General features: G+C 62.1%; 195 protein-coding genes and 4 pseudogenes (2 of these 199 only partly in view). 88 read left to right on the top strand and 111 right to left on the bottom strand.

Features of this window, described 5'->3' with window-relative positions:
* The 3 genes from PQQ52_RS05750 to PQQ52_RS05740 all read left to right on the top strand — a co-directional run.
* Positions 1 to 169: the end of a type II secretion system protein gene (locus PQQ52_RS05750; protein ID WP_408207684.1), read on the top strand. It extends 197 nt beyond the left edge of the window; 169 of the gene's 366 nt are visible here — the last part of the coding sequence; its start codon lies beyond the left edge, outside the window; its stop codon occupies positions 167 to 169.
* A 124-nt stretch (positions 170 to 293) separates the two neighbouring features.
* Complete coding sequence (locus PQQ52_RS05745) at positions 294 to 677, top strand: type II secretion system protein (protein WP_408207682.1); 384 nt, start codon at positions 294 to 296, stop codon at positions 675 to 677.
* A gap of 56 nt (positions 678 to 733) precedes the next feature.
* The gene (locus PQQ52_RS05740; protein WP_408207680.1) at positions 734 to 1,141 is read left to right on the top strand and encodes a type II secretion system protein; all 408 of its coding nucleotides are present in this window, start codon (positions 734 to 736) and stop codon (positions 1,139 to 1,141) included.
* Positions 1,142 to 1,308: 167 nt separating this feature from the next.
* Here the strand turns inward: PQQ52_RS05740 and PQQ52_RS05735 are convergent, their stop codons facing one another.
* From PQQ52_RS05735 to PQQ52_RS05710, 6 genes are all read right to left on the bottom strand, one after another.
* The gene (locus tag PQQ52_RS05735; protein ID WP_408207678.1) at positions 1,309 to 2,832 is read right to left on the bottom strand and encodes a CoA-acylating methylmalonate-semialdehyde dehydrogenase; all 1,524 of its coding nucleotides are present in this window, start codon (positions 2,830 to 2,832) and stop codon (positions 1,309 to 1,311) included.
* A gap of 270 nt (positions 2,833 to 3,102) precedes the next feature.
* Positions 3,103 to 4,182, bottom strand: coding sequence for a hypothetical protein (locus PQQ52_RS05730; protein ID WP_408207676.1), 1,080 nt, complete (start codon positions 4,180 to 4,182; stop codon positions 3,103 to 3,105).
* A 38-nt stretch (positions 4,183 to 4,220) separates the two neighbouring features.
* Positions 4,221 to 5,246 (bottom strand): Ldh family oxidoreductase, encoded by a 1,026-nt coding sequence (locus tag PQQ52_RS05725; protein ID WP_408207674.1) that lies wholly within the window; start codon positions 5,244 to 5,246, stop codon positions 4,221 to 4,223.
* Complete coding sequence (dctA, locus tag PQQ52_RS05720; protein ID WP_408207755.1) at positions 5,243 to 6,580, bottom strand: C4-dicarboxylate transporter DctA; 1,338 nt, start codon at positions 6,578 to 6,580, stop codon at positions 5,243 to 5,245. Before dctA ends, PQQ52_RS05725 begins: the two co-directional genes overlap by 4 nt.
* A gap of 179 nt (positions 6,581 to 6,759) precedes the next feature.
* Positions 6,760 to 7,935, bottom strand: a complete 1,176-nt coding sequence (locus tag PQQ52_RS05715) for a UxaA family hydrolase (RefSeq protein ID WP_408207673.1) — start codon at positions 7,933 to 7,935, stop codon at positions 6,760 to 6,762.
* A 56-nt stretch (positions 7,936 to 7,991) separates the two neighbouring features.
* Positions 7,992 to 8,261 (bottom strand): UxaA family hydrolase, encoded by a 270-nt coding sequence (locus tag PQQ52_RS05710; RefSeq protein WP_408207753.1) that lies wholly within the window; start codon positions 8,259 to 8,261, stop codon positions 7,992 to 7,994.
* A 272-nt stretch (positions 8,262 to 8,533) separates the two neighbouring features.
* Between PQQ52_RS05710 and PQQ52_RS05705 the strand changes: the two genes are divergently transcribed.
* The 4 genes from PQQ52_RS05705 to PQQ52_RS05690 all read left to right on the top strand — a co-directional run bounded on the left by PQQ52_RS05705 (position 8,534) and on the right by PQQ52_RS05690 (position 12,202).
* Positions 8,534 to 9,292: a GntR family transcriptional regulator gene (locus tag PQQ52_RS05705; RefSeq protein ID WP_408207672.1), complete on the top strand. Its 759-nt coding sequence runs from the start codon at positions 8,534 to 8,536 to the stop codon at positions 9,290 to 9,292.
* 32 nt (positions 9,293 to 9,324) lie between these two features.
* On the top strand, positions 9,325 to 10,230 hold the full coding sequence (locus tag PQQ52_RS05700; protein WP_408207670.1) for a LysR family transcriptional regulator: 906 nt from the start codon (positions 9,325 to 9,327) through the stop codon (positions 10,228 to 10,230).
* A 153-nt stretch (positions 10,231 to 10,383) separates the two neighbouring features.
* On the top strand, positions 10,384 to 11,040 hold the full coding sequence (locus PQQ52_RS05695; protein WP_408207668.1) for an HAD family hydrolase: 657 nt from the start codon (positions 10,384 to 10,386) through the stop codon (positions 11,038 to 11,040).
* Positions 11,041 to 11,065: 25 nt separating this feature from the next.
* Positions 11,066 to 12,202, top strand: coding sequence for a DSD1 family PLP-dependent enzyme (locus PQQ52_RS05690; protein ID WP_408207666.1), 1,137 nt, complete (start codon positions 11,066 to 11,068; stop codon positions 12,200 to 12,202).
* A gap of 101 nt (positions 12,203 to 12,303) precedes the next feature.
* On the opposite strand, the gene PQQ52_RS05685 is transcribed toward PQQ52_RS05690, so the two are convergent.
* The 10 genes from PQQ52_RS05685 to PQQ52_RS05640 all read right to left on the bottom strand — a co-directional run bounded on the left by PQQ52_RS05685 (position 12,304) and on the right by PQQ52_RS05640 (position 23,686).
* Positions 12,304 to 13,473 carry a porin gene (locus PQQ52_RS05685; protein WP_408207664.1) on the bottom strand — a complete coding sequence of 390 codons (1,170 nt, stop codon included), beginning with the start codon at positions 13,471 to 13,473 and terminating at the stop codon, positions 12,304 to 12,306.
* Positions 13,474 to 13,530: 57 nt separating this feature from the next.
* On the bottom strand, positions 13,531 to 14,607 hold the full coding sequence (locus PQQ52_RS05680; RefSeq protein WP_408207662.1) for a formylglycine-generating enzyme family protein: 1,077 nt from the start codon (positions 14,605 to 14,607) through the stop codon (positions 13,531 to 13,533).
* 11 nt (positions 14,608 to 14,618) lie between these two features.
* The gene (locus PQQ52_RS05675; RefSeq protein ID WP_408207660.1) at positions 14,619 to 15,803 is read right to left on the bottom strand and encodes a sulfatase-like hydrolase/transferase; all 1,185 of its coding nucleotides are present in this window, start codon (positions 15,801 to 15,803) and stop codon (positions 14,619 to 14,621) included.
* Positions 15,803 to 16,342, bottom strand: a complete 540-nt coding sequence (locus PQQ52_RS05670; protein ID WP_408207658.1) for a sulfatase-like hydrolase/transferase — start codon at positions 16,340 to 16,342, stop codon at positions 15,803 to 15,805. The genes PQQ52_RS05675 and PQQ52_RS05670 overlap by 1 nt, the downstream gene beginning before the upstream one ends.
* Before the next feature lie 73 nt (positions 16,343 to 16,415).
* Positions 16,416 to 17,864 carry an APC family permease gene (locus tag PQQ52_RS05665; protein ID WP_408207656.1) on the bottom strand — a complete coding sequence of 483 codons (1,449 nt, stop codon included), beginning with the start codon at positions 17,862 to 17,864 and terminating at the stop codon, positions 16,416 to 16,418.
* A gap of 292 nt (positions 17,865 to 18,156) precedes the next feature.
* On the bottom strand, positions 18,157 to 19,098 hold the full coding sequence (locus PQQ52_RS05660) for a helix-turn-helix domain-containing protein (RefSeq protein ID WP_408207654.1): 942 nt from the start codon (positions 19,096 to 19,098) through the stop codon (positions 18,157 to 18,159).
* Positions 19,099 to 19,364: 266 nt separating this feature from the next.
* Positions 19,365 to 20,705 (bottom strand): aspartate aminotransferase family protein, encoded by a 1,341-nt coding sequence (locus PQQ52_RS05655; protein ID WP_408207653.1) that lies wholly within the window; start codon positions 20,703 to 20,705, stop codon positions 19,365 to 19,367.
* A gap of 55 nt (positions 20,706 to 20,760) precedes the next feature.
* Positions 20,761 to 22,260, bottom strand: a complete 1,500-nt coding sequence (locus PQQ52_RS05650) for an aldehyde dehydrogenase family protein (protein ID WP_408207651.1) — start codon at positions 22,258 to 22,260, stop codon at positions 20,761 to 20,763.
* A gap of 232 nt (positions 22,261 to 22,492) precedes the next feature.
* The gene (locus tag PQQ52_RS05645; RefSeq protein ID WP_408207649.1) at positions 22,493 to 22,933 is read right to left on the bottom strand and encodes a hypothetical protein; all 441 of its coding nucleotides are present in this window, start codon (positions 22,931 to 22,933) and stop codon (positions 22,493 to 22,495) included.
* A gap of 12 nt (positions 22,934 to 22,945) precedes the next feature.
* Positions 22,946 to 23,686, bottom strand: coding sequence for a helix-turn-helix transcriptional regulator (locus tag PQQ52_RS05640; RefSeq protein ID WP_408207647.1), 741 nt, complete (start codon positions 23,684 to 23,686; stop codon positions 22,946 to 22,948).
* 232 nt (positions 23,687 to 23,918) lie between these two features.
* Here PQQ52_RS05640 and PQQ52_RS05635 point away from each other — a divergent pair, with 232 nt between their 5' ends.
* Positions 23,919 to 24,704 carry an SDR family NAD(P)-dependent oxidoreductase gene (locus PQQ52_RS05635; RefSeq protein ID WP_408207645.1) on the top strand — a complete coding sequence of 262 codons (786 nt, stop codon included), beginning with the start codon at positions 23,919 to 23,921 and terminating at the stop codon, positions 24,702 to 24,704.
* Positions 24,705 to 24,712: 8 nt separating this feature from the next.
* Here PQQ52_RS05635 and PQQ52_RS05630 read toward each other — a convergent pair whose 3' ends face one another.
* The 5 genes from PQQ52_RS05630 to PQQ52_RS05610 all read right to left on the bottom strand — a co-directional run bounded on the left by PQQ52_RS05630 (position 24,713) and on the right by PQQ52_RS05610 (position 30,134).
* Positions 24,713 to 25,516 (bottom strand): SDR family oxidoreductase, encoded by an 804-nt coding sequence (locus PQQ52_RS05630; RefSeq protein WP_408207643.1) that lies wholly within the window; start codon positions 25,514 to 25,516, stop codon positions 24,713 to 24,715.
* The gene (locus tag PQQ52_RS05625) at positions 25,516 to 26,328 is read right to left on the bottom strand and encodes a MoaF C-terminal domain-containing protein (RefSeq protein WP_408207641.1); all 813 of its coding nucleotides are present in this window, start codon (positions 26,326 to 26,328) and stop codon (positions 25,516 to 25,518) included. Before PQQ52_RS05625 ends, PQQ52_RS05630 begins: the two co-directional genes overlap by 1 nt.
* A 216-nt stretch (positions 26,329 to 26,544) precedes the next feature.
* Positions 26,545 to 27,666 carry a histone deacetylase-like amidohydrolase gene (locus PQQ52_RS05620; protein ID WP_408207639.1) on the bottom strand — a complete coding sequence of 374 codons (1,122 nt, stop codon included), beginning with the start codon at positions 27,664 to 27,666 and terminating at the stop codon, positions 26,545 to 26,547.
* Between the two features lie 58 nt (positions 27,667 to 27,724).
* Positions 27,725 to 28,960, bottom strand: a complete 1,236-nt coding sequence (locus tag PQQ52_RS05615; RefSeq protein ID WP_408207637.1) for an MFS transporter — start codon at positions 28,958 to 28,960, stop codon at positions 27,725 to 27,727.
* A 112-nt stretch (positions 28,961 to 29,072) separates the two neighbouring features.
* A complete protein-coding gene (locus PQQ52_RS05610) occupies positions 29,073 to 30,134 on the bottom strand; it encodes a porin (protein ID WP_408207635.1) in 1,062 nt (353 codons plus the stop codon).
* 355 nt (positions 30,135 to 30,489) lie between these two features.
* Here PQQ52_RS05610 and PQQ52_RS05605 point away from each other — a divergent pair, with 355 nt between their 5' ends.
* Positions 30,490 to 31,629 carry a response regulator transcription factor gene (locus PQQ52_RS05605; RefSeq protein WP_408207633.1) on the top strand — a complete coding sequence of 380 codons (1,140 nt, stop codon included), beginning with the start codon at positions 30,490 to 30,492 and terminating at the stop codon, positions 31,627 to 31,629.
* A gap of 9 nt (positions 31,630 to 31,638) precedes the next feature.
* Here PQQ52_RS05605 and hpaR read toward each other — a convergent pair whose 3' ends face one another.
* Complete coding sequence (gene hpaR, locus PQQ52_RS05600; protein WP_097393792.1) at positions 31,639 to 32,046, bottom strand: homoprotocatechuate degradation operon regulator HpaR; 408 nt, start codon at positions 32,044 to 32,046, stop codon at positions 31,639 to 31,641.
* A gap of 180 nt (positions 32,047 to 32,226) precedes the next feature.
* Between hpaR and PQQ52_RS05595 the strand changes: the two genes are divergently transcribed.
* The 7 genes from PQQ52_RS05595 to hpaI all read left to right on the top strand — a co-directional run bounded on the left by PQQ52_RS05595 (position 32,227) and on the right by hpaI (position 38,430).
* The gene (locus PQQ52_RS05595; protein WP_408207631.1) at positions 32,227 to 33,000 is read left to right on the top strand and encodes a fumarylacetoacetate hydrolase family protein; all 774 of its coding nucleotides are present in this window, start codon (positions 32,227 to 32,229) and stop codon (positions 32,998 to 33,000) included.
* The gene (locus PQQ52_RS05590; RefSeq protein WP_408207629.1) at positions 32,997 to 33,755 is read left to right on the top strand and encodes a fumarylacetoacetate hydrolase family protein; all 759 of its coding nucleotides are present in this window, start codon (positions 32,997 to 32,999) and stop codon (positions 33,753 to 33,755) included. The genes PQQ52_RS05595 and PQQ52_RS05590 overlap by 4 nt, the downstream gene beginning before the upstream one ends.
* A 126-nt stretch (positions 33,756 to 33,881) precedes the next feature.
* Complete coding sequence (gene hpaE / locus PQQ52_RS05585) at positions 33,882 to 35,339, top strand: 5-carboxymethyl-2-hydroxymuconate semialdehyde dehydrogenase (protein ID WP_408207627.1); 1,458 nt, start codon at positions 33,882 to 33,884, stop codon at positions 35,337 to 35,339.
* A gap of 59 nt (positions 35,340 to 35,398) precedes the next feature.
* Positions 35,399 to 36,262, top strand: coding sequence for a 3,4-dihydroxyphenylacetate 2,3-dioxygenase (gene hpaD / locus PQQ52_RS05580; RefSeq protein ID WP_408207625.1), 864 nt, complete (start codon positions 35,399 to 35,401; stop codon positions 36,260 to 36,262).
* 21 nt (positions 36,263 to 36,283) lie between these two features.
* Complete coding sequence (locus tag PQQ52_RS05575; protein WP_408207623.1) at positions 36,284 to 36,682, top strand: 5-carboxymethyl-2-hydroxymuconate Delta-isomerase; 399 nt, start codon at positions 36,284 to 36,286, stop codon at positions 36,680 to 36,682.
* Between the two features lie 120 nt (positions 36,683 to 36,802).
* Positions 36,803 to 37,606 carry a 2-oxo-hept-4-ene-1,7-dioate hydratase gene (hpaH, locus tag PQQ52_RS05570; RefSeq protein WP_408207621.1) on the top strand — a complete coding sequence of 268 codons (804 nt, stop codon included), beginning with the start codon at positions 36,803 to 36,805 and terminating at the stop codon, positions 37,604 to 37,606.
* Between the two features lie 20 nt (positions 37,607 to 37,626).
* On the top strand, positions 37,627 to 38,430 hold the full coding sequence (gene hpaI, locus PQQ52_RS05565; protein WP_408207619.1) for a 4-hydroxy-2-oxoheptanedioate aldolase: 804 nt from the start codon (positions 37,627 to 37,629) through the stop codon (positions 38,428 to 38,430).
* An 802-nt stretch (positions 38,431 to 39,232) separates the two neighbouring features.
* Here the strand turns inward: hpaI and PQQ52_RS05560 are convergent.
* Complete coding sequence (locus PQQ52_RS05560) at positions 39,233 to 41,566, bottom strand: EAL domain-containing protein (protein ID WP_408207617.1); 2,334 nt, start codon at positions 41,564 to 41,566, stop codon at positions 39,233 to 39,235.
* A 535-nt stretch (positions 41,567 to 42,101) separates the two neighbouring features.
* Here PQQ52_RS05560 and bcsD point away from each other — a divergent pair.
* From bcsD to PQQ52_RS05525, 7 genes are read left to right on the top strand one after another with little or no spacing between them, the layout of a single operon-like run.
* Positions 42,102 to 42,557, top strand: coding sequence for a cellulose biosynthesis protein BcsD (bcsD, locus tag PQQ52_RS05555; RefSeq protein ID WP_408207615.1), 456 nt, complete (start codon positions 42,102 to 42,104; stop codon positions 42,555 to 42,557).
* A 55-nt stretch (positions 42,558 to 42,612) separates the two neighbouring features.
* The gene (gene bcsP / locus PQQ52_RS05550; RefSeq protein ID WP_408207613.1) at positions 42,613 to 43,500 is read left to right on the top strand and encodes a cellulose biosynthesis protein BcsP; all 888 of its coding nucleotides are present in this window, start codon (positions 42,613 to 42,615) and stop codon (positions 43,498 to 43,500) included.
* On the top strand, positions 43,497 to 44,285 hold the full coding sequence (gene bcsQ / locus PQQ52_RS05545; RefSeq protein WP_408207611.1) for a cellulose biosynthesis protein BcsQ: 789 nt from the start codon (positions 43,497 to 43,499) through the stop codon (positions 44,283 to 44,285). Before bcsP ends, bcsQ begins: the two co-directional genes overlap by 4 nt.
* The gene (gene bcsA, locus PQQ52_RS05540) at positions 44,282 to 46,486 is read left to right on the top strand and encodes a UDP-forming cellulose synthase catalytic subunit (RefSeq protein ID WP_408207610.1); all 2,205 of its coding nucleotides are present in this window, start codon (positions 44,282 to 44,284) and stop codon (positions 46,484 to 46,486) included. The genes bcsQ and bcsA overlap by 4 nt, the downstream gene beginning before the upstream one ends.
* A gap of 3 nt (positions 46,487 to 46,489) precedes the next feature.
* On the top strand, positions 46,490 to 49,057 hold the full coding sequence (bcsB, locus tag PQQ52_RS05535) for a cellulose biosynthesis cyclic di-GMP-binding regulatory protein BcsB (protein ID WP_408207608.1): 2,568 nt from the start codon (positions 46,490 to 46,492) through the stop codon (positions 49,055 to 49,057).
* A gap of 10 nt (positions 49,058 to 49,067) precedes the next feature.
* Positions 49,068 to 50,276, top strand: a complete 1,209-nt coding sequence (bcsZ, locus tag PQQ52_RS05530; protein ID WP_408207606.1) for a cellulose synthase complex periplasmic endoglucanase BcsZ — start codon at positions 49,068 to 49,070, stop codon at positions 50,274 to 50,276.
* Positions 50,267 to 55,066 (top strand): cellulose synthase subunit BcsC-related outer membrane protein, encoded by a 4,800-nt coding sequence (locus PQQ52_RS05525; protein ID WP_408207604.1) that lies wholly within the window; start codon positions 50,267 to 50,269, stop codon positions 55,064 to 55,066. Before bcsZ ends, PQQ52_RS05525 begins: the two co-directional genes overlap by 10 nt.
* 809 nt (positions 55,067 to 55,875) lie before the next feature.
* On the opposite strand, the gene PQQ52_RS05520 is transcribed toward PQQ52_RS05525, so the two are convergent.
* A complete protein-coding gene (locus PQQ52_RS05520) occupies positions 55,876 to 57,108 on the bottom strand; it encodes a DUF2252 domain-containing protein (protein WP_408207602.1) in 1,233 nt (410 codons plus the stop codon).
* Between the two features lie 458 nt (positions 57,109 to 57,566).
* Between PQQ52_RS05520 and PQQ52_RS05515 the strand changes: the two genes are divergently transcribed.
* The 3 genes and pseudogenes from PQQ52_RS05515 to PQQ52_RS05505 all read left to right on the top strand — a co-directional run.
* The gene (locus PQQ52_RS05515) at positions 57,567 to 60,251 is read left to right on the top strand and encodes a response regulator (RefSeq protein WP_408207600.1); all 2,685 of its coding nucleotides are present in this window, start codon (positions 57,567 to 57,569) and stop codon (positions 60,249 to 60,251) included.
* A gap of 36 nt (positions 60,252 to 60,287) precedes the next feature.
* Entirely contained in the window at positions 60,288 to 61,211 is a 924-nt protein-coding gene (locus PQQ52_RS05510) for a DUF72 domain-containing protein (RefSeq protein WP_408207598.1), read from the top strand.
* A gap of 23 nt (positions 61,212 to 61,234) precedes the next feature.
* Positions 61,235 to 61,444, top strand: a pseudogene (locus PQQ52_RS05505) (SGNH/GDSL hydrolase family protein); the annotation flags it as partial.
* A gap of 197 nt (positions 61,445 to 61,641) precedes the next feature.
* Here PQQ52_RS05505 and PQQ52_RS05500 read toward each other — a convergent pair.
* The gene (locus PQQ52_RS05500) at positions 61,642 to 62,799 is read right to left on the bottom strand and encodes a cytochrome-c peroxidase (RefSeq protein WP_408207751.1); all 1,158 of its coding nucleotides are present in this window, start codon (positions 62,797 to 62,799) and stop codon (positions 61,642 to 61,644) included.
* Positions 62,800 to 62,894: 95 nt separating this feature from the next.
* On the bottom strand, positions 62,895 to 64,127 hold the full coding sequence (locus PQQ52_RS05495) for an alkaline phosphatase family protein (RefSeq protein ID WP_408207596.1): 1,233 nt from the start codon (positions 64,125 to 64,127) through the stop codon (positions 62,895 to 62,897).
* Positions 64,128 to 64,416: 289 nt separating this feature from the next.
* Between PQQ52_RS05495 and PQQ52_RS05490 the strand changes: the two genes are divergently transcribed.
* The 4 genes from PQQ52_RS05490 (at position 64,417) to PQQ52_RS05475 (ending at position 66,856) form a co-directional block, all read left to right on the top strand.
* The gene (locus tag PQQ52_RS05490; RefSeq protein ID WP_408207594.1) at positions 64,417 to 65,163 is read left to right on the top strand and encodes a GntR family transcriptional regulator; all 747 of its coding nucleotides are present in this window, start codon (positions 64,417 to 64,419) and stop codon (positions 65,161 to 65,163) included.
* Positions 65,164 to 65,180: 17 nt separating this feature from the next.
* Complete coding sequence (locus PQQ52_RS05485; protein ID WP_408207749.1) at positions 65,181 to 66,050, top strand: sulfite exporter TauE/SafE family protein; 870 nt, start codon at positions 65,181 to 65,183, stop codon at positions 66,048 to 66,050.
* Positions 66,047 to 66,406, top strand: coding sequence for a DUF1634 domain-containing protein (locus PQQ52_RS05480; RefSeq protein ID WP_408207592.1), 360 nt, complete (start codon positions 66,047 to 66,049; stop codon positions 66,404 to 66,406). Before PQQ52_RS05485 ends, PQQ52_RS05480 begins: the two co-directional genes overlap by 4 nt.
* Positions 66,407 to 66,589: 183 nt before the next feature.
* Positions 66,590 to 66,856, top strand: coding sequence for a hypothetical protein (locus PQQ52_RS05475; RefSeq protein ID WP_408207590.1), 267 nt, complete (start codon positions 66,590 to 66,592; stop codon positions 66,854 to 66,856).
* Here the strand turns inward: PQQ52_RS05475 and PQQ52_RS05470 are convergent.
* From PQQ52_RS05470 to PQQ52_RS05460, 3 genes are all read right to left on the bottom strand, one after another.
* Positions 66,801 to 68,192: an ATP-binding protein gene (locus PQQ52_RS05470; protein ID WP_408207588.1), complete on the bottom strand. Its 1,392-nt coding sequence runs from the start codon at positions 68,190 to 68,192 to the stop codon at positions 66,801 to 66,803. The two genes, PQQ52_RS05475 and PQQ52_RS05470, sit on opposite strands and share 56 nt — an antisense overlap.
* Positions 68,189 to 68,902 (bottom strand): response regulator, encoded by a 714-nt coding sequence (locus PQQ52_RS05465; protein WP_408207586.1) that lies wholly within the window; start codon positions 68,900 to 68,902, stop codon positions 68,189 to 68,191. The genes PQQ52_RS05470 and PQQ52_RS05465 overlap by 4 nt, the downstream gene beginning before the upstream one ends.
* 112 nt (positions 68,903 to 69,014) lie before the next feature.
* Positions 69,015 to 69,308 (bottom strand): EF-hand domain-containing protein, encoded by a 294-nt coding sequence (locus PQQ52_RS05460; protein ID WP_408207584.1) that lies wholly within the window; start codon positions 69,306 to 69,308, stop codon positions 69,015 to 69,017.
* A gap of 505 nt (positions 69,309 to 69,813) precedes the next feature.
* Here PQQ52_RS05460 and PQQ52_RS05455 point away from each other — a divergent pair.
* Positions 69,814 to 70,059, top strand: a complete 246-nt coding sequence (locus tag PQQ52_RS05455; protein WP_408207582.1) for a hypothetical protein — start codon at positions 69,814 to 69,816, stop codon at positions 70,057 to 70,059.
* A gap of 112 nt (positions 70,060 to 70,171) precedes the next feature.
* Here PQQ52_RS05455 and PQQ52_RS05450 read toward each other — a convergent pair whose 3' ends face one another.
* Positions 70,172 to 71,422 carry an arsenic transporter gene (locus tag PQQ52_RS05450; RefSeq protein WP_408207580.1) on the bottom strand — a complete coding sequence of 417 codons (1,251 nt, stop codon included), beginning with the start codon at positions 71,420 to 71,422 and terminating at the stop codon, positions 70,172 to 70,174.
* Between the two features lie 275 nt (positions 71,423 to 71,697).
* Between PQQ52_RS05450 and PQQ52_RS05445 the strand changes: the two genes are divergently transcribed.
* The 5 genes from PQQ52_RS05445 to PQQ52_RS05425 all read left to right on the top strand — a co-directional run bounded on the left by PQQ52_RS05445 (position 71,698) and on the right by PQQ52_RS05425 (position 75,738).
* Complete coding sequence (locus tag PQQ52_RS05445) at positions 71,698 to 72,252, top strand: cytochrome b (protein ID WP_408207578.1); 555 nt, start codon at positions 71,698 to 71,700, stop codon at positions 72,250 to 72,252.
* Between the two features lie 118 nt (positions 72,253 to 72,370).
* Positions 72,371 to 72,934, top strand: coding sequence for a YceI family protein (locus tag PQQ52_RS05440; RefSeq protein WP_408207576.1), 564 nt, complete (start codon positions 72,371 to 72,373; stop codon positions 72,932 to 72,934).
* Positions 72,935 to 72,982: 48 nt separating this feature from the next.
* Positions 72,983 to 73,561: a YceI family protein gene (locus PQQ52_RS05435; RefSeq protein ID WP_408207574.1), complete on the top strand. Its 579-nt coding sequence runs from the start codon at positions 72,983 to 72,985 to the stop codon at positions 73,559 to 73,561.
* 639 nt (positions 73,562 to 74,200) lie between these two features.
* Positions 74,201 to 74,818, top strand: a complete 618-nt coding sequence (locus PQQ52_RS05430; RefSeq protein WP_408207748.1) for a hypothetical protein — start codon at positions 74,201 to 74,203, stop codon at positions 74,816 to 74,818.
* Between the two features lie 194 nt (positions 74,819 to 75,012).
* Complete coding sequence (locus PQQ52_RS05425) at positions 75,013 to 75,738, top strand: DeoR/GlpR family DNA-binding transcription regulator (RefSeq protein ID WP_408207572.1); 726 nt, start codon at positions 75,013 to 75,015, stop codon at positions 75,736 to 75,738.
* 57 nt (positions 75,739 to 75,795) lie between these two features.
* Here the strand turns inward: PQQ52_RS05425 and PQQ52_RS05420 are convergent, their stop codons facing one another.
* From PQQ52_RS05420 to deoC, 7 genes are all read right to left on the bottom strand, one after another.
* On the bottom strand, positions 75,796 to 76,854 hold the full coding sequence (locus PQQ52_RS05420; RefSeq protein ID WP_408207570.1) for an ABC transporter permease: 1,059 nt from the start codon (positions 76,852 to 76,854) through the stop codon (positions 75,796 to 75,798).
* Positions 76,855 to 76,869: 15 nt separating this feature from the next.
* Positions 76,870 to 78,429: a sugar ABC transporter ATP-binding protein gene (locus tag PQQ52_RS05415; RefSeq protein ID WP_408207568.1), complete on the bottom strand. Its 1,560-nt coding sequence runs from the start codon at positions 78,427 to 78,429 to the stop codon at positions 76,870 to 76,872.
* Positions 78,430 to 78,514: 85 nt separating this feature from the next.
* Positions 78,515 to 79,519, bottom strand: coding sequence for an autoinducer 2 ABC transporter substrate-binding protein (locus PQQ52_RS05410; RefSeq protein ID WP_325046621.1), 1,005 nt, complete (start codon positions 79,517 to 79,519; stop codon positions 78,515 to 78,517).
* Positions 79,520 to 79,632: 113 nt separating this feature from the next.
* A complete protein-coding gene (locus PQQ52_RS05405) occupies positions 79,633 to 80,706 on the bottom strand; it encodes an ABC transporter permease (RefSeq protein WP_408207565.1) in 1,074 nt (357 codons plus the stop codon).
* Positions 80,707 to 80,740: 34 nt separating this feature from the next.
* Positions 80,741 to 81,706: a ribokinase gene (rbsK, locus tag PQQ52_RS05400; RefSeq protein ID WP_408207563.1), complete on the bottom strand. Its 966-nt coding sequence runs from the start codon at positions 81,704 to 81,706 to the stop codon at positions 80,741 to 80,743.
* 159 nt (positions 81,707 to 81,865) lie between these two features.
* Positions 81,866 to 84,259: an aldehyde dehydrogenase family protein gene (locus tag PQQ52_RS05395; protein ID WP_408207561.1), complete on the bottom strand. Its 2,394-nt coding sequence runs from the start codon at positions 84,257 to 84,259 to the stop codon at positions 81,866 to 81,868.
* Between the two features lie 16 nt (positions 84,260 to 84,275).
* Positions 84,276 to 85,286, bottom strand: coding sequence for a deoxyribose-phosphate aldolase (gene deoC, locus PQQ52_RS05390; protein ID WP_408207559.1), 1,011 nt, complete (start codon positions 85,284 to 85,286; stop codon positions 84,276 to 84,278).
* A gap of 250 nt (positions 85,287 to 85,536) precedes the next feature.
* Here deoC and PQQ52_RS05385 point away from each other — a divergent pair, with 250 nt between their 5' ends.
* The 4 genes from PQQ52_RS05385 to dinB all read left to right on the top strand — a co-directional run bounded on the left by PQQ52_RS05385 (position 85,537) and on the right by dinB (position 90,844).
* Positions 85,537 to 87,147, top strand: coding sequence for a sugar ABC transporter ATP-binding protein (locus tag PQQ52_RS05385; RefSeq protein WP_408207557.1), 1,611 nt, complete (start codon positions 85,537 to 85,539; stop codon positions 87,145 to 87,147).
* A complete protein-coding gene (locus PQQ52_RS05380; RefSeq protein ID WP_408207555.1) occupies positions 87,144 to 88,145 on the top strand; it encodes an ABC transporter permease in 1,002 nt (333 codons plus the stop codon). Before PQQ52_RS05385 ends, PQQ52_RS05380 begins: the two co-directional genes overlap by 4 nt.
* A 119-nt stretch (positions 88,146 to 88,264) precedes the next feature.
* On the top strand, positions 88,265 to 89,413 hold the full coding sequence (locus tag PQQ52_RS05375) for a substrate-binding domain-containing protein (protein ID WP_408207553.1): 1,149 nt from the start codon (positions 88,265 to 88,267) through the stop codon (positions 89,411 to 89,413).
* 264 nt (positions 89,414 to 89,677) lie between these two features.
* Positions 89,678 to 90,844, top strand: coding sequence for a DNA polymerase IV (dinB, locus tag PQQ52_RS05370; RefSeq protein WP_408207551.1), 1,167 nt, complete (start codon positions 89,678 to 89,680; stop codon positions 90,842 to 90,844).
* Here dinB and PQQ52_RS05365 read toward each other — a convergent pair.
* From PQQ52_RS05365 to PQQ52_RS05340, 6 genes are all read right to left on the bottom strand, one after another.
* Positions 90,841 to 92,265, bottom strand: coding sequence for a heavy metal sensor histidine kinase (locus tag PQQ52_RS05365; RefSeq protein WP_408207549.1), 1,425 nt, complete (start codon positions 92,263 to 92,265; stop codon positions 90,841 to 90,843). The two genes, dinB and PQQ52_RS05365, sit on opposite strands and share 4 nt — an antisense overlap.
* A complete protein-coding gene (locus PQQ52_RS05360; RefSeq protein WP_007176723.1) occupies positions 92,262 to 92,948 on the bottom strand; it encodes a heavy metal response regulator transcription factor in 687 nt (228 codons plus the stop codon). The genes PQQ52_RS05365 and PQQ52_RS05360 overlap by 4 nt, the downstream gene beginning before the upstream one ends.
* A 78-nt stretch (positions 92,949 to 93,026) precedes the next feature.
* Positions 93,027 to 94,481, bottom strand: a complete 1,455-nt coding sequence (locus tag PQQ52_RS05355; protein WP_408207746.1) for an efflux transporter outer membrane subunit — start codon at positions 94,479 to 94,481, stop codon at positions 93,027 to 93,029.
* Between the two features lie 89 nt (positions 94,482 to 94,570).
* Positions 94,571 to 95,794 (bottom strand): efflux RND transporter periplasmic adaptor subunit, encoded by a 1,224-nt coding sequence (locus PQQ52_RS05350; protein WP_408207547.1) that lies wholly within the window; start codon positions 95,792 to 95,794, stop codon positions 94,571 to 94,573.
* A 35-nt stretch (positions 95,795 to 95,829) separates the two neighbouring features.
* Complete coding sequence (locus tag PQQ52_RS05345; RefSeq protein WP_408207545.1) at positions 95,830 to 99,069, bottom strand: efflux RND transporter permease subunit; 3,240 nt, start codon at positions 99,067 to 99,069, stop codon at positions 95,830 to 95,832.
* A 400-nt stretch (positions 99,070 to 99,469) separates the two neighbouring features.
* A complete protein-coding gene (locus tag PQQ52_RS05340; protein ID WP_408207543.1) occupies positions 99,470 to 100,600 on the bottom strand; it encodes a mandelate racemase/muconate lactonizing enzyme family protein in 1,131 nt (376 codons plus the stop codon).
* A 128-nt stretch (positions 100,601 to 100,728) separates the two neighbouring features.
* On the opposite strand from PQQ52_RS05340, the gene PQQ52_RS05335 reads away from it, so the two are divergent.
* The 5 genes from PQQ52_RS05335 (at position 100,729) to PQQ52_RS05315 (ending at position 105,434) form a co-directional block, all read left to right on the top strand.
* Entirely contained in the window at positions 100,729 to 101,622 is an 894-nt protein-coding gene (locus tag PQQ52_RS05335; RefSeq protein ID WP_408207541.1) for a LysR family transcriptional regulator, read from the top strand.
* Positions 101,623 to 101,769: 147 nt separating this feature from the next.
* Positions 101,770 to 102,729, top strand: a complete 960-nt coding sequence (locus tag PQQ52_RS05330) for a dihydrodipicolinate synthase family protein (protein ID WP_408207539.1) — start codon at positions 101,770 to 101,772, stop codon at positions 102,727 to 102,729.
* Positions 102,730 to 102,823: 94 nt separating this feature from the next.
* Positions 102,824 to 104,131, top strand: a complete 1,308-nt coding sequence (locus tag PQQ52_RS05325) for an MFS transporter (RefSeq protein ID WP_408207537.1) — start codon at positions 102,824 to 102,826, stop codon at positions 104,129 to 104,131.
* 217 nt (positions 104,132 to 104,348) lie between these two features.
* On the top strand, positions 104,349 to 104,987 hold the full coding sequence (locus PQQ52_RS05320) for a LysE family translocator (RefSeq protein WP_408207535.1): 639 nt from the start codon (positions 104,349 to 104,351) through the stop codon (positions 104,985 to 104,987).
* Between the two features lie 69 nt (positions 104,988 to 105,056).
* Positions 105,057 to 105,434: a hypothetical protein gene (locus PQQ52_RS05315; protein ID WP_408207533.1), complete on the top strand. Its 378-nt coding sequence runs from the start codon at positions 105,057 to 105,059 to the stop codon at positions 105,432 to 105,434.
* Positions 105,435 to 105,464: 30 nt separating this feature from the next.
* On the opposite strand, the gene PQQ52_RS05310 is transcribed toward PQQ52_RS05315, so the two are convergent.
* On the bottom strand, positions 105,465 to 107,177 hold the full coding sequence (locus tag PQQ52_RS05310) for a SulP family inorganic anion transporter (protein WP_408207531.1): 1,713 nt from the start codon (positions 107,175 to 107,177) through the stop codon (positions 105,465 to 105,467).
* Positions 107,178 to 107,402: 225 nt separating this feature from the next.
* On the opposite strand from PQQ52_RS05310, the gene PQQ52_RS05305 reads away from it, so the two are divergent.
* Positions 107,403 to 107,819 (top strand): hypothetical protein, encoded by a 417-nt coding sequence (locus PQQ52_RS05305; RefSeq protein WP_408207529.1) that lies wholly within the window; start codon positions 107,403 to 107,405, stop codon positions 107,817 to 107,819.
* A 10-nt stretch (positions 107,820 to 107,829) separates the two neighbouring features.
* On the opposite strand, the gene PQQ52_RS05300 is transcribed toward PQQ52_RS05305, so the two are convergent.
* The 3 genes from PQQ52_RS05300 to PQQ52_RS05290 form a co-directional block, all read right to left on the bottom strand.
* A complete protein-coding gene (locus PQQ52_RS05300) occupies positions 107,830 to 109,140 on the bottom strand; it encodes an MFS transporter (RefSeq protein ID WP_408207527.1) in 1,311 nt (436 codons plus the stop codon).
* Positions 109,141 to 109,154: 14 nt separating this feature from the next.
* On the bottom strand, positions 109,155 to 110,333 hold the full coding sequence (locus PQQ52_RS05295) for a porin (RefSeq protein ID WP_408207525.1): 1,179 nt from the start codon (positions 110,331 to 110,333) through the stop codon (positions 109,155 to 109,157).
* Positions 110,334 to 110,448: 115 nt separating this feature from the next.
* Complete coding sequence (locus PQQ52_RS05290; RefSeq protein WP_408207523.1) at positions 110,449 to 111,636, bottom strand: M20 aminoacylase family protein; 1,188 nt, start codon at positions 111,634 to 111,636, stop codon at positions 110,449 to 110,451.
* Positions 111,637 to 111,760: 124 nt separating this feature from the next.
* On the opposite strand from PQQ52_RS05290, the gene PQQ52_RS05285 reads away from it, so the two are divergent.
* On the top strand, positions 111,761 to 112,681 hold the full coding sequence (locus tag PQQ52_RS05285; RefSeq protein ID WP_408207521.1) for a LysR family transcriptional regulator: 921 nt from the start codon (positions 111,761 to 111,763) through the stop codon (positions 112,679 to 112,681).
* Positions 112,682 to 112,916: 235 nt separating this feature from the next.
* Positions 112,917 to 113,774 (top strand): PA4780 family RIO1-like protein kinase, encoded by an 858-nt coding sequence (locus PQQ52_RS05280; protein WP_408207519.1) that lies wholly within the window; start codon positions 112,917 to 112,919, stop codon positions 113,772 to 113,774.
* Positions 113,775 to 113,856: 82 nt separating this feature from the next.
* On the opposite strand, the gene PQQ52_RS05275 is transcribed toward PQQ52_RS05280, so the two are convergent.
* The 15 genes from PQQ52_RS05275 to ftrA all read right to left on the bottom strand — a co-directional run bounded on the left by PQQ52_RS05275 (position 113,857) and on the right by ftrA (position 129,334).
* The gene (locus PQQ52_RS05275; protein WP_408207517.1) at positions 113,857 to 114,918 is read right to left on the bottom strand and encodes a LacI family DNA-binding transcriptional regulator; all 1,062 of its coding nucleotides are present in this window, start codon (positions 114,916 to 114,918) and stop codon (positions 113,857 to 113,859) included.
* A 49-nt stretch (positions 114,919 to 114,967) separates the two neighbouring features.
* Complete coding sequence (locus PQQ52_RS05270; protein ID WP_408207515.1) at positions 114,968 to 116,170, bottom strand: ABC transporter ATP-binding protein; 1,203 nt, start codon at positions 116,168 to 116,170, stop codon at positions 114,968 to 114,970.
* Positions 116,171 to 116,185: 15 nt separating this feature from the next.
* On the bottom strand, positions 116,186 to 117,100 hold the full coding sequence (locus tag PQQ52_RS05265) for a carbohydrate ABC transporter permease (RefSeq protein WP_408207513.1): 915 nt from the start codon (positions 117,098 to 117,100) through the stop codon (positions 116,186 to 116,188).
* Positions 117,100 to 118,041 carry a carbohydrate ABC transporter permease gene (locus PQQ52_RS05260; RefSeq protein WP_408207511.1) on the bottom strand — a complete coding sequence of 314 codons (942 nt, stop codon included), beginning with the start codon at positions 118,039 to 118,041 and terminating at the stop codon, positions 117,100 to 117,102. The genes PQQ52_RS05265 and PQQ52_RS05260 overlap by 1 nt, the downstream gene beginning before the upstream one ends.
* A 9-nt stretch (positions 118,042 to 118,050) precedes the next feature.
* Entirely contained in the window at positions 118,051 to 119,292 is a 1,242-nt protein-coding gene (locus tag PQQ52_RS05255) for an ABC transporter substrate-binding protein (protein WP_408207509.1), read from the bottom strand.
* 39 nt (positions 119,293 to 119,331) lie between these two features.
* On the bottom strand, positions 119,332 to 120,747 hold the full coding sequence (locus PQQ52_RS05250; protein WP_408207507.1) for a GH1 family beta-glucosidase: 1,416 nt from the start codon (positions 120,745 to 120,747) through the stop codon (positions 119,332 to 119,334).
* 272 nt (positions 120,748 to 121,019) lie between these two features.
* Positions 121,020 to 121,445, bottom strand: coding sequence for a hypothetical protein (locus tag PQQ52_RS05245; protein ID WP_408207505.1), 426 nt, complete (start codon positions 121,443 to 121,445; stop codon positions 121,020 to 121,022).
* Positions 121,446 to 121,674: 229 nt separating this feature from the next.
* Entirely contained in the window at positions 121,675 to 122,181 is a 507-nt protein-coding gene (locus PQQ52_RS05240; protein ID WP_408207503.1) for a hypothetical protein, read from the bottom strand.
* A complete protein-coding gene (locus PQQ52_RS05235) occupies positions 122,178 to 122,381 on the bottom strand; it encodes a hypothetical protein (protein WP_408207502.1) in 204 nt (67 codons plus the stop codon). The genes PQQ52_RS05240 and PQQ52_RS05235 overlap by 4 nt, the downstream gene beginning before the upstream one ends.
* Positions 122,382 to 122,507: 126 nt before the next feature.
* Positions 122,508 to 123,164 carry a hypothetical protein gene (locus tag PQQ52_RS05230; RefSeq protein ID WP_408207500.1) on the bottom strand — a complete coding sequence of 219 codons (657 nt, stop codon included), beginning with the start codon at positions 123,162 to 123,164 and terminating at the stop codon, positions 122,508 to 122,510.
* Complete coding sequence (locus PQQ52_RS05225; RefSeq protein WP_408207498.1) at positions 123,161 to 124,720, bottom strand: DUF6531 domain-containing protein; 1,560 nt, start codon at positions 124,718 to 124,720, stop codon at positions 123,161 to 123,163. The genes PQQ52_RS05230 and PQQ52_RS05225 overlap by 4 nt, the downstream gene beginning before the upstream one ends.
* A 360-nt stretch (positions 124,721 to 125,080) precedes the next feature.
* Entirely contained in the window at positions 125,081 to 126,298 is a 1,218-nt protein-coding gene (locus tag PQQ52_RS05220) for a DUF2252 domain-containing protein (protein ID WP_408207496.1), read from the bottom strand.
* A gap of 41 nt (positions 126,299 to 126,339) precedes the next feature.
* Complete coding sequence (locus PQQ52_RS05215) at positions 126,340 to 127,107, bottom strand: bestrophin-like domain (RefSeq protein ID WP_408207494.1); 768 nt, start codon at positions 127,105 to 127,107, stop codon at positions 126,340 to 126,342.
* A 156-nt stretch (positions 127,108 to 127,263) separates the two neighbouring features.
* Positions 127,264 to 128,238, bottom strand: a complete 975-nt coding sequence (locus tag PQQ52_RS05210) for a hypothetical protein (protein ID WP_408207493.1) — start codon at positions 128,236 to 128,238, stop codon at positions 127,264 to 127,266.
* Positions 128,239 to 128,368: 130 nt separating this feature from the next.
* Positions 128,369 to 129,334 carry a transcriptional regulator FtrA gene (gene ftrA / locus PQQ52_RS05205; RefSeq protein WP_408207491.1) on the bottom strand — a complete coding sequence of 322 codons (966 nt, stop codon included), beginning with the start codon at positions 129,332 to 129,334 and terminating at the stop codon, positions 128,369 to 128,371.
* Between the two features lie 123 nt (positions 129,335 to 129,457).
* Between ftrA and PQQ52_RS05200 the strand changes: the two genes are divergently transcribed.
* The 3 genes from PQQ52_RS05200 (at position 129,458) to PQQ52_RS05190 (ending at position 132,985) form a co-directional block, all read left to right on the top strand.
* Entirely contained in the window at positions 129,458 to 129,910 is a 453-nt protein-coding gene (locus PQQ52_RS05200; RefSeq protein WP_408207489.1) for a rhodanese-like domain-containing protein, read from the top strand.
* Positions 129,911 to 129,990: 80 nt separating this feature from the next.
* Positions 129,991 to 132,060, top strand: a complete 2,070-nt coding sequence (locus PQQ52_RS05195; RefSeq protein WP_408207487.1) for a putative bifunctional diguanylate cyclase/phosphodiesterase — start codon at positions 129,991 to 129,993, stop codon at positions 132,058 to 132,060.
* A gap of 118 nt (positions 132,061 to 132,178) precedes the next feature.
* Positions 132,179 to 132,985, top strand: coding sequence for a hypothetical protein (locus PQQ52_RS05190; RefSeq protein WP_408207485.1), 807 nt, complete (start codon positions 132,179 to 132,181; stop codon positions 132,983 to 132,985).
* Positions 132,986 to 133,001: 16 nt separating this feature from the next.
* Here the strand turns inward: PQQ52_RS05190 and PQQ52_RS05185 are convergent, their stop codons facing one another.
* From PQQ52_RS05185 to dapA, 4 genes are all read right to left on the bottom strand, one after another.
* The gene (locus PQQ52_RS05185; protein ID WP_408207483.1) at positions 133,002 to 133,433 is read right to left on the bottom strand and encodes a bactofilin family protein; all 432 of its coding nucleotides are present in this window, start codon (positions 133,431 to 133,433) and stop codon (positions 133,002 to 133,004) included.
* Between the two features lie 174 nt (positions 133,434 to 133,607).
* Positions 133,608 to 134,006: a hypothetical protein gene (locus tag PQQ52_RS05180; protein ID WP_408207481.1), complete on the bottom strand. Its 399-nt coding sequence runs from the start codon at positions 134,004 to 134,006 to the stop codon at positions 133,608 to 133,610.
* Positions 133,999 to 134,985 carry a M23 family metallopeptidase gene (locus tag PQQ52_RS05175; protein ID WP_408207479.1) on the bottom strand — a complete coding sequence of 329 codons (987 nt, stop codon included), beginning with the start codon at positions 134,983 to 134,985 and terminating at the stop codon, positions 133,999 to 134,001. Before PQQ52_RS05175 ends, PQQ52_RS05180 begins: the two co-directional genes overlap by 8 nt.
* Positions 134,986 to 135,313: 328 nt before the next feature.
* Positions 135,314 to 136,237, bottom strand: a complete 924-nt coding sequence (gene dapA / locus PQQ52_RS05170) for a 4-hydroxy-tetrahydrodipicolinate synthase (RefSeq protein ID WP_408207477.1) — start codon at positions 136,235 to 136,237, stop codon at positions 135,314 to 135,316.
* A gap of 398 nt (positions 136,238 to 136,635) precedes the next feature.
* On the opposite strand from dapA, the gene PQQ52_RS05165 reads away from it, so the two are divergent.
* Both PQQ52_RS05165 and PQQ52_RS05160 read left to right on the top strand, forming a co-directional pair.
* Complete coding sequence (locus PQQ52_RS05165; RefSeq protein ID WP_408207475.1) at positions 136,636 to 137,928, top strand: aspartate carbamoyltransferase; 1,293 nt, start codon at positions 136,636 to 136,638, stop codon at positions 137,926 to 137,928.
* Between the two features lie 235 nt (positions 137,929 to 138,163).
* The gene (locus PQQ52_RS05160) at positions 138,164 to 139,627 is read left to right on the top strand and encodes an amino acid permease (RefSeq protein ID WP_408207473.1); all 1,464 of its coding nucleotides are present in this window, start codon (positions 138,164 to 138,166) and stop codon (positions 139,625 to 139,627) included.
* Between the two features lie 18 nt (positions 139,628 to 139,645).
* On the opposite strand, the gene PQQ52_RS05155 is transcribed toward PQQ52_RS05160, so the two are convergent.
* Positions 139,646 to 140,734 (bottom strand): zinc-binding dehydrogenase, encoded by a 1,089-nt coding sequence (locus tag PQQ52_RS05155; RefSeq protein ID WP_408207471.1) that lies wholly within the window; start codon positions 140,732 to 140,734, stop codon positions 139,646 to 139,648.
* A gap of 89 nt (positions 140,735 to 140,823) precedes the next feature.
* Between PQQ52_RS05155 and PQQ52_RS05150 the strand changes: the two genes are divergently transcribed.
* The 11 genes and pseudogenes from PQQ52_RS05150 (at position 140,824) to PQQ52_RS05100 (ending at position 154,023) form a co-directional block, all read left to right on the top strand.
* Positions 140,824 to 141,735 carry a LysR family transcriptional regulator gene (locus tag PQQ52_RS05150; RefSeq protein ID WP_408207469.1) on the top strand — a complete coding sequence of 304 codons (912 nt, stop codon included), beginning with the start codon at positions 140,824 to 140,826 and terminating at the stop codon, positions 141,733 to 141,735.
* Positions 141,736 to 142,047: 312 nt separating this feature from the next.
* The gene (locus tag PQQ52_RS05145) at positions 142,048 to 144,297 is read left to right on the top strand and encodes a TonB-dependent receptor (protein WP_408207467.1); all 2,250 of its coding nucleotides are present in this window, start codon (positions 142,048 to 142,050) and stop codon (positions 144,295 to 144,297) included.
* A gap of 7 nt (positions 144,298 to 144,304) precedes the next feature.
* Positions 144,305 to 145,024, top strand: a pseudogene (locus PQQ52_RS05140) (tetratricopeptide repeat protein); the annotation flags it as partial.
* Positions 145,025 to 145,227: 203 nt separating this feature from the next.
* A complete protein-coding gene (locus PQQ52_RS05135) occupies positions 145,228 to 145,911 on the top strand; it encodes a Fe2+-dependent dioxygenase (RefSeq protein WP_408207465.1) in 684 nt (227 codons plus the stop codon).
* 421 nt (positions 145,912 to 146,332) lie between these two features.
* Positions 146,333 to 147,076 (top strand): 2Fe-2S iron-sulfur cluster-binding protein, encoded by a 744-nt coding sequence (locus tag PQQ52_RS05130; protein ID WP_408207463.1) that lies wholly within the window; start codon positions 146,333 to 146,335, stop codon positions 147,074 to 147,076.
* A gap of 13 nt (positions 147,077 to 147,089) precedes the next feature.
* Positions 147,090 to 148,091 carry an FAD binding domain-containing protein gene (locus PQQ52_RS05125; protein ID WP_408207461.1) on the top strand — a complete coding sequence of 334 codons (1,002 nt, stop codon included), beginning with the start codon at positions 147,090 to 147,092 and terminating at the stop codon, positions 148,089 to 148,091.
* Positions 148,088 to 150,310, top strand: a complete 2,223-nt coding sequence (locus PQQ52_RS05120; protein WP_408207459.1) for a xanthine dehydrogenase family protein molybdopterin-binding subunit — start codon at positions 148,088 to 148,090, stop codon at positions 150,308 to 150,310. The genes PQQ52_RS05125 and PQQ52_RS05120 overlap by 4 nt, the downstream gene beginning before the upstream one ends.
* A 73-nt stretch (positions 150,311 to 150,383) precedes the next feature.
* Positions 150,384 to 150,971: a nucleotidyltransferase family protein gene (locus tag PQQ52_RS05115; protein WP_408207457.1), complete on the top strand. Its 588-nt coding sequence runs from the start codon at positions 150,384 to 150,386 to the stop codon at positions 150,969 to 150,971.
* A 148-nt stretch (positions 150,972 to 151,119) separates the two neighbouring features.
* The gene (locus PQQ52_RS05110; RefSeq protein ID WP_408207455.1) at positions 151,120 to 152,691 is read left to right on the top strand and encodes a UdgX family uracil-DNA binding protein; all 1,572 of its coding nucleotides are present in this window, start codon (positions 151,120 to 151,122) and stop codon (positions 152,689 to 152,691) included.
* Between the two features lie 333 nt (positions 152,692 to 153,024).
* Positions 153,025 to 153,729: a PIG-L deacetylase family protein gene (locus PQQ52_RS05105; RefSeq protein ID WP_408207453.1), complete on the top strand. Its 705-nt coding sequence runs from the start codon at positions 153,025 to 153,027 to the stop codon at positions 153,727 to 153,729.
* 153 nt (positions 153,730 to 153,882) lie between these two features.
* Complete coding sequence (locus tag PQQ52_RS05100; RefSeq protein WP_325044839.1) at positions 153,883 to 154,023, top strand: hypothetical protein; 141 nt, start codon at positions 153,883 to 153,885, stop codon at positions 154,021 to 154,023.
* A 44-nt stretch (positions 154,024 to 154,067) separates the two neighbouring features.
* Here the strand turns inward: PQQ52_RS05100 and PQQ52_RS05095 are convergent, their stop codons facing one another.
* The 3 genes from PQQ52_RS05095 to aepX are packed head-to-tail and all read right to left on the bottom strand — an operon-like array spanning position 154,068 to position 158,031.
* On the bottom strand, positions 154,068 to 155,135 hold the full coding sequence (locus tag PQQ52_RS05095) for a 2-aminoethylphosphonate aminotransferase (protein ID WP_408207451.1): 1,068 nt from the start codon (positions 155,133 to 155,135) through the stop codon (positions 154,068 to 154,070).
* Positions 155,136 to 155,146: 11 nt separating this feature from the next.
* Positions 155,147 to 156,313, bottom strand: coding sequence for a phosphonopyruvate decarboxylase (aepY, locus tag PQQ52_RS05090; protein ID WP_408207449.1), 1,167 nt, complete (start codon positions 156,311 to 156,313; stop codon positions 155,147 to 155,149).
* Positions 156,310 to 158,031 (bottom strand): phosphoenolpyruvate mutase, encoded by a 1,722-nt coding sequence (aepX, locus tag PQQ52_RS05085; protein ID WP_408207447.1) that lies wholly within the window; start codon positions 158,029 to 158,031, stop codon positions 156,310 to 156,312. Before aepX ends, aepY begins: the two co-directional genes overlap by 4 nt.
* Positions 158,032 to 159,601: 1,570 nt before the next feature.
* Between aepX and PQQ52_RS05080 the strand changes: the two genes are divergently transcribed.
* The 3 genes from PQQ52_RS05080 (at position 159,602) to PQQ52_RS05070 (ending at position 165,136) form a co-directional block, all read left to right on the top strand.
* Positions 159,602 to 161,143, top strand: coding sequence for a methyl-accepting chemotaxis protein (locus PQQ52_RS05080; RefSeq protein WP_408207445.1), 1,542 nt, complete (start codon positions 159,602 to 159,604; stop codon positions 161,141 to 161,143).
* 593 nt (positions 161,144 to 161,736) lie between these two features.
* A complete protein-coding gene (locus PQQ52_RS05075) occupies positions 161,737 to 163,485 on the top strand; it encodes a peptidoglycan D,D-transpeptidase FtsI family protein (RefSeq protein ID WP_408207443.1) in 1,749 nt (582 codons plus the stop codon).
* A 187-nt stretch (positions 163,486 to 163,672) separates the two neighbouring features.
* Complete coding sequence (locus tag PQQ52_RS05070) at positions 163,673 to 165,136, top strand: catalase (RefSeq protein WP_408207441.1); 1,464 nt, start codon at positions 163,673 to 163,675, stop codon at positions 165,134 to 165,136.
* 59 nt (positions 165,137 to 165,195) lie between these two features.
* Here PQQ52_RS05070 and PQQ52_RS05065 read toward each other — a convergent pair whose 3' ends face one another.
* Positions 165,196 to 166,311, bottom strand: a complete 1,116-nt coding sequence (locus tag PQQ52_RS05065) for a GGDEF domain-containing protein (RefSeq protein WP_408207439.1) — start codon at positions 166,309 to 166,311, stop codon at positions 165,196 to 165,198.
* A 312-nt stretch (positions 166,312 to 166,623) separates the two neighbouring features.
* Here PQQ52_RS05065 and PQQ52_RS05060 point away from each other — a divergent pair, with 312 nt between their 5' ends.
* Positions 166,624 to 166,881, top strand: a complete 258-nt coding sequence (locus PQQ52_RS05060; RefSeq protein WP_120295794.1) for a DUF2866 domain-containing protein — start codon at positions 166,624 to 166,626, stop codon at positions 166,879 to 166,881.
* 4 nt (positions 166,882 to 166,885) lie between these two features.
* On the opposite strand, the gene PQQ52_RS05055 is transcribed toward PQQ52_RS05060, so the two are convergent.
* Positions 166,886 to 167,542, bottom strand: a complete 657-nt coding sequence (locus PQQ52_RS05055; protein WP_408207437.1) for a glutathione binding-like protein — start codon at positions 167,540 to 167,542, stop codon at positions 166,886 to 166,888.
* A 65-nt stretch (positions 167,543 to 167,607) separates the two neighbouring features.
* Between PQQ52_RS05055 and PQQ52_RS05050 the strand changes: the two genes are divergently transcribed.
* From PQQ52_RS05050 to PQQ52_RS05040, 3 genes are all read left to right on the top strand, one after another.
* Entirely contained in the window at positions 167,608 to 168,288 is a 681-nt protein-coding gene (locus PQQ52_RS05050) for a TetR/AcrR family transcriptional regulator (protein ID WP_408207435.1), read from the top strand.
* A gap of 67 nt (positions 168,289 to 168,355) precedes the next feature.
* A complete protein-coding gene (locus tag PQQ52_RS05045) occupies positions 168,356 to 168,514 on the top strand; it encodes a hypothetical protein (protein ID WP_408207433.1) in 159 nt (52 codons plus the stop codon).
* Positions 168,515 to 168,632: 118 nt separating this feature from the next.
* Positions 168,633 to 169,001, top strand: a complete 369-nt coding sequence (locus tag PQQ52_RS05040; RefSeq protein ID WP_408207431.1) for a hypothetical protein — start codon at positions 168,633 to 168,635, stop codon at positions 168,999 to 169,001.
* Between the two features lie 64 nt (positions 169,002 to 169,065).
* On the opposite strand, the gene PQQ52_RS05035 is transcribed toward PQQ52_RS05040, so the two are convergent.
* Entirely contained in the window at positions 169,066 to 169,692 is a 627-nt protein-coding gene (locus PQQ52_RS05035) for a LysE family translocator (protein ID WP_408207429.1), read from the bottom strand.
* A 157-nt stretch (positions 169,693 to 169,849) separates the two neighbouring features.
* Between PQQ52_RS05035 and PQQ52_RS05030 the strand changes: the two genes are divergently transcribed.
* From PQQ52_RS05030 to PQQ52_RS05015, 4 genes and pseudogenes are all read left to right on the top strand, one after another.
* Entirely contained in the window at positions 169,850 to 170,434 is a 585-nt protein-coding gene (locus PQQ52_RS05030) for an IMPACT family protein (RefSeq protein WP_408207427.1), read from the top strand.
* A gap of 177 nt (positions 170,435 to 170,611) precedes the next feature.
* Complete coding sequence (locus PQQ52_RS05025) at positions 170,612 to 171,154, top strand: hypothetical protein (RefSeq protein WP_408207425.1); 543 nt, start codon at positions 170,612 to 170,614, stop codon at positions 171,152 to 171,154.
* 8 nt (positions 171,155 to 171,162) lie between these two features.
* Positions 171,163 to 171,246, top strand: a pseudogene (locus tag PQQ52_RS05020) (LysE family translocator); the annotation flags it as partial.
* A 265-nt stretch (positions 171,247 to 171,511) separates the two neighbouring features.
* A complete protein-coding gene (locus tag PQQ52_RS05015; RefSeq protein WP_408207423.1) occupies positions 171,512 to 172,489 on the top strand; it encodes a 2-dehydropantoate 2-reductase in 978 nt (325 codons plus the stop codon).
* Positions 172,490 to 172,581: 92 nt separating this feature from the next.
* Here the strand turns inward: PQQ52_RS05015 and PQQ52_RS05010 are convergent, their stop codons facing one another.
* From PQQ52_RS05010 to oxlT, 3 genes are read right to left on the bottom strand one after another with little or no spacing between them, the layout of a single operon-like run.
* Positions 172,582 to 174,033: an aldehyde dehydrogenase family protein gene (locus tag PQQ52_RS05010; protein ID WP_408207744.1), complete on the bottom strand. Its 1,452-nt coding sequence runs from the start codon at positions 174,031 to 174,033 to the stop codon at positions 172,582 to 172,584.
* On the bottom strand, positions 174,023 to 174,967 hold the full coding sequence (locus PQQ52_RS05005; RefSeq protein ID WP_408207421.1) for a LysR family transcriptional regulator: 945 nt from the start codon (positions 174,965 to 174,967) through the stop codon (positions 174,023 to 174,025). Before PQQ52_RS05005 ends, PQQ52_RS05010 begins: the two co-directional genes overlap by 11 nt.
* Positions 174,968 to 174,997: 30 nt before the next feature.
* A complete protein-coding gene (gene oxlT, locus PQQ52_RS05000) occupies positions 174,998 to 176,338 on the bottom strand; it encodes an oxalate/formate MFS antiporter (RefSeq protein WP_408207419.1) in 1,341 nt (446 codons plus the stop codon).
* Between the two features lie 406 nt (positions 176,339 to 176,744).
* Here oxlT and PQQ52_RS04995 point away from each other — a divergent pair, with 406 nt between their 5' ends.
* Both PQQ52_RS04995 and PQQ52_RS04990 read left to right on the top strand, forming a co-directional pair.
* Positions 176,745 to 177,692, top strand: a complete 948-nt coding sequence (locus tag PQQ52_RS04995; protein WP_408207417.1) for a LysR family transcriptional regulator — start codon at positions 176,745 to 176,747, stop codon at positions 177,690 to 177,692.
* 96 nt (positions 177,693 to 177,788) lie between these two features.
* Positions 177,789 to 178,095: pseudogene (locus tag PQQ52_RS04990) on the top strand (hypothetical protein).
* Between the two features lie 59 nt (positions 178,096 to 178,154).
* Here the strand turns inward: PQQ52_RS04990 and PQQ52_RS04985 are convergent.
* The 5 genes from PQQ52_RS04985 to PQQ52_RS04965 all read right to left on the bottom strand — a co-directional run bounded on the left by PQQ52_RS04985 (position 178,155) and on the right by PQQ52_RS04965 (position 182,330).
* Positions 178,155 to 178,817 carry an NAD(P)(+) transhydrogenase (Re/Si-specific) subunit beta gene (locus PQQ52_RS04985; RefSeq protein WP_408207415.1) on the bottom strand — a complete coding sequence of 221 codons (663 nt, stop codon included), beginning with the start codon at positions 178,815 to 178,817 and terminating at the stop codon, positions 178,155 to 178,157.
* Positions 178,814 to 179,599 carry a fumarylacetoacetate hydrolase family protein gene (locus tag PQQ52_RS04980; protein ID WP_408207413.1) on the bottom strand — a complete coding sequence of 262 codons (786 nt, stop codon included), beginning with the start codon at positions 179,597 to 179,599 and terminating at the stop codon, positions 178,814 to 178,816. The genes PQQ52_RS04985 and PQQ52_RS04980 overlap by 4 nt, the downstream gene beginning before the upstream one ends.
* A gap of 31 nt (positions 179,600 to 179,630) precedes the next feature.
* Positions 179,631 to 180,878 (bottom strand): formyl-CoA transferase, encoded by a 1,248-nt coding sequence (gene frc, locus PQQ52_RS04975; RefSeq protein WP_408207411.1) that lies wholly within the window; start codon positions 180,876 to 180,878, stop codon positions 179,631 to 179,633.
* Positions 180,879 to 181,408: 530 nt separating this feature from the next.
* On the bottom strand, positions 181,409 to 182,128 hold the full coding sequence (locus tag PQQ52_RS04970; protein WP_408207409.1) for a GntR family transcriptional regulator: 720 nt from the start codon (positions 182,126 to 182,128) through the stop codon (positions 181,409 to 181,411).
* On the bottom strand, positions 182,106 to 182,330 hold the full coding sequence (locus tag PQQ52_RS04965; RefSeq protein ID WP_408207407.1) for a hypothetical protein: 225 nt from the start codon (positions 182,328 to 182,330) through the stop codon (positions 182,106 to 182,108). The genes PQQ52_RS04970 and PQQ52_RS04965 overlap by 23 nt, the downstream gene beginning before the upstream one ends.
* 366 nt (positions 182,331 to 182,696) lie before the next feature.
* Here PQQ52_RS04965 and shiA point away from each other — a divergent pair, with 366 nt between their 5' ends.
* From shiA to PQQ52_RS04950, 3 genes are all read left to right on the top strand, one after another.
* A complete protein-coding gene (gene shiA / locus PQQ52_RS04960; RefSeq protein WP_408207405.1) occupies positions 182,697 to 184,025 on the top strand; it encodes a shikimate transporter in 1,329 nt (442 codons plus the stop codon).
* A gap of 533 nt (positions 184,026 to 184,558) precedes the next feature.
* The gene (locus PQQ52_RS04955; protein ID WP_408207403.1) at positions 184,559 to 185,962 is read left to right on the top strand and encodes an L-lactate MFS transporter; all 1,404 of its coding nucleotides are present in this window, start codon (positions 184,559 to 184,561) and stop codon (positions 185,960 to 185,962) included.
* Between the two features lie 10 nt (positions 185,963 to 185,972).
* Positions 185,973 to 186,101 (top strand): MFS transporter small subunit, encoded by a 129-nt coding sequence (locus PQQ52_RS04950; protein ID WP_408207401.1) that lies wholly within the window; start codon positions 185,973 to 185,975, stop codon positions 186,099 to 186,101.
* A 97-nt stretch (positions 186,102 to 186,198) separates the two neighbouring features.
* Here the strand turns inward: PQQ52_RS04950 and PQQ52_RS04945 are convergent, their stop codons facing one another.
* From PQQ52_RS04945 to PQQ52_RS04935, 3 genes are all read right to left on the bottom strand, one after another.
* Positions 186,199 to 189,018, bottom strand: coding sequence for a YadA-like family protein (locus PQQ52_RS04945; RefSeq protein WP_408207399.1), 2,820 nt, complete (start codon positions 189,016 to 189,018; stop codon positions 186,199 to 186,201).
* Between the two features lie 556 nt (positions 189,019 to 189,574).
* Entirely contained in the window at positions 189,575 to 190,000 is a 426-nt protein-coding gene (locus PQQ52_RS04940) for a DUF3830 family protein (RefSeq protein WP_408207397.1), read from the bottom strand.
* A 590-nt stretch (positions 190,001 to 190,590) separates the two neighbouring features.
* Positions 190,591 to 191,502, bottom strand: a complete 912-nt coding sequence (locus PQQ52_RS04935) for an AraC family transcriptional regulator (protein ID WP_408207395.1) — start codon at positions 191,500 to 191,502, stop codon at positions 190,591 to 190,593.
* 184 nt (positions 191,503 to 191,686) lie between these two features.
* Between PQQ52_RS04935 and PQQ52_RS04930 the strand changes: the two genes are divergently transcribed.
* Positions 191,687 to 192,688, top strand: a complete 1,002-nt coding sequence (locus tag PQQ52_RS04930) for a helix-turn-helix transcriptional regulator (protein WP_408207393.1) — start codon at positions 191,687 to 191,689, stop codon at positions 192,686 to 192,688.
* Between the two features lie 90 nt (positions 192,689 to 192,778).
* On the opposite strand, the gene PQQ52_RS04925 is transcribed toward PQQ52_RS04930, so the two are convergent.
* The 4 genes from PQQ52_RS04925 to PQQ52_RS04910 all read right to left on the bottom strand — a co-directional run bounded on the left by PQQ52_RS04925 (position 192,779) and on the right by PQQ52_RS04910 (position 195,532).
* Positions 192,779 to 193,300: an LbetaH domain-containing protein gene (locus PQQ52_RS04925; protein WP_408207391.1), complete on the bottom strand. Its 522-nt coding sequence runs from the start codon at positions 193,298 to 193,300 to the stop codon at positions 192,779 to 192,781.
* A gap of 17 nt (positions 193,301 to 193,317) precedes the next feature.
* Complete coding sequence (locus tag PQQ52_RS04920) at positions 193,318 to 193,710, bottom strand: nuclear transport factor 2 family protein (protein WP_408207389.1); 393 nt, start codon at positions 193,708 to 193,710, stop codon at positions 193,318 to 193,320.
* 8 nt (positions 193,711 to 193,718) lie between these two features.
* The gene (locus PQQ52_RS04915; protein ID WP_408207387.1) at positions 193,719 to 194,504 is read right to left on the bottom strand and encodes an SDR family NAD(P)-dependent oxidoreductase; all 786 of its coding nucleotides are present in this window, start codon (positions 194,502 to 194,504) and stop codon (positions 193,719 to 193,721) included.
* Between the two features lie 122 nt (positions 194,505 to 194,626).
* Entirely contained in the window at positions 194,627 to 195,532 is a 906-nt protein-coding gene (locus tag PQQ52_RS04910) for an alpha/beta fold hydrolase (protein WP_408207386.1), read from the bottom strand.
* Positions 195,533 to 195,818: 286 nt separating this feature from the next.
* Between PQQ52_RS04910 and PQQ52_RS04905 the strand changes: the two genes are divergently transcribed.
* The 7 genes from PQQ52_RS04905 (at position 195,819) to PQQ52_RS04875 (ending at position 204,591) form a co-directional block, all read left to right on the top strand.
* Positions 195,819 to 196,739 (top strand): SDR family oxidoreductase, encoded by a 921-nt coding sequence (locus PQQ52_RS04905; RefSeq protein WP_408207384.1) that lies wholly within the window; start codon positions 195,819 to 195,821, stop codon positions 196,737 to 196,739.
* Between the two features lie 125 nt (positions 196,740 to 196,864).
* Positions 196,865 to 198,454, top strand: coding sequence for a DUF1302 domain-containing protein (locus PQQ52_RS04900; RefSeq protein ID WP_408207382.1), 1,590 nt, complete (start codon positions 196,865 to 196,867; stop codon positions 198,452 to 198,454).
* 100 nt (positions 198,455 to 198,554) lie between these two features.
* On the top strand, positions 198,555 to 199,934 hold the full coding sequence (locus tag PQQ52_RS04895) for a DUF1329 domain-containing protein (RefSeq protein WP_408207380.1): 1,380 nt from the start codon (positions 198,555 to 198,557) through the stop codon (positions 199,932 to 199,934).
* A gap of 84 nt (positions 199,935 to 200,018) precedes the next feature.
* Positions 200,019 to 200,801, top strand: a complete 783-nt coding sequence (gene dmpE, locus PQQ52_RS04890) for a 2-oxopent-4-enoate hydratase (protein WP_408207378.1) — start codon at positions 200,019 to 200,021, stop codon at positions 200,799 to 200,801.
* A gap of 34 nt (positions 200,802 to 200,835) precedes the next feature.
* Positions 200,836 to 201,735: an acetaldehyde dehydrogenase (acetylating) gene (locus tag PQQ52_RS04885; RefSeq protein ID WP_408207376.1), complete on the top strand. Its 900-nt coding sequence runs from the start codon at positions 200,836 to 200,838 to the stop codon at positions 201,733 to 201,735.
* Between the two features lie 10 nt (positions 201,736 to 201,745).
* On the top strand, positions 201,746 to 202,777 hold the full coding sequence (gene dmpG / locus PQQ52_RS04880; protein ID WP_408207742.1) for a 4-hydroxy-2-oxovalerate aldolase: 1,032 nt from the start codon (positions 201,746 to 201,748) through the stop codon (positions 202,775 to 202,777).
* 950 nt (positions 202,778 to 203,727) lie between these two features.
* Positions 203,728 to 204,591 carry a tyrosine-protein phosphatase gene (locus PQQ52_RS04875; protein ID WP_408207374.1) on the top strand — a complete coding sequence of 288 codons (864 nt, stop codon included), beginning with the start codon at positions 203,728 to 203,730 and terminating at the stop codon, positions 204,589 to 204,591.
* A 156-nt stretch (positions 204,592 to 204,747) separates the two neighbouring features.
* Here PQQ52_RS04875 and PQQ52_RS04870 read toward each other — a convergent pair whose 3' ends face one another.
* From PQQ52_RS04870 to PQQ52_RS04760, 23 genes are all read right to left on the bottom strand, one after another.
* The gene (locus PQQ52_RS04870) at positions 204,748 to 205,824 is read right to left on the bottom strand and encodes a 3-ketosteroid-9-alpha-monooxygenase, oxygenase component (protein ID WP_408207372.1); all 1,077 of its coding nucleotides are present in this window, start codon (positions 205,822 to 205,824) and stop codon (positions 204,748 to 204,750) included.
* Between the two features lie 283 nt (positions 205,825 to 206,107).
* The gene (locus tag PQQ52_RS04865) at positions 206,108 to 208,651 is read right to left on the bottom strand and encodes an efflux RND transporter permease subunit (protein WP_408207370.1); all 2,544 of its coding nucleotides are present in this window, start codon (positions 208,649 to 208,651) and stop codon (positions 206,108 to 206,110) included.
* Between the two features lie 100 nt (positions 208,652 to 208,751).
* Complete coding sequence (locus PQQ52_RS04860) at positions 208,752 to 209,774, bottom strand: WD40/YVTN/BNR-like repeat-containing protein (protein WP_408207368.1); 1,023 nt, start codon at positions 209,772 to 209,774, stop codon at positions 208,752 to 208,754.
* A 121-nt stretch (positions 209,775 to 209,895) separates the two neighbouring features.
* Positions 209,896 to 211,101, bottom strand: coding sequence for an acetyl-CoA C-acyltransferase (locus PQQ52_RS04855; protein ID WP_408207366.1), 1,206 nt, complete (start codon positions 211,099 to 211,101; stop codon positions 209,896 to 209,898).
* A 40-nt stretch (positions 211,102 to 211,141) separates the two neighbouring features.
* Positions 211,142 to 211,624, bottom strand: coding sequence for a MaoC family dehydratase (locus PQQ52_RS04850; protein WP_408207740.1), 483 nt, complete (start codon positions 211,622 to 211,624; stop codon positions 211,142 to 211,144).
* 56 nt (positions 211,625 to 211,680) lie between these two features.
* Complete coding sequence (locus PQQ52_RS04845; RefSeq protein ID WP_408207364.1) at positions 211,681 to 212,484, bottom strand: SDR family oxidoreductase; 804 nt, start codon at positions 212,482 to 212,484, stop codon at positions 211,681 to 211,683.
* Positions 212,481 to 213,677 carry an acyl-CoA dehydrogenase family protein gene (locus PQQ52_RS04840; RefSeq protein WP_408207362.1) on the bottom strand — a complete coding sequence of 399 codons (1,197 nt, stop codon included), beginning with the start codon at positions 213,675 to 213,677 and terminating at the stop codon, positions 212,481 to 212,483. Before PQQ52_RS04840 ends, PQQ52_RS04845 begins: the two co-directional genes overlap by 4 nt.
* Positions 213,677 to 214,975, bottom strand: a complete 1,299-nt coding sequence (locus PQQ52_RS04835; RefSeq protein WP_408207360.1) for an acyl-CoA dehydrogenase family protein — start codon at positions 214,973 to 214,975, stop codon at positions 213,677 to 213,679. Before PQQ52_RS04835 ends, PQQ52_RS04840 begins: the two co-directional genes overlap by 1 nt.
* A 4-nt stretch (positions 214,976 to 214,979) precedes the next feature.
* Positions 214,980 to 215,855, bottom strand: a complete 876-nt coding sequence (locus PQQ52_RS04830; protein WP_408207358.1) for an SDR family oxidoreductase — start codon at positions 215,853 to 215,855, stop codon at positions 214,980 to 214,982.
* A gap of 39 nt (positions 215,856 to 215,894) precedes the next feature.
* On the bottom strand, positions 215,895 to 217,046 hold the full coding sequence (locus PQQ52_RS04825; protein WP_408207356.1) for an acetyl-CoA C-acetyltransferase: 1,152 nt from the start codon (positions 217,044 to 217,046) through the stop codon (positions 215,895 to 215,897).
* Positions 217,046 to 218,107 (bottom strand): acyl-CoA dehydrogenase family protein, encoded by a 1,062-nt coding sequence (locus PQQ52_RS04820; protein ID WP_408207354.1) that lies wholly within the window; start codon positions 218,105 to 218,107, stop codon positions 217,046 to 217,048. Before PQQ52_RS04820 ends, PQQ52_RS04825 begins: the two co-directional genes overlap by 1 nt.
* Positions 218,108 to 218,179: 72 nt before the next feature.
* Positions 218,180 to 219,361: an acyl-CoA dehydrogenase family protein gene (locus PQQ52_RS04815; RefSeq protein WP_408207352.1), complete on the bottom strand. Its 1,182-nt coding sequence runs from the start codon at positions 219,359 to 219,361 to the stop codon at positions 218,180 to 218,182.
* A complete protein-coding gene (locus PQQ52_RS04810; RefSeq protein WP_408207350.1) occupies positions 219,358 to 220,176 on the bottom strand; it encodes an enoyl-CoA hydratase family protein in 819 nt (272 codons plus the stop codon). Before PQQ52_RS04810 ends, PQQ52_RS04815 begins: the two co-directional genes overlap by 4 nt.
* Positions 220,177 to 220,300: 124 nt before the next feature.
* Positions 220,301 to 221,383, bottom strand: coding sequence for an NAD(P)H-dependent flavin oxidoreductase (locus PQQ52_RS04805; protein ID WP_408207348.1), 1,083 nt, complete (start codon positions 221,381 to 221,383; stop codon positions 220,301 to 220,303).
* The gene (locus tag PQQ52_RS04800) at positions 221,380 to 222,273 is read right to left on the bottom strand and encodes an enoyl-CoA hydratase (protein ID WP_408207346.1); all 894 of its coding nucleotides are present in this window, start codon (positions 222,271 to 222,273) and stop codon (positions 221,380 to 221,382) included. The genes PQQ52_RS04805 and PQQ52_RS04800 overlap by 4 nt, the downstream gene beginning before the upstream one ends.
* Positions 222,274 to 222,281: 8 nt before the next feature.
* A complete protein-coding gene (locus PQQ52_RS04795) occupies positions 222,282 to 223,079 on the bottom strand; it encodes a CoA-transferase subunit beta (protein ID WP_408207344.1) in 798 nt (265 codons plus the stop codon).
* 10 nt (positions 223,080 to 223,089) lie between these two features.
* Entirely contained in the window at positions 223,090 to 223,974 is an 885-nt protein-coding gene (locus tag PQQ52_RS04790; RefSeq protein WP_408207342.1) for a CoA transferase subunit A, read from the bottom strand.
* 42 nt (positions 223,975 to 224,016) lie between these two features.
* Positions 224,017 to 224,913 carry a VOC family protein gene (locus PQQ52_RS04785; RefSeq protein WP_408207340.1) on the bottom strand — a complete coding sequence of 299 codons (897 nt, stop codon included), beginning with the start codon at positions 224,911 to 224,913 and terminating at the stop codon, positions 224,017 to 224,019.
* 76 nt (positions 224,914 to 224,989) lie between these two features.
* A complete protein-coding gene (locus tag PQQ52_RS04780) occupies positions 224,990 to 226,618 on the bottom strand; it encodes a FadD3 family acyl-CoA ligase (protein WP_408207339.1) in 1,629 nt (542 codons plus the stop codon).
* A 67-nt stretch (positions 226,619 to 226,685) separates the two neighbouring features.
* Positions 226,686 to 227,846 (bottom strand): 2Fe-2S iron-sulfur cluster-binding protein, encoded by a 1,161-nt coding sequence (locus PQQ52_RS04775; protein WP_408207337.1) that lies wholly within the window; start codon positions 227,844 to 227,846, stop codon positions 226,686 to 226,688.
* A gap of 11 nt (positions 227,847 to 227,857) precedes the next feature.
* Positions 227,858 to 228,622 (bottom strand): glucose 1-dehydrogenase, encoded by a 765-nt coding sequence (locus tag PQQ52_RS04770; RefSeq protein ID WP_408207335.1) that lies wholly within the window; start codon positions 228,620 to 228,622, stop codon positions 227,858 to 227,860.
* Positions 228,623 to 228,642: 20 nt separating this feature from the next.
* Complete coding sequence (locus PQQ52_RS04765; RefSeq protein ID WP_408207738.1) at positions 228,643 to 230,340, bottom strand: FAD-binding protein; 1,698 nt, start codon at positions 230,338 to 230,340, stop codon at positions 228,643 to 228,645.
* Between the two features lie 16 nt (positions 230,341 to 230,356).
* Positions 230,357 to 230,686, bottom strand: the 3' portion of a protein-coding gene (locus PQQ52_RS04760) for a flavin reductase family protein (protein WP_408207333.1). 189 nt of this gene lie beyond the right edge of the window; 330 of the gene's 519 nt are visible here — the last part of the coding sequence; its start codon lies off the right edge, out of view — the gene reads right to left on this strand; the stop codon is at positions 230,357 to 230,359.

The following is a 230,686-nucleotide window of genomic DNA, read 5'->3' as shown; positions in this document are numbered from 1 at the left end:
CCGGATTGCGCGTTCGATCGATTCGACCGGTTATCCACGGTCACTGGACGAACTAGTAACCGGCGTGGCAGATAAGCGCGACCCGAAAGGTAGGAAGATTTACTTCCTGCGCCGCGTGCCGCGCGATCCGATGAATCCGGCGCTGTCTGGGCCCGCTCAAGACAGCTAGGGTAAGCGCAGCTACTCCAGCGAAGCTGACGATCCGCAAGACAGTGGCGACGTGTACGACGTATCTTCGTTGAGTGACCGGAAGGGAACCAATGGCGTCCCGTATCGAGAATGGTGAAGAGTAGATGGTCCCGCAAAAGCAGAATCGTGGCTTCACGCTGATTGAATTGCTGGTGGTGCTCGCCATCGTGGCGACGCTGCTCTCGATCGTCGCGCCGCGCTATGTTCACCAGACCGACCGCGCAAAGGAAGCGGCGTTGAAAGCAAATCTATCGGTCTTGCGCCGGGCGCTGGACGAGTATTACAGCGACACTGGCAAGTACCCGGAAAACCTCTCCGCGCTAACCGAGCGGCACTATCTGCGGGCGCTGCCGGTGGACCCGGTGACCAACCGCTCCGACAGTTGGGTGCCGGTGCCGGGTGCCGATGAAGACGACAAAACTGTTGTTGATGTGAAAAGTGGCGCGCGAGGCAAAGCGCTCGACGGCACGGAATACGACTCGTGGTGAGAAGTTTCTCCAGCTTAGGGCGTCAGCGAGGCGTAGCCTATTTCTGGGCACTGCTGATGGTACTGTTCATCACGCTCGGTCTTGGCAAGCTGCTGGAGGATGTGGCGAAGTCAAACCAGCGCGCTCGGGAAGCAGAATTGCTGTATACCGGCAATCTGTATCAGAACGCGATCCGGCAGTACTGGCAGAGCACGCCAATCGGAGCCAAACGCTACCCGGAGAAACTCGACGATCTGCTGCGCGACCCACGCTATCCTGTGATACGCCGCTATTTGCGCAGGCTCTATCCCGATCCGATAACGGGACAGGCGTTCTCGCCGATTCCTGCGCCCGACGGCGGCGTGATGGGGGTACGCAGCATGTCCCTGCGAAAACCAGTCAAGGTGGCCGGACTCACGACGAATCAGATAGCATTTGCCGTGGCGCAGAGCTACCGACAGTGGGAGTTCACCTATGCACCATGAGCAAGCGCATGGTGCCGTGCGATGCGGCAACTGGACCGATACAGAATGACATATCGCTGTCGTGATGACCATTCAACAATCGGCACAAGGGTGCAAGCCCTGAGGTTACACCCCTGCCACACACTCAGCATGCGGTTACGCACCGGGCGATACGTAAAGTTGCGGGCTTACTTCGCGACCGGCATCGTGAACTCAGCGCCCTTCGCGATACTATCCGGCCAACGCTGCATGATGCTCTTGTAGCGCGTATAGAAACGCACGCCCTCTTCGCCATATGCATGGTGATCGCCGAACAGCGAACGCTTCCAGCCGCCAAACGAATGCCATGCCATCGGCACCGGAATCGGCACATTGATGCCGACCATGCCCACCTGAATCTGCCTGCCAAACGCGCGCGCCACGCCGCCATCCGACGTGAAGAGCGACACGCCATTGCCAAACTCGTGCGCATTGATCAGTTTGACCGCACTCGCGAAATCGGGCACACGAACCACCGCCAGCACCGGGCCAAAGATCTCTTCCTTGTAAATCTTCATCTCCGTGCCGACCTGGTCGAATAGCGACCCGCCGATGAAGAAACCGTCTTCGTTCACGACCGGATGTGCACGGCCATCGACGATCAGTTTCGCGCCTTCCGCCACGCCCGAGTCGATATAGCCAGCCACCTTGGCCTTATGTTCCGCGGTAACCAACGGACCCATTTCGGCGTCGAGGTTCTCGCCGTTCTTGATCACCAGCGACTTCACGCGCGGTACCAGACGCTCGATCAGTTCATCGGCGACATTGCCGACCGCCACCGCGACCGAGATCGCCATGCAGCGCTCGCCTGCCGAACCGTAGGCGGCGCCGATCAATGCATCGACAGCCTGGTCCAGGTCGGCATCCGGCATCACCACCAGATGGTTCTTCGCGCCGCCAAGCGCCTGCACGCGCTTGCCGCGCTTCGACGCTTCCGTATAGATGTATTCGGCGATCGGCGTGGACCCGACAAACGACAGCGCCGCGACGTCCGGGTGTTCGATCAGCGCGTCCACGGCCACTTTGTCGCCGTTCACGACGTTGAACACGCCATCGGGCAAACCGGCTTCCTTCAGCAGTTCAGCAATGCGCAACGACGCCGACGGGTCACGCTCCGACGGCTTCAGCACGAACGTGTTACCGCAGGCGAGCGCAACCGGGAACATCCACATCGGCACCATCACCGGGAAATTGAACGGCGTAATCCCCGCCACCACGCCTAGCGCCTGACGCAGATTCCAGTTGTCGATGCCGCCGCCGATCTGATCGGTGAAATCGGTCTTCAGCAGATTCGGAATGCCGCAAGCGAACTCGACGACTTCGATACCGCGCACCACTTCGCCTTGCGCGTCCGTGAACACCTTGCCGTGTTCGCGCGTGATCAGCATGGCGAGTTCGTCGTGATGTTTGTTCAGCAGTTCCTTGAACTTGAACAGAATGCGTGCGCGCTTGATCGGCGCGGTTTCGCTCCAGGCGGGAAAGGCGGCCTTGGCGGCTTTAACCGCTGCGTCCACTTCCTCGACCGACGCCAGAGCGACCGAACCGGTCACCTGGCCGGTAGCGGGATTGAACACGTCCTTGAAGCGGCCGCTAGCCGACGCAACCGGCGCGCCGCCGATGTAATGGCCCAGTTGCTGCACCGACAGCTTCGCTTGTTCGTTCACTGCATTCATTTCGTTACCTCGTGTTCGGGAAAGGTCGCAAGCCGGCAGGCTTCATCAAGACCCGCCAACTGTATCGACGGTGCCAGTCATATTCCCGATACAGCGCAATAAAACCGCGCCTCACTGTATTGTTTTTTGCGTGGCAACTGTATTGGCCGCCGGGGTCGGCGAAACGTAAGAAACGGGGTATTCGGGGAAAGACCGCCTCGAGCGGTGCGATGCCATCACGTTGCGCACCAGTACGCCGGCGATTCGTATCGCCGCGTGCCTGCCGAACGTTCAGTGCCACTGCTCGGTCAATTCGTTGGCCAGCACCATCTTCTGCCGAATGAGTTCCACAAAATCAGCGTCCGCACCGCCCTGCGTCTTGAGGAATTTCAACGCCGCGGAATGAATGGCGCGCATCGAGCGGCCGTCGATCCCGGCCATGCGCGCCGCGCTGCGACGCGTTTCCTCGACCAGATCGCGTGCGTTGCCGAAGTCAGGCGACAATCCACTCCGCGCCAGGAACTCGGCACGCAATCCGGCCGCATAGTCGCGCGACTGTCCCAACCGGTCGACGTCGATCATCAGGTCGACGCCATCCGTCATCCGCAACACACAGAGAATCCACAACGCGACGAACGCCCGGTACGCGTTGTTGCTCTCCGCCGTGCGCGCGTACTGCTCGCAGGCCATGGCGTAGGCGTCATCCGACGCCGGTGCAGCAGGCGGCAGGCTGACGCCGCAGATTTCGATAGCCTGCCGGACCAGCGGCTCCGACTGATTCAGGCCCAGCACGCGAAACGGTGCGGCCACGAAGAACGGATTGCTCCATTGCTGATTAAGCAGCCACCCCGAGGCAAACTGCGAGGCGGGATTTCGCAACACAGCCGCATGCATGGCGTGCGGGAAGGCGCGCTTGAGCCACGGCAAGCGTCCAGACGAACGGCAAAATTTGAAGACGGGTACGCTGCCTTGCGCGGCGGTCCGCTCGCACAGATGGGTCAAATAAGCCTGCAGCGCGGGAAATTCCACATCCGGCACAGGCGAAAATCGATCGGTACCGAAGCGTTTCCGGTATCCGGCTACGCCGCGCGTGCCCTCTTGCAGAAACGGCCGGTACTCTTCGAAATACGGCTTGGCAAGCGGGGGATGTCCAGAGGTCAAGGTCGGACGGGACGCGGAAACGTCGGCGAGGCTCAGATCAGCGAGCACGTTGCTGAACGGTTCGTAGAATCCGGTCACGGAATCGAGCGCGCGCAGGCGTGACCAGATCCATGTTCCGGCGCTGCGCCACCCCGTGTGCAGAAATACCCCCTGTTTCAGGGCCCTGTGTTGCGGGTCTTCGGCTGGCTGGGAAGCGGGATCGTTCGGCATGCTAGTCAGGCTGTCGGCTTCGTTACGGAAGCGTCAGTTTAACTTGCGGCTCTGGCAAGCACCTCCAGTTGCGCAAGCAGCGTTGCCGGTATGCCGATGCCGTCACGCGCGGCAGCCTCGGCCACTTCATCTCGCCGATAGCCTGGCAGACGCACACCGTCGTCCATGAGCATCAGGTCAATCAGCGTCTCGATCCGCGCCTCGTATATCGCGGTGCCCGCGAGCGCAGCCGGGTCGATGATCCAGAAAAGATGCCCGACGCGCGAACGCGCGCCCTCGGCGGTGAGAAACGACCCGGCCTCCGCCCCAAACTGCGCTCCAGATAACGCGGCAGCCAGCAATTCAACCATCAGCGCGAGCATGGCCCCTTTGGCGCCGCCGAACGGCAGCATCATGCCGTCGAGCGCGGCCTGCGCATTGGTGGTCGGCTGGCCGTCCGCGGTGGTTGCCCAACCCTGCGGGATCGGCTTGCCGTCTCTCGCCGCAACCATGATCTTGCCGCGCGCCACCTGCGATAGCGACAGGTCGATAGTGAGCGGCCGGCCCTTCGAACGAGGAAAGACGGCCGCGATCGGGTTCGTGCCGAACAGCGGTTTCTTGCCGCCCCAGGCCGGCATCGACGCAGGCGCATTGCTGAATGCGAGCCCGACGAGCCCGGCCGCGCCGATCGCTTCGAGGTGATACGCCCCCGCGCCAAAATGATGACTGCGCACAATGCTCGCCGCTGCCGTCCCAAACTGCCGTGCCCGCTCGATGCCGGTCGCAATCGCCAGTTCGCAGGCCGCGAAGGCGAGGCCGTCGGCCGCGTCGATCAGAAAGGCCGCGCCCTTGTCGCGTACGATGCCCGGCACGGCCACCGGATCGACACGGCCGTTGCGCAATTGCGCGACGTACATCGGCAGGCGCGCAACGCCGTGCGACGCGAGCCCGCGCATGTCAGCGTAGACGAGCGAGCGCGTCGCCGCATCGGCCGTCGCAGGCGTCGCGCCCGCCCCCAGCAAGGCCGCGCGAGCGAGTTGGCCCAGTTCATCGGCCGCAACGTATCGCAGGTTCGAATCGCTCATTTGTGACTCTCACGCATCGCCTGACGCGAGGACAGCGGCATCATCTTGCCGTCCACCTCATCCATGCTGTCCTGTAGCGCTTCGTTGCGCGGCGACGCAAGCACGGCACGCGCCGTCTCGACATCGAACACGCCTTCCCAGCGCGCGACCACTAACGTCGCCACCGCATTGCCTATCATGTTCACGATCGCGCGCACTTCGTTCAGCACGCGGTCGATGCCGATGATGAGCGTGATGCCCGCCACCGGAATGATGTTGTGGGTGGACAGCGTCGCCGTCAGCGCAACCAGCGCCGCACCGGCCACCCCCGCCCCGCCCTTCGAGGTCAGCATCAGGATCGCCAGCAACCCGATCTGCTGCATCAATGTGAGGTGCGTGTTGGTCGCCTGCGCGATGAAGAGCGAGGTCATCGTGAGGTAAATCGCGGCGCCATCCAGGTTGAATGAATAGCCGGTTGGCAGCACGAGACCGACGACCGACTTCGGACAGCCGAGCCGTTCGAGTTTCTCCATCAGGCGCGGCAGCACGGATTCGGTGGTCGAGGTGCCGAGTACGATCAGCAGTTCTTCGCGCAGGTATTTAAGGAGTGGCCAGAGACCCACGCCTGCCCAGCGGCATGCCGTCCCCAGCACGATCACGACGAACAGGATGCTCGTAATGTAGAAGCACAGGATCAGCAGGCCGAGCTGCTGCAGACTCGCGATGCCGTACTTGCCAACCGTGAACGCGATCGCGCCGAAGGCACCGAGCGGCGCGAGCCGCATGATCATCTCGACGATCCGCATCAGCACGTCACCGAACTGCTCGATGCCACGCTGAAGAATCCGGCTGCGCCCGGACATGATCGACAGCGCGATCCCGAACAACACCGAAAACAGCAATACCTGCAACAGATCGCCGCGCGCGAACGCGCCGACGACCGAATTCGGCACGATCTGATCGAGGAAACTCGCTTGCGACTGCGTATGCGCTTCGCTCACAAAGCGCGACACGCCGCTCGCGTCAAGTGTCGCGGGATCGATGTTCAGTCCCGCGCCCGGATGCACGAGGTTCGCGACCCCGAGCCCGATGACGAGCGCGATCGTCGTTACGACTTCGAAATAGAGGATCGTCTTGAAGCCCACGCGCCCGACCTGCTTGAGGTTCTCCATACGCGCGATGCCAACCGACACCGTGCAGAAGATCAGGAGCGTGATCAACATCTTGATCAGGCGGATGAAAGTGTCGCCGAGCGGCTTGAACTGAACGCCGAGCGACGGCGCGAAATGACCGACGAGAATGCCGGCCGCAAGTCCGATCAGGACCTGCACATAGAGATGCTTGAGCACGCGCAAGATGGTGTCTCCTCCACTCGCTGCTGCCAGAAGATAGACGGGCGCGCCGTACGGCACGCCCGCTTCGTCGAACGATGTCGTGCCGGCGCGCACCGGACGGGGACTTCGTTTTGCCCTGCTGCTTCTATCGGTGATACGGTGATGCAGTGATGCTGTGCTGCGTTTGTGCTTGCGGCGGATCAAGCGCTTTCGAACAGCCGCGTCAGCACGAATTCACGATGGCCGAGCGTTTCCGCCGAAGTCCAGCGGCCGTTCGCTGTGGCGAGCATGCATTCGAGCAGGCGGTCGCCGGACTGGTCGAGGTTTTGCTCGCGTTGCAGGATGCCGGATACGTCCACATCGATATGCTCACTCATCGTGCGCACGGTGCGTGGGTTCGCGCAGATCTTGATGACCGGCACGATCGCGTTGCCGATCACGTTGCCCTGGCCTGTCGGGAAAAAGTGAACCGCGAAACCCGAGGCCGCGCACAGCGTGACCATCTCGGCTGCTGCGGACGACGAATCCATGAACCAGAGACCCGGATGCGTCGGCATTTCGGCCTTGTCGAGCACGCCGTCGACCATGCATTTCTTGCCGATCTTCTGGATGTTGCCGAGCGCCTTTTCCTCGATGGTCGTGAGGCCGCCCGCAATGTTGCCCTTGGTGGGCTGCGACTCCGACAGGTCGTCGGTCTTCCAGCGATTGATCATGTCCTGGTAGCGATCGAACATGAACTGGAAGCGCTCGCGCACGCCGTCGTTCGCACAGCGCGCGGCGACAATCTGCTCGCCGCCCGTCAACTCCGAGGTCTCGCCGAACACGAGCGTGGTGCCGAGCCCGTACAACTTGTCGAACGCATTACCGACGGTGGGGTTCGCCCCGCAGCCGGAGGTGGTGTCCGACTCGCCGCATTTCGTCGACACCCACAGGTCGCTGATCGGGCACTCTTCGCGCTCCAGCGCGGTCGCATATTGCACCATCTCCTTCGCTGCTTTCGACGCCCGCATGATCGTGTCGTGGTCGCCATGCAGTTCGATGCCGAAGCCCATGACCGGCTTGCCCGACGCAGCGATGCCGTCGACCACGCGCTTGGTCCAGCCTTCCTCGATGCCGATCACAACGACCGCCGCGACGTTCGGGTTGCTGCCCGCGCCGATCAGCGTGCGAAAGTGCAGGTCTAGGTCCGCACCGAACTGCAAACGGCCATACGGATGCGGCAGCGCCATCGTGCCCTTGATGTTGTTCTCGACCGCTTGCGCCGCCGCGTTCGACAGATCGTCGACCGGCAGGATGATCACGTGATTGCGTACGCCCACACGGCCGTTGCTGCGGCGATAGCCGCGGAAAGTCGTATCCAGTTCAATGACGCTCATGGTGTCTCTCTCGATATGGGAAAGCGAAATCTTGTTTGCTGCCTGGGGCACGCGGCTTACCAGCGCTTTGTCTTGATGTTGTGCACATGGGCGTGCTCGCCCGCTGCGATCGGCGCGACCACCTTGCCGATATCGACGCCGTACTTGAACACCGTGTCGCCGACGGCCATGTCCTTGAGCGCCACCTTGTGGCCGATCGGGATGTCCTGCTTCGCGGCCACGGTCACGATCTCGTCTTCGTCCATGATCCACGCGTTGAGTTGCGTTCCTGCCTGAATCCCTTCGACAACCGCCACACCCACCGTGTCTCTGGCCTCATGCAACACGATATGGATCGTCTTGCGTTCGCCCGTGTCAGCCGTCGTGCTCGCGGCGCCATTCGTTTCTGCTGCTGCGTGACTCATCTGCGTCTCCTGGTTGAGTTCGATAAGTGGCCAGTGCGTGCCGGGCGGCGAATCTCATGTCGCCGCTGCGTTGTGTTGAAGTCATCCTAGGCGTCAAATTCATCCATGTCAACTAGGTCATCTATATGTGTTACATGAATGGCTTATTGCCGTAAAATCGCGTCAACGCGCTTCAGAAGAATTCAGGGAGAACCATGAGCACCATGACGGAAACGCCGGCCGCTGTTGGCGGCACGCGGTACAAGGAAGTGAAGAGCGCGCTGCTGGCCGCCCTCGCGGCGCACGAATGGAAGGGTGGCGAAGCGATTCCGGCGGAGCGGCGTCTCGCAGAGCGCTTTGGCGTCTCGATCGGCACACTGCGCAAGGCTATCGACGAACTGTGCGCTGAAAACATCCTCATTCGGCACCAGGGCCTTGGCACGTTCGTCGCGATGCACCAGCGCGATCGGCATTTCTTCCGCTTCTTTCGCATCGTGCGCAACGATGGGGACAAGACCTACCCCACTGTGAGCCTCGTCAACTTCCGTAAAGCGAAGGCAACGCAGAAAGTCGCGGCGCGCCTGCAAATCAGCGAGGGAGCGCCGGTCTTTCAGTTCACGAATCAGCTTGCACTGCACGGTGTGGTCGTGATCGTCGAGAACATCGTGGTGCCGCAGGCGCGCTTCCCAGACCTCACTGAAGCCGCGCTGCGCAATCGTCCGAACACGCTTTACAACTTCTATCAGGATACGTTCGGCATCAACGTCGTGAGTACGGATGAGCGGGTGCGCGTTGGACAGGCGAGCGAACTTGAGAGTGGACTGCTCGAACTCGCCTCTGGCGCATCCGTCCTGGAAGTCGAGCGGATTGCGTATTCGTACAATGAACAGCCGGTCGAGTATCGGCTCACCCACGTGAACACGCAGGAATACGATTACGTATCGAGTTACGCGCGACCCTCGAGCGGCGGATAAACATTGAGAAAAACAACCGAGGCCCTGCCACGATGAACGACTCGGCCGATATCCGGTTTCTGCTGACCATCCGCGAAAGTGGCAGCCTGATCGCCGCGGCGCGAAAACTGGGACTGTCGCCCTCGGCGGTGACGCAGCGCCTTCAGCAACTGGAAAAGAAGCTGGGCACGCAACTGGTGAACCGGACGGCGCGCCGTTTGCAGTTCACGGAAGAAGGCGCACTGCTGTGCGAACGCGGCGCCGAGCTGGTCCAGCAGTTCGACTCGCTGTTCGAAGACGTGCAGACCCGCCGGGGCGGTCTGGTCGGCACGCTGAAAATCAATGCGCCGCTGGGATTCGGGCGGCGTCACCTGGCGCCCGCCATCGCCGGGTTCCAGCAGAAAAACCCGGATATCGATGTGGCGCTGACGCTATCCGACCAGCCCTTGACCGAGACGATGGACCGTTTCGACATCGTTGTGCATATCGGCGAGTTACCGGTATCGAATCTGGTCGGCTACGCGATTGCACCGAATGCACGCTTCGTATGCGCCGCGCCGGCGCTGCTCAAGCGCATTGGTCAGCTGGAGTCGCCGGAAGAACTGGGCAAGCTGCCGTGCATCGTGCTACGCGAGAACAACGAGGATGTCTCGCTGTGGCAGTTCAGCAAAGGCCGCACGCGTCGCAGTGTGCGCGTTTCTCCGCATTTGAGCTGCAACGACGGCGACGTGATCCGCCAATGGGCTTGCGAAGGCCGCGGCGTGATCCTGCGCTCAGAATGGGATGTAGCCGATGACATCGCGAAGGGAAAGCTTGTGCGCCTGCTGCCAGGTTGGAAAACGCCGGATGCCAATGTGATCGCGCTGACACATCAGCGAGCCGGATTACCTGCTCGTACGCGGCATTTCATGCAGTATTTACAGGGCAGATTCAGGCCGTTACCGCCGTGGAGAAGATAGACGTTATAGCGTACGGGTCGCATGAATCAAACACGGTAGATTCAATCAAACTGAATTTGAGAGTTAGCCTGTCTGAACGTCGGGAAAACACCTGGACTTTATAATCGGCTTACCGCTTCTCACCGCTTCTCACCGTTCATCGCCGGTTAAATCATGACCTCCCTATCGTCTCCGACCGCCTACCCCAAAGCGGTCCTCTTCGATCTCCTGACCGCCCTGCTCGACTCGTGGACGTCATGGAACCACGCCGCAGGTTCAGAACCCGCGGGCCGCGCATGGCGTGCGGCCTATTTGCGCCGGACCTACGGCTGCGGCCAATACATTGCGTATGAACAATTGGTGCGTGAAGCGGCCGCCGAAGTTGGCTTACCGGAATCGGCAGCAATCGCGCTCGAAGCCAACTGGCTGAAGCTCTCCCCATGGAGCGGCGCCGTCGATACACTGCGCGCGCTCAGTTCGCATTGCAAACTGGCGATTGTCACCAACTGCTCCATCCGTCTCGGCACGCAGGCTGCGGCGCTTTTCCCGATCCACTGGGACGCTGTCGTCACAGCGGAAGAAGCCGGTATGTACAAGCCAGACCCGCTGCCTTACCGCCTCGCGCTCGACAAGCTCGGTGTTGACGCCCATGAGGCCGCATTCGTGGCCGGCTCCAGTTACGACATGTTCGGCACGGCCGCGCTCGGCTTGCGAACCTACTGGCACAATCGCGTGGGTCTGCCGCTGGTGGCGGGCGCACAGCCGCCCGAGATGGAGGCGCCGACGCTCGACTCGCTAGTCCCATGGCTCAGCCGCTTCGGCCCGACCTGACACCACTCCATTCCCCGGTGAAAGCATGAAACTCGAGCACATCGACACCCCTGCCGCGCTGATCGACATCCCCCGGTTGCAGAAGAACATCGCGCGGATGCAGGGCCATATGAACGCACTGGGCGTTGCATTCCGTCCGCACGTCAAGACCACCAAATGCATCGACGTGGTCCGCGCGCAGATCGCCGCCGGTGCGCGCGGCATCACCGTCTCGACCCTGAAAGAGGCGGAGGCTTTCTTTGCCGCCGGCGTCAGCGACATTCTTTACGCGGTCAGCATCGTCCCTTCAAAGCTGCCGCGAGCGCTGGCGTTGCGCCGCCAGGGTTGCGATCTGAAACTGGTGGTCGACAATCCGACCGCAGCGGCAGCCATCGCCGCATTTTCGGACCAGCATGGCGAATCTTTCGAAGTGTGGATCGAGGTGGACACGGACGGCCACCGCTCCGGTATTACGCCGGAACAGGACACACTCCTCGAAGTCGGCCGGATCCTGCATGAGAACGGCGTCAAGGTAGGCGGCGTGATGACCCACGCGGGGTCCAGCTACGAGCTTGATACGCCGGAAGCGCTTTCCGCGCTCGCGGAGCAGGAACGGGCGGGCTGCGTGCGCGCGGCGCAACGACTGCGCGACGCCGGCATTCCGTGCCCTGCCGTCAGCGTCGGTTCGACGCCCACGGCCCTCGCCGCCGGGCAACTGGACGGCGTGACCGAAGTGCGAGCAGGCGTCTACGTTTTCTTCGATCTGGTCATGCACAACGTCGGCGTGTGCGCGCTTGAAGATATCGCGCTCAGTGTGCTCGCCACCGTGATCGGCCATCAGGCGGACAAAGGCTGGGCAATTCTCGACGCGGGCTGGATGGCAATGAGCCGCGATCGCGGCACCGCGAAGCAGGCGCACGATTTCGGCTACGGCCAGCCCTGTCTGCTCAACGGGACACCGCTTGGCGGTTATGTGGTGAGCGGCGCCAATCAGGAGCACGGGATTCTGTCGGCATCGGAAGAAAGCGCGCATGTCGACGACATCACGCAGCGCTTTCCGATCGGTATGAAGCTGCGCATCCTGCCCAATCACGCATGTGCGACCGGCGCGCAGTTCCCCGAGTATCACGCGGTTTCGGCGAGTGGCGACAGCGTCGAGTGGAAACGTTTTCAGGGCTGGTGAAGGACTGCTCGCGGGCCGCAGACGGGCTGCAGCGGCCCCGACGACACTCATGAAAAGCCGGCGCGGCGCCGAACAGCGCCACCGTGCCGCGCCTCATCGAATCAAAACTGATGCTGAATGCCTGACGTCACCACCAGTTGCCTGCGCGTACTCGACGGCCACACACCATAAATCTGCGCCACAGCATGCCGCCCCTGTTGCGCCACGCCGATCAGATAGAGCGTCGTGCGCTTCGATATCGCGTACTCGGTACCGAGGTTGATCTGATCCCAGCCCGGTTCCGCATCACCCGTGCCACTGCCTGAGTAGCGTCCATTGGTACGGATGTAGGCCACGCCCGTTTCCCAGGACGGCGTAATCTGCCACGTCAGATTCGCCTCGTAGTTATCGAGCGTCAACGCGGTTGCGTCCAGATAGCGGTACTGCGTTTTCGAGTACATGCCGCCCAATGTCAGCGCGCCGAAAAACTGGTAAGACGCCCCGGCGAGCCAGATCCGCTGCCGTTTCACCCCCGCCGTGCTGGCGATGCTGCTCGAAAACGTATTCTCATAGTCGTCGTACACGCCTGCACCCGGCGCGCCCAATGCGCCGGCGGGCTGCGCATCAGGCCGGTCCGCCTGCAGAAAGCCGATACCCGCCGCGAACGGTCCGCGCGCGTAAGCGGCGCCCGCGCTCATCATGCGATTGTTCGCAAAGCCCGACGAACCGTCCGTGGCCGCTGCCTGATTGCTGAAACCGTAGGTCGCGCCGAAGCTCAGTCCGGCGAACTGCGGACTCGCGTATTTGACGGTATTGCTGACCTTGAAGCTCGCATTGGTGTTATCCGCATCACCGACATGGGCGCCGATATAACCGGCCCATGTTTCGTTGGTCGCGAAACCCGAGACCGTGTCGATCGTCGTGTCCCACTGCCGGCCCATCGTCAGCGTGCCGAAGCGGTCATCGGCGAGACCCACGTATGCCACATTGAACGCGCGACCAGTGCCGTGCCCGTTCTGCATGTTGAACGGGCTCATCAAACGGAAGATCGCATGCGAGCCGCCGCCCAGGTCTTCGCTGCCCGTCATGATCCAGCGCGACGCGGTCAATTGCCCACTCGTCGTCGACCAGTCGGAATGGCCGCCGCTATTGTTCGCGTACAGGATGCCGGTGTCGATAATGCCGCTCAGGGTGACACGGCTTTGTGCATGAGCGGCGAACGGCACGCCGAACAACCAGGCGCAGGACGCAGCGACGAGCGTCATCCTCACGGTATTTTCTCGTGATTTCAAAGTACTCTCCAAATCCAGGTGACTAGTTTTTTACTGGGGGCGCCAGAACAGGCGCGCCTATGATCCGGGCAATCTCAGCACCGTGCGAAAACCAATGTGGTTGGTGCCCATCGTCACGTCCTGCGCGTGGCGTGCGCTCGGCCGGTAGCGTTTGCAATAGATCGGCGAACAGAGAAACGAGCCGCCTTTAATGGTGCCGAGTTCAGTGCCGCGCGCCTTGGCTACCAGTGCGTCCTCGAGATCCACGTTCGGGTTCGGCGGCGGCTCGCTCGCCTGCTGCGCGTGGCTCTGCTGCCACGGATCCTTTACCCACTGCCAGACATTGCCGACCATGTCGTATAGCCCATAGCCGTTGGCCGGAAAGCAACCCACCGGAGAAGTCGACACGAAGCCGTCTTTCGCGGTGTTCTGAAACGGAAAGGCGCCCTGCCAGGTGTTGGCCATCATCTTCGAGCGGATCGCGAAGGTGTCGCCCCACGGATAGGTGGTCGAGGTGCCGCCGTGCGCCGCATACTCGTATTCCGCTTCGGTCGGCAGATCCCGGCCGCGCCACTTCGCGTAGGTCAGCGCATCCTCATACGCGATATGCACGACTGGATGATTGCCGAGCCCGTCGATTGAACTGTCAGGCCCGGTAGGATGCCGCCAATCGGCACCCGGTACGAAATGCCACCACTGCATCGCGCCGACCAGCAGATCCTTCGGCGGTAGAAAAACCGTCGAGCCGGGCCGCGTCATCTCTGCCGGCAACGCCGGATAACGCTTCGCATCGAGTCCGCGTTCAGCCAGGGTCTTGTACCCCGTCGCCGCAACGAAGCGGGCAAACTCCGCGTTCGTCACGTCGTAGCGATCGATCATGAAACTACCCACTTTGACGCTACGTGCAGGCGCTTCTTCCGGGTAGCCACCGTCAGAGCCCATCACGAAGGTGCCGGCCGGCACACGCACCTGATCGTTATCGGAAGACGCAGGCGGCACACCATTGAACGCCTTGCACGCCTGCAAGCTGCCAAGCGGCAACGCTCGCGGCGTAACGCCCTTCGTCACACTGGCAGCCAGCACCGCCTGAGTCAGCACGACGCACGCAACCGTTGCCCCATACCGCACGATCAAACCTCGGATATGCATGCTCATGCCGGCACTCCTCAGTAGTCCATGCGCGGGTACGAGGTATCGCGCCACGTCTCGACAACGTTGTTCTGCTGCACGTATTGCGCCCACTCGGTCAGCATCTCTTCGAGCACTTCGGAACGCTTCGCGGAAAGATCGTGCAGCTCGGCGATGTCGTGCGCGAGGTCGTACAGTTGCCAGTGACCCTTGCCGTTGTCGTAGGAATACACAAGCTTCCAGTGGCCCTTGCGCAGCGCATTACGCCCCATCAGCTCCATGCCGTACACGTAGTCGTCCACATGCACGCGCTTGCGCTCGCCGGTCAGGTACGGTTTCATCGACATGCCCTGCATCGGCAGCACGGTATGGCCGTGGAATTCGATGCCGGGTTGCCTGATATTGGCGAAGTCGAGAATGGTCGGCGTCAGATCCTTGACGGTAAGCACCTGTTCGCTCTTGCCCGCCTGCACGTGTCCGGGGAACGACACGAATGCCGGCGAGCGGATCCCGCCTTCGTTGGTGTACGCCTTGAAGAGGCGGAAAGGTTGTGCGCTCACCTGTCCCCACGCCGGCCCCTCGAACACGAACGAATTGGCGCGGCCGATGTTGTCGAGCGAGTTGTCGAAGGTCTGCGCGATCCATTTGGCGTTGCCGCTATCCTCGTCCCATTTATTGCCTTCCGGGCCGTTGTCCGACAGGAACACGATCAGCGTGTTGTCGTACTGCCCGCTCGCCTTCAGGTAATCGGTCAGGCGGCCGACGTTGCGGTCGAGATCGGCCACCAGCGCCGCGTAGGCTTCCATTGTGCGGGCCGAACGTGCCTTCTCGTCGGCGCTCAAGGCGTTCCACGGTTTCGTGCCCTGGGGCAGCGGCGCGGGCTTCGCGTCGTTCGGCACGAGACCGAGGCGCTTCATCTTGTCGATACGGCGCTGGGCAATCACGTCATAGCCGACGTCGTACTGGCCGCGCACCTTTTGCAGTTCGTCGTCGGGTGCTTGCAGCGGCAAATGCGCTGCCGTATAAGCCGCATACGCGAAGAACGGCTTACCGCCACGCTGCGAATCCTGCAGATAGGCAATCAGCTTGTCGGTATACGTCCGCGAGGAATAGAAGTCGGCCGGCAAATCGATCTTTTTGCCGTTCTCGCGATAGGTCGGCTCCGGCGCATCCGACGTAATCGTCATGACCTTCTGCCTGAAGTGCGAGGCGCCGCCGTTCATCAATGCATAAGAACGTTCGAACCACGCTGGTCGGGACGCATGCCGTCGCTTCCGCCCAGATGCCATTTACCGGCCATCACGGTCCAGTAGCCGGCGTCTTTCATGATTTCCGGCAAGGCCGCCACCCGCTGATTCAAGCCGCCTTCGTAGCCGGGATGGTTGACCTCTTCCGGTGTCAGATGCGGCGTGATCATCTCCGCCATATTGCCAACGCCGGCAAGGTGATTGTCCATGCCGGAAAGCAGCATCGAACGGGTCGGCGAACAGGTCGGCGCGACATACATGGTGTCGAGCAGGCGGCCACGCGCGACCAGTGCGTCGAGATTCGGCGTGGCGATTTCGCTGCCGAATGCGCCGATGTCCGAGCGGCCGACATCGTCCGCGACGATCAACAACACATTGGGACGCGCGCCGGGCGCAGCAACCGGCGTAGCCGGTGCGGAAGCCGCGACAGCCGCATCCGCCGCCTGCGCGAGCGGCATCATGACGGCACACGCGCCACCTACGAACGATGCTGCAAGGATGGTACGAAAGCTCATTTGATCTCCATGTCCACGATGTCCTCCTAAGCGCAATTCAGGTCTTATTGCCACGAAGCGCTAACGAAATGCTTTACAACCTTGACCGCCCTAGCCGCTCGAATGCTTCACGGTCGCGTTGCTTGAGGTTTTTCGCCGCCAGCACGCCAGCCACCGCGAAGAGCGGCAGCAATGCGGTCAACGCGTACGACACACCCACACCCGCACCGGTCAGCAGCGGAAAATTCACGATCGCGAGCACCAGCACAACCGCGAGAGCGAGACCGGACAGCACCGGCAGCACGCCCACGCGCATCACCCCCGCGTCGTCACGGCCAATACGCCTGAAGAACACAAACACCGCCGCCGACGAAAGCGCCATCAACGCGATGATGCAAAGCGTCGCCACATTCGTGAGCCACGAGAACAGCGTCAGAACCGGATCGGCGTGCGCCACGATGAACACCAGCACAACAGTTGCGGCCACCGCGGTTTGCACGAGCGAGCCGATATGCGGACTGCAGTGAACGCGATGCGTGCGGCCAAGTACCTGCGGGAGCAAACCTTCACGGCCTGTCGCGAAGAAATAGCGCGACGCTGAGTTGTGAAAAGCCAGCAAGCCCGCATACACGCTGGTGATGAACAGCACGCTCATCGCCGCGGTGAGTGTCTTGTTGGCGTAGTGATCGGAGAGCGTGTAGAGGAACGTGGTCGGGTCGCTCAATGCGGTGAGCGTCTTGACGATCTTGTCGCTGCCCGCGCCGATTACCATGCACCACGCCGAGAACGCATAGAACACGCCGATCAGCAGCACCGAAATGTAGGTCGCCAACGGCACCGTGCGTTGCGGGTCTTTCGCCTCTTCGCTATAGATCGTGGTCGCTTCGAAACCAATGAAGCTTGCGAAGCAGAACAGGAAGCCAATTGCGGGCGTGCCGCTCATGAAGGTATGCGGCGTGAACGAAGCTGCGTTGATGCCGCTGTCGCCACCGCTTTTCAGAATGGCCAGATCGAGGATCAACACGACGATGTATTCACCGAATACCAGTAGCGAAAGCACCTTCGCGGACAGATCGATCTGCCGGTAGCCGAATACGCCAATGCTGGCCATCGCCACGAGCGAACAGATCCACCACGGCGCATTGAGGTTGAAGTGCGCGCTCAGGAAGCCCGAGGTCACCGCGCCAAACATGCCGTACAGACCGATCTGCATCGTGTTGTAGCCGAGCAGTGCGATCAATGCCGCCGCCCCGCCCGCGGTGCCGCCGAGACCGCGAGCCGTGAACGCATAGAAGCCGCCGGCGTTGGTTACGTGCCGCGACATTGCCGTGTATCCGGCGGAAAACATCAGCAGAATCACTACCGTGGCGACCAGCAAGGCCGGTGTGCCGGCGCCGTTGCCGAGCATGATGCCGATCGGAAAGCCGCCTGCGATCGCGACCAGCGGCCCGGCCGCCGAGATCACGAAGAAGATGATGAAGCCCAGTCCTAACGCCCCCTTGCGCAACTCGGTGGACGGTGACGGCTCAGCGACGACGCTCATGTTTTCGGCTCCTGGATTTTCATTCGTCTGCATCACGACGAAGTCGGGCGCAGTGCAAGTGTTGATGCACTGTAGAAAGCCAAAAATGCAGAGCGGGAGCACAAATCGGCAACGCAGCGCGAACTTGGGTTTACGCCTAGGCGTCGCTTACGCGGCCAACCCGGGCACGGAATCTGGACGTGAAAGATCGGGCGGACGCGCGCAAGCACGCCCGCAAACGGGATTCGTTCATGAGTGAGATCAGACCAGGAGGGCCACGCAGCGACGCGGCCCTGAAAACGCGGGTTGGACGTTAGCTCAGGCGAGGTGTCTGCGACGGCAATTCGCCGAACAGGTCGCGATATTCGCGGGCGAAATAGCCAAGGTGTGTGAAACCCCAGCGGCAAGCGGCATCGCCAATCAGGAGCTCCTCCGCGCTCGTCATGCGTAGCAGCCGATGCACGGCGTTGAGCCGGATCGAGCGCAGGTATTCGACGGGCGTCACGTTGGTCACGCGTTGAAAGCTGGTTTGCAAGGTCCTGCGACTGCACCGCAGTGCGCGGCACAGATCGAGCACAGTGATCGGTTGTTCGGCGTTGTCTTGCAGAATACGTTCGCAGCGTCGCACGATATCGCTATACGTGGTGTGCGTAAGGTCTCGCGCCGGCGTCTGCGACACGCTTTCGATCAGGCCGAGCAGAACACTGATCATTTCGTCGCGGAAAACTTTGGTGGCGGCAGGATGCGCGAACGCGGCCGTATTGCGCTCGGCGGAGTCGAGAAACGGTGCGAGCCGCTCACGCAACATCGCCCCGTGCTCGTCGGAAAGCGCCAGCACACCGCCTTTTATCTGACGGCCGGCGTGTTCGCCCACCGTCACGCTCAGGAGTTCGTCCATCATTTCAACGGAGACGCTGATGCCGGCATAGTGCATCGACTCCGGCGTGTAGAAGCGAAACTCCTCGCCCGCACCGAGCAACAGCAACGCGTAACCATCTACACGCCGCCCCTGAAACGTGCCGACGAGCGGCGCATACAGCGGCACCGCGATCGAAGCCAGACCGGTCGGCGACACGCCATGCTGCGCCACACGGCGATTGGTGGTCTCGCGAAAGAAATGAAAGTCGTTCGAACTCGCCTGCACGAGCGTGCTCTGGAAGCGGCCCGGCGTCATCTGACGATAAACCTGCTCCCAGCCGCTCACCGCCAGCGAATGATCGTGCACGTCGGCAAGCGTGCTGATCCGGAAGTCCATGTCCCCTCCCGCCTACTCTGAACAGGCTACATTCATGCGATGGCGGCCCGGCCTGTCGTAGCGGACGCCAACCTGGATGCAGACGAGAGCCGCGGCTCGCGGCGCCTCGCTCTGCAAATGAAGAAGCAATGTTATGCCAGGCTGGCGGATGCGGTTCGATTTAAAAAAACCGCGGCACTTCCACGGATTCAATTTCACCGCGCGCTGCCTCAACCTGGAATGCACCTGTGCATTCTGCAGCGCGCTTCAACACTTGACCAAGTCAATTATGCAAATTTCACTTCATCGAATCCCGCGGCCAACGCGCCGACGAGCGCGTCGAGTTGCGCCGATTCGACCACCAGCGGCGGCGACAGGATGATTTTCGTGCCGACCGGCCGTACCAGTGCGCCGTGCGCGCGGGCCACTTCGGCCACCGCGTTGGCATAGCCCGAGGTCGGGTCGATCGGCTCGCGAGTCTGCTTCGACTTCACCAGATCGAGCGCGACCATCAGGCCCTTACCGCGCACGTCGCCGACCGCCGCATAGCGTTCGGTGAACGGCCGCAGCGCTTCGAGCAGATGCGCGCCCTGCTGTGCGGCGTTGGCCGGCAGGTTCTCGTCCTTGACGATCTTGAGGTTGGCCAGCGCTGCCGCGCATGCAACCGGGTGCCCGGCATAGGTATATCCGTGCATCAACGCGCCGGTGAAATTCGCGTTGTTCATGAAGGCCTGCTCGATACGCTCGTTGAACGCGGTCGCGCCAAGCGGAATGTAGCCGGAGGAAATACCCTTCGCGAAGCACATGATGTCGGGCTTGACGCCCCAACCGCGACTGCCGAACATGTTGCCGGTCCGGCCAAAACCCGTGACGATTTCGTCGGCGATCAGCAGAATGCCGTACTTGTCGCACACTTCACGAATCAGCGGCCAGTAGTTGTCCGGCGGCACGATCACACCGCCCGCGCCTTGCACCGGTTCCGCGATGAACGCGGCAACCGTGTCGGGGCTCTGGAAAATGATCTCGCGTTCGAGCATCTCGGCACAAATCCGGCCGAGCTCCGCGGGATCCTGAGTGAACGGATTGCGATAGAGCCACGGCGTTTCCACATGAAAACAACCTGGCAAATTTGGCTCGTAGTTGCGGCGGAACGCCGTATTGCCGTTCACTGACGCGCCACCGAAGTGCGTGCCGTGATAGCCCTGCTTCAGCGAAATAAACTTCGTGCGGTCCGCCTCGCCTTGCAACTTCCAATACTGACGCGCGAGCTTCAACGCGGATTCGACCGCGTCCGAGCCGCCTGAACTGTAGATCACGCGGCGCATGCCTTCCGGCTCGAGCATATCGATCAGCACCCGCGACAATTCCTCGGCGCGCGGATGCGAAATACCGTCGAACAGCTGGAAGTATTCGAGTTCGTCCAGTTGGCGCACAATCGCGTCCTTCACTTCACGCCGGTTGTGGCCGACGTTGACGTTCCAGAGACCGGCCACGCCATCGACGAGCTTATTGCCACGATCGTCGAACACATAACAGCCGTCGCCGCGCACGATACGGATCGGCTCGCGATGCTGCATTTCCGCGGGGTGCTGCATTGGATGCCAGAAGGCGGAATCGTTCGTTCCCATAGTGCTTACTCCATTAAGTCCAGTATGTTGGTAGGTTCGTGTGGCTGCATTCAACTTAATGCGCGATGCACACGGACTTGGTTTCCGTAAAACCTTCGACGGCGTACTTGCCGAACTCGCGGCCAATGCCCGACTGTTTGAAGCCGCCGAACGGCATGCTGGGATCGAGCGGTACGTGGCAGTTGACCCACACGGTGCCTGCCTCGATTTGCGGTACGAGGTTCATCACGGTCTTGAGGTCATTGCTCCACAGACTCGCGGCGAGGCCGTACGGCGAGTCGTTGGCGAGACGCAGCGCTTCGAGCGGATCGTCGAACGGGACGATAGCGAGCACGGGACCGAACACTTCGTCGCGTACGATTGCCGCGTCATGCGGCACGTCGGCGATGACCGTGGGGCGAACGTAGTAGCCCGGCAGATCCACCGGCTTGCCGCCCGCCAGAAACTTCAGGCCGGCTGCCTGAGCGCGCGCGATGTGCTGCGTGACGCGGTCGCGGTGCTGCGCGGACACCAACGGATTGATCTGCGCAGTCGGGTCGAGGCCAGCTCCCAGTGTCATGGCGTTGGCCATATCGGCGAGACCTTCCGACACTTGCCGGTACCGGCTGCGATGCACGTAAATACGCGAGGCCGCCGCGCATACCTGCCCCTGATTGAAGAAGCCGCCGGCCAGCGCGCCTTGAATCGCCTGCTCGACGTCGATATCGGCGAGCATCACCGCCGGATTCTTGCCGCCGAGTTCCAGTGAAAAGCGCGTCATGTTCTGCACGGCCGCCGTGCCGACCAGCTTGCCCGTCGGCGTCGAACCGGTGAACGAAATCTTGCTGATGCCAGGATGCGCCGCCAGCGCGGCGCCGCATTCACGCCCACCGGTGACGACGTTGAAGACGCCCGCAGGAACACCGGCTTCCAGCGCCAACTCGGCGAGACGCAATGCGGTCAAAGGCGTTTCCGGCGACGGCTTGATCACGATCGTGCAGCCCGCCGCCAGCGCCGGCACCAGTTTCCACACGGCGATCATCAGCGGGAAATTCCACGGCACGATGCCCGCCACCACGCCGATCGGCTCCTTGCGCGTGAACGCCGTATAGCGCGTACCCGGCGGAAACGGAATCGACACGTCCAGCGTTTCGCCGGTAATCTTGGTCGCCCAGCCCGCCATGTAGCGCACGTATTCGATCGTCGCGCCCACTTCCACCGCGCGGGCGATGTTGATCGACTTGCCCTGATTCAAGGTTTCGAGTTGCGCGAGGTCTTCCGCATTGGCTTCGAGCAGATCGGCGAAGCGCAACAGAATGCGCTCGCGATCGGCGGGACGCAGGCCGCTCCACACATGCGCGTCGAACGCGGCGCGCGCGTTGCTCACTGCATGATCGACATCGGTTGCGTCCGCATCCACGACGGTCGCGAGGCGTTCGCCGCTCGCCGGATTGAACACGTCCAGCCGACGCTCAGAATGCGCGCGTTGCTGCGCGCCGCCGATAAACAGGCCGAAATCGCGTTGCACGAACGCGCGAACCGCATCGCTGACGACAACCGTTGCATCGTTACTCATATCCTGGGCCTCTCGTTGGTGTCTCATTGCTATCCGACTCGTGGCCACGGGGCCAACGTGTTGAAGCATGGTGTCACGCCGGTTCGTCCACCGTTAGCGCAAATCGGCAGGCGCGCCGCGCTTAAGGGAAAACATCTAGCGCTCGCCTGCGCTCGCATGTCTGGGGCTACGCGCTAGCGTTGCTTTCCTGCGGTTAATTGCTTGCAGGTACGTGCCAGGGGTACGCTCCCGATCACGCGTAAAGGCAATGCTCGAATGCATCACGTTGCACGAACAACCGTTCGGGCAGCAGCACCGCTTCGGCCGCATTGATCTGCATAAGCAGCGCAAAACGCACGCCATCGCTATGGCCGACAATTGCACAATTCGTTTCTACGAAGCCGCGGTTAAAGCGCGGATCGCCGCTCAGAATGTCGACGTCGTCATGCAGGCCGACACACCGCGCGTCATCGACGATGTTCCAGCTATCCGGCAAACGCAGCAGAATGTCGGGCACGTCTTCTTCACGCGAGATCACCGCGGCCAGCGCAGCCTGCCGGCGTTGGAACCAGCGAGCGCCATGCATGCTGTCGGCGCGTTCCACCGCGACGGCCGCGACGGCGTAGAGGAGCATCGGCTCATCCGCCTCGACCGGTTCGAAGCGCGTGTCATTCATCGGCCAGGTGTCGATCATGGCGTCGGACCTTTATAAAAACAGCGCGCCGATCATTTCCGTGCGGCTCGACACGCCGAGCTTGCGGAACATGCGCAGCAGGTGGGTTTTGACGGTCGGCTGCGCGAGCGCGAGGTCGCGTGCAATCTCCTTGTTCGACAAACCGTTGCGCACGAGGCGCGCAATCTGTTGCTCGCGATGTGTCAGATTGGGACGGATATCGGTGTCGGCGTCTCCCTCGTGGCGCAGATGCGTGCGCATGGGCCGCTGATCGCGCAGCGCCGGCACCAGCGCGGCCTCCAGCAGGGGTTGCACCGCCCTCGCGTGCCGCTGATCGTCCTCGGAAAATGATTCCGCGGGCGCCATGCGCAACAGCGAAAACGCGGCCACAGGACGCGTGCCTCGCGTGTCGTCACGCAGCAGCACCTCCATCACATCGACCACGTGGTGGGGATTCAGGAAACGCCGCCAGTACACCGAGCCGCCACGCGCAGTCTCGGGGAGTGCCCCCGCGAGCGTGATCACGCTGGCTGTCTGCGCCGCAAAGCGCGACGGATGCATCGGATCGAGCGTGCAATAACGCTGCAAATACGTGCGATGCATGGTCTCGGTCATGCCGAACAGCTCGAAGCCCGACGGTTCGTTGTCCGCGCCGACCCAGTAGAAGACCGTTGCCGAGGGCCGCACCAGTTGCGCGAGCGCGCTCACTGCGGCGCCCAGTGCGGGCATGAAGGCGCTTTGGGACGCGGCTTCGTCGCGAATCGTGTTCAACATGGCGCTCTCCCGGTTCACCCGCTCAAGACCATCGTACGAACGTGCGATTCCGTTGCGTGAGCACGAATTGGCAAATCGACGCGCCCCGCGCACCCGAACGACAGTCGCGTTGTCATCCTTTTGCCTGATTCCGCGCTACATCCGGCATGTCTAGACTCTGGGTTCACGTTTCACTCCTTTCATCACGCCAAATCACGTCCGATCACGTCCATTCACATTCGTAAGGAACGTCATGTCCCAACAACGCACCGTTGTCATCACAGGCGCAGGCACCGGCATCGGTGAAGCCTGCGCCCGCCTGTTTGCTTCGCGCGGCGCGCGCGTGGCGCTGATCGGCCGGCGTCGCGACCTACTCGAACGGGTGGCACGCGAAACCGGCGGCCTGGCGCTCGATGGCGACGCAGCCAGCGCCGCCGACTGGCAGCGCTTCATCGCCGCGATCAAGGCCGACGGCGGCGCTATCGATGCACTGATCGCCTGCGCCGGCGGTTTCGGCATGGGCACGGCCACCGAGACCGACGACGCCGCCTGGTCCGCCGCGATGCGCGCGAATCTCGACACGGCCTTCGTCGCCGCCCGCGCCTGCCTGCCCGATCTGATCGAACGGCGCGGCGCGATCGTGCTGGTCGCCTCGATCGCGTCGCTCGCGGCGGGGCCCGCCGTCTGCGGTTACACCACGTCGAAGCACGCGCTGATCGGTCTGACACGCTCGCTCGCGCGCGACTATGGCCCGCACGGCGTGCGCGTCAACGCGGTCTGCCCCGGCTGGGTCCGCACGCCGATGGCCGATGCGGAAATGCAACCGTTGATGCAGCGCTACGACGAAACGCTCGACGCGGCCTACCAGCGTGTGTGCGCCGATGTGCCGTTGCGTCGTCCCGCGCATGCAGAAGAAATCGCCGGCGTATGCGAGTTTCTGGCGTCGCCCGCTGCGTCGATCGTGACGGGCGCCACCCTCGTTGCCGACGGCGGCTCCTCGATCGTCGATGTGCCGACGCTGGCGTTCGACCATATGTAAGCCTGGCCCTAGCCCATCACGGCGGTCGACTCAGGCAAGGTCGCGCCGCCGTCGACCACGATGGTCTGACCGGTGATGTACGAAGCCGCATCGGAAGCCAGAAACAGCATGGCCGCCGCGATATCCGACGGCTCGCCCAGACGCCCGAGCGGAATAGCCTGTTCAATACGACGGTTGTGCGCGTCGTCGCCGAGATTGCCCATCGCGGGCGTGCGGATCATGCCGGGCTCGACGCCGTTGACCGTGATCCGGTGCTTCGCCAGCTCCAATGCCGCTGCGCGAATGAAACCGTTCACGCCCGCCTTCGACGCCGCATAATGCGCGAGCCCCGGATACGCCACACGCGGCCCCGTCACCGACGAGGTCGCCAGCATCCGGCCGCCGCCTTGCCGGATGAACGCGGGCGTCGCCGCCTGCGCGAGCCAGAAGAGCGCGGCCAGATTCACGGCGAAGGTACGTTGCAGAATTGCGGGCGTAATTGCATCGAAAGCAGTGAGTGGAAAATACGCGGCGTTGTGCACGACCACATCGAGCTTGCCGAAGTCCATTTCCACCTCGGCGACGAGGCGCTCGATCTGCGCGTACTCGGCCATGTCCGCGGCGTACGCGCGGGCCGCGCCGCCCTGCCGCGCGAGACGCTGCGCCGCTTCCGAGGCCGCGTCGACGCGCAAATCCGCAATCGCCACCGAAGCGCCGCGCGCGGCGAACGCCTCGGCAATGCCGCGTCCGATGCCTTGCGCGCCGCCGGTCACCAGCACCACCTTGCCGGCGAAATCACGTACGCTCGTCAACTGCTGCGTGGCGTCGCTCATTACGGATGCCGCGTCACGTTGAGCACTTGTGCAAGTGCGCCGACCGGGAAATTCGACAGCGTGTCGAACTGATTGCCCTGATAACCGAAAATCTTGCCATCGGTCTTCTTGCGTTCGAGGTCGATCATCACCACACCGAGCGTCGGAATGATTTTTTCGCGCCAGACGAACAGGTACAGATCTTTGGCGATGGCGATGTAGTGGCAACGGTCCACATCGGCGAGACCTGCTTCCACGCCCGAGAGACATTGCCACGCATAGAAGTTGTCGTTCAGATAGACGTGTTCGTACTGTTCCGTGGCGCTGTACGTGTATAGGTTGCGCATGCCGATCAGTTCGCGAGTCGGATGATGCAACGCTGCGTCTGCGCGTGCGTTAGCGCCCTGCTGCACGATCCTGCCGTGACGGAACTGCGCCTGTACGCCGGTCAATTCCAGGCCTCGTTCGACACGTGTGAACGCATCGGTACGGGCTTCGCTTTCGTTCGGCAAGGTGCCGACCACCGTCGTGCACAAACCCTGTTTCACATCGAGCACGTAGCTCGTTGCGGCCGGCCTCGAGCCATCGCCGCCGCCGATGTAATCGACGAAGTAAATGCCGTCGCGCACCGAGCTGACCCGGCATTCGAATTGGCCGTTTGCCGTACGCAGCACACCGGCGGAAACGAATGTCAATGTCTCGGCGGGGCCATCGGCGAATTCGAGCTGCAACGTGCGGCCGGTCAGATCGTCGACGGGCGGCAGGATGTGGCTGTCGGGGGCGAAACCTTCGGCCAGCGCGCCGACCTGGATGAAAACGGGTTGAGATGTCATTGTCTGTATTGCTCCAGTAGTTCGATGATTTGCCGCGGCTTGCCTTACATCGGGCACCAGGCCGCGGCGCCTGTGACTACTGTACGGAGGCCGCGGGCGCGGCGGCATCGACCATAAGGATGACAACGCCCGTGGCTTTGAACGGGCCAGAAGTGCCTGAAAGACCCCAATGCCCCTGGTCTTGGAGGCTTCGGGGCCTTTAGACGCTCGGAGCCTTTAAACGCCCAGCAGCAGTCCGAACTCGCCGGCCATCTCATCGATTAGCCCACGCTGAAATGCCTTGAAACGCTCGTTAGGCTGCTGCGCGATCGCCAGATCGAGCATCGGATCGGTCACTTGCGTACGCACGTCCGCCAGCGTCTCGACAATCGCGTGTCCGCAGAACGGCACATACGCTTCCGAATACCCGCCCTCGTGCACGATCACCAGCCGGCCGCCGCAATGACGTTCCGCGGCATCACGCATCAGTTGCGTCATCGTGCGATAGCTCTCGCTGTGCAGCAGCATCCGCGCGAGCGGATCGACCGCGCTCGCGTCGAGCCCGCTCGCCACGACGATCAGATCTGGCCTGAACGCGTCGAGCGCGGGCAGCACGATGCGCTCGAACGCATACAGATAGGCGTCGTGCCCACCGCCCGGCAACAATGGAATGTTCACGTTGGCACCCACGCCTGCGCCCGCGCCGCGCTCATCCGCGCCGCTGTAGCCTGGCGGAAAGCAGCGGTCCTGATGCAGCGAAATCGTCAGCGTGTTGGGATCGTCGTAATAGATCGACTGCGTACCATTGCCGTGGTGGACATCCCAGTCGATCACCGCGACGCGTTCAACGCCATGCTTCGCGCGGGCTGCTTCGATCGCAATGGGAATATTGGCGAGCAGGCAGAAGCCCATCGGCTTGTCGCGCAGACAGTGATGGCCAGGCGGGCGCGACAACGAGAATGCGTTGCTTGCCCGTTTGTCGAGCACGGTGTCGATCGCGCTGATAGCAAGCCCCGCGGAAAGCGCTGCGATTTCGTAACTGCCTTTGCCAAACGGTGCAAGATCGCCCAGATCGCCGCCGGTCGCGTCGCTGAGCGTCTTGAAGCGGTTCAGATACTCGCGCGGATGAATGCGCAGCAAATCCTCTTCGGTGGCAAGCTCCGCACCCTGCATATCGAGCGACGCTGCCAGCCCCGAGGTCTGGATCAACGCTAGCAGCCTGCGTTTCGAATCGGGCGATTCCGCGTAACCGCTGCTCGACGGCGGCTGCACCCAGCCGCCGACCGGAAAGAACAGCGCATGCGTGCCGCCTGTATGCCAGAAAGTGCGTTCGTCCGTGAAAAATGCCGTTTTGCTCATGATTTCTCTTACCTGTAGTTCACCTGCGGATTCAAATCGACCGGGTTCGACTGCACGGTCATCGACGCGCGCCCGACACTTCACGCCCGCTACGCTCGACACGCAGCAGGCAAACGAAAGACAGCGCACAGATCGCCGCCGCGCCCTGAAACAACGTATTGAGTCCCGTACCGGCGTCGAGGAGAAAGCCGGCGATCAGCGGACCGACCGCGAGCCCCGCGCCGATCACGAAGTTCAGCGTGGCGATCAAACGCCCCGAAGTATCGGTTTTTGCGGCGGCGGCGAGGATGAACGGCAGCACGAAGGTCCACGCGAATTTGAAGGCGAAGATCGCGGCGGCGTAGCCCGTCGAGCCGGGATGCGCCGACAGACCGAGCAAAGCCGCGACGAGAATCGCGTAACCCGTCAGCAGCATCGCGGCACGCGCGATCCGGTTGCCGATGAACGACGCGCATGCCGCGCCGACGATGCCCATCACGCTCGCAACCGCCAGCAGTTCGCCGGTGTGTCCGGCGTCGAGTCCGGCGAGCGACGCCGCCTTGCTCGCGAACGTCCAGACGCCGCCGATTGCCACATAGAAAGCGAGCACGCCGCCGATCACCAGCGTCGCGAGAAACCACGTGCTGCTTTTGCCGTTCAAGCCGGATGCGGCCTGTTGTGCCTGCTTGCCGCCGGCGCCGCCCAATGCCGGATCGAAACCACGCGTGAGCGGCGATGCGATCAGCGCGAGCACGGCCAACACCACATACAGCGCGCGCAAACCGAACGCGTCGAACAGATGGGGCAGCACGAACAGGCCGAGCGCACCCGCCACCAACTGACCCACCACCCACAAGCCATACACGCGGTCGCGATTGCCGCTCGTCGCCGCGCTCGTCATGCACAGCACCATCAGCGTGCCGCCGCCGAGCGCGGTCAACGCACGCAGCACCAGCAAGACGACAAAGCCCGGCATCAGCACCGCGGTGGCGAAATTGCCGATGCAAAACACCGCCGTGGCGATTGCGGCGACACGGCGCGCGTCGACACGTCCCAACCACAGCAGCGATGGCAAGGTCGCGCAGCTGAACGCGCCAAGTTCGACGAAGAAATACGTGCCGATCTGCGACGCGCTCAAACCGAGTTGTCCGCCAAGTTGCGCAGCGACTGCGGGTGCGACCAGTAGCAACAACGGCGTGATGGCCGCAAACACCACCAGCGACAACAGCGTGGACGTCGCGAATTCGCGCGGCACGGCCGTGGACGTCGCGGGAACAGCGGCCGTGGCAAATGAGGATGTCGAAGAAGTTTTCATGGGGCTCAGAGGTAACGGTTGCGGTTGCAACGAAGGTCGATACGCGGGCTATGAGAAGCGAATACAAACCGGCGCTGTCGACACTGAGGCGCCACGCCGGCGCCGGGCAAACTCAGAACGTGTGATACATGCCGAGCATCGCGCCGAACTGCGAGGCGCCATTGAGCGGCGTTGCGTCATATTCATAGACCGGCTGCGAGCTTTCACTGCTGTTGCGCGAGTAGCCGAGATTCACATACGCCACCGTGCGCTTTGACAGCGCATAGGTGCCGCTCGCGATGAACAGCGTCGGATGACCCACACTCGGCGTGTTCGACCAGGTCTGATAGACACCGCCCGCGAGGCCGACGAAATTGTTGACCTGGTAACGCGCCCCGCCCCACGCCACGGTTTTCGACGGCGCGAGCGATCCGGTTTGCCGCTCGGCACCGCCGTACAGTGAAAGCGTCGCAATGTCCCAATGCGCGGCCAGCGTGCCGATGGTCTGCTGCAGTCCCGAGGTGTCCACATCCCCCGACGCCGCGCCTTGCGCCCGATGCAGCGCCGCGCTAATGCCATAGCCGTTGCCGCCGAATTGGGCGCCGATTTCCAGCACCCGGCCCGAGCGCGAATTGCCCGCCACACCACCGGTCGCCGCCAATGCTTCGGCGCTGAAGCCGCCGTAATCCGCGGTCTTGAACTTCACCGAGTTATCGATGAAGTTGGCCGACAGCGGCACCAGCACACCCTGCCCGCTGTAAGCCGCGTACAGCAGCGGGTCGTAGAAAACCGTGCGGTCGAACAGCACGCTGAACTGCCGCCCGAGCGTGACGGTGCCGAATTTGCCAGTCAAACCGACATAAGCGCCGCGAAAGAATGCGTAACCGGGCACCGTGGCCGTGCCGTCGTTCACGTTGAGGCCCTGTTCGAGGCGGAAGATCGCCTGCAAGCCGCCACCCAGGTCTTCCGTACCGGTCAAACCGATCTGCGACGGCAACACGCCGTAGTTCTGCAAGTTGACCGCGCTGTGCTGACCGTCCGCGTTCGTGCGGTACTGAATGCCCGCGTCGATCAAACCGTACAGCGTGACACTCGATTGCGCGTGGGCGGTCGCGGCGCAAAAACCGGCCGCCATGCTCAATGCCGCCAATGTCCTTCGTCGACCGCCGCGCTGCCGTGATACGTTTCGTTTCATCGAGAAGCTCCAAACCGTCTGATGTTTTTGTAATGTGTCCGTTGCTGCGGGCTGCATCCCTCATCGAGTGCAACGGCAGTGTCGGTAGCGGCAATTGCGCTGAATAGACGTCCAGATGAACGGTATGGAAAACCCGCACGCCATTGCGCGAAGCCCCGGCGCGGTTGATAGGGGCAGCAGTGTTCAACGGCCCGGCGGACTGACGCGGCGCGGCATCCGCGGGCTGGGGCCGTTCAAATGAGGGGGGCGTAGCGCCATTTCCGTCGCTGCGTTTTTCAAAAAAGCGCCACGTATAATCGGTCGGCACGCCGCACGAGCGGCCGGACGCGCCTTATCGACAGCCCAAGGAGCCAGCGTGACAGTCACCGCGGACACAAAGCGGGTTATCGATCAGTGGGGTGAAATGCCCCCTGCCATTGCGCTCGACGATTACGCAGGCGCGCCACTCGAACAGCGCAGCGCCGACTTTGAAGGCACGCTTTCCGGCAACGGCACCGCTGCGCGCGGCCTGAGCCTTTTCCTGCTCGACCTCTATGCGCTCGCCAACCGCACCGGCATCGGCGAATTCGAGCACGGCTTCTTCCGTCTTCTCTCGCAGCATTTACCGTTCGACGCCGGCTGGACCGGCGTGACCACGCACACGGCCAACGGCCCCGTGATGCACAACAGCTTCGTCTACGGGCTGCCGGGCGAGTTCTTTACCGACTGGCAGCGCGTGCGCGACTGCGATCCGCTCGCGCTCGGCTCGATGAATCGCTACGGCCGCGCGCTGGAAGTGTCGATCGTGGCGCCCGGCATCGATTCGCGCTTTCGCAATTGGGCAATCAAATACGGACTCGCGCAACTGATGGTGGTGTCGGCGCTGGATCATCGCTTCGGGCTCGCGACCTTCCTCTCGGTGTATCGCCGCGCGCTCGACAAGCCGTTCTCCCCGGCGGATGCACAAACGCTGGAGGACGTGATTCCACACCTGAGCGCGGCGCTCACGATCAGCCGCTCGTTCCAATTGACGCGTGAGCGCGGCGAAAGCGTCTCTACGCCGGCCCGTGCGATTTGCGATGGCTTCGGTGCGGTGCACCAGGCGGATAAAGCGTTCGAAACCATTCTGCGCAGTGAGTGGCCAGGCTATCAGAACCAGCATCTGCCGGCGCCGCTGATCGCGCATCTGCATGCGGGCACGGGCCAGCCCTATGTCGGCGAGACGGTGACGGTGAGCTGCTCACCCGTGGTCGGCCTGTTTCAGCTGGAAGCGCGCCAACGCTCGCCGCTCGACCGTTTGAGTCCGCGCGAACTGAGTGCGATCAAACTGTACGGCGACGGCCTCTCACACAAGGAAGTCGCGCAACGCATGGCGATTTCGCCTGCCACCGTGCGCCACTATCTGCGCTGCGCCTATAAGAAGCTCGGCATGCACGACAAAAGCCAGATTCCGTGGCTGCTCGGGCTGCGGGAAACCGCTACTGCAAACGCTGCGACGCCTGACCAGGGCGATTGAGCAACCGCTTCACTCATCCTCTTCTTCGAGTCCGGCCAGCAGATCGTCGACCGCGCGATACACACGCTCGACGATTTCCGGCCCGACCTTCCGCTCCAGTTCGCGATAGTGCGCTTCGAGATCCTTCGAGATTACGCGCACCAGGTCCACGCTCGTCTCGGTGAGCGAGACCAGCACGCGGCGCTGGTCTTCCGCGAAACGTTCCTTCGTCACCAGCTCCATGCTCTCCATGCGCGCGAGCACGCCCGCCATGCTCGGGCTCGAAATCGTACAGATATCGGAGATGTGGCGCGGCTCCATCGGGCCGTGCTCATTGAGCGCGCGAATCACGCGCCATTGCTGTTCGGTCAGCCCGTGCGCGGTAATCAATGGGCGGAAACGCTCCATCATTTTTTCTCTGGCGCGCAGCAACAGCATCGGCAGGTTGCGGTGCAAAACTCGGGTAGAAGCGGAAGCGGACATGGTGGAAGATAGGTAAGAAGCAGCCGTCGAAGCTTAAGGGAAAACCCGCGATCAGCTGACAGGCTATTGACCATGGATGATATCAAGCGCAATAATACTAACATGTTAGTGTTTTCTCTGAGAGACAGCTAATTTATGTTTGCACTTGCCGATCACCTGCTGCATCCCGAAGGCGACGCGCTGCCTTGCGACGTGGATGCGCACACTGTGGCCACGCTGCTCGCAAGCGGTGCGGCCTGCCGTGCGCCCGTTTCCGGCGCCGTTTATGGAACCTTGCTGAACGACCGCGCCGCGTTGGAGGCATTGGGCGATGCGGTTCATGCCGCCCCGTATAAAGCACCGCCCAAAGCGCCAATTCTCTATCTGAAGCCGCGCAACACGTTCGCCGGTCATCGCGCACGTGTTGCCGTGCCTGACGATGCGTTGGGAGTGGAAGTCGGCGCTTCACTGGGTATCGTGATTGGCCGCACCGCAACACGCGTCAGCGCGGCTCAGGCATTGGACTACATCGCCGGCTACACGCTGGTCGCCGATCTGAGCGTGCCGCATGCGAGCGTGTACCGGCCTTCGGTCCGGTTTCGGGCTCGCGACGGGTTTTGCGTGATCGGACCGGCTGTGGTTGCCGCGCGTCATGTTGCTGCGCCTGACACTCTGGCGATCAAGGTTTCCCTTTCCGGACGTGAGGTCTTCAGTGCCAGTACGGCATCCTCGGTACGCAAGGTCGCTCAATTGATCGCGGACGTGACCGATTTCATGACGCTCAGCGCCGGTGACGTCATTACGCTGGGCGTGCCGCATGGCTCGCCGGTCGCGCATATCGGCGACTCGGCCACGCTATCGGTTGGCGGCTTGCCGCCGCTCGAGGTGTCGTTTGTCGGTGCAGAAGAACACCACGGAGAACAGCCATGATGCGCGGCCGTGTTGCGTATGCAGGAGCGATTCACGAAGCTTATCCGGACGCCAACGGCGTACGCCTCGCCGATGGCCGCGTGCGTCGCGAGGATGAAGTGGTGTGGCTCGCGCCGATCGAGGTCGGCACGATCTTCGCGCTCGGCTTGAACTACGCCGAGCATGCAAAGGAATTGCAGTTCAACAAACAGGAAGAGCCCTTGGTCTTTCTCAAGGGCCCGGGCACGGTCATCGGTCACCGCGGCTTCACGCGCCGCCCCGCCGACGTCACCTTCATGCACTACGAGTGCGAGCTGGCTGTCGTGATCGGCCAAACCGCGCAGAACGTCAAGCGCGAAAACGCCATGCAGCATGTGGCCGGCTACACGATCGCCAACGACTACGCGATCCGCGACTACCTGGAAAACTATTACCGTCCCAACCTGCGTGTGAAGAATCGCGACGGCGGCACGGTGCTCGGCCCCTGGTTCGTCGATGCAGCCGATATCGCAGACGTCACGCAACTCGAATTGCGCACGTTCATAAACGGCACACGCCAGCAACACGGCAACACACGTGATCTCGTCACCGATATCCCGGCGTTGATCGAATATTTGAGCAGCTTCATGACCCTCGCACCCGGCGACGTGATCCTGACCGGCACGCCGGAAGGCATCGTCAACGTCAATGCGGGCGACGAAGTGGTCTGCGAAATCGACGGCCTTGGCCGTCTCGTCAATACGATTGCATCCGACGCGGACTTTGGCCGCGCCTGATCGACAGGCTTTGCAGGGGATGGGAGCAAGCGCTTTGCATGGGACCAGAGTCAGTGCCAAAGCACTCACGCCGGCCGACAGTTGAAGCACTCACTCCGATCGATACTAGAGAGAAAGGACAAGGCAATGCGAATCGAACATCTGATCAACGGCAAATCGAGCGCCGCGAAAGACTACTTCGAGACTGTCAATCCGGCGACGCAAGACGTACTCGCTGAAGTCGCCCGCGGCGGAGCGGAAGACGTCGACGCCGCTGTGCGTGCGGCCAAAGAAGCGTTTCCGGCATGGGCCGGCAAGCCCGCGGCGGAACGCGCAAAAATCATTCGCAAGCTCGGCGAGTTGATCGCGAAGAACGTGCCGGACATCTCGGAGACCGAGACGAAGGACACCGGCCAGACGATCTCGCAGACGCGCAAGCAACTCGTGCCGCGCGCCGCCGACAACTTCAGCTATTTCGCGGAGATGTGCACGCGCGTCGACGGTCATACGTATCCCACCGATACGCACCTGAACTACACACTGTTCCATCCGGTCGGCGTCTGCGCGCTGATCTCGCCGTGGAACGTGCCGTTCATGACGGCAACGTGGAAGGTCGCACCGTGTCTTGCGTTCGGGAATACCGCTGTGTTGAAGATGAGCGAACTGTCGCCGCTGACCGCCTCGATGCTCGGCAATCTCGCGCTCGAAGCCGGCATTCCGGCCGGCGTGCTGAATGTCGTGCACGGCTTCGGCAAGGACACCGGCGAACCGCTGGTGGCGCACCCGGATGTGCATGCGGTGTCATTCACCGGATCGACGGCAACCGGCAATCGCATCGTGCAGACCGCGGGCCTGAAGAAGTTTTCGATGGAGCTGGGCGGCAAGTCGCCGTTCGTGATTTTTGACGATGCCGATTTTGAACGCGCGCTCGATGCCGCCGTGTTCATGATCTTCTCGAACAATGGCGAGCGCTGCACGGCGGGTTCGCGCATTCTGGTGCAACGCTCGATTTACGCGCGCTTTGCCGAGCGTTTTGTCGAACGCGCAAAACGCTTGACGGTGGGCGATCCGCTGGCCGACAGCACGATCGTCGGCCCGATGATCAGCCAGGGGCACCTGGCGAAAGTACGCAGCTATATCGAACTGGGTCCAAAAGAAGGCGCCACGCTCGCGTGCGGCGGACTCGACGCGCCCGACTTGCCCGAAGCCATGCGCAAAGGCAACTTCGTGCAGCCAACGGTGTTCGTCCACGTCGACAATCGCATGCGGATCGCGCAGGAAGAGATCTTCGGCCCGGTCGCCTGCCTGATTCCGTTCGACGACGAAGCCGACGCGATCAAGCTCGCCAATGACATCTCCTACGGCTTGTCGAGCTACATCTGGACCGAGAGCACCGGCCGCGCCTTGCGCGTCGCCGCTGCGGTTCAGGCCGGCATGTGCTTCGTCAACAGCCAGAACGTGCGCGATCTGCGCCAGCCGTTCGGCGGTACGAAAGCATCGGGCGTGGGTCGTGAAGGCGGCACGTGGAGCTACGAAGTGTTCCTCGAACCGAAGAATGTGTGCGTATCGCTCGGCTCGCATCACATTCCGCGCTGGGGCGTCTGAACGCCGGTCATTTGCGCGCGAGGCATCACGCCTCGCGCCACACAGAATAGGAGACCGCGATGGGCAAACTCGCGTTGGCAGCAAAAGTCACACATGTCCCGTCGTTATATCTGTCCGAACTCGACGGTCCGCATAAAGGTTGCCGTCAGCCCGCGATCGACGGCCACCATGAAATCGGCCGGCGCTGCCGCGAATTGGGTGTGGACACGATCGTCGTATTCGACGTGCATTGGCTCGTGAACAGCGAATACCACATCAATTGCGCGCCGAAGTTCGAAGGCGTCTATACGAGCAATGAACTGCCGCATTTCATCAAGAACATGCCGTACGCGTATCCCGGCAATGTCGAACTCGGCGATCTGATCGCGGAAGTCGCCAATGAGATGGGCGTAAAAAGCCGGGCGCACAGTGCGACCACGCTCGAACTCGAGTACGGCACGCTGGTGCCGATGCGCTATATGAATAGCGACCAGCACTTCAAGACCGTATCGGTATCCGGCTGGTGCATGTGGCACGACCTCGAAACCAGCGCGCGCTTTGGCCTCGCCGTACGCAAGGCCATCGAGGAACGTTACGACGGCACCGTGGCGATTCTGGCGAGCGGCTCACTGAGCCACCACTTCGCCAACAACGGCACCGCCGAGCAGTTCATGCACAAGGTGTGGAGCCCGTTTCTCGAACAGATGGACCGCAAGGTGGTCGAGTTGTGGGAAGCCGGCGACTGGAAGACCTTCTGCGAGATGCTGCCGCTCTATAACGAGAAATGCTGGGGAGAAGGCGGCATGCATGACACCGCAATGCTGCTCGGCGCGCTCGGTTGGGATCGTTACGACGGCAAGGTTGAAGTCGTCACGCCGTATTTCGGCAGTTCGGGCACGGGCCAGATCAATGCGATCTTTCCTGTGACGCCCCTGCCCGCTTAAGCCCTGAGTAAGGAGCCTACTGTGCCGCATTTGACACTCGAATACAGCGCCAATCTCGCCGACGAAGAAAGCATCGGGCAGCTTTGCGCATCGCTTGCTGGCTGCCTCGATGCCCAACGCGAGAACGAACAACGCATTTATCCGCTCGGCGGCATCCGTGTGCGCGCCTTGCGCTGCGAGCAGTACTCCATTGCCGACGGCAGAGCCGACGCCGCGTTTCTGCACGCGAACCTGAAGATCGCCGCAGGCCGCTCGGACGCAGCAAAAAAGGCGACCGGCGATGCGCTATTTGAAGTGATCAAACAGCACTTCGCCGCGGAGTTTGAAAAACACGGCCTGGCGTTGTCGCTGGAGATCAATGAATTCAGCGACACCGGTACCTGGAAGCACAACAATTTGCACGCGCGGCTTAAGGCCTGATACCTGGGCTTGAGGCATGAGCCTGAGACTTGGGTCTGAGACTTGGACCCGGGCTTGACGCTCCGGCCTACTATTCCGGCCCGGAAGCTGGGGGCGGCAGCCGCTAATAGAGAACCCATCATGCTAAACGAACAGACAATCCGCGACCTCGCGGCGGAACTTGATAACGCCGAGAAAACGCGCACTCAGTTGCGCCACTTCTCGGCCAGGTATCCCGGGATGACGGTAGAAGACGGGTACGCGATTCAGCGCGAGTGGGTGAAGCTCAAACTGGCCGAGGGCCATGTGATCAAGGGGCGCAAGATCGGCCTGACTTCGCGCGCGATGCAGCGTTCGTCGCAGATTGACGAACCCGACTACGCGCCGCTGCTCGACAGCATGTTCATCGAAAGCGGGCAGGACATCCGCGCCGACCGCTTCATCGCGCCGCGCGTGGAAGTGGAATTAGCGTTCGTGTTGAGCAAACCTTTGAAGGGCACCGGCGTCACGCTATTCGATGTTCTCGATGCCACCGCCTACGTGACCCCTGCGGTGGAGATTATCGATGCGCGTATCGAACAATTCGACCGCGAGACGAAGTTGCCACGCAAGGTCTACGACACCATTTCGGACTTCGCGGCCAATGCCGGCATTGTATTGGGCGGCCGTCCGGTGCGTCCGATGGACGTCGACCTCCGTTGGGTTGGCGCATTGCTTTACAAAAACGGCGCCGTGGAAGAAAGCGGGCTCGCCGCCGCAGTGCTGAATCACCCCGCCACTGGCGTTGCATGGCTCGCGAACAAGATCGCACCCTACGATGAAGGACTGAACGCGAACGACGTGATTCTGAGCGGCTCGTTCACGAGTCCGATCCCGGCACGAGCGGGCGACACGTTCCACGTCGACTATGGTCCGCTGGGCGGCATTGGTTTGAATTTCATTTGAGCTTATTTGAGTTAATCGACATGTCCCCACCGCAAAACACCTTCAAGCGCGCACTGGCTGAGGGCAAGCCGCAATTCGGCCTGTGGGCCGCGCTCGCCGACGCCTATGTGACCGAGTTGCTGGCTACCGCCGGTTTCGATTGGTTGTTGATCGACAACGAGCACGCACCAAACGACGTGCGTAGCACGCTGGCGCAATTGCAGGCTGTGGCTGCATATGCATCGCATCCGGTGGTGCGTCCGGTGCGCAGCGATAGCGCGTTGATCAAGCAACTGCTCGACATAGGCGCGCAGACCTTGTTGCTGCCGATGATCGACACGGCTGAGCAGGCGGCTGACGCCGTCGCGGCAACGCGCTATCCGCCGCAGGGCATTCGCGGCGTGGGCAGTGCATTGGCGCGGGCATCGCGTTGGAACCGGATACCGGACTATCTGAACACGGCGGCAGACGAGTTGTGTGTACTGGTGCAGGTAGAAACCGTGCAGGGGCTGGAGAATCTTTCGGCGATTGCGGGCGTGGAAGGCGTTGACGGCGTGTTTTTTGGTCCGGCGGATTTGAGTGCGTCGATGGGGTTGCTGGGCAAACCGGGGGACGCGAGCGTGCGCGAAGCGATCTGCGGTGGCATCAGGAAGGTGCGGGACGCCGGCAAAGCGGCGGGTGTACTGGCGCCGGATTCGGGGATTGCTGCAGAGTATATGGCGGCAGGCGCGACGTTTGTGGCGGTGGGGACGGATACAGGCTTGTTGAGTCGGGCGGCCGCTGATTTGGCGGCCTCGTACAAGAAAACCGCCGGGGCGGCGGCGTCCGTGAAGGGCGGGTATTGAGGAATGGTTGTTTTGGTTGCCTGTGCGGCGTTTGTTCGTCTGTGTTTTTATGGCTTTGGCCTTTCCTTGAATTGTTATTGGTTTATTAGCGTCGCCCCTGTGCGGGGCGGGCACCTACTTTTCTTTGCCTGCTGCAAAGAAAAGTAGGCAAAAGAAAGCAGCTCAAACCGCTAGCTCTTAAGCGGGTCCCCCGCGCAGTTGCGGTAGTGGTGCATCTGGAATCCGTGCCCTCGCGCATTCTGCGTAAGTGACAAAGCACTCATCCACTCCCACTCCGCACTACGTGCGTCGCGGATGGGTCTGCATGGGAAACCATGGGGCTTCGGTGGCGCGGTGGGAGCCTTCAGCTTCACCTCGGCGGGATGCAGATGTGAATGAATCGTGAGCGCCTCTATCGAGCATAGGTTACGCAACGGCCAGCTCGGGCGTTGAAAGAACCTCGAGCGCCCAAACATAGCGCACGGCGTTTGAAGTGCGCTTCGGCGGGCGCAGCGCCGCCGGAAGTATGACGCCCTTGTCACTGAGGCGGGGTGCGCGAGATCACAGATTCCTGATGCGCCACTACCTCCTCCAAGCCAGGGGACCCGCTTATGAGCTAGCGGTGTGAGCCGCTTTCTTTTGCCTACTTTTCTTTGCGGCAGGCAAAGAAAAGTAGGTGCCTGCCCCGCACAGGGGCGACGCTAATAAACCAATAACAATTCAAGGAAAGGCCAACGCCATAAAAACACAGACGGCAAGCGCCGCGCAGGCAAATAAATCAAAAAAAGCCCAACGCCGCACAGGCAAAAAAAACCCAAACCCTTCATTCCCCCGCCGGCCACGGCAACCCCACCGCCGACCAATCCAGCTCCACCCCAATAACAGACCTCTCGGCAGCAAACTGCAAAGCCAAAGTAACGGCAATACAAGGCCGGCCACTGGCCAAAGAAAGATAAGGATTACTAGCCACAGCAACCCCAGGCAACAAAACCGCATTACGGAAATAAGGCCGATGATCCCATCTCGCATGGCGAGGATTCGCCACGGGATGCAGCGACGCCGCTTCGCTACTCCAGGCCGGCCCCAGCACCTCATGTCCGATCTGCCGCCCCGAATCATCCAGAATAAAACAACTGATACAGCGATCAAACGTAGCCAGCAAGGCAAACGCCTGATCCATCAAAGCGCCAGCCCGCAAATCATCAGCCGCACGGCTCAAGGCCGACCGATAAGGCTCGACTTCCGACTCGAACAACGCATACTGATGCGCCCTCCCCTGGGCAATCACATCGAAAGCATCATCGATCCGCCGATGCACCGATTCCGGTGGCTCAATTTCAGCAGCCGGCCGCCCAAGCAGATAGCCCTGCGCGAAATCCACATTCGACTCAACAGCAAGAATCAACTCCTCAGTGGTCTCCACGCCCTCCACGACAACCAGCATCCCCGCCTGATGCAACAGCGAAACGAGCTTCGGCAAAATCGGCTGCCCGGAGCCGTGACTGGTCGCACGAATCAGCTCGCCGTCGAGCTTCACGATATCCGGCCGAATCCGGAACAGCCGGTCAAGATTCGATTGACCCGCGCCGAAATCGTCGACGGCGATCAGGAAGCCGTGCTCGCGGTACAAAGCCGCCGCCCGCGACATGTCGTCGACGCTGCCGCCATGCGATTCGAGAATCTCGAGAATCACCCGCTCAGGCTCGAGCCCCACCGCCCGCACGATCATGGCGAGCTGATCCACATAGCCTTCGGCGACAAACGTGGAGGGCAGAATGTTGAGGAACAGCCACGCGTCGCCGGGCAGCGACCTGCGCGCGTTGGCCAGATGCACGGCATGACTCGCGCGATCGAGTGCGCCTTCGTCGCTGGACGGCTTCGGCGCGAACATCACCACGGGCGGCACCAGCGTGCCGTCGTTCTGCTCGCCTCGCAGCAGCGCCTCGAAGCCCACCTGCTTCTGATGCGACAAACTGTAGAGCGGCTGGAAGTGCGAAGTCAGGTAATAGTCATCCCAGAGATGCCGCGGCGCCACCGTCTCGCCCTCGGCAAGCACATCGGCAGAGAGCATTTTCAGCGCATCGAGCGGCAACGCGCGTTCGGCGCATACGCGGTTTCTTCCCGAATGTTTGGCGCGCAGCAAGGCTTCATCGGCGCGGTCGAGCAACACCATGATACTTTCGCCGCTCCGGTGTTCGGCCACGCCGAAGCTCGCGGTCAGATGGCCGTCAGGGCGCTCGATCACGGCAATCGCGCCCCGCAGGCGCTCGGCTAGCGCCAGTGCGCCGGCCAGGCCGTCGCGCAGCAGCACCGCGAACTCCTCGCCGCCAATCCGGCTCACGCTGTCGTCCGCGGCGGTCTCCTCCATCAGCACCTGAGCCACCTGGTACAGCGCATGGTCGCCGACCGCATGGCCGAAGCGGTCGTTCAGCGATTTGAAACTGTCGATGTCGAGAAAAATCGCGCTGACCCGCGCATCGGGCGTCATGGCTTCGAGGCGGCGCTCGGCCTGCTTCACAAACGCGCGGCGGTTTTGCAGGCCAGTCAGCGGATCGGTCGCGGCGAGTTGCGCCAATTGGCTCTCGAGCAGAAAGTGGTTGCGCCGGAACCTGTAGAAACTGAAGTGAAACACAGCGGAAGTCGGTATGCCGATCGCCACGATCCACATCCACACGATCACGTCGACGTCATGGGTGCGCGGCTCGCCCAACAGCAAGGCAAGCGCCGCCGCATAGAAAATCCCACTGCCGACGAGGAAATGCATTGGCGTAAGCCACAGCGGCGCAGCGCAGATCGGGATCGCCACCATGGCCGGCAGTATCCACAACAACGGCTGTTCGACGCCGGAGACGTTCAGCGCGAGACCGGCCGCCAGCACCAGCGAGTACGCGACACCAATTGCGCCGAACGTCCAGGTCGAGCCGGCGCGCGGAATCGCCATCACCAGCAGCGCGAGCACCAGCGCGCAGGCAAGCCGGTAGGCGAGCGGCGTCGCCGGCCCGTTGACCAGGTTGCGCGCGCCGACGAAACACAGGAACGCGACAACGGTAAACGCCATCGTCAGGGTCGAAAGTGGACGCTGATGTTCCAGCGATCGTCTATGAAAGCGATCGCGCAAACCGGAATCGGACAGTTGCTTCGTTGAAGTGGAAAGCATATTGATAGATATCAGGCTGGCTCCGGTCACTCGGCCAATGTATAACGGCAACCGTCTGACAAATATTTATGCCTTCCCCGAAAATAGTATTGCGCCCCGCCCAGTAAGGGCTACACCGCCATCTAGCGATTTCTTTCCGGGCCCCTCGGCGGCAGCAAAGCAGTCAACAAACCCGGACTTCAGTCGCTATGAGGTCAGGCGAGACATGCCGCGTGCATATCAGCATCGATCGCAAACACGCTCGCCAGGGATAACCACAGTAAGGAAGCGAAGAAACGCGCTTCAGCCAGCAAAAATTGCGCGATTAACACGCATCCGCTCCAATCGTTTGCGCGTATAACGCAGACGAATGTAAAGTGGCTAAAACTTACTGTCTTCAGTAGACTCCTTCGAAGTGTGGCGGACAGACTAGACAGTTCGGTAAAAATAACCTTGGACGCGTGCAACGCGCGGCTTTCCGTAACACTTTGATCGCATTCGACCGTCGGCACCCGTTTCTATACACGGCCGAAGCAACGGCCATTTCCCGGAAAACATGGTCCCAATTCTCGATTACCTGTTGGAACGCCAGATCTCGCCACAATGGCGCGGCATGCTGACTGCCTTGGCAACAGAGTTCGAAGCGCAGATCGGTCGCGACGAACTGCGCCAACTGATGTATCGCGTGGGCTGCCGGTTTGCCGCGGCACATCAGTTGCCCGCTTGCGGGTCGACGGCGGAACTCGCTCAGGTATTGAATCTGTACTGGCATGACATGGACTGGGGCTACGTCGAGTTGTCAGACGAAGCCGAATCGCTGCGCATCGTGCATTACTGCGCGCCGCTGCAGGCGTTCGGCAACACGGCGCTCGCATGGACCCCGGCGTTTCTCGAAGGCGTCTATCAGACCTGGTTGAGCGCGTTGGGCGCGCAGGGCCTGTCGGTGGCGCAAACGAGCGAGTACGGCACGGATACCTCGATCGAGTTTCGGCTGGGGCGGCATCCGGTTTGAGCGCAATAAGTAAAAAGATCGGGGCAACGCAAGTCATGAACAAGACGGCGGCACTATGAGTTCATCGAGCGACATCGAAAAACTGTTCGATCATTTTGGCGGCGACGCCAGTGCGTACCAGGAAATCGGCCGCGAAAACGAGGCCCGTTCGGCGCGCACTCGCTGGCCGCTGCTGGTGACGCTCGACCTGACGCAACCGGCGATTCCCGCAATCGGGCAGCGTCGCGAGCCTGCTAGCACGGCATTGGCGCAAAACGCGTCGGCTGCCGATCGTCAGGACACGACACCCAAAGACGCCGCTTCGGTCACACGCGCAAAGGCACCGCTGTTTACCCGGTCACATCGGCGTGACATTCCGCCGGTGGCCGTCGCTACCCAGCCTGCCGCGCCGAGTGGCGCCTCGCGGTTCGGCGCGCTCGAAACGAACGATGAAGCCGCGGCGGCGCAATCCGCTCCAGCAGCGCCCGTTGTCACTGCTCCGGTTCCTCCGGTCATGCCGCCGGCAAGTATGCCGCCCGTGACCCAGTTCCACGCGCCGGCAGCACCTGTCACGCAACCCATGGCGAGCATGCCACCCAACACGCTGATGCCGCGCGTCGGGATCCCTGCCGCCGCCCCCGCACCACGCGCCGCCACATCGGCGCCACTCAACGCGACCGCTCCGACGTGGGCGCAAGCGCCCACACCCGCCCACACCTACACGACGACACGCACGACACCCAGACCGCCCGCTTCGATCCTCGGCAAACTGTTCGCCCCGGAACCCGAACCCGCGCCGCCGCAACCCGCCGCCACACCAAGCGAATCCGCGCCGCTGCAATCGGTCTTCGACCGTCTGCGCGGCACACCCGCACAAACGGCCGCCGCGCCGGCCAGCGCACCGCGCGCCGCCACGCCGGCCGCCTCCAACTCGTGGCTGGTCAATGGCCCTCGTCGCTCATGAAAGTCATCGCGGTCGTGTCCGCCAAAGGCGGGGTCGGTAAAACCACCCTCGCCGCCAATCTCGCGTCTGTGCTGGCCGCCAGCGGCCGGCGCGTGATTGCCCTCGACCTCGATCCGCAGAATGCGCTGCGTCTGCATTTCGGCGTGCCGCTCGACAGCATTGACGGTTTGTCGCGCGCCACATTGACGGGCGATCCCTGGCAAACAGTGATGTTCGACGGTGTGGACGGCGTGACCGTGGTGCCCTATGGCGCGGTGCTCGAAGACGACCGCCGCCGCTTCGAAGCGCATATCGACCAGGACCCGGGATGGCTCGCGCAGTCGCTGCAAAGATTGCGGCTCGACGCGTCCGACATCGTCATCATCGATACGCCGCCAGGTTCGTCCGTGTATGTACGCACTGCGTTGTGCGCGGCCACCTTCACACTGAACGTGGTGCTCGCCGACGCGGCGTCCTACGCGGCCATTCCGTTAATGGAACGGCTGATTGAAACGTATGCGGCGCCGCGCCCCGAGTTCGGCGGCGAAGGCTACGTGATCAACCAGATCGACCAGTCGCGCCAGTTGACCAAAGACGTCCTCAAGGTGTTGCGCCAGATGCTCGGCAGCAAGCTCTTCCCAGGCGTGATCCATCTGGACGAAGGCGTGAGCGAAGCGCTCGCGTGCGACACCACGCTGATTCACTACGATCCACTCAGCCAGGCGGCCGCCGATTTTCGCTCGTGCGGCAACTGGCTGATGGCGGCGGTCGACGCGATCGCCGTTTCGCCAAGGAACGTCGCATGAGCACGCATCCGTCACAGGACATCGAGGCCCGCGATCCGTCACGGCTCGAACGCTTCGTCGACGCACGCTTCTGGAACAGCCGGATCGTGACGGGTCTGGTCACGCTGTTCGCGCTGACAATGCTGTACTTCGTGTTCACGGTGCCGCTCGCGTTCTACGAGCAACTGACGTTCGCGACCTGCTGCTTCATCACCGCGCTGTGGTTCCGCCGCCTGCCTGGCCGTTACGCGACGATGGTGATGATCATGCTCTCGGTGGTCACGTCGGGCCGCTATATGTACTGGCGGCTGACTTCGACGACTTACTGGGAACATCCGCTCGACGCCGCGTGGGGACTGCTGCTGGTGTCGGCTGAAGTCTATTCGACCATCGTGCTGCTGCTCGGCTACTTCCAGACCGCATGGCCGCTCAAACGCGCGCCGATGCCGCTGCCCACCTCGCGCGAGCTGTGGCCGACCGTCGACGTGTTGATCCCGACCTACAACGAGCCGCTCTCGGTGGTGAAGCCGACCATCTACGCGGCGCTCGCGCTCGACTATCCGGCCGACAAGATTTCGATCCACGTGCTCGACGACGGCCGCCGTCCCGAGTTCAAGGCGTTCTGCGAGGATGTCGGCGTCAACTGGACGATCCGCACGCACAACCGCCATGCGAAAGCCGGCAACATCAATGAAGCCCTGAAGATCACCCAGGGCGAGTACCTCGCAATCTTCGACTGCGATCACATTCCGACCCGCTCGTTCCTGCAGATCGGCCTCGGCTGGTTCCTGCGAGACAAGTTGCTGTCGATGCTGCAAACGCCGCACCACTTCTTCTCCGCCGATCCGTTCGAACGCAATCTCGGCACCTTCCGCAAGGTGCCGAACGAAGGCGAACTGTTCTACGGCCTCGTGCAGGACGGCAACGATCTGTGGAACGCCACGTTTTTCTGCGGCTCATGTGCGCTGTTGCGCCGGACCATGGTCGAGGAGATCGGCGGCATCGCAGTCGAAACGGTCACCGAAGACGCGCACACCGCGTTGAAACTGCACCGCCTCGGCTACACCACCGCGTATCTGGCGATCCCGCAGGCAGCGGGTCTCGCCACCGAAAGTCTGTCCGGCCACATCGGCCAGCGGATTCGCTGGGCCCGCGGCATGACGCAGATTTTCCGGATCGACAATCCGCTGACCGGCAAGGGCCTGAAAATCGGCCAGCGGCTGTGCTACCTGAACGCGATGATGCACTTCTTCTACGGCATCCCGCGTCTGGTGTTCCTGACCGCGCCGCTGTCATATCTGTTCTTCGGCGCGCACGTGATCGAGGCCGCCGCCAGCACGATCGCGGTCTATGCACTGCCGCACATGATCCATGCGAGCATCACCAACTCGCGGATGCAGCGCTCGTTCCGCCATTCGTTCTGGGCCGAAGTCTACGAATCGGTGCTGGCGTCGTACATCACCGCGCCTACCTTGCTGGCGCTGATCAACCCGAAGCTCGGCAAATTCAACGTGACGGCCAAGGGCGGCCAGATCGAGAAGAACTACTTCGACTGGGCGATCTCGCGGCCGTATCTGTTCCTGCTGTTGTTGAACCTGATCGGCTTTGTCGTGGGCATCGTGCATATCTATCTGAACCTGCACATCCGCAGCGTGGTGAACACGACCATCCTGAACCTCGCCTGGACCACCTACAACATGCTGATTCTCGGCGCGAGCGTGGCCGCGGCCAGTGAGCGCCGGCAGATTCGCGCGGTACACCGGGTGGCGATGTCGATGCCCGTGATGCTGAAGTTCTCGACCGGCCGCACGCTCGCCTGCGAAACCATCGACTACTCGGAAGGCGGCGTCGGCGTGGCGCTGCCCGCCGCGATCGAAGTGCCGATGCACGAAAGCGTGACCGTATCGCTGTTTCGCGGCGACGAGGAATACGCCTTCCCCGCCACCGTCGGCTTCACGGAACCGGGCCGCGTGGGCCTGCGCTTCTCGGCCATGACGCGGGAACAGGAATACGAGTTCGTCAAGACCACTTTCGCGCGCGCCGACGCATGGACCGGCTGGGCCGAAGGGCGTCAGCAGGACACACCGCTGCGCGGTCTGTCGCATGTGCTGATGGTCGGCGCACGCGGCATTGCGGGTCTTTTCGAACATCTTTATGCCGACCTTCGAAGCTCGATGAAAAGCCGTCCGGTGGACGTCAAGAAGCTAAAAACCAAAGACTGATCAATGGGCAACAGGATGGCGAAGGCAAACATCGAACGCTCGAATCACGAGCGCAGTGGGACGGAACCGGAGGCACGTCCACGTCGGTCTGGACGCTCCCCTGCGCAACGCTTGATGCACGGGCTTGCCTGCTGGCTCACGTTGCAGACCGCATTGGCGGCGCCGCTGGCCTCGGCAGCTGAAGTGGCCGCGGCGGCCATGAGCGGCGCGAGTGCGTCACAAGCTGGCCAGTCGACAGCAACTCAGGGCGCGCCGGCTGCGCGCGTCGCCACGGGCGTGGGCAGCATGCCCGCGCCAAGCGCGGCCGTCGTCTACGATCCGAACACGATCGCGCAGGCGCAGTTGGCCACGCCCACGCCTGCGCTCGCCGCAGCGTCGGTGAAAGCCTTGGGTATCAGAACCCCGACCACCGCCGAACCGGGCACGCTGGTGCCGGGCGGCCGCCGTCAAACGCTCACGTTCGCCGACCTCGGCGCGCACGATCCGCTGCAACTGCGCGGCACCGATGGCCAGAACGGCGTCGCGTTTTCGGTGCGCGGCGACGAAGTGGTGACTGGCGCCATCCTGCATCTGGTCTATAGCTACTCGCCCGCGCTGCTCGCGAATATTTCCCAGCTGAAAGTGCTGGTGAACGGCGAAGTCGCCGCGACGCTGCCGGTACCGCACGAACAGGCCGGCATGCTGGTGGCGCGCGACGTCTCGATCGATCCGCGTTTCATCACCGAATTCAACCACCTGAATGTGCAGTTGATCGGCCATTACACGACGAGCTGCGAAGACCCGGCGAATTCGTCGCTGTGGGCCACCGTCAGCAATGCGAGTTCGCTCGATCTGACCTACGCGTCGCTCGCCAGCAAGCCGGATCTGGCCGCCCTGCCGCAACCGTTCTTCGACCGCCGCGACGTGCGCCGTCTCGAGCTGCCGTTCGTGTTTCCGCAAAAACCCGGCGCCACGATGCTCGAAGCGGGCGGCATCGTCGCGTCATGGTTCGGGGCGCTCGCCGGCTATCGCGGCGCGCTGTTTCCGGCGCAACTGGATAACGCGCCCCTGTCGGGCAACGCGGTAGTGTTCGCGACCGACGACCAGCGCCCGGCCGGCGTGACAATTCCGGCGATTTCCGGCCCGACTATCGCCGTGGTGGATCGTGAAGCACCGGCGCGCGGCAAGCTGCTGCTCGTACTCGGCCGCACCGAAGCCGAACTGAAAACCGCCGCCAAGGCACTCAGCATCGGGCAGAACACGCTGAGCGGCCAGAGCGCGACGATCACGCAATTGAACGAACTTGCGCAGCGTGCGCCGTACGACGCGCCGAACTGGCTGCCGACCAACCGTCCGGTGCGTTTCGGCGAGCTCGCCGACGCGCGCGACCTGAACGTCTCCGGCTACGACGCCGACGCCGTGCGCGTCAATTTGCGCGTACCGCCCGATCTGTTCATGTGGCACACCAAGGGCGCGCCGATCGATCTGCGCTACCGCTACACAGTGCGTCCGCTGCGCGACCGTTCGTCGCTGAACGTCAGCGTCAATGACGGCTTCGTGCAGGCGCTGCCGATTCCGGCCGAGTCGGCCTCGGTGTTCGATCTGAGTCTTTACTTCGCGCGCGTTTTGCCGGACAAAACTGCCGAAGCACGCCGCACCGTGCATATTCCGCCGCTGCTGCTGACGCCGCGCGCGCAGGTGCGCCTGCATTTCTACTACGACATTCCGAACACCGGCGAGTGTCACGGCCGTCTGCTGGAAAACGTGGTCGGCGCGATCGATCCGAACTCGACCATCGACCTCTCGTCATTCCCGCATTACATGGCGCTGCCCGATCTGGCGGCATTCGCCAACAGCGGTTTCCCGTTCACGCGCATGGCCGACCTCTCGGAGACCGCGGTGGTCTTGCCGAACGAGGCCGATTCGAGCGACTACAGCCTGTTCCTGCTGACCATGGGCCGGATGGGTGCATCGACAGGTTATCCGGTGAACGGCGTCATGGTGGGCACCGCTGACGACGTCGACAAGTACACCAACAAGGATCTGCTGATTTTCGGCGCGCCGGGCAAGCAACCGCTGCTGCAGCGCTGGGCCAAATCGATGCCGTTCTCCAGCGACGGCGATTCGCGCACCTTCGCGCTCTCAGACGTCGTCTTCAAACTCGAAGACTGGTGGCATGGCGAGCGCGGCGTCGAACGCTCGCCGGCGCGCGCCGACCTGACGCTCGTGAGTTCGAACGGCGACGCGCTGCTGACCGGTTTCGAATCGCCGCTGCAGAAAAATCGCAGCGCCGTCGCGCTGGTGAGCGCGGCCGGCCAGTCGGACGCCGATCTGTCCGCCGCCCTGCTCGACGCCGACGTGCTGCAGGGGATTCAAGGCGCGATGGCCGTGATCCACGGCCGTACCGTCACCATCACGTCGAACGGTGAAGCGTACTATGTCGGCCATTTGTCGCCCCAGGAGTATCTGCGCTGGGCGCTGTCGTCGCATCCGCTGTTGCTGATGCTGGGCGGCGTGCTCGCCGCGCTGATCATCGCCGGCCTCTTCTACCGGACGCTGCGTTCGATCGCCGCGCGCCGCCTAAGGGACTGACAGGACTGATATGCCGGTTCGAACCAACAAGACACGCGTGGCGCTGACACTCGGACTTGGTCTTGGACTTGTCCTTGCGGCGACCACGAGTTTCGCCAATCTCATCAAGGTGGCCCAGACCACGTCGGCACCGGCTCAGACGGGGCCGTGCAACAACGACTGGCCGGCGTACCGCACGTTCGTCGAACACTTCGTGCAGGCCGACGGCCGCGTGATCGATTACTCGTCGCCGACGCTGAAGACCACCTCGGAAGGCCAGTCGTACGGTCTGTTCTTCGCGCTGGTCGCGAACGACCGCGCTACCTTCGACCGGCTCCTGAACTGGACCCGCACCAATCTCGCGGGCAATCAGTTCGATCCGCAGAATGTCCGGCTGCCGTCCTGGCTCTGGGGCAAGAAACCGGACGGCTCGTTCGGCGTGCTCGATCCGAATGCCGCGTCCGACTCCGACCTGTGGATTGCCTACGACCTGCTGCAAGCCGGCCGCCTGTGGCATGAGGCCAGTTATACGCAACTCGGCCAGGCGCTCGCCGCGCAGATCGCGCGCCAGGAAACGACAACGCTGCCGGGCGTCGGCCCGATGCTGCTGCCCGGGCCGCAGGGTTTCAAGGACGGCGGCGTGACGCGCCTGAATCCGAGCTATCTGCCGTTGCCGGTGCTGCGCGCATTCGCAAAGGACATGCCGAACGGCCCGTGGGCCAAGCTCGCCGACAGCGCCTACAAGCTGATCAGGACCACCGCGCCGCAAGGCTTCGCGCCCGACTGGGCAGCGTGGCAGAACGGTCAGTTCGTGGTCGATCCGAAAGAGGGTGACACCGGCAGCTATGACGCGATCCGCGTCTACCTGTGGGCCGGCCTCACGTCGCCCGCCGATCCGCTCGCCAAACCCTGGCTTGCGGCGCTCGGCGGCATGCGCGCGAAAGTTGCCCAAACCGGCATTCCGCCCGAGAAGGTCTCGTCGACCACCGGTGCGGCGAGCGGCGAAGGACCGCTGAGCTATTGGGGCGCGCTCGCGCCGTACTTCAAGGCGCTCGGCGACGAGCACGGCCTCGGTCTCGCGCGCACGCATCTCGCCGTGCTCGACACCGGCGTGCCGGGCCGTGAACCTGTCTATTACGATCGTGTGCTGGGCTTGTTCGGCACCGGATTCATCGACGGCCGCTATCGTTTCGACGAAGCCGGCCGTCTCGTGCCGAGTTGGAGAAATGCATGCGATTGAGCGCCCTCGCGTTTTCATTGCGGTTCGCGCTGAGCCTCACGGCCGTCTGCTGCGTGGCGACGGCTTCGCCTGACGCGTTGGCGCAGGCGTCGAAAGATCCTCTGAGCGTGCTGATCGATCAGGGCAAGTACTGGCAATCGCATCACCGTGGCGACCTCGCCGAACAGGCGTGGCAGAAAGTGCTGAGTATCGATCCGAAGCAGCCCGATGCGCTTTACGGCATGGGCATGGTGCTCGCCGACCGCAAGGACGGTGCGGGCGCGCAGCAATATCTGGCGCGCCTGAAAGCGGTCGCGCCGAACTATCCGAATCTGGACGAACTGGGCCGCCGTCTTGGCGAATCGAGCCTGCGTGACCAGACCGTCAACGACGCGAGGCGCCTTGCACAAACCGGTCAAAGCGCGAGCGCCGTGCAGGAATATCAGCGCGCGTTGAACGGCAAGCCGGCGACGCCCGAACTGCAACTCGAGTATTACCAGGCGCTCTCGGCCACACCGCAAGGCTGGGATCAGGCGCGCCGCGGCCTGGAACAGCTCGCGCGCGACAACCCCGACGACCCGCGCTATACCCTCGCCTACGCACAGCATCTGACGTATCGCGATGTGACGCGCCGCGACGGTATCGCGCGCTTGCAGAAGCTCGCCGCCGACAGCACGGTCGGCGCGTCGGCGAAGAAGGCCTGGCGGCAGGCGCTGTTGTGGCTCGACGCACGGCCCTCCGATGCCGCGCTGTACGAAGCGTATCTGCAAGGCGCCACCGATGACGCCGCGGTCAAGGCGCGCTACGAGTCAATGGTTCAGCAGGACAAGGCGGCCCGCGATCGCGCGCAGCAAAACGCCACGGTCGACGTTCGTGGACGCACCATCGCTGACGGTTTTGCCGCGCTCGATCGTGGCGACCTCGGTACGGCGCGCGCGAAGTTTTCGTCAGTTCTGGCGAATAGTCCGAACGACACCGACGCGCTCGGCGGCATGGGTATCGCCGCGTTGAAGCAGGAACGCTTCGCCGAAGCCCGTAACTATCTGGAACGCGCGTCGCGCAGCGGCAATCCGGCGCGTTGGAAAACCGCGCTCGATAGCGCGACCTACTGGACCTATACGAGCGACGCGATCGGCGCGCGCAGCAACGGTGAGTTCGCGAAGGCGAAGGCGCTCTTCGAACATGCGATCGCGCTGAATCCGTCCGACGTCACCGCGCAGGTACTGCTCGGCGAAATGCTGCTGTCGAACGGCGACCCGGTCGGCGCGGAACAGGCTTACCGGATGGCGCTGCGCCGCCAGGCCGACAATCCCGATGCGATTCGCGGCCTCGTCGGTTCGCTCGCCGCACAAGGCCGGGGCGACGAGGCGCTGCAATTCGCCAATCAGTTGAACACCGAACAGCAATCGAAGGCCGGCGGCATCAATCGTCTGCGTGGCGAAGCGCAGGCCGCGCAGGCGCGCGCGGCCGAAGCGCGGGGCGATCTCGGCAGCGCCCGCAGCCTGTTCGAAGACGCGCTGCTGAACGATCCCGACGACCCCTGGCTGCGTCTGGACCTCGCGCGCATTTACGTGCGACAGGGCGCGGTTGCGAATGCGCGCAGCATGATGGACGGACTGCTCGCCGCGCATCCCGACATGACCGACGCGCTGTATGCGAGCGCGTTGCTGTCGGCGGAAACGCAGGACTGGGCCACCGGTCTCGCGCAACTCGAACGGATTCCGGTCACGCAACGCACCGACGCGATGACGACCTTGCAGCACCGCTTGTGGGTGCATCAGCAGGCCGACCTCGCGACGCGGATGGCGCGTAACGGCCAGTCGCAACAAGCACTGGCGACGTTGCACGCGACCGAGCCGGTCGCCGGCAACAGCCCCGAGTTGATCGGCGTGATCGCGGCCGGATATCAACAGGCCGGTGACCCGAATCGCGCGTTGAGCCTCGTGCGCAGCGCGATGAACGCGGCGCCCGGCAACACCGATCTGCTGCTGCAGTATGCGGGTATTCTGTCCGCCACACAGCAGGACGCCGAACTCGGCATGGTGATGCGACGCCTCGCGTCGATGCAATTGACGCCGAAGCAGCGCACGGATTTCGGCAATCTGAATCTGGGTATCGTCATCAAGCAATGCGACGCGGTGCGTCAGCGCGGCGACCTCGCCAGCGCCTACGACGTGATCGCGCCGTGGCTGGCGGCGATGCCCGACAATCCGGATCTGCAAACCGCCCTCGGCCGCCTCTATTCGAGCGCCGGCGACGACCGCAATGCGCTCGCCAGTTACCGCGTCGCGCTGCAACGCAAGCCAGACGACCTGAACCTGCTGCAAGCGACGATTCCCGCGGCGGTCGGCGCGAAACAGTTCAGCTACGCCGAATCGCTCGCCAATCAGGCGCTCGCTGCGGCGCCAGGAGACCCGGGTGTGCTGGCGACGGTCGGCCGCATGTATCGCGCCGAAGGCAAGCTGTCGCTCGCGTCGACTTATCTGCAACGCTCGCTGGTCGCGGCCAATACACCGCTGATGGCCAACGCGCCACGCACCAATGCGCCGAGCAATGTGCCGCGTGGCTGGGAAGTCGCGATGCGCCGGATCGGCGCGACACCGCTGCCGGGCACCAATCCCTTCGAAGGTAAAACCGCCACGGTCACACCGACCGACGCCGACAATGCCGCGCTTGGCCAGAGTGGCTTCAATGCCGCGCGTGCGTCGCTTCCGTATTCGCAGTCCTCCTTACCGTCACAGACCGTGCCGAACTATCCGCCTCCCTCGCAGCCCGCGCCTTACGTCGCGCCCTATACTGCGCCCGCGCAGCCGTATTCGCCAAACGCCGCGCCTACCGCCGTTCCGTATAACGCGCCGCGACCCGATACGAGCCCAGGTGGCTACGGCCAGGAGACCAACGGGTCGAGCCAGTCCGGCGCGCCGTTGCAACCGTATCCGGGACAAGGCGAGCCGCAGATGCAAACGCAGATGCAGCCGATGCAGCAGGCCCCGCAACAGCAGTACAACCCGGCGTATCCGCAGCAGACGGGCTACCCGCAACAAGCTGGTTATCCTCAACAAGCTGGCTATCCTCAAGGGCAATATCAGCAGCCGCCGGACGGCTATGCGCCCACGCCGTGGCCGATGTCGCCCGCGGCACGCGAAGCGCAAGCCAATACCGGTTCGATGCAACAGCCGCGTTACACGGGTTCGGCCACGACGACGAAACGCACGGCCAGCAAGAAACAAAGCACATCGAAGAGCACGCGCAACGCGCAAGCTTATGCGCAGGCGCCGTATGGGCAGAGCCAGGCTTATCCGCAGCAACAGCCCTATGGCCAGCAGCCCTATAGCCAGCAGCCTTATCCGCAGCAACAACAGGGCTACGCGCAGCAGCCTTATCAACCGTATCCGCCGCAGCAAGCTTACGGTCAGCAGCCTTATCAGCCGTATCCGAATCAGGGCTCCGGCTATTACGCGCAGCAACAACAGCCGTATATCCCGCAGCCGCCGACCGGTTATGCGCAGCCGTATTACCCGCAACAACCCGGCGCGAACGGCAACGGCGGCAACTACCCGCAGCCGAACGTCGCCAACACGCAGACGCTTGGTGTCGCCGAAGAACTGGCGCAGGTCAATCGCGAGCAGTCGAGCAGTGTGTCGGGCGGGATCGTGTTCCGCAATCGTGAGGGCGAAGACGGCCTGTCGACGTTGACAGATATCGAAGCGCCCGTTCAAGGGCGTATCAAGGCCGGCAACGGTCATATCGTCATAACGGCGACCCCGGTTACGCTGGACGCCGGCACTGCCTCGGGCAATCTCTCGACGCTCGCGCGATTTGGCGCGGGGTTATCCAATAGTACGTCCGCGGCGGCGGCGGTTGCGGGTACCAACAACTATGGCAGCCAGACCGCAAGCGGCGTGGGTCTGTCGCTTGGCTACGAAGGCCGCAGTGTTAGCGGCGATATTGGCGTGACGCCACTCGGTTTTCCCGAGAAGAACATCGTGGGCGGCTTGCAATACAACGGCAGCATTACCGACAAGGTGTCGTATTCATTGGCCGTCGCGCGCCGCGCGGTGACTGACAGCCTGCTGTCGTATGCCGGCGCACGCGACTCGGGCTCCGGCCTTGAGTGGGGCGGCGTCACGTCCAACGGCGGACTCGCCAGCCTTGCATGGGATGACGGCACCAGCGGCCTGTATGTGAACGCCGCGTACCAGCACTACATGGGCTACAACGTCGCGAGCAATAACGCGGTCAAAGGTGGCGGCGGTATTTACACGCGGCTGTTGAAGGATGCCGACCAGACGTTGACTATCGGTGTGAACACGACACTGATGTCCTATAACAAGAATCTGTCGTACTTCACTTATGGCCAGGGCGGGTACTTCAGTCCGCAGCAGTATGTGATTCTGAATCTGCCGGTGGAGTGGACTGGGCGCAATGGCGCGTTTACCTATGACGTGAAGGGGTCGATCGGCGTACAGCATTATCGGCAGGATGCGTCGAATTACTTCCCGCTCAATGATGGTTCCAGCCGCCAAGGCGATGCTGCGGCGCAAGCCAAAACCCTCGGCACTGGTCTGGATAGTGATGCGGTTTATCCTGGGCAGAGTAAGACGGGGGTTTCTTATTCGCTTAGTGCGGTGGGGGAATATCAACTTGCGCCGCAGTTGGCGTTTGGAGCGACTGCGTCGCTCGGCAATGCTTATGAGTATCGCGAGTGGCTCGCGGCTGTTTATGTGCGGTATAGCTTTAGTAAACAGACTGGCTTGCAGCCGTTTCCGCCTACGCCGCTTAGTTCGCCGTATTTGTCGTTGTCGAATTAGGGTTTTTTGCCTTTGGCGGCGGTATTGTTGGTGGTTTTGTGGCAGTGTCGTTGTTTGGTTTTTTTTGCCTGCGCGGCGCTTGTTTTTGTGTGCCTGCGGCGGTGGGCTTTTCTTGTTTTTTTGCCTGCGCGGCGCTTGGTGTCTGTGTTTTTATGGCTTTGGCCTTTCCTTGAATTGTTATTGGTTTATTAGCGTCGCCCCTGTGCGGGGCGGGCACCTACTTTTCTTTGCATGCCGCAAAGAAAAGTAGGCAAAAGAAAGCGGCTCAAACCGCTAATTCTTAAGTGGGTCCCCCGCACAGTTGCGGTAGTGGTACATCTGGAATCTGTGTTCCCGCACACTCCGCGTTAGTGACAAGGGCGTCATTCTTCCGGCGGCGCTGCGCGCGCCGAAGCGCAATTCTCAGAAACGATTGCTGCGTTTTTGCACTCACGTTTCATTCGGAATTTCGCCGAGGCGAAGCCGACGGCTCCCGCCGCGCTTAAACGAAGTCTCCGGTTTCCCAGGCATACTCGTCCGCGACGCACGCAGTGCGGAGTGGGAGCTGATGAGCACTTTGTCACTTACGGCAAATCTGCGAGGGCACGGATTCCAGATGTACCACTATCCCCTCCAAGCCAGGGGACCCACTTATGAGCTAGCGGTGTGAGCTGCTTTCTTTTGCCTACTTTTCTTTGCAGCAGGCAAAGAAAAGTAGGTGCCTGCCCCGCACAGGGGCGACACTAATAAACCAATAACAATTCAAGGAAAGGCCGACGCCATAAAAACACAGACACCAAGCGCCGCGCAGGCAAAAAAAATCAAACCACTTAGTTATCCTGCCTCTCAATAGCATACCGCCGACAATGCTCCAAATACCCAGCCGCATGGCTACTAACCAACTCCACAATACTTTTCCAAAGCCACCCCGGCGCATCGAGGGTCTTCGACCGATTCCTCCGCAACTCAGCAAGCCAGGCCGCACGCTCCCCACCATCCATCTGCCGCGCATGCGCCCTCCCCACCACCATCGCAAGAAAACGCGCAGCTTTCATCGCCTCATCCTGAGTCAACTGCTCGATCGTCAGCTTCATATCCTGCGGCAGCAACTCGCGTATCACCACAGCGCGATCCGATAACCGCGCCGCCCGCATCCGCTCGCCCAGCGATGGCGACAAATGCCGTGCCCCCTCCACAACCCGCTCGGCGTTATCCCGCGGCATGCGCACGCCAGGATAGCGCGGCGCCGCCGCCTGCGCAGCTTCCTTGATGTCGATCAGGCATAGATCGTCGCCATCCACCGCAGCACCGTCGATGTCCAGCAGCACCGCGTACCGCAAGCGCCCGAGCGAACTGCATCCCTTCACCCAGTAAGCCGCGTCGAGTACCTCGACCTCAGCGTCGTCACCATTACCGCGCAATACCGTCGCGAGCCGCGCCAGCGAACCCTTCTCGAACAGCGCCTCGATCTCGCGCCGCTCGCGCTTCGCCAACGGCCAGAACCGCGCACCAAGCGGAATGCTCGGCTCGACATCCTCAATCCGCTCCTCCGCCAGATGACGCCACGAACGGCGCACCGCTTCCTTCATCACCACCCTCACCGCCTCAGGCTTCTCGGCGCGGATGTCGGCATCGCCAGCCGCTTCGTCGAAAGCACGCTCGTAGCCGTCCGCCAACGCCTCCATCATGAGCACGGTCGTGACACCCGGCAGGTCCGAACCGCGCGCGGCCGTCGCCAATGACAGGCCAAGACGAATCAGATCGTGCGCGGGATTGCCGATCACCGTCTGGTCGAGGTCGCGAATCTGGATTTCGACGCGTCCTTGTGCATCGGCGACCGGCCCCAGATTGCCGGTATGGCAATCGCCGCAGATCCAGATCGCCGGACCTTCCGGCAACGCATGACTCTTCATTCCTTCGAGCCATTCGTAGAACTTGCTGGTGTTGCCCCGCACATACGCATGCGCCGAGCGCGCCATTCGGGCGTTGCGGCGCGTGGTCAGCAGCGCCTGACGTGCACCCGGTTTAGGCAGTTTGTTTCGTGTGATGTTTTTCTTCGGCATCGTATGGCCCGCGTTTTATTGAAGTTCGAATTCGATGTGGCGCCCGCCCCACCTTGCACCCGTTGGTGCAAGCAAACAAGTCCAGGCAGCACGAAACACGCCCGCCCTTTCCTGCCGCCGAGGTGCACCGTTCGGGTCGCGCCAAGGCCGTCGACATCCAATCAGAGCCGGCGACCCGTGCGCTTCTTTCCGGGTCCCGCGCGCTGACTTGAGCAACGCAGGTAAAAGTTGCGAGGCGGTTCGCGACGACGGCTCGGCTAAACCCGCAGAGCCCCTTCTGATACGCCACCAGACCAGCGTTGTGACCTACAATTATCGCTGCCGCCCGGCCGCTTCGCGCCGGCTCGCGGCGCACGGCAGAAGATTCATCCCGCCTCCTGCTGAACACATTCGCGCGCGCCATGCGCGCCGGCAGAGTGGGGACACATTTATCGACGTGATCTCTGTGGAGCGCAGCAATGCCATTCCCGGCACAAGACCATGGCTGCCCCGGCTGGAACGGGGAAATGGCGCGTCGCATCAGCGAATTCGACTGGACCGCAACCGACCTCGGCGCCATCGAAAGCTGGCCGCGCAGTCTGATCGCCACCGTTCAAATGCTGCTCGCCTCGCCCGTGCCCCTCGTGCTTCTATGGGGCAAACCGGGCTACATGATCTACAACGACGCCTACGCGATATTCGCGGGCGGACGGCATCCGTATCTGCTCGGCTGTCAAGTCGAACACGGCTGGCCGGAGGTCGCCGATTTCAACCGGCATGTGATGCTCACGTGTCTCGCCGGCGGCACCCTGTCGTATCGCGACAAGGAACTGGTCCTGCTGCGCGACGGCAAGCCAGAAGATGTCTGGATGGACCTCTACTACAGCCCGGTCGCCGACGACAGCGGCGCACCCGCCGGCGTACTCGCCATGGTCGTCGAGACCACCGCGCGCGTGCTGACCGAGCGCTGGCGGCAGCGTGCCGAAGCGGAGCTGCACGAGACCAACGAACGGCTGCAACTCGCCCTCAATACCGGCGCCGTGCTCGGCACCTGGGTGCTCGACGTACGCACCGGCACCGTCACCGGCGACGAACGTTTCGCCCGCACCTTTTCGTTTCCGCTCGACGAGGCCGCGAAAGGGGTCGAGCGCAATGCCGCGGCACAAGTGATTCATCCGGACGACCAGCCGCTCAACGAGCGCATGACGATCGAAGCGATGCGCACCGGCCAGCCGTTTCGCGCCGAATACCGGATTCGCCGCCCCGATGGCGACTATATGTGGGTGCAGGCGAACGGCCAGTGTGAGTTCGACGAACAGGGGGAGCCGACCCGCTTTCCAGGCGTGCTGATCGACATCCACGAACGCAAGATCGCCGAACAGTCGCTGCGCCAGTTGACCGAAACGCTCGAACAGCGCGTTACCGATGAGGTCGCGGCACGGGCGGTCGCCGAAGAGCAGTTGCGCCAGGCTCAGAAGATGGAAGCGATCGGCAGCCTCACAGGCGGCGTCGCGCATGACTTCAACAACGTGCTGCAAGTGATCAACGGCAATCTGCAGATGCTCGCCGCCGATACCAACGACAGTCCGGCCACGTTGCGGCGTTTGTCCGCCGCGACCGATGCCGTCAAACGCGGCGCGAAACTGGCCGCGCATCTGCTCGCCTTCGCGAGACGCCAGCCGCTCTCGCCGACCGTGCTGAACCCGCGCCGCCTGCTCGCCGGCATGAGCGAGATGCTGCACCGCGCGCTCGGCGAGACTGTCAAGATCGAAACGGTATTGAGCGACGATCTGTGGCACGTGCAGGTCGATCGCAATCAACTCGAAAACGCGCTGCTTAATCTCGCGATCAATGCGCGCGACGCGATGCAAGCCGACGGCACACTCACCGTTTGCGCGACGAACCGCGTGCTGGACTCGGTGTTTTGCCACGGCAAGCCGGAACTCTCGCCGGGGCAATATGTGGTGTTCTCGGTGAACGATACCGGCACCGGCATGAAGCCCGAAATCGTGGAGCGCGTCTTCGAACCGTTCTTCACGACCAAACCCGACGGCCATGGCACCGGCCTGGGCTTAAGCATGGTATTCGGTTTCGTCAGACAAAGCGGCGGCCATACGTTGATCGACAGCAAAGTGGGACGCGGCACCACCGTCTCGCTATTTTTCCCGCGCTGCTGCGAGCCGGAAACAGCGGAAACCGTCGATCAGACCGCGGCGCCCGTGGGCGGCGGTGAAACGATCCTGGTGGTCGAAGACGATGCGGATGTGCGCCTGACCGCCGTCGAAATGCTCGCGCAACTCGGCTATAAAGTGCTGACAGCATCGAGTGGCGACGCGGCGATCGAATTCATCGATAGCGACGTGCCGATCGATCTGCTGTTTACCGATGTCGTGATGCCAGGCCAGGTGAAAAGCGTGGAACTGGCGCAGCGTGCAGCGGCGCGTTCACCCACGGTGCCAACACTCTTCACCTCGGGCTATACGCGTGACGAGATCGTCCATCACGGCAAGCTCGACGCCGGCATCACGCTGCTCTCCAAGCCGTACCGGCGCGACGATCTCGCGCGCAAGGTGCGCGGCGTATTGCGCGCTGGAATCGCCGACGTGAGTGTTGGGCAGATCGCCCCCTGCGTGCCACGTGCGGTTTACGATCCAGCCAGCGTATCCGCGGCGTCCGAGCCGCGCGAAATCCTGCCGCACGAGCCCGACTCCGCGGGCGAAAACTCACTCGCCAACGTCTCGGCGAGCGCGCTCGGGAATTCAATGGCCAGTCCGCCGCCACGCCAAGCCGGCACGCCGGCTCGTGTGCTGCTGGTCGAAGACGACACCGATTCGCGTGATGCACTCAGCGAACTACTCGGCGCGCTGGGTCTCGACTGCACGGCGGTCGCGAGCGCCGAAGAAGCGTTGCCGCTCATGCCCGCGCAACGTTTCGACATCCTGTTCACGGACCTGACCTTGCCCGGCATGTCCGGCGACAACCTGGCGCGTGTGGTGCTGCGTCAGCAGCCGGACATCCGCGTGTTGCTGGTGTCGGGCTATGGCAAGAATGCCGACATCGGCGACACCATCCCGGGCGCCCGGCTGCTCGGCAAGCCGCTCGATATCTCGCAGTTGCGGTACGAACTCGCGTACTGGCTCGATCATACGGAGGCGGCTTCCTAGGCTCATCGACTCCTCGCAATCGACACAACTCCACTGATGGACATCCGCTGCGGCACCGCAGGCTGGACCGATAAGACGCTCATTGCCTGCAAGCGCTTCTATCCACGCGGCAGCAGCAGCGCTGAGGCCCGGCTGCGCTTCTACGCGTCGCAGTTTCCGCTTGTCGAAGTCGATTCGGCCTACTACGCGATGCCCTCAGCGAGCAATGCGCAGTTGTGGCGCGAGCGTACACCGGAGGGTTTCACCTTCAACTTCAAGGCGTTTCGCCTTTTCACCGGGCATCAGACTTCACCCGACGTCCTGCCCAAAGACATTGCAATGGCGCTGCCCGAAGGCATCACGGGTCCGCGCAAAGAGAATGTCTACTACCGCGACGTGCCCGCCGAAATCCGTGACGAGCTGTGGCGGCGCTATCTGGACGCACTGGAACCGCTGCGCTCGACCGGACGGCTCGGCGCGGTGTTGTTCCAGTTCGCGCCGTGGATCACGCGCGCGACGGACGGTCTCGCCCTCGTCGACGAATGCCGGGCGCGCATGGCCGGCTATCTGATGGCCGCCGAGTTTCGCAATCAATCCTGGTTCGACGATCAATACGCGCAATGGACGCTCGACTTTCTGCGCGAGCGCAGCCTCGTCCATGTGATAGTCGATGCCCCGCCGGATGTGACGAATCGCGTGCACACGATATGGGAGGCGACCCATCCCGAGCTCGCGATGGTACGTTTGCACGGCCGCAATACGCAGACGTGGAGTGCGACCGGCGCGGCGAGCGCCGCCGATCGCTTCGATTACGACTACAACGACGGCGAGCTGGCCGAACTGGCCCCCTCGATCCGCGCAATCGCGACGCGGGCCGGCCGCACCCACGTCATTTTCAACAACTGCTTCGAAGATCAGGGGCAGCGTAATGCGAAGACGCTGATGAGCATCCTGGCGGCGGCCGACCTTCCGCGACGATAAGGCATCCTTTTTGCTCAGCGACCAATAGTTCGTTTACGATCGATACCACTCATAAGTTGAGTGCGCAAAGCGGTCTCGGCTATGCCGAGGGTGGCGCCACGGTGGCGACGCCGGCGAACCAGAACGACTTTCTTACCGATGTGATCGGCAACGTCGAAATGCCGGTCAACCAGCAGGTGTCGAGCTATCTGAACACGCACGGGAGTTTCAATTCCGGTCAACTGATCCTGGTCTTGGTCATTGAGCCTTGAGATCACGATGGCTTCAATGAACAGCGCTTTGTCGAAGTCGCGTTCAAGCTTGCATCGCCTGTTGCAAGGCTGCAAGACACCGCTGGTCAAGCGGGCGAAATAGTAACGCGCGGCGCCTTGGTCACTCCACTGTCAGCGTATGCCTCGGGTTCGAAAGCGTCCCCGTTCTCGTCCGGTCACTATCTTCTGTAGCCGTCGTTCAGCGTGGTGAGAAAAGCGGCGACGTCGTCGATATCCTGCTCGGACCACACGGGGCGCTCGCCCACTTTGCGCGTGAGCGGCTCGTCGGTCGTATCGACATTCACGCGCAGCGCAACCGGCAAGTCATTGAATTTATCGACCTTGCCGCGCGCGTCTTTCGGATACCACTTCGCCGGATTCGTATCGCGCTGAACGTAGAAACGCAGCGCATCCTTCAGCGTATGGAAGCGGCCGTTGTGAAAGAACACATGCCGCGTCGCCGTGTTACGCAGCGACACGGACTTGAAAAGTCCGCAGTTGCTCTTGTCGCTCGACTGATCGGTGCGTAGCGGTCCACACAAACCCATATCGAAGTACTTCGGATCCGCGTTCGCACGCAACTCCGGATTGCGTGGCACGCCGAGTGCCTGGAAGTTGAAGTCGGTAAAAAGTGGATGCGAGCCGTCGACACCCGATTGATCGATGTGACACGAGGCGCAATTGCCGCCCGCCGGATCGTCGAACAGCTTCTTGCCGTGCAATTCGCGTGCCGTCAACTGGACCTTGCCATCAAGGTAGTCATCGAACTTGCTGGTGTACGGATGAAAACTCGGGTCTTCGAGCTCGAAGCGCTCGATGGCGTACATCGCCTGGGCGAACGCCTTGTTGGGATCGGTGAAAATGTTCTGGCCGAACACTTCCCTGAAGCGCGCCGCGTACGGCGCCTGCTCCAGTTTCGCGAGCACTGCCGCCGGGTCCTTGTTGGCCATCTCGTCCGGATTGAACAGCGGGAAGCTCGCCTGGTCGTGCAGACGGTTGAAGCGCCCATCCCAACCGAAGCCACCAACCGGCGCGTTGTCCGTCTCGCTCAGACGCTCGGACATGCTGGCCGCCTGCGCATGACTCCACATCGGCGTGCGGTTCAGCACGTAACGCAGGCTCGGCACGGCGCGCGTGCCTTGCGAGCGCATCCCGGGCCCACCCAGTTGCGCGGCCAGCCCGTTGGGCGGCCCGTACGCGTGCGACGGGCTATGACAGCTCGCGCACGACATCTTGCCCGACGCCGACAACGATGCATCGAAGAACATCAGCTTGCCGAGCGCAGCGGCATCGCTGTATGCGGGCGGCAAGTCGGTCGGCGCCGCACCTGCTGCCATCGGCAACAGGACAGCGCCTGCCAGCACAGCGAGCGCTGCGAGTCGCGCGGCAGTGCGCCCGGTGAATCGCGTTGCACAAACCGGCATCTGATCGCTTACAGGTTCGTGAAAATGTCGTTGCCGAACCCGGCCAGACCAGCCTGCCCCGCGTAGCCGAGATAACCTAGCTGGAAGATGTCTTCAATGCTCCTGAGCATCGAGTAATGGTTGTACTGCACTGTCGACACCGTGCCCGGTTTGATGAACTTCGAGATCATCACGGCACCGGTCTGATCGCCGCCGAAGCTCTGCTTGGTCAGGTTGATTGTCGCGCCCTTGTACGACAGCGACGAAGTCTCCGGGAACGCCGGCAGATTCGGACCCGGCTGCTGGCTGCAGCAGGTTGTACCCGCGAAAGTCAGCTGCGTTTGTCCCGCCGAGGGCTGGCTCACTGACGCGTAGCTGCTCTCGTCGAAATTGACGATCAACAGACCGTCCTTCTGGAACGCCGGCGAGGCGGTGATAATTGGCACCCACTTCTGCAGGAATGTGTTCGCGCTCGTCAGGCCGCCCGGCTGGCCGTTCACGCACGGCGCGTCGTGGCCGTCGTCGCACAGATTCGGCGTAATCAGGTTGAAGTTGGCGGTGGTCGAGATCGATTGCAGGTCGGTTGTGAGCCTGTTCAGATTCACAACGTTCTGGACGCAGTCTGACGAATCGATGATCGAGTGGAAGTACATGAACGGGTTGTGACGCGTCGCGTACTGGTCGCCCAGCGGTACCGCCGCGCTCGGCGCTTGCCCAACCTGTGTGAGGTCGGTTGTGTTGAGCGCCGGATGACCACAGGTGGTGGCTTCACGCGTCGGGTCGTTGCCCATATCGTCTTCATAGCCCTTCCATGTCAAACCAGCAGCCTTCAGTTGGTCCGGCAGCGTCTTGATGCTCGCCGGATACACACAGCCCGAGCCGATCGCCTGACCGTCCGCCGTCATACCCGTGAGCTTGAAGTCCTGGTAGATCGGGCAATCGTTGTCCGTTTCCGGCGTCGGCGCCTGACCGCTGATCATCGAGATGTAGTTGTCGAGGCTCACGTGCCCGGTTCCGTAGTACTGCTGCACCAGCGCGCCTTGCGAAGCCAGTGTCTGCGACAGATACGGCGCCTTGCTGTTCGCGCCGAAGGTGGTCGCGTAGTTTTCGTTTTCGAGCGTGATGACGAAAACGTGTTTGATCTGCTGCTGGCCGGTCACATTGAGTGACGAAGATGATGAGCCACACGCGACGACGATAACGCCGACGAGAAAAGCAGAAATGGTAGCGAAAAGTGCGCGCATCCAGGTGCGTTTTGACATTCCCTTCCCTTTTGATTGTGTTTTATAGATCTGATCGAGTCGCCATGCTTCTCGATTATTTTGCATAACGAATAAATTCAGATTGAATCGTTTGATATGCAATTTCCCGCGCGACACGTTGGCAAAAAAACCGGCGCATCCCGAGATCGGGACCGCCGTTTTTGTGCAAAGCGAGGCTAACATGACAGGTCAAACGGCACGTAGTCCATCTCGACTAGGGAAAAACGACGACTGCCAGGCCGGAAATCGCGCCTTGACACCAAGACATCATGACGTCATGATGTCTATAATGAACACCGATCGCAACAGCCAGCTCCCTCTCTACGCGCAGGTCGAAGCAGTACTCGCCGCGCGGATCGCAGACGGCACCTATCCGCCAGGCACGCAGTTACCCAACGAAGCAAGCCTCCTGGCAAGCTTCAACATCAGCCGCACCACGCTGCAAAAAACGGTGCAGAACCTGATTGCGCGCGGCTTGATCGAAATCCGCCGGGGCAAAGGGACCTTCGTCACGCAGCCGCGCCTCACTCAGCCGCTCACTGAACTGAGCGGTTTTGTCGAGGATATGCGTGCGCACGGCCGCCATCCGACCGCCCGGCTGTTGGCGCGACAAATCGAAAACGCGAGCGACGCCGTCGCCGGCAAACTGGCGCTCGAACCGGGTACGCCCGTCGTTCATATTCAGCGCGTGCGTATCGCCGACGGCACGCCGCTTTCGTTCGACGAAACCTGGCTGCCGAAAGACATCGGCGAAAAGATCATCGAAAACGATCTGGAGGCGGAGCCGATCTTCACGCTGCTCGAAGAGAAGTACGGCATCCCGCTGATCGAAGCTGAATACCGGCTCGAAGCGATCGCCGCGGACGAAGCCGTTGCGCAGGCCCTTGAGGTTGAGGCGGGCAGCCCGATTTTCCTGATCGAGCGAACCTCGTATTGCGACGAAAACCGTCCGGTCGACTATGAAAAGCTGTACTACCGGGGCGATCAGATCCAGTTCGTCACGCGTCTCGCCCGGCGCAAGCCGAACGGCCAATGACCGGCGCGCAGGCTACGATGGATCTGAGCTACACACTGTGGCTCGTCGCGGTGTCGGTCGGGGCAAGCGCGCTGGGCGGCATGCTCGGCATGGCAAGCGGCATCTTTATCGTGCCTGTCCTGACCATGTTCGGCCACCTCGATATTCACGTCGCAATTGGCGCCAGCATCGTTTCGGTGATCGCCTGTTCGTGCGGCGGCGCCGCGCCCTTCCTGCGCGGTCGCTTGACCAATATCCGTCTCGCCGTCGTTCTGGAAACCGCCACCACGCTAGGCGCGTTGTCCGGCGTGCTGCTGAGCGGGCTCATCCCGGTGCCCATGCTGTTTTTCATTTTTGCGGTCATTCTGCTGCTCTCCGCCCAGCAAATGCTCGCACGGCGCGCCGATCCGATCGCCAGCTTTGGCGCTAACGCGCCGGGCGTACATTCGTGGGGCGCTTCGTTGCAACTGGATTCGAGCTATCCGGATCGCGCGCTTGGACGCGATGTCGACTATCGCGTGCAACGCGTACCGCTGGGTTTGTCGCTGATGTACGGAGCAGGGTTGATTTCGGCGTTGCTCGGCATCGGCAGCGGCGTCCTCAAGATTCCGGCAATGGATACCGCGCTGCGCTTGCCGATCAAGGTCTCGTCCGCGACATCCAATTTCATGATCGGCGTCACGGCGGCGGCCAGTGCCGGGGCTTACTTCCTGCGCGGTGAGATCGTGGCCGCGATCGCCGGCCCGGTGGCATTGGGCTCGGTCGTGGGCGCCGTGCTCGGCGCGCGCATTCTCACGCGCGTGTCAGGCGAGAAACTGCGTGTGCTCTTTGTCGTGGTGCTTGCGCTGCTCGCCGTGCAGATGCTGCTCGAAGCATTCGGCGTCCAACTATTCGGTGCACCGGCATGAACCGCGTCGCGTCGACCGGGGCACGGCTCGAATACTGGCTGGCGAAGCTCCTGCACTACGGCACATGGGTGGCAACAGGCACGATTGCGACTGGCCTTGCAATTAGCCTGGCAATGAGCCTTCCAGCCAGCCTTGGCGGCATATTGCCCGGCATGCGCCCCCCCGCCGGACTGCTTTCAACGTCGGCCGGCATGCATATTGTGACGGTCGGTATCGCGCTTTTCATCCTGCTGCCGATAATGCGGCTTATATTGATGTTAGGGATGTTCCTGCATCAACGCGACTACCGGTTCAGTGCGATTGCCGCCCTCGTGCTGGTGATCGTTGCCGCGGGATTGCTGGCCGGCGCAGCTTGATGTGCGCGGCACCCACCACCCCGGGTATGATGCCGATCGCGCCTTGGTCGGCATTCCACTCACCGCTGCGCTTTGTAATGCACGCATTTGTAATGAATTTTGTCATTGCGTTTTGTAACGCATATTGAAGTTGCATTGGCAGCCGCGTCCTGCGCGGCACTTCTTCCAGTCACGAGAACCATCATGCCCGTTCAACACGACGAAGTCCCCGCTGCCAGCACCGAGCCGGGCAAGGCAAAGCGCAAGGATGTATCCATTGTGGCGCGCAATCTTATGATGGTTGCGGTCGGCGTCGTGGTCTTCGCGATCGTTGCGACGGTCGTGCTCTACGGTCCGATCACTTACGGCGACGAGATTCCCAACTTCGGCATCATTCTTATGCTGACCGTGCCGGTTATCGCGGGTGTGGCGTTTCGGGTCGGGCTGGACGCATGGCTGGATCGGAAATGAACGGCAACACCACCCACACCTCCAGGCCGCCGCCTTCGCGCGCATGAAACTGCAGGCTGCCGCCGTGCAGCCGCGCGATCCGCTCGACAATCGCAAGCCCCAGTCCGGTGCCGCCACTATGCGCGCGAGCATTGCGGCCACGCTGAAACGGCGCCTTCAGCTGCTCCAGCTCCTCCGCCGAAAGCCCTGTGCCGCGATCACCGACTGCGACATATACGGCTGCACCTGTGGCCCAACTCCGCACAGCGAGCCCCGTGCCGCCATATACGATCGCGTTCTGCATCAGGTTCATCAGGAGCCGCATCATGCTGATCGGCCGGTAGGCCACAGCGGGCAAGCTCGCGAGCGACAACTCGAACTCATGCCCCAGTCCCGCGAAATCGCCGGCCAGCCGTTCGATCAGCGCATTCAGATCGCCAGCCTCGGCGACCTCACGTTCGCCACTGCCCGCGTAATCCATGAACTGCTGCAAGATCGTCTCGATCTGATCGAGGTACGACTCGGCGGCAACCACGAAGCTGCTGTCGCTGCCGTCAGGCATCGCCATGGCCATCGAAAGGCGCAGTTTGGTCAGCGGCGTGCGGATATCGTGCGAGATGCCCGCCAGCATCAGCGCGCGCGTCGCCTCGGCTTGCTGCAACGCATGCGTCATCTGATTGAACGCGTTGCTTACCGTGGCGATTTCGGCAGGACCGTCGATCGGCAACGGCGCGGGCGTTTCACCAGCGCTCACGCGCCGCGCCGCCCGCGTCAACGCCTGGAGCGGCTGGTTGAGGTGGCGCTGGATCACGTAGCCGGTCAGCGCCGCCAGTGCGCCCAGACCGAGCGACAGCAGGATCGCCGCGTCGAGTCCGGCGCCTTGCGCGTCCTCGGGAATCGGCAGCGCGATCCAGTACGGCGTGTGCGGCGCATCGGCCGGTGCGTGCATGCGAATCCACAGCCGTTGACCACCTTCGGATTGCCAGCGCGCCGGCATGTCGGCGGGCAGGTGCGCGCGCAAGCTCTCGAGAAACACGTTGCGCTGATACGTGCGATAGGCGCGCATCAGATCAGGCGGCGGTGCAACTGCAGCGTCGGCGGGTAGTTGCGCGCGAGCGTCGAGGCGTGTGGTCAAATCGGCACGCGCGCGAGGCGGCGTGGCTTGAAGCAGATTGTCGAGCGTCGTTACGTAGGTGGCGAACACCGTAGCCGCCCGTTCGACGCGGGGCCGCTGCACATAGTGCAGCAGGACACCGAGCGCGCATATCTGGCTCAGCATCACCAGCACGATCAGCAAGACGATATTGCGCGCCAGCAGCGTTTTCGGGAGCACGCTCTGCAGCAGCGAGCGCGTCATGAGTCGACGTCCGCGATCAGCATGTAACCGACACCCCACACGGTCTTGATGAAACGCGGTTTCGAAGGATCGTCCTCGACGATCTGCCTGAGCCTCAGCACCTGCACGTCGATGCTGCGATCGAGTGCATCGTGCTCACGGCCACGGGCGCGCGCGAGCAGATTGTCACGACTCACGGAACGGTTCGGCGAGGAAGCCAGCGCGACCAGCAACAGCATCTGCGCCGAATGAATCTCGAGCAACTCACCCGCTCGCGACAACTGCTGCTTGCCGACATCGAGACTGAAATCGCCGAAGCGCACGCTCTGCGAGGTCACGGTGACCTCGCCCGAAGCCATCTTCTGGCGGCGCAACAGCGCATTGATCCGCGCCACCAGTTCACGTGGCAGGAACGGTTTGGCGAGGTAGTCGTCGGCACCGGTCTCAAGGCCGACCACCTTGTCGAGCGGATCGCCCTTCGCGGTCAGCATCAGGATCGGCAACGTCTGCCCTTGCGCGCGCAAGCGGGCGCAAATGGCGAGGCCGTCCTCTTCGCCGATCATCAGATCGAGCACCAGCAGATCGAACGGCTCGCGTTCCAGATAGCGGTCGAGCCGCTTGCCGTCTTCCGCGATACGCACGTCGAAACCGTGGCCGCGCAGGAAGCGCTGCAGCATGTTGCGCAGTTCGGCTTCGTCGTCGAGCACGATGATTTTGGCGGGACGATCCATAGGAAAGCTCCTCGGTTTAAGCGTCGGGCGATGCACACGCGACAGGACGTGGCAGATTTCATCGCGCGTTGGGACCACAAAGATCCCACGATCCCGCCGATACCCGCGCGGCTCAGTGCGCTGCCCCGCGCTCCCGCATGAATGCCGCGATCTGCGGCAACGTAATGTAGCCCGCTTTCTGCGTGTCGATTTCATCGAAATGCTTCGCGACCATCGGCATGCCTGCGGCCGCCTGATCCTTCGTGAGCTTACCGTCGTGCGTGGTGTTGGCATTCGAGAAGCGCGTTTGCAACTGCTGCGCCATGCGTTCCATGCGTTGGGGATTGCCGCCTTGCGGCGCGGCGCTTTGAGCAAACGTGAGGGTGAATGCGCAGCACAGCACCACAACGGCGATCAACTTCTTCATGACTGACTCCTTCGATTGAACTCATCGTGCGTCGCCTGCAAACCGCCGCGATCCGTTCGATGACAGGCCGAATTCTTGTGGAAGTGCAGCCGGAAGGCAATTTCAGAATCGTGTCGCCCTATGTCACGGTTTTTAGTGGTGGCGGCATGGCAGGCACGCGGCATGGTCACCGATGGGTAACCCATGTTCGACGACACAATTCTTACAGGCACAGATGCGGGGCGGGCTCGCTTCCTTGGCGTTGCGCAACGCGTTGCGCGAATTAAAACAGATGAAAGTCGTGCCTCGTCCGTAGGCCGCCCTGACTGGGCGGCATCGATACATCAGACAAATACACGTCGTTTGAAAGGTGGATGTCAACTCGACATCGCGGCCTGCGGTACGGTCCTTGCTGAATCCTGTTCTAGCGCCTCAGCGTGTCAATAAGTTGGACGTATCTGTCCAATTGCCGCCGTACCGCTTGCCCCGTTTCATCGCCCATCCACCTCTTCTTCGGGAACGTTAGATGAGCTATCAGGATATAGACAAAGAGATCGCCCACCTTGAACGCGTATTCGGGCTGATATCCACCAACGACCGCATTCCGCTGTCGTATTGGCGCAATCGCCTGCGCATGCTCCCCAAAACATTGCTGATGCCGACCCAACGGGCGCGCCTCGCGCGGCTCGATGCCGCCCTGCGCTCGCTCGAACAGTCCGCGCAAAAACTCGTGGCCGAGCCGCCGATGCGTTCGACCGGCACACGGCCATGAGGGAGAAGTATGAGGAAGCGGCTAACCGCGCTCGCGCCCGAGATCGGCGGCAATCATCGAACGGGCATGGATAGCACGCGGGGTGTCAAGGCCACCGCCGCACGCTCTCCACTCAGCCGATCAGAATCCGCGCCGCAAGCGCCAGCGCGAGGGCCGGCAGCATCACCACCACGCCCACTTTCAAAAACGTCAGGAAGCTCACGTCTTCGCCTTCGCGGCGAATTGCGTTGAGCCAGAGGATCGTGGCGAGCGAGCCGGTGATCGACAGATTCGGACCCAGATCGACGCCGATCAGGAGCGCGTCGATCACGCGCTCAGGACTATGCGCCTGCATCACCGTCGAACTGGCGATCAGACCCGCAGGCAAGTTGTTCATCAGATTACTGCCGATCGCGATGATGGCGCCGGCCCAGCCGGCCGTCGCGACTTCGCTGTGCTGGGTCGCGCTTTGCACCTGAGCGACGAGCGTCTTGATGACACCGGTGTGATCGAGCATTTCGACCAATACGAACAACGCAGCGACAAGCGGCAGCACGCTCCATGATATTTCCCTGATCATCGGCAGCGGCGATTTGCGCTCCTGGATCAGCACGACCACAGCGGTTAGCGCACCGAGTATCGCGGTGGGCAGACCGAGCGGGACATTGAAGGCGGAAACCGTCAGCAACACCACGGCCGTCACCGCGATACCCGCGAGCGCAACGCGCCCGCTCGACGACAACTCGAGCGGTTCAAGACCGGCTTCGCAGGTACCGGCGAGCGCTTCGCGCTGGGTCCAGCGCAACAGCACGTAGGTCGCGACGATCGATAGCACCGAAGGCAGCGTGAAGCGCATCAGCCACGCGCCGAGGGCGGGCGTGTGATTGCCATACAGCACGATGTTGGCCGGATTCGAGATCGGCAGCACGAAGCTCGCGGCATTCGCGATGAACGCACAGACAAAGAGCAAGGGCAGCGGATGCGTCTTCGCTTTTTTGGCGGCGGCAAAAACAGCCGGCGTGAGGACGACCGCGGTGGCGTCATTGGAAAGAAAGGCCGTAATGACCACGCCGACCAGATAGACCAGCAGAAAGAGCTTTCTCGGCGAGCCTTTGGCGTGATTCACCGCGAAAACGGCAACCCAGTCGAATAGACCTTCGCGGCGCCCGACCTCCGATAGCAGCATCATGCCGAACAGGAAGAGGTAGACGTCCGTGCCTTTGCCGACGGCCTCGATTGCCAGATCGACGGGCAGCAGGCCCAGTGACACCAGTAATAGCGCACCGGCGACGGCCCATACGGCCTCGGGCCATTTGAACGGCCGGGTGATGACGCCCGCCGTGGCGGCGATCGCTATACCCCAAGATAGAAAAACGGAATTCACCAACCGGTTCCCTGGATTCTGGTTGTGCGCGAGCGCGGGAATGGACCGCAGCATAACCCATGACCGGGATGCCGCACGGATTGAGGGCAAGTTGTGTGCCCACACAATTCAGGCTGCCAGCGGATTTATTCCATCCACATTAGCGTCACGGCTAGAACAATCTGTTCTCTTCTGCCTGGCTATTCAGTTTTCATTGACATCCCTACTATCCGCATTCACGCGTGACACCCCGCACACCGCACGCGGCAAGCACCACGAATAGCGAGCATGAACCCATGAAACCCCGTTCTTCAGACGTCGAGCATTACAGCGGCCCTGCCGTCGCCCTGCACTGGCTCATTGCATTACTGATCTGCTGCGGGTTCTATATCGGCTGGATCATGACCGATATCCCCGGCTTCACGCCCGCCAAGCTGAAGTATTTCTCGTGGCATAAGTGGATCGGCGTGACGGTCTTCGTGCTGGCCGTCGCGCGCGTGTTATGGCGCGCGACTCACCGCGCGCCGGCGCTCGATAGCGCGACGCCCACCTGGCAGAAAGCTGCAGCCCACCTCGTGCATGGCGTGCTCTACGTTCTGATGCTGGCGATCCCACTGTCCGGCTATTTTTATAGCTCGGCCGCGGGTATTCAGGTGGTGTACCTCGGCATCGTGCCGCTGCCTACCCTCATCGGCCCGGACCAGGCACTCAAGGCTAGCCTGCGCACGGTCCACGTGCTGCTCAATTACACCTTGCTGGCACTCGTCGCCATGCATGTACTCGCGGCGCTCAAGCATCAATTTGTCGACCGCGACGGATTACTCGCGCGGATGATTCCGTTCCTCAGATAACACCTGGGTAATAGGCCCGAAGCAGGCGGGTAGCTGGCGATTGGCTACAGCCTGTTGGCAATCTAATTCCCAGCGGTGTGCAATCACAGCGCGTGGGTTCGATAGGATGCGTACCACTATGAAATCAAACTTCTACCACTCCATTCTGGCTGGCGTCGCCGCTTTCTCTTTCTTCGGTGCAGGCCTCGCGCACGCCGATGTCGACACGAGCAAAAGCAGCGTCATTGCCACGACGAAGCAGATGAACGTGCCGGTGGACGGCAAATTCAAAAAGTTCTCGGCGCAGCTGAATTTCGATCCAGCCAAGCCAGCCGCCGGTAGCGCCAACGTGTCGATCGACACGGGCAGCTACGACCTCGGCGCGGACGACTACAACAAGCAGGCCCAAGGCAAGGAATGGTTCGATAGCACGACCTATCCGGCCGCGACGTTCGTCTCGAGCGCGATCGCGCCGGCCGGCGGCAATCAGTACAAGATCACCGGCAAGCTCACCATCAAAGGCAAATCGCAGACCGTCGTGGTGCCGGTCACGATTGCCAGCCAGGGCAACACGCAAACCTTCGACGGCAGCTTGCCGATCAAACGTTCGCAGTTCGATGTCGGCACCGGCGAATGGAAAGACACGTCGGTTGTCGCCGACGAAGTCGTTATCAAATTTCACATTGTCGCTTCGAAGAAGTAACTGGACACACCGAAGCGTCACTACACTTTCTGAAATCTGGAGAATCTCTTGAAGAAACAACTTTTGCTCGCCGCGGGCGCGCTGGCCGCAGCCATGTCGTTCAACGCAATGGCCGCCGATACGTATCAACTCGATCCGACGCACACCTACCCGAGCTTCGAAACCGACCACTTTGGCGGACTCTCGATCTGGCGCGGCAAGTTCAAGAAGAGCAGCGGCACCGTGGTACTGGATCGCGCGGCGAAAACCGGCACGGTGGATGTGACGATCGACATGAGCTCTGTGGATATCGGTAACGACAAGCTCGACGCGGAACTGGTCACGGACAAGTTCTTCGATGCAGCCAGGTACCCGAGCGCGACCTACAAGGGCACGCAGATCCGCTTCGACGGCGACAAGCCGGTGGAAGTCATCGGCACGCTGACCATGCATGGCGTGACGAAGCCGGTCAACCTGAAGATCGAATCGTTCAAGTGCATCATGAACCCGATGCTCAAGCGCGAAGTGTGCGGCACCGAATCGACCGCGACGTTCAATCGCGACGATTTCGGCGTCGACTTCGGCAAGACCTATGGCTTCAAGATGCAGACCACGCTGCATATTCAGGCCGAAGGCATCAAGCAGTAATAGCTGGCCCCCTGCACTTGCGACAAGCGCCCGCTGCGGGCGCCCGCGTCAGACGGTTGCGGTAACGGGTGGAAAGACCGCCTCGGTGCCGCAACCCACTTCCCCTTCCGGGCACTCAGCTGCCCGCCAGCGAACGGAAATCATCCACGCTTTCCGTATAACTCCCCGTCTGCCCATTCAACGTCACCAGAATGCTGACCGTTGACGCATCCGTCGCCGTGATGGTCTCGATGGTGTCGCTCGTGGAAAGACCAGTCGTTCGCCGTATCGCCGACCACGCCCCGCACATCAGACGAATCGGCCCGCGTCCGGAGTGTCGTGTGCGTTGTATACGGGCCTTCGACGGGAGCAATTATCGAAGCGCGGCCAATCCGTGCGATCCAGAGAATAGCCCGTTAATACAGGCCTAATCTATTCAGTAAACCGAATTTAATCGCCTGTTTGGCACGAGTTACAGGTCATAACTTCCGGTTTCTCCGCATACGAAAACTTGAGCGCGAAGAGTCGCCATAACTGCCCGCTTTTCGCCGGTTTAACCCGCGCCGCTCAACCTTAAAGTCGCCAGCACGGATATGACTCTTTGTTGGAGACGGTGCAGTGAATCAGGTGAAAAATGCGGCTCTGGTCGCGGCAGTGGCGATGGTGATGGTGATGGCAGGTGGCGCACACGCGCAGGAAATTTACGTACACGGCGGCACACTCGGTGCGGGGGTCGGCGCGGCGCTGCCGTTGACCTCGTGGGCCGGTGTGCATGCGGAATTCGAAGGACTCGGCTTCTCGCATTCGGTCAACGTCAGCGGGAACGATTACGACGGCCATCTCAAGCTGTTGCAAGGCGGCTTGTATCTCGATCTGTTCCCGTTTGCGTCAAGCGGTTTTCGCGTGACAGCCGGTGCGCTGATTAACGACGACGAACTGACGGCCCATGCCGTGCCGAACGCGCAAGGTAACTACAAGATCGGCGATGACTTCGTGCCGGCCGTGGGCGCCGCACCGTCGGCCACCGCGGCGCTGCCGCACGTGATGCCGTATCTCGGCATCGGTTACGGGCACAAACCCGTCTCGAAGGGGTTCGGCCTGACATTCGATCTGGGCGTGGCGTACGGGCGGCCACACACGACGTACAGCGTGCCGCAGATCTACGCGCTCTTCACCACACAAGCAAACATCGACCAGGAGGAACAGAACATCAGCAACAAGGTCGAGCGCTACAAGCTGTACCCAGTGGTGCAAATTGGTGTGAGCTATCGCTTCTAACCAGGCACACGTCCTGATTCGTCGGTAATGCGCCTTTAGCTCTTCGGGTGAAGGGCTTTTTCTTATTACTGATGCGATATGTAGCGCGTATTCGACGCGCAAACAGGCTCGCCGCGCAGACGGCCTCTTGTTATAATCCTCTCACCAAGTCGAACAAAACATAACGTCCCTCCACACTGCGCGACAGGACCTCCATGCTGAAACCCGACCGCCTCCGCGCCCTCGCCGATGCGCTGGCCAAGCAGAGCGTAATGCGACTGCGCGACGCCGCCAGCCTGCTGGACGTATCGGAAATGACTGTCCGGCGCGATATCGCTGGCAGTCCGGAGCAATTCACGTATCTCGGCGGCTACATCGTCAGCGCGACCGACTTACCCAATAACGCCGGCTATTCACTCGAAGAAGAGAAGGATCATTTCGCACAGGCCAAGGCGGAAGCCTCCGCGATTGCGGCGAAGCTCGTCGTCGACCATGAAACGATTTTCATCGATTGCGGCACGACGCTCACCACGCTCGCGCGCCTGATTCCGCTCGAGCGTCACGTCACCGTAGTCTGCTATTCGCTGAATGTCGCGGAAATTCTGCGGCGCAAGCCGAACGTGCGGATGATTCTGCTGGGCGGCGTCTACGTGCCCTCTTCAGATTCGTTCGCGGGCGAAGAGAGTCTGGAGATGCTGCGCCGTATGGGCATCAATAAGGCGTTCATTTCCGCGGGCGGTGTGGATAACGCGCGCGGGGTCACCTGCTGGAACTTTCACGAAGTCGCGCTCAAACAGGCGGCAATGGCGAATGCCGTCGAACGGCATCTGGTCGTGGACCAGAGCAAGTTCGGTGTCGTCAAGGCGGTCCGCTTCTCGCAAATCGACGACTTCGATTCCATCATCACTGAAAACGGCCAGGAGCACCGCAAGCGCAAATAAATGCGCTTGCCGCACAACGTGGCGCTGTCATGCGGCAGGCGCGACCTGCGTTCAGCCTCAGCTTTTGCGCTGCAATGCGAACAACGTCCCGGCGATCAGAATGAACGCGCCAATGATCACCTTCTGCCAGGTGCTCGGCACGCCGACCAGAATCAGCACGCTGTTGATCAACGTCACCAGCACCACACCCAGCAACGTGCCGGCCACGGTGCCCGTTCCGCCCGTAATGCGCGCGCCGCCCAGGATCACCGCGGCGATCACATCGAGTTCCGAGCCCACGAGGTCGAACGGATTCGCGAGCCGGTTGTTCGATACATGCAGGATGCCCGCAATGCCCGCGAGCATGCCGGTATAGCCGAACACGAACAGATGGATCGCGCGCAGGTTGTAGCCGAGCCGCTCCGCAATCGCAAGGCTGCCGCCCATCGCATAGACACCGCGCCCCATCATGGTCCGGTTCAACAGCCACCACGTAACAATGGCGGCCGCCACCAGTGCCAGCACCGAAATGGGCAGCACCGCGCGCAGGCCTTCATTGGTGTGATAGAAAAACAGCGGAATCCGGCCGAAATGATCCATGCTGTGCGGAATGTTCATGAAGAACGTCGTGCCGATGAACGTCAACAGCAGGCCGCGATACAGATACTGCGTGCCGATCGTGACGATCAGCGAAGGCGCTTTCAATCGATGCACCAGCAGTCCGTTGATGAGACCGAGCACCACGCCTCCCAGTGCACCGGTGATCAGGATCAGCGCGAACGGTGCATCCGGCCACCAGGCGAACACCGCCTTCGTGATGCCGTACATCGTCAGCGCGGCGATCGCCGTAAACGAAACGTCGATGCCACCGGACGCCAGCACGACAAGCGTGCCCAGTGCAAAAAGCGACATCGTAGTAGCCGAATGCAGCAGATCGAACAGCGTCGCGAGCTGAAAGAAGCGCGGATTGATCGCACCGACAATCAGGCAGGTCGCCGCGATCAACGCTACAGTGAACCATTCGGGGTTGCGCGCGAGTCTGGCCCGCAAGGTGGGCGGCTTGACCTCAGGTGCGACTTCGACAACGCTCGGAGTGGTCATGGTCTGGTTCATGCGCGATTGGATGCGCGAGTTCATGGGTATCGACGTCCTCTATGCGGCTTCTGAAAGCAGCGCGTGATACAGGTCGGCTTCGCTCAACGTGTCGGCCTGATATTCGCTTGCCACACGTCCCTTCTTCATCATCAGGATGCGATCGCAGTTCTGCAGCAGTTCAGGCAGGTCGTCGCTGATCAGAATGATGCCAATGCCGCGTTGCGACAGGCGCTGCATGATGCGGTAGATGATGTCCTTCGATCCAACGTCGACGCCGACCGTCGGTCCATGCAGAATCAGCACGCGCGGATCGATGGCGAGCCAGCGGCCGATCAGCACGCGCTGCTGATTACCGCCCGAAAGCGACTGCACCGGTTTGTCGACACCGGGCGTCGCGATCTGCAAATCTTGCACCGTCTGTTCCGCGAGCGCCTGCGCGCGCGTGCGATCAATCTGGCCGAAGCGGTCCCGCAAGCTGGAGATCATCGCGGTGATCACGTTGTCGCGGATCGACTTGTCGAGAAACAGCCCTTCGTTCAGGCGGTCCTCCGGCACGTAGCCAATGCGATGATGTTTGGCGTCCGAGGGCGTGCGCAATGAAATGACCTTGCCGTCGAGCATCACCTGTCCCGAGTCTGCCGCGGCAACGCCCGCGAGTGCGCGAGCAAGTTCATTGCGCCCGGAATCGAGCAGACCCGTAACGCCGAGAATTTCGCCGCCATGCAGCGCGAACGACACGTCGCTGAACTGGCCCGCGCGCGTGAAGCCGCGCACGTCGAGCACGACATCCTGGCCAACCGCGCCTTCACGATAGCGCTCGTTCGACAGATGGCGCCCTGTCATCAGCTCGCTGATCTGCGCCTTGGTGAATTGCGCGATCGGTCCCTGTGCCATTTTCTGGCCGTCGCGCAGCACGATAACTTCGCCGCCGATTGCGTAGCACTCGTCGAGCTTGTGGCTCACGAACAGCACCGTTACGCCCTGCGCCCGCAGATTCGCGAGCACGGCAATCAGATTGTCGACTTCCTTTTGCGTGAGCGAGGTGGTGGGCTCGTCCATGATGACAAACCTCGCCTCGCTGGCAATCGCGCGAGCAATGGCAACGAGCTGACGCGTGGCGAGCGGCAATTGTTCGATCAGCGTCGCCTGAAATTCGGCGTCGCTTGGCAAGCCAACCGATTCCAGTGCACGCGCTGCCGTGCGCGCGAGCGCTCGCCGATCGAAGGTACGCGCGAGCCGGCCTTCGTGCGTGGCCAGCTCGGCGGTGAGCGCGACGTTTTCCGCCACGTTCATGTTGGGCAGCAACGAGAGATCCTGATAGACGGTTTCGATTCCCGCAGCCAGCGATTCCAGTGCGGAAAGCCGTGCATGCCGAACGCCTTCGATTACGAGTTCACCTTCGTCAGGCGGCTGCGCGCCGGAGATGATCTTGATTAACGTGCTCTTGCCGCAGCCGTTCTCACCGAGCAGATGATAGATCTGACCGCGCTCGAACGACAGGCTCACCCCACGCAAGGCATGCACACCGGTGAAGCTCTTGTGCACGCCGACAACCTGCAGAAACGGCTGCGGCGCTTCGGATCGCGATGACTGCTGTGACGCTACGTCTTGATTCATGATGGCGAGTCGCAAGTTAAGGCGTGCCCGTGCAGGCACGCCGTGACACATGAAGCAGAAGACAAACCAGCGGACCCAGGCCCGATCAGAACGGATACTGCTTGTAGTTCGATTTGTCGACGTTCACCCAGCCCTGTCCCCGCACGATGATCCCTTTGCCCGGCCCCTTCGCGACGGTGACTTTCGTGTAGCCCGGAATGCCGAGATCGGCGCCGTTCTCGACCGTCTTGCCGTCGATCAGCATCTGCGCAATCTTGTTCATCGCAATACCCGCGAGTTTCGGATCCCAGAACGCAATGCCGTTGATCGCGCCACTCTCGAGGAACTTGCCCGCTTCGGTCGGCAGGCCCGTGCCGTAGACGCAGATCTTGCCCTGCATGCCGGCTTCTTCGACTGCACGGCCAATACCGATCACGTCGAGCGAGGATGAGCCCTGGAAGCCCTTCAGGTCCGGATGCTTGCGCAGCACCTCCTTCGCGACTTCATAGGCGCGCTCGCCGTCGTTATTGGTTTCGAGTTTCGGTTCGACCAGGTTCATCTTCGGATACCTGGCCTTGGCGTTGCCAATCCCGCCGTCCGCCCACTGCACCTGCGAGCGGCTGCCGAGCGACCCGACCAGCACCGCCCACTTACCGTCGTCGTGCATGCACGAAGCCAAACGTTCGTTCAGGCCGGCGCCATAGGCGGTGTTGTCGAACGCTTCGATGTCGACCATCGTGTTCTTCTCGTTATCGGCTTCGTGCGTGACGACCTTGATGCCGCGATCCATCGCCTTCTTCAGCGCCGGTTCGAGCGTCGGCGGATCGTAGGGCACCACCGCAATCGCTGTGACCTTTTTGGCGATCAGGTCTTCAATGATCTTCAGTTGCTGCGCAGCGTCCGCGCGGCCCGGACCGGTCTGATACGCGGTCACGCCCGGGTTGTCTTTCGCGAATTGCTTGACGCCGTCGTCCATCCGGTTGAACCAGTTGATACCGGTCACCTTGACGACCGTGACGATCGTCTCGTTGGTTGCCGCATGCGCAGCGGCAATCACGCCCACGGTAAGAGCGCCTGCTGCGAGCGCGGTACCCAGTCGAGTCAATTTCATGCGATGTCTCCTTTATCGTTCGATGTCGCCCCACTTCACCGTCACGGACAGCCAGGGCTTGTTGTCCGCCGCGTACTGAAACCTTTGGTTGCGCCTCGCGTCTGATCGACGCGTTAAGCTTTCGGCGCCGTGCCGGAACTCGCCGGACTACTGCCACCGCCACCGCCACCACCGCTGCCGCTCGAGCCAAAGCCAAAAATCGCGCGCACCCGCTCGCCGCCCGCGAACGCGAGCGACAGCAACAACAGAAAACCCCACGCGCAATCGCCGAAAAACTGCGATACGCCCAGCAGGTTGAACAGACTTGACAGAAACTGCAGCACCGTCGCGGCGAAAAACACGCAGATGATGCGGCCGTGGCCACCCGCGGGATTCACGCCGCCCATCACCGCAATCAGAATGGCGATCAGCAGGTAGGAGTTCCCGTAATCCCATTTCGCACTGGACGTATGCGTCGCGCTGATCAGACCCGCGAGTGAGGCAAGCACGCCGCACATCGCATAGGTCGTGATCAACATCCGCGCGCGCGGAATACCGGCGTAGAACGCGGCTTTGGGATTGGTGCCCATCAGATAGAGACGCAGACCGAACGGGCTGCGTTTGAGCAACCATCCCAATACGACCACAGCGGCGATAAAGATGCAGAACGCGATCGGCACCTGAAACACGGTACCGTTACCGATATTCGACAACGGGTCGACATAGTCGACATGTACCGAAGCGCCATTGCTGAGTACCACCGCAATGCCCGTGAACAGTAACTGCGTGCCGAGCGTGCAGAGAATCGGCGTGAGTCTGAGCCGCGCGATGACCACACCGTTCAGCAGTCCGCCGAGCAGCCCCATCACGACCACGATGACGCAGAAAAGCGACGTGTAGAGCGCCGGTGAGTCGTCACCGTTGACGAAGCGCGGCACGACCAGCGCGGCGACCATACCGGACAGATTCGCGAGCCCGACACCTGACAGGTCGATCCCGCCGTTGCCCGACACCATCGACAACATGATGCCGAGCGCGAGCAGGCCGAGTTCGGGCAACTGTCCGCCCATCGACTGCAGGTTGTCGATGTCGACAAATTGCCCGTGCGAGAGCCACGTCGCAGCCAGCACGACGAATACGTTGACGATCAGCAGAAAATTCAGTTGGCGATCGCCGAACATTTTTCCAGCGGTGAACGAGGACTTCATGGTGAGCACAATCTCCTTCAGTCTTCGCGAACGGTCAGGATAGCGGCGAGGAGGCCTCGGCCGGCTGGTTCAACACCCGGTTCACTTCGTCGAGCGTCGGCATGGAAGGCGCCGTGCCCGCACGCGTGACGGAAATACCCGCGAGCGCGCAACCGAAACGCAGCGCCGTCATGGCGTCGTCGCCGCGTGCGAGGGCTGCCGCGAAGCCGCCCGTGAAACCGTCGCCGGCACCGGCGGTCTCCACCACGCGGCCGCAGTGATAGGCCGGCACGAGCACCGATTGGGTGGCCGAGTGCAGCAGCGCACCGCTCTCCCCCAACGTGACGATGACCACGCCGACCCCTTTGGCGAGCAGCACATCGGCAGCACGGCGTGCGTCGTCGGCATTCGCGATCGGCACGCCGGTGAGCGCGGCGGCTTCGGTTTCGTTGGGGGTGATGTAGTCGCACAACGGGAAGATGTCGTCGTCGAGCGGCAAGGCGGGTGCCGGATTGAACACGGTGATGACACCGTGCCGGCGCGCTACCTCAAGGCCGCGGCGCGCGGCAGCGAGCGGCTGCTCGAGCTGCGTGACGAACACGCGCGCGGCGGCGATATCGGCTTCGATTGCGTCGACGTCGGCCGCATTCATCGTGCCGGCCGCGCCGGCGGCGACGATGATCGCGTTCCCGCCCGTGATGTCGTCGACGAAAATATGCGCCGCCCCTGTGGACACACCCTCGATCACCGAGGCGCGCGCCGTGATGCCTTCTCTCGCCCACGTTGCGCGCGCGATCTCGCCGAACGCATCGTTACCGATGCGGGTGCAGAACACCACCTCGGCGCCGGCGCGCGCCGCCGCCACCGCCTGATTCGAGCCCTTGCCGCCCGGCCCCATCGCGAACGCCGAGCCGGCAATCGTCTCGCCGATCAGCGGCATACGCGCGGCGCGAAACGTCAGGTCCGTGACATAGATGCCGAGAATGACGACACGCCCGTTTCGTTGCAAAGACGTGCTCATCCGTGTTCCCCCTGAGGTGCAGTCAGGAAGCAGCCGTGCGAGGCATTCGCCGCGCGCAGCACTACGGCATTCAACTGCAGATCCAGATACTTCGGCACGTTGTCTCCTCCATTTTCTGGTTGGCGTGCATGTCGTTCCGACACCCGGTTGGTCTGTCGGTCAGTCTCCGTACGGTATCCAGATGTTCTTCACCTGCACGGCCTGACGCAGAAACGGCCGGCCTTCGCTCGAACGGTCGAACCAGTCGAACTGGCGGCCGTGATCGACGAAGGTGCGTTTCAGATTACCGATCGACTCGCGCTCGACCAGCGTCGAGTCCGCCGCATTGCCGAAACACCAGACAGCATCGACGTCGTCATGTTTGGCGAGTGCGGGCAGCAGTGCGCTACGCTCGCCTGTGACGATGTTCAGCACGCCGCCCGGTACATCCGACGTCTCGGCCACCTGATAAAAGTCCGTCACCGTGAGTGGACATGCCGTGCTCGGCAACACCACCACGCGATTGCCCATGGCCAGCGCGGGCGCCGCCAGCGAGACGAAGCCCAGCAAGGGCGCTTCATCCGGACAGGCAATGCCGATCACGCCGAGCGGCTCATGCATCGCCAGCGCGACGCCGCGCAGCGGCGGCGTATGCACGGCGCCGTCGAACTTGTCGGCCCATGCCGCGTAAGTGAACAGACGTGCTACCGCCGCCTCGACTTCCGCATGCGCCGCCGCTTCCGTCGCACCGTTTCTCGTCACAAGTTGCCGCGCGAACTCATCCGCACGAACGGCCAGATTCTCCGCGAGATAGAACAGCACCTGGGCGCGGTTGTGAGTACTCGCCTGCGACCATTTCTGCGCCGCGCGCGCCGCTTCGACCGCGTTGCGAACGTCCTTACGATTCCCCTCGCCCACTTCACCGACCAGCGAGCCATCCGGTGCGTGAACCGGCAACGAATAGCCACTGTCCGGACGCACCTGCTTGCCGCCGATAAAGAGCTTCGCGGTGCGATCGATCAACGCGACATTCGACAACGGATCGCGCTCGCCTGCGCCGGCTTTCTGTCCGGGTCGCACGGCCTGGCGGACAGCAAGATTGAGCCAGGCGCGCGGTTTCAGATATTCGTAGATGCCCTCACGACCGCCCTCACGGCCATAACCCGACTCGCGGTAGCCGCCGAAGCCGACCGCCGCATCGAAGAGATTGGTCGCGTTGATCCACACGACGCCGCAGGCAAGCCGCGGCGCGACATCCAGCGCACGGCCGATGGTTTCGCTCCACACGCTCGCCGCAAGTCCGTAGCGCGAATTGTTGGCGAGCGCAATCGCTTCATCAGGCGTACGAAAGCTCATCGTGACCAGCACGGGCCCGAAGATTTCTTCCTGCGCCAGAATGGAAGCCGGCGCCACGCCGGTGACGAGCGTCGGCGGATAGAAACAGCCGCCGGCAGGCATCGCCGTATCGGGCGATTGCCACACTGCACAGCCTTCGCGCCGTCCGGTTTCCACCAGCGACTGGATGCGTTCGAGCTGCACCGGATCGACGATCGCGCCGATATCGATACTCTTATCGAGCGACGTGCCAACGCGCAGCGTTTCCATGCGACGCTTCAGCTTCGCGATGAAGCGCGCTTCGATCCCCTCCTGCACGAGCAGGCGCGAGCCCGCGCAGCAGACCTGCCCCTGGTTGAACCAGATCGCGTCGACGACGCCTTCGACCGCGCCGTCGAGATCCGCGTCGTCGAACACGATGAAGGGCGACTTGCCACCGAGTTCAAGCGTCAGCGATTTGCCCGTGCCGGCCGTGGCCGCGCGGATCAGGCGCCCGACTTCAGTCGAACCCGTGAACGCGATCTTGTCCACTTGCGGATGCTCGACGAGCGCAGCACCGGTGCGGCCGTCGCCCGTCACAACATTCAGTACACCGGCCGGCAAGCCGGCCCGATGGGCGAGTTCGGCAAACAGCAGCGCGGTGAGCGGCGTGTACTCGGCCGGCTTCAACACGACACAGTTACCCATCGCAATCGCCGGTGCGATCTTCCACGCGAGCATCAGCAGCGGAAAATTCCACGGCACGATCTGCCCGACGACACCGAGTGGCACGTAATCGGCGAATTCGCTTTCCTGCAACTGTGCCCAACCTGCGTGATGCAGGAAATGCCGCGCGACGAGCGGCACGTCGATATCGCGCGTTTCGCGAATCGGCTTGCCGTTGTCGAGCGCTTCGAGTACGGCAAAGAGGCGGCTATGACGCTGCACCATGCGTGCGAGCGCATATAGATGCCGCGCCCGGCCGGCGCCGCCGAGTGCGAGCCAGCCCGGCTGCGCGGCGCGCGCGGCGGCCACCGCCACGTCGACATCGGCCGCATCGCCCTGGGCGATTTCGGCGAGCCGTTCACCCGTGGCGGGTGCGTGTGAGACAAAGCGCTCACCGGCGGCCGGCGCATGCCACGCACCGCCGATGAAATGCCCGAGGCCCGCCTCGTGCTGCGCGAGCCACGCGCGCGCGGGTTGATCGTCCTCGGGTGCGGGACCGTACTCCATCGATGAAAAATACTCGGCTACGCTCATGGGATCGGTCTTCTATTCAGGCTACGGGGTGACGGTTGAAGGCGGAGTAACGACCGCTCACGTGATGTTCGAGCTGGCGTTCGATATCGGCCAGCAGGCTCGATGCGCCGATACGGAACAGCTCCGGCTCGAGCCACGGGCGGCCGAGCTCCTCCTTCATGAGGATCTGATAGGACAGGACGGACTTCGCGCTCGACACGCCGCCCGCTGGCTTGAAACCGATCGGCACGCCGGTGCGCTCCTGGTACTCGCGGATCATGCGCACCATCACCAGCGAGACATCCAGCGTGGCGTTGACGCCTTCCTTGCCGGTCGAGGTCTTGATGAAGTCGGCGCCGGCCATCATGCAGACCATCGAGGCGCGCGCCACGTTGGAGAGCGTGCGGATGTCGCCAGTCGCCAGAATCGTCTTCAGGTGCGCCGGGCCGCAGGCTGCGCGGAAGTCGCGCACTTCGTCGTAGAGCGCCTGCCAGTTGCCGGTCAGCACATATTCACGCGTCACGACAATATCGATTTCCTGCGCACCGTCCGCGACCGAGGCCTCGATCTCCTTCAGCTTCAGCGGATGCGGAATCAGTCCGGCGGGAAATCCTGTCGATACCGCGGCAACCGGAATGCCGCTGCCCTGCAGCGCATCCACCGCCGCCGCAACGAAGCGGTGATACACGCAGACCGCGCCCGTCGTGATGCCGCGCGGCGCGATGCCGAGCGCTTCCAGCAGATCGGCCCGCACGGGTTGACGCGCCTTCGCACAGAGCCGGCGCACGCGCCCTTCGGTGTCGTCGCCATTGAGCGTGGTGAGGTCGATGCAGGTGACGGCCTTCAACAACCAGGCCGCCTGCGCATCTTTCTTGACGCTGCGGCGCGTTCCAAGGGTGGCCGTCCGCCGTTCGACCGCGGACTGGTTGACGCGCAAGCCGTCCAGCCAGGAGGCGTCGAACGGCATGCCCGGATTGCGAACCGGATGGACGAGCGGGCCGCCGCGCAACGCGACGACCGACGAAGACAGCACAGGGGCTTCAGGCATAAGACATCCGGAAATTTGATGCGGCGCACAACATCCGCCGGCAAGTTATTCGCACTTATGCTACATCGATTGATAGAATCATAACAAGCCTTGCGATTCAATCGTTACATAAGTGAGCACTTAAGCCCTGCCACGGCCCGTAATGTTATTGACGCACCATATTCATGATGCGAAGATCACAAGACGGTGTCGGCCGTCAGCGCCATACAAAGAGAAGAATTTCGTCGTATCGACGAAGGAGACATGCCAGATGAGTGAGCCGGTTGCGGTCGCGCCATCGCCTCAGGTTCCATTGATCCGTGTTGCGGGCGTCACCAAGCGATTTGGTGGCGTGCAGGCGCTGCGCGGCGTTAGCCTCGACGTGTTGCCCGGCGAAGTTCACGCCTTGCTCGGCGAAAACGGCGCGGGCAAATCCACGTTGATCAAGATTCTCAGCGGCGTTCATACCTACGACGACGGCGTCATCGAAATCGCCGGCCAGAAAGTGGCATTCGACTCGCCGGCGCGCTCGCGTGAGGCGGGTATCGCCGTGGTCTACCAGGATCTGAGCCTGGTCGAATCGCTGTCGGTCGGCGCGAATCTGATGCTGGGGCGCGAGCCCCGCACACGCCTCGGTTTCGTGAAGAACCGGCAACTGATGGCGACCGTCAGCGACTTCCTCCGTTCGCACGGCATCCCGCTCGATCCGCGTACACCGGTTGGCGCGTTGCCGTTCGCGTACCGGCAAATGACCGAAATCTGCAAGGCGCTGATGGGCGATGTGCGCGTGCTGATCCTCGACGAACCCACTTCCGCGCTGACGGGCGGCGAAGAGCAGATCCTGTTCGACGCGATTCGCGCGGTCACGAATCGCGGCGTCGGCGTGATCTACGTGACGCATCGGCTGAACGAGGTGTTCCGGATTTCGCAGCGTGTCACCGTGTTTCGCGACGGGGCCAATGCCGGCGTGTTCCAGACGGCGCAGACCGATATGAAGCAACTGGTCGCGGCGATCGTCGGCCCCGGTCATGCCGCGTTGCAGGCGAGAGAGAGGACGGCTGCCGGCGTGGCGGGTGACGAATCCGCTATCGGGCAGCAAACATTGGCCACATCGAATGCCACCGCTGCACCCATTCTCGCGTTGTCCAACGTTAGCAATGACCGGCTGCACCACATCGACCTCACGATTCGCCCTGGCGAGATCCACGGGCTCGCGGGATTGATCGGCAGCGGGCGCACGGAAGTACTGCAAACCATCTTTGGCATTCGCAGGATCGAAGCGGGCACCCTCGTGATCGACGGTCAAAGCCGTTCGCGTATCACGCCAGCCGAAGCCATCCAGCTCGGCGTGGCGCTGGTTCCCGAAGATCGTCATCTTGAAGGGCTCGTTCTCGATCATTCGATCGAGCGGAACCTGACCCTGCCGCGGTTGCCGCTATTTTCCCGATGGGGATGGCTGCGCAGCCAGGCGGCCATCCATCAGGCGAAGCGCTCGATGAAAGAACTGTCCGTCAAGGCACCCAACTCGTCGACCGCGGTCAGGTTCCTGTCCGGCGGCAACCAGCAAAAAGTGGTCTTTGCGAAGTGGAACCACCCGCGCCCCAAGGTCCTTCTCCTCGACGAACCAACTGTCGGCGTCGACGTCGGCGCACGCGAGGAGATCTACGGCGTGATTCATGACGCCGCACGCGCGGGCACCGGCGTGCTCGTCGTGTCGTCGGACCTTGATGAATTGTTGCGCCTGTGCGGCCAGATTTCGATCGTCGCGGACGGCTCGATCGTCAAGACCGTCGAGCGCGCCGAACTCGCCAACGCCGAAGCGCTTCATCACCTGATCCAACTGTCCCGTTCTTCCATCGAGTCCCCCGAGCACGCACTATGAACGATTCTGTCTCGCCGCTGGCGGCCGAACGGCAGGCATCGCCACCGCAGAAAAGCCGTATGCGGCGCATCGCACAACTCCTGCTGCAAGGCGACCGCCCCTATGCGCTGTACGGCGCGTTCGCGATCCTGCTGGTGGTTTTCAGCTTCGCGTCGCCCTGGTTTCTGTCCATCGACAACTTCCTGAATATCGGCCGGCAAACCGCACTCGTATCGATCGTCGCAATCGGCATGACCTTTGTAATCATTGCGCGGCAGATCGATCTGTCGGTGGGATCCACGCTTGCGCTGTCGGGCATGTCCGCAGCGCTCGCCATGGCGTATGTGGGTGACAACTGGATCATCGGCGCGATTGCCGGCATCGGTACCGGTGCAATCGTCGGCGCGATCAACGGGGTCGTGACTACGCGGCTAAACATTCCCTCGTTCCTGGTGACGCTCGGCACCTTGAGTGCCGCGCGCGGGCTCGCCCTGATGGTGACGACGACGAGACCCGTGATTATCACCAACGACTCGTTCATCGCGATCTTCGGCGAGGGCGACATTTTCGGCGTGCCGGTGCCGATCGTCTGGACGCTGCTGGCCGTGATCGCCGGCATTCTGCTGCTTCATTACAGCGTGTTCGGCCGGCAGATCTACGCGGCCGGCGGAAATCCAACGGCGGCACTCTACTCCGGCATCAACACGAGACGCGTGACCACGCTCGCCTTCATTCTCACCGGCGCGCTGGCCGGGATCGCGGCGCTCGTGCTCTCCGCGCGCTCGCATGCGGCACGGCCCGATGTCGTGCAAGGACTCGAGCTCGATGTGATCGCTTCCGTGACGCTCGGCGGCTGCAGTCTGTTCGGTGGCCGCGGCTTTGTGCTCGGCACGCTGCTCGGCAGTCTCATCATCGGCACGCTCAATAACGGGCTGGTCCTGCTCGGCGTCAGTTCGTCGCTGCAACTGGTTATCAAGGGGGCGATCATCGTCGCGGCTGTGGCCTTCACCAGAAAATGAGCAGGAAGCAACCCAGGAAGTCACGAGGGGCACGTCAATCACGCGTGAACTCACGTGCCCGCGTTGTTCGTGAATGGCAGGAGACGTAACACAAACATGAAGACCAACGGAGAAGAATCATGAAACATCGTCGTGGCTCAGGAAGCGTTCTACCCAGCCTCATCGCGGCGGCAGCCGCCGTCGTGGCGCTGACTTCTTCAGGCGCCTTCGCGCAATGCGTGACCAGCCTGCCGGCCGGTTCGATCGGACCGAAGACGATTGTCGGGCAAGGGCCGAACGGCGAAAAAGCAGCCTCAGTGGATGCCGTGAAACTAAGCGACGCCGACATCGCCAAAATCAAAGCCGGCAAATTCAAGGTCGGCATTTCGATGCAGACCATGAATCTCGACTGGTCGCAATTGCAGGTGCAAGGCATCACGGATACGCTCAAGAAATACGGCGTGGAAGTGATCGGCACGGCGTCGGCGGAATACCAGGTCGACAAGCAGATCGCGGATATCGAGAACACCATCCAGCGCCATCCGGACGGCATCATCTCCATTCCGGTCGACGGCACGGCAACGGCCGCCACCTACAAGAAAGTGTCCGAAGCCGGGATCAAACTCGTGTTCATGGACAACGTGCCGACCGGCCTCAGGCATCCTGAGCAATACGCGTCGATGATTTCCGCAGACAGCGAAGGCAACGGCCAGATCGCGGCGAAAGTGCTCGCCTCGTGCGTCCCGCACGGCGCCACGATCGGGCTGGTGAATTTCGGCGTGGATTACTTCAGCACGACGGAACGCACCAAGGCCGTCAACGACTGGATCAAGAAAAATCGTCCGGACATCAAGGTCAAACAGGTCGCCTTTACGGATCCGTCGAAAGTCGGACAAATCGCGGGCGATTTCCTCACGGGCAATCCGGACGTCAAGGGCTTGTTCGCCGTCTGGGATCAACCAGCGCTTGACACGCTGACGTCGATGCGCGCGCAAGGTGTGAATATTCCCGTCACGACGGTCGATCTGGGCCTTCAGTCCGCGATCGAGATTGCCAAAGGCGGACCGCTCAAGGCAACCGGCTCGCAGCGCCCGTATGATCAAGGCGTAGCCGAGGCCATGGCGATGATGAAGGCGCTGATCGGCCAGACGCCGCCGGCGTGGATCGGCGTGCAGTCTCTGCCGGTGGTTCAGGCGAACGTGCTCGAGTCTTATAAGACGGTGTTCAAGAAGGACCCGCCGCCCCAGCTTGCCGACGCGTGCAAGAAAGCCAAGCCGGCTTGCGGGTGACATCCGGCACGTATGATCCGGGCGCCATTCCAGCGCCCGGATGAGCGTGACCGCTCGTGACGAGTTGCGCCTGTTCGAGCCCTCAGGCGCGGTACCTTGCCCCGGCGGAGCAAGGTACTATTACGGTTTAGCGTCCGGCGTGCAGCGCAACATGGCTCGCACGCCCTGACATCCGACGCAGCAAGCCATACGACAGGACCACGGGCCGCGCGCATCGAATGTCATGCCTGCCGCTGCCCGCACTGTCACCCGTTTCCGCCACCCATGAGTTCTATAAGCCGCCGCATCGCGCACCTGGACATGGACGCGTTCTACGCGTCCGTTGAACTCCTGCGCTATCCGGAACTGCGCGGCAAGGCGGTGGTCATCGGCGGCGGCCGCAATGGCGTACCGCAAACGCTTGAAGACGGCAGCCTCCGCTTTGCGAAGCTGCGCGATTACACAGGCCGCGGCGTGGTGACCACCTCCACCTACGAAGCCCGCGCGCTCGGTGTGTTCTCGGCAATGGGCATGATGAAAGCGGCCCTACTGGCGCCGGACGCGATTCTGCTGCCCACGGATTTCGAATCGTATCGCCACTACTCGCGCCTGTTCAAAACAGCGGTTGCCACGTTCACGGACCGGATCGAAGACCGCGGCATCGACGAAATTTATATCGACCTCACCGAGTTGCCGGGCGAGCCAGTCGAGATCGCCGCGCGCATCAAGCAGGCCGTCAATCAGGCAACCGGCCTTACCTGCTCCATTTGCGTGGCGCCGAACAAGCTGCTGGCCAAAATCGGCTCCGAACTCGACAAACCCGACGGCCTCACGATCCTGACACCTGCGGACGTGCCGTTGCGCGTGTGGCCGTTGCCGGTGCGCAAGGTCAACGGGATCGGCCCGAAGGCCGCGGAAAAACTCACCGCACTCGGTCTCGTCACCGTCGGCGATCTCGCGGCGGCGGACGCGGGTCTGTTGCAGGACCACTTCGGGCGCAGCTATTCGGCGTGGCTCATGCAAGTCGCGCAAGGCTACGACGAGCGGCCGGTCGTGGTCGAATCGGAACCCAAGTCGATGAGCCGTGAAACGACCTTCGAACGCGATCTGCATCCGCGTCATGACCGCCCGGCCCTGTCGAGTTCGTTCACCGGCTTATGCGTGCGGGTCGCGGAAGATCTGGTCCGCAAAGGCTATGTGGGCCGCACCGTCGGCATCAAGCTGCGCTACGACGATTTCCGCACGGTCACGCGCGACCTGACGCTCGACGAACCGACCGCCGACGCCACCGAAATACGGCGCGCCGCAACCGAATGTCTGAGACGGGTGGAATTGAATCGCAAGCTGCGGCTGCTGGGCGTGCGCGTGAGCGCATTGACGCCGGCCAACGCGCTACCGGCGAAGCAGCGTCTGCCGGTTCAGGCCGACTTGCCTTTTGCCAGCGACGATTAACCCGCCGCTTCCACCGGCACACCGGCATTCGTGCGCGCCGCCGGCAAGCTGGTTTCCACACTCGACGCCGCAATCGAAAACACAAACGTGTTGACCCCGTTCGCGCTTTCCGCCGACACCGTGCCGCGATGCATCTCGGCAATCGCCTTCACGATCGCAAGACCCAGCCCATGGTTTTCGCGGCTATTGGTGCGGGACACTTCCGCGCGATAGAACCGGTCGAACAGGTGTTCGAGCACGGCAGGCTCGATCGGCTCGCCCGGGTTGGCCACCGCTACGCGCAACTGATCCGCTACATTTGAGATCGTCACCGTAATCCCCGCGCCCGGCGCACAGTGCTGGATCGCGTTCATCAACAGATTCGTGCAGGCGCGGCCGAACAGCGAGCGGTTGACACGCGTCACTGCATCGCCGCGTAACTGCGCATGTACGCGCGCTTCTTCCAGCGGAATTTCAAGAAATTCCAGCGTATGCGCGACTTCCGCGGCCAGCGACACCTCAACGAGGCCCGTCGCGCGTTCGCCCTGGTCGGCGCGAGCGAGGAACAGCATATCGTTGATGATCGCGCGCATGCGTTCGAACTCCTCGAGATTCGATTGCAGCGTATGGCGCAGGTCGTCGACCGAGCGGTTGCGCGTCAACGCCACTTCGGTCTGGCCGATCAGGATCGTCACCGGCGTACGCAGTTCATGAGCGACGTCGGCGTTGAACGACTCGAGGCGGCCGTATGCACCGTCCAGACGTTCGAGCGCACCGTTGAACGAGTTGGCCAGATCGTTCAATTCGAGTGGCAGCGAGGCCGTGTTCAGCCGCTGTGAGCGGTTATTCGGGCTCACCGCGGATGCATCTCTCGTGAGGCGGGTCAACGGCGCAAGCCCGAGCCGCGTGACCGAATAACTCAGCAGCAGCACGGCGAGACTACCCAAGGCGGACAGCGCGGCGAGCGCTGAACCGAACACGCGCATCGTGCGGAGGTTTGGCGAACAGCTGGCGGCGACCTGCAATTGCACGGGTGGCCGGGCGCCATTGGCCGGTATCGTCACCGTGATAGTTAGCATGTCCGCGCCGCCGCCGCCCGGCGAAACGGTTGCGTAGCCACCCGCCCAGCTCGATACCACGGGCCCCTCGACAGGATTGCCATAGTGGAAATACGGATCGGCGCTCAACACTGAGTACATGGTGCTGCCGTCGCGCGGTGTCATGTCCGTGAGCTTCTCGCGCGCCATGCGCCACTTTTCCGGCGTCACCGCGTGATAGACGATGATGCGCGCGATCTCGGTACGATCGTCGAGCGATTCGCGCAAATGGTGTTCGAGTTGCGTGCGCAGCACCAGAAACAGCCCGGTGCCGACCAGCGTGAACACGAACAGCGCCACAAGCGCGAACATCAACGCAAGACGGCGCGCGATAGAACGGTTCATGATTGTTCCGCCTCCTCACGGACTTCGAGCACGTAGCCCATGCCGCGCACGGTGTGCAGCAGTTTCGAGGGAAACGGGCCGTCGAGTTTCGCGCGCAGACGTTTGATCGCGGTTTCGACCACGTTCGTATGGCTGTCGAAGTTGACGTCCCACACGAGTTCGGTAATGGCAGTCTTCGAGAGAATGTCGCCCTGCCGGCGCGCCAGCACGCTCAGCAACTGGAATTCCTTTGCGGTCAGATCGAGACGTACGCCGTCGCGGGTGGCACGCCGGCCGATCAGATCGACGAATAGATCGCCCACGGAAATCAGCGTCGACTCCTGCGAACGCGTGCGGCGCGCCAGTGCGTGCAGCCGCTCGACCAGTTCGAGAAAGGAAAAGGGTTTGGTGAGGTAGTCGTCGGCGCCTTCGCGCAGACCGCGCACGCGGTCGTTCACGTGGTCGCGGGCGGTCAGCATGATCACCGGTGTCGACTTGCGCATACGCAGTGCCTTCAGCACGCTAAAGCCGTCGCGTTTGGGCAGCATGACGTCGAGGACGATCACGTCATAGTCGAATTCGGTGGCCAGATGCATGCCTTCCTCGCCGTCGAGCGCGACGTCGACAACCCAGCCCTGCTCTGTCAAACCGGAGCGCAGGTAGTCCACCACCTTATGCTCGTCTTCAACGATCAGCAATTTCATGCGCGTCCCCTTGTCCCTGCATTATACGAAACGCCTCGCTTTCCACTTTCCTGTCTGGCCGTGTCATTGTCGGGCGGCTCACTTCGCGGGAGCCATCGCCTCCTTCGTGTCCGCTGAGTTCGCTGCGCTGCCAGGCGTCTGCGCGCCCGATACGTCCGTGCCGTCATCCCAGCCGCCGCCCAGCGCCTTCACCAGCGAAACCGACAGCGTCATCTGCTGGCCGTGGATCTGCACGTCCTGACGCTCGCTGGTCAGCAGCGACTGCTGCGCCGTGATGACGTCGAGATACGCAACCAGGCCGCCTGAATACCGGTCGTTGGCAAGCGACAGCAGATGCTGCGCATCGGTCACCGCCTCGTGCGACTGCTTCGCCGCGCCATCCAGCACCGACAGGCCGGTGATGCCGTCCTGCACCTGCTGGAACGCGGTCAGCACAGTTTGCCGGTAATTCGCCTCGTTCGCCTTGTAGCCTTCGCTCGCGAATTTCACGTTCGCCGCACGGCGGCCGCCGTCGAACAGCACCTGGCCGACCGTCGCGCCAAGCGTCCACATCAGCGTAGGCGCACTCAGCAGGCTTGCGAACTGCGTGCTTTCCCAGCCGATGCCCGGCGTCAGCGTCAGGCTCGGAAAGAATGCCGCTTTGGCGACACCGATCTGCGCGTTCGCCGCGGCCATCGCGCGCTCCGCCGAGGCGATATCCGGACGGCGTTGCAATACGTCGCTCGGCAAGCCAAGCGGAATCGCCGGTACACCCACGTCGACGACTTTGGGTTCGATCGCGAACTGCGGCGCGGGCACGCCGACCAGCGCGGCAATCGCATGTTCAAACTGCGCGCGCTGATTCAACAGAAGTTGCGCCTGCACACGTGTCGAATCGAGCAGCGACTTCTGCTGCAAGACGTCGAGCCCGGACACCGAGCCGAGATCATGCTCGCTCGTAACGTAATCGAGCGCCTTTTGCTGCAATTTCACCGATTGATTCAGCACGTCGATCTCGGCGTCGAGTTCACGCAGCGAGAAATAGTCGGTGGCGAGATCGGTGGTGAGGACGAGCCGCGCGTTGGCCAGGTCGTCGGCCGATTGCTGCGCGGAGGCCGCGGCCCCTTCCACCTGACGACGTATCCGGCCGAATAGATCGGTGTCGTAGTTGATCGTCGGACCCAGTTGCACGTTGTTCTGTACGGTCGAAGTGGTCGGCGTGCCGTAATTCGTGAGCGGGCGGTCTTTAGAGATTCGGAAGCGCGATCCCGTCGCCGTCGCATCGACCTCGGGAATCTGCTGCGCGCGCGTATTCGCGACCGTGGCCTTGGCCTGCGCATAATGCGCGCTCGCCGCGACCAGCGTCTGATTCTGCGCGAGCGCCTGGGTTTCCAGCGTGGCGAGCGTCGGATCGCCGAATGCGCCCCACCAGTCCGGCGAGATCGGCGCATGCGAAGGCACCGCGACGCGCCAGTACGAATCGGTTTGCCAGGTCGGCGGCACCTCGGCTTGCGGACGCTGATAATCCGGGCCGACCGTGCACGCGGCCAGCAAGGCCGCACTCGCGGCGGCCGCAAGCGTCCTTAATGCCGTGCTCGCCGTCCGTGCCGTTACTGCCCGATAAGCGTCCGGCTGCGTCGAGATCACGACGCCCCCTTGCCGTTTTTCTGCGGCTGTGTGATCTGCACGTGATCGCCGTCCGCGATCGAATCGCTCGGGTTGATGATGATCTTGTCGTCCGCCTCAATCCCGCTTTCGATTTCGAGCGACTGCCCCAGGTCCTGCGCGATCACGATCTTGCGCAACGCCACATTGCCGTTCGCATCGACCACGGCGACGCGCGGACCCTCGGCGCGAAACAGCAATGCATTGCCCGGCACCATCAATTGCGCATGGGCGACCGCCGGCACGGTCACTTGCACATACGCGCCGGGCCGCAGCTTGTCGTCGGGATTCGGCAAGGTCACTTCGATTTGCAGCGAACGGGTCGGCACGTCGATCGCACCGGAGATGTGGGTGATCGTGCCGTGGAACTGCTGACCCGGCAATTCGGCTTGCGCGACCACGACCTTCTGTCCGACCGACACGTTTTGCGCGTAAGCCTGCGGCAGTTGCACGTAGACCCGCAACGGGTCCGACTGCGCCAGTGCGAACAGCGCGCGGCTCGTGCCACTGCCCGCGTCGATCAGGTCGCCGACATCGACATTGCGCTGCGTGACCACGCCTGAAAACGGCGCGACGATACGCTTGAACGATTCGAGTTGCTGCAGGCGTTTCACGTTGGCATCGGCAGCCGCGAGGTTGGCGATGCCCTGCGTGTAGGTGCTCTGCCGTTCGTCGAGTTCCTGCTGCGAGACCGCATCGCGCTGACGCAATTGCTGCCAGCGATCCAGCGAGCTTTTGGCGAGGCCGAGACTCGAACTGGTTTGCTGGCGTTGTGCCAACGCCTGCGCGAGCTCCTGATCGATTTCCGGCGTGTCCAGATCGGCGAGCAGTTGCCCCTGCTTCACACGCGCGCCGATATCGGCGTACCAGTGCAGCAGATAACCGGTCGAGCGCGCGTAAATCGGCGATTCGACATTGCCGCGCAACGTGCCCGGCAACAAGGTGTCACCGCCGCCTTCAGTTTGCGTCGGGCTCACCACGTTCACGTACTGCGCGGCGTTCTGCCGGGTCGTTTCAGCAACCGAGCGGTTTTGCAGAACATCCGCGATCACCGTGCGCAACGCGCCCACGGCGAGCAGCGCCAGGACGATCCAGACAGCGATTTTGGCGCGCTTCCATTCGCGATTGCGTGGCGGCAGGGCATGGCCGCCATCGGTTTCTCGCGAGGGAATCGCCAGCGATGCATGAGTTTTTTCGGTCATCTCAGTCAGCCATCTCAGTCAGCCGTCAATTAACGTTACGCGGGCTTGCCTTCACCGCCGTGGTCCGGTGCGGGGCCGTCATGGCCATGCCCACCGTCGCCATGGTTACCCGTGGTATCTGTGTCGTCATCGTCGCGGCGGCGCCGCGCGAGACGCGTATGAATGCCCGCGAACACCAGCGGCACGAAAAACAGCGTGGACACGGTGGCGAACAGCAATCCGCCGATCACCGCGCGGCCGAGTGGCGCATTCTGCTCGGCACCCTCACCGAGACCCAGCGCCATCGGAATCATGCCGATGATCATCGCGAACGCGGTCATCAGCACCGGCCTGATCCGGCTTGCACCGGCTTCGAGCGCGGCGGTGAGCGGCGGCGCACCGGCGGTGAGCCGCTGGCGCGCGAACGACACCATCAAAATACTGTTGGCGGTGGCGACGCCCATCGTCATGATCGCGCCGGTCAATGCGGGCACGCTCAAATGCGTGCCGGTCAGAAACAGCATCCATACGATGCCCGCCAGCGCCGCGGGCAAGGCGCTGATGATGATCAGCGGATCCACCCACGACTGGAAATTCACCACGATCAGCAGATACACCAGCACGATCGCCATTGCCACGCCAAGACCCAGACCGAAGAATGAACTGCGCATGGTCTGCACCTGGCCGCGCAAGGTGATCTGGCTGCCGCGCGGCAGCGACGCCCGCGCGTCATTCACCAGCTTGTCGACCTGATTCGCGACGCTCCCCAGGTCGCGCTTCTCGACGCTCACGTAGAGGTCGATCACGGGTCTGATGTTGTAGTGCGTGACTTCCGCGAACTGATTCTGCGGCGAGACCCGCACCAGGTTGCCCAACAGTTGCGTGGGTCCGTTGGCCGAGCCCGAGACCGGCGTGCGCAACAACTCATCGATCGATGAAATCTGATACTGCGGCGTTTGCACCGCGACGTTGTATTCGACGCCGTTCTTGTTGTTGAACCAGAAACCCGGCGAGGTCTGCGAACTGCCCGACAAGGAAATGAGCACATTTTGCGCCACATTGCTCGCGCTCAGGTTGAGTTGCTGCAGGCGCGTGCGGTCCATCTGAAGATTGATGGCCGGCTCGTCCAGTTTCTGCTGGATGTGAGTGTCGACGGTGCCAGGAATCATCCGCACCTGTTTTAGCAGCTTGCGTGCAACGTCGAAATTGCCCTCCTGATCCGCACCGGAAATCTGCACATCCACGGCGGCGGGCAAGCCGAAGTTGAGAATCTGCGTGACGATGTCGGCCGGTTGAAAGAAGAATTCGACACCCGGAAAGCGCTGCGGCAAGACCGCGCGCAGTTTGTCCAAGTAGGTTTGCGTCGGCTTGTGGTCTTCGTTCAGGGCCACCTGAATTTCACCGTCGAGCGTGCCGATCGTGCCCGCGTTGCTATACGAGAGATTGATACCGCTATACGGCAAGCCGAGATTGTCGAGAATCGTGCCGAGATCTTTAGGCGGTACGACCTCGCGGATCACTTTCTCGACTTCATCCGCGAGGCGCGCGGTTTCCTCGATGCGGGTGCCGGTTGGCGCACGCATATGCAGGCGAATGTCGCCTGCGTCCACACTCGGGAAAAAGTCTTCGCCGAGCACGAAAACCAGCCCCATCGACACAATGCAGAAACCGAGGAACAGACCGCCGAAGCGGCCCCGGCGCACCAGCACGCTACTGAGAATCACGATGTACGCGCCGCGCATGCGCTCGAAACCGGCGTCGAAACGGTGATAGAGCCGCATGAACAGATTCGGTTTGGCACCGGCCCTGGGCTTGTGCGCATGGCCCATCAGCAGCATCGCCATGGTCGGCACCAGCGTGCGCGACAGGACGTACGAGGCGAGCATCGCGAACACCACCGCTTCGGCGAGCGGCACGAACAGGTAACGCGCGACGCCAGTCAGGAAGAACATCGGCACGAACACGATACAGATACACAGCGTCGACACGAGTGCCGGAATCGCGATTTCGCCGGCGCCGTCGAGAATCGCATCGTGCAGATTCGTGCCCATATGCAGATGCCGCTCGATGTTCTCGATCGTCACCGTCGCGTCGTCGACCAGAATCCCGACCGCCAGCGCGAGACCGCCCAGCGTCATGATGTTGATGGTCTGCCCGAGCGCGTGCAGTGCGAGCAACGAGGACAGGATCGACAGCGGAATCGAAATCGCGATGATGCAGGTGCTGCGCCAATTGCCGAGAAACAGCAGAATCATCGCGGCGGTCAACGCGGCGGCAACCAGCGCCTCACGCACTACACCTTGCACCGCCGCTTTCACGAACACCGACTGGTCGAACAGCGCCGTGATGTGCAGGTCCGGCGGCAATGCGGCGCGCGCGGCCGGCAGCAGGCCTTGCAGCGTATTGACGATCGACAGTGTCGACGCGCTGCCGTTCTTCAGCACCGACATCAGCACGCCGCGATGTCCGTCCTGCCGCACGATATTGGTTTGCGGCGAGAAGCCGTCGCGCACGTGAGCGACTTCACGCAGATACGTCGTTGCGCCATTGAGCGTGCGCACCGGAATGTCGTTCAGCCCTTCCACCGTGGCGGGCGAGCCGTTCATATTGATCGTGTATTCCTTCGGCCCGATCTTGGCCGTGCCGGTCGGCAGAATCAGGTTTTGCGCATTGAACGCGTTGACCACATCGGACGGCGTCAGGCCCTTTGCGAGCAATGCGCGCGTGTTGAGGTCGACAGAGATCAGACGCGATTTGCCGCCGTACGGATACGGCACGGCGGCGCCCGGAATCGTCACCAGTTGCGGGCGCAGGAAGTTCAGTGCAGTGTCGTTGAGCGCCTGCTCGGAGAGCTTCGGACTCGACAAGCCGAGCTGGATCACGGGAATACTGGAGGCCGAGTAGCTGATCACCAGCGGCGGCGTGGCGCCAGGTGGCATCTGTTTGAGCTGCGCCTGTTCGACGGCCACCGTCTGGGCGATCGCGGTCTGGATGTTCGCGTTCGGCTGCAGGAACACCTTGAGAATGGTGATGCCGGCAAGCGACTGCGATTCGATGTGCTCGATGTCGTTGACCGTGGTGGTCAGACTGCGCTCGTTGACCGACGTGATACGGTTGGCCATGTCTTCGGCCGACAAGCCCGTGTAACTCCAGATGATGCTGACCACCGGAATATTGATTTCCGGCAACACGTCGACCGGCGTGGTCAACAGCACATAGGGCGTCGCCAGCAGGATCAGGATGGCCATCACGATAAACGTGTATGGCCGCTTAAGCGCAACGTTGACGATCCACATGAAACGCGCCCGAGAGAATGCCGATAGGAATTGAATCGCCGTGACTGGACGGTCGCGCTGTTTCAGCATTCGACATGCCGAAGCCGGCAAACATGACACCATGTTGCCGGGGCGAATGCCCGCGCCTCTCCCGGTGAATCAGGCCTTATGCTAGATCGATAGCACCAACGCCTGCATGGCGCCAAAATGGCTAAATTGTCAGGAAGGCTAATGTAAGGATAGACGACGCTTCGAGCGCATGGGGGTTGATGATGCGCAAACGTTTGATGAGAGCGAGATACGCTCTTTTAATGGAATTGCTAAAGCATGTCTCGCTGTAATGCCGTGAAACATGCCTTTAGAATTTATAGCGCAATGCTAATACCTTACGCTCAGACTGGCGTCATGCAAAGAGCCTGCGTCACGCCTGGGCAATCACCGTCCACTTGCCGTACTTCGCGACCTCACGCTCGTCGAAATCGAAGCCGAGGCCTGGCGTCTGATGCAATACGATGCGCCCGTTCCTGTGGCCGAGCTGACGATCGATCAGACGACGGAAATTGAGCACCTGGTCGTCCCAGAAGTACTCGACATAGCGAGCGTTAGGTGTGGCCGCAACCAACGGCGCATGCACGTCATGGAACCAGTGCGGACACATCACCACGCCATAGCTCGCGGCAGTTGCCGCAATCCGCCGCCATTCGCTGATGCCCCCGCACACCACCGCGTCGGCCTGCAGAATCGCCGCGCCGCCTTTGTCGAGCAGTTCTTTGTGATACCAGCGGCCATAGCCGATTTCGCCGGTCGCGACCGGCACGCGCGTCAGCCTGGCGAGGCGCGCGTGGTTGTCGATATCATCAGGAGAAAAAGGTTCTTCGACGAAGTACGGATCGTATTGCTCGATCCGCCGTAGATGCTGCAAAGCCTGGGTTGTGTCGGTCCAACCGTTGTTGATGTCGATCATCAGTTCGACATCCGGGCCGACGGCTTCGCGCGCGGCGCGCACGCGCGCTTCTTCTTCGCGCGGTGAAAGGCGGCCGCCCTTCATCTTCACGGCCTTGAAACCCATCTCGACGTAGCTCGCCATTTCTTCGCCGAGCATGCCCGGGGACTTGCCGTCGAGATAGTAGCCACCGCTCGCATACGCGGGCACGGTCTCGAGTTCGACCGCACCGAGGTACTTGTGCAGCGGCACGTTATGGGTACGCGCATTCAGGTCCCACAACGCCGTATCGAGAATACTGATTGCGCGCATTACCGTGCCGGCCCGGCCATGCAGCAACGCCTCCTGATACATCGCCTGCCAGAGCCCCTCGACCGCATACGAGTCCTTGCCGATCAACACCGGCGCCAGCAATTGCTCGACGGCCACGCGCAGCAGTTCGCCACCCGCACTGCCGACATAACAGAAGCCGATCCCTTCCACGCCGTCGGTCGAGCGCACTTTCACCAGACCATAGTGACGCGACGAAACCGTGCGCGTTGCAAACGAGGTCACGCGATCAAGCGGTACATCCGCCGCGCAAACCGACACCGATTCAATCCTTGGCATTTCCACACTCCTCCATTTTTCACAGGCCGTCCGCGTCTGATGCGCGTTCGGTGAGATCGAAGTGTGATAGCCGCGGGGCGTCAAAAACAGTATCCTTTGGCTTCTTCAAAAGATAAAAATTCTATTCGATGGACTCGCGCTATCTGCAGAGCTTTGTCTATGTGGTCGAACTCGGATCGATCGCCGAAGCCGCGCGCAGGCTCGATCTGACGCCCGCTGCGGTCGCGCAGCGCGTGAAGATGCTCGAACAGGAACTCGGTGCGAAGCTGGTGCGCCGTTCGGGCCGCACAGTCGGCACAACCGAGGCGGGCGAACGCATTCTGGAACGCGCGCGCACGGTGCTGCACGATATTCGCGACCTGAAGTCCGACCTCAACGACGAATCGGTACTCGCGGGTCAGTTGCGGCTGGGCGGCACGCCCACCATGATGACGAGCCTGATTCCCGACGCGCTGGCCGGGCTGCTCGCACAGCATCCGCAGATCGATATCTATCTGGAGCCGGGCAATTCGGTCGACCTCTACCGCAAGGTAGTGAGCGGCGATCTCGATGCGGCAATGCTGGTTCAACCGCTCTTCGATCTGCCGAAAAGCTGCGACTGGCACACGTTTCGTGAAGAGCCGCTGGTGCTGCTGACGCCCGCGTCGATGCAGGTCGACGATCCGCATGCGGTGCTGCGACGCGAACCGTTCGTGCGCTACGACCGCAATGTGGTTGGCGGGCAACTGGCCGATGGGTATTTGCGTCAGCACGGTATCCAGCCGCATCAGCGCTGCGAGCTCGACGGGCTCGATGCCATCGCGGTGATGGTGGACCGTGGGCTCGGCGTGTCGCTGGTGCCGGACTGGCTGATGACGCGCTTCTCCGGGCTGTCGCTCGCGAAATGGTCGTTGCCACACACGTTTCCGAAGCGTGTAGTCGGCTTATTGTGGGGTCGCTCGTCGGCGCGCATGCGGCTCGTCCACGCGTTCCTGAAGGCGGCACAGACATTGAGTGCCTCACCCGGCGAGACACAAAAATAATTAACGATTGAAGCAAGCGGCTCGCGCTTCTTCGCTGTTCACGGTCACGCAATACTGCGTCGGCACCTGAATGCTTCGCACCGGCATGCCGGGCATTGCCAGCTATTCAGGGACGCGACCTGCATGGACACCGAAGGAGACATTCCCATGAGCACGCCCACGCCCGGCTTACGCGGCGTCCTGTCGCCCGTACTCACGCCGTTCAACGCCGACGGCTCACCCTCGCCCGCCCGTTTCGTCAAACATTGCCGCTGGCTGTTGCGCCAGGGCGTGGGGCTCGCCGTATTCGGCACAAACTCGGAAGCGAACTCGCTGACAGTCAGCGAAAAGCGCGCGCTACTCGACGCTTTGCTCGACGCCGGCTTGCCGTCCGCCCAAATGATGCCGGGCACGGGTGCCTGCGCGCTGCCCGATGCGATCGAACTCACGCGCCATGCAGTGACAAGCGGTTGCCCCGGCGTACTGATGCTGCCGCCGTTTTTCTACAAAGGCGTGAGCGACGAAGGCCTGTTTCGTGGCTTTGCCGAAGTCATCGAAGCGGTGGCCGATACGCGCCTGCGCGTCTATCTGTATCACATCCCGCCGGTCGCCCAGGTGGGAATCAGTTTCGAGTTGATCGAGCGCTTGCTCAAGCGCTATCCGGGCGTAGTCGCCGGCATCAAGGACAGTTCCGGCGACTGGCATCACACCGCTGCGCTTCTGAAGGCATTCCAGAACACCGGTTTTGATGTATTCGCCGGCACTGAAACGCTGCTGCTGTCGACCCTGCAGAACGGCGGTGCCGGTTGCATTACGGCGACCGGCAACGTCAATGCGGCCGCCATCGTGCGTCTTGCGCAGACATGGCACGAGACAGATGCCGCCGACCAGCAGCAACGGCTCAATGACACGCGCGCGATATTCCAGCGTTATCCGATCATCGCCGCTATGAAGGCCGCGATCGCATGGCAATCGGGCGACCCGCAATGGGCCACGATGCGCCCACCACTGATCGAACTCGACGGCGCGCAACTGCACGAACTCCAGCAGGCGCTCGCGCGGATCGGATTCGAAATCGAAGACGCTTCAACGCTCGCAGCCAACTTTCAGGAGACCAGCCCCGCCTAGCCATGGAAACGCGGCTCGCCTGCCCGTACACTCTCACACCGTTCGCCCGCCCCGGCATTCAAAACAACCAGCACGGCGGGCCAGGAGACAAGCCTTGCTCACTCAAACGTCCTACTCTGCCACCGCCGATGCGAACCCGGCCGATCAACTTTTCCGGCGCGTCGCGTGGCGCTTCATGCCGCTGCTGTTCGTCGGCTACGTGGTCGCTTATCTGGATCGCGTCAACGTCGGCTTTGCGAAGCTGCAAATGCTCAGCAGCCTGCATTTCAGCGAAACGGCTTATGGCCTTGGCGCAGGTCTTTTCTTCATCGGCTACTTTCTGTTCGAAGTGCCGAGCAACCTGCTGCTGCATCGCTTCGGCGCGCGTCGCTGGATCGCCCGCATCATGATTACGTGGGCGCTGCTGTCGATGGTTACCGCCTGGGTCCACACGCCATTGATGTTCTACGTGGTGCGCTTTCTGCTCGGCGTCGCCGAAGCGGGATTCTTTCCCGGCATGATCCTGTACCTGACCTACTGGTTTCCCTCGCACCGGCGCGGCAAGATGACCGCGCTGCTGATGGCCGGCATTCCGGTTTCCGGTTTGCTCGGCGGCCCGCTATCCGGCTATCTGATGCACGCCTTCAACGGTACGTGGGGTCTCGAAGGATGGCAGTGGTTGTTCATTGTTGAAGCGTTGCCCTCGATCGTGCTCGGCTTCGTCATCTATCGTTGCCTCGACGATCGTGTGGCCGATGCGACATGGCTCAGCAGCGAAGAAAAGCGCCTGATTCAGGACGAAATCGACGCCGACGCCGTCGTGCGCACGCATGGTTCGGTACGCGCGGTATTCGGCTCGGCACGCGTCTGGCTGTTGTGCCTCGTCCTGTTCGGCGTAGTCATGGGGTCGTACGCGATCGGGTTCTGGCAGCCCACCATCATTCGCGGCACGGGTATCGACGATCCGTTGATGATCGGCTTGCTGACGATGATTCCCTACTCGGTGGCGCTCATTTCGATGATCACGGTGGGCCGTCACGCGGACCGTACGCGCGAGCGGCGCTGGCATATCGTCGTGCCCGCGCTGGTGGCGGCGAGCGGCTTCAGCCTGTGCGCGATCAACGGCGACAGTTCGCTGCTGTCGATGATCGGCCTCACGCTGGCCGTTTCCGGCGTCGTCACCGCGCTGCCGATGTTCTGGGCGCTGCCAACCGCCTTTCTCGGCGGCAGCGGCGCGGCGGCGGGAATCGCGCTGATCAATTGCACCGGCAACCTGGCAGGCTTCATCAGTCCAACCGTGATCGGCTGGCTCAAGGGGTACACGCATACGCTGGCGTCCGGGCTCGTGCTGACGGCCTGCACGCTGACTTTATCCGCCGTGCTGATTCTGCTGTTCATTCCGGCGAAGTTGGTGAATCGCTAAGGCGTGCCGGCTTCGAGCAGCAGGAAGGCTGGTCAACCCTGACGGCATGACCTCGCCTAGCCGGCAAACGCACGATTGTGCTGTCGCACAGGCCATCAACTGTATCTGTGAGATTTGCACGCGGGCGAGCAGAATTGTTGTTCACGCACAGATCCACGCGATTCGCCTGTGCCGCGACGAGCGGCACGGCTTTCCTGCCACCCAGGTTTATCAGCCCATGACCGCCAGTACATTCCTCACCGCCGATGTCCTGATCGCCTATAGCGCCTACTTCGTCGGCACGGCGAGCCCCGGGCCGAGCAATCTCGCGATCATGTCGCTTGCCATGAGTGCCGGCAGGAAATCCGCGTTGACCTTCGCGCTCGGCGTGGTATCCGGTTCGTTCTTCTGGGCGTTGCTGGCGTCGCTGGGTTTGTCGGCGGTACTCGCCACTTATTCGGAATGCCTGGTGGCGGTCAAGATTGCCGGCGGACTTTATTTGCTGTGGCTCGGCTTCAAATCCGCGCGGTCCGCATTCAGCGCGGAAAAGCTGCCCACGAATACCGCACGCGAAGGCGAACCGCTCAAACGGCTCTATTTGCGCGGCCTGCTGCTGCATCTCACCAATCCAAAAGCGATCCTGGTGTGGCTCTCAATTGTCTCGCTGGCCATGTCGCCGGCAGGCGGCACGTCGCACACCGCGCCGGTGGTGCTCGGCTGCATGTGCATCGGCGTATCCGTATTCAGCAGCTACGCCGTACTGTTTTCAACCGCGTCCGCACGGCGTATCTATGTCGCGATCCGTCGCTGGCTGGACGGGTCGCTCGCGATCTTGTTCGGCATTGCCGGGATCAAGCTGCTGACTTCGAAAAGCTAGCCGCGCCTTCGGTACGCGCCCCCTCTGCGATACTGTCGCTCTTATGACTCGAGCGGACAAGCAAACACGATGAGCGGTAGCAACGACCTGAATCCGGCAGCGAAGCACTCGCCATTTCAAAAGCGGTTTTATCTGGCGGGCACCGTGGTGGTGCTCGCCACGCTGATCGCTGCGGCGATCATCTATGCAACGGCTCCAGCGCCAGACAGTGCCGTCTCCATGTACGCGATCGCGGACCCGCGCTATCAGATCGAATTGCAGCGCATCGGCGGGAACGCGGCGGTGCTGATGGCGCAGCTTCATCAGTGGTTCGACGGTCTTTGGCACGGTAGCGCGCTCGCTTATACGGTGGCCGTGCTTGGCGTCCTGCTCGCCGGCGCATGCTTTTTTATCGGCCACTTCTTTGCCGATGACGAGCAGCGGGAACCGCACGAGCCGCAAGGCTAACGCATTGCCACGCGCTCCGGCAAACAGGCCCTATGTCGCCTCTTTCACGTGCCGGCCAGGCTGCTCCACGCCCGCAGCACGCAGCGCCTCGTGCAAGGTGCTGAAAATGCAGCGTGTCTCGACGATCGGTGTGATCCCATGCCGGTCCATATCCGAGCGCAAATAACGGTTCACCCGCGCGAAAATCACCTCGATGCCGCTGCGCTTCAGCGTCTCGCACAATTCGCCGACTGAACGCGCCGCCGAATAATCGAGGTCGGTAATCGCGCTCGCGTCGATCACGAACCAGCGGACCGCGCTCGGCGCATGATCGATCAGGCGGCGCGTGTCGTCGACGAAAAAGTGGTCGTTCGCGTAGAACAGATCGGCGCCGAAGCGATAGACGATCAGCCCCGGCGCTGTCTGGAGTCCGGGCGCGGCCGGCACCGGCACCCAGTTGCCGTCATCACCGGGCGCGAGAATCATGGTGTGCGGCCGGTAGCTGTGCCGCACATGCCGCAGCAGCGACAAGGCCACGGCCACCAGAATGCCGTGCTCGACACCGATCAACACCACGGCGGCCGCGGTAAACACGGCCAGCGTGAATTCACCGGGACTTTCGCGGCGGATCGAGAACAGCGTCTTCAGATTGACAAGGCCAATGGCGATCGTAAACACGATGCTGGCCAGAATGCAGTGTGGCAGGTACTGCAAAAACCGGCTGAAAAACAGCAGCACCACGACCACCACCAGTGCGAAAACAACCTGTGCGAACTGGCTGCGCGTACCGGCGCGATCGGCCATAGCGGTTTGCGTCGGACTGCCGTTCACCACGAAGGCGCCTGAAAACGCCGCCACCGCATTGGCAGCGGCGATACCCAGCAGATCGGCATTGGTATCGACAGTTTCGTGATAACGCTCGGCGAATACGCGGCTCGCGGCAGCGCTTTGCGCGACGATCATCACGAAGCAGGAGGCGGCGACAGGCAGCAGATCGAGTATCTGCTGCCACGTGACGGACGGCATGCGCAGTGGCGGCAGTCCGCCTGCCACTGGCCCCAGCACGGAAATACCGTGCGCCGCGAAACCGTAAATATCGCTTGCGGCAATGCCCGCCACGACCGCGATCAACGGGACCGGTAGACGCGGCAAAAAACGCTTGAAAACCAGAATGGCGACCACTACCAGCGCCGAGATGGCGAGCGTCGGCAGATTGATCTGCGCCGACTCGCGTACCACGAGCGCGAGTTGACCGATGCTGCTAGCGGCATGTCCCGGTACGCCGAACATATCGCCCAGCATGGCGATGCCGACCTGCACGCCGACGCCGGCGAGAAAACCGACCAGCACCGTGCGCGAAAGAAAGTCAGCGAGAAAACCGAGCTTGAAAATCCGCGCGATAAACAGGAGTACGGCCGTGAGCAAGGCGACCATCCCGGCGAGCGCCGCATATTCGGCGCTCGAAGCCGGTGCCATGGTCGATAGCCGGCTGGCGAAAATGGTGGCGGTGGCAGAGTCGGCAGCGACTACGAGGTGCCGCGATGCGCCAAAGAAGGCGAACGCAATGAGCGGCAGAAAGACGGTGTAAAGACCCGTGACAGCAGGCATGCCGGCAATGCGTGCGTAGCCGAGCACCTGTGGAATATCCATCGACGCCAGTTGCACGCCGGCCAGCGCATCGCGCGCCGCCGCGGCACGGCTCAAAGGAAGTACGCCTTTCAATACGCTAAAGCGCGTAGTGATGTTTGCCAGAAAATCCCGCATACGCGATCGTGCCCCGAACTTAGGTTATCGCGCATCGTGCCGTGACTCCGCACTCAAAGGCAAGGTTTGAGGCTTTGATCGGCAAGAGAAAATGACTACAAGCGGCAATGGCTCCGAACCCGCCGCTGTTGCCGCCCCACTTTGACTTAGCGCTTGAACTGCCCTGTGAGCGGATCCACGTGTCGCGCGAAACCAAATAACGCGGCGATACAGATCGGACAGGCGATGATGAACACGGCCAACATCTTGCACCCCGTAACAAATTGTTACCGCAAGTTTAAGCGATTGCCGTGCGAAATGAATGAGGGAAAACGCAAAACACTGTTGCGGCGCATTACAACGCCGTTACTGTCAGACGGCACGCCGACGCATGAAAATACCCCTGAAATTCAGCAAATTGCACCAAAAAACGCGTTCAACACCAAGCGATATAACGCGCAAACCTTTGCTCGCCTACAAATCGGTTACGCCATATACACGCCAACTTTCATCTTCGCGACGAGGCAATTAGACGACCGCTTCTACTGGCTCGACGAGACCATTGCCACCGCCGCCAAGGACATTCCCGGCTATGCCGGCGAAGAGGCGTGGAAAAACGCGTCGACTGGACCAACTGCCCAAACCGCACCGCCCGCGCCATGAAAGTGCGGCCCTACTTCGCTTCCTTGAACAGCACCACGCCCACGAAACTCACCAGTCCGCACGCCAGGACGTACCATGCCGGCGCGTAGAAACTACCGGACATGCGCCACAACGCGCTAACGATCAACTGCGCGAAACCGCCGAAAATCGTCACGCCCAACGCGTAGATGATGCCGAGCGAGGTCGCCCGCACTTCCGGTTTGAACGCTTCGAGAATCAGCACGAAACCCGCTGGACTCGACAGCGTCATCAAGCCGATCAGCACGAATACGACAAGCACCACCGTGTAGATCGACGGCCAGGTTTTGATCGCGTGAAATGCCGGCAGCAGCACCATCAGCGACACCACCGACACCGCGTACAGCAATGTCTTGCGACGCGCCATGCGGTCCGCGAGACGGCCGGCGAACGGCGAACCGATCAGTAGTACGAGACCCGCCGTGCAACCGGCCAGCAGCGACACCGCGGCGGGCATGCCGGTCGTCATCGTCAGGAACGATGGCAGGAAAAACACGATCACGTACATCGACGAGGTGCCGCCTATCACCAGCATCGTGCCCGCCACGATCTGCCGCCATTCCAGGCGAGGCTTCGGCGAAGCCGCTTTCGCGGCATGCGCCGCCGGCAAGGTCTCGTCCAGATGTTTGCGCAGATAGAAGCCGAGCGGCCCGATCAACAGCCCGAGTAGAAACGGCACGCGCCATCCCCAGGCAAGCAATGCCTCGTGCGACAGGCTGCGTGAGAGCGTCACCGCCACCAGCGCGCCGACCAGCGCCGCGCCGCCCTGCGAGGCCATCTGCCAGCTCACCAGCGAACCGCGCCGCCCCACGCTTCCGGACTCCATCAGCAAGGTGGTCGCCGCGCCCACTTCTCCACCCGCCGAAAAACCTTGCAGCAAACGGCCCAGCACGATGATCGCCGGCGCCGCCAGACCGATCGTCGCGTAAGTCGGTGCGAGGCCGATCATGCCGGTGCCGAGCGCCATCAGCGATACGGTGAGCACGAGGGCCTGCTTACGGCCCACGCGGTCGGCATACGCGCCGATCACGATGCTGCCGAGCGGCCGCACGACGAAGCCGACGCCGAAGGTTGCGAGCGACATCATCAGCGCGCCGGCCTCGCTGCCGGCCGGAAAGAACAGCTTGCCGATCAGCGCAGCGAAGAAGCTATAGACCGTGAAGTCGAAGAACTCCAGTCCGTTGCCGAGCGCCGCGGCGAAGATAGTCCGGCGCAATGTGCGCGGCTCTGTCGGGTTGGTCGCGTCGGTCGCGTCGGTCGCATCGGTCACGACTGCACTAGCCTGGTGTTGGATTGCATTCATGGGGAAACTCCCGCCTAGAAGTTGTGATACATGCCCAGCGACACCGTGACCGGCGTCGTGCCGAGTTCCGGTGCGGTACTACCGGTTTGCGTCGGCAGCGGATTATTGTTCAGCAGTACGGTGGAAATGCCGTAGTTGCGAATGAAACCGGCCCGCGCATAGAGTCCCGTGCGTTTGGAGAGGGTGTAGTCGTAGCCGAACATCACGCCAAAGGCCGAATCCTTCGCGGGATTCTTTGCCGTGTCGTGCACGCCGGACGTATCGCGATACACGACAGACGCGCGGAATGCATTGCGCCCGACCGGCCAGATCGTGCCGAGCGTATAGACGCGCGCGATGCCGTCATTGGCGAGCTTCGGCGCGTACTGGTTGAACGCGCCGGACAGCACGATCTTACCGGTGTCATACACCACACCGAGGCCGTACAGGTCGTTGCGCACGGTGCTCGTACCGCTTGCCCCGGTTGCGCCCCACACCTGGTTGTAGGTGCCCGTCACGTAAGTCGTGCCGTCATACCACTGCAGCAGCGCGCCCTGTGCCGCCGCGGTCGGCGACTGGCCGGCCACATTGCTCGGCGCGTACATCAGTTCCGTGCTGAAGCCCGCAAAGCTCGGCGACAGATACGTGATCGCGTTGTTCACCCGCGCGGCCAGTTGCGTCGCGCCCGCGCCGAGGTCGCTGTTGTAGCCGAAGCCCTTCGGCGTCTGCACGACGGCGGTGCCGAGCCATGTGTAGGCGGAGTTGGTGCCCACCGTGCCGAACACGTCGACGAAGAGCGGCAAGCCCGTGCCGATCTGCTTGCCGAAGCGCACGCGTCCATACGTCGACGAGTTCAGCCCCACCCACGCTTCGCGATTGAAGAACGAGGTGCTGTCCTGCATGGCGCCGCTATTGGCGAGAAAGCCGCTTTCGAGGTTGAATTCGGCGCGCAAACCGCCGCCCAGATCTTCCCGTCCGAAGAAGCCGAGTTTCGAGGTCCATTCACCGCCGCTCTGCGTCTGCACCAGTGACTTGCCGCCCACGGTCTGATAGTTGATGCCCATATCGACCGACCCGTACAGCGCCACGCCCTCGCGCAGGCTGCCGTTGAACTCCGGCAACGCGGCCAGCAAGGTCACCTGATACGGCTCGGCGTGCGCCGTGCCAATCCCGAGCGTCAACAGTGCCGCGCTCATTGCGATGCATTTCTTCATGGGTCTCCCTACTCCTCGCGTGCGTTTGATGGATTGATGTCTGGAAATGACGTGCAAAAAGGAACGGCAAAAGGGCCCGGCGCCGTGGCCACAGGATCGAAACCCGGCAACCCGATCAGGCCGCGCTCAGATAGCGCTCGGCGAGTCCGACGAAGTAAGCAGCACCCCAGCTGATCGCCGCGTCGTTGAAGTCGTATTCCGGGTTGTGGACCGCGCAACCGCCGGTCGAGTCGACACCGTTGCCGAGCACCACGTAGCAGCCCGGCACCGCTTCGGTCATCCACGAGAAGTCTTCGCTGCCCATCACCGCATCGGGCATCAGCGTGTAACCCTGCGGGCCCGCGAGGGCTTCGATGGTTTCGATCGCGAGGTCGGCCGCGCCGCGATGATTGACGAGGGGGCGCGATATCTGCCGGTAGTCGACAACAGCCGTGGCACCGTAGGTTTGTGCCTGCAATTGGGCGATGCTGCGGATCCGCGCTTCGACCTTGTCGCGCGTTTCCGAATCGAGCGCGCGCACCGAGAGTTTCAGCGTCGCCGTTTCGGGGATCACGTTCGGTGCGGTGCCGGCGTGGATCGCACCGACCGTCACCACGGCCGCGCGGGTCGGCTCGATGTTGCGCGCGACGATCGATTGCAAGGCCAGCACGATGTTGGCCGCCGCGACGATCGGGTCACAGCCCAACTGCGGCATCGCGCCATGTGTGCCCTTGCCGGTCACGGTGATCGTCACCGAGTCGGACGAAGCCATCATGCAGCCGTGGCGCAGCGCGAAATGACCGACCGGCAGGCCAGGCGCGTTGTGCAGCGCGAACACCTGGTCGCAGGGAAAGCGCGTGAAGAGACCATCCGCGATCATCTTCGAGGCGCCGCCCAGACCTTCTTCCGCGGGCTGGAAGATCACGTTCAACGTGCCGTCGAATTCGCCCCGGGTCGCGAGGCGGTGGGCGGCGGCCAGCAGGATCGCGGTGTGGCCGTCGTGCCCACACGCGTGCATGGTCTGCGCGACGGTGCTCGCGTACGGCAGGCCGGTCGCTTCCTGAATCGGCAGCGCGTCCATGTCGGCGCGCAGGCCGATCGTGCGGTTCGACATGCCGCGCCGCAATTGGCCAACCACACCCGTGCCGCCGATACCCGTCGTCACGTCATAGCCCCATTCGGCGAGCTTCCGCGCGACCAGCTCGGCGGTGCGCGTTTCAGCGAAGCCGAGTTCGGGATGCGCGTGGATGTCGTGGCGAATCGAAATGAATTCGTGCTCGGTCTCGCGCAGTTCGGCGAGAAGCTGGGGAAAAGACTGCGTCATTCGTTGTGCTCCGATTAAGTCGGCCGTCGTTTCGCAACCGTCGAAGCAGAGCGTAAAGATCGGGCCCGAAAACAAATAAGCACAAATTTTGATGCGCATAACCGCCAGTGCTATATTCCGCATCATGAAAATTCATCATTTGCGCGCGCTGGTAGCGATTGCTTCGACTGGCAGCATCAATGGCGCGGCGAAGGCGTTGTATGTGACGCAGCCAGCCATCACGAAGGCGGTGCGGGAACTGGAGACGGAGTTCGGCGTACGCCTGCTGGAGCGCAACCCGTGGGGCGTCGTGCCGACCGCCGAGGGCGCGGCGCTGGTGAGCCGGGCGCGCACCGTGGTGCGCGAGATGGAACGCGCCGAAGAGGATATGGCGCATCTGAAAGGGTTGCGCGACGGCAACCTGGTGATCGGCATCACGCCGATTGTCGGCACGACGGGACTCACCGAGGCTTTCGTGGAATTTCGCAAACGCTGGCCGACGGTGACGCTCGAATTTCGCGAGCTGGGTTTCAACCAGTTGCACGAGCAACTACGCAATCGCACGCTGGATCTGGCGTTCGCCGCATTCGCGCGGCCGGTGAGCGATCTGGGGAGTGTGAAACAGATGGTCTCGTTCGAGACCGTGTTCGTGACGCGCGCGCAGAGTCCCTATGCGGAGGCGGCTTCGCTCGAGGCGGTGCAGGAAGCCGAGTGGATTCATACCGACGTGACAGACAACTACCCGGGCTTCATCCGCGCGATGTTCGAATGTGCCGGGCTCACGCCGCCGCGGCGAATCACGCGCTGCACGTCGTACGCGCTGTTTTACAGCCTGACGATCAGCACCGACGCGATTTTCGCCTGGACCACGCATTCGCTCGAAGAGACCGCGCTCGGGCAGAGCTTCGTGCGCCTCGCACTACCGGTCGCGCCGCCGCCGTTGCAGTTGTATCTGCTGTCACCGCAGGAATCGCAACTGACGCGGCCGGCGGAATATTTCGTCCACTGCATCGAGCAGGCGATCGGGCCGTTGCTGAAGGGGCCGGTAGCGCGGGCGGGGATTTGAAGGGCGTGTTCGCAGGATATGAGTCGCCTTTTTTGTCCGATACGCCAGGCACATCAGACGTTTTTGCCTGGCGTATCGGACACACCTCGACAGTTTGCACTTATCTGTTCTGCCGCCGACACAGGCGGCTTCTCCGCCACCCCGTATAATCAGGCATGATCCGAATTTCCCTCCATATGCTTCCGCAAGCGGCCACCAACAGCCGCCGCGCCGCCCTCCACCCCATGGCGGCCGCATGAAAACACCCAAACGTCTGCTCCCGCTGATCGAAGAAGGCCTGATCGACGAAGTCATCTCGCAGTTGATGAGCGGCAAGGAAGCCACCGTCTATGTGGTCCGTAGCGGCGAGTCCACGCGCTGCGCCAAGGTCTATAAAGACGCCAAACAGCGCAGTTTCCGCCAGGCCGCGTCCTATCAGCAGGGTCGCAAGGTCAAGAACAGCCGTCAGCAACGCGCGATGGAAAAAGGCAGCCGCTATGGCCGCGAGGTGCAGGAACAGGCGTGGCAGAACGCGGAAGTCGATGCCCTGTTCCAGCTCGCCAACGCGGGCGTGCGCGTGCCGCAGCCCTTTATCTGCACCGACGGCGTGTTACTGATGGAATTGGTGACCGATGGCGAGGGCAACGTCGCGCCGCGTCTGAACGATGTCGAGATGACCGGAACGCGCGCGCTCGAATTGCACGCGTTGCTGCTCAACCAGGTGGTGCGCATGCTGTGCGCCGGTATGATTCACGGCGATCTGTCCGAATACAACATCCTGCTCGCAGCAGACGGCCCGGTGATCATCGACCTGCCGCAAGCTGTGGATGCCGCCGGCAATCTGGAAGCCCCGGCCATGCTGGAACGCGACGTGAACAACCTCGCCACGTATTTCGGCCGCTTTGCGCCGGAATTGCTCGACACGCGCTACGGCAAAGAAATCTGGTCGTTGTACGAAGCGGGCGCATTGCACGTGGATGCGAGGCTCACCGGTCAGGTTGAACTGGACACCACGCCGATCGATCTCGAAGCCGTGCTACAGGAACTCGAAGATACGCGGCTCGACGAAGAAGCACGGCTTCGCTACGAAGAGTCGCTGCGCAGCGGCACCTGAGCCACCGCCACGCCACGCGTAAGCGGCCAATGAGCGGGGGCCTGGCGCACCTGACCTGCGCGCCGCTCGCGGTGCAAAGCGGCTACGACGCCCTACTGAGACTGGCCGCATTCACCTTGACCGACGAAGCCGCCACACCCGGTGCCGGCCCCACCGACTCCCGCATCGTCACGCTTACCGGAAACTCGCGGAAGATCTCCCACGAGGTCCGGTAGCACTGATTGACCAGCCAGCGCACCGCGTTCTGCGTCAACTCCGCCGTCGGGATATGCACCGAGGTGAGTCCGGGCGCGGCGTAGGCGGCCGAATAATCATCGTCGTAGCCGATCACCGAGACTTCGCCCGGGACGGCGATGCCTGCCTGATGGAAGCGTGCCAGTACGCTCACCGCCATCGTGTCGTTCGCGCAAAAGAGACCGGTGAAGCGCCGCTTCGAATCGAGCAGTTTTTGCGCGGCAGCGTAGCCGCCTTCCGGCGAGAAGTCCGATTCGATCAGCGTGACATCCTCGCGTGCGATGCCCTCGCGCGACAATTCGGCAAAGAAGCCTTCGAGCCGGGCCTGATTGTCCGACGCGCTGAACGGCCCGGAAATCACCGCGATGTCCCGATGCCCATGATCGAGCAGCGTGCGTGCCGCCAGTTCGCCGCCGCGCCGATGGTCCGCGCAGAACGACGCCTCCGGCAACTGATCGAACGCGCGATTGAGAAACACCATCTTGGGATGCATGCGATGCAGCATGTCCAGGTCTTCGTCGTGCAGATCGTGGCTGATCACCACCACGCCATCGCAATCGCGGCCGATCAGAAAACGCACCGCCTCGATGGCCTGCTCGCGCGGCGACACTTCCCCGCAACCCGTTGCCACCACCACGTGACGGCGCACCGCGCGCAGTTCGGTGTCGGTCTGCTTGAGAATCGTGCCGTAATAGGAGCCAAAGAAGGTCGGCACAAAAATGCCGATTATGCCAAGCGATTGTGTCGCCATCGCGCGGCCGATGGACGACGGCCGGAAATTCAGCGCTTCGATCGCGGCCTTCACACGTGCGGCGGCATCGGCTGAAATGGGGCCTTTGCCGGAAATGGCGCGCGAGGCAGTTGACATGCCAACGCCGGCCAGTGCCGCGACATCTTTGAGTGTTGCCACGCGGTTCTCCGTCAAGCCCTGTTGTATTCAACGACGCTGCATGCAGTCGTTACAAACGCGCGCCGCCGTCTTCGTCGAACAGCGAAATATGCGCGCTATCAAACCAGAACGCCGCGGCGTCCCCTGCCGCTGCCGGCGTCTTCGTCTGGTCGATCGACGCGATTTGCTCTCCATGATAGTCGAGCCAGATGACCCGGTGGTTGCCCATCGGCTCGATCAGTGAAATGTTCGCGTACTCGTTCATTTGTATGCTCGAATTCTCGCCTGCATGCACGTCTTCAGCCCGTACGCCGAGCACACAAGGCAGACGATCCGCAGGCAGGTTTTTGAAAGGGTAGGCCGACACGTCGAGCCGCAAATGCGCTGTACAAAAGTAGAGCGAGCCATCACGCGCCTCAAGCGTGCCCTTGAGCAGATTCATTGCGGGCGAGCCCAGAAACGTCGCGACGAACAGATTATTCGGGCGTGCGTAGACTTCGGCAGGGGTGCCGAACTGCTGGATCACACCGCCGCGCATCACGGCCATGCGCGTGGCAAGCGTCATCGCTTCGACCTGATCGTGGGTCACGTAGATCATTGTCGCGCCCAGACGCTGGTGCAGTTGCTTGAGTTCGCGGCGCAATTCGGTGCGCAATTTGGCGTCGAGATTCGATAGCGGCTCATCGAACAGAAACACGTCGGCCTCGCGCACGATCGCCCGCCCGATCGCCACGCGCTGCCGTTGCCCGCCCGAGAGTTGCGCCGGCTTGCGCTTGAGCAGCGGCCCGAGTTGCAGCATCTCGGTCGCCCGCGTCACGCGCCGCTCGATTTCCGCCTTCGGCGTGCCGTTGATACGCAACGCGAACGACAGATTGCGCTCGACACTCATGGTCGGATACAACGCATACGACTGAAACACCAGTGCGATACGGCGATCTTTCGGGTCGGCCCAGGTCATGTCTTCGCCGGCGATTTCAATGCTGCCGTCGGTCACGTCGATCAAACCCGCGATGCTGTGCAGCAAGGTGGATTTGCCGCAACCCGATGGGCCGAGCAACACCACGAACTCGCCCGCTCGTACGTCGAGATCGAGATTCTCGATTACCGTATTCGCGCCGAGCTGGATCTTCAGATTGCGCACCGACACGTTGGCTGGATGCGGTAGACCCGCCGCATCCGCCACATTGCCGGCGTTAGCCGCGTCTGCCGCATCGCCCACCGGATCTGCCATCGTATCTGCCATCGTATCTGCCGTATTAGCCACGTTCGTCATGCCGTATCCCTTGACCTATCCCTTGACGGCGCCGGACGCAATGCCGCGTACAAACCAGCGGCCCGAAATGAAGTAGACCGCGAGCGGCACCATGGAGGTCAGAATGGTCGCCGCCATATTGACGTTATAGAGCCTCTCGCCGGTCGTCGTGTTGATGATGTTGTTCAATTGCACCGTCATCGGCAGGTTTTTCGTGCCGGCAAACACCAGACCAAGTATGAAATCGTTCCAGATGCCCGTCACCTGCATGATCACCGCGACGACGATGATCGGCGTGGACATCGGCAACATCAGTTGTAAAAAGATACGCCAGAAACCGCCGCCGTCAATGCGCGCCGCCTTGAACAGCTCCTGCGGAATCGACGCGTAGTAGTTGCGAAACAGCAGGGTCATCACCGGCATGCCGAAGATGGTGTGAATCACCACGATGCCCGGCAGCGAACTGAACAGATGCACGCTCGCGAGCACGCGCACGAGCGGGTAGACCATCACCTGCACGGGAATGAAGGCGCCCATCAGCAGTACGCCGAACAGCAGCCCTGCCCCGCGAGGCCGCCAGAACGATAGCGCGTAGCCGTTCACCGCGCCGATCATGATCGAGAGGATCGTGCTCGGCACGACGATACGCACCGAATTCCAGAAGCCGACCTGGATGCCGTTGCAATCGAGCCCCGTGCAGGCGGATTGCCACGCGGCGCTCCATGCGTCGAGTGTGAAATGCGTGGGGAAAGCGAGTAGATTGCCGAGGCGAATCTCGCTCATTGGCTTCACGGATGTGACGAGCATCACGTACAGCGGCAACAGGAAGAACAATGCGGCGGTCAGGAGAAATGCGTAGACGCCCAGGCGTGCGGGCGTAAACGCCCGGCGGCGGCGCCGGCGGCTACGGCTCGGTGTGCCGCCCTTCATTGGAGGACTCAGCGTGTTCATCACACCTCCTTGCGCAACGCGGCGCGGCTGCGGGCATAGAAGAACGGCGTGAGAATCGCGAGTACCGTGGCCAGCAGCACGATCGATGCTGCCGACGCGAGACCGATATTCGCGCGGCCAAACAGGTAATCCATGATGAACTTCGCCGGCACTTCGCTCGCCGTGCCGGGGCCGCCTTGCGTCATCGCGACCACGGCGTCGTAGAGCTTCACGACCATCACGAAGAGCAGCACGAAAGCGGTGGACATGGACGGCCCGAGCATCGGCACGACAATGCTCGCGTACACACGCCAGCGCGGAATGCCGTCGATACGCGCGGCTTTCCACAGTTCGTCGTCGATACCGCGCAAGCCGGCCAGCAGCAGCGCCATTACAAGACCGGAGGCCTGCCACACCGTCGCGATGACGATGGTGTAGATCACCCAGTCCTGATCGACGATCCAGTCGAAACGCGCATGCACGAAACCGAGCTTGTGCAATACGGCCTGCGCACCCAGTTCCGGATTGAGAATCCACTGCCACACCAGACCCGTTGCGACAAATGACATCGCGTACGGATAGAGAAACACCGTGCGCAGCGCGCCTTCCGCCACCACGCGCTGATCGATAAAAATCGCCAGCAACAAACCGATCACCATGCACGCAACAATGAAGCACGCGCCGTAGACCACGATGTTTTGCAGCGACAGCAACCAGCGGTCGTTATTAAACAACCGTGTGTATTGCGTGAGACCCGCGAAGTCGCCGGAAGGGAACGTGCGCGAATTGCTGAGCGAGACGCGCGCGGTCCAGACCATCGTGCCGAGATAGGCGAACACAACGGTCAGGACCATCGGCAGGAGCGCCACCCATGCTGCTATCGGCAAGCGCTTCTTTAGCGGCTTTTTCAGCGGCCCTTTACGAGGCCCGGAGCCGTCGGCTTGCAGCTTGAGCGCGTGCATGGTGAGCGCCTAGCTCTTCAACGCACTGGCAAAGGCCTTCTGCGCATCGTCGACCGACTGGTTCTTGTTCCAGAAGTTCGTGATGACGTCGATCAACGCGCCCTGCGTGTCAGGCGAGAGCAACATTTCCGGATTCGGCAACTGACGCGACTTGTCCTTCATGATCGCCATGCCCTCCTTCGCGCAGATGTCGAGACTGCTGGCGTCCACATCGGGACGAATCGGAATCGAGCCTTTCTTCGCGCTGAACGCCACTTGCGCGGCCGGCGAGGTCATCACCGTGGCAAGCAGATTCTGCGCCTTGATCGCGTTGGCATTGTCGGTTTTCGGGAACACGAATACGTCGCCCGCAACCAGATACGGCGAGTGCGGGCCGAAACCCGGGAAGCAGCCGAAGTCCTTACCGGCAGTCTGGTTGGCCGCCGAGAATTCGCCCTTGGCCCAATCGCCCATGATCTGCACACCGGCCTTACCGGAAATCACCAGCGCAGTGGCGTCGTTCCAGTTGCGGCCAGGCGAGCCCGGATCGACGAAGTCATGCAAGCGCTTGAACGATGCGAGCACCTTCTTGAACGCATCCGACTTGACCGCGTTCATGTCGCGATCGCGGTACACCTTCAGATAAAGGTCCGGTCCGCCGACGTCGGCAAATACCGCGTCGAACGTGATCTTTTCCTGCCACGGCTGACCGCCGAGCGCGAGCGGGATCACCCCCGCGGCTTTCAGTTTGGTGAGATCGGCGATGAACTCGTCGTAACTCTTTGGTTCAGCGGCAATGCCGGCTTTCTGGAATACCGGCTTCGAGTAGAAGAACCAGGCCGGCATGTGAATATCGACCGGCGCGGCGTAGTAATGCCCCTTCACCTTGATGCTGTCGATGATCGACTGCGGGAATACGCCGTTCCAGTTTTCTTTCGCGGCAACGGTGTCGACGTTGTTCAGCAGGCCCTGGTCGATCAGGTCGTGAAACTGCTTGGACGTATTAAACTGCGCGGCGGTGGGTGGATCGCCGCCGATGATCCGGTTGATCGCGGTGGAGCGTGCCTGATCGGCGCCGGCCACTGCATTGTCGACCCACTGGCCACCGGCCTTGTTATATGCATCGGCGAACTGGCGAATCGCGGCCGATTCGCCGCCCGAAGTCCACCAGTGAATCACGTTGGCCTTCAAGGGTTCAGCCGCATGCGCGACGACGCCAACTAATGCCAGTGCCGCAACCACGCCTCGTAAGAGCATTTTTCTGCTGTTCATTCCGTCTCCTGTCGACATACAAACCAGCTCCACCTGCCGTTACGCCTGTGCTCTACGCTCCTTCAAGAACTTCGCCACCAATTCCGCACTGCGTTTGACTGTACGCTTTTGTGTACTGTAGTCGACGTGCACGACACCAAAGCGACGCTCATAACCGAACGCCCACTCGAAGTTATCCATCAGCGACCACAGAAAATAGCCGCGAATATCCACGCCGGCCTTGATTGCCTGATCGACCGCCGCGAAATGGCGTTTGAGAAACGAGATGCGCTGCGTATCGTCGACGCGGCCGTCGATCACCTTATCGTCCGAGGCCATGCCGTTTTCGGTGATGTAGATCGGCGGCAGGTTGCGATATGTGCGGTTGAAACCAATCAGCAGATCGCGCAAGCCATCAGGATGCACCTCCCAGCCCATCTGCGTGCGCTCGACGCCTTCCAGCGGCACGTCCCGGAATCCATGCGCGCCGTCGCTCGCCACGTTGGTGCGGAAGTAATAGTTGATGCCGAGGAAGTCGAGCGGCGCGGAAATGGTCTGCATGTCGCCATCGAGCACCAAGGGCTCGGTGCCTGGCCACAACTCGAACAGGTCTTGCGGATACGCGCCCTTGAGGAGCGGATCGAGAATCCAGGCATTGTGCTGGACTTCGAACAGATGCGCCGCACGCTGATCCGCGGCGCTGTCGCTATTGGCCGTGCCGCGGCCGATGTTGGCGACGATCCCTTTCTGCGAGGCAGGATCGTTGGCGCGCAATACTGGAATCGCAAGGCCGTGCGCGAGCAGCAGATGATGCATCGCCTGCGTCGCAAAGCGTCCGTCGGCGAGACCCGGCGCGTGATGCCCGTTGCCGTAGCCGAGATATGCCGAGCACCACGGCTCGTTGAGCGTTGCCCATGCGTCGACCGTGCCGGCCAGTTCGCGGCTCATCAGATCGGCGTAGTCGGCGAAACGGTACGCGGTGTCACGGTTGAGCCAGCCACCGCGATCTTCCAGATGCTGCGGCAAGTCCCAGTGATAGAGCGTCACGAAGGTCGTAATGCCCTTCTCTTTCAGGCGGTTCAGGAGGCGCTTGTAGAAGTCGAGCCCTTTGTGATTGGGCGCGCCTGCAGCGTCCATCACGCGCGGCCATGCGATCGAAAGCCGATAGCCTTCCAGGCCGAGCGACGCCAGCATGTCGACGTCAGCTTCCCACCGGTGATAGTGATCGCAGGCAACGGCGCCGGTGTCGCCGGCCAGCACCTTGCCGGGTTTCGCCGAGAAGGTGTCCCAGATCGACGGCAGGCGGCCGTCTTCATCCACCGCGCCTTCGATCTGATACGAAGCCGTGGCGGCGCCAAGCAGGAAGTTTTTGCGCCATAGCGAAGAGTCCGCGGGCGGCGTGAAGAGATCGGCGAGTGCGCCGTTGGGCACGGCTGAGGGGCGTGCTTCGGATACAGCGGATGCGTCGTTTGCCACGGATTCTCTCCTGCGCTGAGGTCGTTGAACCGTAAGGCGGAAGCTGGGGTGGAAGCGCTTCCACAAGACCTGCAAACGATAGCAGTGTGAGATTCAGCGCAGCAATCAGGGTTTGTCTGGAGGGCTTGCTGGCACGCACGGCGTTGGGATGCGCCTCGCATGGGAGATTGCTTGAACCTGGATTCAATAGGCTGTTGGCGCTGGCCGACGATCTAAAGTGAATTGTGCTGCGACAGTCAGGTGTTACGCTGACTGGTCACATAATGGGCAAGTTACGAACCCGATCCGCCATATAGATGGCGCAAGTCTGCCCCGCCGACCCTCTTGTTTCCCTCGACAATCATTAAGCCTCCGCCTGCCTCAGGATAGTTAACAAGCGGTTCTCCATCTAGGCGATCAAGGTTGAATGAATCCAGAACGAAACCCGCCTGAGTGTTGTGGACGATTGCGTAAATAAGCACCGGCACCTCCTCGTCGACGGCTATCAGTTCACGTGCCAGTGTTCTGGAATTTTCCCAGCCCTCATAGCTTTCCTCGTCGTGACTGATCGACAGACAATACGGAACATTGACTTCGCGAACCGTACAGGTTCGAATCTGATCCATCCAGCGGGGTACGTCGGTACTGTAGAGCGACGCGTTGACCGATATAAGAAACTCGGCAAGCTCGCGTTCTTGAGGTTTAAAAGTTCGCTGCATGAATATTCCCAGCAACGCAAATATCGTTGTGGTCTGATCGAGCCGACGCGGACTTGCACCCTAAAGATTGACTGGAGGTCCCACGGAGATTACCTATCTGGTCGAACCTTGACCTTTGCCTGATTTTCACCCGTGATTTGCGTGGAGCAAGCGCCGCGGCCCTAAATGGCGCGTGGCGCTTGCCGAACTTTTAAAGTATCCCGAACCGGGTTCAGACCAATCCGAAAACCTAGTCTGGATTCTCGTAGAACGCGAAAGACTCCTTGGCGAACGTCATCACGTCAGGCGGACCTGCCAGGACACCAGTGCCTCCATCCCATGCCCGATCGGCATACATGAACCATTCTCCCGAAATCGGCAAGACAACAAACTGTTCTGAATAGAAGCCAATCGCGTCGGCCGGACTATCTCCGGGGTCCATCATCAGTATGCCGATAAAGTCATCAGCGCTGTGATGCGCCTTAACAAGGAATCCCGGATACTTGCCGAAATGGAAATGAAAATAGCTGAATGGATCTGGGTTCAGAACGATCACAGCAAATTCACCCGTTCCCTTGAAGTTTGCGATGTCTCGAATGAGGTTCTGAAAAACCTGCGTGCCAATGTTTGAAGAATCGAAGTGAAGCAGGTCCGAGGCAAGAGCAGGAGTCGTTGCCACTTTTTGCGCGCACGCACATGCACGCTGCCAAAGCGACGTGAACGTTTCGCGGTCGTGGATAAAATCAATATTTGTCATTGGCCACCCAAGCGGATTTTTACAGTTGCCCCTTTCGAGCCAGCAGGGAAATAGTCTGCCGTAGGCTGGCCCTGATTTGACTGATCCCGGACACCATAGCGGTTCCCATCCTTTGTGAAGATATCCATTTTGCCATCCTTGCTGAGCGACTGTGTCCAGTCATCATTGCGCAAGTTCGCCTCGAATTCGGCCTTGCCCACGTCAGTCTCAATGTTACGGACGCTGTCGCCTACTGTAATGTCCTCGTACTCAGACTTGATCCGTCCCGGCGGAATCCCATCGACCTCCGTCTCCGCGGCGGGCTTGCACATCTCCTTGATGCGCTCTCAGTTTTCCGCAACCTTCTTCGTTCCCTGACCAATGCCATATCTGACTACCGGGTTCTGCAGGAGCCTGTACACAAGAATGCGTAGACCACCGTCAATCAGTCCCGCCGAGAAGTGGCAACCACTGCACACGGTCGACGTGCCCAGGAAATTGTCCCCCAGCAACCGACGCGCGCCCTGGAGATTGGCGGGCGGTCCTACCGGAGAGTCACCGTAGTTGTAGTTATCGATCCACTGGTTGATCTCATCGCTACTGATCGGAATATCCGTTCCGTCGTTCAGGTCAAGAACACTGCCGTTCTTTGCAACGGTGCCTGTACGTGAAACGACCAGGCCGTCTGGTGAATAGCCGAACCCGACCTTGAACACGCGTCGGATGCCACCGTTCGCCGCGCTCGCATATTCATTGAATTTGAAGAGGTCGATGCGGGCGCGCCGGTCGTAACGAAGATAAAAGTCGCCAGTCGGGTTATAGCCGTACAGAACACGGTGAGCGGCATCGCGCGAGATCATCTCCGTCACGTCACGATCACTTCCCAAAGCAATGATGGCAAACGCATTACCAGTGGCGTCGCGAGTGACACGCCACTGTGCCGTGACTTTTCCATCAGCCATCTGCTGAACGAACGCGAGACGGTTCGTTGCGTCGTAGGTCATCCCGTACGCGATCGTCGCACCGTCCGCCTTCCCTGCGTCGAAGGCGCTGGCGCCGGTCGGGTCGGGTCGGTAGTCGGTGTCTCGCTAACCCCCGTCGTATTGCCGTTTGCGTCGTATACGAAGGATTGCATCAGCTTCGGTGACGCAATCATCGACGGACGCAAACTTGTTGCGTCGGCGTAGCGGATCGTGGATATCGACGTACCAGACGCATTTTTCACTGTTGCCCGAACTGGCCGTCCAGTGTCGTCGTAGCTGTACTCAGTCGTGCCGCCGCTTGCGTCTGCGTCTTTCAAAAGATTGCCCGACACATCCCATGTCGAGCTGCTATTGCCCGCAGCGGAGGTGGTCCCCGTAGGCCGTAGCAGCCCGGCAATCGACGACATATTCAGCGTGGTCGCACCTTTGCGACCGGTGATAACAGTCGAGCCAGTGTTGTAGGCGAACTGCGCGTTTTGGGTGGCATCAGGATGGCTGACCGCCATCGCACGACCCTGCGCGTCGTAGCTCCACGTCGCAACGCGGTTGGCCGCCTCATCGATTTCGCCCGTCAGCGCATTCTTGAAACGACTGTCGTCGTAGACATATCGGTGGGCATAGCCATCAGGCCAGGTGACCGAGACAAGATTGCCATTCGCGTCATACCCGTACTGCGTCATGCGGCCCAAGGGGTCGTTCAGGCGTGATAGACGGTTCTTGTCGTCATAATCGAGGCGAAGCGTAATGTCGTTGTTCGCGTCCGTGCCTGCTGCATGCTGCGTGATCGTGGTCAGCAACCCTGAGCCGTCATAGGTCAGCGTTCGGACAAATCCTGTCTTCGTGCTCTCGGAAAGCAGCACGCCTTGGGCCGAATATGATTCGACGGTATCGGTCTTGAGATCGGTCAACGTCCATCCGGAGCCGTTTTGTGCCAGCGCTAAGCCGATAAAGCCGGCCGTACGCCAGGTGCCGGCTGACCAGTTGAATGTGACAGGTTCGCCGTTCTCACGATACGCAAGCACTTTGGACGAGCTGCCGCTGTTGGCATTCGCGAGTCCCAGGTTGCGTTGCCAGCTATGAAACCAGACCGGTCCCATCGCCGTGGCGGAATTACCAAGCGACCTGGATCGGTAAGTCCGCGTGAACAGCATCGGAATGTCGTCGCCGCTGACAAAATCCGCTTCAGTCAAAGTGACAGCGCCATTGCCCGGGTACACTGGGTCAGCGACCGGACAGCTCGCTTCTGGTTCTTCCGTAGTTGGTGTCGCGCACCATGCGTCGATAAGCGGAAAACTGACGCAATTGTAGTACTGCATGCCGCCTGGTACGCCGGCGTAAGCATCCCATCGGCAGCTCGGCGAGCCCGGCTTTGCGCCGGTTGTCGTCCACACCGCGTTGCAGTCAGCCGCGTTGGCGCCGAACGCAACCATGAGCAGTATGAATGCGGCCACCAGGCGAGCCACCATGCCTGCTGAACTCTCAGTAACTCTTTTGTTTTTCATCGTCATCCTTATTGGTTGTACTTGTTTGAAGCCCAAGCACCCTATAAGGAACTTTCCATCCCCACTATCCGACAATTCCTAAAATTAAGAAATCGATGCGTCTACACAGAAGACGCTTGCAACATGGTCGCCAAGGCTCGTAGGGAACCACGCAAGAGTCTGTGAGCCTTTGCCGGATCAAGGCGATAAAACCAGAACATCGGACGTGGAACGGTTGCACGCAGTCCGGTTCGACGTGAGATATCCTGCATCGGGATGGATAGAGACGGACGGTCCAGTCTGGACAACTGAAAAGGGAAGACGGGGCGCATTTTCAGCAGCCCCATAGGGATATGTGTGGCACGGCGAAGCGCCGCCACCGACTGCTTGGAACGCCGTGAGAATCTCAGTGTAAAAACGCTGAACACCGCGCCAAGCGCCCAGCGAAACGCGCCCTCAAGACTTCTTCGCCGGCAAATTAAACTCCCCGCCGTCATAAGCCTCGCAATACGCCTTCCAATCAGCCGCCACCTGCGCCTCGCACTGCGTCGCGAGTTCGATCAACGGCAATTGCCAATCCTTGCGATTACCAAACGCAATCAGCTCGTCGGCAATCGACGACTTCTGCCGGCCGCCGCTGCGCAGTTGCCCCCACGCGCTCAATTGGGCCATGCTGTTGACCACGGCTTCGAGCCGCGGCAGTTTTCCGTCCCAGTCGCTCAACGCCACGCGGTCTTCCGAAGGTTGCAAGCTGCGCAGCACGTAGGAGCGCTGATTGAAATCAACCGCATGCAGGAACGCCTGCGAAACCGCCTGATTGCGCCGCTGAATTTCAACTACACGCTGCGCCTCGCTCTGCCACTTCGGCTGCGGCGTGCGCACATGGGGCGCCACCGAAGAAGGCAGCGCCTCTTTCAGATCGAGCAGATAGTTGCCGTCCGGCGAGCCCTTGCCTTCAACGAGAATCGCGTAGCGGTCCACGCCCAGGCTGCCGGTGCCGGCAATCCGCCGCGCCACGTCGATGATGCGATAGAAGTCGGGATTGGGTTCGCCAGCGGCAAATTTATGCATGAATTCGGTAACGGCGGCGCGCGCTTTATCGCTAACCGGCAGCGCTTTCTTGCCGTCGACTTTCAGCACGCGGGTCTTACCCTTGAGCGTGGTGCGCCGGTCGAGATGCGCGGCGCGCGTGCGGCTCACCAGCGCGTCGAACAGATCACGCACCATCCCGGTCGACGTCTCCGCTTCGATCCAGCGCGCTTTGCCGAAGGCAAGCGCCGCGCCATAGGCATCGACCGCGGTGTGGCAGAGCGCGAGTGCCTGCGCGCGGCTCAGCTTGAGATCGCTCGCGCCGACCAGCACGCTCGTGACGAGCCGCACCAGTTCGTAAAGACTCGGCGCGAGGCATGCTTCGTCGAAATCGTTGTTGTCGAAATAGCTGAGGCGGTTGTCACCCTTGTAACTGCCGAAATTTTCCACATGCATATCGCCGCAAATCCACACCGGCGGTGCATCGTCGAGCACCTTGTCACGTGGCAGACGCGCGTAAAACAGATGACACGTACCGCGCAGAAACACAAACGGCGAGCTGCGCATGAGCTTGTATTTCATCGCGAGCCGTTCAGGATCGCGGCCGGTATTGAAGCCGGCGATGGTCTGTGCGATATCGGACATGGTTTTTCCCTTCATGCGGCGCGTTGTAGTTCAGTACGGGTTCAATGCGAGCGGATCGAATCCACGAGCGCATGGAGATTGAGCGGCTTCACACGAATCACGCCGCCGCGCGGGCTGTCGATATCGGCGACCAGCATGAACGATAGCGACACAATCAGCGGAACGATCAGCAACAAACCGGCTCCTGCTTTCAAACCGCGCGCGCCGTAGCCGACCAGCACGTTGGCACACGCTGCGATCAGCACCATCAGCACCCATGCGGCACCGGGAATGCGATTCCACCACGCGGCCTGCGTGTAACCCTGCGTATTGAGCACATCGTTCATTCCGGCGACGGCGAGCGCGGCCACCGGCGTGGGCTGTGCGGCTGCGGCATTCTTCACTGTAGTCCACATTGCATCCTGCAGGCGCGATGTCTCGGCATTGACTTTGACGAGTTCGCCGACGTCGCGCGTCGTATAGAACAGCACGCGCTCGTCAAGATAGGTTTTCAGCAAGCCGCGCACGGTTGCCGCATCGGCGGCGGGCAGCAGATCGGCGCGGACGTATTCCGTGCCGATCGCATTCGCCTCTTCTTCCTCGTAGTTCTTGCGTTGATCGTAACGGCCCACCGCCATCGAAAACGTGAACCCGATGATCAACGCGAGCAGCGTCAGCGTGGCTGCCTGAATGACGCTGAAGTCGTCGCGTGCGGCGTCGTCGATTCTTCTGAATCTGCGCAGCAGCGACGCGCCAATGCGCGCGGCCAGCCACATCGCAACAAAGGAAGCGATGAAGACGAGTACCGGATAGTCGAGAATATTTTGCATGAGGGAGTGTCTTTTCTTATCGGAGTTTGGTTAGCGGAAATACTTTGAACGGCGACTCAACAAACGTGCATCGCCGCTGCATCATAAGAGACGCACGCGAATGGAAAAGCATGCGGTAGCAGTTGAACAGGTGCATGACCGGCAGCATGCCGACCGTCAGGAGCCTGTCATCAGATAGTAACGTCCGTCCGCGGTGACGTTGAAACCGAAGCCGCATTCCATCAGTGAGCCATGCGTCGCGACATCGAGCGTCTCCGGCGCGGAAAGCTTGAACTCGATCAGGCATTTGTCGGCGTGTTTATCCGCGTGTTTGTCGTAAGACGCGAGGTTGCTGATCCTGGCGGTAGCATCGAGTGGCGCATCGCCGCCGCCATCGGTCACCGGCACGCGTGCCACGCCGTCGTAGAACCGCACATAGGCCGACAGGCTGCCCATATTCGCACTCGGTTGACCGTCGGTGCCCACGGTCGGATACATGAAGTCGCCGTCGATCCGATAGACGCCGCGCCGCCCTTTCACCGGCTTCACCTCGATGCTGTTCCACGCGCCGAAAAACAGATAACTCGCAAAACGCGCGCCGTTCGGCGGCACACCGTTCACCACCGCTTTGGCGGCGATCAACTCGAGACGCTGACGCGCCGCCGCTACAGCACGGCCGAGCAGCGCGTCGTCGGGATAGTCGTTGCCGCGGCTTATCGCCGTCCGGTAGTACGCGCGCGCATCCGGCAACGCACCCAGCTTTAATTGCACGTCGCCTTGATGGACTAGCGCCATCGCCACGCGAGCCCGCGCCGAACTGGTTGCTTTCGGCGAGTTCGCCTCGTCGGCCTGCATGGCGGTGGCCTCGGCAAGGGCGGCTTCCATCTCGACCAGCGTTTGCGCGTCCTTGACGCGCCCTGCTTCGAGCGCGAACACGCCCAGCGCCGCGCATGACGCGTTCGTGCGGCACGGCACGTCCTTGCCCGCCAGCAGATTGCGGCGATACAGTTCGGCGCGCGAATTGGCAGCTTCCGTCTGCGCCGTGACGAGCGTGGGCATGAGCGCGGCAATAGCGGCACAGACAATGACGGCAGCGGCGGCGACGGCGGTTTTGAAGTTCATCAGAAAGAAAGGACGAGGGCGATGACGCATGTCGAACATGCGCTTCAAGTAGCGGTATGCGTGGCGCATTTGACCCGGATTGCCACGGACGCTGGCCGTGATGCTGACAGAAAATCAGCAATTGCGCGAACCCTTAAGTGATACGCATCGACCCGGCCGCTTATACCCCGGCCTGCGCCCCGAACTTCTTACGATACGCACCGGGGCTCGTCAACGCGATACGCCGGAAATGCCGCCGCAACGACTCTTCGGAACCGAAGCCCGCCAGCTCCGCAACGCGCGCCATCGGCAATGGGGTCGTCGCTTCGAGCAGTTCTCGCGCGATCGCCACGCGTTCGCGCACCAGCCATTCATAGGGCGCCATGCCGGTGGCATCGTGAAACTGCCGCTGCAGCGTACGCGGACTCATGGCCGCCCGTTCGGCGAGTGAGCACAAGGTGTGCGGCAAAGCGGGATGGCGATGCACCCAGTCCATCAGTTTCGCAAGGCGGCCGCCTTCGTCTTGCGGCATGGGCCGCGGTACGAACTGCGCCTGACCACCCTCGCGATGCGGCGCCACCACGAGCCGCTGCGCGACCCGGTTGGCGACTGCGCTGCCGTGATCGCGCCGTACCAGGTGCAGCAGCATGTCGAGCCCCGCCGCCGATCCGGCCGACGTGATGATCTGCCCTTCATCCACATATAACGCGTCCGGCTGCACGTGCAATTGCGGATAACGCTGTTGCAATTTGTCGGCGTAGCGCCAGTGCGTCGTGACGGTCTTGCCGTCCAGCACCCCCGAGGCAGCCAGTACGAACACGCCCGAGCAGATCGAACACAGGCGCGCGCCACGCTTGTAGGCGGCGCGAATTTTCTTCAGCAGGGGCTCGGGCGGCAACTCGTCAGCATCGCGCCAGCCGGGGATGACGATCGTATCGGCGCGATCCAGCAGCTTGAGCGTATACGGCGCGGCGACGGTGATGCCGCCGGCTGCGCGAATCGGACCGGGTTCGCTCGCGCAGACGGCGAAGCGATACCAGTCCACACCGAGTTCGGGACGTTCGAGCGCGAACAGTTCGGTTACGCAGCCGAATTCGAAGGTACAGAGCCGGTCGTAAGCCAGCGCGACGACACGATGATTGTGCATGGCGTGATGTTACCGGATATTGACGATTACGCCACTTACCCGGCGCCTGCCGCGTCGCGACAATGAAGGCTCCAGAATCGCTTCGCCACGCCGTCACGCTCACTCTCCTACCGGAACCTCGCCATGCCGACCAGCAACATCAGCACCGCCACCAACGCCGTCAACGCCATCCCCGCTGCCGATAGCGCCGCCGCACTCGCCCACTTCCAGGCGTCGCTGCAATTCGAAACCGATTGCGCCGACGTTCGCGCAGCACTCGCGAGCGGCACACCCGGCTTCGTGCTGCTCGACGTGCGCAGCCCGGCGCTGTTCGAGCAGGGCCACGTGCCGGGGGCGCTGAACCTGCCGCACGGCAAGATCGTGGCGTCGAAGCTCGCCGGATACCCCCAGGACACACTGTTCGTCACCTACTGCGCGGGCCCGCACTGCAACGGTGCCGCGCGCGGCGCCCTGCGTCTCGCCCAACTGGAACGACCCGTCAAATTGATGATCGGCGGCGTCACGGGCTGGCTCGCCGAAGGGTTCACCCTTGCGCAAACCCCGGCCAGCCGTGGGGTGCTCGACGCCCACCCCTAAGATATTGAAAATCAATTAAATAAACGCCGCGAACTGTCGATAACAGGTTCAGCCGCGCCTCTCCCGCGGTTGGACTTAACATGCAGAGCTCATACAATTTTTGGCTGGTCGCAATCTCGTTCGTCGTCGCGGCGCTGGCGTCGTACACGGCGCTCGATCTGACCGGCCGTATCTTCCTGCTGGCCTCGGCACGTCTGCGGCACGCCTGGCGCCTGGGCGGCGCCGCGGCGCTCGGTGTCGGGATCTGGTCGATGCACTTCGTCGCCATGCTCGCCTTCTCGCTGCCGATTCCGCTCGGCTACGACTTCGCGACCACCGCTTATTCGCTTGGACTCGCGATCGGCGTGTCGTATCTGGCGCTCGTCGTGACGACCCACGCGCGGCTCACGCCGCTTCGACTCCTGGCCGGTGGCGTGCTGATGGGCTTCGGCATTGCCGGTATGCACTACACCGGCATGGCGGCGATGCAAATGGACCCGGGCATCCACTATCAGCCGGGCTGGTTCGCTGGCTCGCTGACGATCGCGATCGCCGCGTCGACCGCCGCGTTGTGGATGGCGCGCGCGCTCAGCAACGACGATGACCGCCACGTGGTGCGCAAGCGTTTCGGCGCAGCGCTGGTGATGGCCGTCGCGATCAGCGGCATGCACTACGCCGGCATGGCGGCCGCCGAGTTTCCGCTGGGCGCCGTGTGCGGTGCGGCCAGGGGCGTGGACGCCGCATGGCTCGCCACCTCGGTGATCCTGTTCACGTTCGCGATTCTGATCGTCACGCTGATCCTGTCGCGTTTCGATGCACGCACCAGCTTTCTGATCGGCTCGGTGTCGACACTGAGTGGTCAGATCGTGCGGCTCGCCACGCTCGACACGCTGACGGGCCTGCCCAATCGCAGCACGCTCACGGACCGCATCGACCGCGCAATCGTTGAGGCGCGCCGGCGGCGCTCGCTGTTCGCCGTCCTGTTCATGGATCTCGACGGCTTCAAGACCATCAACGATTCGCTCGGCCACTCGGCCGGCGACGAAGTACTGTCCGCATTCGCACAGCGTCTTCTGCTGTGCGTGCGGACGAGCGACACCGTCGCGCGTCTCGGCGGCGACGAGTTCGTCGTGCTGTCCGAGAACCTGGCTTCGCGCGAAGCCGCCGGCACGATGGCCGAAGACGTGCTAGACCGGATGCGCCAGGGGGTATGGACCGACTCGCAACCGTTGCAGGTCATGCCGAGTATCGGCATCGCGCTGTATCCCTACGACGGCGATACCGTCGACACGCTGCTCAAACATGCCGACGCGGCCATGTACGAAGCCAAGCGCGCGGGCCGCAGCACCTATCGCTTCTTCGAGCAAAGCATGAATGAAGCCGCGACCCGCACGCTGCAGATTCAACGTGCACTGCACGAAGCGCTCACCGACGGCCTTTTCTCGCTACATTTCCAGCCGAAGTTCCACGGCAGCGGCGACTCGCTGGCGGGTGCTGAAGCGCTGATCCGCTTGCATCATCCGCAACTCGGCACGCTGGCGCCGCTCGAGTTCATTCCGCTTGCCGAGCGTTCGGGCCAGATCGTGCAGATCGGCTACTGGGTCCTGCGCGAAACTTGCCAGCAGATCCGCCGCTGGGTCGAGCAAGGCCTGCCGTCAATGAAAGTGGCGATCAATCTGTCACCGCGCCAGTTGTCGCAACCGAAGCTTGTCGCGACGATGCTCGAGATCGTGAAAGCCGAAGGCGTGCAATGCGAGCAGATCATGTTCGAAATCACCGAAACCGTCGCGATGCAGGACGCGCCGAAAACCATCGAAATGATCCGCGAATTCCAGGCAGGCGGCTTTGAGATCGCCATCGACGATTTCGGCACCGGCTATTCCAGCCTCGCCTATCTGCAACGCTTTCGCGTCAAGCAACTGAAGATCGACCGTTTCTTCACCAACGGGCTCGACGAACATGGCCCGGAAGGCAGCGCGATCGTTTCGGCAATAATCGCGCTCGCTCACTCGCTGGAAATGGACGTAGTGGCCGAAGGCGTCGAAACCGAATCGCAGTTCGACATCCTCAAGTCGATGATGTGCGACGAGATGCAGGGCTTCCTGCTAGGCATGCCGCTCACTGCCGACGACTTCGGCGAGCTGCTCCGCGAAAGAATGGTGGCCGCCTAAGCAGCCGGATCTGAAACTCACATGGCTACGCAGTTCAGTTGTATAACCTGGCGCGCCCCGCTGCGTCGCCTCGTTTTACTGATAAGCAGGAACAGGCAGATTGGCTGCTGGAGACTTCATGAAAATTGATGTAGCGACGTTCCAAACGGTGTGGCTGATCACGTTTCTGTGCAGCGCCCTTATCACCACGGCGCTTTCGCGCATGTTTGCGCACGTCGGCGCCTTCCGCTTCTGGGCCATCGGTTTTTATCTGCTTGCCACCGCCACGGCCTGCTTCGCGTTGCATGCGATCTGGCACACCGATCTGCTGCTGTTTGCCACCGCGACCCTGGCATTGCAAAGCCGCATTCTGATCTGGGCAGGCACGCGCGATCTGTTCGGTGCTTCGGCGCCGTGGCGCGCTGGCCTCGTTGTCACTGCCGTGTTCTGCCTGCTGTATGGAAGCGCGCTGGCATGCGATGCGCCGCTGCCGGTCCGCGCCGGCATGCTGGCGCTATTTTTCGCGCCGTGCCGGGCGGCAACGCTATATGAGGTGTGCCGCCGGCGCCGTCCGCAACTCGGGCCGGCACGCATGCTGGTGGCGATAGGCAGCGCTATCGCGACGCTCAATGCCATCGTGCCGCTCGTGCTCGTGGTGCTCGACCGCGCCAACATGACGCTGCTGTACGGCAATCCTCGCACCACTTCGGCCCTTTACGCCGTCGTGTTTGCAGGCGATCTGCTGTTGACTGTCGGCCTGATCGTGCTGGCTTTGCGCCAACTGATGGTTGAACGCGACATGCTCGCCACGCTCGACCGCGGCGCACTGGAACGTCTCGCCGAATCACGGGAAATGCGCGGACTGCGCGAATCGCACTCGTCACGCGGCGATATGCTCGGTCACGACGCGCCCGTGCAACGCCAGTCGCTGCCGGGGGCGATTTAACGCAAGGCGCGGCCGCTTAGCCGGCCTTGCGCTCCTCGCGCGCGGTGTCGGCTACCGATACGAGAATCGGTGTTGCCTGAGCGGCTTCCCGCTTGGTGAGCTTGCCGTCCACCGAGGCGCCGCAATCCATCCGCAACTGCTGGTAGTAGATGTTGCCGGTCACATGTGCATTGCTCTGCAACTCGACGAAGTGATCGGCGATCACGTCGCCGACGATCCTGCCGTTGACCACCACGTCATAGCCATGCACGTTGCCTTCGATCGAGCCCCGGTCGCTCAATACAAGCAGCGTCTGGCTGTCCGGCGCGCCGCTGACATTGCCCTTGACGTGGCCGTCCATGCGCAGGCCGTCGCTGAACAGGAGGTCGCCCGTGATCCGCACGTCGTGTGCGATGAGGGTGGCGAGCTTGGTCTGCTGGATGCCCGCGTGTTTTTTCTTGCTGAACATAAATATCTCTCGGAAATGAAAATGTTCGTCGCGTGATGCTTGCCGGGCGACGATCCGGGCGTTGGTTGATCAGTTGCAGTGCTTGCCGCGTTGCAGCGCTGCATGCTTCGGGTCAGTACGGTATGGGTCGGGGTTCGACGCGGGGTTACCGCATATCGTGCCGCTCACCCACGGTTAGCGGCGCGGCGCTTCCGTTTGTGCGGGCGGCCTGGTCGTGCTCTGGCCGCGTAGGAACTGCAATTCGGCACTCAATCGCGCGACGTCGGCGGCGGCGCTGTCCGCGGTTTTCTGCACCGCGGCGCGCGCCGCCGATTCTTGCGCCAGCGCAAGCCGCGTACGGGCGAGTTCCGTCTCTTCGCTGCCCTCATCGACGGGCGCCACCTTGCATGGGTCAGCCGACGTGCCGGGGTGCTGCGCGTGCCACGCCACAACAGTCGCCGCGCCGCCTGCCGCGCTGAGTGCGCACACCAGAACCCACACCGTCACGCGAAGGACGAGCGGCCGCGTGGGCTGCAACATATAGGTGCGATGGGTCAAATTGCCCGCATCGCGGGAAAGACGTCGTTCAACCATGGGGCGTGGGCGCAAATAGCGCGAGGTAGGCAGCCGGATCGACCGGCGCGCCGTTGACCAGCACTTCGAAATGCAGATGCGGGCCGGTGGAGCGGCCGGTTGAGCCGACATCGGCGACATACTGGCGCGGCAGCACCAGATCGCCGACATGCACGACAATGCGCGATGCGTGGCCGTACCGCGTCACGAGGCCGTTGCCGTGATCGATTTCGACCGCGTTGCCGTAGCCCGACTTCTCGCCAGCGAAGATCACGCGGCCACCTGCTGCCGCCATAATCGGCGTACCGGTTTTGGCGACCAGGTCGATGCCCGGATGAAAACTCAAACGATGCGTGAACGGATCGGTGCGATTGCCGAACGGCGAACCGAAGCGCGCGCCGTCGGCGGGCATGCGGCCGGGAAAGGCGGCGTACGCGATCGCGTGGTCAGCGGTTTGTTGCTCGAGCGCGGACAGCGTTGCGGCGATGCAGTCCAATTGTTGACGCGTGCGCCCGGCATCGGCATGACCGGCCGGTTGCGGCAGGACATCCGTGCAGCGGCGCGGCGGCAAAGAAGGGCCGCCCTCGCCTTCGCTATCGGTAGCGGACGTATCGGGCTCGGAGGCGGCGCCCGGCGTAGCCGGCGCGGCGGGTATGACCGGCGCGCGCGGTGCCGGCCGCGGCGTATTCAGACGTGCTTCGAAATCGCGCAACACGCCGACCTGCGCCGTCAGGCGCGCGATGCGCGGTTCAATCTGCGCCATGGACGCGTTCAGCTTGCCAAGTTGATCGATTGCATAATCGTGCTCGACACGGTTCACGGCCTGATCGCCGGAGCCGCCGTGCGCCGGCCAATGCATGCCGATCGCTATGCCCGCGGCAAGCGCCAGCGCTGCTGCGCCGAACGCCGTGGCAATCGCGATGGTCCGCGCGGTGCGGCGCGTGACGAAGCTGATTGAGCCGCTGGAAAGCTGACTGCCGGCGCGAAACGAGGAGGACATCAACGGCCCCCGGCGCGGGCCGCACAGCGCATGTTCAGCGTATTCGGTGTGTTGAAGGTGCCCGGTGTGCTGAGCGTGCTGAAGCGGCGCTGGAGGTGGGTGGACAAGACTAACTGCATGCGGCATCGACCGGACAAAATACCGGTGGTGATCATGGACAAAGGGCGCCGATTATCGCCCGGCATCACGAACCATCATCTCAAATACAGACGGCACTGCGAGACGGCAGATGGCGTGTGGCGGATGCCGCGCATCAGATGCGGTCTGCGGATGCGGCGAGCTTGCCGTGCGCGTGGTGCTCCGATGCGCACGGCAAGCGCATCGACACTCAAGCTGACAATGCCGCCGCCTGCGGCTCTATCCGATCAAGCCCTTCCAACGCCCTGAGCCGCGCGACCAGCGCATCGCCGGCGGGCGTCATCGGCATGCGCAACTCGTCGCGTATCAGGTCTTGCGCGGCGAGCAGGGCCTTCACGGGCGCCGGATTCGGTTCGGCGAACAGCGCCTGGATCAGCGGTACAAGCGTATGAAAAATGCGCCGTCCTTCGTCGAGCCGGCCCGCTGACAGCGCGCGATACAACGCGACGAACCGTTCGGGCCGCACATGCGCCGAGGCCGCGATCGCCCCGCTCCCACCCAGACACAACGTATTGAAAATATTGATGTCTTCACCGGTGAGCACCTGCAAGCGGCCGTCGTGAATCAGCGCGAGCGTGGTATCGAGCGAACCGGCGCAATCCTTCACCGCCTGAATCCGCGGATGCGCGGCGAGCGTCAGCAGCGTGTTGAGTTCGAGCCGCACGCCGGTTCGATAGGGAATGTCGTACAGCACGACGGGCTTGTCGCTCGCATCGGCAAGCGCCATGAAATGCCTGATGATGCCCGCTTGCGAAGGCCGGATGTAATACGGCGCGGCCATCAGCACACCAGCGATCGGCAGTGAATTCAGTTGCCCGATGCGCTCCTGCATGCTCGCCGTGTGATTGCCCGACACGCCGACCAGCACCGGCAGTGCTTGTGCGTCAACTGCGCCGCGTGCGGCGGCTTGCGCTTCGTCGAGAATCGTCGCCAGCACGGCGTCCTGTTCGGCGGCGTCGAGCGCGGCCGGCTCGCCGGTCGTGCCGAGCGCGACCAGCCCGGCAATCCCCGCGTCGGCATAGCGGCGCACCAGCGCGCGCAGCGCGGCGTGATCCACCTCGCCATCGGCGAACGGCGTGATGAGCGGAACCCAGATACCCGAAAAAATAGACATGTCTTTACCTCGATGACGACCGTATCGATTCCGATCAGCGGTGCGAGGGAGGAAAGACAGGGAATGCCGCAGGTGGGCGTTGACCGGCTGTTCCGTCGCAACATCTGACGGAACAGCGTGCTCCGGTCAGATGAGCGGCTGTTTTTTGGCTTTGGCGCTGACGCTCGCGAAATTCGCGCGCGCGACCGCGACGCTCGCAAATGCGAGACGTAGGGTGGTTGACAGGCGGAGTCGGAGCGTTTGGCCGGGATGCATGAAGCGCAGTGTAACCGCGTCCGGCGTGAGTTTGCAAAGCGGGTTGGCCAAACTCGCAAAATTGCTTGACTTCTGCGACAGGAAAACTAATATACGCACCGCGTACATGACCGGTACGCAACCCACTCTCGACAGGTGCCCGTATGAGCGTCCCGCAACAAGCCTTCCTACGCGACGCGATGCGTCGTCTGAACATGACCCGCGACACGTTCGCGAGCCGCATCGGCGTATCGCGCCGCGCGCTCGACACATGGCTGCTGCCGGACGATTCGCAGGAATCGCGGGCCATGCCGGAGATCGTGGAGCGTTTCGTGTCGGAAATCGTGGTGCATGGCGAGCCGGGCGAAAAATATACGCAAAGCGTAGACTCGCAGTCGCTTGCGAGCCAGATGCTGTTCGAGGGCAAGCCGCAACTGCTGTCGGTCGATCAGTTCTCGCGCGACTCGGTCGAGGCGCTGTTTCGCGTCGCCGACATCATGCAGCCGATCGCGCGGCGCCGGAAAATCTCCCGCGTGCTCGAAGGCGCGGTGCTCGGCAATCTGTTTTTCGAGGCCAGCACGCGGACTCGCGTGAGCTTCGGCGCGGCATTCTGCCGGCTCGGCGGCTCGGTGTGCGACACCACCGGCTTCACTTTTTCGTCGATGGCAAAGGGCGAGTCGATCTACGACACCAGCCGTGTGATGAGCGGCTATGTGGATGCGCTGGTGATCCGCCATCCGGAACAAGGCTCGGTAGCCGAATTCGCGCGCGCCACCAATGTGCCGGTGATCAACGGCGGCGACGGCCCCGGTGAGCATCCGAGCCAGGCGCTGCTCGACCTGTACACGATCCAGCGCGAGTTCTCGCGGCTAGGCAAGATCGTCGACGGTGCGCATATCGCGCTGGTCGGCGATCTGAAATATGGCCGTACGGTGCATTCGCTGGTCAAGCTGCTGGCGCTGTATCGCGGCATCAAGTTCACGCTGATCTCGCCGCCGATGCTCGAAATGCCGAGCTACATCATCGAGCAGATTTCACGCAACGATCACGTGATCGAGCAGACCCACGACCTGACCGCCGGGCTGCGCGGCGCCGACGTGGTGTATGCCACACGCATCCAGAAAGAGCGCTTCACCGACGAATCGTTCGAAGGCTATACGCCGGATTTCCAGATCAACCAGGCGCTGATGGACAGCGTATGCGGCGCCGATACGCTGATCATGCACCCGCTGCCGCGCGACAGCCGGCCGGGCGCGAACGATCTGAGCGTCGATCTGAATCACGATTCGCGTCTTGCGATTTTCCGGCAAACCGATAACGGCATTCCGGTACGGATGGCGATTTTCGCCGTGCTGCTGGGCGTCGAAAAGCTGGTCCAGCATTCAATGCGCGATGCCGCGTGGCGTCCGCCCGTTTATCTCGGTCCGGACGATGCGGTGTTTCACGGCATCGATTGATCGGGATTCGATGATTAAAAGACGGCCTTGCGGCTCACCCGCAAGGCCGTTTCTGTAACCGCAACACCGATCTTCAGTACACAGCGGATTAAATCCAGACTAGACTGAATTCGACAGTCCCCTCCTCAACCGCAATATCAACAGTGTCAGTCGCCTTAAAAGCAGTCGCTTATTGCAGTGCGTCACGGATCGATTTGATTTCGGATTCACCAACATACGAACTGGACGACTCATCATGGCCGACACAAGTTATATGGCGCGCAAATCCGTCGCGGATATTGTCGCAAGCGCGGAGGGCGGTGAACACCATCTGTCGAAGTCGCTGGGCGCGTTCAGCATTACGGCGATGGGGATCGGCGCGATCATCGGCGCCGGCATCTTTGTTCTGACCGGCACGGCCGCGGCGCATTATGCGGGGCCGAGCATCATTCTTTCGTTTGTGCTCGGCGGGATTGCCTGCGCCTTTGTCGGACTCTGCTACTCCGAACTGGCCGCCATGCTGCCAGTCTGCGGCAGCAGCTATACCTACACCTATGCCACGCTCGGCGAATTATTTGCGTGGATCATCGGCTGGGATTTGATCCTCGAGTATGCGATGGGCGCGGCGACCGTTGCGGTCGGCTGGTCGGGCTACATCGTGAGCCTGTTGCATAACGTCGGGATTAGCATTCCGCCCACCCTGGCGGCTGCGCCCGGCACCACGGTAACGCTCGCCGATGGCAGCACGGTGGCCGGGATCGTCAATTTGCCGGCGGTCTTCATTATCGCCGTGCTGACCACCTTGCTCGTGCTCGGCACCAAGGAGTCGGCGCGGCTCAATAACATCATGGTTGCGATCAAACTGACCGTGGTGCTGGCGTTCATCGTCATCGGCGCATTCTTTGTGCATCCGGCCAACTGGCATCCGTTCATTCCACAAAACACCGGCGAATTCGGCAATTTCGGCGCGAGCGGCATTCTGCGCGGATCGGCCGTCGTATTCTTCGCTTTCATCGGCTTCGATGCGGTGTCCACCGCGGCCCAGGAGGCACGCAAGCCGCAGATCGACATGCCGATCGGCATTCTGGGCTCACTGGTGGTCTGTACCGTGCTCTACATCGCGGTCGCAGGCGTGCTGACCGGACTCGTTCCATATGCCGAGCTCAACGTTCCGGATCCGATTGCGAAAGGCGTCGATGCGATCGGCGTCACCTGGTTTTCCGTGCTCATCAAGATCGGCGCGCTGACGGGCCTGACGACCGTGATACTCGTGCTGCTGTATGGTCAGAGCCGTATCTTCTTCACGATGTCACAGGATGGCCTTCTGCCGCACTTGTTCGCGCGAGTCCACCCGCGTCTGCAAACACCCCATCTGAGCCAGATGATGATCGGCGCCATCGTCGCGATCGTGGCCGCGTTCACGCCGATCAACGTGTTAGGCGAGATGGTCAGCATCGGCACCCTGTTCGCGTTCATTCTCGTCTGCGGCGCCGTGATCTATCTGCGCCGCAGCGACGCGGGCGCCTCCAGGCCGTTCCGCGCGCCGGGCGTGCCGGTGATCCCGGTCCTCGGGATTCTGTTTTGCCTCCTGCTGATGGCCGGGCTGCCGCTCGTTACGTGGCTACGGCTCGTTGTCTGGCTCGTGATCGGGCTCATCATCTATGGGATCTACGGCCGCAATCATTCGCGCCTCCGCCATCCGGAACGGGCTCCCGACTGAGATCCCAACGCGTCGTGCTCAACCCCACGCTTGTGGGGATTGGCCTTCCACGACCGTGCATTGCAGACCCGCCATGCGGCCGGCAGCGTCGATGGCCGCTTCGAGTTGAGCGAACGGATATGACTTCAATTCGACCGCCTCGAGCGGAATCTGTCCGGACGTCACGAGCGAAACCAGCGCGAGATAGTCGGCGCGCGTGTACATGAAGTGGCCGATCAATTCCCAGTTGTTCTGCAACATCTCCCTGTACGTGATCGGCAAGTCCACTTGCATGCTGCCCATCAGCACGAGCCGCCCGCCGCGGCGCAGGCTGCGCAATGCGGCAAGGGTCGCGTTCGCGTCGGTGGCCTGCCCGACCATGTCGAACGCGAGGTCCGCGCCGCCACCGCTTGCGGCGCGAATCGCCGCTGTGTCTTGCGCGGCGTCGCCGGTCAGCACGACGGGCACCACACGCCCGCGACCCTGCTCGACCAACGCTTGCAGCGGTTCCGGGCGCCGGGCAAGCGCGACGACCTTGCTCGCGCCGACAGCCAGCGCCGCAAGGACGGCCGCCGAGCCGAAGTAACCGCTCGCGCCGTTGACCACCACCGTTTCGCCCGCTGACAGACGGCCGCGTCGCAAACCACCGAACGGCACCGAGAATTTGCCCAGCACTGCGAGACGTGCGGCATCGATCTCATCCAGACCGTCCAGCGCGATCAGCGTCGAGGCTGGGAATTCGGCCATTTCGCGCAATGTGCCGTGCGGAAACTCAGCCAGCAGCGCACCGCTGTCGGTGCTGATGGCAGTGAGCCCCAACAGCGCTTGTGCCGGCTCGCGCACCGTTTCGTCGGCAATCCAGTAAGGATTCACGGCAACCCGCTGACCCGCGCGAAATGCCACCACGCCCTCGCCGACCGCAACGACCCGGCCAACACCATTGGTGCCGGGCGAAAACGGTCCCGGTGGGTACGCATACGGCAATTTCCCTTCGACATAGTCGCGCGTGTAACTGAGCAACGGCACGGCCTCCATCCGCACCAGCACGGCGTTACGGCGCGGCTGCGGTTGGGTCAGGTCGCGCAAGGCCAGCGGCTTGCCGGGTTCATCGAGCATCCAGGCTTTCATGTTGATGTTCCTCAGTTCATTTCGGTGGTTGAACTATAGAAGCGCGGTACGTATTCTAGAAATCAATTACTTGTATGCGACCTATCAACATGATTGATCTGCGCGGCATCGATTTGAATTTACTGGTTTCGCTCGACGCGCTGCTCGCCGAGTCCAATGTCACGCGCGCGGCCGAGCGGCTGCATCTGACACAACCGGCCGTCTCCACGCAACTCGCGCGCTTGCGGCAGATCTTCGGCGATCCGCTGCTGTTGCCCGCTGAAACCGGCCGCGGCATGACGCGCTCCGCGCGGGCGCTGGAGTTAATGACGCCGCTGCATGCCGCGTTGAAGAGTCTCGAAGCAGTGGTGCGCCACCAGCCGGCCTTCGATCCACTCACCGACACGCGGCGCTTCGTGATTGCCGCGCACGACAACGCCACCGCGGTGCTCGGCATGCGCCTGATGGAGCGCTTGCCGGTATTGGCGGGGCCGGGTGTGCGCGTGGCGTTTGTGATCGGCGATCAGCCCACCGCCGCGTCGCGGCTCGAAAGCGGCGAGATCGACCTGCTGCTCGGTTCCGACCGGATGATTCCGCCGTCGATGAAAGCCCGCAAGCTCTACGACGAGCATTTCGTGTTCGCGCAGCGCAAGGGCCACCCGCGCGGCACCGTCCCACTCGACCTCGACGCCTACTGCGCGCTCAACCACGTACTCGTGTCGACCAGCGGCGGCAGCTTTCACGGCTTCATGGATGAGCACCTCGATGAACTCGGCCGCGAGCGGCGCGTCGCGTTGTCGGTCCAGCACTTCACGCTGGTGCCTGAGTTGTTGTCGAACACCGACTATGTTTCGACGCTGCCGTCGCGCTTCGCGGTACGCTACATCGATCGGCTCGATACCTTTGCGCTGCCGTTCGACGCGCGCGGCTTCACGCTGTACGCGGCGTGGCATCCGCGCAACCAGGCCGATCCGGCGCTCGTGTGGCTGCGGGAAACGCTGGCTGGATTGGCGGCACAGTAAGAATTGGGGCGGACACGGCCCGCCCGTCGATAAGAAAGGCACATCACGCACTGCAAGCGCCACTCGCGCACATCATCCTCACGCCTCAAGTAGTCACCAAACTCCCTCTTTCTTCACCCATCTTCGTGGATTAACCCGGCAATCTCATTCGCTGGCGCATCCACTTCAATTCCACACCACGAGATTTTTTGATGCGAACGCTTCTCAATTACAGCTAGATTGCATAGAATGCACACCGAAAACAATTTGTAATAAACATGGAATATCCGGGTAAGGAACGCCCGGTCACAGCACTCAACAACGGGGATAAAAATGAAGTTGCGGTCCGACGAACCGAAGCTCGGGAAAATCAGCACGACGCTGTGCAGCATGTTGGCAGCCGGCCCCGCCCTCGCGCAGGGCACAGTGGGCACGGCGCCGCCTGACAAGGAAAGCCAGCTCGCGCCGATCGCGGTACAGGGCCAGTCGGACGACGGCTTCAAGACCGACCATTCGGCCTCGGTCAAATTCACCGCGCCGCTCGTAGATACGCCGAAGTCGGTCACCGTGATTCCGCAGGAGTTGATCAGGAGCACGGGCGCCTCGACGCTGACGGAAGCGCTGCGCACGGTGCCGGGCATTACCTTCGGCGCCGGTGAAGGCGGCAATCCGCTCGGCGACCGGCCGTTTATCAGGGGCTACGATGCGCAAGGCAGCACCTTCGTCGACGGCATGCGCGACATCGGTGCGACCACCCGTGAAGTGTTCAATATCGAAAGCGTCGAAGTGACCAAGGGTTCGGACGGCGCCTACGGCGGCCGCGGCGGCGCGGGCGGCAGCATCAACCTGATTACCAAGACCCCGCATCTGGGCAATTCCGCCGACGGCAGCGCGGGCCTCGGCACCGACCGCTACCGCCGCTTCACCGCCGACGCCAACTGGCAAATGGCCGATCACGCGGCCTTCCGCCTGAACGTGATGAGCCACAACAACGACGTGGCCGGCCGCGACGCGGTCAACAACGAGCGCTGGGGCATCGCGCCGTCGTTCACCTACGGCCTCGGCACGCCAACCCGCGTCACGGCGAGCTACTACCATCTCTCGACCGACGACCTGCCCGACAGCGGTATTCCGTACTTCTACACGACCACCAACAAACCGGCCAACGTCGACACGATCTATCCGGCCAATGTGGACCGCCACAACTTTTACGGCCTGATCGACCGCGATTTCCGCAAGACGACCTCAGACGTCGGCACGGTGCGCATCGAACACGACATCAACAGCAACCTGACGATCCGCAACACCACGCGCTATACGAAGTCCACCCAGGACTACATCTGGACGCAGCCCGACGACAGCCAGGGCAATGTCGTCAACGGCATGGTGTGGCGCCGCGCGAATACGCGTGCCAGCGACGTCTATAGCCTCGCGAACCAGACCGAACTGTTCGGCGAGTTCAAGACCGGCTTCCTGAAACATAGCTTCACGACCGGCCTCGAACTATCGCGCGAAACCAGCGTGAACGATTCGTACACCGTAGCTGCAGCCACCGGCGCGATCTGCAAAACCAAAGGCATCGGCGCGGCGTCGGGCTATAACTGCACGAGCCTGTGGTCGCCGAATCCGAACGACCCATGGGCCGGTTCGGTGAACCTCGCTCACGATCCGAGCGAGCAGCGCACCACCACCAAATCGCTGTATGCATTCGATACGATCGAACTCACCAAGCGCTGGCAGGCCAACGTCGGTTTGCGCGTCGACGATTACTCGACTGATTTCCGCAACACGGTTGCCAACGGCGGCAAGCGCACCTCGCGCGACGATACGCTGTTCAACTACCAGTTCGGCCTCGTCTTCAAACCGGCTTCCAACGGCAGCGTGTACGCGTCGATCGCGACCTCGTCGACGCCGGCCGGCGCCCTGCTCGGCCAGGGCAGCGAAACGCAATCGCTGACGCCGGGCCGCGGCGGTGTCGGTGCGAACGCGGATCAACTCGCCCCGGAAAAGAACCGCAGCGTCGAACTCGGCACCAAGTGGAATGTGCTGAACAATCGGCTCTCGCTGACCGGCGCACTGTTCCAGATCGATACGACCAACGCTCGCGTCACGCTGCCGAATAACGAATACGCGATGGTCGGCAATAAGCGCGTGCAAGGTTTCGAATTCGGCGTGGCCGGGCAATTGACGAACAAGTGGCAAGTGTTCGGCGGCTACACGTACATGAAGAGCCAGTTGCGCGACAACGGCAAGACCACGTCGGATAACGGCCACCAGTTCCCAAATACGCCGAAGAACAGCATCAGCCTGTGGACCAACTACGACGTCCTGCCGAAGTTCACGATCGGCGGCGGTGCGTTCTACATGTCGCAGGTGTACGGCGACACGGCGAATCTGCGCGCGGTGCCGTCGTACTGGCGCTTCGACGGCATGGCGACGTACCGGATCAACAAGAAGGTCGACCTGCAACTGAACGTGCAGAACATCTTCAACCGGACGTATTACGACCAGGCGTATCCGGCGCACTACGCGTCGATCGCAGCCGGCCGCTCCGCCTTCCTGACGCTCAACGCGCACTACTAAGCACGGCATGACGGAACAGGTGACGCTGAAGGCGCTGGCGAGCGCGTCGCATGACGAGCTCGCCGCAATTCTCTCCGGGCCGCCCGCCAAAGCCGCTGCATGGGTGGCGGCAGCGGCGCATAACGGCATCGTCGAGGCACAGGCGGTGTACGGCCAGTATCTGCTCGACGGTCACGGCGTAGAGCGCAATGCCGAAGAAGCGGTGACGTGGTTCAAGCACGCGGCACGGCAGGATCATCCGATGGCGATGAATATGCTGGGCCGGTGTTATGAACACGGTTGGGGAACCACCGCGTGCGCGCCGGTGGCGGTCTATTGGTACCGCCTCGCGGCGCAGGCCGGTCTCGACTGGGGCATGTACAACTATGCATCGGCGTTGGCGCTCGGCAACGGTGTGGCGTGCGATCGTGCAGCGGCGCTGCACTGGTTCCGGCGCGCCGCTGAACTGGGTCACGTTAAGTCGGTCAATTTTGTCGGCAGCTTTTACGAAGACGGCTGGGAAGTCGATGCCGACCCAAGCATCGCGCTCGACTATTACCGGCGCGCAGCGGTGGGCGGCGATTTTCGCGGCCAGTTCAACTATGCGCGGCTACTGGCAGAACACGGCGAGATCGAAGCCGCGCTGGAATGGCTAAAGCGTGTGCCGCACACGGCAACTACAGCGTTCGTCGCGAAGATGCAGGCGTGGCTGGCTGCTTCGCCGGTCGGCGCATTTCGTACGTTGGCTAAACAGATGAATGCAGACCTACGTGCGCAGATAGCGGCGAAAATGAGCGCGCATACGGGCATGGTCCGGGGCACGAATACAAGCGCGAATCCAGGCATGGACTCCGGTACGAATACAAGCGCGGCTGCAGACACGGCGATACCCCAAGCCCAGACAAGCACGGCAGCAGGCGCGATGACGCCCCACGCTCAGGAGTCGCGTGCATGATGCTTCATCTGCAAGGCGTACTCAGCAAACAACAGGTCGCGCAGTGCCGCGAAGTCCTCGACGCGGCCCAATGGACCGACGGCAATGTGACTTCCGGCGAACAGGCGGCGCAGGCCAAACGCAACCAGCAATTGCCCGAGGGGTCTCCCGCCGCGCGCGCGGTGGGCAATGCAATTCAGGACGCGCTCGGCCGCAATCCGCGCTTCTTTTCGGCGGCGTTGCCGCTGAAAGTCTTTCCACCGCTCTTTAACCGCTATGCAGGCGGCGACGGTTTCGGCACGCACGTGGACAACGCGATCCGTCAGTTGCGCGGCACCGACTTCCGCATCCGCAGCGATCTGTCGGCCACGCTATTTCTCGCTGAGCCGGAGTCCTACGACGGTGGCGAACTCTGCATCGAAGACACCTATGGCGTGCATCGTTCGAAGCTGCCGGCAGGCGACATGGTGCTCTACCCCGCTTCGAGTCTGCATCACGTAAGCCCGGTGACGCGTGGCATGCGGGTCGCATCTTTTTTCTGGATTCAGAGCATGGTGCGCGACGAGGGCGAACGCGCGATGCTGTTTCAACTCGACAACGACGTGCAACGTTTGGCTGCCGAAAAAGGTTCGAACGACGCAACCGTGGTCAGTCTCACCGGCATTTATCACAATCTGCTGCGCCGCTGGGCCGACGCCTGATTGAGCGGACTCCTCGCCCCACGCAAAACAGTCTTTCTTTTTGCATCCAGAAAGAAGCCACATCCGCGTATTTACTTTCCCATTCGTTAAGTGCAACGTCGGTAGTTGACACGCGCCGCCGTATTTACAGTTGCGCTGTTCGCGATTCGATCCGATTCACCGTGATCCGCTGCCGGGTCACGGCCGACGCAGTTACGCCGCGTCAACATACCGTTGCATTCGCAACGGCACCGAAATTGCTGTGTATGGTGAGTCAGTTAGATCGGGACATGCGGGTATCCGGGGCTTCGGATGCCGACGCATCGGTCACCCGCACGTCGGTCACCCGCACGTCGGTCACCCGCACGTCGGTTACCCGCCCGTCGGTTACCCGCATGTCGCCATGCCTGCACTGACCTTTCAATGGAGCCAGCAGACCGTCATGTCCACGAAAGACAAACGTCAGGATTCGGGCGATGAGCCCGCTGCCACGCCACCCCAACCGTCACGCCGCCGCTTTCTGCAATCGGCTGCCGCTGCTGCCACAGTCGGCGTGGCGCCGCATTTGCGCGCGCAAACACAAAGCCCGGCCGCGCCGCCGCCCGCCGAAGTCCATGCACCTGTGCCGGCCCGCCCGGTCACGCTGACCGTCAACGGCCGCGCTTACACGCTGCAACTCGAGCCGCGCGTGACCTTGCTCGATGCGCTGCGCGAATACGCGGGCCTGATGGGCACAAAGAAAGGCTGCGACCGCGGACAATGCGGCGCATGCACGGTGATCGCCGACGGCCGCCGCATCAATTCCTGCCTGACGCTCGCCGTGATGCATGAAGGCGAGGCCATCACGACGGTTGAAGGACTTGCCAGCAACGGCGTGCTGAGTCCGATGCAACGCGCCTTCATCGAACACGATGCGTTCCAGTGCGGCTACTGTACGCCCGGTCAGTTGTGTTCCGCGACTGCCCTGCTGAACGAATTCCGTAACGGCACGGCCAGCACCGTGACCGCCGATGTCCGCAACCGTCCGCCGCAACTTTCCGATGACGAAATCCGCGAACGCATGAGCGGCAATATTTGCCGCTGCGGTGCGTACGTGAACATCGTCGCGGCCGTGCGCGCCGTGCATGAGGGCGGCGGCCAGAACAGCGCCAGCAGCAACGGCAGCGATAACAGCGTCAACGCCTGACGGAGCGACCAGCATGGATGCGATCTCTTACGAACGCGCCGGCGATGTCGCCGGCGCCGTGCGCGCGGCGCAGCAACCGGGTGCGGTATTTATCGGCGGCGGCACCAATCTGCTCGATCTGATGAAAGGCGGCGTGACGCGGCCAATGCGGCTAATCGACATTACGCACATCAGCGGGCTCGATACGGTCACCACGCTGCCGAATGGCGGCATCCGCATTGGCGCTCTGGTGCGCAACAGCGATGCGGCCAATCATGCGCTGGTGCGCGAGCAGTATCCGCTGCTGTCGCAGGCATTCCTGGCGGGCGCCTCGTCGCAACTGCGCAATATGGCGACTGTGGGCGGCAATCTCTTGCAGCGCACCCGCTGCGGCTACTTTTACGACACCGCCTTTACGCAGTGCAATAAGCGCATGCCAGGCAGCGGCTGCGCGGCGCTCGACGGCCACAATCGCACGCATGCGATTCTCGGGGCGAGTCCGCAATGCATCGCCGTGAATCCGTCGGATATGAACGTGGCGCTTGCCGCGCTCGATGCCGTGGTGCGCGTAAACGGCCCCGCAGGCGAACGGACCATTGCGTTTGCTGACTTTCATCGGCTTCCCGGCGACCGGCCCGACGTCGATACGACACTGCAAGCGGGTGAACTGATTACCGCTGTCGATTTGCCACCCCCTTTGTTCAGCGCGCACGCCCATTATCTGAAAGTGCGTGACCGCGCCAGTTACGCATTTGCGCTGATCTCGGTAGCCGCCGCTTTGCAGATGGACGGCAATCACGTGACAAGCGCGCGCATCGCGTTAGGCGGCGTCGCGCACAAACCGTGGCGCGCGAGCGCTGCTGAGCAGATGCTCAATGGCCAGCCGCTCACGCAGGCAACACTGCATAACGCCGCAGCCGCCGCGCTACGCGATGCCAGGCCGCAGCACGACAATCGTTTCAAGGTGCAGCTCGCGCAACGCGCGATTGTGCGCGCAGTGAACCAGGCCGCGGGCCGCGTCGGAGGTGTCGCATGAATCTGATCGGTCAACCGCTCGACCGCATCGACGGTCTGCTGAAAGTCACCGGCGAAGCGCGCTATGCCGCTGAGTTTCCGGAAGCGCGGCTCGCGCACGCGGTGCTCGTCACGAGCACGATTGCGCGTGGCACGATTGCATCGATCGATGCGAGCCGCTCGCAGGCGCTGCCCGGCGTGCTGCTGGTGATGACGTACCAGAACGCGCCGCGTCTGCCGAACGGCGGCAAGCCCGCGTTGGCGCCACCGGCCGGCCGCCGTTTGTCGCTGCTGCAGGACAACGAGATTCACTACAACAACGAACCGGTCGCGGTGGTGGTCGCCGATACGCTTGAGCATGCCACCGATGCCGCGCACCAGTTGCGCATCACCTACCAGAGCAGCGCCGCGATACTCGATTTCGCACAGGCGAAGCCGAACGGACATGCACCCGACAAACCCCAGGGCCGCACAACCGACACGCAGCGCGGCAGCTTCGAGGACGGTATGCGCAGCGGCACGGTACAGGTCGACGCTGTTTACACAACGCCGATCGAGCATCACAACCCAATGGAGCCGCACGCCACCATGGCGCGTTGGGACGGCCCTCAACTCACACTCTATGACTCGACGCAAGGCGTCAGCGGTGCGGCGCTGGCGGTCGCCAAAACGCTCGGCGTCTCACCCGGCGACGTGCGCGTGATTTCGCCGTTCATCGGCGGTGGTTTCGGTTGCAAGGGTTCGTCGTGGTCGCATGTATCGCTGTGCGCGATGGCGGCGAAACAGACCGGGCGTCCGGTGCGCCTCGCGTTGGAACGGCCGCAGATGTTCGGGCCCGTCGGCGCGCGTCCGCATACCGAGCAGCATTTCGTGCTTGCCGCGCGGCACGACGGCACGCTCACCGCGATGCGCCACGACAGTATTTCGAACACGTCGATGTTCGAAGACTGGACCGAGACCTGCTGCATGGTCACGCGCATGTTGTACTCGGTACCCAACCAGGTCACGACGCACCGGATCGTGCCGATGAATCTCGGCACGCCGACCTTCATGCGCGCGCCCGGCGAGACAACCGGCTCGTTCGCGCTCGAATCGGCAATGGACGAGCTCGCGGTCGCATTGAAGATGGACCCGCTCGCACTGCGCCTGAAGAACTACGCCGACGCCGATCCGCAGGAAAACAAGCCGTGGTCGGGCAAGTCCTTGCGCGAGTGCTACCAGATCGGCGCGGAGAAATTCGGCTGGTCGCGGCGCACCGGTGCACCGCGTTCGATGCGCAATGGCAACACGCTGATCGGCATGGGCATGGCGACCGCGACCTATCCGGCCAATCGCAGCGAAGCCGCGGCCATCGCGCGGATTCTGCCGGACGGCAGCGCCATGGTCGCCTCCGGCACCCAGGACCTCGGCACCGGCACCTATACGGTCATGACGCAGGTTGCCGCCGACGCGCTCGGCTTCGCGCCGGAGAACATCCACTTCGCTCTGGGCGATTCGTCGCTGCCGAAAGCGCCGGGTTCAGGCGGCTCGCAATCGGCGGCGAGCGTTTCACCCGCCGTGCGCGATGCCTCGATCCAGGTGCGCAACCAATTGATCGCATTGGCGCTCGCCGACGAAGCCTCGCCGGTGCACGGCATCGCGCTCGAGGACATCACGGTCGAGAACGGCTGGGTCATGAGCCGCTCGCAACCGGCGAAGCGCGATCCGGCGGCGGCGATCATCGCGCGTTCGGGCGGCAAGCCGATCGAAGCCACCTCGACGGTCAAACCCGGCGACGAGAAGCAGAAGTACTCGTTTCACTCGTTTGGCGCTGTGTTCGTCGAAGTCCATGTCGATGCCGACCTCGGCACGATTCGCGTGCCGCGTGTGGTTGGTGTGTACGACGTGGGGCGCATGCTGAACGAGAAGACCGCGCGCAGCCAGTTGATGGGCGGCATGGTGTGGGGCGTGGGAGCGGCGCTACAGGAAGAGACCTCGCTCGATACCCGCTATGGGCGCTTCACCAACGCGAATCTCGCCGAGTACCACGTGCCGGTGAATGCCGATATCGGCTCGCTCGACATCACCTTCATCGACCGGCCGGATCCGTATATCAACTCGCTCGGCGTACGCGGTATCGGCGAGATCGGCATCACCGGCGTGGTGGCGGCGATTGCGAACGCGGTGTATCACGCAACCGGCGTGCGTGTGCGCGATCTGCCCGTGACGCTCGATAAGGTGATGGGAACGATGCAGGTATGAACACATATTGCCGCTTGCCTGCCGATGCGTTGCACCGCACAATTGGTCTTATCCTTTCTACCGGTGCCCGTCCATGGCCTACGCTTCGCTCGCCACTGGCGTGTTGCTCGCCGCCGGCCTCGGTTCGCGCTTCGACCCGGACGGGCTGCAGAACAAGCTGCTCGCGCGCATGCCCGATGGCACGCCGGTCGCGCACGAAGCCGCGCATCGGCTGCTGCGGGTTGTCAGCCGCGTGCTGGCCGTCGTGCGACCGGGTTCTGACGCGCTCGCCCGTCTCCTGAACGACGCCGGTTGCGACGTGGTGTTCACCGCGAATGCCGAACGTGGCATGGGCGCGAGCCTCGCCGCCGGCATTGAAGCCAGCGACGATGCCGAGGGCTGGCTCGTCGCACTCGCCGACATGCCGCGCATCGCCACCACGACGATCGAAGCAGTGGCGCGCACGCTCGACGGCGGCGCTTCAATCGTCGCGCCGTTTTATCAGGGACAGCGCGGCCACCCGGTCGGCTTCGGCATCGAACATCGGGACGCACTGATCACGCTCGACGGCGACACCGGCGCGCGCTCGCTGCTGATGTCGCAGCATGTGGTGCGGCTGGACGTCGACGACCCCGGCATTCTGTGCGACGTGGATACGCCGGAAGATCTGCGCAACGTTTAGCTTAGCTTTAGCGCGAGCGCAGCGCCTGCCAGGCGGCGGGCTTGATCCAGGCCGGCGTTTGGGCGCATACTGTATATCCATACAGTATTCTGGACGTATGGATTGGCGCATGGCGGCACGACGCTGCGCGCATCCACGGCGCGTCAGCATGAAACGCATTCCGATTGAACCTTCGTTCGCCGCATGGCGGCGCGCCGCACGGGCGCTGCTGCGGCAAGGTGTCGAGCCATCGCAGATCGAGTGGCTTGAGTCCGGGAATGAAGCGGCGGCCGAAAGCGGTGGGGATGGCCTTGGCTCGGGGCAAATTGCGCAATCTTCGGCAACTTCCGTAGCTGAAAGTCTCTCCAGCAGTATCTCCAGCACGGCTGCTGTCGAGGTGCCAAATGAGGTGCCAAATGAGGCGCCAAACGAGGTGCCAAACGCCGAGCCCGCTCGCACTGGCACAGCGATCCCTGCTACGCCCGCGATTCCGCGCGAACTGCTCTCCTGGCTCAAAACCGCTGCGTGCTTCCGCGCGCCGGACCGCTGGGCGCTGCTGTATCGCGTCCTCTGGCGGTGGACGCGCGCCGAGCGCAACGTCCTCGATCTCGACGATCCCGACGGCGCGTTGCTCGATCAACGCATCAAGGCGGTCGAACACGAAACCGCCGATCTGCAGACACTCACACGGTTCAGGCGCCGTGATCCGTCGATGGGGCTGCCCGAATTCGTCGGCTGGTACGAGCCGCATCATGACCTGCTGGAGCGCGCCGCCGCGCTGTTCGCCACGCCTATGGGCGATTCCACCTGGATGCTCGCCACGCCGTACGGAGCGGTGTTCTGGAACGGCATGTTGCTGCGCATCGACCGGCCGCTGACGCAGGAACCCCCGCAGACCATGCTGGCGCTGCCAGAAAGCGCCATGAGCGGCGAAGCCGTCACCAGCATGCCCACGGAGGCGCTCTGGCTCGCGTATTACGCCAACGCCTTCAATGGCCAGCCCTCGCCCGTGCCGTTGCGTTACTGGAGAACGCCGCCCGCGGGCCCGCCGTTGCCCGCACACCTCGCGCGCGCACGCAGCCGTCTCGGCGCGCAAAGCGCCGCCGTCACCGTCCCGCCCGCGCCGCCAGTCGAGTATTCAGCGGTGACGCCACCCTTACGGGAGCCCACGGGTCCGCTCGCCACCTGTCGGCGCTGCGCGTTATGGCGCAATGCGAAGCAGGCGGTTGCGGGCATCGGGTCCGCCTATGCGGCGATCATGGTGGTCGGCGAACAGCCGGGCGAATACGAGAACCAGCACGGCGAGCCCTTCACCGGCCCGGCCGGTCAACTGCTGGACGTCGTGCTGGCGCGCGCCGGTCTGGAACGGGGCGCGCTTTATCTGACCTATGCCGTCAAGCATTACAAATGGGAAACGCTCGACGAGGAGCGCGTCCATCGAACGCCCGTGCGGCGCGAAGTCGAGGCTTGCCAGTACTGGCTGGAAAAAGAACTGACGCGGATCGCGCCGCGTGTGGTGGTCACGCTGGGCGCAACCGCGCTGAAAGCGCTGACCGGGGCGCACGTCAGTCTGTCCGAATACCTGGGCCAAACCATCGCCCATGAAGGACGCCTGATCGTGCCGGCCTGGCATCCGTCGTATGCGCTACGAACGGCCGACGCCAGTTTGCGCGACGACATCGTGGCGACCATTGCGATGGCGTTCAGCCGCGCGGCAGCGCTGGCGGCCAAGAGTGCGTAGCCAGCAGGACTAAAAAAATAAGCGCTCACCGCAAGCGATTAATCCGGCTAATCGCTCATATCCTGGCAGTTACGCCTACGCGACGCACGCCCGCCAGCAGGTCCGCCAAAGGTGAGCAGGTTCGGGATAGGCCAGATGCGCAAAGGTGAGCCTCTGCGGGAAGCCACCGCGGAATCAGCCCAGTCAGGCATGCGGTTTGCGTTAGCCACAACGATTACACAAGCCGCGCCGATTCCGCCTAAGCTGATGTGACGCCGCACATCCAGCAAGCTTGTCTCGCGCGATATTAAAGCTTCGAATGCGGCCTCGCGCCTTCGAAACCACCACACGTCCATGAGCGAAACCAGCCCACGTCTTTTTATCGTCTCGCCCCATTTCGACGACGCCGTCTTCAGTTGCGGCGCATTACTCGCCGCCCATCCTGACGCCGCGGTCTGCACGGTGTTTGCCGCACCGCCCGAGCAGGAAATGCATACCGAATGGGATGAAAAGTCAGGTTTCACGAGCGCCCGTCAGGCCATCCGCGCCCGCACGCGGGAAGACAACCTGGCGCTGGAGGTACTCGACGCAATTCCGCTACGCATGCCGTTTCGCGACGGCCAATACATGGACTCGCCGTCGATCAGCAAGTTGGCGGCGGTGCTTGAAGAGACCATCTATCGCACGACCGCGAACACGCTGCTGATGCCACTCGGTCTGTATCACGACGATCACGTACGGGTGTTCGAAGCCTGCTGCGAAATCCTGCCGCGCCTGTCGCATCTCACGTGGTTCGCCTATGAAGAGGCGATTCACCGCCGTACGCCGGGTGTCGTGCAGGCACGGCTCGCCGACCTCGTGCAACGCGGCATCGTCGCAACGCCGGCCTATCCGAGCGCAGGCCATACGATCGATCCCCAGCGCCGTACCCAGCTCAAACGTGAAGCGGTCAACGCCTACCAAAGCCAGCTGCGCGCTTTCGGTGCGGGCTTTTACGACGACGTTTTCGCCGCCGAGCGTTACTGGCAATTGAGCGTGGGCCGCCGCACGCGAAAGTAAGGACCGCGTCGTGTGCCGGATCGCCTACGCTTGAAGGGAATGACCGGGGCTTATGCGCATTCGACCGGCTGTACCGCCTGCTTTTCGGCTCGCTTGTCGGTCCACGTCCAAGCCCTCTTCCCAACTAAAAGAGGTGATGCAATGAGCTACGACATGCATACCAGTCCGATTCCCGACCCGAACGCCGATCCAAACCGCGACCCGGAAAGCGATCCGCTGGTGCCCCCGTCGCCCGGTCATCACACCGAGGAGCCGCAGCGGCCCGATGGACCGCCGGACAAAGACCCGGTGTGACACTGCGGATCATGACCCGGCGAGCGCGTGAATGAACGCGCGCTTTAGCGCGTCAGCTCGCTAAAGCCTTGCAGCAGACGGTCGATGTCGGCGGCGTGGATATTGCCCATCGTCGAGATACGGAACAACTCGGCCGACAAGCCGCCCTGCCCCGCATAGATGACGAAACCACGCGCTTTCAGCGCGTCGTGCAGTTGCGGATACGACACGCCGTCCGGCAAGCGGTATGCGCGCAGCACCACCGACGACTGCTCCGGCGGCAACACGCTGCCGACGCCGCGTTCAGCCAGGCCCGCGCGAGCCTGCTCGGCGAGCGCTGCGTAACGCGCGTGACGCGCTTGCCAACCGCCTTCGTCGGCGAGTTCGCGCAACGCTTCGACTAGCGCGTAATACGCATGGACCGACGGCGTGAACGGCGTATTGCGCTGGTCCTGCAAACGCGCGAGGCGCCCGAGGTCCAGGTAATACGTGCGGCTCGCCGCCTGCGCGAGCGCCGCGCGCCGTACCAGCACGAACGACGCGCCCGGCACGCCGTGCAGACACTTGTTCGCGGTCGCCGCGACGGCGTCGAGACTGGCGTCAGCGAAATCGATCGCTTCCGCGCCGAAGCTGCTAACGCCATCCACCAGCAGACGCAAACCACGCTCGCGGCACAGCGTCCCGAGCGCTTGCAGATCGTTCAGACGTCCCGTCGTGGTTTCGTGATGAATCACGGCGACGTGCGTGAACGCTTTGTCCGCGTCGAGGCGTTCGGCGATCTTCGCGAGATCCGGCGCCTGCATCCAGTCGTGTTTCAGCGACTCATGCGCGATGCCGTATTGCGTGGCGATCTGCGCAATACGCTCGCCGTACACGCCGTTTTCCACCACCAGCAGCTTGCCATTTTGCGGCACCAGCGCGGCGGTCATGCTTTCAACAGCAGCCGTGCCGGAACCGGTCATCAGCACCGCTTGCCATTCGTTTGCGTCGAGGCCGTACAGATCGACCAGACGTGTGCGCGCCTCTTCCTGCAAGTCGAAAAACTCGCTTTCGCGGTGGCACAGATCCGTTTGCAACAGGCTGTTGCGGACACGTTCGGTGAGCGTCACCGGGCCGGGGTTGAGCAGCAACATGAGCGCACTCCTTAAGCGGCGCCGATGTGGCGCATCAGGCGCGTCTTCACATCGGGCGGGGTGATAGTGGGACGCGGCAGGCCGTCGGGCGTACCGCGGCGAATCGCCAGTCGGGCAAAGCGCGGGCCATTGGGCGACGGCGCCGTTTCAAGCAGTTCATCGATCACGCTGATATCGTCGCTTTCAACCGCCGACGCATAACCGCAAGCCGCGGCGACGCCTGCAAACGACACCTGCGACGACACCGTCATCTGGCCACCGGTCGAGTCGTGCGCGCCGTTATCGAGCAGCACGTGCGTGAGATTCGACGGACCGTACGCACCGAGCGTCGCGAACGCGCCCATGCGCATCAGCGCGGCGCCGTCGCCGTCGAGCGCGACCACGTGCAGGTCCGGACGCGCGAGGGCGAGACCCAGTGCGAACGGCGTCACACAACCCATCGAGCCGACCATGTACAACTGATTGGGACGGTCGTCGATGGCATAGAGTTCGCGGCCACAAAATCCGGTCGACGCGAGCACGACCGTCGATTCGAGCGGCGTGTGCGCGATGACTTTCTGTAACGCGTCGTGACGTGAAGCCAGTTCATTTTGCGCCACGTTCCTGAATTGCGAACGCGGCACTACCGGCACACGGCGAGCGCCCGCATGACCCTCTTTCAACTCATAGGGCGCCACGCTGCCCTTTTGCATCACGAGCGCATACGGCCGGCCGGTTTCATCCATGTGGGCGATGGCGCGATCCAACGCCGGGCCGATCGCGTCGGCCTCGGTCGGGAAGGTCTCCCACGGAATTTCCATCGTATCGAGCATCGAGGGCGTGACCGGCCCCATCAGCGCGTGCTGCGGTTCGTCCGCGACGCCGGGTTGCCCGCGCCACGTCACGATCAGCAATTGCGGCAGACGGAAGGTCCATGTAAGCGAGGTCAACGGACTCACCGCATTGCCGAGGCCGGAGTTCTGCATCATCGTGATGCCGCGCCGGCCGTTCTGCGCGCCAAGCGTCACGCCCGCGATCAGCGCGACCGCATCGCCTTCATTGGCCGCCGAGACGTAGTGCAGCGATTCATCCTGCAACACGTAATTGATGAACGGCGTCAGATACGAGCACGGCACACCTGCATACCAGTCGAAGCCACGCTCGCGAGCCGCCTCGACGAACTGTGCCGCCTCGATCATTGCGCGGCTCCGCTGGCTTCGTTCGTCTTGCTGCCGACCGCTGCGGCGAACGGCGCTTGCGCATGCGCGAAATCGCCTGCACGACGGAAGTCTTCCAGATCGTTCACACCGCGCCAGTGACCATGCACGTATTGCACTTCGATCGCTTCACCCGCTTCGATCAGCGCATTCAGCAGCGCGGGCATGTCAAGCGAATCGAAATCCGGGCGCGCCTGCAGTTTGCCGAGTACCGCTTGCAGACGCTCACGCCCCTCGCCGCGCACATTCAACAGACCGACCCAGCGACCGTGCGGCGTTTGCGAAGCGATGGCGGAGGTTGCTTCCTGTCCACTCGACACGTGACGCAGTGTGACCTTGCTGCCGAACAGGCCGCGATCGTCGCCCGCCGAGCACCATGCGAAATCGCGCACGCTGGCGTTTTCCGCATCGGTCAGCGACGAATCGACTACCACGCTGAACGCTGCTTCGCTCTCGACCAGGTCGCGCAGGATGTAGCTGCGGAACAGCAGATCGCCGTACGAGATGACGGTGTCGCCGGTGAGCTTGTCGGCCGCGCACGCGAGCGACGCCAGTTCACCGGTTTGCGCATGACGTTCGTTGACGACCAGCTTGATACCGGCCGTATCGATCGCATCGGCGCGATAACCGCCGACCACGGTGATGTCATTGACGCTCTGCTTCTTGAACGCGTCGACGAGCCAGCGCAACAGCGGCTTGCCGGCGATCGGCAGCATGACTTTCGGACGATCTTCGGTGACGGCTTCGAGCCCTTTGCCGCGGCTTGCCGCGAGCACGACGGCCGCACCGGCTGCGCGTCCGCTCGACAGGTAGCGGTCTTCTGCTTCCGAGTATTCGTCGGCGTCTTGCAGACGGAAGATTTCGTTGACTGCGGCGATGCTGTCTTCGACGTTGACGAGCGTTTCACTCGAGTGAATTTCCTTGGCGACGGCTTGCATGGCCGAGGTCGCGGCGCGGATCAGATGATTCGCCCAGATGACCGTGCTGATGCCGGCCTCACGGAAGACTTCAGTGGGCGTGCTGTAGTACTTGGTCGGCACGATGACGAGCGGCCCGCGGCCGGCCCATTCGCGCGCGAACTCGAGAATTTCGTCCGGACGCGAGAGCTTGCTGTGAATCAGGATCGCATCGGCGCCTGCTTGCCGATAGGCTTCCGCGCGACGCAGCGCTTCGTCCATGCCCCAGCCGGCGATCAGAGCTTCGACGCGCGCGACGATCGAGAAGTTTTCATCCGACTGCGAGTCTTTACCGGCTTTGATCTTGCCGCAGAACTCGTCCATATCGGCGAGCGGCTGGGCTTCGCCATTGATGAAGCTATTCGTTTTCGGGAATTGTTTGTCTTCGATACAGACGCCGGCGATGCCGCGTTGTTCGAGTTTGCGCACGAGACGGCGCACGTTGTTGAAGTTGCCGTAGCCGGTATCGCCATCGAGGAGGATGGGCAGATCGCTGGCATCGGCCATGAATTCGAGGGTGTCGACGACTTGCGTCCAGCTGGCTTCGTTGTTGTCGCGGACGCCGAATTGGGCGGAGATCGCGAGGCCCGAACCCCAGATCGCCTTGAAACCGGCTTCGCGGACGATACGGGCGGAGAGACCGTTGTGGGCCTCCATCATGAATTCGAGTTCGTTGCTGACGAGCATCTGGCGCAGGCGTGCGCTGCGGGAAGCGGCGATGAATGCAGGTTCGCGGGCGTTCATTTTCTTTTACTCCTGGTGGCGGGCTTATTGGTGCTCTTTTTTTGCCCGGCTGGCGACTGGAAAATGGCGACTATAGCTGAAATCGTTTTTATTCGGCGTGTGGGTGGGATTTGGTTTTTTCCATGTTGTTGTTAAGTGGGAAAATGTGCTGTTTTTTGCATTTCATGCAGTGTCATCTGAATTTGGATTTTTTTGGCGTTATGTGGAGGAATGTGATTTGAGCCCTGCGGGGCTTGGGTTTGTGGGGTTTTTGTTTTAGTTTTTTTGTTATCTGGTTGGATTTTTTATATTTCCTTGGTTTATTCGGTTTCTGGATTAATTGCGTTATTGGTCTATTAGCGGTTTCCCCTGTGCAGGGCGGCACTTGCTTTCTTCGGAGTGTCTGATTTTTTGTGGTGTTGGACTTTCCTTGTTTTGTTATTGGTCTATTAAGGTTCGCCCCTGTGCGGGGCAGGCACTTACTTTCTCGGGAGTGTCTGATTTTTTTGTGGTCTTGGCCTTTCCTTGTTTTGTTATTGGTCTATTAGCGTTCGCCCCTGTGCGGGGCAGGCACTTACTTTCTTTGCCGCCGCAAAGAAAGATAAGCAAAGAAAGCGGCTCACCCCGCTAATTCTTAAGCGGGTCCCCCGCACAGTTGCGGTAGTGGTGCATCTGGAATCCGTGCCCTCGCACATTCGGCACTAATGACAAAGCGCTCATCAGCTCCCACTCCGCACTGCGTGCGTCGCGGATGGGTATGCATGGGAAACCACGGGCTTCGCTTGGGCGCGGCGGGGGCCATCAGCTTCGACTCGGCGAAGCGCCCAAGTATTCAATGAACAAGCTCCACCAGTGAATGAAAAACCGAGCTCGTCAGCGGTCCAATTAAAACGCCTGGATACAGTTGTGGCGGTGGCGGTGGCGGTGGCGTGCTGTGCTGTGCTGTGCTGTGCTGTGCTGTGCTGTGCTGTGACTGTAGCAATGGCAGGCCACGACACTGAGCGAAACGCGGGTACGAAAACGTAGTGGTTGGTTTTATGAAGTGGGCTTCGGCGCGCGCAGCGTCGCTGGAAGTATGACGCCCTTGTCACCGATGCGGAATGTGCGAAGGCACGGATTCCAGATGTGCCACTACCTCCTCCAAGCCAGGGGACCCACTTAAGAATTAGCGGTTTGAGCCGCTTTCTCTTGCTTACTTCTCTTTGCGGCGGCAAAGAGAAGTAAGTGCCTGCCCCGCACAGGGGCGACGCTAATAGACCAATAAGAATTCAAGGAAAGGCCAAAGACCAAAGACCAAAGACCAAAGAACCCAGATCAAGGAAACGCCAACGCCACAGGCCAACAGACAAACAGACAAACAGACAAACAAGCGCCGCGCAGGCAAAAGAAACGGCCACCCCCAAACCCCCAATTAACCAGACAAAAGAAACAACGGGTTTCCCCTCCCCTGCGGAGCAGAGAACAAGAAGCCGTAAACACAGTAAGCACCAAGCCAATCGCTGCAAGCGAAAAGAGCGAAAGAGCGAAAGAGCAAAAACCCCTGACCGACCACCTCGCGAAAGCGAAAGCAAAAAAGCAAAACCCCATTGCTATGACTCTGAACAAAAAACTAGCTTCAATGATCGCCGTCCTCTGGATCGGCCTGATTCTGATCGGCGGCTTCGGCGCATGGCAAAACCGCGCGTCGATGATCTCGGACCGCCGCGATCAACTCACCTCGCTGATCGACCAGGCGAATCACATCGTCAACCGCTACTACACCCTCGCGCAGCAGCACACGATCACGGAAGACGAAGCCAAAAAGCAGGCGCTCGAAACGCTCGCCGCCATGCGCTACGGCAAAGACGGCTATATCTCCGTCAACGACTCGCAGCCGGTCATGCTGATGCATCCGATCAAGAAGGAAATGGTCGGTAAGAACATGGCGCAGTTCGCCGACCCGGCCGGCAACCATCTGTTCGTCGACATCGTCAACGCGGGCAATCACGACGGCGGCGGCTTCGTCGACTATCTGTGGGCCAAGCCGGGCAGCGACAAACCCGTGGCGAAAACCAGCTTCGCGATCCACTTCGCGCCGTGGGACTGGTATCTCGTCACCGGCATGTACATGGACGACGTGCAGCACGCGTTCTACGCCAATCTGCTGCGCTGGCTCGTCATCACGGTCACGCTCGGCGCGATCGCCACCGCCGTCATGCTGCTGGTATTGCGCAGCATCCGCCGCACGCTCGGGGGCGATCTCGAAGTCGCGGTCGATGCCGCGCAACTCATGGCGCGCGGTAATCTCGCCACGCGCGTGCCGGTGCACATGAACGACACCGGCAGTCTGCTGCACGCCCTCCACACCATGCAGGCCGGTCTCGTCGATACGGTTTCGCGCGTGCGGCTCGGCACCGAAAACATCAACATTGGTGCGACCGAAATCGCCGCCGGCAACACGGATCTGTCGCAGCGCACCGAGGAACAGGCCGCGGCACTCGTCGAAACGGCGTCGAGCATGGATCAGATGACGGTCAACGTGAAGCAGAACGCGGACAGCGCGCTGCAAGCGGCGCAACTCGCCGGTCAGGCCGCGGATGTGGCCACGCGCGGCAGCCGCGTCGTCGACGACGTGGTCCGCACGATGGGCGAAATCACCAGCAGCTCGCGGCAGATCGGCGACATCATCGGCGTGATCGACGGCATCGCGTTCCAGACCAACATCCTCGCGCTCAATGCCGCCGTCGAAGCGGCCCGCGCGGGCGAACAGGGACGCGGCTTCGCGGTGGTCGCAGCAGAAGTGCGCAGTCTCGCGCAGCGCTCGGCTACGGCCGCGAAGGAAATCAAGGCGTTGATCGAGACGTCTACCCATACCGTCGAAGCGGGCGCATCGCTGGTTGCCAATGCCGGATCGACCATGGGTGAGATCGTGCAGTCGGTACGCCGCGTCAATGAAATCCTGGAAGAGATCAGCAACGCGTCGCGCGAACAGAGCGCGGGTATCGAACAGGTCAATCGCGCGGTCGGCGAAATGGATCAGGTCACCCAACAAAATGCCGCGCTCGTCGAAGAAGCCGCCGCCGCGGCCCATTCGCTGAAGGACCAGGTAGGCGTGCTGCGCGAGGCGATCTCGAGCTTCGCTTTGCCGGCCTGAGGCCGCCGGCTCTTTTCTGGCGGTGGGACGTCAGGGGGAAGCGAGGCAAAAAAAGAAGGCGCTCGACAGGCAGGGAGCGCCTCTTTAACACGCCGCGTCGGAGTCGACGCATTAATCGAACGAAGCAGCCGCGCGGATTTTTCAAGTCCGCGCGGCTTTTTTACGACTGCTTGCGGCCTGTGGCTGTGGCTGTGGCTGTGGCTGTGGCTTCGGCTTCGGCTTCGGCTTCGGCTTCGGCTTCGGCTTCGGCTTCGGCTTCGGCTTCGGCTTCGGCTTCGGCTGCCCCTCTGCCCCTGCGGCGACACGGCGGGCGACGTGCTCCCCGCCCACTCCCCACTTGCATGGCTCTCGCATCCAGATTACGTTCTGATTACAATCTGGGCAGTGCCAGCTTCACGCTACGCATGCTGACCACGCAGGTTCATCGGTAACCCAAGGTATTCACCGCCGCCGATTCGGGCGGCGCAAGCTAATCCGCTGCACGCTGCGCGCGTGTGGCTTTCACTCGAGGAGCACGCTCGACAGTCACGCGCACAAGCCACCGGCGTTGCCGGTTTCAGCTCGCCACGCACCACTGTTCGTTATCCGCACTCATGATCCAAAAGAAGAAATCGCAGTCGCACGACCCGTACGCGCCCGGCGCGAAGAACCCGTTGTTAGCCGCGCGCTTGCCGATGTGGCGCTCGAAACTTGTCGTCCTGCTGGTATTCGGCGCGTTCGCGTCGCTGGCGGGGCGCGCGTTCTGGGTGCAGGTGGTCAATCAGGATTTCTACGTCGATCAGGGGCAAAAACGCTATCAGCGCACTATCGAACTCGATGCGACGCGCGGGCGCATCGTTGACCGCAATGGCTCGCTGCTCGCCGTCAGCCTCGCGACTTACGAGATCTGGGCCTCGCCCAAGCTGCTCGATGAAGCCGCGTTCGCGCCGCTTTCGAAGCTGCTCGACCTGCCGCTAGCAGAACTGCGCCGGCGTCTGAACGGCGACAAAACCTTCGTGCTGCTCAAGCGCCAGGTGGATGCCGACACCGCCGGTCACCTCAACAAACTGGGCCTCGCCGGCATCACGCAGATCGCGGATTCGAAGCGCTTTTACCCAGAAGGAGAATCGGCGGCGCACGTGGTCGGCTTCACGGATATCGAGGACAACGGCCAGGAAGGCGTCGAGCTCGCCGCCAACGAGCAACTGCTCGGCGTGCCAGGCCAGCGCGAAGTAATCCGCGACCGCCTGGGCCGGGTGGTGTCCGAAACCCGGCCGCTCGTGCCCGCGCAGAACGGCGACACCATCCATCTAACGATCGACCGGCGCATTCAGCAGCTCGCCTACGCGCAACTGAAGGACGCCATTGCCAAACATCACGCCGAAGCCGGCAGCGTGGTCGTGCTTGATGCGCGCAACGGCGAGATTCTCGCGCTCGCCAACTATCCGAGCTTCGATCCGAACGACCGCGCCCGTCTCACCGGACGGCAACTGCGCAATCGCGCGGTAGTCGACACCTTCGAGCCGGGCTCGACAATCAAGCCGGTGGTCGTCGCATTGTCGATCGACGAAGGTAAGGTGCGACCGCAAAGCATCATCAACACCGCGCCAGGCTGGTACAAGATCGGCCCGGCCGTGATTCACGACACGTCGAATCACGGCGCGATGACTGTTGCCGAAGCCGTGCAGAAGTCGAGCAATATCGCGCTCGCCAAGCTCGCATTGAATCTGCCCGCCGAAACGATCTGGAACAAGTATCAGGAATACGGGCTCGGGTTGCGACCCGAACTGACCTTTCCGGGTGTCGCGTCGGGCAAGGTGCGCCCGTACAAACGCTGGCGTCCGATCGAACAGGCCACCATGGCGTACGGCTATGGCCTGTCTACTTCGCTGCTGCAAATGGCGCAGGTGTATACGGCCTACGCAGGCGACGGCACCCTGCATCCCGTGAGTTTGTTGCACAAAGACAGAGATGCGGACGGGAATGCCGGTGCAGGTGGCGCGGCACAGGCCACCGGCAAAGGCCACGCGGTCACGACACCCGCCACTGCGCGCGCGATCCGCTCGATGCTCGAAATGGCCACCGGCCCTGGCGGCACAGGGCGTGCAGCGGCGGTGGAAGGCTACCGGATCGGCGGCAAAACCGGCACGGCGCGCAAGCAGGTCGGCGCGACTTACGCGAAAAACCGTTACCGCGCCCTGTTCGTCGGCATGGCGCCAATGAGCGACCCCCGGCTGATCGTCGCCGTCATGATCGACGACCCGGCCGGCAAGGCGTTCTATGGAGGGACGGTGGCCGGCCCGGTGTTCGGTGCGGTGACGGGTGGCGCACTGCAATTACTCGGGGTGCCGCCGGATGCGTGAGGGGCCGTGGCGGGGTGCAATGCACCCTGCATGACTCTCTTGTTGTCTTCAAAGTTTCATCGAGCGGCACCTCGCAAGCCTTGCTAGACTAGCCCTCGCGCTGCACGAACTGGCATCCAGCGTCCCGTTGCGCATCGGCCGCTACGACGGCCGGCGCATTCCCCCGCAAGCAAGCCAAGGAATAGCCATGACGAATCGAACGTTGACGACCGCGGCCGGTGCGCCGGTCGGCGATAACCAGAACTCCGAAACCGTCGGCCCACGCGGCCCGATCACACTGCAAGACTTCTGGCTGATCGAAAAACTCGCTCACTTCGACCGAGAAGTCATTCCCGAACGCCGCGTGCACGCCAAAGGCTCAGGCGCATTCGGCACGCTCACCGTCACGCACGACATCACCCGCTACAGCAAAGCCAAAGTCTTCGAAGTCGGCAAGGTCACGCCAACGTTCATGCGCTTCTCGACAGTCGCGGGCGAACGCGGCGCGGCGGATGCAGAGCGCGACGTACGCGGCTTCTCGATCAAGTTCTATACCGAAGAAGGCAACTGGGACATCGTCGGCAATAACACGCCGGTGTTTTTCATCCGCGACCCGCTCAAATTCCCCGACTTCATTCACACGCAAAAGCGCAATCCGCAAACCAATCTGCGCGACGCGAATGCGGTGTGGGATTTCTGGTCGCGCACGCCGGAATCGCTGCACCAGGTCACGATCCTGATGAGCGACCGCGGCATTCCGAAGAACTATCGGCAAATGCACGGCTTCGGCTCGCATACGTTCTCGCTGATCAACGCGAAGAACGAGCGCTTCTATGTGAAGTTTCACTTCAAGTCGAAACAGGGCATCGAAAACTACACGAATGCCGAGGCAAACGAAGTGATCGGCCGCGATCGCGAAAGCGCGCAACGCGATCTGTTCGAACAGATCGAAAAGAAAAACTTCCCGCAGTGGCGCTTCTGCATTCAGGTCATGACGGAAGCCGAAGCGCACACGCGCAAGGAGAATCCGTTCGACATCACCAAAGTGTGGTCGCACAAGGAGTTTCCACTGATCGATGTCGGCGTGCTCGAATTGAACAGGAACCCGGAGAACTATTTCGCGGACGTCGAACAGTCGGCCTTCACGCCAGCCAATATCGTGCCGGGCATCGGCTTCTCGCCGGATCGTCTGCTGCAGGGCCGGCTCTTCTCGTACGGCGACACGCATCGCTACCGGCTCGGTATCAACCACCATCAGATTCCGGTGAATGCACCGCGTACGCCGAACGTGAACACCTATCACCGCGACGGCGGCATGCGCACGGACGGCAATCTCGGCAGCACGGTGAACTATGAGCCGAACCGGTTCGGTGCGTTCCCGCAGGATGCGTCGGTGAACGAGCCGCCGCTCGCCGTGGAAGGATCGATCGAGCACTACAACCATCGCGAGGACGACGACTACTACAGCTACGCGCGAGCGCTGTACAAGTTGTTCGACGCGGCGCACCGCGAGCGCTTCTTCCGGAATATCGCGGAAGCGATGGCGGGTGTGCCGAAAGAGATCGTCGACCGGCAACTGGCGCTGTTCGAAAAGGTCGATCCGAGTTACGCGGAAGGTGTGAAGAAAGAACTCGGCAAGACGCCGCCGGTTTCGGAAACGGCGCTGCCTTAAACACCTGCAATGCGCCCGGCCGGTTGTGCATGCAACTGCTTGGGCGATTCCGGCAAGCGTTAGCGTGACACCTTATCGCTACCCGCTTTCGCCAACGCCTCGATGCGGTTGCGGCCGTTGCGTTTGGCCTGGTACATCGCCCGATCGGCTTCTTCCATTATCGCGTGGCCGTTCGCGGCCGCCTCGGCCGGCGCACCGGTAATCGTGCGCGCCGCCACGCCAATCGACACGGTCAACGCGATGCGTTCACCGTGATCGTCCTGCAAATCCAGCCTTTCGACAGCCAGCCGCACACGCTCGGCGACCGTCAATGCATCGGAGCGATCGCCTTGCAGGAGCGCGGTGAACTCTTCGCCGCCGTAGCGCGCCACGGTGTCGCCCAACCTTACCTGCTGTCGCACGCAGGCCGCCACCGCCGCGAGGGCACGGTCACCGGTCTGATGTCCGTAGGTGTCGTTGATACGCTTGAAGCTGTCGATATCGCTGAACAGACACGCCACCGGCACGCCGTAACGGACGGCGCGCATGATCTCCTCGCGCAACCGTTCGTCGAAGTAACGGCGATTGGCGAGGCCGGTCAGCGAATCGGTCATGCCGAGTTGCTTGAGCCGCTCGCGATGCGCGACATTGTCGAGACTCGCGGTAACGATGCTCGCGAAGCGCTCCAGAATATCCGTGGCCATGCCTTCGCCGAAACGCTCCGGGTCGTCGCTGCACAGGCACAGATAGCCGCTCACGGTGTCACCGGCGGCAAGCGGCAGCAAGATCGCGCTCGCCGGCGAGTCGGCATCGCCGAAAAATGCGCGGCGCGCCGTTTCATCCAGCTCGCCCGGTTTGCCCAGCCATGGCCGTCCCTCGTCGCACAGACCAAGGGCGGTGAGGCCGCCTTCACGCGAGGTTCGCAGGTTGGGCTGGTCGAGCGCATGCAAAGCGCCCGGCTCGAGAAGTTCAAGCAGCATCGGCGCGCGGTCATCGAGCCACAACGTCACGCTCGCCAGCGAGAATTCCTGCGGCAGATGGCTGAACAGCGTGTCGAGAAACGATGGAAAACTCTGCGCGCCGATCAACCTCAACTCGACGTTCTGGAAGCGGCGCAGCGTGCGTTCGTTGTGCTGCACGGTATCGACGAGCGAGCGAAGCCGGTCTGAAAGCGGCGTTTGAGCGAGATTCGTCACGTTATCAATGATGCGGACCCGGAAGCGAACGGGGGCGGCGGCCCCAACCGCTGTAATAACGGCCGATTCAGCGAGGTCTTGAGGGTTGGATCACCGCGCACGCAAAACAGTGGTTGAGCGCAGACAATCGAGCTGAGGGATCAAGCGTGGAAATTTTGGGCGCGATCTTAAGTTTGGCTTAATTCTTACCTGTAACTATGGCACACAACATCCCCTGTTGAGCCGCCAGAACATCGGCGGCGCTTTTTTATCGAGGGGTGTCGCCGAGGCACCGATAGATGGACAGCATGCCTGCGAAGAAGGAGTCAAACCATGGTGGAAGACACGGTATTCGAGCATTTGCGCGCGATGCCCGGCAACGAATGGGTGCGCCAGATCCACTCGTGCAAGGTCTCAGACCCCTTGCAACCCCCTTGGGGACGCTCGTACAGACTCGTTGAATGGACCATGAAGCACACCCCCGAATCGAGTCGCCGCGTGGTGCCGGCCGAAAGCACGCCACTCGAAATCGCACAGGCGGTGGTGTCGCACATTCCGGGACGCCGCTTCTGCCAGCACAGCGACGACTGATCGCCTAACCGGCAACCTCCCCTCGGTTTTTTGCGCGCTTCGCCACTTCTTCCTGAAACAGCGCGACTTCTTCCGCAGCGGCTTTTGCGACACTCGGGCGCTGCATCAAGCGCTTGTAGTAATCCGCAACCGCCGGCCATTGCGACAGATCGATGCCGCCAAACGACGCCCAGTTCAGCACGGTGACCAGATAAGCGTCGCCGACGCTGAACGCGTCGAGCAGATACTCGTTCTGCGCCAGATGATCTTGCAGCACACCCAGCCGCAATGCGGCCTTCTCACGCGCATAGTGCTTCACGTCTTCCGGCGCGCGCGCATCGAGTAGCGGCACGAACACCGCCTTGTGCAACTCCGTACTGATAAAACCCAGCCATTGTTGCAGCCGCGCGCGCTGTGCCGTGCCCGCGGGGGGCGCGAGCCGTGCAGCCGGAAAATGATCGGCGACATACGGCAGGATCGCCGTGTTTTCGCTCAACAGCCAGCCTTCATCCGTACGCAGCACCGGCACCTGCCCGAGCGGACTGATCGGATAAAAGTCCGAGCCGTCCGACAACTGTTTCGACTTCGTATCGACCTGAATGTACCCGGCCTGCGCCCCCGCCTCGTACAAGGAGATTCGGGTGGCCAGTGAGCACGCTAGCGGAGAGAAGTACAGATCCATGGGGAATCCTCTGTCGTTGGAGTTTTTGTACTATATTGCATATAAATCACTTACGCCATATTTTTATGCCGACCAGTACAAAAAAGGAAATACGCCCTCGCGGCCGCCCACGTGCCTATGATTCCGACCAGGCGCTCGCCGATGCAAGAAACGTGTTCTGGCGCAGCGGCTACGCGGGCACCTCGCTGGATCAACTGAGTGCCGCGACCGGCATGAACCGCCCGAGCCTGTACGGCGCATTCGGCGACAAACATGCGCTGTATCTGACCACGCTCGAACGTTATATCGAGGCCGGCCGGCTCGCGATGGTTGATGCGCTCCGCGAGGACCTGCCATTGCCGCAAGCCCTGCTGCGCGTTTATGACGGCGCGCTCGCGTGGTACTTGCCCGCCGACGGCGATCCGCTCGGCTGCTTCATGATCGGCACCGCCGCGGTCGAAGCAGTGGATGACAGCGAGGTTCGCGCAGCCCTTGCCGAGGGACTGCGCACCTACGACAAGGCCTTCGAGAAACGCTTCAAGCTCGCGCAGGCCGCAGGCGAACTGCCCGCAGAAGCGCAACCGCCACTCCTCGCGAAGATCGCCTCGGCGATTTTGCACAGCCTTGCGTTGCGTGCCCGCGCGGGCGATTCACGCGCATCGCTGCGGGCGACGGCAGTTGCGGGGGTGGCATTGATATGCGGCAGTGCGAGCGAATCATCTGTGCCGGCAACGGGCAAAACCTCGGCGAAAGGACGTGGACACTAGGCGGAAGGTATTTCGCGCGCGTCGTTCAGTTTGCACCCAGATCATTGGTAGCCGGATAGCAGCGCCCTTGCAATGCTTGACAGTCATGGGGGACGGTTATGCCTATGATGGGCGCTTCCGCCCAACACGTTATGGTTTCGACATGAGCTATCCGTACGACGTACTGACCGCTGTCTGTCTTTTTATCATTGTGGTCTCCACCACCATCATGCTCGCGCTCGTCTGAGCGTTATAGCGCCCCTTTGCAGGGCTCGCGAACCGCTCAACGCGCTCTACGCGCTCTACGCAGTTTCGTAAAAAGACGGGATATACTGTACATATATACAGTATCTTTCGTCTGAGCAATGCGCCTTCCTCCCTTCGCCCCTCCCACGCTCGCCGAACTGCGCACCTGGTGGCGCACACGCGACGAGCAGGCCATCCAGCGGCTCATCCTCGAGATCCAGCGTCAACGGCTCACGTTGCTGGAGTTGCGCAACCTGATCGACAGCGGCGTCCAGCAGGCGCGCGCAGCCGACCGCACGCTGGTCGAACGCGGCGAGCCATTAATGACATTACGCATACGGATCGCGCAGGAAGTACTGCGTGTCGGTGACATTGACGATACCCGGCTGATGAGCCGCGCCGAACAGGAAAAGCTCGCCGTGCGAACAGAGGGCCAGATGGAATACGCGCGTGAAGGCCGCTTAAGGCGGCAGCGCCGGAATATCTAGTGCGAGCGTGGCTGCACGTTTGCGCGCGCCCGAACGAAATGGCGCGCGGCGGCAAGCAGATTCGTCAGCGCGTTTGCGTGGCGACGCGCAGGCCGAGCGAAATGAACAGCACGCCGATGATCTTGTTTTGCCAGCGGCTCAGCCATGTCAGGCGCTTGACGAGTTTGCCCAGCGGGCGAATGGTCAGCACAATCAGCGTTGTATAGAGCGCGCTCATGCCGACGAAGATCAGCCCGAGCGTCGCGAACTGCAGGAATGAAGAGCCATGCTCAGGGCGAACGAACTGCGGCAGGAACGCGAGGAAAAACAGCGCGGTCTTGGGGTTCAACACTTCGGCAGGGATCGCCTGAAAGAAGGCCTTGGAAGCGGATACCTGCGCGACTGCCGGCACATGCGCGCTCGCCTGCTTTTCGCGCAAGGCGCGAATGCCCAGATAGATGAGATAGGCGGCGCCGACGAATTTCACGGCATTGAAGGCGAGTGCCGAAGTCATCAGCAGCGCCGAGAGGCCGACCGATGCGCCTAACGTGTGTATGAAATCGCCAACTGCGACACCAAGACCGGTGAGAATGCCGGCCTTGCGCCCGCCATGCACCGTGCGAGTCAAAACCAGCAGCACGGCCGGCCCCGGAATCAGAAAGAGCCCCAGTACCACGGCAACGAACGTTCCTAGCGTAGAAAAATCAAGCATGTGGTCTCCTTGGCGGCGCTTCCGGTTCAGCAGCGAGGCGCGTGTTCAGCGGACGATTGTAGACGAATATCCATCAACGATCCGTTACCATGGCGGGCACATGGCCGCATGAGATTCACATGCGGTCTGCATCTTTCCATCCATCGAAGTCTTTGCCTTGCCCACCTATACCTTGCCCGCGCCGCTGTCCGCGGAACTCGAGATTCGCAAGAGCCGTTTTATCGCGCATGCGATACCGGTCGCCGACCGCGACGCGGCGATGACCGAGCTGCGTCGTCTGCGCGACGAGCACCCAGGCGCAACGCATGTGTGCTGGGCGCTGCTGGCAGGGGGCCAGTCAGGCATGTCCGACGACGGCGAGCCGTCCGGAACCGCGGGCCGGCCCATTCTCGAAGTGCTGCGGCATCATGATCTGGACGGCGTGCTGGCAGCCGTCGTGCGGTATTACGGTGGTGTCAAGCTGGGCGCCGGCGGCCTGGTGCGAGCGTATACGGATGCGATTGCATCGGCGCTACTGGACGCGCCGCGAGTGGAGAGGATCGCTCAGGTTACGCTGATCGTCGAAGTGAGTTACGCCGACGAAGCGAAAGTGCGCCGATGGATCGAGGCCGAAGGTTACGGACTCGTGGACAGTGCTTACGGGATGCTGGTGAAGATGACCGTCCGGCTGCCCGTCAACGCGGTGGACGATGCCCGGCTGGCGCTGGTGGATATGACTCAGGGTAAAGCCGGTTTTTTTTGATCGTTTGCCCTCTCCGCTCGCTGTTACCATGCTGCTCTGTCCCGGGATGACTCAACCTAAAAGGCAACTCCTCTGACCCCGACTGCCGCTTTTTCCAGCACAGCGCCCGAGTCGCCGCAACAGAGTCAGTCTGTGCGGCCATCGACCGGTCCCACGCGTCCCGCCCTGAGATCCGCTGTGCTCAAGGGTTGCGGCGTCGTGGCACTGCCGTTGATGCTGTCCGCCTGCTCGTGGTCGTGGTTCGGTCTGAATAACCCACCGCGTGCGGCGGCGGCGCATTCAACCGGCTGGCTCAGCATTGCCCCCGCCCGTGATTTCGTCTACATGCCGGCTCGCAACGGCCAGGTTTCGCCGAACCGGATCGAAAATACGGCGATGACCGGCATCGTGCTAAAGAACGATATCAACGAGGCCGTGCGCAACGGCATCGTCAGCAGCTTGCGGATCGCCGGCTTTCATCTCACCGGGGGCAGGAAGGTTCTGAGCGGCAGCATCGAGCAATTCACGGTAGACGACTCACGGTCGCCAACATTCTGGACACTGAAAATGCGCTATGTCGTGACTGATATCGCGACCCAGAATGTTGTGTTTTCAACCATCAAGACGGTCCGGCAGAAATCGCCTAAATTCACCAGCAATACGATTGCCATTGAAGACACGGTCAGGTTGAGCGTCGATGCGTTGATCAGCGACCCGGGCTTCGTTAAATCGGTGAATTGAGCGGAGGGAAGGTTCGCCGTTGGTTCAATCGCTGCTGCGGCGCGTTTCTGGCGACGATCGGCGTGAGCGTTCTGCCAGTTCGGCGGGTATAAAACACCTGCTCAAAAGCGAAATATTAAGCTTACCGAACGATCTCGGCGATTACGCCCCGGATTGTACTACCTCCTCGCGTGCCGTTGAAACCTGCAGGGCAATCGGCCGTTAGCGCATATATAAACGATAAGTAATAGACGGACGCAGAAACTTTAACTGTCAGTAATCATCCTGCGCCGCTATGCTCAAAGAGTGACCCGCCGTCGCGGTAAGACGATATGCGGCATCGGGCAAGCGACTTCTCATCGTCACAGGGGCGGCATCATGAAGATCTGTATCTTCGGAGCAGGAGCGATTGGCGGTTTGATGGGCGTGCAACTGGCACGTGCCGGCGCGGATGTGAGTTTCGTCGCGCGCGGCGCGCATCTCGCCGCGATGCGTGAACACGGCGCACGCCTGATCATGGACGGCGAAACGTATAGCGCGCCGGTACGCTGTACTTCCGACGCGCGCGAACTTGGCGTGCAGGACTTTGTGATCATCACACTGAAGGCGCACTCGCTGCCCGGCGTGGTCGATGCAATGCAGCCGCTCCTTGGCAAACACACGGCCATCGTCACCGGCGTCAACGGCATTCCCTATTGGTACTTTTATCAGCACGGCGGAAAATTCGCCGGCACGCGCCTCGCCAGCATCGACCCGGACGGCAGCCAATGGACCAAGCTCGGCCCCGAACGCGCGATCGGCTGCGTGCTGTATCCCGCCGCCGAGATCGTCGAGCCGGGTGTCATCAAGCACGTGTACGGCAAGAAATTCCCGATCGGCGAGCCGAGCGGCGAACGCACGCCGCGCATTCAACAGTTGCACGAGATCATGCAAGCGGCGGGATTCGACGCGCCGATCCGCGACAATATCCGCGACGAGATCTGGCTCAAGTTGTGGGGCAATCTGTGCTTCAATCCGATCAGCGCATTGACCCACGCCACGCTCGATGTCCTCACCAGCGATCCCGGCACGCGTGCGGTATCACGCACAATGATGCTCGAAGCCAAGCGGATAGCGGATCAGTTCGGCGTGCATTTTCGTGTCGATGTGGAAAAGCGCATTGACGGTGCGGGCGCGGTCGGCGCGCATAAGACTTCGACGCTGGTCGATCTGGAGAACCGCCGTCCGATGGAGATCGATCCGCTATTGACGGTAGTGCAGGAAATGGGCCGTCTCGTCGCCGAACCCACGCCGACTATCGACGTCGTGCTCGCGCTGGTCAAGCTGCGCGAACGGATGGCATTGCAGGGCGATTGAGCGCCCGTTCACACTGGGACCAACGTCTCACAAGCTTCAGTTCAGGAAAGGAAAGGATCGAACGCCACGCGTTCGATCCTTTTTTTACATCGTTATTGATCGAATGCCAGCCACACCGCCTTCGGCTCAGTGAAGTTTTCAATCGCCACGTCACCATGTTCGCGGCCAAAACCAGAATCGCCGGAACCGCCCCAAGGCAGGCGCACGTCGGTGTAGCCGTAGGTATTGATCCACACGGTGCCCGCTTTCAGATCACGCGCAACCCGATGCACACGACCAATGTCCGCGCTCCATACGCCAGCCGCGAGGCTATACAACGTGCCATTGGCGATACGGATCGCATCGGCTTCGTCATTGAAACGAATCACGGTCGCGACTGGCCCGAAGATCTCCTCCTGCGAAATGCGCATTTCATGCTCGACGTTGGCGAACACCGTCGGCTCGACGAAGAAGCCCCGCTCGCCCACGCGCGCGCCGCCGGTCACGAGCGACGCCCCTTCGGACCGCCCTGTCTCGACATAGCCGAGCACGGTCTTCATCTGCGCGGCGGAGATAAGCGGTCCCATCGAGGTTTCGCGCGCCGCCGGGTCGCCGACCTTGATCGCCTTCGCACGCGCCGCGAGACGCTCAATAACTTCGTCGTAGACGTCGCGATGAGCCAGAATGCGCGAGCCCGCCGAACATACCTGGCCGGTATTGAAGAAGATGCCTGACGCCGCGGCTCGCACCGCATTGTCGAGATTCGCATCCGGGAAGATCAGGTTCGCCGACTTGCCGCCGAGCTCCAGCGTGACGCGCTTGAAGTTGCCGGCCGCGCCTTGCAGAATGCCGCGCCCCACGGAAGGCGAGCCCGTGAAAGTCACCTTGTCGATGCCCGGATGCGCCACCAGTGCATCGCCCACCACCCGCCCCTTGCCGGTGACGATATTCAGTACGCCCGGCGGCACGCCCGCTTCGAGCGCGAGTTCGCCGATGCGCAGCGCGGTCAGCGGCGTAATCTCCGCGGGCTTGACGATCAGCGTGCAACCGCACGCCAGCGCGGGCGCAATTTTCCACATGCCAATCATGAGTGGGAAATTCCACGGCACGATTGCGGCGACCACGCCGACCGGCTCTCGCAATGTGTACGTCAAGGCGTCGGGACGCACCGGCACGACCTGCCCATTGATCTTGTCGCACCAGCCTGCGTAGTATTCGAGCGTATCGATCGCAGCAGGAATATCCTGGCGCATCACCGCGGAAATCGGCTTGCCGGCGTCGAGACTTTCGAGTGTGGCGAGCTCTTCCAGATTCGTGCGCATCAGGCCGGCAAGACGCATCAGGATGCGGCCTCGCTCGGCTGCCCGCATCGCATTCCACACTTTCAATGCGGCACGCGCCGCATGTACCGCGGTATCCACATCGGCGGCGCTGCCTTGTGCCACCCGTGCAATCGGCTCTTCGGTCGCCGGGTTGATGTCGATGGAATATTCGCCGGTGCCGGGCGGCAAACGCTTGCCGTCGATCAGCAGATCATGGCGCATGAGGTCGGTTTCAGTTTCCATCATGAAGCTCCTTGAGTGGAATGTCGCGCGGACTGACTAGCAGCGGATCGGTCAGGGCAGCGAACTGCGCCCACGCCGCCGCAGCGTTGGGTCTGAGGGAGCGGTTGCGACGATGCACGAGCAGTGTCGTCAGATTCATCTCGGGAACCAGCGGCCGGCTCACCAGCGACGCGGCAGGCGCGGGCCAATGTCCACCGACGGGTAAAACGCCGATGCCGATACCCAACTCGACCATGCGCGATACCGCCGCCACGTGTCCGAGTTCCTGCACCGGTCGTTGTTTCAGACCATGCGCGCTGAAGGCGAGTTCGAGCGCAGCGCGCACACCCGCGTCGGCATTCAACGTGACGAGCGCCCATTCCTGCAATGCGCTCCATGCAACGCCGGCTTGCCGCGCCAGCGGATGCGCAGACGGCATCACCACATGCAGTGGCGTCGTGAACACCCCCTGCGCGTGCAACTGATCGCTGACCAGAGGCTCGGCCACCGAGACCACGCCGAAGTCCACTTCCCCCTGCTCGACGCTCGTGAGCACGCTGCTTTGCGGTTGATCCTTGACGGACACGATCAACTCGGGAAACGCCGACGCGCAACGAGCCAGCCCCTGCGCCACCCAACTCGACGACAACACGGGATTACTCGCCAGCACAACTACGCCGGTGTGTCCGTCGTAAGCGGCTCGCTCCTCGCACAGCGTCAATTCGATTTCATCGAGCAGGCGCCCAATTCTGCGCTCGAGACTCGCGCCCGCATGAGTCAGTTCGACCTGGCGCGTGGTGCGGTCGAACAGTTTCAATTCGACCGCGTCTTCAAGGTCGCGCACGCAACGACTCACTGCCGACTGCGTCAGATCGAACTCGCGCGCCGCGCGCGTAAAGCTCCGTTCACGCGCAACGGCGACGAACACCTTGAGTTGCTGCAGTGAGACATTCATGGCTTAACTGCCGGGTGTGGGCATCTCACCCTATTCCCCTGATTGTTCAGGCCAGTGGCTAAGCCGCGACGGCTTGCTGCCGGCCACGGCCAGCACGCCCTGGGGCTGGTTGTGCTCTTCGATCCAGCGCGAGCGCATTGGCGCGAGAATGAATTTCGCCGAGATGCCCGCGCCGATCGTGACGACGGCAGAGACGATAAAAACGAGATTCCAGCCGCCAGTGGCCGACAGTACCGATGCAATCGGCACCAGCAGCGACGCCGTTCCCTTCGCGGTGTAAAGCGTGCCCGCATTGGCCGCCGCATATTTGCTGCCGAAGGTATCGGCGCAAATCGCCGGGAAGATCGAGAAAATTTCGCCCCAGAACAGGAAGATCAACGCGGCGAACGTCATGAACGCATACGGGTTGCTGCCGTACTGCATCAGGCCGAGCAATGCGAGGCCCTCGCCGATAAAGATCACGAACATCGTGTTTTCACGGCCGAGCTTGTCGGAGATGAAACCGCACAGCGGACGGGTAAAGCCGTTGCAGATATTGTCGATGGAGAGCGTGGCGGTGAGCAGCGGCAAGGTCATGCCGAAGATCGTCATCGGGATGCGTGCGAGCCCCCAGTCTTTCGCGATCGGACCGATTTGCGCGGTCGCCATCAGGCCACCCGCTGCCACCGCGACAAAGGACACGTAGATCACCCAGAACACAGGTGTCTTGATCATCTGACCCGGCGTGTAATCGACCTTGGTCACCGCGAATTTCTTCTTCGGTGCGGCTCGCTGTTGCAAGTTCGGCTTCTTCAACAGCAACGCGAGCGCGAGTATGCAAACACCCTGCAGGATGCCGAAGAAAAAGAAGGTGTGTTCGTAGCCCGTGCGCGTGATCATGTTGGCGATCGGAATGACGGTGACGGCCGCGCCGGCGCCAAAACCTGCGGCAGTCAGGCCGGCCGCCAGACCGCGGCGGTCCGGAAACCACTTCAACGCATTGCCGACACACGTACCGTACACACCGCCCGCACCGATCCCGGCAATGACCGCCGACACATACAGCATCGGCAAGGTCGTCGCATACGAATTCATGACCCATGCGAGACCGGCGCACACCGCACCGCCGGCAACCACCGGGCGCGGTCCAAACTTGTCGACCAGCCAGCCCTCCACCGGCACGAGCCACGTTTCAGTAAGGATGAAAATAGCGAAGGCGAGCTGAATGGATGCTTCACCCCAGTGATGCCGCGTATTCATCGGCGTGACGAACAACGTCCATGCGTATTGCAGATTGGCCACCAACGCCATGCACATCATGCCGATGACGAGCTGCCACCAACGGTTCGCCCAGAATACGCGCGCCGTGGCCTGCTGATTGATATCGCCCATGAGCCCTGTCTCCGCTATTTATTGGGTGCGGCCTGCTGTCACGCCGCACTGTGTGCGTCTCACTTATTGTTATGACCCGAATAGCCTTGCTATTCGGGAATATTTAATATTTGCGTCTTTAATCCGCATTCTTTATAGAACCGCCCTACCTGATTTACCTTTTTTCGGGTCGGTTCTTTATTCCGATCAATTAGGCATCGGTACTGCATCAATTTTTCGCTGTTGCCCCGCCGCACCTCGAATTCACGCGTTAACCCGCATATGCGCCGAGCACACGCCGAACCCACGCCGAATACCGCACCGGCAATTCCGCTTTTCTTATACAGACCCATGCTAGGGTCATTGCTGAATTACGAATAATTAAAGTTTGTTATTATGTTGATTCACGATTGCTTATACATTGGCCATGACGATGCGCAATGCGACTCTGCGGCAATTGAAGGTTTTTGAAACGGTAGCGCGCCACCTGAGCTTCTCGCGTGCCGCGGAAGAATTGCATCTGACGCAGCCCGCCGTCTCCACCCAGGTCCGGCAGCTCGAGGAGCACGCTGGGTTGCCGCTGTTCGAACAGCTCGGCAAAAAAATCTATCTGACGCCGGCTGGCACCGAGATGCTTCACTACAGCCGCGCGATCATTCAGCAGTTCCATGAAGTCGACGAGGCGATGAGTCAGCTCAAAGGCGTCTCCGGCGGCAAGCTGAACGTCGCGGTGATCAGCGCCGGCGACTATTTTTTTCCACGCCTGCTGGCTGAATTCACACGGCGCTACTCCGGCGTCGTGCTCAATCTCGCCGTGCACAATCGCGAACAACTGTTGCATCAACTCGCGACCAACCAGACCGATCTCGCGGTGATGGTGCGTCCGCCGCACGAAACCGACGCGACCAACGAACCGTTCGCGCCGCACCCTTATGTGATCGTGGCGGCGCCCACGCATCCGCTCGCGCACAAGCGCAACATCAAGATGAGCCAGTTGGCGAACGAGGCCTTCATCGTGCGCGAGCGCGGCTCGGACACATGGAATTCGATGGAAGAAGGCTTCGCCGGCCGTCTCGCCAATCTCAAGATCGCGATGGAGATCAAGAGCACCGAGACGATCAAGCAGGCCGTCATCGCCGGCATGGGAATCGCATTTCTGTCCGCACACACGATCAGTCTCGAGTTGCAGCTCGGCCACCTGGTCGTACTCGACGTCGAGACCTTTCCGGTCATGCTCAACTGGTACGTCGTGCATCGTAAGAACAAGCGTCTGCCGCCGGTTGCGGTCGCCTTCAAACGCTTCCTGATGGAAGAAGGCGCGAACCTCATCGAGAAAATCACGCGCGTGAAGGAATTGAGCGTCTATAAGCAGTAGGTTATGGAAAGCCAATAAAATTTTAACTATTTCAAATTGATCAGCATCCCTATCCTGCAAGTGAGTTCCCTTACTTGTCAGCCCAGGAGGCCGATCATGAATCACGCTTCGGTTGAGTCTCATACCAGCACGCGTACCGCACGCGCCGCCGTGGACAGCCCCGACGACGCCCATCTGAGCGCGTACAACGCCGCCTTCAGCGACCTTGGCCTGCGGTTCCGCTGGGATGAGGCCACACTCGACGTGCTGAAGGAATTCAACAGTGAAGCGGCACGCATCACTGCCTACATTGAGCGATTTCATGCGCATCTTCACCGGGCGTACGACGCCGAGTTTCTTGCCCAGATGATCCTGAGCAAGAAGGCCAGGTACTACAGGCGAATACTCGGCAGCCGGCGATTGAGATTTTCGGCGGGACGGTCCCGCCATTCGCTCCATTTTCCGCCTGGCGCGTTTGTGTATTCATCTTTGACGGCACATTGCGCGGCGAGCGGAACGTTGGCGGACAGACCCACGCTTTTGTACGTTCATGTTCTCACTGACATGCCGGCCGCGGCGGTGCCGGTAAGCTGCCACGCGCACCATGTCCGGCGTTGTTGTCTCACGCAGCACCCATGCCTGCTCGTCGCCACCGTGCCATTCAATGCGCGCCAGCAGTTCGCGCTGCTTCAATCGCTCCGACCGCTCCAACACTAACGCGTGGTGACAGCGTCCGGCGAACGCGTGAGCGCCAGGACCGCTGGCATAGGCGCGGCTCACCATCAGATGCGCACCGAGTGCAACGGCCAGCGCACTCATCGCAAGCAACGCGGGGAGCCCAAACGGCTGCACGCGTTCGGTGACGAAGCCATAGCCGAGCCATCCGCATAGCAGCAGCGTCAGCACATTGACAATGCTGTGGCCCGGATGCGCTGCCACGCTCAACGCCAACGCGCCACGCAGTTTGCAGAATTCGATTGCGGACGTGGCGAAAATAAGCGCACCGATGAACACCGCGGCATAGAGTTCGATGCGCTCGCCATTCGCCTGGGCCGCCGCGGACAGATAACACGCAAATGCACCCGACATGACAGCGAGCCCCACGACGCTGCCAAACAACGCGACGAGCCGCGGCCGTCGCGTCATACCGCTACCTCACACGCAGCGGTCAACGTATTGCTTAGCGTGCCGATCCCGTCGATCGTGATCGTCACGGTCGCACCGTCCTTGATCGATCCGACGCCGACTGACGTGCCGCACGCGATCACATCGCCCGGCTCGAGCGTCAGGTCCTGCGAAATCAAACGCACCTGCTCGGCTGGCGAAAACACCATGTCGGCGAGCGGATAATTCTGCCGCTCCACATCGTCGAGCATCGTCACGAGATGCGCTGTGCGCCAGTCGAAACCGGAGATAATCGACGGTCCTATGCAGCAGAACGTATCGAAGCCCTTTGCGCGACACCACTGTGGGAAGTGCGGATTCTCATTGAGCAGATCGGCTGCGGTCACGTCATTAATCAGCGTGTAGCCGAAGATCGATTCCGCCGCCTCGTCTGCACTCGCATCGCGGCAGCGCCGCCCGATCACGATACCGAGTTCGCCTTCGTAGACGATCTTTCCCGTGTAACTGAGCGGTCGGCGGATCGGCTCACCCGAGCCGATCACCGAACCCGCCGGCTTCAACAGAAATAGCGGATGCGAAGGCACAGGCTTGTCGAGCTTCGCCGCGAGCGCGTGATAGTTATTCCACAACGCAACGATCTTGCCAGGTGCACAAGGCGCGAGCGGCCTGAGTGCACGTGTCGACAATACCGCGCCGGTCGGCACCGGCTGATCGAGACTTTCGTACTCGTGCAGATAGCCGCCTTCCACCCGGCCGAACACGACGCCACCGTCGCTCGACATGAAACGCATCCACGTTTCCATACGTCACTCCTGGAGCCTTCAGATTGAGCGCTCAGATTGCGCCGGCGGTCCGCAATGCGCTGATCTGCTCGGGTGAATAGCCGAGTTCCGCCATGACCTCGTCGGTGTGTTCACCTAGAAGCGGCGAGCGTGTGACTTCGGTCGGGCTATCCGACAGTTTGATAGGATTACCAACCGTCAGATATTTACCGCGAGTCGGATGATCCACTTCGACAATCGTGCCGGTTTTGCGCAGCGACGGCTCTTCGGCGATTTCCTTCATGGACAGAATCGGCCCGCAAGGAATGTCGTATTTGTTAAGGATCTGCATGGCCTCGAACTTGGTCTTGGTCATGGTCCAGCGCTCGATCTCGGCAAAGATGTCCTTCAGATGCGGCAAGCGCGCGGCAGGTGTGGCGTAGTTCGGATCGGTGGCCCATTCTTCCTTGCCGATCACGTTGCAGATCTTCGCCCACACCGGTGCCTGCGTGATGAAGTAGATATACGCATTCGGATCCGTCTCCCAGCCCTTGCACTTCAGAATCCAGCCTGGCTGGCCACCGCCTGAAGCATTCCCCGCGCGCGGCACCGCTTCGCCGAACTTCCCGTTCGGATATTGCGGATACTCTTTCATCGTGCCGGTGCGGTCGAGCCGTTGCTGGTCGCGCAACTTCACGCGGCACAGGTTGAGCACGCCGTCCTGCATCGCGGCGAGCACCTTCTGACCACGCCCGCTTTGCGTGCGCTGATACAGCGCCGTGACTATGCCTAGTGCCAGATGCAAGCCCGTGCCGCTGTCGCCGATCTGCGCGCCAGTCACCACCGGCGGACCATCGTCGAAACCGGTGGTTGAGGCCGCGCCGCCCGCGCATTGCGCGACGTTCTCATACACCTTGCAGTCTTCGTAAGGGCCAGGGCCGAAACCCTTCACCGACGCCACGATCATGCGCGGATTCAATTCCTGAATTCGCTCCCACGTAAAACCCATTCGATCCAGCGCGCCCGGCGCAAAATTCTCCACCAGCACATCGCATTTCTGAATCAATGTCTCGAGAACCTGCTTGCCTTCCGGGTTCTTGGTATCGATCGTGATCGAGCGCTTGTTGTGATTGAGCATCGTGAAGTACAAGCTGTCCACGTCGGGAATATCGCGCAGTTGCTCACGCGTGATATCGCCGGCACCGGCCCGCTCCACCTTGATCACATCCGCACCGAACCACGCAAGCAACTGCGTGCAGGTCGGGCCCGATTGCACATGCGTGAAATCGAGAATGCGCACGCCGTCGAGTGCTTTGCTCATTTCAAGTCTCCTAAAGGTCTGCGCGTTTTACTTGACCATCTTCTGATTCTTCGTGCCCAGCGCGTATTCGCGCGGGGTCGCCCCAGATCGGACGCCGGGTTGACCTCGATACATACGGTATGTGATATATCACATTCAATCAAGGCCCCTTTCGAAATGCAGCTATTCCGGAATTTCTTTGGCAAACGCTTGCCTGGCCTGCTCTACCGCGAAATGGCGCCGCATACGTCTGCTCAATCAGAGGGAAAACACCGAGTTATTGTTCACCTCTGTCTCGTTTGATATATCACATACCATATTTCACGAGCCGTCAAGCCGGGCTTATCCCGCACCGCAAGATGAAAGCGATCGACTGAGAAGTCGGTGAACACCCATGAATATGGATGGGAGAAGCCGGCTGAACGCGGCGTTGCGCTCTTGGCTTGCCAGCCTCGCCTGACACGCACGAGTCGGCAAACAAAAAGGCCCGCAGTGATGGCATCACCGCGGGCCTTTTCATTCGTTGCGCCAATCAGGCGCCTAAGCAGCCATCAGTCCAGGAAATCGCAATTCGCTTCGACAAACGCCGCCAGATCGAGCGAATGCTGGCGCGTGAGCCGCTCAGCCAGTTCGGTATCGCGCTTCTCCAGCGCCTCGATAATGCGCAGGTGGTCGACGATGGAACGTGAGGCGCGATCGCTCTGCGAAATGGTCATGCGGCGAATCGCCCGTACGTGGATAAAGATGTTCTTGATCGTGTCGAGAATGATCTGCGACTTCGACAACTCCACGATCGCCTGATGAAACGCGATGTTGGCATCGGAATACTCGATGATGTGCTCGGCTGGCGTGGCGTCGCGGAAATTGTCGAACATGTGGCGCAGGCGGGCGATTTCCTCGTCCGTGGCATGCAGCGTGGCTAGACGCGCCGCCATGCTTTCGAGCGCGGCCCACATCTGGATCATTTCGACGATCTCACGCTTGCTCTTGCGCACGATGTAGATGCCGCGCCGCGGCACCATGCGTAGAAAACCTTCCTGTTCGAGCAGCGTCATCGCCTCACGCACCGGCGTGCGGCTCACGCCCAGCGATTCGCTCAGCACGCGCTCGTCAAGGCGGATTTCTTCGCGAGTCTGGTATATATCCGCGTCGGCAATGGCCTGGCGGAGCATGACATACGCCTGATCGCGCAAGCTCGCGCTCGCGCCGATGGGTTGCAACGACAACGTCAAGGGTGTGGCCACTGCTTCAGTTTGAAGTTCTGACGACATTCATCGCCTCTTGTTGAACATGCGCACGATACGGCGCCGCCGCAACCATTTCGCTGTCTTGCTCACCCAGGCCGATGAACCGGCCATGTTGCGCTGCGCGCTGCGCAATCGGATGCGGGATCCAGCGGGTCAACAGGACGGTGGCGGCAGAGCCTAAACCAACAACGGCAACGGCAAGCAGCGCGAGAGGAACAAATTCCATTTGTAGCTCCGAATGATTGAGTGGAACAGAGCGCTCAATCATATGCTGCAATGCCGCAAAAATCAATATTCCGTATGTAGTATATCAGTCAATGTTATTTTTAGGATTGCATGTTCAAGGTAGCACGGGTGACTGGCGGGCGGTTCCTCTGCTTGCGCAAACAGGCGAAGCTCCGTGTAAACGCGCAAAACGCGCGCTATTCGCGCAGTCGCGTTCGGTGATCGCGCAATTTCTCTTCAATGCGGATTGTGGGAACCGCTCCTCGTCATTAACCTTCGGGGAATCCTGTGATGAGCCCGCGGCGGCCACTGCTCCGCACTGTCGCGCGCGTCCAGACAGCACCCAGAATTCCAAGGAGACACCGTCATGAGTACCATCATCCCAAAGGCGCCGCAAACGGCCGTCGCCGACAATCGCACGGCGCGCAGCCGGGCACGCAAGGCGGCGCTTGGCAGCTTCGTCGGCGCCGTGGTCGACTGGTACGATTTTCTGCTGTACGGCATCGTCGCCGCGCTCGTCTTCAACGCCGAGTTCTTTCCTAAAGTCAGCCCGGCGATGGGCACGCTCGCCGCGTTCGCGACCTTCGGCGTCGGCTTTCTGTTCCGGCCTCTCGGCGGCTTCGTGTTCGGTCACTACGGCGACCGGCTTGGACGCAAGCGCATGCTGGTCCTCACGGTGATGATGATGGGCCTTTCCACCGCGGCAATCGGCCTGCTGCCTGCCTTCTCCAGCATCGGCTGGTGGGCGCCGGTGCTGCTCGTAATGTTGCGCGCGATTCAGGGCTTCGCGGTCGGCGGCGAATGGGGCGGCGCGGCCTTGATGGCGGTCGAAAGTGCGCCGGAGAAGAAGAAGGCGTTCTACAGCAGCGGCGTGCAGGTCGGCTATGGCGTGGGTCTCGTGCTTTCGACCGGCCTGGTGGCGATCATCAGCCGCTCGATGGACAACGCAACATTCCTGAGCTGGGGCTGGCGCCTGCCCTTCCTGTTCAGCGTGGTGCTGGTGCTGATCGCGCTCTGGATCCGCTCGAGCATGGAAGAATCGAAGGAGTTCGTCGAGAAAGTCGGCGAGCATGGTGAACGCAGTGTGCGGCTACCGATCGTCGAGGCATTGCTGAAGCACCCCAAAGCTTTCCTGCTGATCATCGCGCTGCGGCTCGCCGAGTTGTTCACGATGTATATCGTGACCGCGTTCGCACTGAACTACTCGACCGCAAATCTGCACATGCCGCGCGAGTTCTTCCTCTCGATCGGCCTGCTGGTGGGCACGGTGAGCTGCGTGACGATTCCTTGCTTCGCCTGGCTTGCGGACCGTTTCGGCCGCCGGCGCGTCTATATCATCGGCGCGTTGATCGGTATGTTCAGCGCGGTGCCATTCTTTCTCGCGCTCGAAGCCCGCTCGACGGTGTGGATCGTGATCTTCGCCGTCATGCTCGCCAACGTCGCCCACGACATGGTCGTAAGCGTGCAGCAACCAATGTTCACCGAGCTGTTCGGCACCGAGTACCGCTACAGCGGCGCGGGCGTCGGTTATCAGGTGGCGAGCGTGGTCGGCGGCGGATTCACGCCGTTTATCGCGGTGGCGCTGGTCAGCTTTGCCGGCGGCTCCTGGCATCCGGTGGCGGCCTATCTGGCGATCGGCTGCCTGATCTCGGTGCTCGTGGCGGCCAGGATGAAGACTGGGCGTACGGTCGACTGATTTTTGCTGATTCCTGCTGATGACTGTTGCGGCAGGCCGGCTTGGCGAGGGTGCCAGCGCCGGCCGGTTTGTTTACGGGGGGGCGAATTTTTTGTAGGTCGTTCTGGAATTCAAGTCCCCTTCGCCCACCGGCGACTACCGGGGCTGGCCTCCGCGTTTCCAGCAATCCCATTTCCTGCCGTTCTGCCGTTCTGCTATCCCACTTCCCCGCCCCGCTTTCCTGGCAATTCCATCGTCCAGCCTGCCTGTATCCGGTAGTCCATTCCGGACGTTTATGTCGCGCTGCCGCAATTCAACAAATTACGGTCGCATTTCACCAGGCTAATGCCTTATGCATTTCCATCTCATATTGCAAAGGCTAAGTCCGCGTCCTATCGTTCGTCGCAGCACGGTCCATATCGAAATCGTGCACGCCATATGAAATAAATTTGCATATATGGCTGAAGGGTGAATCTGCAATTTTTACGCCGCGACACTAAAGCATTGCGTATGAAGCGCCGATAACAAAGCATTCGTCATACCGGAGACCGACCATGAGCAGTATCACCGAGCCGAGCGGGAATTCAGGCTCCGCCCCATTCTTTTCCAAACAGGCCACCGTTGCGAAACCGGGTTTTTCGCGCTGGATGGTTCCGCCTGCGGCACTTGCCGTCCACCTCTGTATCGGCCAGGCGTACGCCTTCTCCGTGTTCAACGGTCCGTTGACTAAAGTCATCGGCATTACGCAATCCGCTCCTGACGACTGGTCGCTGACGTCGCTCGGCTGGATCTTTTCGCTCGCGATCGTGTTCCTCGGTTTGTCAGCGGCGTTTGCGGGCAAATGGCTCGAACATGTCGGCCCGCGTCGCACGATGTTCACCGCGGCATGCTGCTTTGGCGGCGGCTTCCTGGTCTCCGCGCTCGGCGTGTATCTGCATCAGATCGTGCTGCTGTATCTCGGCTACGGCGTGATCGGCGGGATCGGACTCGGCCTCGGTTATGTGTCACCGGTATCGACACTGATCCGCTGGTTCCCGGACCGTCGCGGCATGGCGACCGGCATGGCGATCATGGGCTTCGGCGGTGGCGCAATGATCGCCGCGCCTTTGTCGGTGGCATTGATGAACCACTTCCGCAGCGCGACCAGCATCGGCGTGGCCGAAACCTTCGTCGTGCTCGGCATTGCGTACTTCATCTCGATGTCGATCGGCGCACTCGCGATTCGCGTGCCGCCGGCAGACTGGAAGCGGGCCGGCTGGACGCCGCCCGCGACCAACCAGAAGAAGATGATTTCACGTAACCACGTGCACATCGATCAGGCGTTGAAGACACCGCAGTTCTATCTGATCTGGCTGGTCCTGTTCCTGAACGTGACGGCCGGCATCGGCATTCTCGGCCAGGCCTCGGTGATGATTCAGGAGAGCTTCAAGGACACCGTGACCGCTGCTGCAGCGGCTGGTTTCGTCGGTCTTCTGTCGCTGTTCAACATGGGCGGCCGTTTTGTATGGGCCTCGGCTTCGGACTGGATCGGCCGCAAGAACACCTACTTCATCTTCTTCGCGCTCGGCGCCGTACTGTACTACCTCGTGCCCGGCTTCGCCGCGTCCGGTCAGATCGCCCTGTTCGTGCTCGCGTACTGCGTGATCCTGTCGATGTACGGCGGTGGCTTCGCGACGGTGCCCGCCTATCTCGCGGACATGTTCGGCACGGCGTTCGTTGGCGGCATTCACGGCCGGCTGCTGACCGCCTGGGCTGCGGCGGGTGTCGCGGGTCCTGTCCTGGTGAATTACATCCGTGCCTATGAAGTGGCGCACGGCGTGGCAAAGGCGGATGCCTACACGATGACGATCCACATCATGGTTGTGCTGCTGGTGATCGGCTTCGTCTGCAACCTGCTGGTCAAGCGTGTCGACGACAAGCACCACATGACCGACACACAACTCGCCAAAGGCGCCTAAGGAGACTCGCATGTCGACCGTTCAATCCGTTCATCCGACCAACAAGGTCAAGCTCGCCATCTTCTGGTTGTATGTAACGCTGCCGCTCGCATGGGGCGTGATCAATACGCTCACGCAAGCGATGAAGCTGTTCAAGTAAGTGTTGCGCCGCACCCCGCACGATCGAACGTGCGGGGTGCGAGAAAAGCTTGTCGACGCGCGCGAACCGCGCGCGCTCTCCTACCCTCCTTGCCCGGCTACCACTGGTACGCCGCACCTGCGCCGACTGTCGTCGTGGCAGAACTGACGCCCGCCCCGAGCTTCACCTTGACGCTCTGCGTAACGCGCGCCGACAAACCAACCGCGACCGCCTGATATCCCTTATAGCCAGCCGTCCCGACACCGATCGCGAGATTCTTGTTCGCATCGACCTCCGGAACCATGGTCAACGCAATAGCCGACGCCGTGCCCGAATACGCATTGCGCGCGATCTCATTCATGCCGCCCTGAAACTGCTGCATGTTCACGGCGTCGCCGGGTGCCTGTCCCGCCGCGACGTTCGTGATGCGGCGCTCGTTGCCGGCCGAACCGACCGAAACCGTGTTCGACTGATCGGCAACCGAGCCCTCGCCGATCGCCACTGAGTTCGGCGCACTCGCTTTTGCACCGCCACCGATCGCCACCGTACCGTTGCCGATCGCCTGCGCCGCATTGCCTGAACTGTTGACGGCGACATAGGAGGTGCCGGTGAGCTGAGTATTCTTCACGGCCTGACCTAGATCTCCGATCTGCTGATTGGTGTTCCAAAGTTGCGCGCCGGTCACCGCATCGCTGCTGGTAGCCGATACTTCGCCGTCCTGCAAGTTGGTCAGCGTGACCTTTGGAGCATTCGCTGCCGTGCCGCCGAGCGTGACTTTGTCGTGCGCGGAACTGTCGTACTGGACCGCGTTCGCCACCGACCCGCTGATGTTGCTGATCGTGGTTTGCAGTCCGGCAATATCGCTGGTGTTCTGCGTCACGCGGCCGTCCAGATTGCTGATCGCGCTGCCGACGTTGTTCACGACCGCGCCACCCACGCTGTACGACGGCGCCGTCACCGAGCCGTCCGGATTGATCGTCGAGCCGCCGCCGAGCGCCACCGCCGTGCTGGCCGCGTGCGTATAGAGTTGCGCCCCGTTGATCGCATCGGTACTGGCGGCATTGACCGCACCGGGCGCCACACCGCCGAGCACCCGGTTGCCTGCCGTGCCAGCTATGTTGATCAGACTGCCGTCCGTCGTCGCGCCGACGTTGATGATGCGCGACACAGGATCTTGCGTGACGATGCCGATCCCGCCGGTCTCCATGTTTTGCTGCAAGGTGGTAAGCCCGCTGTCGAGCGAGCCGAGCGCATCGCCGACGGTGGTTTGCGTGCCGCCCTGTACGTGATAGGTGGGACCGATCAACGAACCGTCGACATTGATCCGCGCGCCGCCACCGAGTGCGGCCACGATGGGTTTGACCTGACCGACATTGACCGCGGACGCATCCGTGGTGCCCGCCGCGATACCGGTCAGTTCGCGTGCCCCGCCCGTGCCGGTGAAATCGACGCTGGCGCCGTCGACGTCTTTAGCCACAGTGAGATCGCGCGACACCTGATCCTGCTGGACAAGGCCGATTTCGCCATTCGTGATCTGATTCGTGATGTTGCTCACGTCTCCTTCGATCGTCGTGGTGCGCGCGTCGAGGTTGGTGATCTGCGTGGTGTTGTTCGTGACGCGTTGATCGAGGTCGGTGATGCTGCCGGTGTTGGCGGCGATGTCGCTGGCGTTCTGCGCCACCGCCTGGTTGGTCGCGAACAGCTGCGAACCGTTCACGGCGTCCAGACTGTCCGCCGCGAGTGCCCCGGGACGTATGTTGGTGATCCGCACCGGCGTGCGGGTTTGACCAAAGGTCACACTATCGTGCGCCGTCGAATCGTACTGGACCGCATCCGCTGCAGCCGCCGCGCCCGTGGTGGCCAGCGCGGACAGTGCCGAGCCAACGTCGCTATAGGTTGTGCCTCCAATGGAGAACGCGGGCTTTGTGATCTGCCCATCGTCAGCAACGTCCGCGCCGCCGCCGATCCCGGCCAGCGCGCCTTTTAATTGCGCGATATTGACGGCGTCATGGATCTGGGTGCCAGCAGCGACATTCACAATCTGACGTTGCAGCGTGCCGTTGCCCACCGAAACCACGTTAGCCCGGACGGCCGAGGAAGCGGCGCCCAGCGCGACGGAGTCCGCGGCCGTGGCGGTCGAGCCGGAACCGAGCGCGATCGCCCTGGTCGCCTCCGTGGCAATGAATGCGTTGCTGCCCGCAGCGATGGAATCTTCCGCATTGGTCTGGACGTTAGTGCCGATGGCCAGCGCATTAGCATTCTGCACCTTCGCGAGATAACCAATCGCCACGCCGTTGTCAGCGAAGGAATTGGTCGTAGCGCCGGCGCCCACAACCGTTGAACTCGCCGCCAGCGCCCCCGCTCCGGAGCCCACCGCTGTGGCATTATTCAACGCTGCTGCCGAGCTCGCGCCGACCGCTAGCGAGCCGTCACCCAAGGCGGTCGCTCCAACGCCGACCGCCATGGCGTTCTCTCCGTATAGCGCCGTCGTTGTCAAACCCGGTGTGATCACCGGACTAACGGCGATGTACTGGGTGACCGGCACGTCGTCTGCTAAAGCCACAGCCCCAGCACTCAGTAATGTGGACGTGTTCGCCGCGGATGCAAATGACTGCGGGACTGCCGCCAGCAAGCTGGCCGCCGCCCCGGCAGGCCCATTCATAATCGGGTTGAGCGGTTTCTTCAGCGTATTGTCATTCAGCGCGGACGCCGGATGCAACGTTCCAACCACCGCCGCACAATCGCCATTGCTCACCCCGCATTCTTCAGCGCCAGCCGGCAACGAAAACGTCAATGCCCCCAATAATCCCGCGCTGGCAGCCACCAGCGCGCCATGTGCCGACGCACCTTTCGCCCCACGGCTCTTCGCCACCTCAGACGCAGCGACGTACGCACCGGTCGTTCTGTTCCAAACAGTCTTGTAGGTTTTATTCAACATTCCTCCCAGTCTTTTTTATCGAAAGTCAGTCACCAAGATTTTTCTTAAGACATCCTAAAGATCCAGCTCAAACGCAGAGAAACTTAAGAATGCGCCGCGCTTTCACCTGGTCGACAAACGCGACGCCGCTAGTTTGCCGTCAGCTTTCAAGCCGGCGAATACGAAAACTCCTAAAAGCGATTTTTTAGCTTGAATGAGTACAAACGGCATACCCTGTTTAGGACGTAAAGTGCCAAACGTCTTAGATAAGCGGGGATATTTTTAAGCCGTGCCAGGACAGGCTCGTAGCGTTTCTCAAGCCTTGAGGTCAAGCATTAAGCCCGCGGCGCGGCATCGTTTGTGAGAGGGGGTATCGAACGAGAAAAATCAACGGGCAGTCTGATGCCGCTCGTGGAAGGAAGCCGATTTGGCGTTGACTGACAATCTTGCTCGGGAGGCAAACCGTGAGCGGTTAGACCCGCCCCGGGCGCCTCCAGCGTGCTCGATTTATGCGGAGGAAAATTAACCCGCATCAGGGCGCGGTCTCTGCAGACCACGCAAACACTGCATCGCCGCCTTAGATCTTCTCGAACAGCACTTCTTGTGCGCCTTCCCACAGCACCTTGGTACCGAGCTCGCGCAGCTTTTCCTTGCCTTCGACGATGGTCAGGAAGTGATTCCCCGCGAGCTGGCCCAATTTGCTTGCGAAACAGCACGAACCGTACGCGAGAATGATCTCCGTTTCGCTATAACCGCCCGGATAGAACAGGATGTCGCCAACCGACGGATGGCTCGTGTGATTTTCGAAGTCGACTGCCGTGCCGTCGTTTTCGAGTTTGAAGTCGCCAAGCGGAACCCAGCAGCCCTCGCCGCTCCAGCGCACGTGAATGATCTTCTGACGGTACGGCAGGAGCTTCAGAAAAGCAGCCACTGTTTGCGGCGCGTCAGGATGCGTTTCGGCGATAAAAACATGGCCGCAGGAGGTGATTCGAAGTCGGGTCATCGCTAGGTATCCGGAGTGACGGTTGAATGGAATGGTCGGTCAGACGCCGGCTAAAGCCAAGCCGTAGGGGCAATATTCTGTCGGCCGATGCAATGCTTCGACAGATACAATTGCCGCGCAACTGGTCAGGCCAGTTGATCCAGTGGGAGCGGCTACCGCGCATCGCGCAGATCGCCGGCCGCCCAGGGCAACCCGCCGTGACTCACCGCTGCCCGGCAGATGCAATGGTTTCCGGCGACTCCCACTGCCCCACATATTGAACCCGGCAGTTCCAGGCGCGGTCGGAACAGCGTCGAGGCCCGCGCGTGCCAGGTCGATCCCCAACCGCGCCACGAAAGTTCGTAGTTTGCAAGGCGCGCAATGCACAGCAAACTGCGAAAAGTGCGTGATTCCCGTTTCGGCGATTCAACCAACTTTGCCCTCGACAACCCACCGCGGCCGGCCTCGATACACTATGCCACGTGGCGGCTGGGCATTCCCGCGCTGCCTGGCGTCGGCGGTGGCGAACGCCTGCGTGCCGTCAACCGTCTGCCGCTTGGGCATCGCATGCTGGCGAGCCGCCCACGCGTTCCAGCCGCGCAACCCGACTCTCAGCCGCGCAGCCGGTAGGCAAGCGGTGTCACGCCGTAGCCACGCTTGAACTGCACGGAAAAATGACTGGCGTTCTCGAAACCAACCGCAATGGCGATTTGCAGCACCGGCTGATCGGTAGCACGCAGCAGCCGCGCGGCTTCCTCGAGCCGCAAGCGCGTAACCAGCTGATGAGGCGTTTCACCGGTCTCGCGGCGGAACACACGAGCAAAATGAAAGCTGCTTAACCCGGCGTGCACGGCTAGTTCGCTAATGGCCAGATCGGCGGCAAGATTGGCGCGAATGTAATCGGTTACACGGCGAATGCGGCGCGGCACCAGGCGCTCGGGCTGCGGCGGCAGGCCGGCCTCGGCATGACGGCCGCGCGAGTAATGTTGCAGCAGATGAGCGGCAAGCGCGTGAGCCAGCGCGTCGACATACAGCCGCGAGTCGGCAGGGTCGCCCGCGGCGCGATGCAAGGCGCCAAGCATCGCGGCGATCAGTGGATCGTGAAACTGCATCGCGTCGCCAAGCGACAGCTCGCGTGAGCCGCCCAGCTCCATCTGGTCGGCAACGCTGTCGATCAGGCTGCGCTCCAGGTGCAAATGGACGGTCGACAGCGGCTCATCGCTGGTCGAGCGCCAGCGCCACGAGATTGGTACGGGCGGCACGAACCAGACGTCGCCCATGCGCAACTCGGCGCTCTCCCAGTGCCCGTTCAGGTTGCGCTCAAGGTGTTCGGCACCGCTGCTGAGCGTCATCAGCGTGACGTCCTGCAGGCCGGGCGCCTCCAGCAGTTCCTGCTCGGCCGGTTCAAGGTACGAGCGCAGCACCAGATACCGCCACGGGCGATCCTCGCTCGACACCAGTTTCTGGCCCGCCATATAGCGGTCGTAGGCGAGCGTCGTTGTCAGCTTTGGAATTTTTGCCATCACGTCTCTTTCTGGGAGGTCCCGTATGCACATGAACAAACCCTGTCACACCCGCGTCGCCGGTTAGAGGTCAGCGCAAGATCTCAAAAATGATAGCAAGGAACCGGCTACCGTAATATTTGGAAATAGTGAATCATCCAGGTTGTCGTCCATCACGCGTTTCGAACGCCGGAGCTACCGTTTCATGGAACACGAATGCGATACGCTGCCGCATTGGCTAACCGGTTCGCCGCAAGGCGAAGCCAGCCACGTGTCGGCGGCTTACAACTCAGTGGTTAGCGCACAACCGGCTTACCCGGCCGGCACGCGGCAACCCGAGAAATCAGCCCACGCGGCTGAAGCATCCAGGGCATCAACCCGCACCGCTTCAGGCATCGTGCCCGCGGGTTTCCTCACGCTCTTCACCGAGGAGGAGATTGGCACGCCTTCGCCCGCCGCGCGGCGGGCCGCACCCATAATCAGTCCGCTGGTGCGATTTGGCAGTGCGCAGGATCGCATCGAATTTGTGCGGCGGCGCATCAAGCAACTTGGCTTCGACTCGTTCAGCTATTCAGCCACGCGCACGACCGCGCATCATAAGACGATGTTCGCGCTGACGAGCTACGAGTCGCAGACATGGCTCACGCGCTATTTCCGCGAGCGTTATTTCGAGCTCGATCCGCGCGTCGCGCTTGCCTCGCCAACCGGCATGCCGCTCCTCTGGAACACCGCGGATATGCGCGCGGACCTGCCGCGAGCGCAGATGCGCAGCGAGCGGCTCGGCGGGCTGATCGACATGCTGGAGGCCAATGGCCGCAAAAGCGGGATTCTTACGCAGATGCCGCTACCCGAGCCGGAGCTGAGCGCGAGCCTGTGCTTCAACTCGGAGATCGGCAACCCGCGCTGGATGACGGAATCGATCGTGGCCGAAACGCTGATGTTCGCGCACACGATCCACGAATTCATCTGGACGCACGCGAAAAGCGTGATCGGGATCGCGCCCGCGCAGCAGCAGCGCGTCACGCTGAGCGAATTGCAGCATGCGGTGCTGAAGGCCGTGGTGCAGGGGCAGCGTGACAAGGAAATCGCTTACTTCCTTGGGCTGTCGCCGCATAACGTCGACTACCACCTGCGGCGCCTGCGGCAGTTGTTCAACGTGCGCAATCGCGTGCAGCTGATCAATGTGGCGCAGGGATACGTGACGTAGACTAGGCATGAACGCGCGCTGCGGCCGGTTCGGATGTCGAGCCGGCCGCACCTTTGAACTTTAGCGCCGCACCATGCGCGGCGTCGAACCTCAAACACTGCGCATGGTGCGCAGGCAATCCGCCGCGAGTTGCTGGTAGATCCGGGTTCCGGACGATTTCGCCACGACCTCGGCTTCGCTCAGGGTGCGCACCACGCGCCCGGGCACCCCGGCCACCAGCACGCCCGCAGGCACCCGCCAGTCTTTCTTGACGAACGCGCAGGCGGCCACGATGCTCGCCGCGCCGAGCACGACGCCGTCCATCACGACGGCATGCATGCCGACCATCGTGTTCGGTTCCAATGTCGCGCCGTGAATGATCGCGCTATGCCCGATATGACTGTCGACGCCAAGCCAGCAGGTGTTCGCCACGCCCGTGTGCAGCACACAACTGTCCTGCACGTTGCTGCCGCGCTCAACCACTACCGCGCCGAAATCCCCACGCAAGCTCGCATGCGGCCCGATGTAACAGCAGGCGCCTACCGTCACGTCGCCGATCAGCACGGCGCTCGGATGAACATACGCCGACGGGTCGACGCGCGGCCGCTTGCCGTTGAATTCGTAGAGCGCCATCGCGTCGCCGTCCCGGTTCAGCTCGCGTCCGCGAGCACGTGATAGTCGTCCGCGCCCCAGTACGCACGCATGCGCAGAATCTTGCCGGCGGCATCGAAGTCCATCACGTCGGTCACGTCGATATGCGCCGGCCGGCCGTCCTGCGCCGTGATGTGCACGCGAAAGCTGATCGACGCGCTATTGCCGTGCGAACCGCGTGGCGGCACCATCAACTCAAGCCGGGCACCCACTGACGTCGCATAGGTATAAAAGGTTTCGATCTCGCTTTTGCCCTCTTTCAGCGGCGTGCCGACCGGATCTTCGACGCTCGCGTTATCGGCAAACAGCGCGACGACGCGTGAAGCGTCGGCTGCATTGAATGCCTCGATATAGTCGACGAGGCGAGCCTTCATGTTTTCGCTGGTGTTCATCCGTTCTCCTAGCGCGCGGTATAGCCGCCGTCGATCACCAACTCCGCGCCAGTCACATAGCGGCCGGCCGGCGACACCAGATACAGGATGCCTGCCGCGATGTCCTGCGGATCGCCGATCTTCGCGAGCGGCACGAGCGTTTTCATATGCGCGAAAATCTGCTCTGGGTCACCGAGCTTTTCGAACGCCTCTTCCAGCAGCGGCGTGCGGATAAAGCCGGGATGCACGGAATTCGCGCGAATATTCTGCGTGGCGTACAGCATTGCATCGGTCTTCGCCATCAACCGCACTGCACCCTTCGACGCGTGATACGCCGGCACGTCCGGTCCACCGACCAGCCCATACATCGACGACAGATTCACGATCGAGCCGCCGCCCGCCGTCAGCATGTGCGGGATTGCGTACTTGGTGCAGAGGAATACGCCCGTCACGTTGACGTCGATGACTTTCTGCCATTGCTGCAGTGTCATTTCGTGCGTAGGCAGATTCGCGCCTTCGATACCGGCGTTGTTCACCAGCGCGTCGAGCCGTCCAAAGCGCGTGGCGATTTCGCCGAACACGCGCTGCACGTTGTCTTCCTGCGTGACGTCCATCTTCCAGAACGCCGCGCGTCCGCCCGACTCGTTGATCTCGGCGACCAGTTCCTCGCCCTGTTCCGTCAGCACATCGAGCACCGCGATCGCGGAACCGGCCGCCGCTAGGGTTCGTGCTGTCTGCGCTCCGATGCCGCGCGCACCGCCCGTGATAGCGGTCACTTTGCCGCTCATGTCGAACAGTTGATGGGGAAATGTCATACCGTCTCCGTAATGTTGTAGTTGGGGTTTCTGCGCCGCGTGGCCTTGGGGCGGACGCGTCGGTCAAGCCGATTACGTCGGTCAAGTCGGTTATGCCGGTCACGCCGCATCCGAAGCATGCCTTAAGCGGCGTTCCGCTCCGCGAGAAATTCCAGGCATTCGCGATTGAAATACCGCCGATGCTCGACCATTACCCAGTGACCACAGCGGTTCATCAGTACAAAGCGCGCGTCGGCGCAGTGTTCGAGAAAACGCATCGCGCCGCTGGCCGGATTGAAGCGGTCGTCCGTGCCCCAGAAGCCCAGCACGGGGCATTTGAGTTCGCCGAGCCGTTCCGTCAGGTTGGGTACGCGCATTGTCGACAGCACTTCCGGCGGCTGCTGCTCGCATACACTCAGACGCTCTTCGACCAGCGCGTCGGTGACGAGGCTGCGATCGAACACCAGCAGTTCGAGCAATTGCCGCATCGTCAGTCGGTTCATCTGACGGTTCGTGAAGAGCGACACCATCTTCTGGATGCCTTCCATTTTGAAGTAGGTCTCGCGTTCCTCGACACCGCCCGGCGCCATCATGATCAGACTGTCGACGTCGTCGGGATAGTCGAGCGCGTATTGCAACGCGATCGCGCCGCCGAGCGAATTGCCGAGCAACGTCGCCCGGCCGATGCCATTCGCGGTGAGCTGAGCGCGCAACGCGCTAACGAAGAAGTCGAGCGTGTAATTTGCGTCCGCGGGCTTTGACGACGCGCCATAACCCGGCAGATCGACCACGATCGCCCGGTGACCCGCCGCGGCGAACTGCGGATAGTTATGCCTGAAGTTGCTAAAGCCGCTCGCGCCGGGGCCGCTGCCGTGAATGAATACAACGGGCGCGCCGCTACCGGCTTCGAAATGATGCAGTGTCAGGCCGCCGGGGACTTCCGTGAAAATCCCCTTGGGGGCTTGCAGGGTTGGCTGCGCACTGCCGGACTTACTGTGCGCGTTGCCGTGTGCGTCGGCTTGTTGGAATTCGGTGGGCGTTGCATTCATGCGCGCTTGTCTCCTGTGTCGACCAGAGTTAGCGCTTTAGCGCTTACTCTGGTCCCATGCAATTCGATTGCGGTCGACCAGAGTTAGCGCTTTAGCGCTTACTCTGGTCCCATGCAAGTTGGTTGCTGTCTCGCGTCGCGCTCTTCGGCGCAGCAGATTGTCTGAGGGTCGCCAGCGAAACCATCATCCCTTCGAATCCGCAGCGGAACATCGTCTTTTCAGACTACGAGGCGAAACCGCATTTCTCCTACCATCGGCCCCACACGAACAGAGAGAGACAGCGGCAATGACAGGGTTCGATTTCAGCGGCAAGGTGGTGCTGGTAACGGGCGGCACCAAAGGGATCGGCGCGGCCATCGCGCAGGCGTTTCACGATGCGGGCGCAACGGTGTACGTGTGTGGACGCACGCCGCCTGCGAACGTGGCGGCGGGTTCACAGACGGGCTTGCAAAAGGGTCCGCACGACGATCTGCATGCGGGTTTTCCTGCGGATTCGCCGACAGGTTTACAGACGGGCTCGCAGGAAAACCTGCATTCGGCCTCACGTCAGAACGCCCCCCGCTTTATTGCCGCGGACGTGCGTGACATCGACACAATCGACGCCCTGCTCGCGCAGATCGAACGCGAAGCCGGCCGGCTCGATGTGCTCGTCAGCAACGCGGGCGGTGCCCCATTCGCGCTTGCCGCGCAGGCCTCACCGCGTTTCACCGAAGCGGTCATCCGTCTGAACCTGCTGGCGCCGCTGCAAATCGCACAACGTGCGAACGCGCTGATGCAACAGCAACCGGAAGGCGGCGTCTTGCTGTTCATTGGCAGCGTGAGCGGTTTGCGGGCGTCGCCGGGAACAGCGGCTTACGGCGCGGCAAAAGCCGGCCTGCTGAATGCGGTGCGCTCGCTCGCGGTGGAGTGGGCGCCCAAAGTTCGCGTGTGCGCGGTAAGCCCCAGTCTCGTCGAAACCGAAGCGGCCACTAGCGGCCACACGGGCGCATCTCCGGCAGACGGAGAGTCCACACTCGACAACATCACCGCAACGATTCCCGCAGGCCGTCTCGCCAAACCCGGCGATATCGCGTCCGCGTGCCTGTTCCTCGCCTCGTCGCACGCCGCCTATGCATCGGGCTGCAACCTGATTCTCGAAGGCGGCGGCGAAGTGCCTGCCTTTCTTGCAGCCACCGCCCTGCACAAGGCGTTCGCCGCGACGCGCTAGACACATTCGCGCGCACCTTGCGTGCCTGGGGCAATCGACTAGTCCGTTTTGACGATTCTCGCGCCGCACGTGCCCCCTAACCTCTGATCACAACAAATTTCAGACGTGACCACAGAGGAGACAGGATGCAGATCAACGGAACACAGGAGCGCGCACCGGCGCTGCGCGCGGTGTGCGCGGCATGCAGACTCGCCGTGCTGGCAGCGGCGTCGGCAGCGACGATGACGACGTTCGCCACACCGGCTTACGCGGGCGACACAGTCAATCTCGGCGTGGACACCACGCTCGACTACACCTTCACGCTCGGCTATGGCCTGGGGATGCGCACGCGCGCGCCGAGCGGCAATCTGCTGACGCCGGAAAACATCAACGGCGATGACGGCGACCGCAACTTCGCAAAGAACAAGCTGATCGAGAATCAGGTGAGCCTGCTCGGCGAAGTGAACCTGAAGCACGACGACTGGGGTGTCTTCGTGCGAGCCGACACCTTCTACGACCAGGCATATCAGCACTCGAACTACAACGATGCACCCGGCACCGTGAATCACAGCGGCGTCTACAACAACTTCACCGAACAGGCGAATTACTGGGCTGGCGGACGCACCCAACTGCTCGCGGCTTACGTCTACAACACGTTCAAACTGGGCGGCACAAGTCTGAACGTGAAGGTCGGCGATCAGGTAGTGGCCTGGGGCGAGAGCGTGTTCTTCCCGAACATTGCCGGTGCGCAGGGGCCCGCGGACGCCACCAAATCGTTCGTAGCCGGCGCTGAGGTGAAAGACATCCTGTTGCCGGTTCCGCAAATTTCGACGCAGTGGCAGATCGCGCCAAACTTCAGCCTGCTCGGTTACTACCAGTTTTCCTTCCAGCCGAATCAGCTGAGCGCGCCGGGAAGCTATATGAGCTACTCAGACGTGGTCGGCCCCGGTGCCGAATACATCATCGGGCCGGGCGGCCTGCAGATTCCGCGCGGACCCGACATTCGCCCGGGCAACAGCGGCCAATGGGGTCTCGGCGCACGCTGGCGCGTTTTCGGCGACACCGAGATCGGCGCGTACTACCTGCACTACAACGACATGAATCCGAGTGTCGTGACGACCTACTTCCCCACACTGCAGTACCAGCAGAAGTACTTCGACAACATCAAACTCACCGGTCTGAGTTTCTCAACCGACCTGAACGGCGTGAACGTGGCCGGCGAAACGTCCTATCGGCAAGGCGCCGCCGTGCTGGTGAACACCCCTGCCGGTGCGCAATCGACACGTGGCGACGTCTGGCAGTCGAATCTCTCCGCGATCTATTCGATCGGACCGACGTTCCTCGCCGCGTCGCAAACGCTGGTCGGCGAAGTCTCGTATGTGCACGCCGGCAACATCACGCCGCTGCTCGGCTCGTCGACGATCGCCAACACGCGCAACTCCGCCGCCTTCGAAGTGGCATGGACGCTGAGCTACAAGAACGTCTTCAACGGTTGGGACGTCGACGTGCCGATCACCTATGCCGACGATTTCACCGGCAAGTCGGCGCTTGCCGGCGCACTCGGTTCGATGACCGGCGTGGGCGACCACCGCGTCACTGTCGGCGTGAACTTCACGCGTCTGAGCAACCTGAAACTCGCCCTCGTCTACGCGAAATTCCTCGGCAGCCCGGATCCGACCAATCGTCCGCTCGCGGATCGCGACTACGTGCTCGCCACCGCGACCTACTCGTTCTGATGCTGCGCGCCTGGCTCGTTGAGCCCCTTGTTTTTCAGGCGCTTTGCAGCATGCATCGCCCTTTGAATCAGCCGTCTTTTTACAGCAAGAGGATTTGGTCATGAGTCGAATTTTCAATCCCGTATTGCGTGTCTGCGTGTTCGCGGCAGGTGCCGCGCTCGCCGCCGCTTCGTTTGCCAAAACCAGCCCGGAAGATCTCGCCAAACTCGAAGGCCCGCTCACGCCGATGGGCGCCGAGCGCGCGGGCAACGCCGACGGCACGATCCCCGCGTGGAGTGGCAAATGGGTCGGCACGCCGCCGGGCGTCGACTACAAGCCGGGCCAGCGCTTTCCCGATCCGTATGCGAACGAGAAGCCGCTTTTCGTGATCACCGCGCAAAACATGCAGCAATACGAAGCGCGTCTCACCGACGGCGAGAAGGCCCTGCTCAAGAAGTATCCGGACAGCTTCAAGATTCCGGTCTATCCGAGCCACCGCGATTTCAGCTATGGCGACGCCGTGTACAAGGACATCCGCCTGTATGCGCCCAACACCACGATGACGAAAGACCAGAACGGCCTGAAGGATTTCCCGCCGGTCACGCCATTCCCGGTGCCGAAAAATGGCGTCGAGGCGATGTGGGATCTGCGCTTTGCGTCAGCGATCGAAGGCGAAACCGCGACCTACGACCAGGCTGTCGTCTACCCGGACGGCAATATCGCATGGGGCAAAGTGCAATACGCGATTTATGGGCCGCGCAGCGCCGACCATTTCGATCCGAAGAACGCACTGAACGCGAAGAGCTTCTTCCGTCAGACCACCATGCTGCCGCTCTCCGATCGCGGCACGATCATCACCGGCTATGAAATGTGGGACCAGGAAGGCTCCGACACCCGCCGCACCTGGTCGTATAACCCGGGCACGCGACGCGTGCGCCAGGCGCCCGAGTTCGGCTTCGACCAGCCCGAAGGGCCGGGTGGCTTTCGCACCGTCGACGACGATCGCCTCTTCAACGGCTCGGGCGAGCGCTACGACTGGAAGATCATCGGCAAACGAGAAGTATATGTGCCGTACGACAACTACAAGCTGATGGACCCGTCGATCAAATACACCGATCTGCTGACCAAGGGCCACGAAAATACGCAATACATGCGTTTCGAACTGCATCGCGTGTGGGTGTTGCAGGCCACGCTCAAGTCCGGCTATCGCCATCAATACGCGAAACGGGTGCTGTATCTCGACGAGGACACGTGGAACGCAGTCGCCGCCGACAACTACGACGCCCGCGGCACGCTGTGGCGCACCAACTTCGCTCCGACGCTGTACGCCTACGACGCCAAATCGTTCTACTCGACCGCCGTGTTCTATCACGACCTGATCTCGGGCGCCTATTACGCGGACCGCCTGGCGAATCAGGAACCGATGCCCGTGCTTACACGTGGGGCGCAAATGACCGAGGCGTTTTTCTCACCCGATGCGATTCGTGGCGCGGGCAATTGATTTCGTTGCGCCTCTGTTAACGCCAAGGCCGGGGATGCGTCCATGTTCCGCCCCGGCGCTTTACCCTTTCTATTTTCGCTCGCCATGACTTCGACACTTCACGCCACACTCGGCGACGCGCTTTACCACGCATGGCGCGAACGCGCGCCGATTGCACCGTTCTCGGCGCGCGACGGTGGTTTGTCGCTCTCCGACGCTTACCGCGTGCAGCAACACTTCGTCGCGCGCCGCATCGAAGGGGGTGAAACCATCGTCGGCAAGAAAATCGGCGTGACGAGTCAGGCTGTGCAGGACATGCTCGACGTACGCCAACCTGATTTTGGCGTGCTGCTTTCCGGCATGCACTACGTTGCCGGCGAGGACATCCCGATCGCGAAGCTGATCGCGCCGCGTGCGGAAGGCGAAATTGCGTTCTATCTGAAGCACGATTTGCGCGGTCCGGGCATCACCCGAGACGCGGTGCTTGCCGCGACCGAAGCGGTCGGCGCGTGCTTCGAGATTGTCGATTCGCGCATCCGCGACTGGGCAATCCGTATCGGCGACACAGTGGCCGACAACGCGTCGTGTGGCGTCTACGTGCTAGGCGACGAACGCGTCGCACCTCACGCGCTCGATCTCGCCGCTTGCCGCATGACCCTCGACAAGAATGGCTCGCGTGTAGCGGAAGGGATCGGCGCTGCAGCGCTAGGTCACCCAGCCGATGCAGTCGCATGGCTCGCCAACACGCTGGGCGAACTCGGTGTGCCGCTGCTCGCAGGCGAAGTCGTGCTGTCGGGTTCGCTGGCGGCATTGATTCCCGTCACGTGCGGCGACCAGTTGCACATGCGGATTGAAGGCATCGGCAGTTGTTCCGTGCGCTTCATCTGACCGTTTGACCGTCTTTTCCTTGAGGAAGCATCCAATGAGCAAGATCAAATGCGCGTTGATCGGGCCCGGCAATATCGGTACCGATCTGCTGTACAAACTACGCCGCAGCGCGGTGCTCGAACCTGTGTGGATGGTCGGCGTCGACCCGGACTCCGACGGCCTCGCACGCGCCCGCGAAATGGGACTGAAAACGACTGCCGATGGTATTGACGGGCTTCTGCCGCATCTGGCCGCCGACGACATCCGCATCGCCTTCGACGCCACCTCCGCCTACGTGCATCGCGAGCACTCCGACAAACTGACCGCGCGCGGCGTGCGCGTGATCGACCTGACGCCCGCCGCGATCGGCCCCTTCTGCGTGCCACCGGTCAATCTTGCTGAGCAGATCGATCAGCAGGCGATGAACGTCAACATGGTCACGTGCGGCGGCCAGGCCACCATTCCGATGGTCTATGCCGTATCGCGCGTGCAGCGCGTGGTGTATGGCGAAATTGTTGCGACCGTGTCGTCGCGCTCGGTCGGTCCCGGTACGCGCAAAAACATCGATGAATTCACGCGTACCACGTCACGCGCGATCGAACAGATCGGCGGGGCTGCGGTAGGCAAAGCGATCATCGTGATCAATCCGGCAGAACCACCGCTGATCATGCGCGACACGATCCATTGCCTGACTGAAGCCGATCCGGACATCGAGGCGATTACGGCGTCCGTGCACGCGATGATCGATGAAGTACGCCAATACGTACCGGGGTATACGTTAAAAAACGGTCCGGTGTTCGATGGCCGCCGCGTGTCCGTGTTCATGGAAGTCGAAGGTCTTGGCGATTATTTGCCGAAATATGCCGGCAATCTCGACATCATGACAGCAGCAGCCGCGCGCACCGCCGAACTGTTTGCCCAACAGATGCTTGCCGCATCACCTGCCACCGCGTGAGGAGCCGACTATGTCTTTAGCAGGAACCCGAATTACCGTGCACGACATGACGTTGCGTGACGGCATGCATCCCAAGCGCCATCAGATTTCACTCGACCAGATGTGCTCGATTGCGCGCGGACTCGACGCTGCCGGCGTGCCGTTGATCGAAGTGACCCATGGCGACGGCCTGGGCGGCGCATCGGTCAACTATGGTTTTCCGGCACATACCGACGAAGCCTATCTAAGCGCTGTGCTTGCGGAAGTGAAGCAGGCCAAGGTATCTGCGCTGTTGCTGCCGGGCATCGGCACGGTCGAGCATTTGCGCATGGCGCACGAGCTCGGCGTGCATACGATTCGCGTGGCGACGCACTGCACCGAAGCAGATGTGTCTGAGCAGCACATTGGACTCGCGCGCAAGCTGGAGATGGATACCGTCGGCTTTCTGATGATGGCTCACATGTCGCCGCCGGAGCAACTCGTCAAGCAGGCCAAGCTGATGGAATCGTATGGTGCGAATTGCATCTATATCACCGACTCGGCCGGTTATATGCTGCCCGCCGATGTGACCGCGCGCATTGGTCCCGTTCGCGCTGCGTTGAAGTCCGAAACCGAGTTGGGTTTTCACGGGCATCACAATCTCGCGATGGGCGTCGCCAATTCGATTGCCGCTATTGCTGCCGGGGCCAATCGTATCGATGCGGCTGCTGCGGGGCTTGGCGCCGGCGCGGGAAATACGCCGATGGAAGTTTTTATCGCTGTGTGCGAGCGGATGGGGATTGAGACTGGCGTTGATGTTTTCGGGATTTCGGACGTTGCCGAGGACCTTGTGGTGCCGATTATGGATGCGCCGATTCGGATTGATCGCGATGCGTTGACGCTTGGGTATGCTGGTGTTTATTCGTCGTTTTTGCTGTTTGCCAAGCGGGCTGAGGCGAAGTATCGGGTTCCGGCGCGGGATATTCTTGTTGAAATGGGGAGGCAGCGGCTTGTTGGTGGGCAGGAGGACATGATTGAAGATACGGCTTTGACGCTTGCTCGGGAGCGGGGGGTTTTGGTGTAAATGGGGGTTTTTGCCTGCGGCGCGTTTTTCTGATTTCCTGCGGTGTTGGCCTTTCCTTGCTTTGTTATTGGTTTATTAGCGTCGCCCCTGTGCGGGGCAGGCACTTACTTCTCTTTGCCGGCCGCAAAGAGAAGTAAGCAAGAGAAAGCGGCTCACACCGCTAATTCTTAAGCGGGTCCCCTAGCTTGGAGGGGATAGTGGTACATCTGGAATCCGTGCCCTCGCACATTCGACGTTCGTGACAAGGCTGTCATGCTTCCCGCCTCGCACTACGTGCTCGCCGGACAGGTCCATCAGGAAACACAGGATTCGTCTGGACTTGGCAGGCGCCATCGGTTTCGTCTGGACGCGACGGGTGCCATCGGTTTCGCTGCGGCGCGACGCAACGGTCGGTACCTGGTCATGAGATGCGCAAGTGCGTGGTAGTGCGAGCCGGGGCTTGGAGTGAGGCGTCGGTACCTTGTAGCGCGTGGCGAGACGGCGAACCATTGCGTGAGTGGACGGCAGAAGCCAAAACAAGCAGACCGCTCCAGGAATCAGGCTTCGGCGCGCGCAGCGCCGCCGGAAGAATGACTCCCTTGTCATTGACACTGAATGTGCGAGGACACGGATTCCAGATGCACCACTACCGTAACTGCGCGAGGGACCCGCTTAAGAATTAGCGGTTTGAGCCGCTTTCTCTTGCTTACTTCTCTTTGCGGCGGCAAAGAGAAGTGAGTGCCCGCCCCGCACAGGGGCGACGCTAATAAACCAATAACAATTCAAGGAAGGGCCAGCGCCATAAAAACACAGACAAGAAAGCGCCACGCAGGCAAAAAATCAAGGAAAACCCAACACCGTAGGCAAGCAGACAACAAAGCGCCGCGAAGGCAAACCGACAAGCAAACCCAACACCACAAACGAACAACCACTAAAACCCGCGCCTGGATGAAAAAACCCAAACCACAACCATGAAGAAACACACCCCACATAGAACCGCAGCACTCGCTGCCCTGCTATCAGCCATAGCCATAACAGCAACAGCCCAACCCACCGCCGAAGGCAAACAAACCGACACCTACATCCAGATGGAAAAAATCCAGAACACCCGCGACCTCGCGGGCCTAACCACATCTGATGGCCACCAGATCCAGCCCGGCCGCCTCTACCGCAGCGGCAACCCGGCCTTCGCCACACCAACCGACATCGCAACACTCAAGGCAATGCACCTGGACGTCGGGCTGGACTTCCGCGCTGCAAGCGAAAAGAAATCCACCGAACAGGCCTTCGCCGCGCAATTCCCCTGGCAAGCCGATCCGGTGCTAGCCGGAAACCTCTCGCCCGAAGCGATCATTCCAATACTCAAGCGCTCCACGCCGGCGCAGATGCATCAATTCATGGTCTCGCTTTACAGGCAATTTCCCAGCGAATACCAGCCGCAATTCACCCGCTTTCTGAAACTGGCGGAAGAAGACAAAACCATCCTCTATCACTGCACCGCAGGTAAGGACCGCACAGGATTTGCCACAGTTCTGCTGCTGTCGGCGCTTGGCGTCGATCGTGCAACCGTCATTGCCAACTACCTGGAATCGAACCGCTATAACGCGGCAGGTAACGCGCAAGCAACCACGCAACTGCAAAAGATTGGTGTCGCGCCCGACGTGCTGGCCCCGCTGCTGGCCGTCGATCCCGACTACATCGGCGCGGCAATGAAAGTCATCGATCAGCAATACGGCGGCATGCAGCACTACCTCGTCGATGTCCTTCACGTGAACACGGCGAAGATTCGTCAAAACTATCTCGAGGCGGCGCCGTCCGTCACTACGAATCCCTGAGCCCATAAAAGGCCACAGCACGTCGGGCCTCCCTCGTATGGCGCGGCGCACCCCTCGGTACGATGCGCCTTACCTGAAAAAAAACCCACGCTCCGAAAAACATGGGGTTGGTCGTTAGCCTGAGGGCGGTCCGTACACCGCCCTTGCTTCGTTTCGTTACCCTTCGAAAACATGCCGCAATGGTGGCGGCGCCCCGCCCTCGCGCACCTTGATCTCCACAACCTTTCTCGCTGTACTCGAAGGCCGTATATCCGCCGTATCGACGTAAAACTGCGAGTACCAGTCGCGCATCTGATACAGCGGTCCATCGCCTTCACACAGGAGTGGGTTGTCGATCCGCGTCTTCGTGTCCCAGATCGCCACGTCTTCATAGAACGCGGCCTGCGCCTGCGTCGAATACGCCCGCGCAATCTCCATGTTCTGTTCGTCCGATAAGCCCGGGACCTTCTTCACCATCACGCCGTAACGCAACTCAAAACTGTTCATGTCGGTCGGCACATGGCAGTTCAGCAGAATCGAGTGAATCGGATGGCCGCCGCTCTGCCCCGTCATCTCGGTGATGTGATAAGCCGGGCCAAAATAAGTGGACAGCGCGATCAGCTCGTCATCGCCGAGGCGCTCGCTGCGGCCAACCAGCAGTTGCGTAGCCTTGTGTCCTTCGAACAGATTCGCGAAGTAATCGATCGGCGCGCCGTGCACGGTCCCAAAGTGCGCCATGTCCGAGATGTTGTCGACCAGTTCGCGGCAGTTGGTGCCGATCAACATCTTGTCGACGACCCAATCCGACCATTCGTCCGAGAAACACGCGTCGATACGGGGAATCGTCACTTCTTCGGACGGCGGCTTACCCTCGGGATCGTGCCAGATGAACAGCAGCTTATTCTGCTCTCGGGTCTGCCAGGTGCCAATTTTGGCCTTCGGCGGAATCCGCTTGCAGTACGGGATCGACTGGCAATTTCCGTCACCGTCCCATTGCCAGCCGTGAAATGGACACACCAGCGTGTCGCCATCCACGCGGCCGGCGCTCAGATCGCCACCCATATGCGGGCAAAAGCCGTCCACTACGTTCACGCGCCCCTGCGAATCCATGAACGCAGCAAGGTGCTGACCGAAAATGTTCAGCGTGTGCGGCTTGCCGTCCTTGTATTCGCTAGCCAGACCGAGGCAATGCCAGCCGCGGGCATAACGCTGCGCCAGCGGCTGCGATTCAATTTTGTACGGACGTGCGGACATCTCTTATCTCCTCCAATGGAAAAGGCGGCGCTTCGGACTAGCCGCCGTCATCAATGTTCTTTCGAAGCGCAGACCTTCGCGCTCACGCCTGACGATAGACGTGGCGCGCACCGCCTTCATCGTCCCGACGGACTAGGGACTTCAGCTAAGCGCTAGCGCCCCGGATTGCCATGCTCGAGCCTTTCCGGCTCGACTTCGCCGGAAGTCGATGCACTACCGCGCACATCTGCATGCGGATGCGTTCGCAACGTACGGCGCGTTGGGTGTGTTGGGCACACCCGGCTCATTCCGCTACATTTGCGGCATTCGCGGCATTCGCAGCATTCGCGGCATTCGCGGCATTCGCAGCATTCGCAGCATTCGCAGCATTCGCAGCATTCGCAGCGTTCGCAGCGTTCGCAGCGTTCGCAGCATTTGGCCGGCTCGTCAAAGCCCGGTTCCGCTCAGCAACAGCTTCACCCGCACGCCGCTCCGCCCGCTCGACACCGAGCCATGCCGCCAGCGCCGGCAACAGAAACACCGCACCGAACAGATTGACGAGGAACATGAAGGCGAGCAGCACGCCCATATCCACCTGAAACTTGAGCGCGGAAAATGCCCACGTCCCCACGCCGATGAACATCGTCACCGCGGTAAACAAGGCCGCGGTGCCGCGCTGACGCATCGCCGCCGCGAACGCGTCGGGCAACGTGGCGCCCCCGCGCACCTCATGTTGCAGCCGTTCGTACAGATAGATGCCGTAATCGACGCCCACCCCCACGCCCAGCGTAATCACCGGCAACGTGGCGACCTTCAGACCGATGCCGAGCCACGCCATCACCGCGTTGCACAAAATCGACACCACGGTCAGCGGTACGACGATGCACAACACGGCACGCCACGAACGGAAGGTCACGAAGCACAGCAACGCGATCGCGCCGAAAATCGACAGCAGCATCGCCACTTCGGCGTCACCAACCGCTTCGTTGGTCGCCGCCATCACGCCGACGTTGCCGCCCGCGAGCCGGAATGCAATATTCGGCGTGTGATCTTCCGCCGCCAGCCGTTTGATTTCATCGACGATATGCGCGATCGTCTTGCCCTCGTGATCGGTGGTGTAGATCAACACCTGAATCGCCTGGCAGTTCTCGGTGTTCATGCCGTTGTCCGGATCGAACGCGCTCGCGCCCTGCGTAAGACCATCGCTCGAACGCGGCAACGCGCCCCAACGCGGATTGCCTTCGTTGAACGCAGCAATCGAGATCTTCGCGAGCGATGGCACACTCACCACCGACTGCACGCCCGCCACCCCGCGCATTTCCATCTCGAAGCGCTCGATCGCGCTCATCACCGGGTAATGCAAACAGGCGTCGTCGAAACCGGTTGTTTCAACAATCACCGCGAGCGCGTCGACGCCGATGTTGTACTGGCTGGTGATTCGCGCGTTATCGAGGTTGTAACGCGACGTGCTGCGCAACTCGGGTGCGCCCGCGCCGATATCGCCGATCTGCAGATTGCGCGACTCTTTCGCACCGAACGCGAGCAACAGCAGCGCGACTACGAATACGCCGAGCGCCGGCGCAGGCCGCGCGAACATTGCGAAGCGCGTCCATAGGCGGCTGCCGCCTTGCGCCGCACGGCTTTGGGCACGCGCCAGGGTGCCTGCTTCCAACCGTGTGTACGACAACAGGATCGGCAAAAACACCTTGTTGGTGACGATCATCAGCAGCACGCCAAGGCACGCCGTGACACCTAGCTCACGCACGATTTCGATCTGGATGCGCATGATCACCATGAAGCCGAGCGCATTCGTCAGCAGCGCAACCGTGCCCGGCACGAACAGCTTGCGAAATGCGTCGCGTGCCGCATCGGTCGAGGACATGCCGGCGACCAGCGCCTGCTTCCACGCATTCGTCATCTGAACGGCATGCGAGACACCGATCGAAAAGATCAGGAACGGTACGAGGATCGACATCGGATCGATACCGAGACCCAGCACCGGCAACGCGCCCAGCAACCACACCACTGGCAGCAACGCGACGAACAGCGCGAGCACCGTGGTCTTCGCCGAGCGCGTGTATGCAAACAGCAACGCAGCGGTAATCAGAAACGCGAGCGCGAAAAAGCCGATCACGCCGCTGATTCCCGCCTCCACATCCCCCACCAGTTTCGCAAAGCCGATAATGTCGACTTCAACATCCTGATTCGAATAGCGCGCGCGGATCTGTTCGAGCTGCCGCGCCACCGCGCTGTAATCCAGATGCCTGCCGGTGACGGGGTCCGTCTCGCGCAATTCCGCACGGATCAGCGCGGAATGCAGATCGTTGCCGACCAGCCTGCCGATCTGGCCGGAACGCGCCACGTTGCGGCGCACTTTGGCGAGGTCGTCAGGATTCGCGCTGGTGAACTGGCCAGGCACCACGACGTCGCCACGAAAACCCGCCTCGGTGACCTCCGTATAGCGCACGTTCGGTGTGAACAACGAGAACACGCGCGAGCGGTTCACGCCGGGAATGAAGAACACGTCATCGGTCGCGTGACGCAGATCATCCATGAACGCCTGGTTGTAGATGTCGCCGTGACCCTTCCAGCGCAGACTCACGAGAATCGTATTCGCGCCCGGAAAGGCGCTCGCATAGCGATTGAACACCTGCATGTACGGGTGCTGCATCGGGATCATCTTGTTGAACCCAGGGTCGAGCCGCAGGCGCGTCGCGGAACAACCCAGCGCGACCGTCAACGCGAGACACAGCGTCAGCAGGATGCGCCGGTGTCGCATGATGGCGTCGGCGCAACGCTCGACAAAACGTGAAAGACGGGACGAAGAAGGACGGGACGATGCGTTCATGATGCGTCTCACGGCAAGGCAAACGGGGGTAGCGCAGCGGGCGTGGTGACTCAGTGGCCGGCGAGCGCGCTATGGAGTTTCGGCGAACGTAGCCGCGCGTTCAGGAAGGTGACGCGTCAGGCGACACACGTGGTGATCCAGGCCGTGACCCAAGCGGCGACCGCGCTGCGGACGACACAGGCAGCAGCGCCACGCCCGCTTCACCGCCCAGCGCAAGCTCGCCATGCCCGGCGTCGACCACAGCCGCGAGGCTCTGCACGCCACCCACCTTGCGCACCGCGAAGCTCTGTCCGTTATCGCGCGAGGTGACGATCGCGCCGCCCTGACCGACCAGCACCAGTTCGCCGTCCGCAAGTTGCACCGCGCCGAAGTAAGAGGTACCGACGCGGCTATCGATATGCGTCCACGTGTCGCCCTGATCCGTGCTGCGCAGCACATTGCCGCGCATGCCGTATGCAAGCCAGTCGCCATCAGCGAGCTTCAGGATTCCGAAAAGCGAGCCCTGATAAGGCACGGGGCGCTTCTCCCAGGTCGCGCCGTTGTCGGTTGAGCGCAGGAGCGTGCCGGTTTCGCCGGCGATCATCAGACGGCCGCTGGAATCGCCGGTAATCGCATTCAGGTGGCGGTCGTCAGCGGGCGTTTTCTGTAGAACCCAGGTAACGCCCGCGTCGTGTGAGACGAACAGTTGACCGAAGCTGCCGCTGGCGAATACCAACCCCTCGGCATTGCCCCACACCGACAGCAGCGGATCCGAATGCTTGCGATCGAAGCGCACTTCGCTCCAATGCGCACCGCCATCGACGGTGCGCACGATCCAGCCGTCATGCCCTACCGCAATGCCGATACGCGGCGAGATGAAGAACACTTGCGTAAGCGCCGATGCTTCGTCGGACGTCACAGCGGCTCGCCGCCAGGACGCGCCCGCATCGTCGCTCAGGAGGATCACGCCGCGCTCGCCCACCGCGACGAGGCGCGTACCTGCTCTGGCGAGGCCGTTGATCTGCAGGCGATCGGCCTGAATGCTCGTAGCCGCGAAAGCCGGCACCGGACGAGGCGAAAACGCAAACAACGCCGCGCCCAACACTGCCGCCGAAAGCAGCAAACCAGGTATTGTCGATTTCATTTTTTTGTCTCCTGTCGACCAGAGTTGGCGCTTTAGCGCTTACTCTGGTCCCATGCAAAGCTCTTACTCTGGTCCCATGCAAAGCTCTTACTCCGATCCCATGCAAAGCTCCGACCGCGGTCTATGCCGCTGTTTCGAAGAGTGCCGCGGCGCCCATGCCGCCGCCGACACACATCGTCACGACGACATAGCGCACGCCGCGTCGCCGCGCTTCGAGCAACCCGTGCATCGTCATGCGGGTGCCGGACATCCCGAACGGATGGCCGACCGAGATCGCGCCTCCGTTCACGTTCAGACGATCGGCAGGAATATGCAGTTGATCGCGGCAGTAAATGACCTGACACGCGAACGCCTCGTTCATCTCCCACAGGCCAATGTCGCTTACCGTCAACCGATGACGCGCCAGCAGTTTCGGTACCGCGAGCGCCGGACCGATGCCCATTTCGTCGGCTGCACAGCCTGCCACCGCCATGCCTCGGTAAATACCGAGCGGCTTCAATCCACGCTGCTTCGCCTCCGCTGCGCTCATCACGACCACCGCTGCCGCACCGTCGGACAGTTGCGACGCGTTGCCGGCCGTGATGAACTCACCCTGCGCGACCGCTTCGCCGCCACTCCAAACTGGCTTCAGCGCGGCAAGACTGGCCGCGCTCGTATCGGCGCGATTGCATTCGTCGCGCGTAGCCCGCACGCTTTCGATACCAACCTGCTTACCTTCCTTGTCGAACAGCGCGCGCTGCGCCTCGAGCGGCACAATCTCTTCGTCGAAGCGGCCCGCCGCCTGCGCCGCGGCCGTGCGCTGCTGGCTCGCCAGCGCGTATTCGTCCTGCGCTTCACGCGAGATGCCGTAACGGCGCGAGACGATTTCCGCCGTTTCGATCATCGCCATGTACGCGGCCGGTTGATACGCGAGCACTGCATCTGAACGCGCCCGGTACGCATTCTTGTGTTTGTTCTGCGTCAGCGTGATCGACTCAACCCCGCCCGCCACCACGATTCGCGCGTCGCCGCACAGGATGTTTTGTGCGGCCGTCGCGATCGTCATCAACCCCGACGAGCACATCCGGTCCATCGCCATGCCCGGTACCGACGCCGGCAAACCCGCTGCAGCCGCCGAGAGCCGGCCGATGTTGTAGCCCTGGGTGCCCTGTTGCGCGGCGCAGCCCATCAACACGTCGTCAATATCGGCGGTGTCGAGTTGTGCGCGCTCGACAGCGGCACGCACCACGTGGCCGCCGAGTGCGGGCGCTTCGGTGTCGTTGAACACGCCGCGAAATGCCTTGCCGATCGGTGTGCGCGCAACCGAGACGATGACCGCTTCGTTCATAAACTATTCCTCTACGGGTTCTACAGCTTTCTTCGGGTTTCTACAGGTAGTAGCGGCTGATGGTGTCGGCCACGCAACCCGGTTTCGTCTCGCCGTCGATTTCCACGGTCACACGAATCCAGGCCTGCACGCCGCCTTCGATCGCTTCGGCGCGCAGCAACAGGCCCACGCCGCGGATACGCGCGCCGGCTCGCACCGGTGCGGGGAAACGGATCTTGTCGCAGCCATAGTTGACGCCGAGCCGCGCGCCGTCGACACGCACGATCTGCGGCAGGAAGAAATTGACGAGCGAGAGCGTGAGAAAACCGTGCGCAATGCAGCCGCCAAACGGGCCATGCTGGGCGCGTTCCGGGTCGACGTGAATCCACTGGTGATCGAGCGTCGCGCCGGCGAACAGATCGATGCGCGGTTGATCGATCGTGAGCCACGCGCTTGCCCCGAACGCTTCACCCACTGCGGCCATCAGCCCTTCGGGATGGGCGAATACGCGAGCGGGCTGGCTATGGTCGCCAACGTTGCCCATGCCGCCGATTCCACTGGTGCCGCTGATGTCGTTGACTTCAGCCATAGCGTTATCCATCACGCGTGCTGACTGCTGACCGACAGCACTTCACCGGTCATATACGACGCGTAGTCGCTTGCCAGAAAGACCATCACGTTCGCCACCTCCCACACTTCCGCGGCGCGTCCGAATGCTTCACGCGACGCCAGTTGATCGAGTAGATCGGCCGAAGCCGATTTCTTCAGAAAATCGTGCAGTGCAATACTCGGCGCCACTGCGTTGATGCGCACACCGTACGGCGCGGCTTCGAGCGCGGCACAGCGCGTAAACGCCATCACACCGGCCTTCGCCGCGGCGTAATGCGCCTGTTCCGCCTGCGCACGCCAGCCGAGCACTGACGCGTTGTTCACGATCACGCCACGGCCACGCTGCTGCATGTGCGGCAAGATCGCGCGCGTCATGCGGAAGGTGCCAGTGAGGCTAATGTCGATCACCCGCGACCATTCGGCATCGTCCATTTCGACGATGCGACGCGCGCCGCCAAGCCCGGCGTTATTGATCAGCACGTCGACGCCTTGCATCTTGTCCTCAGCGTCCGCGACCAGCGCGCGTACATCCTCTTCCACCGAGACGTTGCACAAACGCCCGTAGATCGCCCCCAAACCCGTTTCGGCGCGCAAGGTTTCGACTGCCTGCGCGAGGCGCCGCTCGTGGATGTCAGAGATGAAGAGCGCGCGGCAGCCCTCTTCCGCGCAGCGTTTGGCGGCGGCAAAGCCGATGCCGACCCCGGCGGCCGCGGTAATCAGCACGGATTTGCCCGCCAGCAGTTGATGGCCCGGCACATAGGCAGGCGCGGTCCGCACCGTTTGGGATTCGTTCATAGCGCTCCTCGGGGTTCTCTCGGCATGCCGAGCCCGCGCTCGGCCATGATGTTCAATTGGATTTCGTTGGTGCCGGCGTAGATCGTGTCGGCTCGCGAGAAAAGAAACACGCCCTGCAAGCGGGTACGTTTCGCGTCGGCGCTATCGATCAGGTTGGCGTTGAGGCCAAGCACATCCATCGCCAGTTGGCCGAGCTCACGATGCCAGTTCGACCAGTAGTATTTGTAGATCAGCGCTTCACGGCCCAACGCGCTGCCGCTTTCATCGGCACCGGCGCCCGCCAGCATGCGCAGCGCGTTGTAGCGCATCACGCGTAAGCCGGCCCACGCGCGCGCGATCCGTTGACGAATCAGCGGATCATTCGCGGCACCCGCTTCATGCGCCGCGTCGACCACCCATTCGAGTTCACGAATGAACTGCATCTGCTGGCCGAGCGTGGACATGCCGCGCTCGAAACCGAGCAGCGTCATCGCAATGCGCCAGCCATCGCCGGGCACGCCGACCAGATCTTCTGCTGCGGCGAGTGCGCCGTCGAAGAACACTTCATTGAATTCGGCGCCGCCGTTCAATTGTTTGATCGGACGAATCTCGATGCCGGATTGATCGAGCGGCATCAACAGGAACGACAGCCCGCGATTGCCGCGCGATTCCGGATCAGTGCGCGCGATTACAAAGATCCAGTCGGAATCGTGCGCGAGCGACGTCCAGACTTTCTGGCCGTGCACGCGCCAATTGCCGTTTTCGTCGCGGACTGCACGCGTGCGGACATTCGCGAGATCGGAACCCGCGCCCGGTTCCGAATAGCCCTGGCACCAGAACTGCGTGCCGTTCAGGATGCCGGGCAGAAAACGCTTGCGTTGATCTTCAGTACCGCACGCGATCAAGGTGGGCCCGAGCAACCCTTCACCGATATGACCCATGCGCCCTGGACCACCGGCGCGTGCGTATTCCTCGTGAAAAGCCACTTGTTCTGCGACGGACATCGCCCGGCCGCCATGTTCGGCGGACCAGCCCAGACCGGTCCAGCCGCCGCTTGCCAGTTCACGTTCCCATTTCTTGCGCAGCGCCGGATACGCTTCTTCGTCGCCAGGACCACCACGGTATTGCAGGCAGGCGAACTCGCCACGCAGATGCGTGCTCATCCAGTCGGCGACTTCCACGCGCAAGCGATGCTGTTGCGTTTCGCTGTTCATCAAAGGACTCCCGCGAGGACGGCTTGCGCGTGGTCGTCATGAGCGAGTGGCAGCGGCAGCTCTACGCTCGAAGCCTCGCCGCGGTCGATCACCTGCTCCGCGATGAACGACAGCATCTGCGCGGTCGTGCCGAATTGCGCGCTGCAAGCTTGTGCGCGCTTGAAATACAGTTGAGGGTCGTATTCCCACGTGAAGCCGACGCCGCCGTGCAACTGGATCGCTTCCTGAGCGCAGAAGCGGAACGCGTCGTTGGCGGTGGCTTTTGCTGTGGCGATATCGGCAAGCACATCCGGTGGTAAGGAACCGCCTGACTGATTGCACATTTGGTTCGGCACCTGAGTTCGCACTTGATCCCACGCCTGCGCCGCGCCGAGCACGGCCGAACGGGCCGCTTCTATTTCGACCATCATCTGCGCGCAACGATGTTTGACCGCCTGAAACGACGCAATCGCGCGCCCGAATTGCACGCGCTCTGTCGTGTAGGCAAGCGTGAGGTCGAGGCATTGCTGCGCGCCGCCGAGCTGTTCGGCGGCCAAGGCTAGCGCCGCAAACCATGCGGTAACCGAGAGCGCGCGTTCCACCTCGCGACCGCAAGCCAACAGCGCGTCACGCGGCACATCAATCGCTTTCAACTCGATACGCGCCAACGGACGTGTCGCATCGAGTGTCACGAGCGGTGTGCGAGTGAGACCAACAAGATCAGCGCAGTTCAATTCGAACAGCGCGATGGTTTGCGCTTCGTTCGCGATCAAAGCGGGCACCAGCAACAGATCGGCGCTCGCACCATCGAAAACATGTGACAACGTCCCCGACAGACGGTATCCGTCTGCCGTCTCTTCCGCATACGCCGAAACCACCGGCGCATAAGAACCGGGCACGGTGCGCACAGAATCCATCCTTGCCTCGAATCCAGCCCCCGATTGCAACGCCAGCGTCGCACTCACCTCGCCGCTTGCGATTCGCGAAAGCCATTCACGAGCGGCCTCGGATTCGCACTGCGCCAGTGCCGTCGCCGCCAGGCACACCGTACTGAAGTAAGGCACGCAGGCGAGGCGCCGCCCCATCTGCTCCATCAGCAACACCAGTTCCATCGCGCCCAGACCCGCGCCGCCCACCGCTTCCGGCACGGTCAGCGCGCACCAGCCGAGTTCGCTGGCGAGCGTGTGCCACAGACCATCGTCGCGGCCGGCGCTGTGTTCGATCGCCTGCCGGACCGCAGCCGATGCGCTGCGCTCGGCCAGCACCTCAGCCGCAGAATCGCGGATCATGGTTTGTTCTTCGGAGAGAGCGAGGTTCATCGCATCAGCTTCCGTAGACTTGCTGCGCCGGCCGGCGTTGGGCGACCAGCGCCGCCACCGCATCGCCCAATGCAGTGACTTGCCAGCGTGCACCGATGTCGACGCGCGGCCCCGTGCGCCAACCCTCGGCGATCGCGATCATGCCGCCCGCCGCTTCGAACACCTGTCCGTTGACCTCGCGTGATTGCGCGCTGCCGAGCCAGACAACCAGCGGCGCGACGTTGGCCGGATCGAAGTAATCGAAGCCGTCGGCGGGCTTTTGCATCATCTCGGCGAACACGCCTTCGGTCATCGAAGTGCGCGCCGCCGGAGCCAACGCGTTCACTCGTACACCGTAACGTTGCAATTCCGCGGCCTGCATCAACGTCAATGCCGCAATTGCCGCCTTGGCCGCGCCATAGTTCGCCTGGCCGATCGACCCTTGCAGACCCGCACCCGAACTCGTATTGACGATGCGCGCATCCACCTCGCGCCCCGCCTTCGACGCATCACGCCACTCGCGCGCCAGCAGTTGCGCAAGACAGAAATGCCCGCGCAGATGCACCCGCATCACGTCGTCCCAATCGGCTTCGGTCATGCTGGTGAACATCCGGTCGCGACAGATGCCCGCGTTGTTCACCACCACATGAATCTCGCCGAACGCCTCGCGCGTGGCGTCGATGATGCGTTGCGCCGTGTCGATGCGCGTAATGTCGTCGGCGTTCGCCAATGCCCGGCCGCCAGCTCGCGCGATCTCGTCGCAGACCGCTCGCGCGGCCTCCTGACGAATATCGTTGACCACCACCGCCGCCCCCTCGGCGGCAAACGCCAGCGCATATTCGCGTCCCAACCCTCCACCCGCACCGGTGATGATCACGGTGCGGTCGTTGCAGATTCCCATGCTTGATCCTCGTAAACAGACATGCACTCAGTGACGCTTTTAAAGGCGTTCGATGATCGTGACGTTGGCAAGACCACCGCCCTCGCACATCGTTTGCAAGCCGTAGCGACCTTGCGTGCGTTCAAGCTCGTGCAGCAGCGTCGTCATCAACCGCGCGCCGGTTGCGCCGAGCGGATGACCAAGCGCGATCGCGCCGCCGTTTGGATTGGTCTTCTCGTGCGGATAACGCATTTCGGCAAGCCACGCGAGCGCCACCGAGGCAAACGCTTCGTTCAGCTCCACCACATCGATATCGTCCAGCGTGAGGCCAGATTTGCGCAATGCGTGACGTGTCGCGGGAATCGGTGCGGTGAGCATCCATAGCGGATCGTCGCCGAGCACGCTCAAGTGATGGATGCGGGCACGCGGTGTGAGGCCGTAACGCTTCAGCGCATCTTCGGAGACGACCAGCAGCGCCGCCGCGGCATCGCAGGTCTGACTCGAGACAGCCGCCGTTAGCGCGCCGCCTGGCATGAGCGGCTGAAGCGATGCCATCTTCGCGAGCGTGGTGTCCTTGCGCGGCGTCTCGTCGTGAACAACGCCCGCGAACGGCACGATTTCGCGCTTGAAGTAATCGCCTTCGATCGCTGCCAGCGCGCGCCGGTGGCTCTCCAGCGCGTACTGCTCCATCGCTTCACGCGACAGGTTCCAGTGATCCGCGATCCGTTGCGCCGCATGGAACTGCGAAACTGGCGCGTCGCCAAAACGCGCGCGCCAGCCGATGCTGCCCGAGAACGGATCGGTGAAACCGAGCGGCTCGGCCGCCGTCATCGCCGACGAAATCGGAATCCGCGTCATGGTCTGCACACCGCCCGCGACCACCACATCCTGCGTGCCGCTCATCACGGCCTGTGCGGCAAAATGCACGGCCTGCTGCGACGAACCACATTGGCGGTCCACGGTGACGCCGGGCACCGTCAACGGCAAACCCGCGGCGAGCCAGCAGGTGCGCGCGATATTGCCCGCCAGCGGGCCAATCGTATCGACGCAGCCGAACACCACGTCGTCGTACTCATCGGCGGGAATGCCGTTACGGCCGACCAGTTCCTTCAGCACGAAGCCGCCGAGATCCGCAGCATGTACCTGCGCGAGTCCGCCTTTGCGGCGGCCGGTCGGGGTGCGCAACGCATCGACGATATAAGCCTGTTTCATCACGATTCCAGTTCGAAAGTGCGAGCCGGTCCGATCGGAGTACTTGACCCGATCAGCGCGTCGGCTACGCGGGCTTTGTGAAACGTCGTGTCGCCCCAACTGCCGGAGAGCGCCCAGATGCGTTTCATGAAGATCTGCAGGTCAAGCTCCCACGTGTAGCCAATCGCACCGTGCACCTGCATCGCATGGCGCGCGGCGAGCTGCGCCGCAGCGGTGGCAGCAAGCTTCGCGTGGGAGACATACAGCGCACGGTTCGGGTCGTTGTCGGCGATCGCGCAGGCGGCCCGATACACCACCGGTCGCGCGAACTCATAGCGGATCGCCACGTCGGCGAGCAGATGCTTGAGCGCCTGATACGAGCCGATCGGCTTGCCGAATTGCTTGCGTTGCGCGCTATAGTCGATCGCGACATCGAGCACGCGTTGCGTAAGGCCGAGCAATTGCGCGGCGACGGCGAACGCACCCCGATCGAGTGCGCGCGCCAGCAATGGCTGCGCCTCGCTAGCGGTGGCTACCCGTGTGCTCGCCGTCGCCTGCCAGTCAAGTTCGAACAGCCGACGCGAAGGGTCGATACTCTGCACCGCATTCAAGCTGCAAGCGTCGGGCGTAAGCCAATGCAATTCGCCATCCCGCTCGCATAGCAAAACCTGCGCGACGTGCGCATCGCTGACATACGGATTCACCGGATGCGTAATCGCCACGCGCGCCGTTCCCGCCGCGATATCGCGCAGCAGCGCATCGCGTTGCGCGCCGGCGGGCAAATCTTCCAGCATGCCAACGGCCACGAGCGCCGTCTCGAGCAACGGCTCCGGTCCCGCAAAATAGCCATAGGTCTGCGCGAGCAGCGCCCACTCCACGTCACCGAGCCCCAACCCGTCGTGACTTTCCGGCACCGACACGGCCGTCAGCCCTTGCGAGGCGAACATGTCCCACATGCGCTCCGAACGACCCGTAGGCGTGCTCCACAACTCGCGGATCAGCTCCGGCGTCATTTCCGTCATCAGAAAGCGCTTGACGCTGCTCGCCAGTGCTTCCTGATCTTCGTTGAATACGAAATCCATAGTTCCTCGCTCAATCCTTTAAGCGTCTGAATGCGGGCTGCAGCGGGTTGCATTCCGCCTGCAACAACGGCATCACGACCGCGGCATCCCCAGCATCCGTTCCGCGACGATGTTGCGCTGGATCTCGTTGGTGCCCGCATAGATCGGCCCGGCCTGAGCGAACAGGAAACCGTCGAGCCAACTGCCGAGCGCCGCGTGTTGCTCGTGCGACTGCGGCACGACCTCGGCATGCGCGCCGAGAATATCGAGCGCGGTTTGATGCATGCGCAGATCGAGTTCGGACCAGAACACCTTATTGGTACTCGACTCCGCGCCAATGTGACCGCCCTTCTGCAAACGGCTCGCGGTGGCGTAGGTGGAGAGCGCGTAGGCCTGCGCATCCATCCACGCGCTGATCACCCGGTCGCGCAAGGTCGGATCGCGGTCGGCTTGCGCGCGGTGCGCCAGATAAAGCGCGCGCAACGCTTCGGCGGTACGTTGGAAACGCGCGGGCGAGCGCAGCATCAAGCCGCGTTCGAATCCGGCGGTTGCCATGGCGACCTGCCAACCCATGCCTTCACCGGCGAGACGGTTCTCGACCGGCACCCGCACGTCGTCGAAGAAAATCTCGGCGAAACCGGTGTGGCCGTTCAACTGACGAATCGGCCGCACAGTGATGCCTGGTGTCGAGAGCGGCATCATCAGGAAAGTCAGCCCGTGGTGACGGGTGGATTGCGGATCGCTGCGAAACAGGCCGAACAGCCAGTCGGCCCACACCGCGCGAGTCGACCAGATCTTCTGGCCGTTCAGGATGTATTCGTCGCCCCTGCCTTCATGGGTGCGGATGGCACTCGCGCGGATCGCGGCCATGTCGGAGCCTGCGTTGGGCTCGGACCAGCCTTGCGCCCATACGTGTTCGCCCGCCGCCATCGCCGGCAGAAAGCGGGCCTTTTGCTCGTCCGTGCCGAAGTCCATCAAGGTCGGACCGAGCAGGAAAATGCCGTTCTGATTCACGCGCATCGGTGCATCGGCGCGCCAATATTCTTCTTCGAAGATCAGCCACTCGATCAGATCGCAACCGCGTCCACCGAGTTCGCGTGGCCACGTCACCATGCTCCAGCGGCCCGAATGCAGCGTGCGTTCCCATGCCCGGTGCGCGGCGAAACCCGCTTCGGTGTCGAAGCTCGGCAGCGGTTCGCGCGGCACGTGGGCCGCGAGCCAGCTGCGAATCTCGGCGCGGAACGCGCGTTGCGCCGGCGTGTAGTCGAGCTTCATGCGCGCGCTCCGGCTTTGCGTTCGGCGTCATTGGCACCATTGAACTGCGCGTCACGCTTTTCGACGAAGGCCGAACGTGCTTCCACCGAATCGTTCGTCATATACGCCTGCAATGTGAAGCCCTGCTCCCAGCGGTATTTGTCTTCAAGGTCGCCGTCTTCGACACCGTTTAGCGCTTCTTTCGCGAGTTGCAGCATCGCAGGGCTTTTCGCGGCTATCTTGCGGGCGATCTCGAACGCCGCCTCGCGCAGTTGTGGGCGCGGCACCACGCGCTCGATCGCACCGAGCCGATAGGCTTCGGCGGCGTCGACCATGTCGCCCGTGAAATACATCGCGCGCACTTTCTGCACGCCGAACATGCGCTGGAGATGGGCGCCACCACCCATCGCGCCGCGGTCGATCTCGGGCACGCCGAAGCTCGCGCAGTCGGACGCGACGATCACGTCCGCCGCACCGCAAATGCCGATGCCCCCGCCCAGCACAAAACCATGCACTGCGACGATCACCGGCTTCGGATTGCGGTGCACCGCGCGAAAGGTCGCGTAATTGCCGGCGTTGACCGCGACGATCCGTTCGGGATGTGCCGCCAGTTCCTTGATATCGACACCCGCGCAAAATCCGCGCCCTTCACCGCGCAGCACGATCACGTGCACGCTGTCGTCGCGGCCGAGGGCGTCGATTGCGTCGGCTAGCGCTTGCCAGCCGCGTGCATCGAGCGCATTGACTGGCGGCTGGTCGATCACCAGTTCGCCGACGCCGCCTTCGCGTTCGATTCTGAACGGCAGCGAGCGGACGCTATTGTTGGGTTCTGTCATATCTCCGTCCCTGGTGAATGATCTGGATTTACTTTATGGGGTCATGCGCTGGGTCATGCGCTGGGTCACGCGTGGTGTCGTGCAGCGGCGCATACCCTGGATCGTGTGTTCGTCATCGGTCGATTCACGCGTGAACCCGCGCGCCGCGCATCGCCGCCAGCGCATCGAGCCGCGCCACGGCTTCGTCGACGATCCGCGCGATCAAGGTCTCGCACGATTCGATCGCGCCGATCACCGCGGCGACCTGACCGCTTGGCAGCACGCCCTCATCCGGCTTACCGTCGACGATGGCGCGCTGAATCAGAAACGGTGCATTCGCCGCCATCAGCGTCTGGCTCGCGGTGTAGCTGTGATCGCGCAGTGCCTTGAAGCCGAGCGCGGCCATCTGGCTCAGACTCATGCCACTCTGGCGGCGCCACGCTTCAGCCGTGCGCAACGCGAAGAGCGTGCGGCGCAGCGGGCCGAATGCTTCAAGGCGCAGCAAATAGGAGTTGTCGATCATTCGCTGCGGCAAGCCGTCCAGCGCCGCGGACACGCGGATTTGCGAAGGGTCGTTGACCTCCACGTAGCGCGCGAGCGTCGAACGCGGTACTGGCGACTCTTCGGCCATCAGAAAGCGCGTGCCCATCGCAATACCTGACGCGCCGTAGCCAAGCGCCGCCGCAAGACCGCGTCCGTCAAAGAAACCGCCTGCTGCGATCACCGGCACATTCACTGCATCCAGCACTTCAGGCAGCAACAGTGTGGTCGGCATCGAACCGGTATGGCCACCGCCTTCAGCGCCTTGCACGGTGACCGCATCGGCACCCAGCTCGACCGCTTTGGCCGCGTGTTTCGGTGCGCCGACGGTGGGAATGCACATCACACCCGCGTCCTTGAAGCGGCGGATCGTCTTCGCGTCCGGCCCGCGGCCGTAGCTCACGGCGCGCAGCCGGTGCTTGATCGCCAGATCGACCACCTGTGCCGCGTTCGGCTGGAACATATGGAAGTTGATGCCGAACGGTTTGTCCGTCAGTGCCTTCACCCGCAGGATTTCTGCCTCCACGCGATCGGCTTCGAGCGTCGCGCCGGCGAGAAAACCGAAACCGCCCGCATTACAGGTCGCAGCGACGAGCCTGGCATCGGCGACCCACCCCATCGCCGTCTGCACGATCGGATAGCGACAGCCGAGCAGATCGCACAAGGGCGTATGCAACGTTGCGCTCATGCGGCTTCTCCGTCGGCTTTTACATCGCTGACGGCAGCGGGACCGGGCCGCTGCGACTCGGCCATCTTGCGGGCGTCGTAACCACCCAGCTTGTCGCCGCTCACCAGTTCGTTGTGCGCATGCGCGAAGTGGTGCCATGCAAAGGCCGCATCCATCGCCGCGCGTTTGCCTTGCAATTCTTCGACGTGATTCACAGCCTGCTTGGTCAGCGCCAACCCGAGCCGCGGCATGCGCGCGATCTTCGCGGCGATTTCCGTCGTGGTGTCCTGCAAGCGCTCGCGCGGCACGACACGATTGACCATGCCCATCTGATACGCGCGCGCCGCGTCCATGCGTTCGCCGAGAAACAGAAACTCCTTGGCGATGCGTGGATTCAATTCATACGCATGCGCAAAATACTCGACGCCTGGAATGCCCATGCGCACGACTGGATCGGAAAAGAACGCGTCGTCCGAGGCGACGATCAGATCGCACACCCACGCCAGCATCAGGCCGCCCGCCACGCACGCGCCCTGCACCATCGCGATGGTCGGCTTGGGCAGATCGCGCCAGCGACGGCACATGCCGAGATAGACCTCCTGTTCACGGGCGTAGAGAAACTCGCCGCCTTCCTTGCCGACATGGTCATACCAGAGCGAGGCGCGCTCGAACGACTGGTCGATGTCACGGCCCGGTGTGCCGATGTCGTGACCCGCGGAAAAATGCTTGCCCGCGCCGGCAAGAACGATAACCTTCACCGCATCGTCGTTCGACGCACGCTTGAACGCGGCGTCGAGCGCATACGTCATCTTCGAGTTCTGCGCGTTGTGATACTCAGGGCGATTCATCGTGAGCGTGGCGATGCCGTCGCTCACGCAATACTCGACGACGCTTTCGTGGGTGGCTTCCATGATGTCCCTCACACGCGGCGCGGCGCGGGGTTGTTGCGCACGACGCCCGCACGCAGGTTGTGCGGATCGAGCGCGCGCACAATGCGCAGATCGTCGGCGCCCGGCGGCGGCGTCACATGCATGTCGGGATGCCTGTGCAATTCGAAGCCCGTCGCGTCCTGTACTTCGTCGAAGCTCACGCCGGGATGCAAGGAACGAACCTGCACTGCATGATTCGCACCGCCGAAGTCCATCACGCACAGATCGGTGATCACGCTGCGCAGATCGGTGAACGCGCGCATGCCGGGGATTTCACGCGCCGGGTTGTAGCCCACGCTGCACACCATATCCACTTCCCCGGCAACGAACGTACGCTTGCCGTGGCCGCTAATAAAAAACGAATTCGCGTGATTGATGCTGTTGCCCGGGAAACCGCGCGCGCCGAGCAATTGCGTTTTCGGGCGCGCATAGTCGTCGCCGAGCCAGGAGATGTTGGCCTGGCCGAAGCGGTCGATCTGCGTGGGCATCACCAACGCATGACGCTTGCCGTGCCACACACAATCGAACACACGCTCATAGGTCATCAGGCCGGATGCCTGCAGGCGATAATCCGCTTCACGCGGCCCGAGCGGCACCGGGCTTTCGACCAGATAGGCTTCACCGTCGGTGAGCATCAGACCCGCGTTGTAGGCCAGTCGCGCGAGCCCTGCGGCAAGACGCGGCCCGGTGCCGATACCCGTCGCCAGCACTTCGCCGTCATCACGCCAGACGCGCGCCGCCGCGGCAATCATCAGTTCGGCGAGGGAATAATCGAGAGAGTCGCTCATCTGCGCTCCATTACAGAATCGGCAACGGCAACGCCGCTACATGGGACCGGCCGCCCGCGCGCAGCAGATAGCCCGATTCGTCGGCGCCTACTACGTCACTCAGGTAAGCCGCTGTTTGCTGCGGATCTTCCGCGCTGGCGCAATACGTCTTCAGATGCGGCAAATCCCAGCCGTAGGCCGGCGCGCACGAAGTGGGATGCGCGCCGCACGGCGCGTGCACCACGCCACTCACGAGCGAACGTTCGAAGGTGTTACGGCGCGCGAGATCCAGATCCTCGCTCGCGAGCGTTTCGACCAACGTCTCGCTACTGACGAAGCACTGCTTCGCCGCGCGGGCGAACCATGCGTCGAAGAAAGGATCGGGACCGTCGATGCGCGTATTGCCCATCCTGTCCGCAGCATTCACGTGCAGCAACGCGGCATCGAGTTCAAGCGCGGGCATTGCCAGCAGCGTTTCGCCACCATAGGGCGATTCCACGGTTCGCAAATGCGGCGCGTGTTTCAGCAGATCAGTACCCAAGCCGACGCGCGTCGGCAAAAACGGCAGACGTGCGGCCGCTGCGCGCAGGCCGAGTTGCAGCAGGCCTTCGTCGAGTTCCCACACGTCGAGCGCGCCTTGCTCGCGAGCCCGGCGAAAATGCGGTTCGAGCGGAATCACGTCGAGCGATACGAAGCCGAACACCAGCTTGCGCACTTTCCCTGCCGCGCACAGCAGCCCGACGTCAGGGCCGCCATAGGCGACCACGGTGAGGTCCTTCAGATTCGAGCGGACAATCTCGCGCACAAGTGCCATCGGTTTGCGGCGGGGACCCCAGCCGCCGATGCCGATCGTCATGCCATCGGCGAGTTGCGCGACGGCGTCGCGCGCGCTGAGTGCTTTATCGAGTGGTTTCATGCGTTATTCCTGCAGGTTTCCTGCGTGTTTGCTGACTAGGGCCTAGCGGAATCCAACGCTGAAGTCGTGGCCCCACAGGCTCACGCGCGTCGCCTCGTAGACGCTGTGCTGCGCCCAGTCCACCGTCAGGCCACCGTAGCCGTACTCCAGATCGAAGCCGCCCGGCGTCTTCATGTAGAACGAGATCATGTGGTCATTGCAATGACGGCCGAGCGTCGCCGAGAGCTTCACGTTTTGCGCTGCAACCCGGTCGAGCCCGCGGCCCACTTCGTCCATCGAATTCACTTCCGCCATCACGTGGATGCAGCCGGACGGCACCGCGAGGTCCATAATCGCGAGGCTGTGATGACGCGCGTTTTTGCAATGCAGAAAATGGATGCGCTTTTCGGGCTCGGCGGGATCGTCGGTGAAGCGAACGCGAAAGATGTCGGAGAGTTCGAAGCCGAGCACGTCGCGCAGGAATGCGTCGGTCGCGTCGAACTGGGGTGCGGGCAGCACGGCATGACCGAGGCCCATTGCGCCGGTGACGAAACCGGACACGCCGAGCGGCGAGGTGAAGCGCCTGAAATCGGCGCGCACACCCCAGAAGAGCTCGTGCCGGTTGCCGGAGGGATCGGTACACCACACCATCGCCTGTACACGGCGCAGCGCGATCTCTTGCGCGCTGGCGCGGGTCGTTTTCACGCCGGCTTGCTCAAGAGCGCGGATCGCATCGTCGAACGCCGCCGCGTCGGCCAGTTCCCAACCCGATGCGAAGTAGCGATCGGCGTCGCCGGGCACGATCAGGTAGCGGAAATCGCGCTCGTCCATCTTCACATACAGCGCGCCATCCATTGCGTCTTGTGCCTGCATGCCCAGCACGTTTTCCGCATAGCCGCGCCATGTGCCGACATCCGCCGACTGCACGACGACGTAGCCTAAAGCCCGTACATCGATCATCTCCGACTCCTCCAGAAGCTGTTGTTGTCAGGCTTATTCTGGCGGTCCCGGGGGCGGCTAACATCGTCTGTTGGGACTAGCTTGTAGCGGTGTTTTCAGCGGTGTTTTCGTTGTTTTTGACGTCGCTCTCGACAGCTTCCCGCAAGCGGTATTTGAGCACCTTGCCAGCCGCGCTAACGGGCAGCTGATCGACCAGCGTGAGATGACGTGGCACCTTGTAGTTCGCCATGTTCCTGCGGGCCCAGTCGGTCAGTTCTTCCGGGCTCGCGTGCTCGCCCGAGCGCAGCACCACATACGCATGACCCACTTCGCCGAGCCGCTCGTCAGGCACGCCGACCAGCGCCACCTGCGCCACCGCCGGATGCGCGCTGAAGAGCCGCTCGATCTCCGCCGGATAACAGTTGAAACCGCCAACGATGAACATGTCCTTGATGCGATCCGTGATGCGCAGATAGCCGCGTTCGTCGAGCGTGCCGAGGTCGCCGGTATGCAGCCAGCCTTCTTCGTCGATTGTCTCGGACGTACTGTCCCGTTGGCCAAAATAGCCCTGCATCACGTTGTAACCACGAATCAGGATTTCCCCTGTTTCGCCCGTAGCAACCGCGTCGCCACTGCTGTCGGCGATACGGATCTCCACGCCGGGCATCGCACGGCCCGATGTATGAGCGACGGTCTCGGCATCGTCGCCGTTGCGGCACAGCGTGGCAAAACCGCATGACTCAGTGAGGCCGTAGCCCGTCAGCACGGTTTCGAAACCCAGTTGCGCGCGCATCCTTTCGATCAGGCTCGGTGCAATCGATGCCGCGCCCGTCACCGCGACTCGCAAAGACGACAGATCGCGCGTGGCCAGGTCCGGCATGTCGAGCAACGCGTGGTACAGCGTCGGCGGTCCCGGCAAAACGGAGACACGATCTCGCACAATGCGTTCGAGCACGCGCTCCGGGTTGAACACCAGATGCGGCAACACGGTCGCGCCGCTCGCGAACGCCGCGAGCCAGCCGGCCTTATAGCCGAACGCGTGAAAGAACGGATTGACGATCAGATAACGGTCGCTTTCGCGCAGCGTCGCTATCTGCGCCCAATCGTGAACCGCGTGCAGGTTCTGGCCGTGCGTCGTCATCACACCCTTCGGGCGGCCCGTCGTGCCGGACGTGAACATGATGTCCATCAGCGTGTCGGGGCGCACCGACGCTTCCCGGACGCGGAACGCTCCTATTGAGGTGCCAGCCGCGCGCAGCAGGAATGCGTCCCAGGTTTCGTCGCGGCCGCCGCTCGCTTCGGCTGCCGGGCCGTCGAACATCACGACCCGTTCAAGCGTGGCAGGACGATGTGCCGCCAGCATGACCGGATACGAATCGCCGAGGAAGGTGCCGCAGCAAAACAGCAGCCGCGCGCCGCTATCCTCGAGAATCGCCGCGGCTTCCAGCCCCTTCATGCGGGTGTTGATCGGCACCAGCGCCGCGCCCGCGCTATGAATCGCGAGTGCCGCCACGATCCATTCAGCGATATTCGGTGCCCAGATCGCGACGCGCTCGCCTGGCTGGATACCGCAACTCATCAACGCGCGCGCCGCGTCGATCCGCGCGGCGTCCAGTTGCGCATAGCTCAGGTTGCCCTGAACGGTTTCGATCGCGATACGCGTGCCGTAGCGCGCGGCGCCGCGCGCGATCAGCGCGGGCGTCGTCAGGATGGGGTTGAGCGTCATGGTGAATTCGATGGATACGGTTCGCGGCAAGCACAACACGCGGGAACCGCGCGTGCGAACCGCGAACCTAGTCGGGGAAGACCACGCGCAGCATCGCGCTGGCGGGTGTCGCACTACAGGCAAGCGTCCAGCCGTCGGTCAGATCGGCTGCGTCGAGCACGTGGTTGGCGTTCAGGTTCACGCTGCCGGCCTCGACCCGGCACATGCAGGCGCCGCACAAACCACTGCGGCACGAGTTGGGGGCCGGCACGTCGGCGCGCAGCATGGCGTCGAGCAGGGTTTCACCCGTTTCGCAGACGAAGGTGAAGGTGTTGCCGTCGAGCACGGTTTCGATTGCGGCATTTGCGATCGAGGTCGTCTGGAGCGGTTCGGATGCGATGGGCACGTCGGGCGCTTCCGGCGCCATGGACGCAGTGCGTACTCCGGGTGCGCCGGACACTCCGGACACTCCGGACACTCCGGCAACCCCCGGCACGCCAGCGACCCGAGGCACAGACGCGTCAACCGTAGCCGGCAAATCGGGCAGCGACGCAAACCGCTCCACATGCACCTTCGCACGCGGCAAACCCAGCGCAAGCATTGCCGCCAACGCGTTCTCCATGAACAGCGCCGGCCCGCAGATAAAGCATTCCTGCGTACTCCACGGCCGCGCCAGTTCTTCCAGATGACGCTGCTGCGGAATACCCTGCACGCTATCGAGCCAGTGAATCACCCGCAATCGTCCGGCGTGCCGTTGTCCGAGTTGCCGCAGTTCTTCGCTGAAAATTACCGACTGCGCGTCCCGATTCGCGTAAATCAAGGTGAGCATGCCACGCCCGTTCACCAGCGCGGACTTGAGAATCGACAGTACCGGCGTAACGCCGCTGCCGCCCGCGAACAGAAGCAGGTCGCCGTCGAGCGAACGCGGCGTGAACACGCCCGCGGGCACCATCACGTCGAGCTCGTCACCGGGTTGAATGCTGTCGCACAGCCAGTTCGACACGCGCCCATCGCGAACCCGCTTGACGGTGATCTTCGGCGCGCGGTCAATGCCCGGCGCGCTCGAAAGCGAATAACAGCGCTGCACGGTAGCATCCGCGCACGGCACCTTGAGCGTGAGAAACTGCCCCGGGCGATAGCTGAATGCATCGTGAAGCGCCTGTGGCAACTCGAACACGAAAGAGCGCGCGTCGGCGCTCTCCGCGATCACGTTCGCCACTTTGAGCCGGTGAAAACGCGAATCGGCCATGGCGTGCGAACTCAGGCGATGCCCATGATCATCTGCGCATTGTCGATCCGATACTCGCTGCCGTTGATGAAGCGCGATTCATCGGACGCAAGGAACAGCACCAGATTCGCGATGTCTTCCGGCAGACACATCCGACCGTGCGGATCGACCGATTGCGTGAGCGCGTCGCGGGTTTCTTCGGCTGTACCGAAGAACGGTGCGGTCATCGGCGTGAGAATGCCGTCCGGGTGAATGGTGTTGCAGCGGACCTTGTAACCCTGCTGCTTGCAGTGCGCGGCGATTGCGCGCGTCATGGCCGTCACCGCGCCTTTGCTGGCCGAGTACGCGCAGAAGGCGCCGAGTCCACCCAATGCCGCCACCGAAGACATGTTGACGATCGAGCCACCCTTCTCCTTCATCGCTTTGACTGCCGCGCGGCAACCGAGAAAATAGCCTTCGGCATTGATGCGCAGCACGCGTTGCCATTGTTCGAGCGTGGTGTCTTCAATGCTGCCGAGCAACAGTACCGCGGCGTTATTGACCAATACATCCGGCGTTCCGAAGGCCGTTTGCGTCGCGCCGAATACATCGTTCCAGCCGGCCTCGGACGTGATGTCATGACGCACGAACAACGCGGCATCACCGATCTGCGCAGCCACTTCGCGGCCGGCTTCTTCGTTGACGTCGGTGAGCACGACACGCGCGCCTTCACGGGCGAACAACAACGCGTCCTGTTTGCCGACACCGCTCGCGGCGCCTGTGACGACGGCGATCTTGCCTTTGAGTCTGTCTCCCATCTTCGTTCTCTCTTTCAGTATCAGTCAGTTTCAGTCAGGGAATGGGCGGTGTTCGCAAGAACTACGCCCGCTGCGGCCCGGCCTGCCTGGCGGCCGGACCAGATACAGTCCGCGAGCGAAAGGCCACTCACGTAATGATTCGATGCCAGGCCGCACGCGGCCCGGCCGGCCGCGAACAGGCCTTCAATCGGCGTGCCCTGTGCCGACAACACAGCATTGGTCGTCTCGTCGACCTGCAAGCCGCCCAGCGTGATCGACGGGCAAGGGAAAATGCGGCTGTCCGATGAAATGTCGATCGCGTAATACGGTCCTTGCATGAGCGGACGCAACATGGCAGAGGATTTTCCGAACATACGGTCGATGCCGTTAAGCGCGCCCAGGTTGTAGGTATGGACGGTTTGCGCGAGCACCGCAGGATCGCTACCGATGCGGGCGGCCAGATCGGCCAGCGAGCGGGCGCGTTTGCGGCCTGCCAGCATCAACAGCATTGCGGGCACGCTTTGAAACGCCCACAGCTTGCCGAGCAAACACTCCTTCAGCGCGAGCTTCACGAGCCGCGCATCGAGAATCAGCCATGCGTGCCCTTCGCGCGTTTCGCATATCGCGTGGCCGAGCGCCGCGCCGTAGACTTCCTCATTGCAAAAGCGCTCGCCATTGCGATCCACGACGCAGCCTTGTGCCCACGCATAAGGCGGATTGATGAAGCGCCACGCAGACACACGTTCGAGCCGCCGCGCCATGCCACCGGCAGACAAACCGAGCCGGATGCCGGAGCCGTCACAACCGGTGGTGCCAAGACGCCAGTTCGGCAGATAACGCGGCGCGTAGTGCGCCACCATCGACCGATTGAAGATGAAGCCGCCCGTGCTCAACACCACGGCATCGGCTTTGATCGTAATGAGACGACCTTCGCGCTGTTCGACGCGATGGAGCGCTGCGCGTAACCAGTCGGCCCACGCCGGCATGCCGTTATGCAGGCGTTCCGCCCAGCGCGCAAGTCGCCGATGGGTGCGCTGGGCACGGCCCGGCGCCACTTGCCAGACTTGAGCACCGATCACGCGACCGCAGCGATCGGTAACCAACCGGCGCACGCTTGCGTGGCACATCGTGTCGACGAATGGCTGCGCATCCACCGCGCGTCGCAACGTGTCATACAGCACGCGGCCCGACATACCGTCACCGACCACGCGATGCCCACGCGGAGCAGGCGCATGCTCACGCACGGCATCGCCTACCGCCTCGTTGCCCGAGTAGTAGAGGTAATAGCGATTCTGCGGATACGACGTCTTGCGTGGCGGCACCGACGCGGCAAAACGCACGCCCAGACGTTCGAGCCACCGCAGCATGTCGACACTGCCGGCGCAAAAGCGTTTGAGCGTCGCCGCGGACACCGCGTCGCCCACTTCCTGCTGCAAGTAATCGAACATCGCCTCGGGCGTGTCGCTGTAACCGGCTTCGGTTTGATAGCGCGTGCCCCCGCCTGCGTAGACCACGCCGCCACTTTTCGCGCTCGCGCCGCCGCCCTCGAAACGCTCGACGATCCGCACTTTCGCGCCTGCCGCCGCCGCTTCCAGTGCGGCACACGCGCCCGCCGCACCGAAGCCCGCGACCAGCACGTCGCACACGTCGTCCCAACGCACGCAGGCGGGATCGTCGACGACGAGCGGCGCTTCGACCGGCGTAGCCGATCCCTGCTGGGCGGACGAGGGGCTCTGCATCACGCCGCGCGCCCGCTTAGACCGCTGCGCAGCGCACGGGCGCCGCAGCGGTGGTATAGACACCGTCCACATACACCAGTGGATCGACCTCGCCGCTGATCAGCACCTGCTCGACACGGCCGATGAAAATTGCATGCGTGCCGTAGTCGAAGCGACCGTCCTGCGTGCAGATGAGGCTCGCCTGCGCATCGTGCAGATACGGCACGCCATGATCCGAGCTCTGCCAGTTGCCGGTGGTGAAACGTTCTTCGCCTTTGAGGCGCCCGCTGCAATCGATCGCAATATGCTGATGCTGCGCCGAAAGCACGTTCACGCAAAACGCCGCGCCCTTATCAAGCGGCGGAAA

Origin of the sequence: Paraburkholderia sediminicola (genome assembly GCF_046030555.1) — a bacterium.
Classification (GTDB): Bacteria; Pseudomonadota; Gammaproteobacteria; order Burkholderiales; family Burkholderiaceae; genus Paraburkholderia; species Paraburkholderia sediminicola_E.
Note: the sequence above shows the minus strand (reverse complement) of the source record. Positions and strands in the feature narration are given on the sequence as shown.

What these genes read in the sequence shown, in the direction of transcription:
- oxlT (WP_408207419.1), bottom strand. Translation starts at nt 176,338, where the DNA reads ATGGGCGATATCAATCAGCAGGCCACGGCGCGCGTATTCTGGGCGAAC.
- PQQ52_RS04915 (WP_408207387.1), bottom strand. Translation starts at nt 194,504, where the DNA reads ATGACATTTCCCCATCAACTGTTCGACATGAGCGGCAAAGTGACCGCT.
- PQQ52_RS05015 (WP_408207423.1), top strand. Translation starts at nt 171,512, where the DNA reads ATGAAGATCTGTATCTTCGGAGCAGGAGCGATTGGCGGTTTGATGGGC.
- PQQ52_RS04905 (WP_408207384.1), top strand. Translation starts at nt 195,819, where the DNA reads ATGACAGGGTTCGATTTCAGCGGCAAGGTGGTGCTGGTAACGGGCGGC.
- PQQ52_RS04855 (WP_408207366.1), bottom strand. Translation starts at nt 211,101, where the DNA reads ATGAACGAAGCGGTCATCGTCTCGGTTGCGCGCACACCGATCGGCAAG.
- PQQ52_RS05160 (WP_408207473.1), top strand. Translation starts at nt 138,164, where the DNA reads ATGGCCGACACAAGTTATATGGCGCGCAAATCCGTCGCGGATATTGTC.
- PQQ52_RS05410 (WP_325046621.1), bottom strand. Translation starts at nt 79,519, where the DNA reads ATGAAATTGACTCGACTGGGTACCGCGCTCGCAGCAGGCGCTCTTACC.
- PQQ52_RS05500 (WP_408207751.1), bottom strand. Translation starts at nt 62,799, where the DNA reads ATGGCAGCAGGTGCGGCGCCGACCGACTTGCCGCCCGCATACAGCGAT.
- bcsZ (WP_408207606.1), top strand. Translation starts at nt 49,068, where the DNA reads ATGCCGGTTCGAACCAACAAGACACGCGTGGCGCTGACACTCGGACTT.
- PQQ52_RS04850 (WP_408207740.1), bottom strand. Translation starts at nt 211,624, where the DNA reads ATGGGCAACGTTGGCGACCATAGCCAGCCCGCTCGCGTATTCGCCCAT.
- frc (WP_408207411.1), bottom strand. Translation starts at nt 180,878, where the DNA reads ATGAGCAAAGCACTCGACGGCGTGCGCATTCTCGATTTCACGCATGTG.
- PQQ52_RS05280 (WP_408207519.1), top strand. Translation starts at nt 112,917, where the DNA reads ATGAAAACACCCAAACGTCTGCTCCCGCTGATCGAAGAAGGCCTGATC.
- PQQ52_RS05360 (WP_007176723.1), bottom strand. Translation starts at nt 92,948, where the DNA reads ATGAAATTGCTGATCGTTGAAGACGAGCATAAGGTGGTGGACTACCTG.
- PQQ52_RS05485 (WP_408207749.1), top strand. Translation starts at nt 65,181, where the DNA reads ATGGATCTGAGCTACACACTGTGGCTCGTCGCGGTGTCGGTCGGGGCA.
- PQQ52_RS05180 (WP_408207481.1), bottom strand. Translation starts at nt 134,006, where the DNA reads ATGGTTGAACGACGTCTTTCCCGCGATGCGGGCAATTTGACCCATCGC.
- PQQ52_RS05645 (WP_408207649.1), bottom strand. Translation starts at nt 22,933, where the DNA reads ATGATCGACACCTGGCCGATGAATGACACGCGCTTCGAACCGGTCGAG.
- PQQ52_RS04945 (WP_408207399.1), bottom strand. Translation starts at nt 189,018, where the DNA reads ATGTTGAATAAAACCTACAAGACTGTTTGGAACAGAACGACCGGTGCG.
- PQQ52_RS05380 (WP_408207555.1), top strand. Translation starts at nt 87,144, where the DNA reads ATGAACGATTCTGTCTCGCCGCTGGCGGCCGAACGGCAGGCATCGCCA.
- PQQ52_RS04935 (WP_408207395.1), bottom strand. Translation starts at nt 191,502, where the DNA reads ATGGCAAAAATTCCAAAGCTGACAACGACGCTCGCCTACGACCGCTAT.
- dapA (WP_408207477.1), bottom strand. Translation starts at nt 136,237, where the DNA reads ATGTCTATTTTTTCGGGTATCTGGGTTCCGCTCATCACGCCGTTCGCC.
- PQQ52_RS05590 (WP_408207629.1), top strand. Translation starts at nt 32,997, where the DNA reads ATGATGCGCGGCCGTGTTGCGTATGCAGGAGCGATTCACGAAGCTTAT.
- PQQ52_RS05680 (WP_408207662.1), bottom strand. Translation starts at nt 14,607, where the DNA reads ATGAGCATGCATATCCGAGGTTTGATCGTGCGGTATGGGGCAACGGTT.
- PQQ52_RS05660 (WP_408207654.1), bottom strand. Translation starts at nt 19,098, where the DNA reads ATGGACTTCCGGATCAGCACGCTTGCCGACGTGCACGATCATTCGCTG.
- PQQ52_RS05465 (WP_408207586.1), bottom strand. Translation starts at nt 68,902, where the DNA reads ATGGATCGTCCCGCCAAAATCATCGTGCTCGACGACGAAGCCGAACTG.
- PQQ52_RS05060 (WP_120295794.1), top strand. Translation starts at nt 166,624, where the DNA reads ATGGTGGAAGACACGGTATTCGAGCATTTGCGCGCGATGCCCGGCAAC.
- PQQ52_RS05010 (WP_408207744.1), bottom strand. Translation starts at nt 174,033, where the DNA reads ATGGAAACTGAAACCGACCTCATGCGCCATGATCTGCTGATCGACGGC.
- PQQ52_RS05365 (WP_408207549.1), bottom strand. Translation starts at nt 92,265, where the DNA reads ATGAACCGTTCTATCGCGCGCCGTCTTGCGTTGATGTTCGCGCTTGTG.
- PQQ52_RS05610 (WP_408207635.1), bottom strand. Translation starts at nt 30,134, where the DNA reads ATGAAACGAAACGTATCACGGCAGCGCGGCGGTCGACGAAGGACATTG.
- PQQ52_RS05210 (WP_408207493.1), bottom strand. Translation starts at nt 128,238, where the DNA reads ATGCGTCATCGCCCTCGTCCTTTCTTTCTGATGAACTTCAAAACCGCC.
- PQQ52_RS05005 (WP_408207421.1), bottom strand. Translation starts at nt 174,967, where the DNA reads ATGAATGTCTCACTGCAGCAACTCAAGGTGTTCGTCGCCGTTGCGCGT.
- PQQ52_RS04930 (WP_408207393.1), top strand. Translation starts at nt 191,687, where the DNA reads ATGGAACACGAATGCGATACGCTGCCGCATTGGCTAACCGGTTCGCCG.
- PQQ52_RS05335 (WP_408207541.1), top strand. Translation starts at nt 100,729, where the DNA reads ATGGACTCGCGCTATCTGCAGAGCTTTGTCTATGTGGTCGAACTCGGA.
- PQQ52_RS05240 (WP_408207503.1), bottom strand. Translation starts at nt 122,181, where the DNA reads ATGACAAATATTGATTTTATCCACGACCGCGAAACGTTCACGTCGCTT.
- PQQ52_RS05690 (WP_408207666.1), top strand. Translation starts at nt 11,066, where the DNA reads ATGAAACTCGAGCACATCGACACCCCTGCCGCGCTGATCGACATCCCC.
- PQQ52_RS04920 (WP_408207389.1), bottom strand. Translation starts at nt 193,710, where the DNA reads ATGAACACCAGCGAAAACATGAAGGCTCGCCTCGTCGACTATATCGAG.
- PQQ52_RS05745 (WP_408207682.1), top strand. Translation starts at nt 294, where the DNA reads ATGGTCCCGCAAAAGCAGAATCGTGGCTTCACGCTGATTGAATTGCTG.
- PQQ52_RS05050 (WP_408207435.1), top strand. Translation starts at nt 167,608, where the DNA reads ATGCCGACCAGTACAAAAAAGGAAATACGCCCTCGCGGCCGCCCACGT.
- PQQ52_RS05070 (WP_408207441.1), top strand. Translation starts at nt 163,673, where the DNA reads ATGACGAATCGAACGTTGACGACCGCGGCCGGTGCGCCGGTCGGCGAT.
- PQQ52_RS04775 (WP_408207337.1), bottom strand. Translation starts at nt 227,846, where the DNA reads ATGGCCGATTCGCGTTTTCACCGGCTCAAAGTGGCGAACGTGATCGCG.
- PQQ52_RS04950 (WP_408207401.1), top strand. Translation starts at nt 185,973, where the DNA reads ATGTCGACCGTTCAATCCGTTCATCCGACCAACAAGGTCAAGCTCGCC.
- PQQ52_RS05630 (WP_408207643.1), bottom strand. Translation starts at nt 25,516, where the DNA reads ATGAGCGACGCCACGCAGCAGTTGACGAGCGTACGTGATTTCGCCGGC.
- PQQ52_RS05665 (WP_408207656.1), bottom strand. Translation starts at nt 17,864, where the DNA reads ATGAGCGTCGTCGCTGAGCCGTCACCGTCCACCGAGTTGCGCAAGGGG.
- hpaE (WP_408207627.1), top strand. Translation starts at nt 33,882, where the DNA reads ATGCGAATCGAACATCTGATCAACGGCAAATCGAGCGCCGCGAAAGAC.
- PQQ52_RS05295 (WP_408207525.1), bottom strand. Translation starts at nt 110,333, where the DNA reads ATGAAGAAATGCATCGCAATGAGCGCGGCACTGTTGACGCTCGGGATT.
- PQQ52_RS05230 (WP_408207500.1), bottom strand. Translation starts at nt 123,164, where the DNA reads ATGACCTACGACGCAACGAACCGTCTCGCGTTCGTTCAGCAGATGGCT.
- ftrA (WP_408207491.1), bottom strand. Translation starts at nt 129,334, where the DNA reads ATGCACAATCATCGTGTCGTCGCGCTGGCTTACGACCGGCTCTGTACC.
- PQQ52_RS04765 (WP_408207738.1), bottom strand. Translation starts at nt 230,340, where the DNA reads ATGCAGAGCCCCTCGTCCGCCCAGCAGGGATCGGCTACGCCGGTCGAA.
- PQQ52_RS05185 (WP_408207483.1), bottom strand. Translation starts at nt 133,433, where the DNA reads ATGTTCAGCAAGAAAAAACACGCGGGCATCCAGCAGACCAAGCTCGCC.
- hpaD (WP_408207625.1), top strand. Translation starts at nt 35,399, where the DNA reads ATGGGCAAACTCGCGTTGGCAGCAAAAGTCACACATGTCCCGTCGTTA.
- PQQ52_RS05150 (WP_408207469.1), top strand. Translation starts at nt 140,824, where the DNA reads ATGATTGATCTGCGCGGCATCGATTTGAATTTACTGGTTTCGCTCGAC.
- PQQ52_RS05670 (WP_408207658.1), bottom strand. Translation starts at nt 16,342, where the DNA reads ATGAGCTTTCGTACCATCCTTGCAGCATCGTTCGTAGGTGGCGCGTGT.
- PQQ52_RS05490 (WP_408207594.1), top strand. Translation starts at nt 64,417, where the DNA reads ATGAACACCGATCGCAACAGCCAGCTCCCTCTCTACGCGCAGGTCGAA.
- PQQ52_RS05705 (WP_408207672.1), top strand. Translation starts at nt 8,534, where the DNA reads ATGAGCACCATGACGGAAACGCCGGCCGCTGTTGGCGGCACGCGGTAC.
- PQQ52_RS04965 (WP_408207407.1), bottom strand. Translation starts at nt 182,330, where the DNA reads ATGGAATTTGTTCCTCTCGCGCTGCTTGCCGTTGCCGTTGTTGGTTTA.
- PQQ52_RS04985 (WP_408207415.1), bottom strand. Translation starts at nt 178,817, where the DNA reads ATGACGCGACGGCCGCGGCTCGTCGCGTTGTTTGGCAGCGTCGTGGGG.
- PQQ52_RS05320 (WP_408207535.1), top strand. Translation starts at nt 104,349, where the DNA reads ATGACCGCCAGTACATTCCTCACCGCCGATGTCCTGATCGCCTATAGC.
- PQQ52_RS05165 (WP_408207475.1), top strand. Translation starts at nt 136,636, where the DNA reads ATGAGCGTCCCGCAACAAGCCTTCCTACGCGACGCGATGCGTCGTCTG.
- PQQ52_RS04885 (WP_408207376.1), top strand. Translation starts at nt 200,836, where the DNA reads ATGAGCAAGATCAAATGCGCGTTGATCGGGCCCGGCAATATCGGTACC.
- PQQ52_RS05270 (WP_408207515.1), bottom strand. Translation starts at nt 116,170, where the DNA reads ATGACGAACGTGGCTAATACGGCAGATACGATGGCAGATACGATGGCA.
- dmpG (WP_408207742.1), top strand. Translation starts at nt 201,746, where the DNA reads ATGTCTTTAGCAGGAACCCGAATTACCGTGCACGACATGACGTTGCGT.
- PQQ52_RS05255 (WP_408207509.1), bottom strand. Translation starts at nt 119,292, where the DNA reads ATGAACAGCAGAAAAATGCTCTTACGAGGCGTGGTTGCGGCACTGGCA.
- deoC (WP_408207559.1), bottom strand. Translation starts at nt 85,286, where the DNA reads ATGCCTGAAGCCCCTGTGCTGTCTTCGTCGGTCGTCGCGTTGCGCGGC.
- PQQ52_RS05300 (WP_408207527.1), bottom strand. Translation starts at nt 109,140, where the DNA reads ATGAATGCAATCCAACACCAGGCTAGTGCAGTCGTGACCGATGCGACC.
- PQQ52_RS05155 (WP_408207471.1), bottom strand. Translation starts at nt 140,734, where the DNA reads ATGAAAGCCTGGATGCTCGATGAACCCGGCAAGCCGCTGGCCTTGCGC.
- PQQ52_RS05100 (WP_325044839.1), top strand. Translation starts at nt 153,883, where the DNA reads ATGCATACCAGTCCGATTCCCGACCCGAACGCCGATCCAAACCGCGAC.
- PQQ52_RS04835 (WP_408207360.1), bottom strand. Translation starts at nt 214,975, where the DNA reads ATGAACCTCGCTCTCTCCGAAGAACAAACCATGATCCGCGATTCTGCG.
- PQQ52_RS05305 (WP_408207529.1), top strand. Translation starts at nt 107,403, where the DNA reads ATGATGAACACGGCCAACATCTTGCACCCCGTAACAAATTGTTACCGC.
- dmpE (WP_408207378.1), top strand. Translation starts at nt 200,019, where the DNA reads ATGACTTCGACACTTCACGCCACACTCGGCGACGCGCTTTACCACGCA.
- PQQ52_RS05625 (WP_408207641.1), bottom strand. Translation starts at nt 26,328, where the DNA reads ATGACATCTCAACCCGTTTTCATCCAGGTCGGCGCGCTGGCCGAAGGT.
- PQQ52_RS05290 (WP_408207523.1), bottom strand. Translation starts at nt 111,636, where the DNA reads ATGACGCAGTCTTTTCCCCAGCTTCTCGCCGAACTGCGCGAGACCGAG.
- PQQ52_RS05715 (WP_408207673.1), bottom strand. Translation starts at nt 7,935, where the DNA reads ATGAGCGTCATTGAACTGGATACGACTTTCCGCGGCTATCGCCGCAGC.
- PQQ52_RS05695 (WP_408207668.1), top strand. Translation starts at nt 10,384, where the DNA reads ATGACCTCCCTATCGTCTCCGACCGCCTACCCCAAAGCGGTCCTCTTC.
- PQQ52_RS05520 (WP_408207602.1), bottom strand. Translation starts at nt 57,108, where the DNA reads ATGCCGAAGAAAAACATCACACGAAACAAACTGCCTAAACCGGGTGCA.
- PQQ52_RS05075 (WP_408207443.1), top strand. Translation starts at nt 161,737, where the DNA reads ATGATCCAAAAGAAGAAATCGCAGTCGCACGACCCGTACGCGCCCGGC.
- bcsP (WP_408207613.1), top strand. Translation starts at nt 42,613, where the DNA reads ATGAGTTCATCGAGCGACATCGAAAAACTGTTCGATCATTTTGGCGGC.
- PQQ52_RS05620 (WP_408207639.1), bottom strand. Translation starts at nt 27,666, where the DNA reads ATGAGCAAAACGGCATTTTTCACGGACGAACGCACTTTCTGGCATACA.
- PQQ52_RS05440 (WP_408207576.1), top strand. Translation starts at nt 72,371, where the DNA reads ATGAAATCAAACTTCTACCACTCCATTCTGGCTGGCGTCGCCGCTTTC.
- PQQ52_RS05220 (WP_408207496.1), bottom strand. Translation starts at nt 126,298, where the DNA reads ATGTCCGATATCGCACAGACCATCGCCGGCTTCAATACCGGCCGCGAT.
- PQQ52_RS05115 (WP_408207457.1), top strand. Translation starts at nt 150,384, where the DNA reads ATGGCCTACGCTTCGCTCGCCACTGGCGTGTTGCTCGCCGCCGGCCTC.
- rbsK (WP_408207563.1), bottom strand. Translation starts at nt 81,706, where the DNA reads ATGAGCACGTCTTTGCAACGAAACGGGCGTGTCGTCATTCTCGGCATC.
- PQQ52_RS05200 (WP_408207489.1), top strand. Translation starts at nt 129,458, where the DNA reads ATGCCGACCAGCAACATCAGCACCGCCACCAACGCCGTCAACGCCATC.
- shiA (WP_408207405.1), top strand. Translation starts at nt 182,697, where the DNA reads ATGAGTACCATCATCCCAAAGGCGCCGCAAACGGCCGTCGCCGACAAT.
- PQQ52_RS05470 (WP_408207588.1), bottom strand. Translation starts at nt 68,192, where the DNA reads ATGACGCGCTCGCTGCTGCAGAGCGTGCTCCCGAAAACGCTGCTGGCG.
- PQQ52_RS04790 (WP_408207342.1), bottom strand. Translation starts at nt 223,974, where the DNA reads ATGAAACCACTCGATAAAGCACTCAGCGCGCGCGACGCCGTCGCGCAA.
- PQQ52_RS04770 (WP_408207335.1), bottom strand. Translation starts at nt 228,622, where the DNA reads ATGGGAGACAGACTCAAAGGCAAGATCGCCGTCGTCACAGGCGCCGCG.
- aepY (WP_408207449.1), bottom strand. Translation starts at nt 156,313, where the DNA reads ATGATCGAGGCGGCACAGTTCGTCGAGGCGGCTCGCGAGCGTGGCTTC.
- PQQ52_RS05315 (WP_408207533.1), top strand. Translation starts at nt 105,057, where the DNA reads ATGAGCGGTAGCAACGACCTGAATCCGGCAGCGAAGCACTCGCCATTT.
- PQQ52_RS05385 (WP_408207557.1), top strand. Translation starts at nt 85,537, where the DNA reads ATGAGTGAGCCGGTTGCGGTCGCGCCATCGCCTCAGGTTCCATTGATC.
- PQQ52_RS04820 (WP_408207354.1), bottom strand. Translation starts at nt 218,107, where the DNA reads ATGGATTTCGTATTCAACGAAGATCAGGAAGCACTGGCGAGCAGCGTC.
- PQQ52_RS05515 (WP_408207600.1), top strand. Translation starts at nt 57,567, where the DNA reads ATGCCATTCCCGGCACAAGACCATGGCTGCCCCGGCTGGAACGGGGAA.
- PQQ52_RS05340 (WP_408207543.1), bottom strand. Translation starts at nt 100,600, where the DNA reads ATGCCAAGGATTGAATCGGTGTCGGTTTGCGCGGCGGATGTACCGCTT.
- PQQ52_RS05495 (WP_408207596.1), bottom strand. Translation starts at nt 64,127, where the DNA reads ATGTCAAAACGCACCTGGATGCGCGCACTTTTCGCTACCATTTCTGCT.
- PQQ52_RS05560 (WP_408207617.1), bottom strand. Translation starts at nt 41,566, where the DNA reads ATGCTTTCCACTTCAACGAAGCAACTGTCCGATTCCGGTTTGCGCGAT.
- PQQ52_RS05415 (WP_408207568.1), bottom strand. Translation starts at nt 78,429, where the DNA reads ATGAATCAAGACGTAGCGTCACAGCAGTCATCGCGATCCGAAGCGCCG.
- PQQ52_RS04865 (WP_408207370.1), bottom strand. Translation starts at nt 208,651, where the DNA reads ATGAACGCATCGTCCCGTCCTTCTTCGTCCCGTCTTTCACGTTTTGTC.
- aepX (WP_408207447.1), bottom strand. Translation starts at nt 158,031, where the DNA reads ATGAACGCCCGCGAACCTGCATTCATCGCCGCTTCCCGCAGCGCACGC.
- PQQ52_RS05525 (WP_408207604.1), top strand. Translation starts at nt 50,267, where the DNA reads ATGCGATTGAGCGCCCTCGCGTTTTCATTGCGGTTCGCGCTGAGCCTC.
- PQQ52_RS05265 (WP_408207513.1), bottom strand. Translation starts at nt 117,100, where the DNA reads ATGAACACGCTGAGTCCTCCAATGAAGGGCGGCACACCGAGCCGTAGC.
- bcsQ (WP_408207611.1), top strand. Translation starts at nt 43,497, where the DNA reads ATGAAAGTCATCGCGGTCGTGTCCGCCAAAGGCGGGGTCGGTAAAACC.
- bcsA (WP_408207610.1), top strand. Translation starts at nt 44,282, where the DNA reads ATGAGCACGCATCCGTCACAGGACATCGAGGCCCGCGATCCGTCACGG.
- PQQ52_RS04785 (WP_408207340.1), bottom strand. Translation starts at nt 224,913, where the DNA reads ATGATCGATGTACGGGCTTTAGGCTACGTCGTCGTGCAGTCGGCGGAT.
- PQQ52_RS05700 (WP_408207670.1), top strand. Translation starts at nt 9,325, where the DNA reads ATGAACGACTCGGCCGATATCCGGTTTCTGCTGACCATCCGCGAAAGT.
- PQQ52_RS05455 (WP_408207582.1), top strand. Translation starts at nt 69,814, where the DNA reads ATGAGCTATCAGGATATAGACAAAGAGATCGCCCACCTTGAACGCGTA.
- PQQ52_RS05130 (WP_408207463.1), top strand. Translation starts at nt 146,333, where the DNA reads ATGTCCACGAAAGACAAACGTCAGGATTCGGGCGATGAGCCCGCTGCC.
- bcsB (WP_408207608.1), top strand. Translation starts at nt 46,490, where the DNA reads ATGGGCAACAGGATGGCGAAGGCAAACATCGAACGCTCGAATCACGAG.
- PQQ52_RS04895 (WP_408207380.1), top strand. Translation starts at nt 198,555, where the DNA reads ATGAGTCGAATTTTCAATCCCGTATTGCGTGTCTGCGTGTTCGCGGCA.
- PQQ52_RS05195 (WP_408207487.1), top strand. Translation starts at nt 129,991, where the DNA reads ATGCAGAGCTCATACAATTTTTGGCTGGTCGCAATCTCGTTCGTCGTC.
- PQQ52_RS04830 (WP_408207358.1), bottom strand. Translation starts at nt 215,855, where the DNA reads ATGGGAATCTGCAACGACCGCACCGTGATCATCACCGGTGCGGGTGGA.
- PQQ52_RS05110 (WP_408207455.1), top strand. Translation starts at nt 151,120, where the DNA reads ATGAAACGCATTCCGATTGAACCTTCGTTCGCCGCATGGCGGCGCGCC.
- hpaH (WP_408207621.1), top strand. Translation starts at nt 36,803, where the DNA reads ATGCTAAACGAACAGACAATCCGCGACCTCGCGGCGGAACTTGATAAC.
- hpaR (WP_097393792.1), bottom strand. Translation starts at nt 32,046, where the DNA reads ATGCTGTTGCTGCGCGCCAGAGAAAAAATGATGGAGCGTTTCCGCCCA.
- PQQ52_RS05420 (WP_408207570.1), bottom strand. Translation starts at nt 76,854, where the DNA reads ATGAACTCGCGCATCCAATCGCGCATGAACCAGACCATGACCACTCCG.
- PQQ52_RS05175 (WP_408207479.1), bottom strand. Translation starts at nt 134,985, where the DNA reads ATGTCCTCCTCGTTTCGCGCCGGCAGTCAGCTTTCCAGCGGCTCAATC.
- PQQ52_RS05120 (WP_408207459.1), top strand. Translation starts at nt 148,088, where the DNA reads ATGAATCTGATCGGTCAACCGCTCGACCGCATCGACGGTCTGCTGAAA.
- PQQ52_RS05395 (WP_408207561.1), bottom strand. Translation starts at nt 84,259, where the DNA reads ATGAGCGTAGCCGAGTATTTTTCATCGATGGAGTACGGTCCCGCACCC.
- PQQ52_RS05460 (WP_408207584.1), bottom strand. Translation starts at nt 69,308, where the DNA reads ATGAAGAAGTTGATCGCCGTTGTGGTGCTGTGCTGCGCATTCACCCTC.
- PQQ52_RS04870 (WP_408207372.1), bottom strand. Translation starts at nt 205,824, where the DNA reads ATGTCCGCACGTCCGTACAAAATTGAATCGCAGCCGCTGGCGCAGCGT.
- PQQ52_RS05035 (WP_408207429.1), bottom strand. Translation starts at nt 169,692, where the DNA reads ATGCTTGATTTTTCTACGCTAGGAACGTTCGTTGCCGTGGTACTGGGG.
- PQQ52_RS05430 (WP_408207748.1), top strand. Translation starts at nt 74,201, where the DNA reads ATGGTGATGGTGATGGCAGGTGGCGCACACGCGCAGGAAATTTACGTA.
- PQQ52_RS05615 (WP_408207637.1), bottom strand. Translation starts at nt 28,960, where the DNA reads ATGAAAACTTCTTCGACATCCTCATTTGCCACGGCCGCTGTTCCCGCG.
- PQQ52_RS05345 (WP_408207545.1), bottom strand. Translation starts at nt 99,069, where the DNA reads ATGTGGATCGTCAACGTTGCGCTTAAGCGGCCATACACGTTTATCGTG.
- PQQ52_RS05310 (WP_408207531.1), bottom strand. Translation starts at nt 107,177, where the DNA reads ATGCGGGATTTTCTGGCAAACATCACTACGCGCTTTAGCGTATTGAAA.
- PQQ52_RS04980 (WP_408207413.1), bottom strand. Translation starts at nt 179,599, where the DNA reads ATGGAAACGTGGATGCGTTTCATGTCGAGCGACGGTGGCGTCGTGTTC.
- PQQ52_RS05285 (WP_408207521.1), top strand. Translation starts at nt 111,761, where the DNA reads ATGAAAATTCATCATTTGCGCGCGCTGGTAGCGATTGCTTCGACTGGC.
- PQQ52_RS05260 (WP_408207511.1), bottom strand. Translation starts at nt 118,041, where the DNA reads ATGCACGCGCTCAAGCTGCAAGCCGACGGCTCCGGGCCTCGTAAAGGG.
- PQQ52_RS05650 (WP_408207651.1), bottom strand. Translation starts at nt 22,260, where the DNA reads ATGAGTAACGATGCAACGGTTGTCGTCAGCGATGCGGTTCGCGCGTTC.
- PQQ52_RS04800 (WP_408207346.1), bottom strand. Translation starts at nt 222,273, where the DNA reads ATGGAAGCCACCCACGAAAGCGTCGTCGAGTATTGCGTGAGCGACGGC.
- PQQ52_RS04955 (WP_408207403.1), top strand. Translation starts at nt 184,559, where the DNA reads ATGAGCAGTATCACCGAGCCGAGCGGGAATTCAGGCTCCGCCCCATTC.
- PQQ52_RS04805 (WP_408207348.1), bottom strand. Translation starts at nt 221,383, where the DNA reads ATGAGCGCAACGTTGCATACGCCCTTGTGCGATCTGCTCGGCTGTCGC.
- PQQ52_RS04845 (WP_408207364.1), bottom strand. Translation starts at nt 212,484, where the DNA reads ATGAACGAATCCCAAACGGTGCGGACCGCGCCTGCCTATGTGCCGGGC.
- PQQ52_RS05055 (WP_408207437.1), bottom strand. Translation starts at nt 167,542, where the DNA reads ATGGATCTGTACTTCTCTCCGCTAGCGTGCTCACTGGCCACCCGAATC.
- PQQ52_RS05425 (WP_408207572.1), top strand. Translation starts at nt 75,013, where the DNA reads ATGCTGAAACCCGACCGCCTCCGCGCCCTCGCCGATGCGCTGGCCAAG.
- PQQ52_RS05595 (WP_408207631.1), top strand. Translation starts at nt 32,227, where the DNA reads ATGTTTGCACTTGCCGATCACCTGCTGCATCCCGAAGGCGACGCGCTG.
- PQQ52_RS05655 (WP_408207653.1), bottom strand. Translation starts at nt 20,705, where the DNA reads ATGGGAACGAACGATTCCGCCTTCTGGCATCCAATGCAGCACCCCGCG.
- hpaI (WP_408207619.1), top strand. Translation starts at nt 37,627, where the DNA reads ATGTCCCCACCGCAAAACACCTTCAAGCGCGCACTGGCTGAGGGCAAG.
- PQQ52_RS05405 (WP_408207565.1), bottom strand. Translation starts at nt 80,706, where the DNA reads ATGAAGTCCTCGTTCACCGCTGGAAAAATGTTCGGCGATCGCCAACTG.
- PQQ52_RS04995 (WP_408207417.1), top strand. Translation starts at nt 176,745, where the DNA reads ATGACGATGCGCAATGCGACTCTGCGGCAATTGAAGGTTTTTGAAACG.
- PQQ52_RS04940 (WP_408207397.1), bottom strand. Translation starts at nt 190,000, where the DNA reads ATGACCCGACTTCGAATCACCTCCTGCGGCCATGTTTTTATCGCCGAA.
- PQQ52_RS04825 (WP_408207356.1), bottom strand. Translation starts at nt 217,046, where the DNA reads ATGAAACAGGCTTATATCGTCGATGCGTTGCGCACCCCGACCGGCCGC.
- PQQ52_RS05135 (WP_408207465.1), top strand. Translation starts at nt 145,228, where the DNA reads ATGATGCTTCATCTGCAAGGCGTACTCAGCAAACAACAGGTCGCGCAG.
- bcsD (WP_408207615.1), top strand. Translation starts at nt 42,102, where the DNA reads ATGGTCCCAATTCTCGATTACCTGTTGGAACGCCAGATCTCGCCACAA.
- PQQ52_RS05080 (WP_408207445.1), top strand. Translation starts at nt 159,602, where the DNA reads ATGACTCTGAACAAAAAACTAGCTTCAATGATCGCCGTCCTCTGGATC.
- PQQ52_RS04860 (WP_408207368.1), bottom strand. Translation starts at nt 209,774, where the DNA reads ATGAAATCGACAATACCTGGTTTGCTGCTTTCGGCGGCAGTGTTGGGC.
- PQQ52_RS04840 (WP_408207362.1), bottom strand. Translation starts at nt 213,677, where the DNA reads ATGAACAGCGAAACGCAACAGCATCGCTTGCGCGTGGAAGTCGCCGAC.
- PQQ52_RS05725 (WP_408207674.1), bottom strand. Translation starts at nt 5,246, where the DNA reads ATGAGCGATTCGAACCTGCGATACGTTGCGGCCGATGAACTGGGCCAA.
- dinB (WP_408207551.1), top strand. Translation starts at nt 89,678, where the DNA reads ATGAGTTCTATAAGCCGCCGCATCGCGCACCTGGACATGGACGCGTTC.
- PQQ52_RS05445 (WP_408207578.1), top strand. Translation starts at nt 71,698, where the DNA reads ATGAAACCCCGTTCTTCAGACGTCGAGCATTACAGCGGCCCTGCCGTC.
- PQQ52_RS05475 (WP_408207590.1), top strand. Translation starts at nt 66,590, where the DNA reads ATGCCCGTTCAACACGACGAAGTCCCCGCTGCCAGCACCGAGCCGGGC.
- PQQ52_RS05730 (WP_408207676.1), bottom strand. Translation starts at nt 4,182, where the DNA reads ATGCCGAACGATCCCGCTTCCCAGCCAGCCGAAGACCCGCAACACAGG.
- PQQ52_RS04795 (WP_408207344.1), bottom strand. Translation starts at nt 223,079, where the DNA reads ATGAGCGACTCTCTCGATTATTCCCTCGCCGAACTGATGATTGCCGCG.
- PQQ52_RS04875 (WP_408207374.1), top strand. Translation starts at nt 203,728, where the DNA reads ATGAAGAAACACACCCCACATAGAACCGCAGCACTCGCTGCCCTGCTA.
- PQQ52_RS04815 (WP_408207352.1), bottom strand. Translation starts at nt 219,361, where the DNA reads ATGAAGCTCGACTACACGCCGGCGCAACGCGCGTTCCGCGCCGAGATT.
- PQQ52_RS04910 (WP_408207386.1), bottom strand. Translation starts at nt 195,532, where the DNA reads ATGAATGCAACGCCCACCGAATTCCAACAAGCCGACGCACACGGCAAC.
- PQQ52_RS04780 (WP_408207339.1), bottom strand. Translation starts at nt 226,618, where the DNA reads ATGACGCTCAACCCCATCCTGACGACGCCCGCGCTGATCGCGCGCGGC.
- PQQ52_RS04810 (WP_408207350.1), bottom strand. Translation starts at nt 220,176, where the DNA reads ATGACAGAACCCAACAATAGCGTCCGCTCGCTGCCGTTCAGAATCGAA.
- PQQ52_RS05040 (WP_408207431.1), top strand. Translation starts at nt 168,633, where the DNA reads ATGCGCCTTCCTCCCTTCGCCCCTCCCACGCTCGCCGAACTGCGCACC.
- PQQ52_RS05375 (WP_408207553.1), top strand. Translation starts at nt 88,265, where the DNA reads ATGAAACATCGTCGTGGCTCAGGAAGCGTTCTACCCAGCCTCATCGCG.
- PQQ52_RS05330 (WP_408207539.1), top strand. Translation starts at nt 101,770, where the DNA reads ATGAGCACGCCCACGCCCGGCTTACGCGGCGTCCTGTCGCCCGTACTC.
- PQQ52_RS05245 (WP_408207505.1), bottom strand. Translation starts at nt 121,445, where the DNA reads ATGCAGCGAACTTTTAAACCTCAAGAACGCGAGCTTGCCGAGTTTCTT.
- PQQ52_RS05125 (WP_408207461.1), top strand. Translation starts at nt 147,090, where the DNA reads ATGGATGCGATCTCTTACGAACGCGCCGGCGATGTCGCCGGCGCCGTG.
- PQQ52_RS05635 (WP_408207645.1), top strand. Translation starts at nt 23,919, where the DNA reads ATGTCCCAACAACGCACCGTTGTCATCACAGGCGCAGGCACCGGCATC.
- PQQ52_RS05105 (WP_408207453.1), top strand. Translation starts at nt 153,025, where the DNA reads ATGAGCGAAACCAGCCCACGTCTTTTTATCGTCTCGCCCCATTTCGAC.
- PQQ52_RS05215 (WP_408207494.1), bottom strand. Translation starts at nt 127,107, where the DNA reads ATGCAAAATATTCTCGACTATCCGGTACTCGTCTTCATCGCTTCCTTT.
- PQQ52_RS05095 (WP_408207451.1), bottom strand. Translation starts at nt 155,135, where the DNA reads ATGTTGCTGCTCAACCCCGGCCCGGTGACGCTCACCGAACGTGTCCGC.
- PQQ52_RS05740 (WP_408207680.1), top strand. Translation starts at nt 734, where the DNA reads ATGGTACTGTTCATCACGCTCGGTCTTGGCAAGCTGCTGGAGGATGTG.
- PQQ52_RS04970 (WP_408207409.1), bottom strand. Translation starts at nt 182,128, where the DNA reads ATGTCGTCAGAACTTCAAACTGAAGCAGTGGCCACACCCTTGACGTTG.
- PQQ52_RS04925 (WP_408207391.1), bottom strand. Translation starts at nt 193,300, where the DNA reads ATGGCGCTCTACGAATTCAACGGCAAGCGGCCGCGCGTCGACCCGTCG.
- PQQ52_RS05735 (WP_408207678.1), bottom strand. Translation starts at nt 2,832, where the DNA reads ATGAATGCAGTGAACGAACAAGCGAAGCTGTCGGTGCAGCAACTGGGC.
- PQQ52_RS05480 (WP_408207592.1), top strand. Translation starts at nt 66,047, where the DNA reads ATGAACCGCGTCGCGTCGACCGGGGCACGGCTCGAATACTGGCTGGCG.
- PQQ52_RS05640 (WP_408207647.1), bottom strand. Translation starts at nt 23,686, where the DNA reads ATGTTGAACACGATTCGCGACGAAGCCGCGTCCCAAAGCGCCTTCATG.
- PQQ52_RS05675 (WP_408207660.1), bottom strand. Translation starts at nt 15,803, where the DNA reads ATGAACGGCGGCGCCTCGCACTTCAGGCAGAAGGTCATGACGATTACG.
- PQQ52_RS05190 (WP_408207485.1), top strand. Translation starts at nt 132,179, where the DNA reads ATGAAAATTGATGTAGCGACGTTCCAAACGGTGTGGCTGATCACGTTT.
- PQQ52_RS05350 (WP_408207547.1), bottom strand. Translation starts at nt 95,794, where the DNA reads ATGACCGAAAAAACTCATGCATCGCTGGCGATTCCCTCGCGAGAAACC.
- PQQ52_RS05145 (WP_408207467.1), top strand. Translation starts at nt 142,048, where the DNA reads ATGAAGTTGCGGTCCGACGAACCGAAGCTCGGGAAAATCAGCACGACG.
- PQQ52_RS04900 (WP_408207382.1), top strand. Translation starts at nt 196,865, where the DNA reads ATGCAGATCAACGGAACACAGGAGCGCGCACCGGCGCTGCGCGCGGTG.
- PQQ52_RS05510 (WP_408207598.1), top strand. Translation starts at nt 60,288, where the DNA reads ATGGACATCCGCTGCGGCACCGCAGGCTGGACCGATAAGACGCTCATT.